This is a genomic window from Paraburkholderia lebeckiae, from assembly GCF_014201005.1.
Lineage (GTDB): Bacteria > Pseudomonadota > Gammaproteobacteria > Burkholderiales > Burkholderiaceae > Paraburkholderia > Paraburkholderia tuberum.
Genome location: NZ_JACHDK010000001.1, coordinates 229,237 through 455,384, shown reverse-complemented (window position 1 = coordinate 455,384; position 226,148 = coordinate 229,237). Strand labels below are relative to the sequence as shown.

Below are 226,148 nucleotides of genomic sequence, written 5' to 3'. Positions count from 1 at the left end.
GACGTCCTTGAAGCTCCGGGTTTCCGCGAGACGCCACGGGTTGTTGCTTTCGGTCTGCGCGAAGCCGACCTTCAACGGGGTTTTGGTCGGCAACTTCGGCAATGCGTCGTCGGCGTGCGCGGCCGCCGCGCCGACACCGATTGCCAGAGCCAGCAGCGAAGCTGCCAGCGGACGAATCTGCTGCTTTCGCGCGTGCATGCGCGACTGCGTATTGAGCGACGCCATGTCTTCCTCCAGTAACCGGTGACGGTTTATTTGCTTTTTGTGCTACTCGGGACTGTCTCTGTCTTGCCGGGGTGCCGACGTTTTTTCGCCGGCGAGCGTGCCGTCGGCTATGACCCACCGATGCGCTTTCTTCCCGACCCGACGTGCCGATTATTCCACCAGGAATTATTATCGGTCAATCACTAATAATATTAATTGCCGCCGGTTTCGCCTCGGTAATTACCCTGACCGAGGTACGTTCGACCAGCGGTCCATCAAGCTTGACCGTGCGATGGCGCACCGGCGCGCCGGCCGCGCGGTTGTGCTCTTCCTGCAGCAGCGTTTCGACGGCCCAGCGGCCGAGTTCGTAGTTGGGCAGCACCACCGTCGACAGCGGCGGATGCGTGTGGCGCGCGATTTCCTGGTCGTCGTAGCCGAGCACCGACACGTCCTCGGGCACGCGCAGGCCGAGCTGCTTGAGCGCCTCGATCGCGCCGATCGCGCTCAGGTCGTTGGCGCAGAAGATCGCGGTGGGCGGATTGGCCTCGCGCATCAGCGACAGCGTCAGCTCGAAGCCGAGGCCCGAGCTCCAGTCGCCGTCGCGCACGAGTTCGGCCGCGAAAGGCAGGTCGGCGGTCGCGAGCGCCGTGCGGTAGCCCTTCAGGCGGTCTTTCGCGGCGTCCTGCCACGGCTCGCCGTTGATGTAGCCGATGCGCCGGTGGCCGGCCTGCAGCAGGTACTCGGTCGCCAGATGGCCGCCCGCGACCTCGGCTGGCACCACGGACGAGAACGTGCTGTCGCTGGTGTAGCAGTTCAGCAGCACGGTCGGCACCTGCGACAGCGCGGCCGGCGGCGCGACTTTGCGCGTGTAGACGGTCGCGTAGATCACGCCGAACACGTGCGGATTGGTGAGGACCGTGTCGAGTACCTGTTTTTCGATGTCGGCGTTGCCGTGCGTCGAGTAGACCGCGAGCATCTTGCCGCTCGCGTACGCGGCGTCGCGCGCGCCGTCGATGTTGACGACCGGGTGCGGGCTCGTCGAGATTTCGTCGGCCAGATAGACGATCAGGTTGCGCTCGTCGCTCGATGCCGCTACGGGCGCGCGCAGCGACAGCCGGTAGCCGAGGTCGTGCGCGGCCTTCAGCACCTTGTTGCGGGTCGCATCGGAGAATTTCGCGCCGGCCGCGTTGTTGAGCACGAGCGAAACGGTGGATTGCGACACGCCTGTGAGCTTGGCGATGTCGGTCATGGTGGGACGGCGTTGAGTCGATTTTTTCATTGTGCGGGCCGCGCGGAGGCGGCGCTGAAGCAGGGGAATGCCAGCGGCATCATGCTGCTGACGGTACCACTAATAATATGCGTGCGGCAACGCACGCTAACCCGCCATTTGGGAACCGAGCTTACGGTCCGTTACCGGGCTTTTTTAACGAATTTATTACTAATAATATTGACCGATGGTGCGGTGTCGTGCGATTCTCGCTCGGGGCGGACGGAGGTGGTCCGCCGGCCGCGGGGTGCGCGGCACGTCAAAGGAGATATGAATGCACGCTGATGCCGCTTTCCGCTCGCGGTTTCGCCTCGTCTGACCATGCGCGACGTTTCCCTGAATCCTGCCCGGCCGCGCGAGGCACAGGCCATGACTCGATCGGCGACTCAACGCTCATGGCTCGACGATCCCGCGATCGCCGCGCGCCTCGTCACGTTGTCGGCCGGTGTGTTGCGAGCGGTGCTCGCGCCGGACGTTGGCGGCGCGCTCGCGGCGTTCTACGAAGTCGCGCCGGAAGGTCCGTTGCACTGGCTGCGGCCGGCGCTGCCGGAAGCGTTCGAAGCGCGCGATGCGCTGCGCATGGCGAGTTTTCCGCTGTTCCCATACTGCAACCGAATTCGCGATGCGCGCTTCGCGTTCGACGGCGCGACGATCGATCTCGCCGGCAACGACCCGCGTTTCGCCCACGCGCTGCATGGCAACGCGTGGCGGCATCCGTGGCGCGTCGGCGCGCGCAGCGAAAGCGCGGTGGACCTGCACTTCGAGCACGAGCCCGATGCGAGCATGACCGGCGACTGGCCGTTTCGCTATCGCGCGCGGCAGCGTATCGAGTTGCGCGGTGGCGCGCTCCACATCACGATGTCCGCGCGGAATCTCGCCGACCGGCCGATGCCGTTCGGCATGGGCCATCATCCGTACTATCCGCGCACCCCGGCGACGCGCATCCATGCCGACGTGCAGGCGATGTGGCACGCGGACACCGACGTACTGCCGACGCATCTTGGCCCGCATCCGGCCGTCGACGCATTGCGCGCGGGCATGTCGCCCGATGCGTTCGATCTCGACAACAACTTTTCGAACTGGTCGCGCGTGGCGACGATCTCGTGGCCCGACGAGCGCCGCAATCTGACGATGCGTGCCGACGCGCCGTTCGATCACCTGGTCGTGTTCGCGCCGGCCAACGATCTGCAGCTATGCGTGGAACCGGTCACGAATACGACCGATTGCTTCAACGCGGTTGGTACACAAGAACACGTCGGTGGCTGCGTATTGCAGCCGGGGGAGGAGATCGAAGCGGCGTTGAGCTGGACGCCGCATCGCGAGTGAGGGGGACGCGCGTTCCGTTGGCGAAAGCTCAGCCAACTGAAGCGCTCACTCCAGCCGCAACTTCGCCATATACGGCAAATGATCTGACAGCCACGCGGTCTCCTGCGTCGGCTGGATCCATTCGACCGGCTGCATGTCGCGCACGAACATCTTGTCGAGCGACAGCGCCGGCGAGAACGCCGGGAACGTGCGCGCCGGTTCGCCGAGCAGCGTAGCGACTTCCTGTAAGCCATGCTCGCGAAAGAGCGGCACCGAGTCGTTGCGCCAATCGTTGAAATCGCCGGCCAGCACGAGCGGACCGTCGGGGGCTTCTTTCGCGATCCAGTGCGCGATCCAGTGCATCTGCCGCAACCGCGCCGGACGCGTCAGCGCGAGATGCGCACAGAGCAACGTGACGAGTCGTCCGCCGAACGTCGCACGCGCGACCAGCAGGCCGCGCTTTTCGAAGCGGTGCGCGGAGATGTCCCAGCGGCCGCCGAGATCGAGCGGATGCGGCGACAGGATTGCATTGCCGTGCCGCCACGACGGCTTGAACACGTTCGGGCCGAGCGCGACTTCGAGTTCGAGCGCGCGCGCGATTTCGGTTGCCTGACAGTGCCATACGTCGTTTAGGGGATCGCCCATCGGCGCGCCGAAACTGCTCGCCAATACCGGCGATGGCATACGCCGCGCCATCGCTTCCTGCAGGAAGTATGCGTCCGCGTGGGTCGATTGAACCCAGCGCTGCATCGCCTGCCAGGCCTGAAAACCGAGCGGTGTGCGGCCCTTGTGCAGGTTCCAGCTCACCGCGACGAAATCGTTCGGCGCGAGGCTCTCGCGGATCAGTTCTTCTGGGTTTCGCATGCCGCGTTATCCACGTGTTCTGTTTGAGCGCGTCGGTAAGGCGCGCGGTTCCTGTCAGTTCGGATTGCTGCTGCCGGTCGCGGCGCCATTGCCGCTCATGCCGCCGTTCGTGCCATTGCCGTTCGCACCATTGCTCACGACGTTCGCATGCACGCGGTACACGAGGTTCGGATTGTGATCGACGATCGTCCAGCTCGCCCATTGATCCGGCGGCACCACGAGACCCGGGTGGCTTGCGCTCACCTGGCGCGGCTGCGGCGGCAGCTTGCAGCCGATGTCGGTGCGCCGCGCATTGTCGTCCTCGAGCGTTTCCTGCGTGTCGATCGAAAACATCACGCCCTCGGGATCGACGCGCAGCGGCGACACCGTGATCGTGCGTGACAGATCGATGCTGCCGGCCGGCTGGTCCTTGCAGCCGACCTCGTGTTGCACGACCTGGTGATGCGTATCCGTGCGTGCCTGGCCGACGGTGGTGGTGCCGTCGAACGAATCGATCTGCTGGCCATCTTTCACCACCTGCAGCTGCCATTGCACGACCTGCTGCGCTGGCCGTTGTTGCGCGTGGGCGAGCAACGAAGCGCCAAGCAGCATGGCCACGATACTGGTTTTCCACATAAAAAGGATCTCCGCTCACGCGTCGGTTGCGTGGGTGCCTCGCAGCAATTAGAGAGCCATCTTACCCCCGATGGCCGCGACGATTTCTGACACGGTCGACGAGGGCCGGTTCAGCAACAATCCATTCCAGATAAGGATGGGATGCCAGCGATCGTTAGCAGCAGAGCCACATGACTGCTGGCTTGCACGTGTTTATGTCCCCGCTACACTGGACTCGAACCGGCGCTCACAAGGCGCCGCCGCTACAGAATCAGCCAGACGGGGTGAGCGATGACGACAGCAATGGTCAAACAGGAAATCGCCGTGGCCTCGTTCAGCCGGGTGTATGACCTCGACGAGGTCGAAAGCGCGCTGAACGGTCTCGGCGAGGGCGCGAACGAGGCGCTGCGCACAACCTACGAAAAGATGCTGAAAACCGGCAATCTGCGATTCTGCGTGAAGCCGAACCGGATGCCGTCGATCGACGATCTGATCGGCGCGCTGCCCAATTTTTCCGCACCGCTCGACGACATCCGCAAGCAGGTCGCGCTGTGCCTCGAAACCGAGGACCGGCTCGAACTGATGCCGATCCTGTTGCTCGGCGAGCCCGGCATCGGCAAGACGCATTTCGCGAAGCAGCTCGCGCGCCTGCTCGGCACCGCGTACCAATACGTCGCGATGAGTTCGCTGACGGCGGGCTGGATTCTGTCGGGCGCGTCGTCGCAATGGAAGAACGCGAAGCCGGGCAAGGTGTTCGATGCACTCGTGAACGGCAGCTACGCGAACCCGGTGATCGCCGTCGACGAAATCGACAAGGCGAGCGGCGATTCGCAATACGATCCGCTCGGCGCGCTGTACGCGCTACTCGAACACGACACCGCCCAGAGCTTCATCGACGAGTTCGCCGAGATACCGATCAACGCGGGCAACGTGATCTGGATCGCGACCGCCAACGACGAACGCGCGATCCCCGAGCCGATCCTGAACCGCATGAACGTCTACGAGATCTCGCCGCCGGACCACGCCGGCGCGCGACGCATCGCGCAGTCGATCTACGTCGAGATCCGCGGCGCGCATAATTGGGGCCTGCGCTTTCCGGAGACGCTTGGCGACGCGACGCTCGATGCGCTCAAGCGGGCGTCGCCGCGCGAGATGCGCCGCGCGATCCTGAACGGCTTCGGCGCGGCGCGCATTGCGGGACGCGACCAGATCGAGCCCGCCGATATCCGCCTGGATTACGGAAACCGGCGAAAACCGATCGGTTTTTGAGGTTTTCGGTCGGTTTTTTGCACCAACGCCCCGCTTCTCTGGAATTTGGGGCGCTGTCTCGGCAAATTCGTACAGCCTGCGTGGTGAATGCCGCGGCAATTATTGCTACTTTCGATGTGGAGCGTGGAATCGAGCCAGCTTGCGCCGCCATCGCCTGGTCGGCGCGCACGAACGTTTGTCACTTCTGTCTGTACCGAGTCGTACAATTTTCCGTGGCGGTGATAAAAAGACATAAGCAGACCATCGGACAGATGCGTTCGACAACAAACGGAACGCGGCGGCGAGGTACCGTACTTGTCTTCCTTCCATCGGCTGAACGAGGCAGCGCGCGGCCCAATGCGCCGCGTCAAAGGATATGGATCAGATCGAATGTGTAGTGATCGGCGCCGGCGTGATCGGCCTCTCGACGGCGCGCGCGCTGGCGGCGCGCGGGCGCGAGGTGATCGTGCTGGAGGCCGCCGACGCCATCGGCGTGGGCACGAGTTCACGCAACAGCGAAGTGATTCACGCGGGCATCTACTATCCGCGCGGATCGCTGAAGGCCACGCTGTGCGTGCGCGGCCGCGAAATGCTGTATGACTATTGCGCCGAGCGCAATGTGCCGCATTCGCGCTGCGGCAAACTGCTCGTCGCCACGTCGCGAAACCAGATTCCGCAGCTCGAAAGCATCATGGCCAAAGGGCGCGACAACGGCGTGCTCGACCTGATGCGCATCACCGGCGATCAGGCACAGGCGCTCGAACCGGCGCTCGAATGCGTGGAGGCGGTGTTTTCGCCGCAGACGGGGATCGTCGATAGTCATCAGTACATGCTCGCGCTGCAAGGCGATGCCGAGCGCGACGGCGCCGTGTGTGCGTTCCATGCGCCGGTCGAGGCGATCGAGGCTCATAACGGCCGTTTCACCATCGCGGTCGGCGGTGCGGCGCCCACCACGATCAGCGCTGCTTGCGTGATCAATAGCGCGGGTCTGCATGCGAACGCACTCGCGCGCAAGATTCGCGGACTCGACGCGCGCCACGTGCCACCGCTCTACTTCGCGCGCGGCAATTACTTCAGCATGTCGGGGCGCGCGCCGTTCAGCCGCCTGATCTATCCGATGCCGAACGAAGCCGGCCTCGGCGTGCATCTGACGATCGACCTCGGCGGCCAGGCGCGCTTCGGTCCCGACGTCGAATGGGTCGACGCGATCAATTACGACGTCGATCCGCGTCGCGCGGAGTCGTTTTATGCGGCGATTCGCGCGTACTGGCCGGCCTTGCCCGATGGCGCGTTGCAGCCGGCGTACGCCGGTATTCGTCCGAAGTTGTCGGGCCCGGGCGAGCCCGCCGCGGACTTCATGATCCAGGGGCCGGCCGCGCATGGTGTGCGCGGGCTCGTCAATCTGTTCGGCATCGAGTCGCCGGGGTTGACCGCATCGCTTGCGATTGCGCAGCGGGTCTGCGAGCTGAGCGGGCGGGCTTGAAGCCGGGTTCGCACCGTACCGATCCGCTTATCTTTAGCATTTGGAATCTCACGGGCGACGGCTACGTTGCTATGCTTGGCGAACGCTGTCATTAGAACGGCGTTGATTCCCATATAAATGGAGTGCGTTCCCCATGAGATCTTCCCGTCGTACGTTTTTGATCACCAGCATCGGCGTGGCATCGACGCTCGCGTTGTCGCGCCAGGCGTTCGCCGACGCGCCGAAAGTCTCCGAAACCGATCCGACCGCGCAGGCGCTTGGCTACAAGGCGGACGCGAGCAAGGTCGACAAGGCGAAATTCGCCAAATACACGCCTGGCGAGCAATGCAGCAACTGCAGCTTCTTCCAGGGCAAGGCGGGCGACGCTTACGGCGGCTGCCCGATGTTCGCGGGCAAGCAGGTCGCGGCCACGGGATGGTGCAGCGCCTATAACAAGAAGGCCTGAGCAAGCCTGCGCTTGAGGTGCTTGCGAGCCGCACGGGATGCGCCGCAATACCGCGGCGCATCCCGTGATTGTGCGCATCGTGGTGCTTCGCGCCGCGCGCGGCGCAGGCTGCGCTCCGCAAGCCGGGCCGGTTTTTCAAAGCTTCATTGCAGCGGGCCGTTGGACTTTTAGCGGCGCGCATCCATCAATGGTGGCCGCCTGTCGAACCACGGCCGTGCCGCCTCGAGTTGCGCGGCGAGTCTGAACAGGGTCGCCTCGCCGCCGATACGCGCCGCGAACTGCACGCCGATCGGCAGCCCGCGCGCATTCCAGTACAAAGGCACCGACATCGCCGGCTGGCCGCTAAGGTTGAACAGCTCCGTGCATCCGGCCCACGCGAATGCCTTGTTCGACGCTTCGAACAGCAGTTTCTTCATCAATCGTTCTAGCGGCATCGTGGTGACCGCGCGCATCTGCATGCGCTCGACCGAGCTTGGCCGCATCTCGCCGATCTTGATCGGCGCGGACGCGAGCGTCGCGCACAACAGCACGTCGTAGCGGTTCAGCAGGTCGGTCAGACGCGCGGTGATGCGGCGCTGTTCGTCGAGCGCGGCCGGCAAGCCCTGCTCGCCGAGCTTGCGGCCGACGTGCGCCATCGCCCATGTCGAAATTTCGAACTCGCCGCGCGTTGGCTTGTGACCGGTGATGCGCTCAGCGTTCAGCACGAGGTCCTCGGCGGTCACCGACCACAGCGTCAGGAACGCATGACGGACCGCCGCGAAATCGACGCCGAGCGACACCGGCTCCAGACGATGGCCGAGTGAGCTCGCGAGTTGCGCGGCGTCGTCGAGCGCGGTGCGCGCATCGGCCGATAACGACGGCGCGAGCATCGGCTCGGTCACGTAGGCGATCGTCAGCGGTTTGCACGGCTCGCGCGTCGCGCCGAGAAAGGTGCCGGGCGCGCCGGTCGGCCGCTCGGCGTTGCCGGCCAGCAGATCGAGCAGCAACGCGCTGTCGCGCACGCTGCGCGACACGGCGTGATCGATGCCGAGTTCGCCGGCGCTGGCCTGCGCCGCGCGCGGCACGCGACCTCGCGAGGGTTTCAGGCCGAACAGTCCGCAGCACGACGCCGGAATCCGGATCGAGCCGCCGCCGTCCGACGCATGCGCGAGCGGTACGATGCCGGCAGCGACCGCCGCCGCCGCGCCGCCGCTCGAACCACCCGGCGTGTGATCGATGTTCCACGGATTACGGCACGCACCAAATAGTTCGGGCTCCGTATAAGGCATCTGGCCGAGCTCGGACGTGCTGGTCTTCGCGAAGATATTCAGACCCGCCGCTTTCGCGAGCGCGACGACCGGCGCATCCTGAGTCGGAATGAAATGGCGGTAGTGTCGGCTGCCCATTGCCATGGGCAGTCCCGCAACGGGCGCGCCGAGATCCTTGATCAGGAACGGTACGCCGGCGAGCGCGGCGTGGGCGGTGGAGTTGTCCGTCCCGTTCGCGCCGTCGACGGTATTCGCGCGATTCGCGTCTTCGCGCGACGCACGTTGGCGGGCCGCATCGTAGTCCTTCAGAACGACCGCGTTGATCGCGGGATTGACGGCCTCGGTGCGCGAGATCGCGACGTCGATCAATTCGCGCGCGCTGACCTGGCGCGTGCGCACGAGCTCGGCGAGGCCGATGGCGTCATGAGCGAGATAGTCTGATTGCACGTCGGTTGAGCCCTCGCGGTCGGTTGGCATGCTGCGTCGAATTCGTGGCCGGCCATGCAGGCGCGACTGGGGCGCTTCGCTCGACATCGCGTTGCCCCGCTCGCGCGTCGCACATGTGAAAAGACGGCGTGTCGGCCGACACGCCGTCTTGCACAGAGTACCCGAGTTGAGCGCCGACGTGACTCATGTGAATTCGAGTGCGCACTTCAAATGCGCGAGCTTGCGATCACATGCGCAACGCGGCGGTCCGACTGAATGCCGGAACCGCGGATTACATCCGCTCGCCGAGGAAGGTCAGCGTGCGGCCATGCGCCAATGCCGACGCGTGCTGGTTGTACGACGCACGCTCCGAGCAGTTGAAACCGTGATCGGCGTTCGGGTAGATGTTGAATTGCACGTCGGCGCGACCCGCGAAGCGCTCCTGAATCTGGCCGATGTCCGACGGCAGAATATGCGCGTCGAGCTCGCCGTAGTGGAACTGCATCGGCACCTTGATGTTCGCGGCTTTGTCGAGATGGTTATGGATGCCGCCGCCGTAGTAGGCGACAGCGGCGTCGACCGAACCGGCCGCCGCGGCCAGATAGGCGAGACGGCCGCCGAAGCAGTAGCCGATCGCCGCGATCTTGCCGGTCACTTCCGGCAGCGCGCGCAAGGCGGCCGCGGCGGCGCCGAGGTCGGCGACCGCGTCGTCGACCTTGGTTTTCTGCATCAGCTCGATGCCCTTTTCGCGATCCTTGCCCTCATACGTCAATTCGACGCGCGGCTGCACGCGCCAGAACACGTCCGGGGCGAGCGCGACATAGCCGTCCTGCGCGTACTGATCCGCGACAGAGCGGATATGGCCGTTCACGCCGAAAATTTCCTGAATGATGATGACGGCCGGTCCCTTGCCGCCCTTCGGCAGCGCGAGGTAGCCGCCGAAACTGTCGTTGCCGGCGGGGATGTCGATCCATCGGGAAGTCGTGCTCATGCTGTTCTCCATTGACTCGCGCGACCGCCGCGCGAGGTCGGTGTGTACGAAACGCTCAAGGCCGCGAGGCCCTGCAACGGGCGCTTAGTTTGCCATCAAAAGAATCGCCTTGCAGCGAGGGGGGACGGGGCCTCGCGGGTGATGCGGCGTGCTTCGATTCTCGTAAGGCGATTGAAACGATCTCGATAATTCATATCTCCGCGATGGCGCGTGTCGGTACAGTGTCGGTACAGTCAGCGCGTGATGGCTCGCGCGTGTCAGCGCATCTCGCGAACATGTTGGCGAGCGCATGAATCAGCACATCGACGGCTTTGCGCCGGAAGGAAACGAACATGAATGAAGACAGTTTCGTGACGCCGTTCGCCGAGCACTTCCAGATGCGGGTACCCGTCGTGCAGGCGCCGATGGCCGGCGGCGCGACGACGCCGGCGCTCGTCGCGGCGGTATCCAATGCGGGCGGACTTGGTTTTCTCGCGGGGGCGGCGCTCGCACCCGAGAAGATCGCGAGCGAGGTCGCGGCGATTCGCGCGCTGACTGATCGCCCGTTCGGCGTGAATCTGTTCGTGCTCGATGCGGTCTCGCCCGATGAAGCCACCGTGCGCCGCGCGCTCGACGCAATCGATCCGCTGCGCGCCGATCTCGGCTTGCCGCCGGGAGAGCCGCTCGCACGCTATGCGCCTGACTTTCGCGCGCAACTGGAAACGCTGATCGAATTGCGGGTGCCGGTCGCCGGCTTTACGTTCGGACTGCTAGCAGCGGACGACGTCGAGCGTTTGCACGCGAGCGGTAGCTATGTAGTTGGGACTGCGACGCATGTTGCCGAAGGCATCGCGTGGCGCGATGCGGGCGCCGATGCCGTCGCCGCGCAAGGCGCGGAGGCGGGCGCGCATCGCGGCACGTTCATCGGCGCATTCGAAGATGCGCTGATCGGCACGATGGCGCTCGTGCCGCAACTGGTCGACGCGACCGGTCTGCCGGTGCTCGCGGCCGGCGGCATCATGGACGGTCGCGGCATCGTCGCGGCACTCGCGCTCGGCGCGCAAGCCGCGGTGATGGGCACCGCGTTTCTGACCACCCGCGAGAGCGCGATCCCCGAGGTATGGAAAACCCGCGTGCGCGGCATGTCAGATACATCGACCACGGTGACGCGCGCGATCACGGGCCGCCACGCGCGCGGCATCCGCAATCCGTTGATGCAGCGTTTGCGCGAATCGGCGGACAGCATCGCGCCGTATCCGGTGCAAAACGCGTTGACGCAGGAGTTGCGGCAAAACGCGGCGCGTGCGCAGAACGGCGATTACCTGTCGTTGTGGGCGGGGCAGGGTGCGCCGCTTGGCCACGCGCGCGCCGAAGCAATCGGCGCGATCGAACTGATGGCGCAACTCGAGCAGGAATGGCAGGCGGCCTCCGTGCGAATCGCCGCGTTCTTGCGTTGATTGCATTGCCGATTTAAGGCTGATTTAGGTTTTTTACCGCACTCACAATCCTGTGCGGCACGCCACATTTTTGAGTCGAAAAACCCTTCGAATCATATGTGACAGAAGCCGGAAAAAGGCTAAATCCGCGCCCGCGGAGAAGCTTCCAAATTAGCGGAAACCCGCATGGGATGGGGCTTTCCGGCCCGCTCGCCCAAGCCGCGAGCGGTTCGCCCGGGAACTGCGCTATTAGTGTTGTTCCCACTTTCTCAAAAAATTCCCCCAAATTAATTTGATGGCCTACACTTGCGCGCAAGTACGGTTTGCCAACTGTCACAAACAGTCCGGTAAACGTACTGGCCAAGTGCATGAACGATGCAACCGGCGTGGTCGTCCACGGGACTGAGCGACACGTGTAGGGGAAGCGGGGCACAGGGCGATTACGTTGTTTTGACCGAAACTGGAGACTTACATGAACATCAAAATTCAAAAGCTGTTGCCGATCAGCGCCGCGGCGCTGCTGTTCGCGACGTTGGCAACATCGGCCGCGGCCGACACGGTCGTCAAGATCGGTCACGTCGCGCCGTTGACTGGCGGTATCGCTCACCTGGGTAAGGACAACGAAAACGGCGCGCGCCTCGCCATCGAGGAAATCAACGCGAAGGGTCTGACGATCGGCGGCCAGAAGGTCACGCTGCAACTCGACGCGCAGGACGACGCGGCTGACCCCCGCACGGCTACGCAGGTTGCGCAGAAGCTCGTCGACGACAAGGTCGTCGCCGTGGTCGGCCACCTGAACTCGGGCACCTCGATCCCGGCATCGAAGATCTATAGCGATGCGGGCATCGTGCAGATCTCGCCGTCGGCAACGAACCCGGCCTACACGCAGCAAGGCTTCAAGACGACCTACCGCGTCGTCGCGACCGATGCTCAGCAAGGCCCCGCTCTCGCGAACTACGCGGCGAAGGGCATGAAGGTGAAGAGCGTCGCGATCGTCGACGACTCGACCGCTTACGGCCAGGGTCTCGCGAACGAATTCGAGAAGACGGCGAAGTCGCTCGGTATGAACGTCGTGTCGCACGACGCGACGAACGACAAGGCCGTCGACTTCCGCGCGATTCTGACGAAGATCAAGGGTGAAAATCCCGACGCGATCATGTACGGCGGCATGGACGCGACCGGCGGCCCGTTCGCCAAGCAGGCGAAGCAGCTCGGCCTGCGCGCGAAGGTGCTGGCAGGCGACGGCGTGTGTACCGACAAGCTGTCGGACCTGGCCGGCGACGCAACCGACAACATCGTCTGCTCGGAAGCCGGCATGGCGCTCGAAAAGATGGCGGGCGGCAAGGCGTTCGAAACGAAGTACGAGAAGCGCTTCGGCCAGCCGATCCAGATTTACGCGCCGTTCACGTATGACGCGGTGTACATCATCGTCGACGCGATGAAGCGCGCTAACTCGACCGATCCGGCGAAGATCCTGGCAGCGATGCCGACGACCGACTACAAGGGCGTGATCGGCGAAACGACGTTCGACTCGAAGGGCGACCTGCAGCACGGCGTGATCTCGCTGTACAACTACAAGCAAGGCAAGAAGACGCTGCTCGACGTCGTGAAGATGTAAATTCGGTGTGGTCGAAGGCGGCGTCGGGCCGCACTTCGATTTGCCGCTAAAGAGGCACGTGGGCCGCAGGCTTGCGTGCCTCTTCTTTTTGGCGTTGCGTTTGCGTCAGATCTTCAAACGCCGCAGCACCTTCGGCCCGACGAGCGCGATCATCGCGGCGCACACAGCGACGACCGACAGCCCGATCGTCAGATTGGTCACCTGCGCGACCGCACCGATGATCACCGGTCCGAGCAGCAACCCGAAATAGGCCAGCCCCGCGACGTGCGCGAGCCCCTCGGCCGCGTGGATGCCCTTCACGCTCGCGGCGGCGGCGAACAGCACCGGCATCATGTTCGCGAGGCCCAGGCCGATCAGCGCAAAGCCGGCGAGCGCGGCCACCGGATTCGGCAGCAGCAGCGCGTCGACCATCCCGGCGCAGGCGAGCGCCGCGCTGATCATCACGAGTTGCGGCGCGCCGAAGCGGGCGCGCACCGCGTCGCCGGCAAAACGCGCTGCCGCCATGCCGCCGGAAAACGCCGCGTAGGCGGCGCTGGCGAGCGCGGGCGTCGAGAGCACGACATCGCGCATATAGACCGTGGCCCAGTCGTACATCGCGCCTTCGGCGATCAGCGCGACCAGCGCCATCGTGCCGAGCGCCCACAACGCCGGCGAGCGCCAGCGGCTCGCGCGCGGCGTCGCGGCATCGGGATGCTCGGCGTGCGGCACGTGCGGCAGCACCGACGGGCACGCGAGCACCAGCACGAGCGCGCTGGCCGCCGCGGCGAGCGCGAGATGCAGAGCCGGCGCCATGCCGCGCGACAGCAGCGCCCCGCCCACCGCCGCGCCGAACATGCCGCCAAGGCTGAACATCCCGTGCAGCGACGACATGATCGGCTTGCCGAGCGCCTTTTCGACGGCGCTCGCTTCGGCGTTCATCGCGACGTCGAGCGTGGCCAAGCCCGCGCCGAAGACGGCCAGCACGATCAGCAAGATCCAGTACGCCGGCACGACGAGGATCAGCGCGGCGCAGGCGGCCATCGCGAGGCCGCCGGTCAGGCAGGCGCGGCGCGTGCCGACCCGCGCGATCCACGACGCATTGGTCACCATCGCGCCGATCGATCCGCCCGCCACCGCGAACAACGCGAACGACAGCATCGCCGGATTCAGATGGAAGCGGTCGCGCACCGTCGGCACGTGCACGCCCCACGACGCGTACATCATGCCGGCGATGAAAAATACTGCCATCGTGGCAATGCGTGCGCGTTGCCGTGCGGTGACGGACAGATTGCGATGCGCGGCGGGCAGGACGGCGAATTCGGAGGCTTGGTGATCGGGCACGGAGATCTCGAGGCGAAGTGCGCGAGAAAGCGCATTGAAAGCGGATCTTCGATTCTATCGAAGCGTGGTGGCGAATGCTTGGAGCCGTGGGATCGGGCGCATACGATTGATAGGCTGGGGATGCAACCTGGCGGTATTGCCGGCTGTCATGCCATGGACCGCCGCAGTTGGTTTTTGCATTGGCGTGCGGCGGCTTTTCTACCACTCGCCGCGTTCCGTTCATTCCTTAATTCACCGAGGAACGCTCAGTTGAACATTCCGGCTCACGCTCCGCTGCATCTGCTGCACACGGCCACGATCGGCACGCTCGCCACGCACGCTCGCCAGCCCGAGGGCTTTCCGTATCCGTCGGTGCTGCCGTTCGCGCCGGACCCGCGGCATCGTCCGACGATCCTCGTGAGCCGGCTCGCGGAGCACACGCACAATCTGCGCACCGATCCGCGCGCCGGTTTTCTGGCCGTCGACGCACCCGACGGCGACGTGCTGGGCGGCCAGCGCGTCACGCTGCTTGGCCGCTTCGAGCCGGTCGGCTCGAGCCCGGAACTGGCGCGGCGCTACCTGCGCTATCACCCGGACGCGGAGCGCTACCTCATGCTGGGCGATTTCACGTTCTGGATCATGGAGGTCCAGCGGCTGCGCTACATCGGCGGCTTTGGCGCGATGGGCTGGCTCGACGGCGCTGAGCTCGATCCGCTGCCGCCGCTTGCAGTCGGCGAGGAGGACGCGCTGATCGCGGAATTCGGTCACCGGCTGAGTGGCGCGGGCGGCGTCGAATTGCTGGGTGTCGACCGTTATGGCGCCGATCTGAAACGCAACGGCGTGCGCCACCGTTTCGCATTCGATGGCGCCCGGTCCGATACCGGGACATTGCACGCCGCGCTCGAAGTCTGCATCGAGCGGCATGCGGATTAAGCATTTATCGTTTATCGGGAAGACACGCATGCGCCAGTCGCGACGAACGGGGTCTTTGTCTCAATAGTGCGCGGCTTATCCAAGCCAAAGCTTTCATGCCGTGAAATGTTCGATGTGCAATGGACCGCTCAAGTCTCATTTCTTGATAGTTAAATCGTGTAAATATGCAGATGAGTGGACTTTTTTAGCGACATGCGAAATCAGCGATTAGAAAGGGCGTAGTCCGACCCAAAAGCAGCGCAGGAAACTTTTTGAAACGAATTTAAATTAATTTTTTCCGGTTACTTATCCAGCCTTTCTATTTTGTGTTAATCTCGCCGTCAAATTCCGAGGCATGAAACCTTCAAAGGCGAGTCGGCAAAAGACCGGCGGTCATTTATCCATACCACAAGGGAACCTATGTCTTCTTACAAGGAACTGCTCGCACAGCGCGAGAAGCTCGAAAAGCAGATTGAAGAAGCGAAGTCGCGCGAATACGCTGAAGTCTTGAATGAAATCAAGCAGAAGATGGCGGATTACGGCATTTCGCTGAGCGAACTCGGCGGCGGTCGCGCACCGAAAGGCGCTAAAGCGAGCCGGCCGCGCGCAGGCGTCGCGCCTAAATATCGCGATCCGGAAAGCGGCAGCACGTGGTCCGGTCGCGGCAAGCCGCCGCGCTGGATTGCGGGTCTTGATCGCGAAAAGTTTCTGATCCAGAAGTAATCACGATCAGGCGGGCAGTGAGGGTTGGCCGCGCGCAATACGAATAGCGGCAATCCACCGCGTTTATAGCCTGCTGCAGAATCTCAAAAAGCCGCGCACCGTTCAGGGCGCGGCTTTCGTCGTTTGCGGCGCCGAGTTTTTTGTCACATGCGCTTCAGGCAACTGGAACGCGAATGCTTTTCGTTTAGATAAACGATTGATTTAAAAAGGTTTTTTTCCGATTTTCCCTGCGCGCGCGATTCGCGGCGGGTACAATAACAATAATTGACCTTTCCGCCACTTCAGCATGCAGTCCGCCGCGATCACCCAAACCACCGAGAAACAACGCGTTGCGCGCAAAAGTACTTTTGCAAGTATTGCGCTCAATAGCGTGTTGATGACGCTGCAAATCGCCATCGGCACGATCGCGCACTCGCAGGCGCTAGTTGCCGACGGTATCCATTCCCTTGCCGATCTTATTTCCGATTTTGTCGTGCTGATTGCCAATCGGCACAGCGGGGCCAAGCCCGACGCGGATCACAATTACGGGCATAGCCGTTATGAGACGGTGGCGTCGTTATTTCTCGGCGCGCTGCTGATCTCGGTCGGCGTTGGCATGTTGTGGCGCGCCGGTACGCGGCTCGCCGATCTGCAAAATATTCCCGCCGTGCACATGAGCGCGCTCGCGGTCGCGGCGCTCGTGCTGCTCTGCAAGGAAGCGCTGTTTCGCTACATGCTGCGCGAGGCGAAGCGTGTGCGTTCCGCGATGCTGATCGCGAACGCATGGCACGCGCGCTCGGACGCGGCGTCGTCGCTGGTGGTGGGGATCGGCGTGATCGGCAGTCTCGCCGGCTTGCGGTTGCTCGACCCGATCGCAGCGGCAATCGTCGGTTTCATGGTCGCGCGCATGGGCTGGACCTTCGGTTGGGAAGCGCTGCAGGATCTGTCGGACCGCGCGCTCGACGAAACCGCCGCGGCCGACATGCGCGCATTGCTGATGGCCACCCCTGGCGTGCGTGACGTGCACGAAATGCGTACGCGCAAGATGGGCGATTTCGCGCTCGTCGACGCGCACATTCTGGTCGATCCGATGATTTCGGTATCGGAAGGGCATTACATCGCGGAGTCGGCGCGTCTGCGTGTGCTGACCGACAAGCGCGTGCTCGACGCGCTGATCCACGTCGATCCGGAAAACGATGCGCTTGCGCATCCACCGGTCGATCTGCCGCCGCGGGAGCGCGTGACCGCCGAGGTCGACACGGCGCTGGCGGCCTGGGGCTTGCAGGCCGCTGCGATAAATCTGCACTACCTGAGCACCGGGCTCGATGTGGAGGTGGTGTTACCGGCGGCGGCGTCCGTTGAAGGGCGCGCTGCAGACGGCCCAGAGGCCGCGCGTCTGCTGGAAAGCGAGGCGCAGTCGCTTGGGCGCGTCGATCTGGAGGCGCTCAAGCGTCGTCTCGGCGCGCGCAAGCTAGACGTGCTTCTGCAACGGGATATCTCGGCCGCGCAAGGCGGTTCGGCGGCGGAACTCAAGGCTGGCGTCGCTCCCGGCGGTCGGTCAATCGCCACGGAGCCTCACAACGCCGCCTGAGTCCGCTGAGTTTCGGACACCCGATGCCGCGAACCTTCATGCCGCCCGCAGCGGCGGCATGCATCACAAAGGCAACTGCGTATCGAACTTGATTTCGCGCAGCACGACGCTCGTCCGCACCTGTGCGACGGCTGGAATCTTGAAAATGCGTTCGTGCAGGAAGCTGTCGTACGCCTTGATGTCCGGCGCGACGATCTTCAGGATGTAATCGGATTCACCGGTCGTGCTGTAGCACTCGGTCACTTCGGGGCAGGTGGCGATTTCCCGCTCGAACTGCTCGACGCCTCCTTCGGTGTGGCGCGTCAGATGGATATGCGCGAGCGCGCACACATGCAAGCCGAGTTTTTCGCGATCGAGCAGCGCCGTGTAGCGCTGGATCACGCCCGACTGTTCCATGTCCTTGATGCGCCGCCAGCACGGCGTGCTCGACAGCCCGACCTGGTCGGAGATTTCCTGCACGGAACGACGTGCGTCGAGCTGCAGTAGGCGCAGGATCTTCTGTGAGAACGTATCGAGTGTCAACTGCGCCTCCGTTAGCGTCGCCGTATCAACGCATGGTAGAGGGCGCGAAAACGAAACGCAATGTAAAACGGCTCTCGCGAGCGAGATTGCCTAATTTACCGGGTCGGGAGCGGCGTTTTGCCCTGAGCCGTCCCCATCATCCTTAGCGTCCCCCGGCAGCTCGGGCTGACGCGTGCGCAAGTCCTTCAGCATGTTGCAAAAGAGGGCACCCTGCTCGATTGCGTCGTCGAGCGCGACGTGCGTGTGCGGATGCTCGTCGAACCAGTGCTTCGGAAAGCGCGGCTTGATGTTCTTGCGGTACGGCAGGCCAGTCATCGCGAACGCGAGCGTCTTGATGTCGAGCGCCGACCAGGAGAACGGGCAGCGGTCGACGAAGCGCATCATGTACCAGAACATGTAGGTGAAGTCGAAGCCGGCCGGCATCGCGACGAACACCGGCTTGCCCGGCAGCGCCTCGACCCATTCGACATAGGCGGTCAGGGCCGCCTCGGGCTTCTGCAAGTCTTGGCGGCAGGCCGCCCACGCTTCCGGCTGGGTCTTCCACCACGCCGCCTGCACAGGATGCGGCGCCGCGCCTTCGAGTAGTTCGAGATTCGCCGAGAACGTCGCGATCAGCTGCTTGTCTTCGGTGTATGCGGCGGATGCGAAGCTCAGCATCGAATGCGGGCCGGGGATCGGGCCGTCCGCTTCGACGTCGGTACTGACATAGATTTCGCTGCTCATGCGCCCACTCCGTCTGCGACGTAGGGATTCGTGCGGCGCTCGGCGCCGAACGTCGAGGTCGGGCCGTGGCCAGGCACGAACGTGACGTCGTCGCCGAGCGGCCAGAGTTTGTCGCGGATCGAGCGGGTCAGGTTCGCATGATTGCCGCGCGGGAAATCCGTGCGGCCGATCGAGCCGGCGAACAGCACGTCGCCAACCAGCGCGAGCCGGTGCGCGCGGCTGAAGAACACCACGTGGCCCGGTGTGTGGCCGGGGCAATGGTAGACCTCGAAGGTTTCGTCGCCGAATTGCACGGTGTCGCCGTCTTGGAGCCAGCGGTCGGGCTCGAAGGCGTCGGCGGCCGGGAAGCCGAAGCGCGTGCTCTGGTCCGGCAGCTTGTCGAGCCAGAAGCGCTCGTCGGGATGCGGACCTTCGATCGGCACGCCGTGGTGGCTGGCGAGTGTCTTCGCGCCGGCGCAATGATCGATGTGGCCGTGGGTCAGCAAGACCTTCTCGACGGTCACGTTCTGCCGCGCGATCTCGCGCTGGATCATGTCAAGGTCGCCGCCCGGATCGACGACGGCAGCGCGCCCGGTGGCCTCGCAAACGAGTAGCGAGCAGTTCTGCTGGAACGGCGTGACGGGGATCAGGGTGACTTTCATGGCTGGACGACGCGCTGGAAAAACGTTGATTGTACCGGGGCTCGCGACAGCCTCCGCCGCCCATGCGACGAGGCCCGCTCACGGCCCGTCTCGGTCTTTCGTATGTCCATTTTTGCGATAAATGTGAAGATTGATCAAGTTTTTGAGCAGCTCACCATCCCAAAAAAAAGTTTTGGGTATAATGGATTCCATGCACTAGGAATTGTGCTGCCACAAGGCGATGCGTTCCCACAAAAAGGGAATGCCGCTCGCCGTTCAAGTAAGGGCTGTCGGAATGCCGACGGCCATCCAGTATCGATGCGTTCGATGCACACGTCTTACCCAGCCAGGCGCCGCGCGCCTGCTACGGAATTAATCTCCGTGACGCTGGGTGAGGCCTACGCCGCCGTTCCTGCGCGCTGAGTTGCGCGCGCAAGAACGTGTCATTGCCACGTTCAGTTGGCGGCATGTGGGGTCTGGTCAGGCTGCCGGGGACAGGTTGCGCCAGACGTGAAAATTAACCGTGCGGTAGCGGCTGAGTGAGCCGTATCCGGGCTTTGACGTACTGCGCTTTTTCGCGCGGCGCGTTGTCGTCCCCTACCGCCGGAGCCGCAAGCAACATACCCAGCAGTTTTGCGGGTGACGCGGCTCGACCATGTGATTGCACGTCTTATGAAAACTCGGCTAACCCGTGGTCTAGGGACTCTTTTTGCCTTTTTTGTACTGGCCGGCTGTGCCACGCCTCCGGGCGCGCGCGATACGTCCGCGAACGACACGCCGCAAAGTACAAAGAACGCGCACCTGAGCTCTTTCGGACCGCAATCGTTCGGTAGCGCGCCGGCCTCGAGCCCGAGCGCGTCGAACGCGCCCGCGTCGCCGCTGGCTGACGCGCAGCCGCTCACCGACGACGGCGTCGACGTCGCGGACTTCCATCAGATCGGACGCGCGTCGTGGTACGGACGCTTCTTCCACGGCCGCCGCACCGCCAATGGCGAGCGTTACGACATGCATGCCCTGACGGCCGCGCATCGCACGCTGCCGCTCGGTTCGTACGTGCGCGTGACCAATCCGGCCAATTCGCGCTCTGTGATCGTACGAATCAACGACCGCGGCCCGTACGCCCGCGGCCGCGTGATCGACCTGTCGATGGCGGCCGCCGCCATGCTCGACATGCGCCACACCGGTACCGCGCGGGTCAAGATCGAAGGGCTCACGCAACAGGAAGCGCGCGCCGAGCTGAACGAGACGCTTGCGTCGAACTCGGACTCGAACAAGTGATGTGATGCTACGTGGCGATGATGCCGCGTCGGCTAAACCAACCGTCTGCAGAAAATCGAAGGGCCGCGACATGCGGCCCTTTTCTGTTGCCGTCAGCCTTTTCCCGCCGGGCTCGACCCTCACGTTTCGGGCTTGTCTTCCTTCAGCGCCAGCGCGCGCGCGTACAACACGTTGCGCGATGCGCCCGTGAGCGCCGCCGCGACCTTCGCCGCGCTACTCACCGTCAATTCTTCCAGCAAGATGCCGAGCAGCGCGTCGTGATCGTGCTCGCCGGCCGCTTCGGGCGCCGCGCCTTCGACCACCAGCACGAATTCGCCACGCTGCCGGTTCGCGTCGGCAGCGAGCCACGTTGGCCCTTCGGCCAGGGTGCCCTGGTGCAGGGCTTCGTGTAACTTCGTCAGTTCCCGCGCGATCAGCAGACGGCGTGTGCCGCCAAACGCATCGGCGAGCGCCTGCACCGTCTCGACGATCCGGTGCGGCGCTTCGTAGAACACCATCGCGTGAGGATGTTGCGCGAGCGCCTGCAAGGCGGCGGCGCGCGCCTTCGGCTTCGGCGGGAGGAAGCCGAGGAACGAGAACGTCGCGACCCAGTCGCCGGTCGCGCTGAGAGCGGTGGCGAGCGCACTCGCGCCGGGCAGCGGGACCACCACGAAGCCGGCCTCGCGCACGGCATCGACGAGCTTGGCGCCGGGGTCCGAGATGCCCGGCGTGCCCGCGTCGGACACGTAGGCCACGCGCTCGCCGGCCTGCAGATACTCGATCACGCGCTGCGCGGCGGTGCGCTCGTTGTGCTGATGCACGGCGACGAGCGGCTTCGAGATGCCGTAGCGCGCGAGCAGCTGACCGGTGTTGCGGGTGTCCTCGGCGGCGATGCGATCCGCGAGTCCGAGCACGTGCAGCGCGCGCAGCGTGATGTCGGCGATGTTGCCGATCGGCGTGGCCACCACATACAGCGCTGCGGCGGGGTACTGCTGCCCTTGCGCGAGTTCGGAGAGAGGAGTCATGACACGGAAGACACAAACAGACGGAACGAGGCCGACATTGTGCCATGTGGGCTTGCGCGAGCAGGCCGTGCCGAAGACTGCGCAAAAGACGCCCATACACGCCGGTCCAAAAACCGCCCACAACTTTTCCGCCGCTCACCAGTCCAAATCCGTCGGCGCGGCTTTCGAAGCACGCGCGCGAGAATTTTTGCAGCGCCAGCGTCTGCGCTTCGTGGCGCGCAACGTCACCTGTCGGGGCGGCGAGATCGATCTCGTGATGAGTGATCGTGACGGCGCGCTGGTGTTCGTCGAAGTTCGCGCGCGTGCGCAGCGGCATTATGGCGGTGCGGCTGCGAGCATCGGTTGGCAGAAGAGACAGCGCATCGTGCGAGCGGCGCGGCACTATCTCGCGACGCGCGCCACGACGAACCGCGGCCCGCGCGACGAACCCGCGTGCCGTTTCGACGTCGTCGCGTTCGAGAGCGGCAGGCTCGTGTGGTTGCGCGATGCGTTTCGCGCCGACGAAGTCTGACCGACAGCGCAGACAACGCGCGTGAGTGCGATAAACTTGCGCTCGCGTGCCGCGCGAACTCATCGGCGGCCACAGCCTGGCAGTATGACTTCACAACACGGCCGCGCGGTGCGGTCCATTCGCGGTACAAGATAGAGACTCGATGTCAGTCGAACGCATCCAACAACACTTCCGCGACAGCGCGGCAGTCAAACTCGAAGCCCTCGAAACCCTGTCGATGCCGATCGCCGTCGCGATCGACACGATGTTCGCCGCGCTCGCCAACGGCAATCGCATCCTCGCGTGCGGCAACGGCGGATCGGCCGCCGACGCGCAGCATTTCGCGGCCGAGCTGATCGGCCGCTTCGAGCGTGAGCGGCCAGGTCTGCCGGCAATTGCGCTCAGCACCGACACCTCCGTGCTCACCGCGATCGCCAACGACTATTCGTTCGAACAGATCTACGCGAAACAGGTCTGGGCGCTCGGTCAGCCCGGCGACGTGTTGCTCGCGATCACCACATCCGGCAATTCCGCGAACGTGCTGGCCGCGATCGAAGCCGCGCATGAGCGCGAAATGATCGTCGTTGCGCTGACCGGCAAGGGCGGCGGACGCGCGCAGGAGGTGCTGAGCGACACCGACATCCACGTGTGCGTGCCGTCCGACCGCACGGCGCGCATCCAGGAAGTGCACCTGCTGACCATCCATTGCCTGTGCGACGGCATCGATGCCATGTTGCTCGGCGAAGACTGAGACTGATTTCGAAGGAGAGCTAGTTGATGAGCGTTTTCCGCATCAAGAAGACACTGGTGAGAACCGTGCTCGTGGTCGGGGTCGCGGCGGGCCTGTCGGCCACGCTGCAAGGCTGCTTTCTCGCTGTCGGGGCCGCGGCGGGCGGCGGCGCGCTGATGGCGACCGACCGCCGCACGCTCGGCGCGCAGACCGAGGATCGCGAGATTCAGGTGAAGGCGCTGTCGCAGATCAGCCAGAATCTGCCGGACTCCGCGCACGTCAACGTCACGGTGTTCAACCGCCGCGTGCTGCTGACCGGCGAGGTCGCGGGCGAGGCGTCGAAGCAGCGTGCCGAGAGCATCGTGCGGAACATGACCAACGTGAATACGATCGTCAATGAACTGGCGATCGCGCCGGCGAGCTCGTTCTCGTCGCGCACCAACGACACCTACCTCGAAACGCGCGTGAAGACCGCTCTGATCGCCGAGAAGAACATTTCGGCGAACAATTTCAAGGTCGTGGCCGAGCGCGGCAACGTCTATCTGATGGGCCTCGTCACGATGAATGAGGGCAATATCGGCGCCGACGTCACGAGCCGCGTGCCGGGCGTCGTGGAGGTGGTCAAGGTGTTCCAGTACATCCAGCCGCAGGAAGCCGAAGCTGCTGCGGCCGCCGGTGCGACGGCGCCGGTGGCCGCCTCGCAGCCCGAGGTCAGCGAGCCGACGGTCGGCGCGATTCCCGATTCGTCGGTGAGCGCGCGGCCGCTCGATCAGCAGGCGCCTGCGCCGGTCAACTCGTCGACGTCGGTGCGGCCGGGTAATCCGAAGGCGGTGCCTTGATGCGCGGTATGACGCGTGCGGGTGTCGTGTTCGCGTTGGTGGTGGGCGCGCTCGCCGGCACGATGACGTGGGGTGCTCGCGCGGCCGAGGCGCCGCGCGGCCAGCAGGTCGCCGCCGCGAATGCATGCATGGGCTGTCACGCGGTCGATCGCAAACTTGTCGGTCCGTCGTTCCAGCAAATCGCCGCGAAGTACAAGGGCGACGCGCAGGCGCCGACCAAACTCGCGCGCAAGGTGAAGGACGGCGGCTCCGGCGTATGGGGCATGATTCCGATGCCGGCCCATCAATCGATGAGCGATGCGGATATCCGAGCGGTGGTCGACTGGGTGCTCGCGGGCGCGCCGTCCAGATGAGGTTTTCCCGGTGCTGGAGGCTTGGCAAAAGGGAAAATGGCTGTGCTAGAATTATTTTTGTATTGGGGGGGTAGCTCAGCTGGGAGAGCGTCGCGTTCGCAATGCGAAGGTCGGGAGTTCGATCCTCCTCCTCTCCACCAAGTTTTTCTTTAAAAACAATGCACTACATCTTACGATGTAGTGCGTTGTTTTGCATCTGGATGCAGGAATTTGCACTCTTGTTGTGGCGAAATTGTGGCGCGAGGGCAGTCACGCAAAGAGCTGCGTGACATTGCTGCACACTGCGGGTAAGCTATATTTTGTCTGAGAAATCAGACTTCACTTTGACATCGTGATTTAAAAAAACAAAGGCCGGGCTTCGGTGTCGTCCAGGCCAATTCCGACTAGCTGCGCTTTGCGCAGTTTGCTCGAAGAGCGAGTCGGCGAATTTTTTCGAGTCGCCGCTCGTTATCGCACAGTGACATACCCATAGGTCAGAAAGGCCGGGCCCCCAATGTGGCCAAGGCCGAGTGCTGAGCAATTTACCGGCGCAATTGCTCGATGACCCAGTCGTTAGCCGTTTCATTCGGTCATCAAAAATGAAACCTGATCTTACTGATCGCATCAACCATTCTCAGGGAAGGAAGGCATGCGCCGGCCTTGACGCATGCAGCACGCATAGATGCGTCGATCGCCCGTCCGTTGAGCGTGTTGAGCACAACCCGCTGCAAGCCGCATGACTCTAAGAGGGCTCGCCGATGAGAACCCTTCTGACGGTTGATCAGCTTGCGAAATGTCTTCACAAATCCATTGCAAGCATCAGGAGCGACGCTACCCGCAACCCCCGATCACTTCCGCCAATCTGCCGGCTGCCTAACACCAAGCGTTTGCTTTGGCGTGCCGAAGACGTCGAACAATGGCTGGCCAAGCAATTACAGGAAAGGGAGGACCGCATTATGGATGAGCTACGGCCCTATCTTGCCGAGATCGAAGCGCTTGAGAAACTGGTGAGGCGGTTGGACCGCAAGATGCGGAAAGCGCAGTTTGGGTCATAGACTCAGGGCGCCCAGTGCTGACGAGTTGCCAGCTTTGCTGGCTGTCAGAAAAGCGGTAACCCCTTCTCGGCTGCAGCCTTGGAGCGGATCACCAGATGCGATCGCCGCAATCTACAGGCTCGTCGGCACCGCAAAACTCAACCGCATCGTTCCTGAGGCGCATCTGCGCTTCGTGCTCGCACGCATCGCCGACCACGCGATTAACCGCATCGACGAACTCGCACTGTGGGTCATCGCCGATCGACGCCACACTGCAGTCTGAAGATCACGATCTCCAGTGAAGACATTGCTGGCGCCGCGCTTACCCTGTTTCGGCATGCAGCGGCAGATTCAAAAAAAGGGCCCGCCGCGAAGGGCAGCTAGGCTCGGTGAGGTCGAATTGGATATAAACGCGGCCACAGCAAACATGAACCATGTAAAGACTCCGACGGAGCGTCGTCAGGCTGAGCGTCAGCTAATCAAGCTTACGCCTCAGAAGCGACGGCCACAAATGCAGCTTACGCAGGCGAAGACTCGGCGGTTGAACAGCGTGGGGAAGGGGGGGCGTGTGACTTAATAGCTCTAGGGAAACGCTGATCAATGGACCAACTGCCCAAGTTGCAGGCGAGCTGGCGTCGAATTTTCTGGATGACGAAGCGAATCGACACTCAGTTCGGTGAATTGGACGCCTAAACGAGCCTCCCTGCTCGCATTTTTCATACGCTTGACGGATTGCTCCCATGGACCGATCGCAACAGATTTCGCGCAATCACCAGATTCGCCAGAGCGAACAGGCTGAACAGTTGCGCGGTGTTCTTGGCCAAGCCCTTGTATCGGGTCTTGCGATGATGAAACAGGTTCTTGACGATATGAAACGGATGCTCGACCCTCGAACGGATCTGTGCCTTGGTTCGCTCGACCGCCATCACCAAGTCCTTCAGCGCTCCCTCCTGCATCGCCTTGATCTTTCCCCGCTTGGCAGCGACGTGCCACTTGACGGTCTTGCCCGCCAGTTCCTCGCGCTTGTCTACGCCAATGTAGCCCGCATCGGCGAACGCCTGCTCCTCATGTCCGTGCAGCAGGGCATGCGCTTGCGATACATCCGACACGTTGGCCGCCGTGCCAACCACACTGTGGATCAGGCCCGAGTCGGCATCGACGCCAATGTGGGCTTTCATCCCAAAGTGCCATTCGTTTCCCTTCTTCGTTTGATGCATTTCCGGGTCACGACTCTTCCCGGCGTTCTTGGTCGACGGCGGCGCTTCAATGATCGTCGCGTCAACCAGCGTGCCTTCCTTCATCATCAGTCCACGCTCGCACAGCGAGATGCCAATCTCGTCGAACAACTTCCCTGTCAGTTCGTGCTCGATCAGCAAGCGCCGGAACTTCAACAGCGTGGTTGCATCAGGCACGTTCTCGACTGCCAGATCGATGCCGGCGAAGGCTCGCAGCGCGATGCTGTCATACAGCGCGTCTTCCAGTCCTTCGTCCGACAGCCCGTACCACTGTTGCAGGAAGTAGATTCGCAGCATTCGCTCCAGGCCAATTGGCGGGCGGCCTCGCGTGCCCTTCGGATAGTGCGGCTCGATTGCCGACAGCAAGCGCTGCCACGGAACGACCTTCTCCATCTCCGCCAGGAAGCGTTGGCGCCTCGTCAATCTCTTCTTGCCCGCAATTTCCGCTTCTGCGAAGCCGATCTGCCTCTTCATCATCGTGAGTCTGTTCCGTGAGCTGCCTTCTTCTATAACGTCCTCGGCTACGCCAGCGATGACCACCGAGCTGAATAAATCAGCGTTTCCCTAGGGGTTGTTGTAACCGCACCTTCACTTCGAGGTCAGGTATCTTTCCTCGCAATCCATTGAGTGTGTTCGCGAGAAAATGCATTCTCGGCGTCACCGACGAATTTCGACAAGTGATCGTCTGAGGTAATTTCACTCACTTGCTGGCGAATTAGGCTGATCTCGTGAGCGGTGAGTGCGTACGAGATCGCGAGTTCTTGAAATTTTTTTGCCTGAATCCAGCTCAATACTCCAGCGGCGAGGGTGACGAAAAAATCGGTCGGCCAGAATTGAGCGGTCGGGAATTCGATCTTGGCGATCGAAAAGAAAATTGCGGTGACAATGACGACAATCAGAAGTGCGAAAAACCTTTTGACCATGCGTCGGTTGAACGCGGCCTTATTGGCGTACCATGATTGTTGATCAACGATTCTTGAATTTAAATAATAGTTAACTCGGTCAGCCAAATTTTGCTGTCTAAGTTGCTCCATTTCTGGCGAAATTTGAACGCCGTCAAGGTGCGTTGTTAGCAACCCCGCGACGTCCTTGTTTTGTTCAATGACGGCCTTGAGCCTCAACACGAAATCGTGACGATCTAGTTCGTCGGCATGGTCGAAAGGTTCAGCTTTCGAGACGAAGCGCCACACCAGCGTCTTGACGGATTCCGCAACAGCTCTTCCGGAATACCAGTGCCGATCAGGCCGACCGAAATACAGATAAATCGCACAGCCGAGTGCCCCGAGCAAGACCATTGCTTGGAGAATATCCATCTCGGGGCGAGAGCTGTTCACAACAGAAATAAGGGCGGCGACCGTGAGTAAGCCCATATGCCCTAGAAACGTCTGTAAAAATGAAGTTTGCGATCGTTGCGACAGATCGGAGGCGGATTGATAGAGCGCTGGGTAATCGGAGTGTTTCAATGGCTTGCCCGTCTAGATATATTGTCGAACTGCACTGATTATGCTGGCGCCGTTCCAGTTTACCATGATGGCTGCGGCGTTTTGCACCTTGAGTGGTGTTCGCTCTTGACCCCAAGGGCGTATGCCGATAATTACCTTTTTTAGCCGCGTAGCCTCACCGATCTCGTAATCAATCCATCCACTATGTGCGGAATACATGCCGGCGATAATCAAAACGCCTTGGGCTGGATTAATTTGTCGAGTGATACCTGCTGCTAACCCTTTGGTTGTTTTGTCTGGTAAGGCGTCAGTGCTTGGAATGCTGCAATTGCTCCACGAAAAGTTCGGCTCGTCGTTAAACCATTTGGTCAGAGTGAGATACGCTTGGTCGTATTGCCACGCATGGCTAATAAAGAGCATTCGATTCTTAAGTTCTGGCATACCTGACCCCCCGTAGTTATTGGCACTTGTTTTACCGCATCCGGTTATACGGAAGTCATGCGCCCTCCGCCCGGAGAGCCTGGATCATGAAGGCGGCATCCATGGTTCGCTGCAAGCCGATCCAGATGGTTTTGGCGCCGGGTTCGCCATCGCTCTTGCGGCCCAGGAAACCTCCCAGTGAAGCGATCAGGCGAATCACCTGATTGAGCGTGGCTGGCTCCTTTGGGTGGGCCTTCTTCGCAAGTAGATACGCGCCGCGTATCTCATCGGCATCGAAGAATAGTGACGCGTCGAGCTCAGGGCAGGTTCTGCCCAGACGCATCAGCCGGGCGATCCGCCATGCCACGACCATGTACAACACCAGAGCGCGCTCCACGCGGTCTATGTGGGATAACTGCAGGGTTTCCACCTTGCACCCGTTCTTCAGGACATTGAAAAACATCTCTATCTCCCACCGGGCGCGATACCAATCGATAAGTTCGATCACGGCATCAGGATCTTGCGCTTCCCGGTTGGTCAGCAGTCGCCACACAACAGGCGTAACGCCAGCCGGAGCACCGACCTCCTGGGCCACAATGCAGGTGATAGCCAGTCCTTTCTTACCCGGCAGCTTCACGCGTTGGGCACGTAACTCCTGCTTGACCTCGCGCGCCTTCTGACCGGCTCGCCCCGGCAGGATGAAGGCGATCTCCCCCAGCACCTGACTGGCGTCGACCGTATCCCACAACCTGGCTCCAGCCCCAAGGCTGCGGTTGTGCTGACAACGTATTAACCAGTCAGCAGGATGGCCGAGCTCATCAGCCCGCTCCATCAGCGCAACGATGTCGCCTTCCCGATCCGCCACATAGACCAGGCGGGTCGCTGGCAACGTCGCCGCCTGTTCGGCGACGCGCTCATAGCTCTCGATCCACCGCACACTCTCCTTGATGCCGCCCCGTTCCCCGTTCGCATCCAGCGGCTCGCGGGCCCACATCCAGGCGTCGATCACCCCCAACGGTTCCCGGTCCGGCGTGACGGCATAGGTCGGATGCAGGTACATCCCTCGCTGCACTTCATAGCTCAATGGCCCCGCGCCTTCCATGTCCTGGCCGTTAAAGTTGAGTTCGGTTGTGTCGGCGATGCACAGCACCACCGGAGATTGCCGCATCCGCGCTGCCGTACGCTCCCAATGCGGCTGCAGCATATCTGTCCACTCGACTTCCTCATTGCCAAGAAATCGATAGGCACCGATGGTCTCAGCCCAGCCATCGCAGGCGCCCGGAATGCTCGCCGTTGGCTTGGCCGCAAACCGCTTCAGCAATTCCTTCGCCCGTCGGTCCCGCCGCGGATCACCGAGATCCAGCGCCTCAAACTCCTCGTCCACCCATGCCCCCGACTCGTTACCCATTCGCGCTCGAAATCCGAGAGTAAAGGCTACGCTGAAGAAGCCACCGTTTTCGGCGACGGTTTGCTGCTGAATGTCGGAATACGAGATCAGCGACGCGATTGGTTCGATTTTCTTGCCCTGAAGGGCCTTGCAAGCGGGTCTCTCGACCCACTTTGGCCCATCATGGACGCACCTGTGCCATGAGCCGCTCGCGGCTCATGTAGATGTTGCTCAACGCCAGTGCGGTGAAGGCGCGCGTGGCGTTCTTCGCCAGACCGCGATAGCGCACCTTGACGAAACCCCACAGCCGCTTGACCACCGCAAAGACGTGCTCGACCCGCGCACGTATCTTCGACTTGTTGCGGTTCTTCGAGCGTCTGGTGTCATCGACCTCACCACTTCGCCTGCGCACACGCTGGTTGGTAAAGTCCTTCGCTTGCGGTGCCTTGCTGGCGATGAGTTCCTTCTGGCTCGCATACGCGCTGTCACCATACACACGCCGCTCGGCGCCATGCAGCAGCGCCGGCAGCGGATGCTTGTCATGCACGTTCGCAGCCGTCACTACCGCGCTGTGTGCCAGCCCCGTCTGACTATCCACGCCGATGTGCAGCTTCATGCCGAAGTACCACTGCTGGCCCTTCCTCGTCTGATGCATTTCGGGGTCTCGCGTCTTGTCCGCGTTCTTCGTGGAACTGGGCGCACCGATGATGGTGGCATCCACGATGGTGCCGGTGCCAACCTTCAGGCCGTGCCCTTGCAGTACCTCGCCGACCTTGGCGAACAATTGCTCGCCGAGCTTGTTGCGCTCCAGCAGCCGGCGAAACTTCAACAGCGTCGTGCCATCGGGAACGCGCTCGCGCCCCAGGTCAATCCCAACGAATCGCCGCAATGCGGTGCTGTCCAGCAGCGCTTCCTCGCAGGCTTCATCCGCCAGGTTGAACCAGTGCTGCACAAAGTGCATGCGCAGCATGCGCTCCAGGCCAACTGGCGGGCGCCCGCCTTGCCCCTTCGGATAGTGCGGCTCGACAACCTCGCACAATTGCGTCCACGGTACGATCTGCTCCATCGTCTCAAGGAACACATCACGTTTGGTTGGTCGTCGATACTGTTCGAATCCGGCGCCTTGATCGGCCGCCATCGCAAGGGTCTGTTGTTTCATCCGCATTTAACGTCTTACCGCCCAACGGCGTTGACCTTTTTCAGCGTAGCCTAAACGCGAATTCGCGCAAGTTTACAAGCGCAGCGCTACGTCATTGAAAGTAAACGTGTTCTTCCGCGCACGACGTCTTGGGCTACGAGATGTGTATAACCGGATGGCTTTACCGTGGCTAAGCGAAGCTGCTCGGGAGCGTCGCTCCTGAACAGGTATGAAGACTACACCAGCGTTCAGGCGTTGTCGCGACAGTTCCCGTATCTCGCTCATGAAGCACGGCGGTTGGAGGAGGCATGACTTCTTTGCGCGCGGCGGAACCCCACTTGGACACCGCTAGGGATCGAAATTAAGCAAACCGCCGACGGTTCTGCTACATTGCCGCACTTCCGCAGTACAAACGCCACACAAGGAGGAGCTATGACCACTGGGAAGACGGCCACCTTGAGCTTTCGTATCGAGCCCAACCTGAAAGAGGCATTACGTGCTGCCGCCGAGCAGGAACACCGCAGCATAGCCAACATGGTGGAAGTGATGATCCGGGAGTATTGCGGGCGCATCGGCGTTGGCAATAGCAAGCATCCTGTCCCTGCAAACGTTCGAAAGATGGCAACGCGCAACAAATGAAAGAGAAACCAATGCAAGTAAGTTGGAAGAGGAAGAGCGATAGCGCGAGTTCGCTACTTGCCGTCCACCGGGAGAAGGGCAAGATATGGAGCCACATTCGGCAGAAGTGGCTCAACGAGACGCCGGAAGAATCGGTCCGTCAGGAATATCTCTGCATCCTCGTAAATGAATATGGCTTCTCGCTCACTCAAATGGACGAAGAGCTGGAAGTGACGGGCCGGGGGTCTGGCCATGCCCGCGCCGATTTCGTTATCTGGCGCACGGCCAAGGACAAAGCGGATTCAAAGAACCCGCTGATTGTCGTCGAATGCAAGTCCGACAATGTGACCATCAAGCCGGCCGATTATGGGCAGGGCGATAACTACTCGCGACTGACCGGCGCCCGCTTTTTCGTTACACACAATACCCGCGAAACGAAATTCTGGCGCGTGGTACATGAGAAGATGCCGAAGTCTCTGGAGGAAATTAGCAACGTCCCCCATGCCGACGCCAGCGACAAGGAAATCGACGAGCTGATTGCCAAGCTCAAGATCTTCAAGGAAGACGAGTTTGCTGACCTGCTCCATCAATGCCACAACGTCATCCGCAACCGCGAAAAACTCGACCCGGCCGCAGCGTTCGACGAAATCGCAAAGATTCTGTTCGTGAAGGTATTCGTTGAGCGCGAGCTGCGCGCGAAACGACAGCGCAAGAATCTGTTCAACGTCGAATTCCTAGACGATCAAATCGGCAAGCACCCCCTCAACACACTCTTTGGACAAACTAAGGACGCCTACGAGGACGACAAGATTTTCGAGCCGGACGAGGAAATTCGTCTGCGGCCCGCCACCGGCCGGGAGATCGTCAAGCTACTGGAACGCTACAACCTGTCCGACACCAGCGAAGACATCAAAGGCATCGCCTTCGAGCGCTTCCTGGGCCGCACCTTTCGCGGAGAGATTGGGCAATTTTTCACCCCGCGCGCCATCGTCGAATTCATGATTCGCATGGTTGAACCTAAGGAAGGCGACATCATTTGCGACCCGGCCAGCGGGTCCGGTGGCTTTCTGATCCGCTTCTTTGAGATCGTGCGCGAGCAAATTCTTGCTGCCGCCGATGCCGAGTATCAGGCGTTCAAGACCGATCTTGAGCGGAAGAAGCTATCCGAAGCCAAGAAGGCGGAAGCGTTGCGCGAGAAGTTCACCGAGATACAGGCAGCGCTGGATCAGCGCAGACGTGGCTCGCGCCTTTGGGCATTGGCCAATCGCCGCATCTACGGAACCGACGCCAACGACCGCATGGCCCGCACCAGCAAGATGAACATGATCATGCACGGCGACGGACACGCGGGCGTGCATCATCACGACGGCTTTCTGAATGTGAACGGCATTTTCGAAGGCCGCTTCGACATCATTCTCACAAATCCTCCTTTCGGCGCGAGCGTAGAGCCTTCCGACGTGGTACATGAATCCGACGTGATCACTGACCGCGCGGCCGAAAGACGCTACGTCGAAGATTACGGCGATCTCTATACCGATGCGCTAGCTCGCATGCGCGCCGCCGTGAACAAACCCATCGCCAGCCTGTTCGAGCTGCCAAAAGGTGCGAAAAGTAAGATCAAGACGGAAATTCTCTTCATCGAACGCTGCCTTTCCCTGCTCACCCCTGGCGGTCGCCTTGGCATCGTCTTGCCTGAAGGCATCTTCAACAATCCATCGCTGGCTTACGTGCGCGAATTCTGCGAGAACCGCGCCTTCATTCGCGCCGTTGTCAGCTTGCCGCAGGAAACCTTCTATTCCTCTGGCGCGAGCGTGAAAGCCTCATTGCTGTTCATGCAGAAGTTCACCAAAGAAGAGCAATCGGACTTCGATGCCAAGCAGGTCGTGGCGCGCGAAGAGATTGAAAGCAATTACGAGGGAGAAATCGCGGCCGAAATCGCGCGGCTTGAAGAGGCTATCGCCGCCGCGAAGGAGGCGCGCGATGCCGAGCAACGGAAGGCGCTAGATAGAGAATTGAAGGACTACCAGAAGCGGATAGCCGATACCATCTCAGCGGAAACCCGCGCACTGCTCAAGGAGCGCTTTCCCTATCCCATCTTTCTCTACGAGGCGGAGAGGGTGGGGATTACGGCAACGGGCGATGCAGACCAGAACGAGCTTATCCCGACCGACGACATGCCGAAGGGCGTCGTTAAGTCCTGTCTGGAGTTGTATCAGGAGTTTCGCCGGAATCCCAAAGCATTCCTTTTCGCGGAGAACCAATAATGGCGACGGTTAGCGCGGCCACGCAGCGCGCCTTTGCTGTCTGGTGGAAGGACTTGGAACGTTGGGTCATACCACCTAGCCTGCTTCTGCGTCGAACCCTGCCGGCAGGCTGGATCTCTGTTCGCATCGGGGCGCTAGTCCGCCAAGTCGCAACACGGGTGAAGGCTGAACCCGAGACGGAATATAGGATGGCCGGTGTGAGGTGGTATGGCGAGGGGTGCTTCCACCGGGAAACGGTTCGTGGCGACGCGATGAGTGCTAAACAAGTCACTCCACTGGTGCCCGGCGCTCTGATCTATAATCGACTCTTCGCTTGGAAAGCGTCATTCGCCGTCGTTCCGGCAGACCTTGCGGATTGTTATGTCTCGAATGAATTTCCGCAGTTTATCCCCGACACGACCCGCGTTCTTCCTGAATACCTTTATCTCTTCTGCACGCGCGAAGCGACGATTCGAGCGGTAAATGCGGCCTCCACGGGTTCCGCCGCAGTTAGCCGTAATCGCTTCAAGGAAGAGCAGTTCCTCGCCTTTGAAATTCCGTTGCCCTCGCTTACCGAGCAAAAAGTTATCGTTACTCGCTGGCGCCAGGCACGAGAAGAAATCACATCCGCGCGAGAGCGAGCCCGGAAGCACGTCGGGCTGATAGATGCCAGATTCTTCGCCGATCTGGGTTTGCGGTCGCCTGACCAACTTGCTATGCCAAAGGCGTTCGCGGTCTGGTGGGAGGATTTTCGACGGTGGGGAGTTCGCTTTAATCAATTGAACCAAGGAGGAGCAGACATTACCCAGGGCAAGTATCCGGTGGTGGAACTAGATTCAGTCCTGGACTTGGTTCAATACGGGACAAGTGAAAAGGCCAACAGCACCGGCAAGGGTGTACCGGTGCTACGTATCGGTAATATCAAGGATCGTGTGTTGGACCTTACCGACTTAAAGCACATTCCGCTGTCGCCCGGTGCGCTTAACGGTCTTCTATTACGAGAAGGCGATGTCCTCATCATTCGGACGAGCGGAAGCCGCGATTTGGTTGGGACATGTGCGGTGTTTCGAGGTGAAGGCGAATATGTCTTTGCGTCGTATCTGATACGTCTGCGATTCGATACCGGGAGAGTCGTGCCCGAATTCGCTTCGTGGTTTCTAAATTCACTTTTGGGTCGCCAGCAAGTGGATGCAGTGAGCCGTCAAATCATGCAGAACAACATCAACAGCGAGGAACTGCGCGGCCTCCAGATTCCGCTCCCGCCCCTCGCCGTACAGCAACAAATCATGAAGCGCGTGGCAAGTGGCCGCGCTGAAATCGCCCGCGAGCGTGGAACGGCCGAGAAGCGAAGCAAAACGATTGATGCCGAAATCGAAGCCCTGATTTTCGGCACCAAATCACTCAAGGACGCTTAGCATGGCAAGGAGCACACGCTACCTGAATTTCGACGGTCAGTTTGAAAGCGACGTCCTCGGGACGTTCCGCATCATCCGTGGCTTTGCCAACTTGAGAGACCTCGCCGAAATCTCCGTGCCCTACGAGATGGAAGACGGCGGCAATGGTGCGGAAGTCGTTGGTCAGCAACGCAAGCTCGACCCTGTGCATGCCGAGCGAATCAAGCGCTACCTGGAAAGTGGCGAGCAGCGCTTCTTGCCTGAAGTCATTTTGTCGGTGCGGCACGAGTTGATCGAGGAACTGGATGACGCCCAATATCCTATCGGCGTCGAAAGCACTGATCACGAAGACGGCATAGGCATTTTTCGGCGCTGGAAAAGCCGAAACATCCGAGTGCATCGCATGTGGGTAGATAGGCGAGAGCTGGCGGCGATTCGGGAGAGAAAACTCATTCGCCGCGTCGACGGCAACCACCGTTTGGCGCTTGCCGATACACTGAAGGACGATCCAGCCGTCGCCACAAAATACCTCGCGCCGTTTTGCGTTGTGCTCCTCGGGCCCGAAGGCGACGCGGCAGACGACTATTCCGAATCGCTGATTTTCCACACGATCAACAGCACGGCGCTTCCGCTGGAATCTGAGCATGCGCTGAAGCTTATCCTCGGCCAAGACGCGGACTACGACATGCCGCCGGAGAAGGAGTTCGCCTATAGCCCGGACCTGCATTTCACGCGGCTGCTGCGCGACGGTTTGCTGAAGCTGCCTAAACCGGTGCGCGCGCGCCTTGGTAATCGTCCGCTAAGCAGCCTGCGCGGGGCTGTGCGCGGCTTACTCGATTTGGACCCGACGGTTGCGAAGGACTTGGCAACCCTGAGACGGTATTCCAAAGCCTTGGTGGCGGCGCTCAGTGACGTTGTGACCCGATTGGAGCCCAGCCAGCCTTCGCTATGCAAGGCCGAATTCTTTATCGAACTTGCTGCGCGAGTATGGAAGGCATCCCCGGGTGATGGCGACCATACCGCAAGAGTGAACGCCGCTGTTGCCGAGTTGGAACAACTGGCGGCCTGGCTTGGCAAGGATGGATTGGTCGACTTGAGAGAAGGGCGATCACTCAGCAAGCAGGTGCTGGACATCTTCGCCGCTGTGCGCAAGCGGATTCCGAAGAATGTTTTCCTTGCCCGGTGGTATCCCACGGCGGCCGATAGCGAAGAGTTCGATAAGGCAAAGCTACGCCTCAAGCAGATTCGTCAGGCGCTGAAGGAAATTGAGAAGGAAGAGGGGACGCACCTCGAGCTAGTCGACATGGGCACCCAAACAGGTGCGACCTTCCCCATTCACGCAACGATGTACAACGCTATTTCGTCTGCTGACATCGTACTCGTTGACCTTACTGGCGTGCGACCGAATGTCTGCGTCGAAGCTGGATACGCTCTACGCCATCTTGAGAGGAATCGCCTGATATTCATCTTCCAGCCGACGGACGCGCACAAGGCTGTCCCGTTCGATCTGAATACCTTCCGATATGAGTTATTTAAGGATACAGGCGAGATTCCCGAGAAGATCAAACCGCACATCAGCGCGATTCTGCGTGGCGCTGCGATAGGCGCGTAAACGGCTGGGTCTATCCGGATGTGGTTTCCCGAGCGTGGAATTCAACCCGATCGGGTTTTTGTTTTTTTGTCAAAAACCATTGATTTTATTCAGCTGTAGTTTGCATTCGCAATGCGAAGGTCGGGAGTTCGATCCTCCTCCTCAAAACGAAATCCGGCCTCCCGCCGGTTTTTGTCTTTCTATATCGACAAACGCACATCGTCATTGCCCTCGATGAACGAGATGACCGCATGCCGTGCCTTCGGGAACAGCAGGCGCGACGCGCAGGCGAAAAAGCACCGGTCAGAACTTATCCCACCCCTCTGCGATCAAGTCGGTCGCGCGTGCGACGGCGTGCATGACCTCGTTCATCGTCCTCCCCCTTCGCCAGCGAGCGCCGAGCCGTCGCGGATCCGGTCGACCGACGTCGCGATCGGGTCCTTGATCTCCTTGGCTGCGCTCGACGAGCTGGCCGCGTTTAGCGCGAGAATGTTGGTCTGAAACGCAACACCACCTCGGTGATCGCCATGATGGCCCCGATCTTCGTCGAGCTGTCGCTGACGTGCTGCGTCGTGTTGACGACCTCACGCCAGCCACCGCGCTGCCCTTCTGCGCAACTGACAACGCAAATGACCGATAGAAGCTTGCACGGTTTTGCGCGTATTTAAATGCGTGATGAATGCGTCGCCTTTCGTTCGAGTTTTGGTCTCTTTTCCATTTGTCAGCAATTCTCCATGCAGCACAGCGGTGCTTTACCAGAGGACAATGTTTCATTCGTCCACCCGGGCGGCCACGGTTGAGGTAGGCTTAGCCAATCCCATCATGTCCCCCGTTCTGCGCCCAGATGGACTGCCTCCCCTCGGGACGCGCACCTCAATAGCTCGTCTCCACGTATGTCAACACCGGACCCCAACAACCGCGATCTCCGCGCCGCCTTAAGCGACCTAAACGGCGCCCGCAACTGGATGGCGTCCATCTGCGGCCCCCACGGCCTCCAGGTCAGTCACCCGGAGCGCTTGCGCTTCCACCAGTCCGGCACCGTACTTCGTTCGATGGCGACGACGATAGGCTACGTCGAATACGGCACCGACGTGACGGTCGCGGTAAGCGAGAGCAGTCCGCTGAACTGCTACAGCGTGAGCCTGCCGATGGTCGGTCAACAGGAGCTCGCAGCACACGGCAAGAGGTGGTTGTCGGATCAGGATTGCGGTCTGATCGTCAGTCCGCAGGAATCGCAGGATCTCGCGATCACCGGCAATTGCCGCAAGCTGCACGTCGCGATTCCGCGCTCCGCGCTCCAACAGGTGCTGCAGACGATGCTGCAACGCCCCATCGAAGCGCCGCTCATGTTCCAGCCCGACATGGACGCAGCCGCCGGCGATCAGGCATCGTGGTGGCGCATGGTCAAGTTCCTGGCCGGCGAGATGGAGCGCTCGGGACCGTCGCTAGGGCAGCTTTACATGTCCAGCGAATTCGAACTGACGTTGCTGAAGGGGCTGCTTCTGTCACAGCCGCATAACTATTCGGAACAGCTGGCCAACGCGTCCGCGCCGACGCCACCGCATTATCTGACCCGCGCGCGCCAGTTCATTCACGACAACGCGCGCGAGCCGATCACGCTCGAAGACATCGAGCGCGCTTCGGGTGTGTCGCGCTTCAAGCTGTTCGACGGCTTCCGTCAATATTTTGGCTGTGCGCCGATCGCGTATCTGAGACGCTACCGGCTCGAATCGGCGCGGCGCGATATTCTCGACGACCGCTCGGTGCGCAATATCTCGTCGGTGGCGTTGGGCTGGGGGATGTCGCATCTCGGCCGTTTCTCGACCGAGTACAAGGCGTTGTTCGGCGAGTCGCCATCCGAGACGCTGAAGCGCGCGGCGCGGCGTTAGAACGTCCTATCGCGCGTTGCTTTCGCCGAACTTCTCGTAAAACAGCCGGTAATCATGAATACCCTGTTCGGTGAGCCAGGTCTTGATCGCTTCGACCATCGGCGGCGGTCCGCACACGTACATGTCGAAGGCATTCGATTCGAGAAACGAGCGGTCGAAATGCTCGGGAATCAGCCCGATCTTGCCCGACCATCCCGGCGCCGGATTCATCACGACCGTCTCGACCGCGAATCCTTCGATGCTCGCCTTGTAGCCGTCGATGCGCCCGGTCTCGCACAGATCGGCTGCATTCGTGACGCCGTAGTACAGATGCACCGGATGCGCGACATTGCGTTTCGCCGAGATGTCGTCGAGCATGCCGAGGAACGCGGAGAGTCCCGTGCCGCCCGCGACCATCACGAGCGGACGCTCGACCTGGCGCAGATAGAACGCGCCGAGCGGCGCCTCGAACTCGACCGTATCACCGGCCTTGCAACGTTCGCGCAGATAGTTGCTCATCATGCCGTCGGGCAGCAGACGGATCAGGAATTGCAACTCGTTGCGCGCATTCGGATGATTCGCGAACGAGTACGAACGCCATTCTTCGGTGCCGGGCACCTTCACGCGCGCATACTGGCCCGGCAGAAAATCGAGCTGACGCACATGCGCGCTCGCATCGACACGCAGAATAGCGGTCGTCGCCGACACCAGCTCGACGCCGACCACGCTCGCGCGCACGGTGCTCGTCCCGGCGCCTTCGCACAGCGTCGAGTCGAAGTCGAAATAGAACGACGCATCCGACTTCACGCGCGTCTGGCACGACAGGATCTTGCGCTGCGCGAGGTCTTCTTCGCTGAGCGTTTCCTCGTCGACGTAATCGAGCGTGTAGTCGCCCGATTCGCAGCGCCCCTGGCAGGTGCCGCACACGCCTTCGCAGCAGTCGAGCGGAATGTTCACGCCGTTCTTCAGCGCCGCGTCGAGCAGCAGCTCGTTCGGGCTCACATCGAAGAACGCGGTTTTGCCGTTGGCGAAGCTCAACGCGACCTTATGTTTCATCGTCGTGCTCCCGGCTTACAAATGGTAGAAATCCAGCACCGCGTTGATGTGGTCGTTCAGCAGCAGCACGTGCTTGCGCTTGATCTTCCAGCTATCGCCCGACGCTTGCAGGTCGTACACCGCGCGGCCGTAGAAGTAGTCGGTCGAGCCGTGACGCGTGTACAGCGTCGACCAGTTCACGTTCGCTTCGACGCTCGAATCTTCGCGCTCGCTCAGGCGCACGTTGCTGATCTGATGCATCGTGCGCGGCAGCGGCGTCGACGCGGCCGACTTGCCGGTGCGCAGCCGGAACACGCGGTCTTCGAGACCGGCGCGATCCGAGTAGTAAATCAGCGACATGCCCTGTTTCGGATCGGTCGTGTACACGTGCTCGGAATCCCACTGCGGCACATGAAACACGCTCTTCGGATCGAATAGATCGAGGTATTCGTCCCATTGCTGCTTGTCGCACAGATCGGCCTTCAGATACAGAAACTGCTCGACGGAGCGTTGGAGTTGGCTCATGCCTGCTCTCCCTGCGATTCGATGGATTTGTCGAGACCCTTGAGGATCGTGTCGCGCCAGGTGCCGTGCTGGTTCACGTAAAGCCCTTCGTGGGTCAGCTCGGTGCCGGTCAGATTCGGCTCGATGCCGAGCAGCGTGGTGTTCGCGGTCGCGCCGCTGGCCCACTTGTGATGCCCGCGCGAGATGTCGCTCCAGTGTTCGAGGCGCGCCTGGAAGCCGCGCTGCTGCTCGCGGAACTCGACGAGATCGTCGGGCGTGCCCATGCCGGACACGTTGAAGAAGTCTTCGAACTGACGGATGCGGTTCTCGCGATCCTTCGCCGACTCGCCCTTCACGCCGATGCACTGGCTGATGACCTCGGTCTTGTTCCACGCGACCGGCCGCACGAGGCGCAGCTGCGAGCTGATCTGGTCCATGAAGAACAGGCTCGGGTAGACATTCAGATTGCGCAGCCGGTGCATCATCCATTCGGCCTTGTCCCGGCCATAGGCTTCGACGAGCCGCGGCATCACGCTCTCGTAGCCGGGACGCACTCGCGGATTCGGCATGTCGCTGAACAGGACGCTGTGGCCATTCCTGAACGCGAACCAGCCGTCGTCGGTTTCGCTGTCGCCGGCGCCGAGCTTGCTGTAGTCGAGCGTGCCGCTTGGGTTATCCCTTTCTTCGCATTCGATTCGATGCGGTGCTGCACGGTCGCCACGTAGTTGTAGTGCACGGTGCTCACGTGATAGCCGTCGAGACCGTTCTCGTTCTGCAGCTTCCAGTTGCCGTCGAACGTGTAGGTCGACTTGCCGGGCAGCACTTCGAGCTCGCCGGTCGGCGACTGCGCGACCATCATGTCGAAGAAGATGCGTGCGTCGCCGAGATAGTCTTCGAGCGTGTCGGTGCCGTCGACGTCGAGGCTCACGAACACGAAGCCCTTGTAGCTCGCGATGCGCGCTTTCTTCAGGCCGCGCACCGACTTGTCGAAGTCGTCGCAGTATTCGCCCGGCGCCTTCACCTTCACGAGCCGGCCGTCGTTCTTGTAGCACCATGCAAGGAACGGGCACGTGAAGGTCGACTGGTTGCCCTTGGTCATACGCGTGAGCGTCGCGCCGCGGTGCTGGCACGCGTTGATCATCGCGTTCAGGTTGCCGGCGCCGTCGCGCGAGATGATCAGAGGCTGGCGGCCCGCGCGCATCGTCAGGAAATCGTTCTTGTTGGGGATCTCGCTTTCGTGGCACGCATAGATCCAGGCCTTCTCGAAGATGTGCTCCATCTCGAGCGAGAACAGCTCGGGCTCCATGAACATTTCGCGGGCAATCCGGTACACGCCTTCCGCGGGGCGAAAGTCCAGACAGCCGCTGACGAATTCGCGCCATTCCGAGGCGCTGCGCTTCTCGCTCATGATGTGTCTCTCTCCTTGTGTCCAATCGTTTGAACGTGACAGGCTCGATTGAATACCCAAGTGGCGAGGCCAACTATCCAGCCAATTCGCGTTTGCTATCCGAATAATTGGACGGCGCCTGGATAATCTGGCGATCGGACGAAAACCCCCGCCGAACGGGGCTTCTGGCGTGCCGTTCTGGCGCATGCGCTTCTTCACGCGCGACGTCCAGCGCATATCAGAACCAGAAACGCATAGTGACGCGCCGACGGAACAACGTGCTTGCGATCAGTGTCTTGCTGGCTGGCGCGATCCTCGCGATCCTCGCGATCCTCGCGATCGCCGTGTCGCTGCTCGCGCGCCGCGCGAATTGACCCGCTTCCGCGGCTCGTTTTCCGAGCCATTTGTCGGCCCGCTTGCCAGCCCTTATTGCTCTCCGTAAACTCGCGCGTAACTTTGCCGGACCCACGCCGCAGCGCGTGATCGGCACACACCACGCCGACCCTGAGGAGAATCCCCGCGATGGCCGCATCCTATTTCCCCCGCTGGCGCCGCCAGCCTGCCGTCGCTGAGGGCGGCATCGTCGGCATCGACGAACGGCTCGGGTGGCCGCAGATGTTCGCGATGGGCGTCCAGCACGTCGTCGCGATGTTCGGCTCGACCGTGCTCGCGCCGCTGCTGATGGGCTTCGATCCGAACCTGGCCATCTTCATGTCGGGGATCGGCACGCTGCTGTTCTTCGTGCTCGTCGGCGGGCGCGTGCCGAGCTATCTCGGTTCGAGCTTTGCGTTCATCGGCCTCGTGATCGCGGTGACCGGCTACGGCGGACACGGCGCGAACCCGAATATTGCGGTCGCGTTGGGCGGCATCATCGCGTGCGGCGTCGCGTACGGGGTGATCGGCCTGATCGTGGCGGCGGTCGGCACGGGCTGGATCGAAACGCTGATGCCGCCGGTCGTGACCGGCGCGATCGTCTGCGTGATCGGTCTGAACCTCGCGCCGATCGCCGTGCATGGCGTGAGCGGCAGCAATTTCGAGTCGTGGATGGCGCTCGTCACGGTGCTATGCGTCGGCGCGGTCGCGGTGTTCACGCGCGGCATGCTCCAGCGTCTGCTGATCCTGGTCGGCCTGCTGCTCGCCTACGTCATTTACGCGATCGTCACGAACGGCCTCGGCATGGGCAAGCCGATCGATTTCTCGATCGTCGCGAACGCCGCGTGGTTCGGCATGCCGAACTTCATGTCGCCGGTGTTCGACCCGCACGCGATGACGCTGCTCGCGCCGATCGCGGTGATCCTCGTCGCCGAAAACCTCGGCCACATCAAGGCCGTCAGCGCGATGACGGGCCAGAACCTCGACCGCTATATCGGCCGCGCGTTTCTCGGCGATGCGCTCGCGACGATCATGTCCGGCTTCGCGGGGGGTACCGGCGTGACCACGTACGCGGAGAACATCGGCGTGATGGCGGTCACGAAGATCTATTCGACGCTGGTGTTCGTGATCGCCGCGTTGATCGCCCTCGTGCTCGGCTTCTCGCCGAAGTTCGGCGCGGTGATCCAGACGATTCCGGGACCGGTGCTGGGCGGCGTGTCGATCGTCGTATTCGGGCTGATCGCGGTGACGGGCGCGCGCATCTGGGTCGTCAACAAGGTCGACTTCTCCGACAACCGCAACCTGATCGTCGCGGCCGTCACGCTCGTGCTCGGCGCCGGCGACTTCTCGCTGAAGCTCGGCGGCTTCGGGCTCGGTGGCATCGGCACCGCGACGTTCGGCGCGATCATCCTGTACGCGCTGTTGAGAAGAAAGCCGACGCAAGGGCCGGTGGCCTGAGCGTCTTTTATCGGCACTGGCATTTCAAGCGCCGGTGCCGGTGCCGATGCGGCAGCCAACTCCTACCTTTTGCGCGCGGTCAGCGCCGTCTCCGACAGATCCACCTCGCGCATCAGCTTGTTCAGCGTCTCGTCGTTGATGCGCTGGGTGTCGCGCAGGTCGAGCAGCGTCTTGCGCTCGGCGCGCATCGCCGCGAGCTTCATGCGGAATTCGAGGGCATCGGCGCTGCGCGCGAGTTCGCGTGGCGCCTGTTCGTCGTCGAGCGTCGCTAGGCGGCGGCGGTACAGGTCCATCACCCGCGCGGTTACATCGGTCGCATACGCCTGAGCCGATTCATCGAGGTCCGCGCATTCCGTGTCGTGCAGATGATCGACCGCGCGAATCGCCGACTGCGCGGCGAGCGTACGCGCGAGTGCTTCCTCGGCGGCATGCGGGTCCTTGCCGCGCCGCCAGCCGCGCAGCAGCAGTGGCAATGCGGCCACTGCCACCAGCAGCGACAGCAGGATCACGCCCGACGCGATGAAAATCGCGAGATCGCGTCCCGGCAGCGGCGTGCCGTTCGGCAGCACCTCCGGCAGCGACAGCACGCCCGCGAGCGTCACCGCGCCGCGCACGCCGGCCACCGTCGTCACCGACACCATGCGCAACCCGGGCACTGCGTTCGCGACGCCGTGCTTCGTCGCGCCGCGGCTCGCGAACCAGCGCAGCAGCCACACCCACGCGAAGCGCATCGCGTACAGCGCGAGCGCCACCGCAACGATATAGCCGATCAGCAGCGCGACCTGCGCGTCGTTGGTTTCGTGCGCTTCGAGCAGTGCGCGGCCGAGGATGTGCGGAAACTGCAGGCCGAGCATGATGAACACCATGCCATTGAACACGAACTCGATCATCGTCCACGTGCTCGTGGCCCGCACGCGCGAGGCGACCTGCCATTTTTCCGTGATGCTCGCGAAGTTCATCGTCATGCCGGCGGAGACCGCGGCGAGAATGCCCGACAGCTCGAAGCGCTCGGCGGTCAGATAGGCGGCGAACGGGATCAGCAGCGTCATCACGACGCCCGGCGCGGGATCGCCTTCTTCGTTGAGATTCAGGAAGCGCGCGGACACGAAGCTGAACACCGCGCTCACCGCCGCGCCGACCGCGAGGCCGCCCACCGCGATGATCACGAAGCTCACCGACGCTTCACGCAGGGAGAACGCGCCGGTCAGCGCGGCGGCGATCGCGAACTTCAGCGCGACGAGGCCTGACGCGTCGTTCATCAGCGCCTCGCCTTCGAGGATATGCATAAGCTGCACCGGAATCTTGCCCTTACCGGCGATGCCGGACAGCGCGACCGCGTCGGTCGGCGACAACACGGCGGCGAGCGCGAATGCGACCGGCAGCGAGATCTGCGGCACCAGCACGTGCACGAAGTGACCGACCACCAGTACCGTCATGAACACGAGGCCGAGCGCGAGCATCAGGATCGCGCGGCGCGCCATGAAGAACTCGCGCTTCGGGATGCGCCAGCCGTCCGCGAACAGCAGCGGCGGAATGAACAGCAGCATGAAGATTTCCGGATCGAACGCGACGTGCAATTCGAGGCGCGGCCACGCGAGCATCGCGCCGATCGCGATCTGCACGAGCGGCAGCGGCAGCTTGAACGGCAGCGCGCGGGTCAGCATGCCGGAGGCGGCGACGGCAAGTAGCAGGATCAGGACGGTAAAGACAATTTCCATCGTGTGTTTCGGGGGATGAAGGGGGTGTCCCGGGAGAGGGCGCGATGCGCAGGGTCGAGTGTAGCCCGGCGGCGCACGCAGTTGCCGCGAGCTTCGCCGCGACGCGGCCTGCGAATCCGTGCACCGCAACGGTGCGCGCGACGCCCACGGGCGGCGCACGAGCGCTGTCGCCGGTGCACTCTTTCGAGCGAGTTACAGCGCAGTGTGCGCCACCGCGCGCATGGACCTTGCTTAACCGGTAATGACGACGCACATTTTGAGAGACCATCGGCCTCGTTGCCGGTCGCGTTCGGACCGGCCGGCTCTCGCGTGAGAGGATTGCATGAGCATTGCGCAACAGGACAGGGCGGCGAGCATGCCGCACGGCTTCGAGGTCGAGGTGACCTCGGGCCTTCAACGCTATTCGGTTCAGCACGGCGACCTGACGCTTACCAGCGTCTTCCAGCCGATTTTCAGTCTGTCGCACCTGCGCGCGGTCGGCTATGAGGGCTTGCTGCGCGCGCACGACGCGCTCGATCGCGCGGTGTCGCCGCTCGATGTGTTCGGCGAGGCCGCACGCCTCGGCGACGCGCTGCAGATCGACCGGCTGGCGCAGACGCTGCATCTGGAGAACTTCAAGGTGCTCGGCGCCGAGCGCGAATGGTTGTTCCTGAACGTGCACCCGGGCGTGCTGACCGACCCGTATCTCGCGGCCGCTTTGCTCGCCAATCTGCGGCGGCTCGATCTGTCGCCGCGGCGCGTCGTGCTCGAAGTGCTCGAGCAGAGCGCCGAAGATCTCGATCGGCTTGCCGACGCGGTGCGCGACTTTCGCGAGCGCGGCTTCCTGATCGCGCTCGATGATTTCGGCGCCGGCCATTCGAACATCGAGCGGATCTGGCAACTGAATCCCGACATCGTGAAGCTCGACCGCGTCATGCTGTCGCATGCCGCGCATCGCGCCGACATGGCGACGATCCTGCCGGGGCTCGTGGCGATGCTGCACGAAGCGGGCAAGCTGGTGCTGATCGAGGGCGTCGAAACCGAGCACGAAGCGCAGATGGCGCTCGCCTGCAATGCCGACTTCGTGCAGGGCTTTTTCTTTGGCCGGCCGAATCCGGGTGTTGCCGATGCGATCCACGCGGCGGTCTGCATTGGCGAAGTCACCGAGCGTTATCGTGAGCAGGCCGAGGCACGCGAGCGGCGCAGCGCGAGTCGGCTCGCGCCGTATCTGCGCGCGTTCGAGCGCGCCGCGGAGCGTCTCGCCGCCGGTGAGCCGCTCGACGAGGTGTGCTGGAATTTCCTCGCGCTCGATCACGTGGCGCGCTGTTTTCTGCTCGACGCGAAGGGGCGCCAGGCCGGCCGCAACGTCGTGCTGCGCGCCGATCGCGCGGCGCACGAAACGCGCTTTCTGCCGCTCGCCGACGCGCAGGGCGCGAACTGGCTGCGTCGGCCGTACTTCAGCGTCGCGATCAATGCGCCGGAGCGCGTGCACGTGACGCGGCCGTATCTGTCGATCAACGAGGCGTTGCCGTGCGTGACGCTGTCGGTGGCAACGCGCGTCGGCAGCGAGACCTGCGTGCTGTGCGGCGATATCGACTGGGTCGAAGACGAACGCGACGCGCGCATCTGACATGATGTCGTTTTCAACGACACCAGGTTGCGCTCATGTCCGTGCTGCTCGAAGTGATTGCCACGACCGTCGCCGATGCGCGCGCTGCCGCGCAGGCCGGTGCCGACCGTCTCGAACTCGTGACCGCGATGGGCGAGGGCGGACTGACGCCGAGTGTGGGGTTGATCGAGGCGGTGGTTTCAGCGGTCGGCGTCCGGGCAGCCGGTGTGCCCGTAAACGTGATCGTGCGGCCGCATAGCCGCGCGTTCGTCTACGACGCCGACGACTACGCGGTGATGCTGCGCGACATCCGGGCCGTCAAGGCGGCCGGCGCGAACGGCATCGTGATCGGCATGCTCGATGCCGAGCGGGCGATCGACCGCGAAGGTCTCGCGCGCGCGTGCGAAGCTGCCGATGGACTCGCGATCACGTTCCATCGCGCGTTCGACGAGGCGCGCGATCTGCGCGAAGCGCTCGACGTATTGCTCGGTTTCGAGGCGGTGACGAATGTGCTGACGTCGGGCGGACAGCCCTCGGTGCTGCGGGCGCAAGCGACGATCGGCGAACTGCTGCGGCAGGCTGCCGGCTCGCATTGCACGGTGCTCGCCGGTGCCGGCTTGACGGTCGATGCGGTCGCGGACTTCGTGAGCAAAACGCACGTCGAGGCCGTGCATTTCGGCTCCGGCGTGCGCGTAAACGGCAACGGACTCGCGCCAGTCGATCCGGCGAAGGTGATGCAGGTGAGGGCGCTGCTCGACGCGATGCAACGGTGAGCAGCGCAACGAACAACTTACTTCGCGACCACCACCGGAATGCCGCGCAATTGCCCGGCGCCCTTCATCTCCTCGAGCGACTTCTTCACCGCGACACCCGTCGCCGCATCGATGCCGAGGCGCGCAGCGAGGTCACGCTCACCACGCTTGACGCCCGCCAGATTCGCCAGCTTCACGTGCCCATACCCGCGCACGCGCGCATGCAGTTCAGCGAGTTTCGCGACGTCGTCGAGATGGCCCGCGTCGAGTTTCGCTAGCGCACGGTGCAGCGTGGCTTCGTAATCGCTCGCGAGCTCGCGCTCCATCTTGCGCTCGAGCGTGCGGCCGAACGGATCGAGCGCAGAGCCACGCAGACCGCGCCATTTCGCGAGCAGGCCGAGCACGGGCCACATCCACTGACCATAGGTTTTCTTCGTCGGCACGGCGCCGGGCTGCGCGCGCGTGAGCGTCGGCGGCGCGAGGTTGAAGCGGATCGTGAAGTCCTTGCCGGCGACGCCCTCGAACTGCGCTTCGAGCGCATCGCGGAACGCGGCATCCGTATGCAGACGCGCAACTTCGTATTCATCCTTTACCGCGAGCAGCCGGTAGAACGTGGTCGCGACCGCGCGCGTCACGCGTTCGCTCACCGCATCGACGGCGGCTTCCGCGCGCCGCGCCGCATCGACGAGCGCGCGATACCGCTTCACATAAGCCGCGCCGCCATACGCGAGCAGCCGTGCTTCGCGATGGGCGATCAGCTCGTCGAGCGTATCGACCCGCACGCTCGGCTTCGGTGCGTGACGCGATTGCCACAGCGATTCGAGCGCGGCGGGATCAGCCGCGGCCATGCGCCCGATCGAGAACGCGAGCTGGTTCATCTGCACGGCGACGTTGTTCAGTTCGATCGCGCGCATCATCGCGGCGAACGACACGGGCACGAGACCGAGCTGCCACGCGAAGCCGAGCATCAGAATGTTCGCGCCGATCGTATCGCCGAGAAAACGCGTTGCGAGCGCTTGCGCGTCGCACGTCGACATACGCTCTTGCCCGGCCGCGTGACGCATCTTGTCGATCAGCGCGTCGGCATGCAGCGTCGCATCCGGGTTCTGCACGAAGCTCGCGTTCGGAATCGCATGCGTGTTGACGACGATGCGCGTGCGGCCATGTCGCACCGTCTGCAGTGCATCGGCACTCGCGCCGACCACCATGTCACAGGCGAGCAGCACGTCGGCCTGCTGCGTGTCGATGCGGACCTGGTTCAGCCATTCGTCGCGGGCGGCAAAGCGCACGAACGACAGCACCGCGCCGCCCTTCTGCGCGAAGCCCATGAAGTCGAGCACCGACGCGCTCTTGCCTTCGAGGTGCGCGGCCATGCTGATCAAGGCGCCGACCGTCACGACGCCGGTGCCGCCGACGCCCGTGATGAGGATGTCGTACGGCGCGGCATCGAGTTGCGTCGCGGGAATCGGCAACGCGTTGACGTGCGCGGCGAGCGCCTGCGGATCGCACGCGACGCCCGCCGCTTTTTTCAGCGTACCGCCTTCGATGGTGACGAAGCTCGGGCAAAAGCCGTTCACGCACGAGTAGTCCTTGTTGCACGACGACTGATCGATGCGGCGCTTGCGACCGAGCGCGGTTTCCACCGGTTCCACCGACAAACAGTTCGACTGCACGCCGCAATCGCCGCAGCCTTCGCAGACTTCCTCGTTGATGAAGAGCCGTTTGTTCGGGTCGGGGAATTCGCCCTTCTTGCGGCGCCGGCGTTTTTCGGCCGCGCAGGTCTGGTCGTAGATCAGCACGGTCACGCCGTCGGTGTCGCGCAACTGGCGCTGCACCGCGTCCATCTCGCTGCGATGGTGAAACGTCGTGCCCTGCGGAAACTGGCCGTGATGGCCGTCGTATTTCTCCGGCTCGTCGCTGACCACGACGAAGCGCGATACGCCCTCGGCTTCGACCTGACGTGCGATCTGCGGCACCGAGATGCTGCCGTCGACTGGCTGGCCGCCCGTCATCGCGACCGCGTCGTTATAGAGGATCTTGTAGGTGATCGTCGTGTTCGCGGCGACCGCCTGGCGGATTGCGAGAATGCCGGAGTGAAAGTAGGTGCCGTCGCCGAGATTCTGGAATACGTGGCGGGTTTCCGTGAACATCGAGTGCGCGGCCCAGTCGACGCCTTCGCCGCCCATCTGAATCAGCCCGGTCGTGTCGCGCTCCATCCACGACGCCATGAAATGACAGCCGATGCCCGCCTGCGCGATCGAGCCGTCCGGCACTTTCGTCGACGTGTTGTGCGGGCAGCCGGAGCAGAAGTACGGCGTGCGCTTCACGCTGTCCGCCGCGTTCGACAGGATCTGCGGCGCGACCAGATCGACGACGCGTTCACGGCGATCGAGCGCCGGCTTGTGCTTCGCGAGCCAGTTCGCGAACACCGGGAGAATGCGCGACGGTCGCAGTTCGCCGAGCGACGACAGCAGCAACGTGCCATCTTCGGCGTGCTTGCCGATCACGACCGGCCGTGTGCCTTGTGTGCGGTTGTACAGATAGTCCTTGATCTGTTGCTCGATGACCGGGCCTTTCTCTTCGATCACGAGCACTTCGGACAGACCCGACACGAACGCGTCGATGCGCGTCATCTCCAGCGGAAACGACAGACCGACCTTGTAGATGCGCACGCCGGCCGCGTCGAGGTCGGCGACCGTCAGATCGAGCCGGCGCAGCGCTTCCATCAGATCGAGATGCGCCTTGCCGCACGTGACGATGCCGACATTGGCGTGCGGGCTCGGCGCGATCCATTTGTCGATACTGTTCATGCGCGCAAACTGGCGCGCCGCGTCGAGCTTCGCGTGCAGACGCGCTTCGATCGTCAGGCTCGGCAGATCGGGCCAGCGGTTGTGCAGACCGCCTGCTGGTGCTTCGAATTCCGGTGGCGGTGTCCATTCGGTTTGCAGCGCGTCGAGATCGACGGTCGAGCCCGATTCGACGGTCTCCGAAATGGCCTTGTAGCCGACCCACGCGCCCGAGAAGCGCGACAACGCCCAGCCATACAGGCCGAATTCGAGCATGTCCGCGATGTTCGACGGATTCACGACCGGCATGTGCCAGCCGATCAACGCGAAGTCGCTCTGATGCGGCATCGACGACGACACGCAGCCGTGATCGTCGCCCGCGACCACCAGCACGCCGCCGTGCGGCGACGAGCCGTACGCGTTGCCGTGCTTCAAGGCATCGCCCGCGCGGTCGACGCCCGGGCCTTTGCCGTACCACATCGCGAATACGCCATCGACGGTGCGCTCGGGATCGGCTTCGACGCGCTGCGTGCCGAGCACGGCGGTGCCGCCGAGTTCTTCGTTGATCGCGGGCAGAAAGCGGATGTCGCTCGCGGCGAGCAGTTTTTTCGCCTTCCACAACTGCTGATCGACCATGCCGAGCGGCGAGCCGCGATAGCCGCTGATGAAACCGGCCGTGTTCAGGTTGCGGGTCTTGTCGAGCGCGCGCTGCATCAGCGCGAGGCGCACGAGCGCCTGAGTGCCGGTCAGAAAGATCCGGCCGCGCGTCGCGATGAGATTGTCGGACAGCTTGTAGTCGGCGAGAGCGGGCGTGCCGTCGATGGGCAGGCGAGCGGTCATGGGGGAGTCTCCAAGGTTCTGGCTTCGCGCGCGGGCGGTGGGGTCATGGATGCCGCGCAGCGAAAGAGACTCTATTTTTTAGCGCTCGTGGGAGTGAATTATTTCTTCTTTAATCGGGCGTGCGCGAATAGGCGCGAAGACCCGCGCGTTTTGGCCCGCTTTTGAGCCGGATTTGCCACACTGCGGAGCGCTTCGGGTATGCCCTGGGGTGTCGTGAGGCGGCGAATGGGACGATGGCTATTGCTATTGCGCCGTGTTCGCCGCGAGGTCCGGTTGGAGCGGTGCCGCATCGAGCGGCACGATTTCGTCGAAGTGCGCGTAGTCGATGTGGCTCACGCCGTCGCGCTCACTCATGATGTCGACGAACCGGTGCTGCCAGACGATCTGGTCGCAAGTCCACATGTGGCGCGCCTGCATGGTTTGCGACGTCGATTCGTCGATGCCTTCGAGCGTCAGCAGCAGCGAGACGTCGCGGCCTTTCAACGATTCGGCGTTTTCGCCGAACAGCGGACTCGCTTCGTCGATGATGTGCATCAGCGTCCAGCCGAGCTTGAAGACCGGGTGCTGGTCGCGCACCAGCGCGAGGTCGTAGAGCTTGCGCAGCGTAAAGCCTTCGATCGAGGTCTCCAGACGCATGATGCGCAGCCGCGCGCGTGCCTCGGCGATTACGTTCTGACGCGCGTTGGCCGAGCGCACCATCAACGTCATGCGGCCGTCGATCGGCCGGATCACCGCGAAGCGCGCGAACATGATCTTCGCGTGCGGCCGCGAAAAGCGCGCGAAGATCAGCCCGGTCGCCAACGCGATGCTCGACATGCCGATGAAGATTTCGAGCGTCGCGATCCAGTGCGCGTAGACGGTTTGCGGATGCATGTCGCCGTAGCCGACCGTCGCGAGGGTTTCGACGCTGAAGAAGAACGCGCCGCCGAAGCCCTTCGGAAACTGATTCGCGATCGGAGCGTCGCCGAGCATGTAGAGCATGGCGAACACGATGTTGAGCAGCAGGAACAGCAGCGCGAGCGACACGAAGAACCCCGGCCAGCGCACGCCGAGCGCGCGGTGATACAGGTCTTGCCACAGCGGCGTCGGCATGCCGTGCGCGATCACCACGCGATCGTCGAGACGCATTTCGCGACTGCCGCGCGCGCGGCGCCTCGGCGCGCTTGCGTCGGTGTCGGTGTCGCCGAGCGTGGAAAAACGGTCTGACGGTTCGCTTGCCATCACGCGCTCGTGGGGATGAAGACGTGCACAGCGTAGCATGGCGCGTTGTGCGCGCTGCGCGAGTTTCCGCGCGGTGCGAAGGCGGCGCGGCGCGATGTATCGCCAGGTGCGAGGTTGCGCGATGCCGTCGTCGAAATGCTTCCGGGCGCGTCCCGGATTTCAGGCTGGGTCAGGTTGCATCATGCGCGGCGTGCGGGTCGGGCGCAGCCGCGCGCCACGCCCACCCACCCACCCGCCGTCACGGAAACACGCGCGGCTTCGGAATTCCCGCGCCATGCTCGATATCGTCGACCGCCTGCCGATGCGCACTTTCCACCGCTTCGGACTGCTCGGCATAACCCGCGTCGCCGCCGACCGTGGTCCACGCCTTGACGGCCTTCTCGCGATGACGGATTTCGTATTCCGCGTCCCAGCGCGCGCCACTGAGTTCGAGCGGACGAACGTGGATCGAATACACGCCGTATTGGAACAGGTGTTCAGCCATGATCGCCTCCAGCCGGCCGATCCGGCAGCGGCGCGCCGATGCGTGAGGACGCGCGACGCGCTGCCCCTTGGTTCGGCCTACAGTTCGATTTCCCCGAGGATACGATGTGCGAGCGCTTTGGCTTCTTCGAGCGCTTCTCCTGGCGTCGACGACGTCGAGTCGACTTCGTAGAGCGTGGTTTCCTGATCGGCGCTGGGTTCGCCTTCGTCGCGAGCGAGGGTGACGACACCTTGCCAGGCGTCATGTGCGACTTCTCTTATCGACGCGGTGGCCGTGTAGAGCCCTTTGGTGTAGGTGACGTCCTCCATGGCCTCGCTCCTATTCGCAAAGGTTTCGATGTTTTCATCCTAGCACGGCGTGGCGGGATCGGTTCCCGCCCTGGGGCGGCTTCGCGCCGCGCGACGTGCTCGACATCCGTCACGCTACGCGCGCCCCAGGGCAGCAGAATTACAGCGCCGCGTTTTATAGCAGCGCGACCACCTCGTCGAGCGTCGGCGCATGCGCGCCGGCGTGGCCACAAGCCGCCGCGCCGGCCGCGAGCGCGAACGCGAGATGCTCGGGCCACCCGCGTTGCGGCGCGCTCATCAGGCTGAACAGCAGACCGCCGATCGACGCATCGCCCGCGCCGACCGTATCGACCACTTCGACGCGCGGCGGCTTCGCCTCGATCACCTCGGCGCCGTCGAGCAGCATTGCCGCTTCGGGGCCGCGCGTGACGAGCACGGTGGCGGCGGGATTCATCGCGCGCAGTTGCGCGAGCGCGGCGGCTTCATCGCTGGTCTTGAAGATCATGCGCAGGTCTTCGTCCGATACCTTGATCAGATCCGCGAGCGCGGCCATCTTACGCAGCGTCGGCTCGTAGCCGTGCTCCATCAGGTTGCGATAGTTCGGATCGAAGCTGATCTTCACGCCGTGCGAACGCAACTCGGCGGCGAGCTTCGCCAGTGTGTCGCCGAGCGGCTGACGCACGAGGCTGATGCAGCCGAAGTGCGCCCACTTCACCGCGTTCATCCAACCGGCGGGCAGCTTCGCCGGATCGAACGCGAGGTCGGCGCCGTTCTCGCCCATGAAGAAGTACGCGGGCGGATGCGTCTGATGCACGATCGCGAGCAGCGGCGGGCGCTCGACGCGCTGCAGGAAGCGCATGTCGAGGCCGGCCGCGACGCTCGCGTCCCACAGCTCGTCGGAAAAGTTATCGACGCCGAGCGAGCCCGCGCTCGCGGTCGGCAGGCCGAGCCGCGCGACGCAGCGCGCGACGTTCCAGCCCGCGCCGCCCGGACGCGACAGCCAGTGCGATGTGCCGGTGCGCACGAGATCGGTCAGGATGTCGCCGGCGGATATGAAAACGGGGAGTTCGGTCGTCGCGCTCATTGTGCTTTCTCCGCGGAAGCCGCTGCGGCGGGAGCGGCTGATTCAGCCGCAGCGTTTTCGCCGAGCGCATGGGCGAGCACTTCGTAGCACGCGCCCATCGTGTGATAGTCGGTCTTGCCGGCCGGGCTCTTTTCGTCGCTGTACTTGCGGTTGTCGCAGGTCAGGATGCGATACCAGGCGCCGTACTTGTGGTCCACGAAGTGCGTCCAGGCATAGCGCCAGATCTCGTCGTACCAGTCCCAGAAGCGCTCGTTGCCGGTGCGCTTGCCTAGCAGCGCGGCGGTCGCGAACGTTTCGGCCTGCACCCAGAAGTACTTGTCGTGATCGCACACGGTGCCGTCGGGGCCAAAGCCGTAGTAGAGGCCGCCGTGGTCTTCGTCCCACGCGTGCGTCATCGCGGCGTCGAACAGTTCGATCGCGCGCGGCAGCAGCCACGGCAGCGGACGGAAGCGTTCGAGAATCAGCAGCAGCTTCGCCCATTCGGTCTGATGACCGGGCTGAAAGCCCCACGGACGGAAGATGTTCGAGCTGTCCTCTTCGTTGTAGTGCCAGTCGACCGACCAGTCCGCGTGAAAGTGCTCCCACACGAGCCCTTGCGACAGCTTCGCCTGGCGCAGCGTGATATTCGACGCCACGCGCTCGGCGCGATCGAGATACACCAGATGACCGGTCGCTTCGTGCGCGGCGAGCAGCGCCTCGGTGGTATGCATGTTCGCGTTCTGCCCGCGATACGTGCTGACACGCCAGTCGGCCGACGCGTCGTCGGCATAGAGGCCGGCGGCGGCGTCCCAGAAGCGGTGCTCCATCAGCTCGAAGGTCGCGCCGATCATCGGCTTCGCTTCCTCGATGCCGGCCATCGCCGCGTGCGAGTACGCGAGCAGCACGAACGCGAGGCCGTAGCAGTGGCGCGTCGCGTCGAGCGTGCGCTGTTTGCCGTCGCGCCATTCGATTTCCCAGTCGTAGCCCTCGTGCTGCGAGTCCCAGTGCGCGTCGCGCAGAAAGCGCAGGCCGTGGCGCGTGTATTCGAGGTGCTTCGGGTCGCCGAACTGCCGGTACGCCATCGCGTAGTTGAACACGTAGCGGCAGCTGCTGACCAGGTGGCGCGTGGTGCGGTTGTAGATCGAACCGTCGTCGCGGAAGAAGTGGTAGAAGCCGCCGCTCGGGTCGAGCACGTCCGGCGCGTAGAAGCGCAGCGTGTCCTCGATGTGCGTGAGCAGAAACTCGCGCTTGCGGAAGCTGGCGACCGGCGGCGCCTTCGCCGCGTCGGTGGAAAGTTGAAGCGGATCGGTTAGCGTCATGGCGTTTTCACCAAAGTACTGGCACGGGCAACGAGTTGAACGGGCAAGCGGACTTCGAGTTCGGCGGGCGAGTCTTCGAGCAGCAGTTCGACCCCGCGTCGGCCGAGCGCTTCCTTGTCGACCGCGATCGTCGATAGCGGCGGGGTAGCGTGGGCGGCGGCGGGGATGTCGTCGAAACCGATGATCGCGATGTCGTCGGGCACGCTGAAGCCGCGCGCGAGACACACGCGCAGCGCGGCAAGCGCGGCGGCGTCGTTGAATGCGAATACGGCGTCGGGGCGCGGGCCCGGCGCGTCGAGCAGGCGCTGCATCGCGCGCGCGGCGCCGGTGTCGGGATCGAGCCCGGCGTCGATGTTCACTTCGAGCGACGGATCGAACAGCAGCCCCGCTTCGAAGAACGCGCGCCGGTAGCCGAGCGCGCGCTCGGCGATGCTGAAGTGCGCGAGCGAGCCGCCGATGAACGCGACGCGCTTGCGCTGCTGCGCGAACAGATGGCGCATTGCGAGCGTGGCGCCGCCGGCGTTGTCGAGATTGACCGAGCGCAAGCCCGGCGACCATAGATCGATCAGCACCAGCGGGCGTTGCATCGCGACCAGCGTGGCGAGCGTTTCGGGCTCGACGAAGCCGGCGATCGCGACGGCGTCGGGCGCGTGCAGGCGCATCTGATGAATTACGTCCTCGGTCGGCCCGGCAGTCAGTACCGACGGCACGATGCCGCGCTCGCGGCACGCGTCTTCGACACCGTGCAGCACGTGCGAGAAGAACGGGCTCGCGGCGAAGTTGTTGTGCTGACGATGCAGCAGGAAAGTTAGCCGGCGGATGCGCGGACGCAACTGCGCCGGGTCGTAGCCGAGCTGGCGCGCCGCTTCGACCACGCGTTCGCGCGTGGCCTCGGAAAGGCCCGGCTGATTTTTGAGCGCGCGCGACACGGTGCCGATCGAAACGCTGGCCGCGCGGGCGACGTCGCGGATGGTTGTGGCCATCGAATGAAGCTGCCGCGCGAGGCGAGGCAGCACGGGTTCAGGTCGGGCGATTGTATAGTAAAACGCAGCTAAAGCTGCCCGCAAAACGCCTGCCTGACACCGGTAAATACCCGTATTTTATGGACTTATTGGAAATTATAGTGTTTAGTAAAAACGACTAAACAGCACGCGGGACGCCGTTTTCGAGACGGTTCGAGAATTGTCCTATGCCATCCGGCCGAGGCGACAGCGAGAGCGTTTGCGCGTGAAATAACGACAAAGGCCAGTGAGGAGCCAAAAGAAAAGCCGCCCGAAGGCGGCTTGCTTTACACGATCAAAACGACGCTCAGGGAGGGCGCTTATGAATGTCCTGTTTGCATTGCGTGTGTTTTCAACGGCGCGCGACGGCGGCGGCGGGTCGCCGCGCCGCGGCATTGCTCTCGCCGCTGAGGTCGCGGGCGCCCCAGCGTTGCGCGAGCGCGGCGCAGACCATCAGCTGGATCTGGTGGAACAGCATCAGCGGCAGCACCACGGCGCCGACCGCATGCGACGCGAAGATCACCTTGGCCATCGGCACGCCGGCGGCGAGGCTCTTCTTCGAGCCGCAGAAGATGATCGTGATCTGGTCCGCGCGGTTGAAGCCGAGCCGCTTGCTCGCGAAGATCGTCACGGCCAGCGCGAGCGCGAGCAGCACGGCGTTTACCACGACGAGGCCGCCGAGCGCCGACAGCGGAATCGTGTGCCACAGGCCTTCGGTGACGGCCTCGCTGAACGCGCCGTACACGACGAGCAGGATCGAGCCCTGGTCGACGAACTTCAGCACGCCGCGATTCTTCTCGATCCACTTGCCGATCAGCGGGCGCAGCAACTGGCCCGCAACGAACGGCACGAGCAGTTGCAGCACGATGTTGCCGATCGTGTGCCACGGCGATGCACCGCCGCTCGCGGCCTGATTCGTCACGATGACGCTGACGAGTGCTGGAGTGACGAAGATGCCGAGCAGGCTCGAGGCGGACGCGCTGCATACCGCGGCCGGCACGTTGCCCTTGGCAATGGACGTGAACGCGATCGACGACTGGACCGTCGATGGGAGCGTGCAGAGGAAGAGGACGCCGGCGTAGAGCGACGGCGTGACCAGCGGCGAAAGGACCGGTTTAAGCGCGAGGCCGAGCAGCGGAAACAGCGCGAACGTGCTCAGCAGCACCACGACGTGAAGGCGCCAGTGCGTCGCGCCCGCAATGATCGCCTCGCGTGACAGCTTGGCGCCGTGCAGGAAGAACAGCAGGCCGACCGCGATGTTCGTCACCCAGTCGAACCCCACGGCGGCCTGTCCATGAACGGGCAGGAAGCTGGCGAGGATCACGGTGCCGACGAGGCACAGGGTGAAGTTATCGGGCAGGAATTTCGCGCGGGCCATGTCGCAATCTCGATTCAATGAGGCGGTGTAAGCATGGGACGGGCCTGTCAGGGCGGGGTCCATGCCAATGGAAAGCGGCTATTGTTGTCGAAAACCGATTGAAAACGCAAATTCATTTGCCGAATCGATTAATGAGATTTGCGCATTGACTCCCCAATCAGGCCGAGCCCATTTGAGCGACGCTCTAGGTTTCAGTATTGGCGAGGTGCTTTCCCGCGACAAACCGTTTAACCGTTGACGTTGCAAGCGCCGTTTATTTGCAACAAACAGCGCCCGCGCGGACCAGGCGAAAACACCGGCCAGCAAGCCGCCGAGGCGCGTCCGCATGAGGGCTCCGGCGCGGAAAAACGCCGCAGTAACAGGGTGTTACATCCACCGACGAGACCTAACACTTTTTGGCTCGACACCCTCTGCCCCCGACCATAAATTACTCGTTCAAACGCCGCAGGGATGCCCTGCGCCGCGACAGGAACGCGGCGCTTTTCTCCTCCCGCAACAGGTCCATCGCAGCTCGAACGGTGGATTTCAGGCAAGTCTTCGGGCGTGAGAGTCACAAGGTGGACGGGTTGTCGAGAACGAGGCACTGGGCGTGGGGCGCGGTCATCGCCGTGCTGTGCTCGTTCGCCCATGCGAAGGGGACGGATGGGCCGCATGGCGGCGGTGCCGCCGCGGGCGGCGCTTATTCGCGCGACGCTGCGGGGCGCGCACCGCGCATGGAGATGCGTGGCGACGGCCGTTATGCCGGTGCGGGCGGCGCACCCGCTCCGCGCGGCTCGCGCAATGCGACGGCTTCTCATGACACACGCGCGCAGCGCGGCAGCCCGAATATCGCGGACGCCAATTTCGGTTACGGCTTCGGCAGCTACAAGTCCGGCATGCGCCGTGTCGGCGATCCGTCCAGCTATGCGGGCGCGATCACGCCGGTCAGCGCGGAGTCGCGTCCGGTGCCGCATCCCCCGTCCAACATGCCGATACGCAACGGCTCGATCCGCGCCGACGTTGCCCGCTACAACGAAGAGCGTGGCGCTGCGCGCCCGATGCAACGCCCAGCCGACGATCCGCGGCAGCCGGGCGGTTCACCGTACCGGAATTAGCTGAGCGCGATTTCGCAAACCATCGCACCGCCATAACCGCGGTCCCGAAACCCGTCTTCCAGATCCCTTCCCGCGATCCCTCGCGCGGCTTCGCGCGCCTTCCTCTGCGCCGTAGCCCCGAATCTGACGTTTCGACGCCACACTTTTTTGAAAACACTCGGCATCGAAGTACCGGTCAGCGTCAAATCTTGGCATTCTGCCGCGTCGCGTCATCGGCCCGTCATTTAAGCCGTTGACGCACGCTGTGGCGCGCCGTTCGCCGCATGCCGCATTGCGTCCAGCGGGCGGCGCCAGTCCGCTCTGATGCGTCGTATCAAGCCGATAACCGACCAAACTAATCAGACCGATATACCCGCAATAAGCAGCGATATTTTTGTTTATAAAAATGGTCCGCAAAGATGGGACCCGCCCAGATTGACTCGACGATCGAACGGATAACAACAACGTTTCGCGCGAGCGCCCCCTTTCGCACAGCCACACCCTTTTGACAAAAATTGGAGAATCCATGAACACAAGCCTCAGCAGCGCGCTGAAGACTACTCTCAAGGCCACCGCATGCGTCGCCGCGCTGGCGGGCGCGTCGTCGGCGTTCGCGCAATCGAGCGTGCAGCTCTACGGCCAGGTCGACGAATGGGTCGGCTCGCAGAAGTTTCCGGGTGGCAAAACCGCGGTGGTCGTGTCGGGCGGTGGCATGTCGACGTCGTACTGGGGCTTCAAGGGGACCGAGGATCTGGGCAACGGCTACAAGGCGATCTTCACTATCGAAGGCTTCTTCCGCGCGCAAACCGGCGAGTACGGCCGCTTCACCGGCGACACGACGTTCTCGCGCAATGCTTACGTCGGCATCGAATCGCCGTACGGCACGGTGACCGCCGGCCGTCTGACCACGCCGCTGTTCGTGTCGACGATCCTGTTCAACCCGTTCGTCGATTCGTACTGGTTCTCGCCGATGGTCTATCACGTGTACCTCGGCCTCGGCACGTTCCCGACCTACACGACCGACCAGGGCGTGACCGGCGACTCGGGCTGGAACAATGCGGTGTCGTATGCGTCGCCGAACTTCAACGGTCTGTCGGCGACGGCGATGTACGCGCTCGGCAACACGACCCAGAACGGCGCGAAGAAGTGGAGCGGCCAGGTGCTGTACTTCCACGGGCCGTTCGCGGCGACCGCGGTGTACCAGTACGTGAACTTCAACAACGTGCCGGGCGACCTCGGCAGCTTCGAAACGTCGGGCGTGCCGGGTCTGCGCAGCCAGAGCGTCGCGCAGGCGGGCGTGTCGTACGACCTGAAGTTCGTCAAGCTGTACGGCCAGTACATGTACACGTACAACGACCAGCAGGTCACGAGCTGGCACGTCAACACGGGACAGGGCGGCGTCACGGTGCCGTTCGGGCCGGGCACGGTGATGGCGTCGTATGCGTATTCGCGTAACGGCGGCGGTTCGAACCAGACGCGCCAGACGGCGGCGGTCGGCTACGACTATCCGCTGTCCAAGCGCACCGATGTCTATGCCGCATACCTGTATGACCACATCACCGGTCAGTCGAGCGGCAATACATATGGTGCGGGGTTGCGCGCGAAGTTCTGATCTCGGCCCACGGTGTCACCGCAAAGCCCGCGTTCCGCCCGGAACGCGGGCTTTATCGTTTTCGGTTGCCGCCGAATACGAGCGTTTGCTGCCGTCTTTTTGATAAACCCGGCAAAATGGCGTCGATTGATTCCTGAAGCGAGCGACTCAGATGGACACCCTCGTCAGCATGAAAGTGTTTCGCCACGTGGTCGAAGCCGGCAGTTTCGTCGGCGCGGCGGAGAAGATGGAGATGTCGGCGGCGATGGCGAGCAAGCATGTGATGCATCTGGAGCAGCAGCTCGGCGCGCGGCTCCTGAACCGCACCACGCGCCGCGTCGCGCCGACCGAGGCAGGCCGCGAGTACTACGAGCGGCTGAGTCAGGCGCTCACCGAGCTCGACGAAGCCGGCCAGGCGGTCGGCGCGGCAAGCGTCGTGCCGCACGGGCGGCTGCGGGTGTCGTCGCTGTCGGCGTTCGGCCTGAATCACGTGATGGCCGCGGTCGCGGACTACGCCGCGCAGTATCCGCAGGTCACCGTCGATATGACACTGTCCGACCGTGTCGTCGAGCTGATCGACGAGGGCTTCGACGTCGCGATCCGCGCGTCGCCGGGCGGGCTCAAGTCGTCGTCGCTGATCGCGCGGCAGATCGCGACCGCGCATCTGGTGCTGTGCGCATCGCCCGCCTATCTGCGCAAGCATGGCACGCCGAAGAGCGTCGCCGATCTCGCGCGCCACAACTATCTGCAGTACGCGGGCGTATCGGCGCTCGAAGTCGCGACCGGCGACGCGGGCTCGCGTGTGCGCCTGTCGGGCAACCTGATCGTCAATCAGCTCGAGGCGCAGCGCGTGGTCGTGCTGCATGGCGCGGGCATCGCGATGCTGGGCACCGAGGTGATCGGCAGCGATCTCGCCGAAGGGCGGCTCGTGCCGCTGCTCGTCGACCAGGTGCCGCCGCGGGAGCTGCCGATCCACGTCGTCTACACGAGCCGACGGCATCTATCGGCCAAGGTGCGCTCATTCGTCGATTTTCTGGCGGCGCGGTTCGCAAGCGAATCGCTGTGGCCGTCGCTCGACGAGATCAAGGCGTTGGCGGTGCGGTAGCGTTTCGCGAAGCACCGAACATACGTCGCCAATCGCCCGCCCCGCGCCCCGGCGCCGTGTTACCCCATTTCTATATACTGACTGTGAACACCCGTCAGTCAAATGATCTGGGGGAGACATGACCGATCTGTCCACGCCGCAGCGTGCCGGCAGCCACGAGCTGCCCGCGGGCCGGCGCCTGCGCTTCGTCACCGCCGCCGCGCTGTTCGACGGCCACGACGCGTCGATCAACATCATGCGGCGCATCCTGCAGGCAAGCGGCGTCGAGGTGATCCACCTCGGTCACAACCGCTCCGTCGCCGAAGTCGCGACCGCCGCGCTCAACGAGGACGCCGACGGCGTCGCCGTGTCGAGTTACCAGGGCGGCCACAACGAATACTTCCGCTACCTGGTGGATTTGCTGCGTGCAAGCGGCGGCGAGCGCATCAAGGTATTCGGCGGCGGCGGGGGCGTGATCGTCCCCGAGGAAATTGCCGCGCTCGAACGCGACGGCGTCGAAAAAATCTACTCGCCGCACGACGGTCAGCGGCTCGGTCTGCAAGGCATGATCGACGACATGATCGCGCGCTGCGTCGAAGGGGCGCGCGCGGCCGACGCGGCGCGGCCGACGCCGGTGCCCGAATGGCTCGCCGAGCTGGCCGCGCGGCCGTTGCCGCGTTGCGATGAGGCCCATGCTCCGCACGCTGGCACTGCTGCTGGCTCGCACCCTGCCGATCCCGCCGCGCCGATCTTCCGCCGCCTCGCGCAACTGATCAGCGCGTTCGAAACGAACAGCGTCGACGCCGCCGCGCGCGACCAGCTAGCGACGCTCGCGCAAGCGCCACGCATCCCGGTGCTCGGCATCACCGGCACGGGCGGCGCGGGCAAGTCGTCGCTGACCGACGAGCTGATCCGCCGCTTCCGGCTCGACTACGGCGATACGCTGAACATCGCCGTGCTCGCGATCGATCCGTCGCGCCGAAAATCCGGCGGCGCGCTGCTCGGCGACCGCATCCGCATGAATGCGATCGGCGATTGGGGCGGCGGCGCCCGCATCTATATGCGCTCGATGGCGACGCGCGAGGCATCGACCGAACTCTCCGATTCGCTACCCGCCGCGCTGATGCTGTGCAAGGTGGCGGGCTTCGATCTGATCGTCGTCGAGACGTCGGGGATCGGTCAGGGCGATGCGGCGATCGTGCCGTTCGTCGACGAATCGCTGTACGTGATGACGCCGGAGTTCGGCGCCGCGAGCCAGCTCGAGAAGATCGACATGCTCGACTTCGCGAGCTTCGTCGCGATCAACAAGTTCGATCGCAAGGGTGCGCAGGATGCGCTGCGCGACGTCGCGAAGCAGGTGCAGCGCAATCGCGGGGACTTCGCGACATCGCCCGACGCGATGCCGGTGTTCGGCACGATCGCGTCGCGCTTCAACGACGACGGTGTGACCGCGCTGTACCGGCGCATCGCTAATGCGCTGCGCACGCATGACCTGGGCGAGGACGGCGCACGGCTCGGCGCGACCGAAGGCCTGCGCTTTTCGAGCAACCTGCATGCGATCGTGCCGCCCGCGCGCGTGCGCTATCTGGCCGACGTCGCGCAGACGGTACGCGGCTATCGAGCGCGGGCCGACGCGCAGGCGCAAATCGCGCGGGAACGCTGGCAGATCGTCGAGACGCGCCGCATGCTCGGCGAGGCGGGCAGCGACGCCTCGTCGCTCGATGCGCTGATCGACCAACGCGGCGCCGCGCTCGGCGAGCGCGAACGCAAGCTGCTCGACGCGTGGCCGCAAACGGTGGCCGCCTATGCGGGCGACGAACATGTGGTGCGCATCCGCGAGCGCGAAATCCGCACCGCGCTGACGGTCACGACGCTGTCCGGCTCCGAAATCCGCAAAGTGTCGCTGCCGAAATTCGTCGATCACGGCGAGATACTGCGCTGGCTGATGCTCGACAATCTGCCCGGCTATTTCCCGTTCACCGCTGGCGTGTTTCCGTTTCGTCGCGAGAACGAGGACCCGACGCGCATGTTCGCGGGCGAGGGCGATCCGCAGCGCACGAATCGTCGCTTCAAGCTGCTGTCGGAAGGCATGCCGGCCAAACGGCTATCCACCGCGTTCGACTCGGTGACGCTTTACGGTGAGGAGCCGCACGAGCGCCCGGACATCTACGGCAAGGTCGGCAATTCGGGTGTGTCGGTCGCGACGCTCGACGACATGAAGACGCTGTATGACGGCTTCGATCTGTGCTCGCCGGATACGTCGGTCTCGATGACGATCAACGGCCCCGCGCCGACGATCCTCGCGATGTTCTTCAACGTCGCGATCGACCAGCAGATCGCGCTGGGCGAGCAACAGCAAGGCCGCCCGTTGACCGAAGCCGAACTCGCCGCAACGCGCCGCGCCGCGCTCGAAAACGTGCGCGGCACCGTGCAGGCCGACATCCTGAAAGAAGACCAGGGGCAGAACACCTGCATCTTCTCGACCGAATTCAGCCTGAAGGTGATGGGTGACATTCAGGCGTATTTCGTCGAACACGGCGTGCGCAATTTCTATTCGGTGTCGATTTCCGGCTATCACATCGCCGAGGCCGGCGCGAACCCCATCTCGCAGCTCGCGTACACGCTCGCGAACGGCTTCACCTATGTCGAGGCGTATCTCGCGCGCGGCATGTCGATCGACGACTTCGCGCCGAATCTGTCGTTCTTCTTCTCGAACGGCATGGACCCGGAGTACGCGGTGCTCGGCCGCGTCGCGCGACGCATCTGGGCGGTGGCGATGCGCGAGCGCTATGGCGCGAACGAGCGCAGTCAGAAGCTCAAGTATCACGTGCAGACGTCAGGCCGCAGCCTGCACGCGCAGGAGATCGATTTCAACGACATCCGCACGACGCTGCAGGCGCTGATCGCGATCTACGACAACTGCAACTCGCTGCACACCAATGCGTTCGACGAAGCGATCACGACGCCGACCGAGGATTCGGTGCGCCGCGCAGTTGCGATCCAGCTGATCATCAATCGCGAATGGGGGCTCGCGAAGAACCAGAATCCGAATCAGGGCAGCTTCGTGATCGATGAATTGACCGACCTGGTCGAGGAAGCGGTGCTCGCCGAGTTCGAGCGGCTGACAGAGCGCGGCGGCGTGCTCGGCGCGATGGAAACTGGCTATCAGCGCGGACGGATTCAGGACGAGTCGATGCTGTATGAGCATCGCAAGCATGACGGTTCGTATCCGATCGTCGGCGTCAATACGTTCCTGAGCGCGCATCCGCATGAAGCGCCGCGGCCGCTGGTGCTCGCGCGTTCCACCGACGCGGAGAAGCAGAGTCAGCTGCGGCGGTTGCGCGACTTCCAGGCGCGCCACCGCGACGCCGCGCCTGAGGCGCTCGAACGCCTGAAGCGCGCGGTGATCGACGACGGCAACGTGTTCGCGGTGCTGATGGACGTGGTGCGCGTGTGTTCGCTCGGGCAGATCACCCACGCGCTGTTCGAGGTGGGCGGGCAATATCGGCGGAATATGTAGGCCGCGAGGGGCGGCCCGGGCCGCCCCGTTCGACACCTCAGCGCGCGATGCCGAGCCGCGCCTTCGCGTCGTTGTATTCCTTCTTCAGACGCCGCACGAGCTCGGCGACGTCGGGCACGTCGTCCATCAGGCCGACGCCCTGGCCCGCGCCCCAAATGTCCTTCCACGCCTTCGCCTTGTCGCCGCCGAAGTTCATCCTGGTCTTGTCCGATTCGGGCAGCGCGTCGGGATCGAGGCCCGCGTTCGTAATGCTCTCGCGGATGTAGTTGCCGTGCACGCCGGTGAACAGATTCGTGTAGATGATGTCCGACGCCTTCGCATTGATGATCGCCTGCTTGTAGCTGTCGACCGCGTGCGCCTCTTTGGTCGCGATGAAGCGCGTGCCCATGTACGCGAGGTCCGCGCCCATCGCCTGCGCGGCGAGAATCGAGCCGCCGTTCGCGATCGAGCCCGACAGCACGATCGGACCGTCGAAAATGCGCCGCACCTCGCCGACCAGCGCGAACGGCGAGGTGGTGCCCGCGTGGCCGCCCGCGCCCGATGCGACCAGAATCAGCCCGTCGACGCCGGCTTCCAGCGCCTTCTGCGCATGACGCAGATTGATCACGTCGTGCAGCACGATGCCGCCGTAGCTATGCACCGCATCGACGATCTCGCGTGCCGGCGCGCGCAGGCTGGTGATGAAGATCGGCACCTTGTGCTCGACGCAGACGCGCACGTCGTGCTCGAGTCGTGCATTCGACTGATGAACGATCTGATTGACTGCGATCGGGCCGATCACCGCATCCGGGTTCGCGGCCTTGTGCCCGGCGAGTTGCGCCTGGATCTGCGTCAGCCATTCGTCGAGCAGTTCGGCCGGGCGCGCGTTGAGGGCAGGGAACGAGCCGACGATACCGGCCTTGCACTGCGCCAGCACGAGTTCGGGATAGCTGACGATGAACATCGGCGAAGCGACGACGGGCAGCGCGAGGTTTTGCAGAACGGCGGGCAATGCCATGGTGCGAGTCTCCAGGTTGGGCCAACCGGTGCGACGTGCGCCCGGCGAATAGATGAATGAGTTTAGCGGCACCCGGCTTGCGGCGTGTTGACCGGCGAATGCGCGTGGCAATCGAACGAAACCGGCATGCCGAAGTCGCGCCAAACATTTAAGAACGGTCGTTCGATTATAGGCGAAGTGGGCGACCTGCGCGCGGTAGGCCCGTTTGGAACGGTTCGAAGGAGTATTCAGGTTCCATGTCTGCGTGGGATATCCCACCTCGCACGGACCTGTTGGCCTTCTACAATGCACGGACCTCAAACGATCAACGAGACGTCATGGCCTTCGAAAATTTCACGTCCTTTCGCGTCGCCGTGGGCGATGTCGACATTTTCGGAGTGAAGGGCGGCGCCGGGCCGCCTCTGCTTCTGCTGCACGGCCATCCGCAATCGCATCTGATCTGGGAACGCTGCGCCGCGCCGCTCGCGCAGCACTTCACGGTGATCGCAACCGATCTGCGCGGCTATGGCGCGTCGGGCAAACCGCCGAGCGATGCCGCGCACGCACCGTATTCGAAACGCGTGATGGCCGCCGACCAGGTCGCGGTGATGCGCCACTTCGGCTTCGAGCGCTTCCTCGTCTGTGCGCACGATCGCGGCGCGCGCGTCGCGCACCGGATGGCGCTCGATCACGCCGAGGCGGTCGAGCGTTTGATGCTGCTCGATATCGCGCCGACACTCGCGATGTACGAAGCCACCGACCGCGCGTTCGCAACGCACTACTTCCACTGGTTCTTCCTGATCCAGCCCGAGCCGCTGCCCGAAACGTTGATCGGCGCAAATCCGGCCGCCTATGTCGACGCGGTGATGGGCGGACGTCACGCGGGTCTCGCACCGTTCGATCCCACCGCGCTCGACGCGTATCGGGCGGCGCTCGCGCAACCGGGTGCGGTGCACGCGATGTGCGAGGACTATCGCGCGTCGGCGAGCATCGACCTCGACCATGATCGCGCCGATATCGAGCGCGGCAACAAGATCGGCTGTCCGCTGCGGGTGCTGTGGGGCGACAAGGGCGTGATCGAAAAATGCTTCGATGCGCTCGACGAATGGCGGCATGTCGCGCGCGACGTGAGCGGCCGCGCGCTATCGTGCGGGCACTATCTGCCCGAGGAAGCGCCGGACGAACTGGTCGCCGAGATGCTGTCGTTTTTCGAGACGCTCGAACAATAAGCGCCGGGCTGCTTCGCGCGACCTTCGTTTGACCTGCGATGGACCTTCGTTACCCGAGTGGCGGCAGCCGTCGCGCGACCGGCGTCGACTTGACGATCGCCGTGCTGGTCTCCGCACGCTCGGTCACTTTCGACAGGATCTCGTCGAGCTGCTCGATCGAATGCAAGTACAGGCGGCAGATGAAACAGTCGTCGCCGGTCACCTTGTCGCATTCGACGAACTCCGGAATCCGCCGGATCACATCCTCCACCAGATGCAGCTGCCCGGGCAGCGGCTTCACGCGCACAACCGCCTGCAGCGTGAAGCCGAGCGCGCGCGGATCGATCTGCACGGTGAAGCGCTCGATCACGCCCAGCGCTTCGAGCCGCCGCACGCGTTCGGCCGTGCTGGGCGCCGATAAGCCGACGACGCGCGCGAGTTCGCTGACCGGCTGACGCGCGTCCTGCGCGAGCGCGGCGAGCAGTGCGCGGTCGGTGTCGTCGAGTGCGACCGGCGTGATCGATGCAAGGCGTTTGCTCATGAGGGCCTTCGTTTATGAGGTGAAAATGCGGTAACGCTTAAGTTTAGCCATGTATTCGCACGGGTGGATTAATTACACTGCCAGTTATGCAGGCATTAATCCGGGATCGAATCATGGCTTCGAACAAGGCTTCCGCGACCACCACAAGCGCTACATCCAGCGACATCCGCCGTGGCGCGGCGGAGATGAGCATCGCGATGCTGATGTCGGGCACGATCGGCTGGCTCGTCGTGTCGTCGCAGCAAAGCCCCTTCAACGTGGTGTTTTTCCGCTGCATTTTCGGCGGCGCGACGCTCGCGCTCGTGTGCGCCGTACTCGGCCTGTTCCGCCGCGAGCTGTTTTCGTGGAAGATGCTGGGCCTCGCGTTGCTCGGCGGCGCGGCGATCGTCGTGAACTGGGTATTGCTGTTCGCCGCGTATTCACGCGCGTCGATTTCGATGGCGACGGCCGTCTACAACACGCAGCCGTTCATGTTGGTCGGGCTCGGCGCGCTGGTGTTTCGCGAGCGCATCAGCGCATCGACGATCGCGTGGCTCGTGGTCGCGTTCGTCGGGCTCGTGTTCGTCGTGAAGGTCGAGCCGGCCGTGCTCGCGGTGCCGGGGCAGTATCTGGTCGGCGTCGCCTATGCGGTCGGTGCGGCGGCGATGTACGCGGTGTCGTCGATCATCACGAAGCGGCTGAAGGGCACGCCGCCGCATCTGCTCGCGCTGATCCAGGTATCGCTCGGCGTGCTGTTGCTCGCGCCGTTCGTACGCTTCGACGCGTTGCCGGCAAACGGCGCGCAGTGGCTCGAACTGATCGTGCTCGGCGTCGTCCATACCGGTCTCATGTACGTTCTGTTGTATGGCGCGATCCAGAAGCTGCCGACGTCGATGACAGGCGCGTTGTCGTTCATCTATCCGGTGGTCGCGATCATCGTCGACCGGTTTGCGTTCGGACAGACGCTCGCATGGATTCAGGTGCTCGGCGCCGCGCTGATTCTGCTGGCGGCGGCGGGCGTCAATCTCGGGTGGCGGATCGTGCCGCAGAGAAAGCGATTATCGTCCACGTGATGCCGATTCGACATTCAATCGGATATTGCTACGGATTCCGGAATAACGCGCAAGCATTCAAGCGCCTAACGCCGTTCGATGACAGATCGTGTATGCATTCGTAAAACGTGGCATCAAATTTCTGTAGGGAAATCACCGATGCGATGCAAAAACCCACACGCGTATCATTGATAGCGACGCTGATCACGTCCAACAGATGTTCGGCCGCTCGCTTCGTCGAGCGGTTTTCTTTTTGTGGGAACGGATTTGCGTTCCGGTGCGCTTTTCCGCCGCACGGGCCAATCACACGTTCAAGGCCGCGCGAGAATGCGCGTGCCGTCCACTTCGAGCGGTCCACCGTTCGCCGCGAGCTCCCCGATCATTCCCTTCAGCAACGCTGGCCATTCGCCGCGCGGCTTCAGCATCGACGCGGCGGCGCGCATCACGGCCGCGTCGTCGAGCATGCGCAAAAGCGTGTCCACACTCATCTCGCGGACTTCGAGCAGCTTGAATACGATCAGCACCTTCAGCGCGTTCCTTGCGTTGCGCGCGGGTTCGGCGCGCAACCAGGCGACGCGCGAGATCGCGCGTTCGAGCGCCGCTTCGACATGCGTGAACGGCGCGCCGTGGCCTGGGATGACGACGCGCACGTCGAGCGTTGCGATCAGGTCGAGCACGGCCTGCTGCTCGGCGAAGCCGCTTTCGCCTTCGAGTTCGGGAAAGATCACACCGAAGCCGTTTTCCCACAGCGCGTCCGCGCTGATCAGCAAGCGTTCGTCCGCGCAATAGAGCATCAGCGAATGCGGATCGTGGCCCGGCGCGCCGAGCACCTGCCAGTCGAGCGCGCCGAGCCGCAAACGTGCGCCGGGTGCCAGCGTGCCGGTGAAGCCGAAGCGCTCGCAGGTTTGACCAGTCGCGCGAAAGCTGAGGCGAGTTTCGTCCCAGTCGCGCACGGCATCGGCTTCGGATGACGGAATCAGCGTGCGGCACGGCCACGTTGCCTGCAACAGTGCGTTGCCGCCGCAATGATCCGAATGCAGGTGCGTGTTGACGATCAGATCGAGCGGCCGCGTGCGCAACGCATTGCGTACCAGCGCGACCGTTTGCGATGCGTGCGTCGCATAGCCGGTATCGACCAGCGCGGCGCATGTGTCGTCGACGAGCAGCACGTTGTTCGACGACAGCCAGCCGCGTTCGAAAACCCGGATCGATGCGGGCAGCGCGATCATGGCGTCGCCGTGCTCGCGTGCGCGTTTGCGACTGCCTCGGGCTTCGGCATCACGAGGATCGTCGAGGTACCCGTCAACATCAGCTCGCCGCGCTGATTGACCACCGAACCTTCGAGATGGGTCAGATCGCCGTTCAGGCTCGGCTTCCAGTGAGCGTCGTGCACACGCCACGTGATCGTCAGCGTGTCGTGCGCCTGCACTGCCTTCTTCAGCTTGATATCGAATTCGAGGCCGAGCGGTTGCGCGTAAGTAGAGAAATGCGTGGCGAGCAGCGCCATGAAATATGCGGTGGGTTGCGTGCCCGATGCGATCAAGCCTCCAAAGCGGCTTTGCGCGGCATACGCTTCATCGTGATGCAACGGGTTCAGATCGACGACGAGCGTCGCGAACGATTTGATCGAATCCACCGACAACTCGAGCGTCGAACTGAACGTCTCACCGGGCGTCACGATGCGCGGCGCGGCGTTCATTGCTTCTCCTTCGTCGTCGATGTCGTGCGCAGCGCCATTAACGTCGCGTGTCGCACTTCGATCGCGTCCCACACCGCGCGCTTCGCGTCGTTGTCGAGCGTCGACCAGCCGGCGATTTCGTCGATTGTGCGCAGGCATCCTTCGCACCAGCCGGTCGATGCATCCATCCTGCACACGCTGATGCACGGCGATGGCACGCAACCGCCGTCGTCCCTGTTGTCGTAATCGTTGCCGCTCGCCATCGTGTTCAGGCCGGCTCGCGCAACGCGACATCGACGACCGGCGCGCCTGTGAGCGAGATCAGCTCCTGCGCGGTCAGATTGAACACCGCGTGCGGATGACCGGCGGCCGCCCACAGGCTCTCCAGCGCGAGCAAATCCGCATCGATCAACGTGACCGGCTCGGTCGCGTGACCGACCGGGCACACGCCACCGATCGCATAGCCGGTCTTTTCGCGCACGAACTTCGCGTCCGCGCGGCCGATCTCGCCGACCTGCGCGGCCACTTTCTTTTCGTCGACACGATTCGCGCCGCTCGCGATCACGAGCACCGGCGTGTCGTCTTCGCGGCGCCGGAACAGGATCGACTTCGCGATCTGCGCGACCGAGCAGCCGAGTCCGGCGGCCGCTTCGGCGGAAGTCTTGCCGGTTTCCGGCAGCATCACGATTCGCCCCGCGTGACCGCGTTCGCGCAGCAGCAGCGCGACGCGGCGTGCCGAGTCGGGCAGCGCGGCGAGATCGTCGGAGTCAAAGGACGCGAGGTCGTTCATCGTTGGGGATCCCGATTGAAAATGGATAGAGCGTTTATACGCAGGTATTCGCTTCGCTACGGGCCTTCGCGAGCAGCGCTTTACCGGCGCGCGACACGTTGGGCCGGCCGATCGCGGTCGAAATGAAGTCGCCGATTTCGACCACCTGGGCGAGGTCGATACCGGTCTCGATGCCGAGGCCGTTCATCAGATACAGCACGTCTTCGGTCGCGACGTTGCCGGTCGCGCCCTTCGCATACGGGCAACCGCCGAGCCCCGCGACCGACGCATGAAAAATCTCGACGCCTTCGAGCAGCGCCGCGTAGATGTTCGCGAGCGCCTGGCCATAGGTGTCGTGAAAGTGTCCCGACAGATGCTCGCGCGGAAACACTTCGGTCACGGCCTCGAACACTTCGCGGGTGCGCTTCGGCGTGCCGACGCCGATCGTGTCGGCGATATCGATCTCGTCGCAGCCGAGCGCCGCGAAGCGCTTGACGACGTCGACGACCGACGCGACCGGCACTTCGCCCTGGTACGGACAGCCGAGCGCGCACGACACGCTGCCGCGAATCCGCAGCTTATGTTGTTTCGCCGCCGCGGCGACTGGCGCGAATCGCTCGATGCTCTCCGCGATGCTGCAGTTGATGTTCTTCTGCGAGAACGCCTCGCTCGCCGCGCCGAAGATGACGATCTCGTCGGCGCGCGCGGCGAGCGCGCCTTCGAGACCGCGCAGGTTCGGCGTCAGCACCGAGTAAATCGTGCCGTCGCGGCGCTCGATGCCGGCCATCACGTCGGCGCCGTCGGCCATCTGCGGCACCCATTTTGGCGACACGAACGACGCTGCCTCGACGTTGCGGAAGCCCGCCGCCGACAGACGGTTGATCAGCTCGATCTTGGTCGCGGTCGGCACGAATTCCTTCTCGTTCTGCAGCCCGTCGCGCGGACCCACTTCGACGATTTTCACTTGCTTCGGTAAGGCCATGATGTGTCTCCGATCCGATGCGGTTTTATCGCTGTCCCATCCAGATGGGTGCTGCCGCGTTGCTGCAGTTCAATTCAACCCGCACGCCTGCGACGCGTGCGGGCGCGGGTTTCACTCAGTAGCCGCGTTCCAGTTGCACTGCGCCGCTCACCTGCTCGCCGCGCATCATCGCGCCGATCTTGTCCGCGACCTGCGCGACGCTGTCCTCGCGCAACGTCAGCGCCGACGTGTGCGGCGTGATCGTGATGCGCGGCTCGCGCCAGAAAGGATGATCGGCGGGCAGCGGTTCCTCGCGGAACACGTCGAGCGTCGCGGCGGCGAGCTGGCCGCTCGCGAGCGCAGCGAGCAGATCCGCTTCGACGAGATGCGCGCCGCGCGCGACGTTGATCAGATGTGCGCCGCGCGCGAGCTTCGCGAAGACTCGCGCATTCAGCACGCTTTCCGTGTCGGGTGTATGCGGCAGCAGATTGACGAGCACCTTCGCGCCGTCGAGGAAGCTATCGAATTGCGCGTCGCCGGCGAACGTCGCGATGCCATCAATCTGCTTCTCGCCGCGACTATAGCCGCGCACCGGCAGACCGAACGAAGCGAGCGTTTGCGCGACCTGCGTGCCGAGCACGCCGAGCCCGAGCACAGCCACCGTGAACGTTGCGCGCGGATGCGGCTCGAGCACTTTCCAGCGGCGCTCGCCTTGCAGCACCTGATATTCGTCGAAGCGGCGCAGATAGCGCAGCACCGCATGCGTCACGTACTCGGCCATCTGCGCGCCCATGCCGGTATCTTCGAGGCGAATCAACGGCACCTCGGGCGGCAACGTGCCTGGATGCGCGCGTTCGAGCGCGAGAATCGCATCGACGCCAGCGCCGAGATTGAAGATCGCGCGCAGCGTATTGCGTCCGGCCAGCATCTCGCGCGGCGGACGCCAGACCACCGCGAAATCGGCTGGGCCGGTGTCGCCGGGCTTCCATTCGCGCAGCTCGGCGGCGGGCAGAGCGCGCGCAAAGTCGTGCAGCCACGCGGCGGCTTCGGTGTGCGGTGCGTAGAAGAGTATTTTCATGCGGTCCGGAATGCGTCGGCGTCGATGTGGGCATGAGCGGGACGGACCCGGAGCGCGCGACGGCAATCGGACGACGCGTGCGGGATCGGGTCTCCTCCCGGTATGAATAGGCTTCATTCTACTTTTTCGACGCGAATCGCGCGCGTTTGCGCACGGACGTGCGCTTCGAGATGGATGCCGTGGTGGGCGTCGAGTTCGCGCGTACCCGCGCATTTCTTCGTTTGCCCGATAACGAAAGCACAAAAACTTGGTTCATCGATGTGCGACCGGACGGGACAATGATTGCCTGGATTCCTTGCGCAGCGAGGCACGCACATGCTTTCATGCACCCGATCGAACTGGCCGCCACGGCTCGTCACCGTTCCCGGCTTGCACGGCAGCGAAGGCGCGCATTGGCAAACATGGCTGGAGCGGCAGTTCGCGCACTCGTTGCGCGTCGAGCAGGCCAACTGGGACGCGCCCGATCTCGCGCGATGGGCGAAGTCGTTGTGCGATCTGCTCGCGCGCGAACGCGGTCCATTCGTGCTGGCCGCGCATAGCTTTGGCTGCCTCGCGACCGCGCATGCGTTGCAGCAGGGCGCGCTCGCCAGCGAGGTGGTCGGCGTGCTGTTCGTCGCGCCTGCGAGTCCGCGCAGGTTCGAATCCGCGGGACCGTTCGACGCGCGACGTCTGGGCGTGCCGTCGATCCTGATCGGCAGCGAAACCGATCCGTGGATGACGCTCGCCGACGCGCGCGATCTCGCGCAGCGTTTCGGCAGCGCGTTCGTCAATCTCGGCGATGCGGGGCATATCAACACGGCGGCGGGGTTCGGTCCGTGGCCGCGCGCGAAGTATTTCGTCGATACGCTCGTGCATTGCGCGGCGCCGCTGCGCTTTTGCGAAGAGGCGATCGAAACCGCGCCGCATGCGCTCGTGTGAGCGGTGTCGATCGTCGATAAGGTCGTCGACAAGCGTGGCACACGCAAGCAAGCGCAGGCGTATCTCGACTATCTGTGGTCGCCGGCCGCGCAGGAGATCATCGCTCAGCATCATCCGCGTCCGCGCGACAAGAACGTGCTTGCGAAGCACGCGGCCGAGTTCAAGCCGATCAGGACGTTCACGGTGGAGGAGCTGTTCGGCAACTGGCAAAAGGCGCAGGACACGCACTTCTCCGATGGGGGGACGTTCGATCAGATCATTGTTGATCGGAAGTAAAGCCGACGTTTCGCTTCGGGAGCAGGTTCGTTGCGTTGCGGGGACATGACTTTGCTCATGCCGGCCCGTCCGGTCATGCCGCTGACGTGCCCTCATCACTCCTGGTGGCGTTTGCCCGAATAGCTGATATAACCGCCGACTATCGAGCTCACGCATGCCAGCACGAACCAGAGAATCAGAAAGATGTTTTCTGCTGTGCGAGAGGTATCGAAGATACTTCCTTTGCCGTGCAGCAGAAAAACACCGTACAGGTAGAGCCCGACCCACGACAGTAGGGTGGCGCACACTGCTCCCAGGGTGACGCCGACGAGAGTCCTTGAAAATCTCATTTCACCGGAAAGAACAGAATCGTTTTCGAGTTTCGAAAGTCGGACCAGATACCCGGAATAACAATGTTCCAGCTGACTCTGAGTCCGGTGCCGAAGCCCGTCAACCTGTTGCCGTTCCAAAGATCGATGTGACCGCCGCTTGTACTACCCGTCGAATCGGTGTCGCGACTCCAGTACCGGTCGAACATTAAGATGCCGGTACGGCCTTTGACTTTCGTGACCCAATCGGCTCCGGTGACGTTCTCCGGTTTGCCGATGCCGGCAAAGGGCTGAAGTTTGAGCCACTCGCCAAGTTCATTGGCTCGTGTAGCCGTTGCGTTTCCGTCGAGCATGATACGTCCAATGCTGGGCTGTCCATCAAGCGGCGTGATTAGCTTGGAGGAAAACGACTTCATCGGGATGCCGACATGATGAAAGGTCACACTCATGCGAATCGCGCACTGGTCAGGATAGTCCGGATTGTCGTACGGATCGTGCGATGGATAGTTATTCCAAAGTTGCTGGAATGTGACGGCGTTCAACTGAATTGACTTTTGGGAGCCGGGCGTCGAATTGGTCCTGACTACCGTTTTTCGGTTGGGCATTAGTCGGAAACTCCGACCATCCTCGCTAGCGCTTCGTCGCCCCAATATACAGCGTACTCGGCGGCGATCGCGCCGCTCGAGATGCGTGGCAATTGACCGCTCGTGTCGAGACGGCCGAACTGTATGCGTTCATCTGCGGTTTCAATGTAATACGGATAGCCCAGAAGCACGGCACCCACCACGCTGGCACGGACCTGCTCGTCATATACGAGCGTCGTCCGCGACGATGTAGCCGCCGCGAGTGCAGCACTAACCTGGCTATGCGCCAGGCCGTCATCAGTTTCAATGAAGACGCGCGGATTACTGCCCACTATCACCCGGTTTTTGCCGCAGGGACACAGCACGCGATCGCCGTCGAGAACGACATGCCGGCCTTTTTCGGACATGCCCTTGCCGGTGCCGAATAGCTTGAACGTGCCCTTGCAGTTGCCGCATGTTGCTTCGTCTCCGCTCAGGGCAATCTTTTTGCCGTTATCGGAGATGCTTGACGAAAAGGCCATGACGAATCCGCGTGTCGTGGTGGAGTCACCGTGTCGTACTGCTGCCCTACGCATTCATGCTCTCCTGAAGTGCTCAGGAGCATCACCCTACATGTGCGAGGTTATTTTTGAAATCAGACCGATCGCGACAATTCCTAATTTGACGCAATTTGTATATTGATTAGGTTTCTTGAATTGGTGATCAAAGCTTCGCCATGAAAAACACCCCGAAGATTGGATCAACGTCCAACTTTCGGGGTGAATTTCGTCACTATGCGGCGACGCAGACCACTAGTTCGCGCACGCTGCGCATGCGGTGCAGCGCTTCCGCGACTCAATTCGCCACGCCGTGATCCCCGTGCCCATGCGCACACCCACGCTCGCACTCGCTCTGCTCGACCGGCATCTGCTGCGCAGCCTCAGCGCGAATCCCCAGGCGCGCGAGCAGCTTGCGATCCGCTTCCGCCTGCGGGTTGCTCGTGGTCAGCAACTGATCGCCGTAGAAAATCGAATTCGCGCCCGCGAGGAAGCACATTGCCTGCAACGCCTCGTCCATCTGCTCGCGGCCGGCTGACAGACGCACCATCGCGCGCGGCATCGTGATGCGCGCAATCGCGATCGTGCGCACGAATTCGAACGGATCGATCGCTTCGGTCCCGGTCAGCGGCGTGCCTTGCACCTGCACCAGATTGTTGATCGGCACCGATTCCGGATACGGCTCCATGTTCGCGAGCTGCGCGATCAGCCCCGCGCGCTCGCGGCGCGATTCGCCCATACCGACGATGCCGCCGCAGCACACGTTGATGCCCGCGTCGCGCACACGTTCGAGCGTGTCGAGCCGATCCTGATACGTGCGCGTCGAAATGATCTGGCCGTAGAACTCCGGCGACGTATCGAGATTGTGGTTGTAGTAGTCGAGGCCCGCATCGCGCAGCGCCTGTGCCTGGTGCGTTTCGAGCATGCCGAGCGTCACGCAGGTTTCGAGGCCCATCGCCTTCACGCCGCGGATCATGTCCTTGATCGGCTCCAGGTGGCGGTCCTTCGGATTGCGCCACGCGGCGCCCATGCAAAAGCGCGTCGCGCCGTTCTGCTTTGCGACCTGCGCGGCGGCGAGCACTTCGTCGACCGGCATCAGCTTGTCGGCCACGAGACCCGTGTCGTGATGCACCGATTGCGGACAGTATGCGCAATCCTCCTCGCAGCCGCCGGTCTTGATCGACAGCAGCGTCGACAGTTGCACCGCATTGGCGTCGAAATGCTCGCGATGCGTTTGCTGCGCGCGAAACAGCAGGTCATTGAACGGCAGTTCGTACAACGCGACGATATCGGCGACGCGCCAGCGCGCGAGCGGCTTCGCTTCAGTGGCGGCTGCGGTCGGATTGCTGTTGGCGGCGCTCGGTTCGGCGGTGCCCGCTGCGATATTCAGTTGTGTCATGTGATCGATCCTCGTAAACGGATGAATTTGGGTTCGGCGCTGCGGGGCAGCGCTATGCCGCGCGCAGTTGGCGCAGCGTTTGCAGAAGCCGTCGAATGTCGAGCTGTTGCGCTGCGAGCTCCGGCGACGGCGGGCTGATATGCGGCACGACGCCGAGCAACGGCGCGTCGTACGCTTGCGCAAGATGCGCGCGAATCGACGCGATGTTTTCGTCGGGAAAGGTCATGTCCGGGTCGATGCGATTCGCGACCCAGCCCGCGAGCGTTAGACCGCGCGCGGCGATCGCTTCGGCAGTCAGCAGCGCGTGGCTGATGCAGCCCAGCCGCAGGCCGACCACCAGCACCACCGGCAGCTTCAGCGCGACGGCGAGATCGGCGGTGTCCTGCGTCGCGGTCAACGGCACACGAAAACCGCCGACACCTTCGACCACGACGACCTCGGCGAGCTTCAGCGCTTGGCTGTGGCACGCGACGATGTGCTCGAGATCGAACGAGACGTTTTCCAGCGCCGCCGCGATGTGCGGCGCGGCCGGTTCCTTCAGCAGATACGGCGTGCGCATGGCGGGCGGCAGCAGCACGCTCGACGCGGCGTCGAGCTGATCCGCGTCCTCGTTGTGCAGTACGCCGTTCACTTCGAACGCGCCCGCCGCGATCGGCTTCATCGCGGCTGCCTGCAGGCCTTCGCGCACGAAGCCGCGCAATAGCGCCGACGACACGAAGGTCTTGCCGATTTCCGTATCGGTGCCGGTGACGAACAGCGACAGCGCGCCGTCATCGTTAATCGTGTTGCTCATGCCGCGCGCGCTCCGACTTGTTGCAGGCCGGCCTCGAGCCGGTCGAGATCCGCATGCGAGTGCGCGGCCGACAGCGAGATGCGCAGACGCGACGTGCCGGTCGGCACGGTCGGCGGACGGATCGCGGGCACCCACAGCCCCGCGCGATCGAGGGACGCGGCGATGTCGAGCGTCGCATCGTTCGCGCCGATGATCAGCGGCTGCACGGCCGTGTGCGAATCGACGGGCAGCCACGGCGTCGCCTTCAGCATCGCGCGCGTGCGTTCGATCAGTTGCTGGAGATGCACGCGGCGCGCATCGCCTTCCTCGCCACCGATGATGCGCAGACTCGCCGACACCGCATGCGCGGCCGCCGGCACCGACGCGGTCGTGAAGATATACGGACGCGCACGCTGCACGAGCCATTCGATCACGGTCGCATGAGCGACGACGAACGCGCCGGAGACACCGGCCGCCTTGCCCAGCGTGCCGATCGAGATCAGATGCGGCGAGCGCAGCGCGGCCTGCGCGATCGCGCCACGGCCTTGCGGGCCCAGTACGCCGAAGCCGTGCGCATCGTCGACGATCAGCCATGCGCCGTGCCGCTCGGCGAGTTCGAGCAAACGCGGCAGCGGCGCGATGTCGCCGTCCATGCTGAACACCGTGTCGGACACGATCACCTTGACGTCCGCCTCCGACGCTTCGAGCATCGCGCTCAATGCATCCACGTCGCAGTGCGGATAGATCTGCACATCCGCGCGCGACAGCCGCGCGCCGTCGATCAGCGAAGCGTGATTGAGCGCATCGGAGAACAGCGTCGTGCCGCGGCCCGCGAGCGCGGTCAGCGTCGCGAGATTCGCCATATAGCCGGTGCTGAAATACAACGCGCGGGCATCGTCGAGAAAGCCGCCGGCAAATTGAGCGAGATCGTCTTCGAGTTGCGCATGCGCACGCGAATGACCGCCGAGCAGATGCGAGCCGCCGCTGCCCGCGCCATACAGGCGCGCGCCTTCGGCGATCGCGGCGATCAATTGCGGATGCGCGGCAAGGCCCAGATAGTCGTTGCTCGCGAAGCCGATGATTTCACGGCCGTCGACCGTCATGTGCGCGGTGCATGGTGTTTCTGCGGTGCGCCGGCGTCGGCGCAGGCCGCGCGCGTCGATTTCCTTCAGGCCTTCGGCGAGTGTGTCGAGCAGATGCATCAGCGGGCCTCCGCGAGCGTGGCGTCGAAGGTGTCGCGCGTGCGCGCGGCGAGCAGCGCGAGTTCTTCGTCGTCGAGGATGTATGGCGGCATCAGGTACACGGTGGTGCCGATCGGGCGCAACAACAGCTCGCGTTGCAGCGCGTTTTCGAAGAAGCGGCGCGAGAACGTTTTGGCTTGCTGAGGATCGTCGATCATTGCGTCGAACGCGAAGATCGTGCCGCGCTGACGCAGATTGCGCACCTGCGCGTGCTCGGCGAGCGGCGCGAGCGCGGCCGCGAGGGTCGCCGATTTGCGCGCGTTGGCGGCGAGCACATCGTCGCTCGTGAACAGATCGAGCGTCGCGAGCGCGGCGCGGCACGCGAGCGGATTGCCGGTGTACGAGTGCGAGTGCAGGAAGCCGCGCGCGGTGTCGTCGTGATAGAAGGCCGCGAAGATCTCGTCGCGCGACAGCACGATCGACAGCGGCAGATAGCCGCCGCTAATACCTTTCGACAGACACAGGAAGTCCGGCCACACGCCCGCCTGTTCGCACGCGAAGAACGTGCCGGTGCGGCCGCAGCCGACTGCGATTTCGTCGGCGATCAGATGCACGCCGTACCGGTCGCACAGCGCGCGCAATCCGGCGACGTACGACGCGTCGTGCATCGCCATGCCGGCCGCGCATTGCACGAGCGGCTCGACGATCAGTGCGGCGATGCGGTTCGCGCGCGCCTCGAATAGCGCGCGCACATGGTCGAGCGCGCGGCGCGCGACGTCGGCGGCGGTTTCGCCCGCTTGCGCGAGCCGCGCATCGGGAGAGGCGACGACGTGGGCGTGACGAATCAGCGGATCGTACGCGTCCTTGAACAGCGCGACGTCGGTCACGCCGAGCGCGCCGATCGTCTCGCCGTGATAGCTGTTGGCGATGCAGACGAATTCCTGCTTGTCGGCGTAGCCCCGGTTGCGCCAGCTGTGAAAGCTCATCTTCAGCGCGATCTCGACCGCCGAGGCGCCATCCGACGCGAAGAACGCGTGGCCGAGCGTGTTGCCGGTCAACGCGTGCAGACGTTCCGCGAGTTCGACGGCGGGCTCGTGCGTGCAGCCGGCGAGCATCGCGTGTTCGAGCGTATCGAGCTGATCTTTCAGCGCCGCGTTGATGCGCGGGTTCGCGTGACCGAACAGATTGACCCACCACGAACTGATCGCGTCGAGATAGCGATGACCGGCGCGATCGTACAGCCACGCGCCTTGACCGCGTGCGACGGGGATCAGCGGCAGACGTTCGTGGTGCTTCATCTGCGTGCACGGATGCCACACCGCGCGCAGGCTGCGGGCGACCCAATCTTCAGGGGCGACCGGGGGGACTGCTGACTTTTCCAAAGAGGTACTCCAAGGTGCTTTTTTGCCACGCACGCAAGCCTCGGCGAGTGCGCGGGGTCGAGATTAGCGGTTTATTTGGTCGCGCGCATCAACCGCGAAATGCTCGTTTTTCGCGGTGGCATCGAGGTTTAGCATCGTTCGATGCAGCTCGTTCGATTTCGTGAGGGAAGCTCGCCAATCAACGGAGATAGCGACGTCAAAGTAATGGGCAGTTACTGGCCAGAATGTGGGGGTGACGAGGTGTTTTTTGCGGGGGAACGGAGCGCACAAGAAAAAGCCCGCCGATACGGCGGGCTTGCGGCACATCAGAATCAGGCGCGATTCACGCCTCTATTCGTACTTCACTCCCGGCTCGCAATCGCTTTCCGGCCGTTGGCATCGGCATCGCTTGCATCCGCCGTCTGCGAGTTCTGATTGCCCCACACGACCGCATTATCGACCGCATACAACCGGCACGGATCGGAGCTCTGCTTCTGGCAATTCGTCACCGCCACCGACATCGGATTGTCGCCGCCCTCGGCCCACGACCACGCGCCCGAATCCGACACCGCGAACGCGCGGCTCGGATACTGATGCAGGAAGTTGCGATAGCCATTGCGGCCCTCGTTGTCGAGGTACGGCACCGAGTCGACCGCGTCGAGCGCGGCGAATCCGGTTGCCTTCGGCGCGGCCGGATCGGCGACGTGATACTGCACGGCAGTCGGCATACCGGCGCGCGCGAGGAACGCTTCGACGGCCGGCCACCATACGTGCACGCCGTCGCGGTCGCCGACCAGCCGATGCGCGTCGTTCTTGTAGTGGCCGAAGTCGATCATCTTCACGCTCGCGCCGTGTGCTTGGTACGCGGCGTACATGCCCGCGACGAGTGGCGCGTTCCACACCGAATCGTTATCGCCATAGAGCCACAGCGACGGCACCGCGGTCTTCTCGCCGTACGCGCCGAATGCGCGCGTCAGATTGCCTTGCCAGTCTTCGCAGGCGTCCTGGCGCAGGCCGCCCGAGAAATTGATCAGCGCACGCACGCCAGGCGCCGCTTCGGTGCCGTATGCGATCGTCGCAAGACCGCCATGCGAGGTGCCGGCCACCGCGATGTGCGTCGCGTCGACATAAGGTTGCTTCGACATGTAATCGATCGTCGCTGCGACGTCGCCGGCCTGGCCAAGGCCGTTGCGCTCGACGTCGCAGCCGTCCTGCTCGTACACGCCGTCCGAGTGACCGAAGCCCTGGCGGTTCGGCGCGACGACCACGTAGCCGCGGCGTACGAATTCGCGCGCGAACGCCAGCGGGTCGCTGCGTTCCTGCGTGCGCGGGTCGCCCGGAATCTTGCCGTGGTTGAAGACGATCATCGGGAACGGGCCGGGGCCGTCCGGCTTGTAGATCGTGGTTTCAAGCGTGACCGTGCCGGCGGCGTCGACCGGCACGCGGATGATCTTTTCGTTCAGGTGAGCGGTGGGCAGGTAGACGTCGTCGTCCAGCGCGAGGCGCGGCACGCGGGCGCGCGACAGCGGTCCCTGGGTGTCGCTCGACGGCGTCGCGTTATGTGCGGAATGGGACGAGTAGGCGAGCGGATCGGCGTGCGCGATCGTGACAGCACACGTGGCCGCGGCGCAGATCGCCGCACACTTCGTCAGAACTTTGCTCAACACCATTGACGCACCTGCTTTAAAGACCTGTCCTGAACTCCGTGCTGTCCGGTTGCGCAAAACGCTGCTGACATTCAGCTTTCGTTCGCGATTTCGACACAAACAGACTCACTCGCGAACGTTGCGGGAAGCACACGCACGCAAATCGAGATCACACGGGATGAACCCAACGGCCGACGCGACCCCACGCGCCGAGGATGAACGTCACTTGATGCTGCCGGAGTCCGCGCGGCTCGCGTTCGATCAGCGGCCGGTCAGCTTTCCTTTGCATGTTGCGGAGCCGGTATGACCCGCTCTCGCAATGTGACGTCATGAAACTACGGACTCATCCTGGCACGACAATTTTGTTTTGTGCAATCAAGGAGAACCCGTGACGAAAAAATTGCTGCATGTGCGAACGAGGCTTCAAAGCCTTGCCGGGGAAGGGCCGGGGACATGTGGCGGGAAGTGGCGAGTAAAGGTCGTGTAAGCGCTGTGGTGCGAGGCCAACGAAGAAGCCCGCGTGAAAGGAACGAAAAAAGGCCTACGCAAAGGCCTTTATAAAGTTTGTCGAGAGCGAGTGAAAGGCACGAGAAAGCTTCGGCGCGTAATGCAGCGATTACTTAATCGTCTCGTGCTCTTCATTTACTCATTGACGTCGCCATCGACATAACGCCAGCGGCCATCATCGCCGCGCACGAATCGACTCGATTCATGCAACCGATAAGCACGTCCCCCCACTTTGTAGCGGGCGATGAATTCGACCCTCGCGTGATTGGCATCGCTTTCGGCGAAGCTTTTGATCTGCAGTCCGAGCCAACGGGGCGCGTCGGGCGCGGTGGGATCGACGTCGAGATAGGCGGGGCAGGTGCTGGGGTCCCACGTCGCGCGCAGGTAGTCGGTTGCACCGAGCACATACGCGCTATAGCGCGAGCGCATCAGTTCGAGCGCGCGCGGCGCCGCTTCGCCGCCGTCGATATAGCGGCCGCAGCATTGCGCGAAACGCGGGGCTTTGGTCGCGGTGCCCCCGCGTGCGTCGGGCGCCACACCGCCGCACGGACAGTCGACAGGTCTTTGCAGTGACAACAATGGCTTGTTCATTGAAATTTCAGTTGAGCGCGCGAGCGATCAGGATCTTCTGGATGTCGCTCGTGCCTTCGTAGATCTGGCACACGCGCACGTCGCGGTAAATCCGCTCGACCGGGAAGTCACTCAGATAACCGTAGCCGCCGTGAATTTGCAAGGCGGCCGAGCAGATGCGCTCGGCCGCTTCGGAGGCGAACAGTTTTGCCATCGCGGCTTCGGTCAGACACGGCTGGCCCGCGTCCTTCAGCGACGCCGCATGCCAGATCAATTGACGCGCGGCTTCGAGTTGGGTCGCCATGTCGGCAAGACGGAACTGCACCGCCTGGTGCGAAAACAGCGGCGCGCCGAAGCTCTCGCGTTCTTTTGCGTAAGTCAGCGCCGCCGCGAACGCGGCGCGTGCCATGCCGACGCTTTGCGCAGCGATGCCGATGCGCCCGCCTTCGAGACCCGACAGCGCGATCCGGTAGCCTTCGCCTTCCGCGCCGATCAGGTTCGCGGCCGGCACGCGGCAATCCTCGAACACGATCTGCGCGGTATCCGACGAATGCTGGCCGAGCTTGTCTTCGACGCGCGCGACCACGTAGCCCGGCGTGCCGGTGGGCACGACGAACGCGCTGATGCCGCGCTTGCCGGCGGCCTTGTCGGTGACGGCCATCACGATCGCGACGTCGCCGTTCTTGCCGCTCGTGATGAACTGTTTGACGCCGTTCAGCACGTACGCGTCGCCGTCGCGTGTCGCGGTGGTGCGCAGCGCCGACGCATCCGAGCCCGCTTGCGGCTCGGTCAGACAGAACGCGCCGAGCATCTCGCCGCGCGCGAGCGGCGTGAGCCAGTCGCGCTTCTGCGCGTCGTTGCCATAAGCGAGCAGGATGCTGCACACGGGGCAGTTGTTCACCGAGATCGCGGTCGACGTGCCGCCGTCGCCGGCCGCGATTTCTTCGAGGATCAACGCGAGCGCGAGCGCGTCCATGCCGGCGCCGCCATATGCTTCGGGCACCAGCACGCCGTAAACACCGAGCTCGGCGAGCTGCCGGTGCACGTCGCGCGGAAAGCTGCGCTCGCGGTCCCATTGCGCCGCGTACGGCGTGATCGCTTCGCGCACGAAGGTGCGCAGCGCGTCGCGCACCATCAGGTGATCCTGATCAAGCACCATGAGCGTGTCTCCGGTCCCATGCAACGTAGTTGTCTACCACTCGAGCTGCGTGCCGTCGTGCTGAAAGAAGCGGCCGTGGAACGCGTCGCGCGATGCCGCCGCCTGCGCCAGCACCTCGCGCATGCCGGCGACGCTGTGCGCCGGATCGAGCGCGGCCTGCGCGCCGCCCATGTCGGTGCGCACCCAGCCCGGATGCAGCGACACGCAGGTTGCGCGCTGCGCGTCGAGAGACGCGAGCTTCAGCACGTCGTTCAACGCAGCCTTGCTCGCGCGATATAGCCAGCCGGTCGTTCCGCTTGCATCGGCGATGCTGCCCATGCGACTCGAAATCACCGCGAGCACGCCGTCCGTTTCCTCGACGAGCGGCAGCAGGATTGGCAGCAGCTGCATCGGACCGCGCACGTTCGTGTGCATCACGTGATCGAAGTCCTCGGCGGTGATCGTTTCGATGCCTTCGGTGCGCGGACCGTACACGCCCGACACCAGGATCGCTGCATCGAGCCGTTCGCCGTCGAGCTTCCAGCCGAGCGCCGCGATGTCTTCGGGCGCGGTGACGTCGAGCGCGAAGGTTTCGGCGCCGAGTTCGCTGAGCGCGTCGAGCGCGGCGCCGTCGCGCGCGGTCGCGAGCACGCGCCAGCCGCTCCTTCTGTACTGCCGGACGAATTCCTGGCCGATGCCTCGCGATGCACCGACGATCAACACTGTTTTCATCGTATTCCTCGAAGTTTTGGTGGCTGCGTCAGATCAGTTCGACGCCCATCGCGGTCGCCTCGCCGCCGCCGATACACAGCGTCGCGACACCGCGCTTCAGACCGCGATTCCTCAGCGCGCCGATCAGCGTGACGAGAATGCGCGCGCCCGAGGCGCCGATCGGATGGCCTAACGCGCACGCGCCGCCGTTCACGTTGACCTTGTTGTGCGGTAAATCGTGCTCTTTCATCGCGGCCATCGTGACGACCGCGAACGCTTCGTTGATCTCGTACAGATCGACGTCGCCGGCGCGCCAGCCGTTCTTCCCGAGCAGCTTGCGGATCGCGCCGACCGGCGCGGTGGTGAACTTCGCGGGCGCCTGCGCGAACGTCGAATGACCGACGACGCGCGCGAGCGGCGCCACGCCGAGCCGTTTCGCGGTCGACTCGCGCATCATCACGAGCGCGGCCGCGCCGTCCGAGATCGACGACGAGTTCGCCGCCGTCACGGTGCCGGTCTTGCTGAACGCGGGTTTCAACGTAGGGATCTTGTCGAGATTGGCCCTGAACGGCTGCTCGTCGCGCGCGATCGTGACGTCGCCGTTGCGGGCCGCTACGGTGACCGGCGCGATTTCCCAGTCGAACGAGCCGTCCTCGTTCGCGCGCTTCGCGCGGTTCAGCGATTCGACCGCGAACGCATCCTGCGCCTCGCGCGTGAAGTCGAACGACGCCGCGCATTCCTCGGCGAATGCGCCCATCAGACGGCCTTTGTCGTAGGCGTCTTCGAGGCCGTCGTAGAACATGTGGTCGAGCACCTGGCCGTGGCCCATGCGCATGCCGCCGCGCGCTTTCGGCAGCAGATACGGCGCGTTCGTCATGCTCTCCATGCCGCCCGCGACGATGACGTCGAGCGAGCCCGCGGCCAGCATGTCGTGCGCGAACATCGCCGCGCGCATGCCGGAGCCGCACATCTTGTTGACCGTCGTGCAGCCGGTGGCGAGCGGCAGACCCGCGCCGAGCGCGGCCTGGCGCGCGGGCGCCTGGCCGAGGCCGGCGGGCAGCACGCAACCCATCACCGCTTCGTCGATCTGCTCGGGCTTCAGCCCCGCTCGTTCTACTGCCGCCTTGATCGCGACCGCGCCGAGTTGTGGCGCGCTCAGCGACGCGAAGTCGCCCTGAAAGCCGGCCATCGGCGTGCGCGCCGCGCTGACGATCACGATCGGATCGGCGTGAATACCACTTTGATTTGCGTCACTCATGGTTCAGCTCCTTTCATAGCTTGGATGGCTACCGCCGCGCGTTGCCTGCTGCGAACCCTCGTGGGATTCATCAAGCCACGCGCACGTCTGGCTCGTTCGCCTGCGCATCGGTTGCTTCGGCGAACCGCTCCGGATAGCGCACGCAAAAGCGCACGCTCGGGTCGTACGGGAAAAAATCGGGCAGCTCGCCCTTCAACAGAAAATCTTTGTATCGCTGCCACAGCTCGGGCTCGAAGAAATCCGCGTGATGCCGCATGAACGAGCGCCGCACACGTGGATCGCCGAGCAGGAACGTGCCGTAAGTCTCCGGGAAAATATCGTGCGGACCGACCGCGTACCACGGCTCGTTCGACATTTCGTCTTCCTCGTTGCGCGGCGCCGGCACCGCACGCACGGTGCAGTCGGTCAGGTATTCGATCTCGTCGTAGTCGTAGAACACGACGCGGCCATGTCGCGTGACACCGAAGTTCTTGTACAGCAAGTCGCCGGGGAAGATGTTCGCCTGGATCAGTTCCTTCACCGCGTTGCCGTATTCCTTGATGCCGTGCTCGACGTCGTCGTCGTTGCCGTTCTGCAGGAACAGATTGAGCGGCACCATGCGTCGCTCGATGTACAGATGGCGAATCACGAGGTTGTCGCCGTCGTACTCGATCAGCGACGGCACTTCCTTTTCGAGTTCGCGCAACAGCGTTTCGTCGAGCCGCGCGAGCGGCAGCGCGACGCTCGAATATTCGAGCGTGTCGGCCATCCGGCCGAGCCGGTCATGACGTTTGACGAGCAGATACTTCTGCTGGATCTGCGCGCGCGTGGTTTCCTTCGGCGGCGGAAAGTTGTCCTTGATCAGCTTGAACACATAGGGGAACGACGGCAACGTGAACACCAGCATCACGAGCCCCTTGATGCCGGGCGCGACGATGAAGCGGTCACTCGAATGCTTCAGGTGATGCAGCAGATCGCGATAGAACAGATTCTTGCCCTGCTTCTGCAGACCCACCGACGTATAGATTTCCGCCTTCGGCTTGCCCGGCATGATCGTGCGCAGAAACTCGACATACGCGGACGGCACTTCCATGTCGACCAGAAAATACGAGTGCGAGAAGCTGAAGATGATCAGCAACTGCTCGCGCGTGAGCAGCACGGTGTCGAGCGCGAGCAGGCCCGGTTTCACGTGACGCAGCGGCACCGCGAACGGCAGCAGCGCTTCGCCGTTGATGATGCGCCCGACGATATATGCAGCCTTGTTGCGATAAAACAGCGACGACAACACGTGAATCTGGAAGTTCGGCGCTTCGTCGAACACGCCGAACGCTTCGCGAATCGACTGCATCACGCAGGCGACGTCGCGCGTCAGATCCTCGAACGGCGGATCGAGCTGGAAGTTCGTGACGACCCGTTCGAGCGTTGCGCCAAGTCCATCAGTACCGGGGTAATACGCGCGGTAGGTCGGCTTCGCGGCCGGTTCGTCGTTCTCGATGTATTCGGTCGAGATCGCCGGGCGCACGAAAATGAAATCGTTGTTGAAGTACGAGCGGTGCAGAATCTTGCAGGAAACCGAATTAAAGAAGGTTTCCGCGCATTCCGGCTGACGGTGCGTGGTCAGGAGGCCGATGTAGTGCAGCTTGATCTGCTGCCACACTTCGCTGTCGATGTTCTCCGCGTCGTACTCGTCTTCGAGTAACTGCACGCATTCCTGCACGCGATCGTCGTACGACGTGATGCGGTCTCGCGCGAGCCTTTGCAGGCCGTGCCAGTCGCCGGCTTCGAACAGCGTCTTCGCGTGGATCGCCGCGTCGCGAAAGATCCGGTAGTGACGGTCGAACCCTTCGAGCATCGTCTGTGCGACGTCGAAACCGATTTGCGACGATAACAGCTTGGGGAAGTGATTCATCACGCGCGCTCCGCAAACGCCGGTCAGAGTCAGGCCGCTTCAGGCAGGCTTCGCGTCGTGCCTCGCGCCATCGAGCAGCGCGCGCGCCTGCGCTTCGTACTGCGCGAGATCTTCGAGCGTCGCGTCGAGATCTTCGCGCTGACGTTCGAGCACTTCGCGATGACGCGCGACCGTCGCGAGGAACGCGTGCAACTGCGATACGGTATCGGTCGGCGATTCGTAGACGTCGAGCAGGTCACGGATCTCCGACAGCGTGAAGCCGAGCCGTTTGCCGCGCAAGGTGAGCTTCAGACGCGTGCGGTCGCGGCCCGAATAGACGCGCCGCAAGCCGCTCGAACCCTCGCGACTCGGTGCGAGTAAACCCTGATCTTCGTAGAAACGGATCGCGCGTGGCGTGACGTCGAATTCGCGCGCGAGCTCGGTGATCGTGTATTGCGTATTCATCGGAACATCTCGTAGCCGCTTGGCCGGCACAAAACCGGATTGGACGATAGAATCGACGTTTACGTTATCGTCAACCTGAGCGGAAAGCAACCACAACCCGGCCGACCGGCATCGCACACCTCGCCATGCCGGAGGGTCGTCGGAGGAACACAGTCCCCATGAATGCACTCGAACACCAGCTCGAATACCCCTTCAACGACACGATCCCCGACGCGGGCCGCACGATGGAAGTCGCGCCCGGCGTGCTTTGGCTGCGCATGCCGCTGCCATTCGCGCTCGACCATATCAACCTGTGGGTGCTGCGCGATGAAATCGAGGGCCAGCCAGGCTGGACCGTGGTCGATTGCGGCATCACGTCGGACACGATCAAGGCGAATTGGGAGAGCGTGTTCGAATCGGTGCTCGACGGCCTGCCGGTGCTGCGCGTGATCGTCACGCATTGCCATCCGGATCACATCGGCCTCGCGCACTGGGTGTGCGGCGGCGGTGATAAAAAGCGTTGGGACGCGCGGCTGTGGATGACGCTCGGCGAATACATGCAGGCGCGCGTGATGGCAACCGGCGATGGCTCTAACGCGGGTGGCGAGGCCGCGGCGCGGCACTTCGCGCGGCACGGTCTGACCGACGCCGAATCGCTCGAGAAACTGCGCAATCGCAATAGCTACTACGCGAGCCTCGTGCCGGCGATTCCGGGCCAATACCGTCGTTTGCGCGAAGCCGAGGACGTGAGGATTGGCGGTAGGACGTGGCGCGTGGTGACGGGCTTCGGCCACTCGCCGGAACACTGTGCGCTGCACTGCGCGGAAACCGGCACGCTGATTTCCGGCGATATGGTGCTGCCGCGGATTTCGACCAACGTGTCGGTGTTCGATATCGAGCCCGAGGGTTCGCCGCTCGAACTGTATCTGGAGTCGCTCGGCCGCTACGAAACGATGCCTGAAGACACGCTCGTGCTGCCGTCGCATGGCAAGCCGTTTCGCGGCGCGCGCACGCGCATTCAGCAACTGCGCGAGCATCACGACGCGCGGCTCGCCGAAGTGCGCGAAGCATGCGCGGAAAAGCCGCGCAGCGCCGCCGATATCGTGCCCTTGATGTTCAAGCGCCAGCTCGATATCCATCAGATGACATTCGCGATGGGTGAGGCGCTCGCGCATTTGCATCTGCTGTGGCGGGCGGGGGATTTGAAGCGGACGCAGGATGCGGATGGGGTGATTCGGTTTGCGGCGGTGTGATCTCGGCCGTTGGCTGCGGGCGTAGAAGCGAGGACGAATAGGTCCGCGCTACGCGGAGGCACTGAGCGGCGCAACGATGCCAGGCGTCCTTTCGCGCGAACTACTTCAACGGCAAGTCAGAGGCAGCGTCGCGTAGTTGCTGGGCTCGCCGGTTGTTGAGTTCACTTTGCAAGCAACTATCAGCTTCTTGCCTGAGGAAAATTACATTAGGAATCGGTCTGGGGGGCGAAGGCCCGAGATCACGTCGAAAAAAGGTTACGCAGTGTCAGGTTCAGTCAGCCAATTCGCGCGTTGAATAAAAAAAGCCCGGTTCAAAAACCGGGCTTTCTTGCAGGGCCGCCTGCGCTAACCGCAGTGCAAAATCACTGCACCACCACCGCCCCGAAATTCTGCCGCCCAAACGGACTCACGTGATACCCGCTCACGTTCGTGCGCGTGATTGCGGCAGCGGTCGGATAGCCGAGCGGAATCCACAGCGCTTCGTCATGGATGATCTGCTGCGCGGCTTCGTACGCTTTTGTGCGCTTGGCGATATCGGCCGTGGCCTTGCCGTCGGCGATCAGCTTGTCGAGATCCTGATTACAGAAGCGCGCGAAGTTGATGCCCGACTTAACCGCGTTGCAACTGAAGAGCGGCGACAGATAGTTGTCCGGATCGCCGTTGTCGCCGGCCCAGCCCATGAACAGCGTGTCATGCTGACCCTGCTTCGCCTGCTTGATCAGCTCGCCCCATTCGATCACCTTTACGTCCGCCTTCACGCCGATCTTCGCGAAGTCGGCCTGCAGGAGTTCGGCACCGGCCTTCGGATTGGGATTGAGCACGCTGCCATTCGGACGCACCCAGATCGTCGTTTCAAAACCGTTCGGATAGCCCGCGTCGGCGAGCAGCTTCTTCGCCTTCGCCGGGTCGTACGGCCAGCCCTTGATCGAGTGGTTGTAGCTCCACGTATTCGGCGGAAACGGGTTCACGGCCGGCGTCGCGGTGTTGTCGAACACGGTCTTCAGATATGTCGTGCGGTCGAACGCCATGTTCAGCGCGGCGCGCACCTTCTGGTTTTCAAGCGGCTTCTGCTGCGTGTTCAGCGCGACGAAGGCCGTCATGAACGCGGGCGTCTGCACGATCGCGAGCGACTTGTCGTTCTTCGCGTCGGCGAGATCCTGCGGCTTCGGCGACAGCGCGATCTCGCATTCGCCAGCCTTCACCTTCTGCGCGCGCACGGTCGCGTCGGGCGTGATCGCGTAGATCAGGCGCTCGATCTTCGGCTTCGTCCCCCAGTAGGTTGGGTTCACGTCGTAGCGGATCACCGCGTCTTTCGTATAGCTCTTCAGCACGAACGGGCCGGTGCCGATCGGCTTCGCATTCAGATCGACCTGCTTGCCGGCCTTCAGCAACTGGTCCGCGTACTCGGACGAATAGATCGACGCGAAGCCCATCGTCAGGATCGACACGAACGTCGCGTTCGGCTCGTTCAGCTCGAACTTGACCGTGTTGTCGTCGACCTTGGTAATCGACTTGATCAGCTTCGGCAGCCCCATCGATTGCGCATGCGGGAAGCCGCTCGCGCCCGCCACCTTGTGCCACGGATTGCTGTCGTTGAGCATGCGGTCGAACGTGAAGATCACGTCGTCGGCATTCAGCGCGCGGGTGGGCTTGAAGTAGTCGGTGGTTTGGAACTGCACGTTGGGGCGCAGATGGAACGTGTACGTCAGGCCGTCGGGGCTCACTTCCCACTTGTCGGCGAGCGCGGGCACGACCTTCTTCGCGGCTTCGTCGAACGACACCAGCGAGTTGAAGATCACGTCGGCCGATGCATTCGTCGTGACGAGCGAATTGAACTGCACGACGTCGAAGCCGTCGGGGCTCGATTCGGTACAGACGGTCAACGGTTTGGCGAGCACGAGCGCGGGCGCGGTGAGCAGGATGGCGGCTGCGAGCAGTTTGAAGCGCATAGGATCTCCGGTAACGAGCGCAGTCAGGCAGTGCGTCTGGTTGTGTTTATGGCGGCGATGCGTGAGCGGGCAGGTCAGCGGTCCCGGCGCGCGCGTCGCCACGATTGTGATACGTTCCCGGCGCCGTCGTACAGGTCGGGCGATCCCGGCCTGAGGCCCGGGGGCCGGCCTTCGAGGCCTGGCCGGCGGCGCGCCTTCGCGAAAGCTTATCGAAGGGCGATTTTGGCGACAACAATTTAATCGACATATCCATATGGGGGCGGCGCGGCCGTGCTGCCGCCTCAGGCCGCGGCGGCCTGATGCAGCAGGTAGCCGATGCCACTTATTGCGCGCACGCCGTACCACGACGTCATTTCCCCGTCGATCAGATCGATGCGCTTGCCGGCGAGGCGCGGATCGCGCGCGAGCGCATCGCGATGCGCGGCCGTGAAGCGGTACGGCTCGCTCGACAGCAGCACGCGCTCGACCTGCGCGAGCCACGGCGCGTCGTCGAAGTCGAGCGTGGGGTAGCGCGCGGCGCCCGCGCTGCCGCCGCGCACGTCGGGCAGCGTATGCCAGTTCACGAGGCGCAGCATCGCGGCAATGTACGTGTCGCGTGCGACGCTCATCCACGGTTCGCGCCAGATCAGGTACAGCACGCTCTGCGCGGCGAAGGCGTGAGCGGCGGCTTCTCGCAGACGCGCTTCGAGCGAGTTGCTCAGGCGCCGCGCTTCTTCTTCACGTCCGAAGATCGCGCCGAACAGCGCGAACAGCGCGAGGTTGTCGCGCGGCGTCTGCGGATGGGTGACGACGATGTGCGGCACGAACGCGCGCAGTTGCTCGACGGTGTCGCGTTCGTTCTCGTCGACATTGACGATCAGATGGGTGGGGCGCAGCGCGCGGATCGCGTCCAGTTTGACGGCCTTCGTGCCGCCGACCTTCGGCACCGCCCGGACCTTGTCGCGCGGATGCACGCAAAAGCCGGTGCGCCCGACGATCTGCCGCTCGAGGCCGAGCGCGAACAGCGTTTCGGTGAGGCTCGGCACCAGCGACACGATGCGCGCGTCGGTGCCCGCGGATTCGTGCGCGACGCCGGCTGCATCGACCGCACGGGACTGCATGGCTTACTCGGTGGCGGCGCGCGGCTTGCGCGGCGCGCGTTCGAACACGCGGTCGTAGAGCCAGCGCGGCAGCACATGCAGCAGCATCGCGGCAACGCGCATCTGCCACGGAAACACCGCGAACGACGTCTGCCGTTCGATCGCCCGCGCGACCTTCGCCGCGAAACGGTCGGCGTCCATCAGGAACGGCATGTTGTACGGATTGTGCTCGGTCATCGGCGTGCGGATATAGCCGGGCGCGATCGTGACGACCCCGACGCCGAACGGCCGCATCTCGACGCGCAACGCCTCGAGATACTTCAGGGCCGCCGATTTCGATGCGCTGTACGCGCCCGAACCGGGCAAGCCGCGCACGCCCGCGAGGCTCGCAATGCCGACCAGCGTGCCGCGCTTCGATGCGGCCATCGCGGCGGCATATGGCTCGAACGTCGCGACCATGCCGAAGTAATTGATGTCCATCACCTCGCGGAACGTGCGCAGATCGGCGTGACCCGTCAGCGCGCCACGGCTGATCCCGGCGTTGGCGATCACGACGTCCGGCAGGCCATGCGCGGCGATGAAGCGCGCGGCCGCATCGGCGAGCGCTTCCGCGTCGCGCACGTCGAGCGCATAGATCGAGACGGTGTTCTGGGGATGGGACCGCTGGAACGCGGCGAGCGCGTCGCCGCGGCGGGCGACGAGGCCGAGAATCGCGCCGCGCCGTGCGTATTCGCCGGCGAGCGCGAGGCCGATGCCGCTCGAAGCGCCGGTAATGAAAACCTTCAGCGGAGAGGTCATACCGGCGCCTCGTGATTACATCTTCTTGGCGCGGACTTGCGAGACGAGGTAGTCGAGCACCTGGACCGTGCCCGGCAGGGTGCCGGTCGCGGCCGGGCCGGTTTCATACTTGCCCTGCACGGCGAGCGTCGGCACGCCATCGATCTTGTAGTCGTCGAGCAGCTTCTTGTCCTTCTGCAGCGCGCTTTGCGTCGAGAACGAGTTGTACGCTTCCATGTACTTCTTCGGATCGACGCCGAGCTTCGCGAGGTATTTGCTCTGGTCTTCCGGCGTCAGCAGATAGTTCTTGTTGACATGGATTTCGTTGAATACCTTCGGCGTCAGTTCGTTCGCGACGCCGAGCGCGTCGAGCGCGTGGTACATCTTCGAGTGCGGGATGAAGTCGTCGCGGAAGGCGACCGGCACGCGGCGGAACACGACGTCCGGGCCCTGCTTCTTGATCCAGGCTTCGAGGAACGGGTCGAATTCATTGCAATGCGGGCAGCCGTACCAGAAGAATTCGGTGACTTCGATCTTGCCGGCCGGCACGTCGGTCGGTTGCGGCGAGGCCAGCACGGTGTAGTCCTTGCCGGCAACCGGCGCGGTCGGCGACGCATGCGCGCTGGCCCCGATCAGGCCCAGCGAGAGAAACAGGATGCTCAGCAGCTTTTTCATGTTGTGTAGACCCAGATAAGGCGGTAGCGCGGCGACGCCATGCGAAAGACCCGTCGCCGCTGGTCGGATTCGGTGTGGCCGCCCGCCACAATACAGGTCGAAGCGGCCATCGTGCTTGTGACCCGCGCGCCGCGCGGATAGTTCGACGCACCGTGCGAGCCGGCATTACCGTTTATTTATTGTTTGGTGAAGCGGATCACCGCGGTATCGACACCCGCGTCCGACAGACGCTGACGGCTCGAATTCATGTCCTCGAACTTCGAGAACGGCCCGATGCGCACGCGGTAGTACGTGACGCCGCCGGCATCGCGCTGCGTGACCTTCGATTCGAAGCCTTGGAACGCGAGGCGCGCGCGCTGCTGTTCGGCATCGGCGGCGGTCTTGTACGCGCCGACCTGCAGGAAATAGCCGGTGTTCGCCTCGCCCGGTGCCGCAGCGGCAGCCGAGCCCGGCTTGGCGTTGGCGGCCGTGGTCGCGTTCGGGCTCTTAGGCGCGGAGCCTGCCGCGGTGGCGGCGGGCGCGCTCGACGTCTGCGGCTTCTTCGCCGGCGCCGGCGCGACGATGCCGCCGGTGCCGTTCTCTTGCGCGGGATTCGGCGCGACCGCCGTGCCGTTGTTATTCGCGTTGCCAGTCGACGGCGGCACTTCGACGATCTGCGGTTCTTCGAGCATGCCCGACTGGGTCTGGGCGTTGGTCTGGCCTGGCGCGGTGTTCGGCGGAGCCGGTTGCGCGGCCTGCGGCACCGGCTGGCCCGGCGTCTTGCCTTGCAGCGGACGGTTCGGATCGTATTGCGCCTGGCTCGCACCGTTGTCGGTCGCCGCTGGCGGCGCGACCTTTGACACGAACGGCGTAGGTGCACGGGTGATATACAGCGCCACCACTACCGCGATCGCCAGGCCGACGATCAGGCCCAGCACGATGCCGAGAAAAGTGCCCCCGGTTTGCTTCGATTGCTTTGTTGTGCGGCGTGGTTTTGCCATCGTACGAATCACCTGCAAAAAGAATCCAGGAACGGCCGCCGATTATAACGACGGCCGCGCGCATATTACGCTAGAGGAGTTACATCTTGACGGGAGCGGAGACGCCGATCGTCGCGAGACCGTTGGCCAGCACCTGGCGCGTGGCCGCGAGCAGCGCGACGCGAGCGTTGCGTTCGGCCGCATCGTCGACCAGCACGCGCTCGGCACGGTCATTGTAGAACGAGTGAAATTCGCCGGCGAGTTCGCGCAAGTAGAAGGCGACCGCGTGCGGCGCGAGTTCGTCGGCGGCGTGCTGCAGCATGTCCGGAAATTCGGCGAGCTTGTTGAGCAGCGCCATCGAGCGTTCGCTTGTCAGCGGCGCGAGATCCACGCTTGCGAGCGCGTTCTCGTCCAGGCCGTAGCGCGCGTTGCACTCGGCGATCACCGAGCAGATGCGCGCGTGCGCATACTGCACGTAGTGCACCGGATTCTCGTCGTTCTGCTTCAGCGCGAGGTCGATGTCGAACACGAACTCGGTGTCCGCCTTGCGCGAGATCAGGAAAAAGCGCACCGCGTCGCGGCCGCGGCGAATGGTTTCCTCGTCGATCAGATCGACGGCCGCTTCCGAGCCCGGCGTCGCGCCGCCCGACCATTCGATCAGGTCGCGCACCGTCACGTAGCTGCCCGCGCGCTTCGAGATCTTCACCTCTTCGCCGTTGCGCATGACCGTGACCATCTTGTGCAGGATGTAGTCGGGGTAGCCCCTCGGAATGCCGATGCCGAGACCCTGCAGACCTGCGCGCACGCGCGCGATCGTGCCGTGGTGATCCGAGCCCTGCACGTTGATGACCTTGGTGAAGCCGCGCTCCCACTTCGCGACGTGATAGGCGACGTCCGGCACGAAGTACGTGTAGGTGCCGTCGGTCTTGCGCATCACGCGGTCTTTGTCGTCGCCGTCGTCGGTGGTGCGCAGCCACAGCGCACCTTCCTGCTCGTAGGTCTGGCCCGCGGCGATCAGCGCGTCGACCGTTTTCTCGACGCGGCCTTCCGTGTACAGCGACGATTCCAGGTAGTACTGGTCGAACTTCACGCCGAACGCCTGCAGGTCCATGTCCTGCTCGCGACGCAGATACGTGACCGCGAAGCGGCGGATCGCCTCGAGGTCATCGACGTCGCGCGCGCCGGTGACGGGCTCGCCGTCGCTCGCCGCGACCGTGATGCCGTTCAGATAGTCTTTCGCGATGTCGGCGATGTACTCGCCGTTATAGGCCGACGCGGGCCAGCCTTCATCGCCGGGGGCGAGGCCGCGTGCGCGTGCCTGGGTCGACAGGGCGAGCGTGTGGATCTGCACGCCGGCGTCGTTGTAGTAGAACTCGCGGTGCACGTCCCAGCCCTGCGACGCGAGCACGTTCGCGAGCGCGTCGCCGAGCGCGGCCTGGCGGCCGTGACCGACGTGCAGCGGGCCGGTGGGGTTGGCGGACACGAACTCGATCAGCACGTGCTTGCCGGCGTCGCGCCGCGAGCGACCGTACGCGTCTTTCTCGGCGAACACGGCGGCGATCACGCCTTGCTTGGCTGCGGCCGTGAGCCGCAGGTTGATGAAGCCGGGGCCCGCCACTTCGGCGGTGTCGATCAGGCCTTTGGCCTGCGGATTGACGAGCAGCGCATCGACGAACTGTTGCGCGAGCTGGCGCGGATTGGCGCGCAGCGGCTTGGCGAGCTGCATCGCGACGTTGCACGCGACGTCGCCGTGCGCGGCGACTTTCGGGCGCTCCAGCGCGATGGCGGGCGAGACGAAGGCGGCTTCCGTCGCGCCTTGGGTGGCAGTCGCGACCTGCTTCACCGTCTCGGCGAGCAGTGTTTCGAGTGTGTGTTTATGTGCGGGCAGCATGCTTGTTGCGAGTCCAGTGAGGCAATCCGGTAAGGCGGAAGAGGCGCCGGCCGAGGCCGGTGTCGCAAGTGTAGAACGCCGCCGCGCTTTGCGGCACTGATGGCCCCGCCGCCGGCAGACTGTCCCCCAGGCGATGCGACGAGACGCAACGCAAGCAGCGCAACGCGGTGGACTCCGCTCGGCAGCCCGCCGGCACGCAGGCTCGCGCGGCATGCGGATTGCGGCCGATGGTTCGACGCCCCCGTTTGCACACGTGCGCGATGCTCGTCGAGCCTTGCCATACGTGGCGCTGGGCGGCGCGCTTTTCCGTTCAGACGGATTTTAGCAGGTGCTAATATGTTCAATGAGTTGCCCACGAGGGCTGTGGCTGCGGCGCCTTGCCGGCGCCACGTCAGGCGCACGCTGTTGCCGCCCTTGGGACGCTCATGCGTTAGCCCGACATAACGAAAAAGGGAACAGTCATGCTGATTACTTTCAAGTGCCACGCCTGCCCGGACGTGATGATGCTGGAGAATCTGGCGCAGTATCTGGTCGGCATTGTCGGCAAACGCCTTGGGCAGAGGGGCGTCATTACTCACGACGAACTGGGCCCGGCCATCGAGAAGCTCGAAGCGGCGATCACCTCCGACAAGCAGGAGCGCGCCGAGCACGAGGGCCATTTCCACGAGGGCGAAGACGGCCGCGATCGTCACGAGATTCCGCCCGGTCTCGCGCAGCGCGCGTACCCGTTCCTCGACATGCTGCGCGCGGCGCAGAAGGAAAACGCGGATATCGTCTGGGGGCTTTGATTTCTGCTGGGTCCCGAGCTCCGCGGCCCGGACTCAGAAGGCCTTCATAAGCGCTTTGGGGTGCACTCAAAGAAAGGAGCCCGCTTGACGCGGGCTCTTTGTCATTCTGAGGGCTTGTCCGTCTCGCCGCTCACTGGCTCGCGGGGGCCGCCGACGCTGCCGCGCCTTTCTTCATCTTTTGCTTCTTCGCCTTTTTGACATGCGCCTCGGTGGGGGGCGAGTAGGAGCTGACCGCGCTCGATCCGCCCGGCGCGGCGGGTTGTGCGAGCGCCACGGAAGCGCCCGCGGCCAGCGAAACAGCGGTCAATAACAGTGTCAGCTTCTTCATACGATTTTTCTCCGTTGACGGTTGCAATCTCGGTAAGCCGGCGCGTTGTGCTCGCGCCTGACGGGATGAAAGCCGACTCAGTCTACAAAGCCGAAATTGTCGCGGCGCCAAATATTCAGTCTTTCGGACTCGATATAGTCGCGCACGCGCGGCTCGGGCCGCACGGCCCGGCCACGTATCGCTTCATGCTCAAAGCAACGGCGCCAACGCGCGCTCGGCGTCCGCTTTCGTGAGCGACATCCGCCGCGCGTAGTCGTCGAGCTGATCCGCGCCGATCTTGCCGACCGAGAAATAGGTGCTGTCCGGATGCGCGAGGTAGAAACCCGACACGCTCGCGGCCGGCAGCATCGCCAGCGATTCGGTCACGCTCATGTTGATTTCGTTCGCCTGCAGCACGTCGAACATGTCGCGCTTGACGAGGTGGTCGGGGCAGGCCGGATAGCCTGGCGCCGGGCGGATGCCGCGGTATTTTTCGGCGATTAGTTCGTCGTTGGAGAGGTTTTCGCTGTTCGCGTAGCCCCACAGGTCGCGCCGCACACGCGCGTGCAACGCTTCGGCGAATGCTTCGGCGAGCCGGTCCGCGAGTGCCTTCAGCATGATCGCGCTGTAGTCGTCGAGATCCTTCTCGAACTGCTTCTCCTTCACGTCGACGCCAAGACCCGCCGTCACCGCGAACATGCCGATGTAGTCGGCGACGCCCGAGTCCTTCGGCGCGATGAAGTCGGCCAGCGAGCGGTTCGGTCGCATCACCCCGTCGACCACAGGCCGCACGCTCTGTTGACGCAGATTGCGCCACGTCAGCGCGACTTCGGTGCGCGATTCGTCCGTGTAGATTTCGATGTCGTCGTCGTTCACCGTGTTGGCCGGCAACAGCGTGATCACGCCGTTGGCCTGCAGCCAGCGGCCCTGAATCAGGCGCGCGAGCATCGACTTGCCGTCGGAGAACACGCGCCGCGCCGATTCGCCGACGATCTCGTCGTTGAGAATCGCCGGATATGGGCCGGCGAGATCCCACGTCTGGAAGAACGGACCCCAGTCGATATAGTTCGCGAGCTCGTTCAGATCGAAATTCTTGAACACGCGCCGGCCGATGAACTTCGGCTTGACGGGCTGATAGCCTGCCCAGTCGATCTTCGTCTTATTGGCGCGCGCTTGCGCGAGCGTGACCATCGGCTGTGCTTTTTTGTTCGCGTGCTGATCGCGGATGCGGTTGTAGTCGGCGTTCAGTTCGTCGATGTACTTCGCGGCGCCCTCGTCGGACAGCAGGCTCGAGGCGACCGATACCGAGCGCGACGCGTCCGGGACGTAGACCACCGGCCCGTCGTAGTGCGGAGAAATCTTCACGGCCGTGTGCACACGCGAGGTCGTCGCGCCGCCGATCAGGAGCGGAATCTTCTTGACGCGGAAGTAGTCGTCGCGCTGCATTTCCGATGCGACGTAGGCCATTTCTTCGAGACTCGGCGTAATCAGGCCCGACAGCCCGATGATGTCCGCGCCCTCGACCTTGGCCTTCGCAAGGATTTCGCTGCACGGGACCATCACGCCCATGTTGACCACTTCGAAGTTATTGCACTGGAGCACCACCGACACGATGTTCTTGCCGATGTCGTGCACGTCGCCCTTTACGGTTGCGATGACGATCTTGCCCTTCGCGCGCACGTCGCCGCCGGCGGCCGCGAGCTGGCGCTTTTCTTCCTCGATGAACGGGATCAGATGCGCGACCGCCTGCTTCATCACGCGGGCCGACTTCACGACCTGCGGCAGGAACATCTTGCCCTGGCCGAACAGGTCGCCGACGATGTTCATGCCGTCCATCAGCGGACCTTCGATCACGTTGATCGGACGGCCGCCTGCAGCGGCGATCTTCGCGCGCACTTCCTCGGTGTCTTCGACGATGAACGTGGTGATGCCGCTCACGAGCGCATGCGCGAGACGCTTCTCGACCGGCTGGTTGCGCCACTCGAGGTTCTCTTCCTTCTTCGCGGCGCCGCTCTTGAACTTGTCGGCGATTTCGAGCAGGCGGTCGGTGCCGTCTTGACGGCGATTCAGCACGACGTCTTCGACGAGCTCGCGCAGTTCGGGATCGAGCTCGGCATACACGCCGAGCTGGCCCGCGTTGACGATGCCCATGTCCATCCCCGCCTGGATCGCGTGATAGAGGAACACCGTGTGAATCGCCTCGCGCACCGGATCGTTGCCGCGGAACGAGAACGACACGTTCGACACGCCGCCGCTCACCTTCGCGTACGGCAGGTTCTGCTTGATCCAGCGGGTCGCCTCGATGAAGTCGACCGCATAGTTGTTGTGTTCCTCGATGCCGGTCGCGATCGCGAAGATGTTCGGATCGAAGATGATGTCCTCGGGCGGAAAGCCGACTTCGTTGACGAGCACGTCGTACGAGCGCTTGCAAATCCCGGTCTTGCGCTGGAACGTATCGGCCTGGCCCTGTTCGTCGAACGCCATCACGACCGCAGCCGCGCCATAGCGGCGAATCAGCTTCGCATGATGAACGAACGCTTCCTTGCCTTCCTTCAGCGAGATCGAGTTGACGATCGCCTTGCCCTGCACGCACTTGAGACCCGCCTCGATCACGTCCCACTTCGACGAGTCGATCATGATCGGCACACGCGCGATGTCCGGCTCCGACGCGATCAGATTCATGAAGCGGACCATTGCCGCTTTCGAATCGAGCATCGCCTCGTCCATGTTGATGTCGATTACCTGCGCGCCGTTCTCGACCTGGTGGCGCGCGACGGCCAATGCTTCGTCGAACTGATTGTTCAGGATCATTCGCGCGAACGCTTTCGAGCCGGTCACATTGGTGCGTTCGCCAACGTTGATGAAGAGCGTCCCGGACGTGACGTTGAACGGCTCGAGGCCGGCAAGGCGCATGGTGTGATCGGTCATGGCGTGTGTGCGAGTCGGGTGCGTGCGTTAAGGGACGTGCAGGGCGTCGGGGCGAAGTGTTTCAGGCGGGCTCAGGCCGCATCGCGATACTGGCTCGGCCACTTGCGCGGCTTCAGCTCGGCGAGCGCCTTCGCGATCGCCGCGATGTGCTCGGGCGTCGTGCCGCAGCAGCCGCCCGCGATGTTCACGAGTCCCGCTTGGGCGAATTCCTTCAGCAGGCCAGAGGTATCCGCGGGCAATTCGTCGAAGCCGGTGTCGCTCATCGGGTTCGGCAGGCCGGCGTTCGGATAGCACGACACGTAGGTGTCGCACAGCTTCGCGAGCTCGGCGATGTACGGACGCATCAGCGCCGCGCCGAGCGCGCAGTTCAGGCCGAACGTGAGCGGCTTCGCGTGACGCAGCGAGTTCCAGAAGGCCTCGACGGTCTGGCCCGACAGAATGCGGCCCGACGCATCGGTGACGGTGCCCGAGATCATGATCGGCAGACGCTCGCCGGTGTTTTCGAACAGCTCGTCGAGCGCGAACAGTGCGGCCTTCGCATTCAGCGTGTCGAAGATCGTTTCGACGAGGAACAGGTCCGCGCCGCCGTCGAGCAGCGCTTTCGCCTGCTCGTAGTACGCGGCGCGCAGTTCGTCGAAGGTAACGTTGCGCGCGCCCGGATCGTTGACGTCCGGCGAAATGCTGGCGGTTTTCGGCGTCGGGCCGATCGCGCCGGCGACGAAGCGCGGCTTGTCCGGCGTTGCGTATTTGTCGCACGCGGCGCGCGCGAGCTTCGCCGATTCGATGTTCATCTCGACGGCGAGCGATTCCAGGCCGTAGTCGGCCTGCGCGACCGTGGTCGCGCCGAACGTGTTGGTCTCGATGATGTCCGCGCCCGCCGCGAGATACTGCTCGTGAATCTCGGAGATGATCTGCGGCTGGGTGATCGACAGGAGTTCGTTGTTGCCCTTGATGTCGCGCGCGTAGTCCTTGAAGCGCTCGCCGCGATAGCTGGCTTCGTCGAGCTTGTAGCGCTGGATCATCGTGCCCATCGCGCCGTCCAGAATCAGGATGCGCGAGTTCAGCAGCGCGGGCAGCGCCGCGCCGCGGGTGTAGGCGGGCTCCGAACGGACTGGCGTGATGGATTGAGCAGGCTGGGTCATGGCGGACGAGGGCTTGCGCCGGCGTTGGCGGAAAACCTGTCATTGTAGCCGCTGCCGGGCGGATGCGCCCGGCGCGGAGGAGAGTGCGAGGCGCGGCCGGCAAAATCGACCGATACGAACGCGCCGCGCCGGGAACTCAGAAACGCGCTAACAAACGATGCAATAAAAAACGGCCCGGCAAGCCAAAGCCTGCCGGGCCGTTTCGCTGCCGCCGACCGCTTGATGGAACCCGCCGGCAAAGCCGCGCGGTGCGGTCGATCGATGTCGCCAGAGCGCCAGCTGAACCCCTCCGGTCAATGCAGGACCACCGGTTGATGCATCAGACTGTCGAATTGACCGAGGAATTCATCAACCTCGTCGAGCGTCGGCTCGCCTTCGATCAGCTTTTGCACATGCTCGCGAAAACGCGCCGCCATTGCCCCATCGATGTAGATTTCGCGCTGCATGTTCTTGTCGACAATCTCGTAGCCGCCCGACTTCATGGCAAGCAGACCTTCCTGCGGAGGAAACTCGACGACACAGTAGTTAGGGCTGTTATAGATCATTTGCATGGCGACACTCCTTATTTCCGTTGGGCTCCTGCCCTTTTCTGCACCGTAGGTGGAGCATGTGGGATGGAATTCAAGGGGTGGGTCCGGACGACGCAAGTAAAAACTCCGGACCTGACGGTTAGACTCGCCGCTCCAGAAACGATTCAAGCAAGGCGGCGAAACGCTGTGATTGCTCGATTGGCGCGAGATGCGCGGCGTCCAGCAACTCGAAGCGGGCGCCCTCGATCGCCTCCGCTATTGCCTGCGTAGCAGCAGGGGGCGTGCCAGTGTCGTGACGTCCGGCCACCGTCAGCGTCGGCGAGCGGATTGCGCCGTGCTGGCCGCGAAGGTCGAAATCGCGCAGTGCCTCGCAGGCCATCGCAAAACCTTCCGGCGAGGTGTGCGCAAATGTCTCACGGATCGGCTCGACCGCTTCGGGATGCCCGGCCTGAAAGTCGGGCGTGAGCCAACGCGCGATCGTCGACGGTAACAGCGCCTCCATGCCGTCGCTGCGCGCGGTGTGGGCGCGCTGATTCCACAACTCACGATTCTCGGGCGGAGTGCCGCCGGTGCTGTCGGCGATCGTCAGCGTGTCGATGCGCGATGGATGGTCGAGCGCGAACTGCTGCGCAATCATGCCGCCGAGCGACAGGCCGACCAGGTGCGTCGTCCGCGCGCCGAGGGCATCGAGCAGTTTGGCGAGATCGTCGGCCAGATCGCGCATGGCGAACGGCTCGCGCGCAACCGCGCTGTGGCCGTGGCCGCGCACGTCGTAGCGCAGCACCGTGTAATCGTCGCGGAAATAGCCTGCCATCTGATCCCAGATGGAAAGATCGCCGCCCAACTGATGGATGAACGTGAGCCACGGGCCGCCGCCTTCGTTGCTCAGCACGTAGCGTGTGTCGATACCGTTGATGTTCACTTGCATGCGGACTCCTTTGAGGAAACGCAGTGAAAAAGCGCGGTGGGTCGCCTCGTTCGCGCGAACGGGGCTCCATTGACGTGCGAGTCAGCGTTGCAAAGGAAGTTTCGCCGATCTCGAGCAGATCTGCTCGTGACACTGTGTCACGAAAAGTGTCACGGTTTGATGATGGTCGGAGCGGTCGAATCGACCGGTGCAGCTGGGGCGGCCTCGGGTGTTACTGCCGATGCGTCGGCCGGAGCTGGCGCCGGCGTCGCAGGGCCCGTGGCAGCGGGTGCAGCGGGCGTGCCCGGCGCGCCACCATTGCCGCGGTCATCCGGCGACGTGCCATCGACATTCAGCTTGCCGCGCCACACCAGTTCGAACTGGGTACCGTTCGGCTCCGTCTGCAGGATGCGCGCCGGCAGCCAGCCGAGGGACGGGGCGAGCCACACGTCGACGCGGCGCTGGTCGCCATCGTGCCGCGGCAGACGTTTGAAGTGACGCGTCTGCAGATAGCCTTGCGCGGCGCGGATCGTTTCGTCGCCGATCGTCTCGATCGGCCAATTCTCCCCGCTATCGGTATCGACGACGAAAAACTGTCGCGTCACGCCAGGCTTATAGGCGTCAGGATCGCCGCGCACGAGGCTCGCGAGCTGCATCACGACACTGAAGCGATCCTGCGCGCCGTCGGGCAACGGCAACGAGGCGGGCGTGCGCGTAAAGCCAACCTTCTTGTCGTTGCGATTGAAGATCGCGATGTCTTCGGCGCGACGGCCACGCTTTTCGCTGTACTGAGCCGGCGCGAGGCCAAAGGCATCGATGCCGCCGTGGCTCGAAAACACGAACGGACCGACGAACGGCAGCGGTACTGATACGACCATTTCGTAGCCCTGCCCGTTGCTCGCCCAATGGATCGTGCCGGGCGCGTTGCGCACGCCGTTGTAGAACGTGTCGTAGTCGAGTTCGGCCGACGGCGGTACCGAAAACTTCACGCCCTGCGACGCTTGCGGCGCGCTGGCCGCGGCAGGGGCGCTCGCGACGGCGCCGCTGGCATTCGCATGGGCCGATGCATTCGCGTTCGCGGTGGCGGGTGGCTCGCTAGCCGCCACCTCCGATGCCGGCGTGGCCGCGGGCTCGTTCGGTGTGGCGGGCTGCAACGCGGTCATCACATGCTGCTCGCGCGGCGGCCTCGCCGCGGGCTTGCGTGCTGGCGAGGGCGGATGCGGTGCCGGCACGGCGGGCTGTGGCGCGGGTCGACGCTCGACCCGTTCGGGCGTCAGCAGCGCGACCTGCACCGGCACATGCTCGTGATTCGCCGGATTCAGATCCACGCGATTGCGCTCGAACCATTGCGCCGCGATCCAGTGCACAACCGCGACGACCACGAGGACGGCGATCCAGCGCCACGCGCGCGCGCCGCGTCCCGGCCCGCTACCGGAAGCGGGCAGGCGATCATGACGGCGGTTGGCGGAAGCAGAATCCATCGGCGCTTGAATCGGTGAGAGCTTGAAAGGATCGGTGCGTATCAACCGTTGTCGCCACGCGGCGTCGCGCTATAGCCGAGTTCGTACGACAGCTTGCGCGCGCATTCGCGCAGCGCGGTATCGATCTCGCCGCCCCAGCGGATATCGAACGCGCCTTCATGGCCGAGCGCGACCAGACCGAGCGCGAGTTCGCCGGTCGAATCGAACACCGGCATCGAAAACGCGTGGATCGTCGGCAGCAGCATGCCTTCGACGCGCGCAGCCTCGTGCTCGCGCACCTCGGCGAGCACCTTGTCGACGTCTTCGCGGGTGCGTGGCGCGCCGCTATACGACGACGAGCGCCGCGAGTCGGCCAGCTCGCGCTCGAGCATCGCGGCGGTCTTGCCGGAGGGCAGGTAGGCGGCGAACAGCAGACCGGTCGCCGAACTGAGCAAGGGCATCACGTCGCCGAGCTTTAGCGACGCCTTGGCCGGATAGCTCGACTCCATCCAGTGCACCATCGTCGGTCCTTGATTGCCCCACACCGCGATGCCGACGGTCAGGTCGAGCCGGTCGCGCAGTTCGGCGAGCGCGATGCGCGCGAGCTTCACACCGTCGACGCGAGCGAGCCGCGCGAGCCCCAGCTGCAAAGCGAAGCCGCCGAGTTCGTAGCGGCCCGACAGCGGGTCCTGCGCGACCACGCCGAGACGCAGAAAGCTGACCAGATAGCGATGCGCCTTCGCCGGACTCATGCCCGCGCGCTGCGCGAGATCGCGCAGCATCATCGCGCGCGGCTCGTGGGTCAGTACGTCGAGCAGCCTGAAACCGACCTCGATCGACTGGATGCCCGAGCGCAGTTTTTCTTCGCCGGGTTCGCCGGGTTCGTCATCGGCGCCGGTTGCGTCGGTTGCATGGACGGGATCGAGCAGATCGTCTGCGGGCGCGGGGTCGGTGCGGGTGCGGATTATGCCGGAGCGGGCGTTGGCGGACATGTGCAAAAGGCGCGGGCAGCGCGTTCGGTGATCGTAATGGAGACGGCTACGGTGACACGACGACGAACACGCAGATATTGGGCCGCGCCGATTCACCATCGTAGAATAGATTCCTTCCATCGTCACCAATACACGGTTCACAGCTCTATGAAACTTGCCTCGCTGAAGGACGGCACGCGCGACGGTCAACTGATCGTCGTGTCCCGCGACCTGCACACGGCGGCCATCGCCGACACGATCGCGCCCACGCTGCAGCGCGTGCTCGACGACTGGGCCTTCTACGCGCCGCAACTGCACGACCTTTACGATGCGCTGAACCAGGGCCGTGCGCGCAACAGCTTTTCATTCGACGCCAAAGGGTGCATGGCACCGCTGCCGCGCGCGTTCCAGTGGGCCGACGGCTCGTCGTACGTGAACCACGTCGAGCTCGTGCGGCGCGCGCGCGGCGCGGAAATGCCGCCCGAATTCTGGACCGACCCGCTGATGTACCAGGGCGGTAGCGACGACTTCATCGGCCCGCGCGACGACGTGGCGTGCGCATCGGAAGAGTACGGCATCGACTTCGAGGCCGAAGTCGCGGTCGTCACCGGCGATGTGCCGATGGGCGCGACGCCCGAGCAGGCCCTGCGCGGCGTGCGGCTGGTCACGCTCGTCAACGACGTGTCGCTGCGCAACCTGATCCCCGCCGAACTCGCGAAGGGCTTCGGCTTTTTCCAGAGCAAGCCGGCCACCTCGTTCGCGCCGGTCGCCGTGACGCCCGACGAGCTCGGCGAACACTGGCGCGAAGGCCGCGTGCATCGGCCGATGATCGTCCACTGGAACGGCAGGAAGGTCGGCCAGCCCGACGCGGGCACCGATATGGTGTTTCACTTCGGTCAGCTGATCGCGCATGCCGCGAAAACGCGCAATCTGCGTGCTGGTGCCATCGTCGGTTCGGGCACGGTGTCGAACAAGGACGCGAAACGCGGCTACTGCTGTATCGCCGAGAAGCGCTGCCTCGAAACGATCGAGCACGGCGCGCCGCAAACGGAGTTCATGAAGTACGGCGACACCGTGAGGATCGAAATGTTCGACGATGCGGGCAAGTCGATTTTCGGTGCGATCGAGCAGAGCATCGCGCCGCTCGAATGAAGCGCGGCGCTCACGCGGCAATGCTGTGACGCGGGCGGCGCGCGCGAAAGGGTTTCGCCCGATGCCGCCACTTGCGCGCGCGGCTACACTGCGGCAAACATCACAACGAAAACCCCGACGCGAGGACAGCATGCCGCGATTGGACTTCTCCGCAGCTGGACGTCGGCGCGCTTGTGCGTCGCCCGTTGAAGCGCGCACGAGCGCGCGTGGCTTGCGTCAACGTGGTCGGCGCTTCGCGCGGCGCGCCGCGACGCTGTGGGCCGCGCTTGCCTGCGCGTTGCCGCTGACATCGTTCGCGCAGGTGAAGATCGGTCTCGTGCTGTCGCTGACCGGGCCGGCCGCGTCGCTCGGCATTCCCGCGCGCGAAACGGTCGCGCTGCTACCCAAACGGATCGGCGGGCAGGACGTCGAATACATCGTGCTCGACGATGCATCGGACACGACCCACGCCGTGCAGGACACCAGGAAGCTCATCAGCGAGAATCACGTCGACGCGATCATCGGCTCGTCGATCACGCCGAATTCGCTCGCGATGATCGACGTGGTCGCCGAGGGCGAGACGCCGATGATCTCGCTCGCGTCGTCCGCGAAAATCATCGAACCGGTCGACGCGAAACGTCGCTGGGTCTTCAAGACGCCGCAGACCGACGCGGTGATGGCCTCGGCGATCGCCGAGCATGCGAGCGGACACGGCGTGAAGACGATCGCGTTCATCGGCCAGGCCGACGCGCTCGGCGAGACGTTCTACGCCGAGGTCGCGAAGTACGCGCAACTGCATCACATCGACGTGGTCGCGAGCGAGCGTTTCAATCGCACCGATCCGGGCGTGACCGGCCAGGTGCTGAAGATTCTCGCGACCCATCCCGACGCGGTGGTGGTCGGCGCGGCCGGCACGCCTGCCGCGTTGCCGCCGAAAACGCTGCGCGAGCGCGGCTACAAGGGCGTCATCTATCACAACCACGGCGTCGGCAATAACGATTTCCTGCGCGTGTGCGGCGCCGATTGCAACGGCACCTTCCTGCCCGCGAGCCCGGTGCTGGTCGCCACGCAATTGCCGGCCGATCATCCGGCCAGGCGTCTCGCGCTTGATTACATCGAGCGCTTCGAGGCGCGGCACGGCACGGGCAGCGTGTCGGCATTCGGTTCGTACACATCGGACGCGGGCGCATTGCTCGAGCATGCGATTCCGCTCGCGCTGAAAGCCGGCGCGCCCGGCACACCGCCGTTTCGCCGCGCGCTGCGCGACGCGCTCGAAGGAACACGCGGTCTCGCGGATACCAATGGCGTCGTCAACATGAGCGCGGTCGATCATCTCGGGCTCGATCAACGCGCCCGCGTGATGGTCGAAATCACCAATGGCAAGTGGCTTTAACAGCCGCATTGAACGGGTCGCGGCGTTCCGCGCGCGACTGAACGAATCTCCTCCGGACTGCTCACCATGCCTCAGCCATCGCAACCGAACGACGCGTACTACGCGCACTACCAGTCGCTGCGTTTGCTGCGTCATCCGCACGGTGTGCTCGAAGTCGTGATGAGCGGCGAGGGCGCGAATAAAAGCGGCCTCGCGACCGCGAACGCACGCATGCATTACGAGCTCGCGGAAATCTGGCGCGACATCGATCGCGATCCCGATACGCGCGTCGCGATCATTCGCGGCGAGGGCAAAGGCTTTTCGGCCGGCGGCGATCTGCAGCTCGTCGAGGACATGGCGAACGACTTCGAGGTGCGCACGCGTGTGTGGCGCGAAGCGCGCGATCTGGTCTACAACGTGATCAACTGCGGCAAGCCGATCGTGTCGGCGATGCACGGGCCGGCGGTCGGCGCGGGGCTCGTCGCAGGTCTGCTCGCCGATATCTCGATCGCGGCGAAGACGGCCCGCATCATCGACGGACACACGCGCCTCGGCGTCGCCGCGGGCGATCATGCGGCGATCGTCTGGCCGCTCTTGTGCGGCATGGCGAAGGCGAAGTACTACCTGCTGCTGTGCGAGCCGGTGAGCGGCGAGGAGGCGGAGCGCATCGGGCTCGTGTCGCTGGCCGTCGACGAAAGCGATCTGCTGCCGAAGGCGTTCGAAGTCGCGCGCAAGCTGACCGACGGCTCGCAGACCGCCATCCGTTGGACCAAGTACGCGTTGAACAACTGGCTGCGCACGGCGGGGCCGGCGTTCGATACGTCGCTCGCGCTGGAATTCATGGGCTTCGCGGGGCCGGACGTGCGCGAAGGACTGAGCTCGTTGCGCGAGCGGCGCGCGCCCGATTTTGGCGCGGGCGGTCCACGTAACGACGAACGATCGTGATGTCATACCCCACACGGTATGATCGAATCGACGCGCGCGGCATCGCGCGCTCCACCTATCATCTGGCACCGAGGCGACAACCATGACCGACACCACTGGCTCCGCGCCGCCCTTTCCCGGCTTTCCCGGTTTTCCGCCCGCTGAAATGCTCGATCGCATGTGGAGCATGATGCGGCTGTCGCCGTTCGGCGCCGCCATGACGGGCGCGCAGCCGGGTGGGGGCACGAGTCCGTCGCTGTCGATGATGTCCGACATGATGGCGCCGCTCACGAGCGTCGAGGAACTCGACAAGCGCATCACCGACATGCGCGCGGTCGAGCAATGGCTGAAGCTGAATCTGAGCATGCTGCAGTCCGCGATCCAGGCGCTCGAAGTGCAACGTGCGACGCTCGCGACGCTGCGCGCGTTCGGCGCGTTCGCGCAATCGTCGATGTCGCAGGCGGCGGCTGCTGCGTCGGGTGCCGCCGCGAGTGACGCGCCGAACGCCGCCCCGCGCCCCGCCCCGGCGCCAAGTTGGACGAAGCCGGCCGAGCCCACGCCCGAAAGCGCCACGCAGGCCGCCAGCGACGAAGAGGAAGCGCCCGCGGCGCCCGCTTTCGATGCATCCGCGTGGTGGAATCTGCTGCAATCGCAGTTCAACCAGATCGCGCAGTTCGCGATGACGCAGCCGTCCGTCGCGGTCGCCGCGGCGGGCGGGGGCACGCAGGGCAAGCCGGAACCGTCGAAGGCCGCGGATGCGTCGGGCGCCGAAGCGTCGGGCGCCGCCGCGCAAAACGCGAAGCCTGCCGCCAAACGGCCGGCAGCGAAGCGCGCCGCGCCGTCGGCCAAACGCGCGTCGGGCGAGCGGACGAGCGCGGCAACAATGAAAAAGTCGACGTAAGCGGGCGGTGCGGGCAACGCGCTCGCACCCGGTGCGACAGCGACAGCAACGACAAAAGGAGCGCGGTCCAGTCTGCGTTTCCTCCGCCTGTCGCCCCGCGAATCAGTGCCTGATGACGAAGGCAACCCATCGTCTGCGTTTTTGCCGTATTACAACGCCGGCGGTTTCCGCCCGCGCGAATCGCCGATTTTATTGAGAGAAGTCAATGCCACAGTGCGCTCGCGCCGCTTCTGTCACGGGTTTCGTGGGAGGCGCGTGCTATGATTGTGTGAGCTTGATCTGGCTTTGGGGCGTGCGCCGAAAACAACCAATCCCGCCGCCTTCGCGTCATTCGCCGCCGGCGCTACCGGTGCAGGGCGGGACGTGCGGTTGTCGACCCAGACTGGCTCGACCTCAGGCAAAGGGTATCCCTCCCCACGGTTGGCCACGGCGCCGGATTCACGCTTCAGGCGCCAATACACAAAAGCCCGGACTTCTTTGCTGCCCGATGCTTCTGGGCGGCTGATTAACGCGTAAAATTGAATGCTTGGCCGATAAACGGCACGTCCGTTCGTCGTAGGTAAAAACGGCTACACGTAGCAGCAACAGACACACACAGTATGTGCAGAACAGGGGTGGGACTATGAACACCATGCTTTATCCGGAACTTTATAAATCGCTCGAATCCGTTCGATGGGACATGGAGAAGGACATTCCCTGGGACAAATTCGATGCATCGCTGTTGACCGACGAGCAGGCGGCGACGATCAAGATGAACGCGATCACCGAATGGTCGGCGTTGCCCGCCACGGAAATGTTTCTGCGTGACAATCATCACGACAGCGATTTCTCCGCATTCATGAGCGTGTGGTTCTTCGAGGAGCAGAAGCACTCGCTGGTGCTGATGGAATACCTGCGCCGCTTCAAGCCGGAACTGGTCCCGACCGAAGAGGAACTGCACGCAGTGCGCTTCGAGTTCGATCCCGCACCGCCGCTGGAAACGCTGATGTTGCACTTCTGTGGCGAAATCCGCCTGAATCACTGGTATCGCCGCGCCGCCGAATGGCATACCGAGCCAGTCATCAAGCACATCTACGAAACTATCTCGCGCGACGAAGCGCGCCACGGCGGCGCGTATCTGCGCTACATGAAGAAGGCGATGGCGCAAACCGGCGACATCGCGCGTGCCGCGTTCGCGAAGATCGGCGTGCTGATGGCGTCGGCGCGTCGCACCGAAAAGCCGCTGCACCCCACCAACCTGCACGTGAACCAGGCGCTGTTCCCGCGCGACACGATCCAGTCGCGTCTGCCGGATCCGGAATGGCTCGAGCGCTGGCTCGACGAGCAGATCCGTTTCGACGACGGCTGGGAAAAGAAGGTCATCGAGCGCATTCTGCACAACCTGTCGCTGCTGTTCGAACGCACGTTCAACACCGCGCAGGAACTGAACCGTTATCGCAAGGAAGTGGTCGCGCGTCTGCAAGCCGCTGAACAAAACCCGGCGCAGCAGCCGGCGTAACGACTCAGGCGTTTCAGCACCGTATCAAACGGCGGTCCGGCAAGCGTGAGCTTGCCGGACCGTTTTGCTTCGGGCCGTCCACCGTGTATCGTGACGGCACCTGGCATTCCTGTTCCCGTAACTCCCAACTCCCCAATTCCCCAACTCTGTGACCGTGCGATGACCGCCATCTTTGAACGCAAGATTCTGACGCGCGATGCCCTGGTGAAGCTTCGTCCTTCGCTGCGCGCGCCCGTCGTGTTTACGAACGGCGTGTTCGATATCCTGCATCGTGGTCACGTGACCTATCTGGCCGACGCGAAGGCGCTGGGCGCGTGCCTGATCGTTGGTGTCAATAGCGACGTGTCGGTGCGGATGCTCGGTAAAGGCGACGACCGGCCGATCAACAGCGAGGCCGACCGCATGGCCTTGCTAGCGGCGCTGGAAAGTGTCGACTACGTGGTGGGCTTCGGCGAGAAGACGCCGGTCGAGCTGATTTCCGCGTTGCGCCCGGACGTGCTCGTGAAGGGCGGCGACTACGACATGGACTCGCTGCCCGAATCGGCGCTCGTGCGCGGTTGGGGCGGCAAGGCGCTCGCGATTGCGTTCGAGCACGATCGCTCGACGACCGCGCTGTTGAAGAAGGTGCGGACGCAGGATTGATGCCGCCCGTTGCCGCAAAACGCGCGGCGCACTGCTGAACTTCTAACCGACCGCCTCGCTCCCCTGATTACTGCGGCAACTCCGATGTCGAAATCGGCGCCTGCGGCGCGGGTCCGCCGACCACCGCCTGGTCGGCCGCATCGGCGGCGCTGACCGGCCGCACCTTCAGCCAGTCCGGATGAATCTGGCGGGGCAGATGATTCGGCTCGCGTCCGCTGGCGGTGGGTGTGGGTCCGAAGGCGCCAAGCAGCGCGACGAAAGCCAGCACGTTGACGACAATCAGAATGGCGATCGGCCAGCGAAGCATTGTGGGTGTTTCCAATTCAGAAAGAAGTTGAGCCTGGGGCGTGCGGGAGAAACTCGGGTTCGGAAAATGGGCGGCGAATTGCGCGCAACTCCGGCGCGCGTTCTACACGTACATCACGCGCCACCCGGTCGTGAATCGAACGCTAGCTACGGCAGGCAATCAGCCGCCTTGCCGCGCCGTATCATCGGCTGCGATCAGCGCAAGCCCTGACAGCACCAGCGAATCGTGGCGAGTATGCGGCACTTTCAGCGCGCTCGCCACTTCGTCGGCGGCGCCGCCGCTGACCACGAGACGCACCGGCACCTGCCACTCATCCTGCAGGTCCCGCCACATCCGCTCGATCAATCCGGCCTGCGCCAGCGTGCAGCCCGCCGACAGCGAGCGCGGCGTATCCGTTGCGAAGAACGGCCCGCGACGGCCCGCGCCGGTGGTATCGGCCGCGTCGAGCAGACCGCGCGCGCGCGCGGCGTCGAGCGTAGGCAGTTGCGCGGTGTGCTCACCGAGCGAGCGCATCATCAGCGTCCAGCCCGGCGCAATCAATCCGCCGATGAACGCGCCATCGGCGCGCAAGGCCTCGAGCGTCGTCGCGGTGCCGAAGGTCGCGAGCAGCAGATGCTCGCCGGGAAAGGTCGCGTGCGCGCCGATCATGCCGGCCCAGCGGTCGCTGCCGAGCGAGTCCGGTGTCGTGTAGCAATTGGTCACGCCGCATCGACGCGCACTTGCGCGGATCGTTGCGAGCGGCAGTCGCGGCCAGTGCGCGTCGACGAGCGCCGCGATGTGCGTCGCGACCTCCGCGCCCGCGACGTTGGAGAGCCACGCGCCGCATGGCGCCGGCCAGTCAGTCCAACCGGGTTGCGCACCCGACCGCGCGCGTGGCCCGGCAAGTTCGTCATGCGCGAGCGTGCCGCTCGCCAACTGCGTCCCATCGGGCTGCACCAGCGCCCACTTGATCCGGCTATTGCCCGCGTCGATCAGCAGATATGGCGCGCGCTGCGTCATGCGACACCGTGGGCGAGGCGCAGCGACACGTCGCCGGTCGCGATGCTCTGGCGGCCCTCAGCCGTATCGAGCAGCAACTGGCCACGCTCGTCAACGCCTGCCGCCACGCCGCGCGCGAGCTCCTGGCCTTGTTCGAGCAGCACGACTTCGCGGCCCGCGTAAGCATGCACCGCGTTCCAGCGCGGCTGGAACGGCGCGAAGCCTTCGGCGCCGAAGCGCTGCAGCATCGGTTCGAGCGCGTTCAATTCGGCTGCCAGCGTATCGGTCAGATTCGCGTTCGGCAGCGCGCGTTGCAACGCGGTCGGCACGGTGCCGAGCGCCTGCGGCGGTACCTCGGCGTTCAGCGCGCCCACCTTCGCCGCGAGTTCGTCGGCGCCTTTCACGTTGGTGCCGATGCCGATCACGACCGCGCTCGCGTCGTCGGTGCTCCACGCGGTTTCGATCAGGATGCCGGCGAGCTTGTCGCCTTCGAGCAGCACGTCGTTCGGCCACTTCAGCGCGATCTGTCCGGGACCCGCGACCGGCAGCGAGCGCAGCCCGTCGACGAGCGCGACCCCCACGGCGAGACTCAAGCCAGCGAGCCCTTCGAGCGGTCGCGGCAAGACGCACGCGACCGAAAACAGCAGCGCGTTGCCGGGCTCCGCGTACCACGGCCGCCCACGGCGGCCGCGCCCAGCGGTCTGCAGATACGCGACGCGCACGATCGGCCGCGGCAGCGCGTTGGCGCGTCGGGGCAGTGCTTTCATGTGGGCCATCAGGTCGGCGTTGGTCGAACCGGTTTCTTCGACGATTTCGATCGGCCAGTCATGCGCATGCGAGCCGAACAGCTTGACCGCGCGTTCGCGATCGATGCGCCAGTCGGTCGCAGCCGACGACGAGGCTGGTGCCGTGCTCGTCGCTGCGGACGGAGAGGCGGGAGTCTTGGAGGCATTCATGTCCCATATTGTAGCCACAGCGAACCCGCCCGGGACTCGAATGCGCAGCGGTGAAGGGGTGACGCCGATCGACGTGCATCAGTGCGGACCGGCGGCCGAGCCTTCGTTACAATGGCCGCTAATCCGATAACCAGATTCACGCGATCCTTGAACTACGACACTCCGCCCGGCCTTGAAGTCGCGGCCGGCAGCCAAGGCAAGATCGTCCGTCTCTCGGGCCAGTGGACGGCGCTCGCGCTCGCGCGCGATCGCGACACCGGGCACGTGATTCCGCAACTGCGTTCGCTGACCGGCGCGCAGGGCATCGGCGAGTGGGACCTGTCGCGCGTCGACAGGATGGACCACGTCGGCGGCCAGGCGCTGTGGCGCGTGTGGGGCCGCAAGATGCCGCCGGGCACCGCGCTCACGGACACGCAGCGCGACATCTTCGAGCGCATCGCTCTGCTCGACACGGTGCGCGAGAGCGCCGAGCCGGTCAAGCGCCTCGATCCCTTTACGCGTCTGGGCCTCGGGCTCTTCTCGTTCGTCGAGCACATGCAGGGCGGCGTCGCGATGCTCGGGCGCTTCGTGCTCGATCTGCTCGCGATCGTGCGCAAGCCGAAACTCACGCCGTGGACCGAAATCTCCGCGAACGTCTACAACGCCGGCGCCCGCGCGCTGCCGATCACCGCGCTGGTCGCGTTCCTGATCGGCATCGTGTTGAGCTATCTGTCGGCACAGCAATTGCGCATCTTTGGCGCGAACCAGTTCATCGTCAATATTCTCGGCCTCGCGGTGATTCGCGAACTCGGCCCGGTGCTGTCGGCGATCCTGGTGGCAGGCCGCTCGGGCTCGGCGATCACCGCGCAGATCGGCGTGATGCGCGTGACCGAGGAGCTCGACGCGATGCGCGTAATGGGCATCCCGCACGGCCTGCGGCTGATCCTGCCGCGCGTGATCGCACTGGCCGTCGCGATGCCGCTGCTCGTGATGTGGACCAACGTGATCTCGTTGACGGGCGGCGCGCTCGCCGCGAAGCTCGTGCTCGGCATCGACATGAGCTTCTTCGCGCGCCAGCTGCCGAGCGTCGTGCCGATCGCGAACCTGTGGATCGGGCTTGGCAAGGGCGCGGTATTCGGCATGCTGATCGCGATTGCCGGCTGCCATTTCGGCTTCCGTATCAAAGCCAATTCGCAGAGTCTCGGCGAAGGCACGACGACCTCGGTGGTCACGTCGATCACCATCGTGATTCTCGCGGACGCGGTGTTCGCGATCCTCTTTCAGAGGGTGGGGCTAGGATGATCGCGCCACTAACCGAAGCCGTACGCGGCCAGCCCGTACCGTCGATCGCCGAGCCGGTGATCGAGGTGATCGACATCACCAAGCGCTACGGCCGCAATATCGTGCATCAGCATCTGAGCCTCGACGTGCGGCGCGGCGAGATCGTGTCGATCGTCGGCGGCTCGGGTTCGGGCAAGACCACGCTGGTGCGGCAGATTCTCGGCCTCGAGCGACCGTCGAGGGGCACGATCAAGCTGTTCGGCGAAGACCTCGCAACGATCTCGCCCGACACCGCGCTGCTGATGCGCAGCCGCTCTGGCATGCTGTTCCAGCGCGGCGCGCTGTTCTCGTCGCTGTCCGTATTCGACAACGTCGCGCAACCGGTGCGCGAACTCGGCAAGGTGCCCGAAGACCTGCTGCGCGATATCGTGATGCTGAAGCTCGAAATGGTCGGGCTGCCGTGCAAGCACGCGTCGAAGATGCCATCGGCGCTGTCGGGCGGCATGATCAAGCGGGTCGGCATCGCGCGCGCGATCGCGCTCGAACCCGAACTGCTGTTCCTCGACGAACCGACCGCCGGCCTCGACCCGGAGGCGTCCGACGAATTCGTCGAGCTGATCTCGGGGCTGCATCGCGCGCTCGGTCTGACGGTCGTGATGATCACGCACGATCTCGATACGATGGTCGCACTGTCGACACGCGTGGCCGTGCTTGCCGATCGCAAAGTGCTCGTCAACGCGCCGGTCGAGGAGGCCGCGGGCGTCGACCATCCGTTCATCCACGAATATTTCCTCGGCCTGCGCGGGCGCCGCGCGCTGCAGGCGCTGCCGCCGGAGCGCCGCGCGAAGCTGCCGCCGGCGGCGCTCGAGCCGGCGTCGTCCGAGTTGCCGCTGTGAGGCCGGCCGCCATGAACCGGGCCGCTACGAACCAGGAAAACTGACAATGGAAAACAAAGCGCATGCGTTCTGGGCCGGGCTCTTCACGGTCGTGCTGACGGCGGCGATCGCGCTGGCGGCGTATCTGTTCAACGTCGACCGCACCGTGCGGGTGCCGTACGACCTGATCGCGCGCACCAACGTGACCGGCCTCTTTGCGGACGCGGCGGTGCGCTTTCGCGGGCTCGACGTCGGCCGTGTGCAGTCGATCAAGTTCGATCCGACACATCCGGGGCAGATCCTGATCCGCATCATGGTCGACGAGCACGCGCCGATCACGCATTCGACGTTCGGCAGCCTCGGCTTGCAGGGCGTCACCGGCATCGCGTTCATCCAGCTCGACGATACCGGGCGCGATCTGACCCCGCTGCCGTCGTCAGCCCAAAAGGTCGCACAATTGCCGATGCGCCCGGGTCTGTTCGACCAGTTGCAGCAACGCGGCGAGGTGCTGCTGCGCAAGCTCGAAAAAGTCACCGACAACGTGAACGACATGCTCTCGCCGGAAATGGTCGCGCAACTGCACGACACGGCGGCGAGCATCGCGCAGGCGGCCTCGGGCGTCGCGACGCTCACGCGTGAGATGGGGCCCGTCGCCAGCAAGCTGCCCGGCACGGTCGATCAGCTGAACCGCACGCTCGCGTCGACCAACCAGATGATCACGGGCCTGAACCGTCCGGACGGGCCCCTCGAGCGCAATCTGAACAAGGTCGGCACGGCCGCGCAGCAGGCGGGCAATGCGCTCACGCAGATGAACACGTCGCTGCAGGACCTGTCCGCGCGGGTCGGCTTCGAGACGCTGCCGCGCGTCAATTCGCTGACCGAGGACGTGCGCGCGGCGGCGCAATCGATCGACCGCGCCGCCGACACCTTCAACACCAATCCGCGCAGCGTGCTGTTCGGCGCGCCGCGCCCGGCGCCGGGTCCGGGCGAGGCCGGCTTCGCGTGGCCCGCCGACGCCGCGCCCGCAGCTCACTAAATCCGCAGGCTAGAACAGAGGAAGATGCCCATGTCACGCTCGATTCACCGACTGTTGTCCTCGCGCGCCGCGCTCGCGGCGCTGCTTGCGTTCGGCGTGCTGGCGGCGGGCTGCGCGGGCACGTCCGCGGTGGTGTCGGACTTCCGCTACGACTTCGGACCACCGCCGCAGGCCGCCGCGGCGAGCCGGCTGCCGGCCGTCAAGGTGTTGGAGGTCAGCGCGCCGTCCGTGCTCGAATCCGACCGGCTGACTTATCGGCTGAGCTACGCCGACGCGCAGCAGACGGCCGCCTACGCCAACAGCCACTGGACGATGATGCCGTCGCAACTGCTGACGCAGCGCCTGCGCAACGCGCTGAGCGAGCGCGGCACCGTGCTGACGGGTGCGGACGGCGTGACCGCGCCGGTGCTGCGGGTCGATCTGACCGAGTTCGAGCAGGTGTTCGACAGCCAGACGGACAGCCACGGCGCGATCACCGCGCGCGCGACGCTGATGCAGGGCGGCAAGGTGATCGGCCAGCAGACCTTCGTCGCGCACGCGCCCGCGCATTCGGCGGATGCGGCCGGCGGCGCGCGGGCGCTCGCCGCGGCCAGCGACGACCTCGTCGCGCAGATCGCCACGTGGCTCGGCTCGCAGGCGCTGGTCGCCGCGCAATGACGGGCGGGCAGCGCACGCAACGGAGCGCTGCATGAGCGAACGCCCCTGGCTGCGCCGCCCGTCGACGCTGGCCCGCCAGGCGCTGCTGCTGTATGCGGCGCTGATCGTCTACGGGTCGTGGTATCCGTTCTCGGGCTGGCGCTCGCTCGGCATCGCGCCGTTCGCCTATCTGTTCGATCCGATGCCGCAGTACCTGACGGCGTTCGACGTCGTCACCAACGTGCTCGGCTATATGCCGTTCGGCGCGCTGGTGGTGCTCGCGGTGTACCCGCGTTGGCGCGGCACGCTGGCCGTCGCGCTCGCGTTCGTGTTGGGCGGTCTGCTGTCGGGCACGATGGAAGCCGTGCAGACCTATCTGCCGACACGCGTCGCCTCCAATCTCGACCTCGCCGCCAACACGCTGGGCGCGCTCGTCGGCGCGGCGATGATGTCGCCGTTGACCGGAGCGCTGCTCGACCGCGGCCGGCTCAGGCGTGTGCGGTTGCTGTGGTTCGAGCGCGGCCATGCGACGCTCGCGTGCCTCGTCGCCGCGTGGCCGTTTGCGACGATGTATCCGTCGCCGCGTCTGTTCGGTCTCGGCAACTGGCCGCGCGCGCTGTGGCTGAGCGTCGATCCGGCCACCCAGGACGCGCTGCTCGCGTGGACGCCGTCCGCATGGCATGTCGGCGCATGGCCGGCGGCGGCGGCCGCGTGGCTGGACGACGACACGTGGGAAGCGCTGATCACGGCGCTAAACCTGTTCGCGGCGCTCGCGCTTGCATCGCTGCCGGCACGCCGTCATGCGCCACGTGTGCGCCTGTTGTTGGTGTTCATCGTCGCGACCTTGTGCGTGAAGGCCGGCGCGACGTTCCTGCAATCGCAATCGGGCCTCGCGTTCGACTGGGCGACGCCCGGCGCGCTAATCGGACTCGCGTGCGGCACCGTCGCGGCGCTCGTCGCGCTGCCGCTGCGGCGGCGGTTACGTGCGACGCTCGCCGGGGTCGCGCTGGTCGTCGCACTCGTGTTCGTCAATCTGCTGCCGGTGAACCCGTATTTCGACGCCGTGCTCGCCGACTGGCGGCAGGGACGCTATCTGCATTTCAACGGGCTCGCGCGCTGGCTCGCGTGGATATGGCCCTATGCGGCGCTGGTCTGGCTCGCGTTCGCGGTCGAGCGGGCGTGGCTCAAACGGCGCGCGAGGCGGGCGTGACGTGCTTGCGCGCCGCCGCCAGGTCCCGACGCCTGCACAGCCCGGTGGCTATAATCGTCCGCACCGCCATTGCACTTCCTTTCAGGCTCGCCTCCCGAACATCATGGATTCCTTCTACAAGCACCACGTTTTCTTCTGTCTGAATCAACGCGACCCCGGCGCCGAGCGTCCGAGCTGCGCGAACTGCAACGCACAGGCGATGCAGGAATACGCGAAAAAACGCGTGAAGCAACTCGGCCTCGCCGGGCCCGGCCAGGTGCGCATCAACAAGGCCGGCTGCCTCGATCGCTGCGAACTGGGCCCGACGCTCGTCGTGTATCCCGAGGCGGTCTGGTACACCTACGTCGACGAGAGCGACATCGACGAGATCGTCGAATCGCATCTTGCGAACGGCAAGATCGTCGAGCGTCTGAAGATCGATCAATAACGCGAACCACAAAACGATCCATCCCGATGAACGTCAACACGAAGAAGTATCTGATCGACGGCCCGGTCGGCAAGATCGAGGTCGCGCAGGACCTGCCCGACGGCGTGCGCGAAAAAGGCGCCGCGCCGCGCGGCATCGCGCTCGTCGCGCATCCGCATCCGCTGTTTGGCGGCACGATGGACAACAAGGTCGCGCAGACCCTCGCGCGCACGCTCGTGCAGCTGAACTACGTCACTTACCGGTCGAATTTCCGCGGCGTCGGCCAGACCCAGGGCGAGCACGACGCGGGCGTCGGCGAGCGCGACGATCTGCGCGCGGTGCTCGAGCACATGCGCGCCGATCCGGACTACGGCGATCTGCCGCTCGTATTGGCGGGCTTTTCGTTCGGCACCGTGGTGTTGTCGCACGTCGCGGCGAAGCTGCGCGATGAAGGCCGGGAAATCGAGCGCATCGTGTTCGTCGGTACCGCGGCGAGCCGCTGGGACGTCGCGCCCGTGCCCGAAAGCACACTCGTGATCCACGGCGAAGTCGACGAGACCGTTCCCGTCCAGTCCGTGTTCGACTGGGCGCGGCCGCAAGAACTGCCGGTCGTCGTGATTCCGGGCGCCGAGCACTTTCTGCATCGCAAGCTTCACATCCTGAAGCGGATCATCGTCGACGCCTGGCGCTGAAAATGCGCGACGCGCATTTTGCGGGGGACAGGTGCGCGCAAACGTGTGCAAATCGGCGACACGCGCGCGAAGCTGACCTGGTAGCGCGCGTATAATGGGCGCTCTTTTTTTGGGCACAGCGCCGCCCAGCCGGCAGAATCGCGCGCCGCGGAATCATTTCGCGGGAGGGCGCGGCCGGGTGCGCAGCGCTGCGCTCGCGAACCGATTGCGTCGCCATCAGTCCAACGGGCGCCCGCCGTTTTACGGCCAGATGCCCCGCCGACCGGCTCCCCCAACTCCGCGCGCTGTCGCGCAACGTATCTTTCTGCACGAATCGACCCTATGCGTTTCTCCTCCTCTGGCCGCACGTCATTCCCGTCACTCGCTTCTTTCGTTCCCGCTTCGCTCAATCGCGCCATCGCCGTCGGCCTCGTGCTGCCGGCCACGCTCGTCGCCGGCACCGCGTTCGCGCAGGTGCCGCCGCCGGGCGTCAACGCGCGATCGTGGGTGCTCGTCGACGCGACCAGCAACCAGGTGCTCGCGTCCGCCAATGCCGACGAGCGCGTCGAGCCGGCGTCGTTGACCAAGCTGATGACCGCGTATCTCGTGTTCGAAGCGCTCGACACGAAGAAGATCACGATGGATCAGAGCATCGAGCCGAGCGAAGCCGTGCGGCGCGTGCGCAACGACGAATCACGCATGTTCATCGAGGCGCTCAAGCCGGTGACCGTGCACGACCTCGTGTACGGCATGATCGTGCAGTCGGGCAACGACGCGGCGATCGCGCTCGCCGAACTGGTGGGCGGCAGCGAAGCGCAGTTCGTCAACATGATGAACAAGGAGGCGCAAAAGCTCGGCATGACGCACACGCATTTCGCCGACGTGAACGGCATGCCCGACCCGCAGCACTACACCACGGCGGGCGATCTCGCGATCCTGTCGGCCCGCCTGATTCGCGACTATCCCGAGTACTACAACATCTTCTCGGTCAAGGAATTCACGTACAACAAGATCAAGCAGCCAAACCGCAACCGTCTGCTGTGGATCGACCCGACCGTCGACGGTCTGAAGACCGGTCACACGCAAGGGGCCGGCTACTGCCTGATCGCGAGCGCGAAGCGTCCGCTGCCGGGCACGACCGACGCGTCGCGCCGTCTCGTCTCGGTGATGATGGGCGAGACCAAGGAGCACGACCGCGTGCAGGACAGCCTGAAGATGCTGAACTACGGCTACACCGCCTACGACACGACGCGTCTGTACAAGGCGAACCAGGTCGTGGCCACGCCGCGCGTCTACAAGGGTTCGCAGGACAGCGTGCAGGTCGGCGTGAAGAGCGACCAGTACATCACGCTGCCGAAGGGCGCCGCCGACAAGGCGAAGCCGCAGATCGAACTCAACGATCCGCTCGTCGCGCCGATCGCAAACGGCCAGCAGATCGGCACCGCCAAGCTCGTCGCCGACGGCAAGGTGCTCGCGCAATTCCCGGTAGTCGCGCTGCAGCCGGTGCAGCAAGCCGGTGTGGTGGGCCGCGTGTGGGATTCGCTGATGCTGATGTTCAACAAGAAAAAGTAAGGGCTACGTCGCAATGACCGTTGTCTCCGGGGTTTCGCCGGACCCGATCGTTCATCTGAACGGCGAACTGGTGCCGTTGTCCGAAGCGCGCGTGCCGGTGCTCGACCGCGGCTTCATTTTCGGCGACGGCATTTACGAAGTGGCGCCGCTGTACGCGCACGCGAGCGGACGGCGCACCGCGTTTCGTCTGAAGCAGCATCTGGCGCGTCTCGCGCGCTCGGTCGGCAAGATCGGCATCGCCAGTCCGCTCGACGACGCTGGCTGGCGCGAGCTGATCGGACGCGTGGTCGAGGCCAACGAAACGGACGGCGGCTTGCGTGCCGATCAGGACGCGATCGCATACATCCAGGTGACGCGTGGCGTCGCGAAGCGCGCTCACGCATTTCCGGCCGGCGTGAAGCCGACCGTGTTCGTGATGGTCACCCCGCTGAACCTGCCCGACGCCGCGCAGCGCGCGAGCGGTGTCGCGTGCGTGAGCGCCGAAGATCGTCGCTGGCTCAATTGCGACATCAAGTCGGTGTCGCTGCTCGGCAACGTGTTGATGGCGCAATACGCGGCCGAAAACGACGCCTTCGAGACGCTGCAGTTCCGCGATGGTTTGCTGACCGAAGGGTCGTCGTCGAACGTGTGGATCGTGAAGGATGGCGTGCTGGCCGCGCCGCCGCGCAGCAACAGGATTCTCGAAGGGATCCGCTATGGGCTCATCGAGGAGTTGACGGCCGAATGCGGTATCCGCTTCGAAGCGCGCGACATCACCGAAGCTGAAGTGCGAGCGGCCGATGAAATCGTCGTCAGCTCGGCGACCAGGGAAGTGCTGCCGGTCACGCGGCTCGATGGCGCGCCGGTCGGCGCGGGCCACCCGGGCGCGGTGTTTGCGGAGCTGTATGCGGCGTATCAGCGAGCCAAGGCGGCGGAAGAAGGAGTAGAGAATGAATCCCGAGAACGACTCACTGTTTGAATTCCCCTGCGATTTCCCGATCAAGATCATGGGCAAATCGCACCCTGAGTTTGCCGCGACGATCGTCGAAGTAGTGCGCGTGTTCGATACCGAGGTCGATGCGTCGCGCGTCGAGACGCGGCCGTCGAGCAGCGGCACCTACACGGGGCTGACCGTCCACGTGCGGGCGACGAGCCGCGCGCATCTCGACGACATCTATCGCGCGCTGACCGGCCATCCGATGGTCAAGGTCGTGCTGTAACACCGCGCGGTTTTTCGCCTTACGGTGCGACGCGCAACGCGTCCGCCGTCACTCCCTGCGCTGCCAGGCGCGCGCTCGCCGCGGGACCCGCCTCGCAGGCGAGATCGAACAGCAGCCTGAAGCGCGCCACCTCGTCGAACACCCAGTCGCGAAACGCCTTGACCCGCGCGGTCCCCAGCATCTGCGGCAGGCAGACCAAATAGTATTGCCACGGGCTCGGCCCATCCACATCAAAGAGCCGCACGAGCCGGCCCGCCGCGATTTCGTGCATCGCGAGCGAGCGGCGCGTCAGCGCGACCCCCTGGCCGTCGACGGCCGCCTGCAACAGATTCGACGAATCCTGATACAGCACGCCGCGCTTCGGCTCCGGCCAGTCGGTGAGGCCGGCGGCGTCGAACCATGGGCGCCATAGCTCGTCGTCGGAGCGCAGCAGCGGGACTTTGGCGAGATCGGCCGGGGTTTGCGGCAGCTTGCCGCCGTTGAAGTTGGGCGAGCAGGCGGGGAAGAAAATCTCGTCGAGCAGCAGCTCGGCGTGCAGCCCTGGATATTTGCCGAAGCCGAAACGGATCGCGACGTCGACGTCGTCGCGCGCGAAGTCCGTCAGCGCATTGGTGGTCAGCAACTCGAGATCCCACTGCGGATTTGCCTCGATAAAGCTGCCGATGCGCGGCGTCACCCAGCGGGCCGCGAACGACGACAGCATCGATATCACGAGGCGCCGCTCGCGGTCCCCGGCACGGATCGCGCGAGTCGCGTCGGCGAGCTCCATCAACGCGGCGCGCACCTGCGTTGCGTAGCGGCGGCCGGTTTCGGTGAGGCGCACGCGCTTGCCGTCGCGCGCGAACAGCGACACGCCGAGCTCGGCCTCGAGCGCGCGGATCTGGTGGCTGACCGCGCCGTGCGTGACGAACAGCTCGTCGGCGGCGCGCGAAAAGCTTTCGTGGCGGGAGGCGGCTTCGAACGCCTTGATCGCGTTGAGGGCGGGGAGTTGACGCAGGTCCATCGTAATATTTCTCACATAGACGTGAAAATTGATCGTTTTGCCCAAGTCCTTGCTGCACCTAGGATTCTAGTCATGAAACGATTTTTGGCGAGGGCCTCATGCGAGAAATCTCCTCTAGCATTGCATATGAAATCCGCACTGGCGACACGCTGCCGCTGAAGGTCGCGCGCAGCACGAAGTTGCGCGTGCATGGCGGCGCGGTGTGGGTCACGCGCAGCGACGACACGAAGGACTACTGGCTGCAGCCCGGGCAGACGCTGCATCTGCGGCGCGGCGAGCGGCTCTGGCTCAGCGCCGAGGGCGCCACGTTCGCGAAGGTTACGTTCTCGGTGCCGACGCGCTGCGACGAGCGTGCGCTGAACTGGCTCGCTCGCATCGGCGAGCGCTGGATGATGCGTGTGCGCGGCGGCTGGCGCACCGTTTGACGGTGGCGCGGCGCAAAAGCCGCGCATGACGACGGGGCCGGCAGCGTACCGGCCCCGGCAGCGCAGGTTCCCGGTGGCCTCGGGCGCGGTTTTCGAGATTTCGGTAAACTCCCGGAATCATGTGCGCCACCCCGGTCTCTCCGTCTCCTTTACCTGCCATCGAGCCGCCCATGCTGCGCTGGCTCGGCCGCGAACTCTACGAAGCCAGTTTCGACGCGATGCGCGCCTTCACCGACGCCCGCACCGCCGACACCGCCGACGAAATCTGGCTCGTCGAACATCCGCCCGTCTTCACGCTCGGCCAGGCCGGCGATCCGGCGCACCTGCTCGCGGCAGACAGCAACATTCCGCTCGTCAAGGTCGACCGCGGCGGGCAGATCACGTATCACGGGCCCGGCCAGGTGGTCGCCTATCTGCTGCTCGACCTGCGCCGGCGCAAGCTGATGGTGCGCGAGCTGGTCACCCGGATCGAGCAGGCCGTGATCGACACCCTGGCGGCGTATAATCTCGCCGGAGAACGCAAGGCGGGCGCCCCCGGCATCTACGTGGCGCCCGGGCCCGACGCCGGGCTCCATGCTGGCGCCAAGATCGCGGCGCTTGGCCTGAAAATCCGCAACGGCTGCAGCTATCACGGCGTGAGTCTGAACGTGAACATGGACCTGCGGCCGTTTCTCGCGATCAATCCATGCGGCTACGCGGGGCTCGAAACAGTCGACATGGCGACGCTCGGCGCCGCCGCCGGCTGGGACGACGTGGCCCGTACCCTTGCAGCAAGTCTCACCGCAAACCTCGACGGCAATCCCGCGGCCGTCGCCCAACCGCAGGCCGGTGCGCTCACCGCCTGACTGGATCGAACGAATGACTGACGTAACCGCGAATTCCGCAGCAGCCACCCCCGCGCCCGAAGGCGTGCCGGCCCCCGCCGCCTACGACGCAACCGCGAAGCAGAAAGCGCAAGCCAAGACGGCGCGCATCCCGATCAAGGTCGTCCCGATCGAAAAGCTGAAGAAACCGGACTGGATCCGCGTCAAGGCGGCCACCGGCAATTCGCGCTTCTACGAGATCAAGCAGATCCTGCGCGAGCACAATCTTCACACGGTGTGTGAAGAGGCGAGCTGCCCGAACATCGGCGAATGTTTCGGCAAGGGCACCGCGACCTTCATGATCATGGGCGACAAGTGCACGCGCCGCTGCCCGTTCTGCGACGTCGGCCACGGCCGTCCCGATCCGCTCGACGCCGACGAACCGGCCAACCTCGCGCGCACCATCGCTGCGCTGAAGTTGAAGTACGTGGTGATCACCAGCGTCGACCGTGATGATCTGCGCGACGGTGGCGCGGCGCACTTCGTCGAATGTATCCGTCAGACGCGCGAGCTGTCGCCGCAAACGCGTATCGAAATCCTGACGCCGGACTTCCGTGGCCGCCTCGACCGCGCGCTCGGCATTCTGAACGCGGCGCCGCCCGACGTGATGAACCACAACCTCGAAACTGTGCCGCGTCTGTACAAGGAAGCGCGCCCAGGGTCGGATTACGCGCATTCGCTGAAGCTGCTGAAGGACTTCAAGGCGCTGCATCCCCGCGTCGCGACCAAGTCCGGCCTGATGGTCGGCCTCGGCGAAACCGAAGAGGAAATCCTGCAGGTAATGCGCGATCTGCGCGAGCACGACGTCGACATGCTGACGATCGGCCAGTACCTGCAGCCGTCGGAGCACCATCTGCCGGTCCGCGCGTACGTGCATCCGGACACCTTCAAGATGTACGAGGAAGAGGCGTACAAGATGGGCTTCACGCACGCCGCGGTGGGCGCGATGGTTCGTTCGAGCTATCACGCCGACTTGCAGGCGCATGGAGCCGGCGTGGTCTGACGCGCCGGCGCCTCGCCGCTGTTGCCTCGCTTCATGCCCGCAGAAACGAAAAGCCCGCCGATGTGCGGGCTTTTTTCATAGACCGCTCTTCTATCAGCAAGGAAACGAGACGTGGCAACCCCGGTGGATCGCGGGACCTCCGCACAATGGCCTTATCCGCGGCTGATCGCGCACCGCTGCGGCGGTACGCTTGCGCCGGAAAACACCTTGGCCGGTTTCGACGCCTGCGTGCGCTACGGCTATCGCATGGTCGAATTCGACGCGAAGCTGTCCGCCGACAACGCGCTGTTCCTGTTGCACGACGACACGCTCGATCGCACGACCAACGGGCACGGGCCGGCGGTCACGCACACATGGCAGCAACTCGCCGCTCTGGATGCCGGCGCGTGGCGCGGCGCGGAGTTCGCCGGCACGCGGCTGCCGACGCTGGCCGACGCGGCCGAGCGTTGCGCGCGCGACGGCATCGCGGCGAACATCGAGATCAAGCCGTGTCCGGGCCGCGAAGTCATCACCGGCGCGCTCGTCGCCCAAGGCGCGCTCGAGCTTTGGCAAGGGCAGACGCCGCCGCTGTTGTCGTCGTTTTCGTTCGACGCGCTCGCCGCCGCGCGCGATGCCGCGCCGTCGCTGCCGCGCGGCATGCTGTTCGAGCAGGTGCCGGCGGACTGGCTGCGCATCGTGCGCGAACTCGACTGCGTCTCGCTGCACGCGAGTCACCGCTATCTGAGCGAGCCGCTGGTCGCGCAGATCCGCGCGGCCGGGCTGCGCGTGCTCGCCTACACGGTGAACGATCCGGCGCGCGCGCGGTTGCTCGAAGGATGGGGCGTCGACATGATCTGCACGGACCGGATCGATCTGTTGACGTGACGTCGCACTGGCAAGCTCCGCACAAACCCCTGCGGGTTTCCCCGCAAACGCACGCGCACCGAATTCCGGATTCCCCGACGGCGCTCGTCCGGATTTCCGGAAACCCGGACGGCGCGTGCCGAGCTGTGCTGGAAAACCCATAAAAATCAAGGCTTCCAGTCTGAAATCAAACTGGCATCGACCTTGCAAAGTAAAGCGCGTGGCCGCCACGGCCCGACAAAAAAGCAAGGAGACAAAGTGTCCGATTTCCCTTCCCGGTATTTCTGAATTCGTCGTCTTTGCAGCGGTCCGCCAAGGTGCGCCCGCGCGACGACGTTTCGTTCGCGTGTCGCGCCTCGCGGCGGGTCATCAGCTCATATCCCTCGCAGGAACCATCGTGAAGAAACCTATCCATAAAGTGCTGTACGTCCAGGTGATCGTGGCGATCATCGTCGGCATCGTACTCGGGCATTTCTACCCGAACCTCGCCATCGACATGAAGCCGCTCGGCGATGGCTTCATCAAGCTGATCAAGATGGTGATCGGGCCGATCATCTTCTGCACGGTCGTGACGGGCATCGCCGGCATGGAGGACATGAAGAAGGTCGGACGCGTCGGCGGCAAGGCGCTGTTGTACTTCGAAATCGTCTCGACTTTCGCGCTGGTGCTCGGCCTCGCCGCCACGCACCTGCTGCGACCCGGCGCCGGCTTCAACGTCGACCCGGCCTCGCTCGACGGCCGCGCGGTTGCGTCGTATGCCGCGAAGGCGCACGGCCAGTCGACGGTCGACTTCTTCATGCACATCATTCCGGACACGCTGTCGTCGGCGTTCGCGCAGGGTGAGATCCTGCAGATCCTGCTGGTCGCGCTGCTGTTCGGCGCGGTGCTCGCGACGGCCGGTGAGAAGGGCAAGCCGGTGACCAACTTCATCGAAGGGCTCTCGCACATCCTGTTCGGCATGGTGCGCATCATCACGAAGCTCGCGCCGATCGGCGCGTTCGGCGCGATGGCCTTTACGATCGGCAAGTACGGCATCGGCTCGCTGCTGCCGATGCTCAAGCTGGTCGGCACGTTCTATCTGACCTCGATCGTGTTCGTGGTGGTCGTGCTCGGCGCGATCGCCCGGGCGGTGGGCTTCAACATCCTGCGTTTCGTCGCATACATCAAGGAAGAGATGCTGATCGTGCTCGGCACGAGCTCGTCCGAAGCCGCGCTGCCGCAGCTGATGCTGAAACTCGAAAAGCTCGGCTGCTCGCGCTCGGTGGTGGGCCTCGTGGTGCCGACCGGCTACTCGTTCAACCTCGACGGCACCAACATCTACATGACGATGGCGGTGCTGTTCATCGCCCAGGCGACCAACACCGACCTCACGTGGGGCCAGCAGCTGACGCTGCTCGCGGTGACGATGCTGACCTCGAAGGGCGCGAGCGGCGTGACCGGCGCGGGCTTCATCACGCTCGCGGCGACACTGGCCGTGGTGCCGACGATTCCGCTGTCGGGCATGGTGCTGATCCTTGGCATCGACCGCTTCATGAGCGAGTGCCGCGCGCTGACGAACATCGTCGGCAACGGTGTCGCGACGGTCGTCGTGTCGGCCTGGGAAAAGGAGCTCGATCGCAGCAAGCTGAACAAGGTGCTGCGCGGCGATGTGGCGGTCAAAGAGCCGGCCGGCGTTTGAGTCGCGCCTCGCCAACCTTGTCGTGACCAGCGCGGACGCTTAAGCATGAAACCGGCGTCCGCGCGTCCTTCCGAGGCGTCTGCCGGCGAGACCGCCGGCAAAAGTCGCGGCCCAGCCCGCGACGCGTCTGGCGGCGACGCCTTGCCGCCCTATGCCACAATGTCCGATGCACATCGATCGGACTTTGCCAACGTGACCCGCCGCCTGCTGATTCTCATCGCACTCGCAGCCGGGCTCGCGGCAGCATGCTGGCTCACCTACAGCCTTGCGTGGAAAAGCGGTGTCGACACGCTGCGGCGCAACGCCGCCGTGCGCGCCGAGCGCACCGCGAGCGCGCTCAAGAGCACGCTCGAACGCTACGAATCGCTGCCGTATCTGCTCGCCGAGTATCCGATCGTGCAGGACGTGCTGATCGATCCGAACCCAGCCAACGTCAAGCGCGCGAATCTCTATCTCGAAGACCTGAACCGCCACGCGCGCGCGACGGTCACCTACATCATTTCGCTCGACGGCTACTGCGTCGCCGCCAGCAACTGGCGCGGGCCGGGCAGCTTCGTCGGCGCGGGCTATCAGTTCCGGCCGTATTTCGTCGATGCGGTGAAAGGCGGCGTCGGCCGCTTCTTCGGCATCGGCACGATTTCGCAGGCGCCCGGCTACTACATCTCGCAGCCGGTGCGGCGCGACGGCAAGATCGTCGGTGTGGCGGTCGTCAAGCTCGATCTCGAATGGTTTCAGGGCGTGGACGCGTCCGAGCCGCTCGTCGTTACCGACGATCATGGCGTGATCTTCCTGTCGTCGGTTCCGGCATGGAAGTACCACACGATTCGGCCGCTGCCCGGCCAGATCGCCGATTCGATCTACCAGGCCCGCCAGTACGCGCAACAGCCGATCGAGCCGCTACCGGTGACGGTCGAGCGCATGCTCGAAGGTAATGCGCAGATCCTGCGCATCGGCGGCGGGCGCTCCGCGCCGCGCTTCCTCGCGTCACGTCACGCCATGGGCGAGCCGGACTGGCATCTGATCACGATGTCGCCGGTCGATCCGGTCGATGCCGACGCGCGCAAGGCGACCATCGTCACCGGCTTCGGCTATGTGTCGCTGGTGCTGCTCGCGTTCTACTGGCGCATGCGGCGCGCGCGCGTGCGCGAAATGATGCGCAGCCGCGCGCTGCTGCAGAAGGCCTATGCCGAGCTGAACCAGCGCGTCGCCGAGCGCACCGCCGATCTGTCGGAGGCGAACGAGCAGTTGCACAAGGAAGTCGGCGAGCGTACACGCGCCGAGCAGGAACTGCGCGCCGCGCACGACGAACTGATCCAGGCGAGCAAGCTGGCCGCGCTCGGCCAGATGGCGGCCGGCATCACGCACGAGCTGAACCAGCCGCTCGCCGCGCTGCGCAGTTTTTCCGATAACACGCGCGTGCTGCTCGAACGCGGCGATCAGGCATCGGCGCGTGAGAATCTCGAAGCGATCGCGGCGCTCACCGAGCGCATGGGCAAGATCACGAACCAGCTGAAGCTGTTCGTCGGCCGTGCGCGGCCGCGCAGCGCGCGCGCGTCGATCGTGCGGGCCCTGCGCAACGTCGTCGGGCTGCTGCAAAAGCGCCTGCAGGGCGTCGAACTCGAATTCGTGCTGATCGATACCGAGGCCGACACCGACGCCACCGCTGCGACAGGCGGCGCGCGCACGCCGCTGAATCTCGCCGACGATCATCCGGAGCTGGTCGCGAATTGCGACGATCTGCGACTCGAACAGGTGCTGATCAACCTGCTCGGCAACGCGCTCGACGCAACCGCCGGCATGAACCCGCCGCGTATCACGGTCGAGGTGGCGGCCGGCGTCGCGAACCTGTCGATCGCGGTCGGCGACAACGGCCCCGGCATTCCCGACGACGTGTTGCCGCACCTGTTCGAACCGTTTTTCACGACCAAGGAAATGGGCCAGGGGCTCGGCCTTGGCCTGGCGATTTCATCGTCGATCGCGCGCGATTGCGGCGGCTCGCTCGTCGCGCGCAACGCGCCGCACGGTGGCGCATCATTCGTGTTGACGCTGCGTCGCGCGCGCGTGCAGACCGGCCCCTCGCACGATCCGCTGACCGCGGGCTCCTGATTTCACCCCGAAGCATCACCCGGAACACGCAATGAACGACGGCCTGCAAGTGCTGTATATCGAAGACGACGAACTGGTGCGCCGCGCGAGCGTGCAGAGCCTGCAACTGGCGGGCTTCGACGTGGTCGGCCATGCGTCGGTCGAGGCCGCGGCGAAGCTGATCAGCGCGGACTTCTCCGGCGTGATCGTCAGCGATATCCGGCTGCCCGGCGCGAGCGGTCTCGACCTGCTCGCGCAGTGCCACGAGCGCGCGCCCGACGTGCCGGTGATTCTGGTCACCGGCCACGGCGATATCTCGATGGCCGTGCAGGCGATGCGCGACGGCGCCTACGACTTCATCGAAAAGCCGTTCGCGTCCGAGCGGCTGATCGAAACCGTGCGGCGCGCGTTGGAGCGGCGCAAGCTCGTGCTCGAAAACCTCGCGCTGCGCCGTGAGCTGGCCGGGCAGAACGCGGTCGCGCCGCGCATCATCGGCCGCAGTCCGGCGATCGAGCAGGTGCGGCGGCTGATCGCCAACGTCGCACCGACCGATGCGTCCGTCCTGATCAACGGTGATACCGGCGCGGGCAAGGAGCTGATCGCGCGCAGCCTGCACGAGCTGTCGCCGCGGCGTGACAAGCCGTTCATCGCGGTGAACTGCGGCGCGCTGCCCGAGCCGATGTTCGAATCGGAGATGTTCGGCTACGAGCCGGGCGCGTTCACCGGCGCGGCCAAACGGCGGATCGGCAAGCTCGAACATGCGTCGGGCGGCACGCTGTTTCTCGACGAGATCGAGAGCATGCCGCTCGCGCTGCAGGTCAAGCTGCTGCGCGTGCTGCAGGACGGCGTGCTGGAACGGCTCGGCTCGAATCAGCCGATTCGCGTCAATTGCCGCGTGGTCGCGGCTGCCAAAGGCGACATGGCCGAGCACGTCGCGGATGGCTCGTTCCGGCGCGATCTGCTGTACCGGCTCAACGTGGTGACGATCGCGCTGCCGCCTTTGAGCGAGCGTCGCGAGGACATCGTGCCGCTGTTCGAGCATTTCCTGCTCGATGCTGCCGTCCGTTATCAGCGGCCGGCGCCGATGCTCACCGATCGCCAACGTGCGAGTCTGATGCAGCGAGACTGGCCGGGCAACGTGCGCGAGCTGCGTAATGCCGCCGACCGCTTCGTGCTCGGCATCGCCGACGAACCGGTGCTGTCGTTCGGCGAAGACGGCGGGGCCACCCATCCGCTGAAGGAGCGTGTCGAGCAGTTCGAGCGCGCGATGATCGCCGAGGCGTTGGAGCAGGCGGGGGGCGTGGTCGCGATTGCGGCGGACCGGCTGCAGCTCGGCAAGGCGACGCTCTACGAGAAAATCAAGCGATATGGCCTTGCGGCCAAAGGGGAAGGGGAGCGGTGAGGAGGCGGACGCCGGCGGCGGGAGGTTGCGCCGGCGCGTGGGGATCTGCTTGCGCCGGCTTAAGCAGCGCCAGCCTTCAGCGCTTTCGCGAGCAACTGGTCGAGTTCCGCGAACTGCGGCTCGCCGACATAGCGCTTCAGGATCTTGCCGTCTTTATCGACGACGAAGGTGGTCGGCGTGAGCTGCACGTTGCCGAACCGCTTGGCGGCCGAGCCGTCGTCCATCGCGACCTTGAACGGCAGCTGACGCGTTTGCGTGTAATTGGTCACGTACATCGGCGCGTCGTAGTTCATTGCCACTGCGACGAATTCGAGGCCCTGGCCCTTGAAGCGGTTATAGGTCTCGACCATCTGCGGCATTTCCTTCATGCAGGTGTCGCAACTCGTTGCCCAGAAGTTGACCAGATAAACCTTGCCTTTGAGGTCCGCGGTCGTGAGCTTCTGTCCCGATAGCAGCGTGAAGGTCGCATCGGGTACGCGCTGCTGGCCGGCAAACGCGAAGTAACCGGCGACGGCGAGCGCAATGGCCACGGCCACCGCAATCAGATAGCGAAGCGGGTTCTTGCGCCGGACGGCGGTCGGTGAATTGGCACTCATGGACGGAACCTCGTTAGTCGCGCGCGGCGCGGAACAATGGGGCGGTGTGATGGCCCGTGGGCCGGTACTGAATAGGTTTTCTATTATAGCTCCAATGGGTTCGGCTGCGCCGAAATGGCGGGACGGCTGCGCTCCGCGCGTCGGCCCGGCAGTCGGTCAGCGGATAATGGCGCTTTACGCTCCGCAAGCCCGAGCTTCCGTCCCATGCTCCGAACCGTTCTTCGCGTCTGCTCTTTACTTGCCCGCGCTTATTCCCGTTTTCCGTTGATCAGCCGATTGTCCGCCCGCCGTGCGGGCGTCTTCCAACCGGCAGGCCTATTTCTCCGCGCATTCACGCGATCCGGTCACGCTCGAACCGTGATCGCCGCGGCGACGGCCGCGTTGTCGCTCGGCGTGGCGCTCAGCGCCTGCTCACCGACCTTCGACTGGCGCACCGTGATGAACAACGACAAGGGCTACACGGTCGACTTCCCAGCCAAGCCGGGCAATGATCAGCGCGCGGTGCAGATCGGCGGCACCCCGATGCAGATGGCAATGCAGACCGCCGAAGCGGGCAATGCGGTCTTTGCGGTCGGCACCGTGATGCTGCCCGACGACAGCGACGCGACCCAGCGTGCCGCACTCGATTTCCTGCGCGCAGGACTGGCGCGCAATGTCGGCGCGACGCCCGATGCTCACTCAGTGCAAATCCCGCTGGCGGCTGGCGGCAAGATACCGGGGCTGGAAATGACGCTGAGCGGCGCGGCGGGCGCCAAACACGAGACACGCACGGTGTATGCGCGGCTCGTCGCGCGGGGCCGGCACGTGTACCAGGCAGCGATCATCGCCGATCAACCGCTGCCGCAAGACCAGGTCGACCAGTTTTTTTCGTCGTTCCAGCCGTACTAAATGCGGTATTTTTGGCCGATCGGGCGCACCCAGAGTGCGGAACGCAGTGAAAGTTCCTTCGCAAGTTTGTACGCTAATTGCCGGTTTACGTTGAGATTTTTGAGTTACCCGCACAGCCTGTGGATAACTCTGTTGAGAAGTTCGCCTCAATGACCGCAAAAGCCCATCAGGCGGGCCTTTCGGCAAAATCCACAGGCGTAGGGCATCTAAAAAACCAAATGAAATCAATGACTTCGTGAGATGCTCGTCTGCGCGCTTTTGAGTTGTATCAAAATCTAACAGGATCGCGCGTGTGTGAATAAGTCAAGTCTTGACAGTCGTTTTTTCTCCTCATAACGAGCCAAAAGCGCGGCGGTATTGGATTGCCTCGGCAACCTGCGCGGCGCTCGGCATCGCCGCGCCAGCCAGGTCCGCGACGGTGCGCGCGACCTTCAACACCCGGTAGTACGCCCGCGCCGACCAGCCAAAGCGCTCGCCGGCTTCGCGCAGCAGCGCCTCGCCCGCCGCGTCCGGGCGGCATACATCGTCGACTTCGCGTCCGTCCAGCTCGCGGTTGGTCTTGCCTTGCCGGGCCAGTTGCCGCTCGCGCGCAGCGCTCACGCGCTGCGCGATCGCCACGCTTGCTTCGCCGGCAGTGGCGGCGCGTGCCGCGAGTTCGGTGGCGGTCAGTGCTGGAATTTCGAGCTGGATGTCGATGCGGTCGAGCAGCGGTCCCGACAATTTACGCAAATAGCGCGCCGCAACTTCCGGCGTACAGCGGCAGCGCCCGCCGGGATCGCCGCGCCAGCCGCACGGGCACGGGTTCATTGCGGCGATCAGTTGGCAGGCGGCGGGGAAATCCGCTTGCCAGGCGGCGCGCGAGATCGTGATGCGGCCAGCCTCGAGCGGCTCGCGCAGCGTTTCGAGCACCACGCGATCGAATTCGGGAAGCTCGTCCAGAAAAAGCACGCCCAGATGCGCGAGCGTGATCTCGCCAGGCTGCGGCGGATTGCGTCCGCCGACCAGCGCCGCCGCGCTCGACGAATGGTGCGGCGCGCGAAACGGCCGCTGGCGCCACTGCGACGGCTTGAAGCCGATGCGGCTCGCGGACAGTAGCGCGGCGGAGGCGAGCGCTTCGTCGTCGGTCATGGGCGGCAGCAAGCTGGGCAGGCGTGCCGCGAGCATCGACTTGCCGGCGCCGGGCGGCCCGATCAGCAGCACGTGATGGCCGCCGGCCGCCGCGACTTCGAGTGCGCGCCGAGCGGCGCGCTGGCCAATCACGTCGGCCATGTCCGGCGCCGAGGCAGCGGCGTGCTCGTTGAGCTCGGGCGCGGCGACCGGACTAAGACGCGCGTCCGCCGAGCCTGCGAGATGCGCGCACAGCGACGGCAGATCGGCGGCGCCGAACACGTCGACGCCGGGCACGAGCGCCGCTTCCGCCGCGCTCGCGGCCGGCAGGTAAAGCTGTGGGGTATGGAAGGCCGGTGCGGCTAGTTGATCGAGGAGGGCGGGCAACGCAGAACGCGCTTCAGAGGAAGCGTCGGCTTCGCCGGCGTTCGCCAGAGCGCCGCGCGCGGTGCCGCAGGCCATCGCGAACGCGCCGCGCATCGGCCGCAGCGCGCCGGTCAGCGAGAGCTCGCCAGCAAACTCGCGATGGAGCAGCGATTCGGCGGGAATCTGCCCGCTTGCGGCGAGGATGCCGAGCGCGATCGGCAGATCGAAACGACCGGATTCTTTCGGTAGATCGGCGGGCGCGAGGTTGACGGTGATGCGGCGGACTGGAAAATCGAAACCGCAGTTCTGGAGCGCCGCGCGCACGCGTTCACGGCTCTCGCGCACTTCCAGGTCGGGCAGGCCGACGATCGAAAAGGACGGCAGTCCATTGGCGAGGTGAACCTCGACGGTCACTTCGGGCGCACGGCCAGCGGCCGGCGCGCGGCTGCGCACCACGGCAAGCGACATATTCTCTCCCGTCGGACGGCGCGCTCACAGCGCGCGCAAATCCCCTAAAACGCTGATGACGTCACGGCCCGCTTGCCTGTGATGTGCGGCACTGCGCAGCGCGAAGGCTGCGAGCAGCGCTTACGGCGTCTGCGTGAGCGGCAATTTCTGCTCGAGCTCGGCGACGCGGCGCTCGAGTTCTTCGAGGCGCGCGCGCGTACGCACGAGCACTTGGGTCTGCGTATCGAATTCCTCGCGCGTGACCAGATCGAGCTTCGAGAAGCCCTGTGACAGCATTGCCTTGACGTTGCGTTCGACATCCTTGGCCGGCGAATTCTTGAACAGATCGCTGACGCGAGCCTGGAAGTCGCTAAAAACGTCGTTTGGTTGTTTCATCGTGTTCCCCTTGGTGCACAAAAAATGTGCATGTTTCATTGCGCCCGTGCCCCATTACGGCGAACGGGCGATCTTGGTGCGCGCGACGTATTGGTTGCCGCGGCCGCGTGAGCGTGTTTGGTGCGCGCGCTCGCGTTCAGAACGTTCGAACACTCTAGCAACGATCCCCCCGCTGCGCCACCGCCCGCCGCGCCGCTGGCCGTTCGGACAAGGCCGCTCGGGCGCGCTGCGCCAAGCGCGCGAGGTGCGCTCCGACACAACATGGCATAGGAGTTGCTGTTACTGCCCCGCGCGCGCACTGCCAGGGCGCTTTTCCCGGTAGCGCAGGAGACCGCCGTCACGGGTACGCCACGGGCCCAACGGATCAGCAACAACTAGCGAGGATTTCATGAAACTCATTACCGCAATCATCAAGCCGTTCAAGCTGGATGAAGCGCGCGAAGCCCTGTCGGCGATCGGCGTGTCGGGCATCACGGTGACCGAAGTCAAAGGCTTCGGACGGCAGAAGGGTCACACCGAGCTGTATCGGGGCGCTGAATACGTCGTCGACTTTCTGCCGAAGGTGAAGATCGAAGCGGCGGTATCGGACGACATCGTCGATCAGGCGATCGAGGCGCTCGAGCGCGCCGCGCGTACCGGCAAGATCGGCGACGGCAAGATCTTCGTCACGCCGATCGAGCAGGTGGTTCGAATCCGCACCGGCGAGACCGGCGCGGACGCACTGTAAAAGACCAGAACATAGCGACACGGATAGCGACAAGAGGAAAACCAAGATGCGCAAACTAATGATGTCCCTGCTGATGGCCGGCTCGCTGCTCGCGGGCGGTGTCGGCACCGCCCTCGCGGACGATGCGTCCGCTCCCGCAGCCGCGTCCGCTCCCGATACGACAGCGAGCGCGCCCGCGGACGCCTCCGCCGCAGCCGCTGCCCCGGCTGCCTCGGCAGCCGCCGCCGACGCATCGGCCGCCGCCGCCGCTGCACCGGCCGCCCCAACCGCACCGTTCTCGGTCGATTCATCGAAGATCAACTCCGGCGACACCGCGTGGATGCTGACCTCCACCGCGTTGGTGCTGTTCATGACGATCCCGGGTCTCGCGCTGTTCTACGGCGGCATGGTCCGCAAGAAGAACGTGCTCGCGACGCTGATGCAAAGCTTCGCGATCACCTGTGTCGTGACGATCGTCTGGACCGTGGTGGGCTACAGCCTCGCGTTCACGCCTGGCGGCTCGTTCATCGGCGGCTTCTCGCGCGTATTCATGACGGGCATGAACTACATCAAGGGCGACAAGGCCACGACGCTGACCGTCAGCCACCTCGCGCCGACGATCCCCGAGACGGTCTACTTCGTCTATCAGATGACCTTCGCGATCATCACGCCGGCGCTGATCACCGGTGCGTTCGCGGACCGCATGAAGTTCTCGGCGATGCTGGTGTTCATGACGCTGTGGTCGATCATCGTCTACTCGCCGATCGCGCACATGGTGTGGGAGCCGAGCGGCTGGCTGGCTAGCGCCGGCATCCTCGACTTCGCGGGCGGCACGGTGGTGCACATCAACGCCGGCATCGCGGGTCTGGTCTGCTGTCTGGTGCTCGGCAAGCGCGTCGGCTACGGCAAGGAAGCGATGGCGCCGCACAACCTGACGCTCACGCTGATCGGTGGCGCGATGCTGTGGGTCGGCTGGTTCGGCTTCAACGCGGGTTCGGCCGTGGCAGCGGACGGCCGTGCCGGCTTCGCGATGTTCGCGACGCAGGTGGCGACCGCCGCGGCGGCGCTTGCGTGGATGTTCGCCGAATGGGCGGCCAAGGGTAAGCCGTCGGTGCTCGGTATCGTGTCGGGCGCGGTCGCGGGTCTGGTGGCGATTACGCCGGCGTCGGGCTTCGTCGGTACGCTCGGGGCGCTCGTGATCGGTATCGTCGCGGGTGTGGTCTGCTTCTGGGCGGCCACGTGGCTCAAGCACAAGCTCGGTTACGACGATTCGCTCGACGCGTTCGGCGTGCACTGCATCGGCGGGATCATCGGTGCGCTGCTGACCGGCGTGTTCGCGGTCAAGGACATCGGCGGCGCGGACGGCAGCGTGATCCTGCAGGCGAAGGGCGTGCTGACGACGCTGATCTACAGCGGCGTGGTGAGCTTCGTGCTGCTGAAGATCATCGACATGGTGATAGGCATCCGCGTGACCGAAGAGCAGGAGCGCGAAGGCCTCGACGTGAGCCTGCATGGCGAGAAAGTCGAATAACCGAGCACCTGTCCCGGTTCGGCCCGCGCTCGCGGGCCCGTCAGTAAGAAAAAATGGTTAAGCAAGCGCAGCAATTTCGCCCGCCTTCATGGCGGGCTTTTTTCTTGCTGATTGGGTTGCGAACGGCGATTTTCCGCGCCTATCATCGGGATAGGGAGAATGCATTCGAGTCTGCTTGCGAATGGAGAAACCGTCCCCAAATGGACAAGGCATTTGCTCTACAATCTTTTTTCTCCAGTCTGCGAGTGATCAATGGTTCCGCACCTAGTTACGGCGTTAAACGGCCCGCTGCTCGACCTCGAGCGGAAGATCCTCGACGCCACGCCCGCTATCGAACGCTGGTTCCGGCTCGAATGGCAGGAGCACACGCCACCGTTCTACTGTTCCGTCGATCTGCGTAACGCGGGGTTCAAGCTCGCGCCGGTCGACACCAATCTGTTTCCCGGCGCGTTCAACAATCTGCCGCAGGAAGTGCTGCCGCTCGCGGTGCAGGCCGCGATGGCCTCGATCGAAAAGATCTGCCCGGACGCGAAGAATCTGCTCGTCATTCCCGAGCGTCACACCCGCAACGCGTTCTACCTCGAAAACGTCGCCCGGCTTGCGTCGATCATGCGCCAGGCGGGGCTGAACGTACGCTTCGGCACGCTCGACGAAACCATCAACGGCCCGGTCACGATCGCGCTGTCGGACGGCCAGAAGCTCGTGCTCGAACCGCTCGAGCGCTCGCAGCGGCGCCTTGGTCTGAAGAACTTCGACCCGTGCTCGATCCTGTTGAACAACGATCTGTCCGGCGGTATTCCGCCCGTGCTCGAAAACCTGCACGAGCAGTATCTGCTGCCACCGCTGCATGCGGGCTGGGCGGTGCGTCGCAAGTCGACGCATTTCTCGTGCTATGACGACGTCGCGAAGAAGTTCGCGAAGATGGTCGAAATCGATCCGTGGATGATCAATCCGTATTTCGCGCACGTCGAGGGCGTCGACTTCCAGCAGCGCACAGGCGAGGAAGCCCTTGCCGATGCGATCGACGGCGTGCTGAAGAAGATCGCGCGCAAGTATCGCGAGTACGGCATCTCCGAAAAACCGTATGTCGTGATCAAGTCCGATGCGGGCACCTACGGCATGGGCGTGATGACCGTGCACGACGCGTCGGAAGTCGCCGCGCTGACGAAGCGCGAACGCACGCGCATGGCCGCGACCAAAGACGGCCTGGAAGTGCACGATGTGATCGTGCAGGAAGGCGTCTACACGTTCGAGCGCATCGGCGAGGAAGTCGCCGAGCCGGTCGTCTACATGATCGACCGCTATGTGGTGGGCGGCTTCTATCGCGTGCACGGCAGCCGCGAGCGCGACCAGAACCTGAACGCGCCGGGCATGCACTTCGTGCCGCTCGGCTTCGAACACACGGCGCTGCCCGATGCGCACGCGAAGCCCGGCGCGGCGCCGCCGAACCGCTTCTATATGTATGGCGTCGTGGCGCGGCTGGGCCTGCTGGCCGCATCGGTCGAGCTCGAAAAGACCGATCCCGAAGCGATCCAGGTCTAAGCCACCCCGCGCGGCAAGATGGCGGCATGCGTGCCGCCATCGCCGTCTTCAAAAGACTATATTGACGAACAATGTCACGCCCCTCAGGGCGCACCGGGACTTTCATGGACATTCTTTTCATCGCCGATCCGCTCAGCCATTTCAAGATCTACAAAGACACGACCTACGCGATGATGGCCGAAGCGGCGCGGCGCGGTCACACGGTGCACACCTGCGAGCCGAAACATCTGGCGTGGACGGGCGGCGATGTCGAGGCGAACGTGCGGCGCATTGCGATCGTCGGCGATACCACGGATCTGCATCGTGACGTCTGGTTTGCCGCCGATGCCGCCACGCCGCGCCCGCTCGCGAGCTTCGGCGCGGTCGTGATGCGTAAGGACCCGCCGTTCGACATGGAATACGTGACGTCGACGTGGCTGCTCGAACTGGCCGAACGTGGCGGCGCGCGCATCTTCAACAAACCGCAGGCGATCCGCGATCATTCGGAGAAGCTCGCAATCGGCGAGTTCGCCCAGTTCGTCGCGCCGACGCTGGTCACGCGCGACCCGGCGCGTCTGCGTGCGTTCCACGAACAGCACGGCGACGTGATCCTGAAGCCGCTTGACGGCATGGGCGGCATGGGCGTATTCCGCGTGAAGGCGGACGGCATGAACCTCGGCTCGATCGTCGAAATGCTGAGCCACGACGGCGCGCGCTCGGTGATGGCGCAGAAATTCATCCCCGAGATCAAGGAAGGTGACAAGCGCATCCTGCTGATCGGCGGCGAAGCGGTGCCGTACTCGCTCGCGCGCATTCCTCAGGGTAATGAGGTGCGCGGCAATCTGGCGGCCGGCGGACTGGGCGTCGCGCGGCCGCTCAGCGAGCAGGATCGCAAGATCGCCGATACGCTCGCGCCGGTGCTGGCGGCGCGCGGCCTGCTGCTGGTCGGACTCGATGCGATCGGCGACTGGCTCACCGAAGTCAACGTCACGAGCCCGACGTGCTTCCGCGAGATCATGGACCAGACCGGCTTCGACGTCGCCGCGATGTTCGTCGACGCGCTGGAGCGCGCGGTCGGCTGACGCGTGGCGCTCGCGTGGCGCGCCGACGCAGCGGCCTTGATTGCCCGGCGGCACCCCCAATCTGTGTAGTAAATCCGCATCAGGCGTGCCGTCGGGATTGGCGCGAAAATGAGGCTGCTACAATGCCCGCTCGCCCGACGATGCATTCCCGCCCTCGCGACCCACGGCCGGTCCGGGGCGATGGCGAACCGGGCTCGAGTCCCGGTCCACGGTTTTGGGGCCGTTCTTTTGCAGTAAGGCTGACATGGCAGGCATTCTGATCATTGCGCACGCTCCATTCGCCACCGCGTTGCGCGATTGCATTTCCCACATCTATGGCGGTTTGCCGGCGCGTATCGGCGTGATCGACGTGTCGCCGGATTGCGATCCTGCGCAGGTCGTCGCGTTCGCGAATTCGGAAGTCGTGCGGCTGAAGGAAGAGAACGGCGCGCTCGTGCTGACCGACATGTTCGGCGCGACGCCGGCCAACATCGCGGGCCGGCTCGCCACCGTGCCGGACGTGCGTGTGCTGTGCGGCGTCAATCTGCCGATGCTGGTGCGCGCGGTCTGCTATCGCGCGACGCCGCTCGACACGCTCGTCGACAAGGCGCTCGCCGGCGCGACCAAGGGCGTGCACGCGATCGGACCGGCGATGCCGACACCGGTCACGCCGCCAGCGTGCGCTGCCGAGTGCCTGCCGGCGCTGCCACCTGACGCGGCGCCCGCCGACTGTGTTCCCGCTTTGCCGGACGATGCCGATCTGACGCAAAAGACGGACGCGCCCGGCCTGTAAGCCGGCTGGTTCGCAGGCAAGCTTCGACGGATTCAAGCGGTTTCGCAACAGCGCCGATCGCATTGAAGCCGCTTTGCAGTAACACTTTTCACCATTTCATTCACCCGCGCTTCGGACCATCACATGCTGCAACAGGAAACGACAATTGTGAACAAGCTGGGGCTGCACGCGCGCGCGTCGGCCAAGTTGACGCAACTCGCGGGCAACTACCAGGCGGAAATCTGGATGAGCCGCAATGGCCGTCGTATCAACGCGAAGAGCATCATGGGCGTGATGATGCTGGCCGCGGGCATCGGCAGTACCGTGCTGATCGAAACGGAAGGCACCGACGAACAGGACGCGATGGACGCGCTCCTGAAACTGATCGCCGATAAATTTGGCGAAGGTCAATAAAGCCGCGCGTTTTGCGTTCGACAAACCCGAAAATGCCGCGGCTCAGTCCGCGGTTTTTTTTCGTGCGCCGACATCTGAATATCAGAAGAGGCGCGCTGTTAATCGAGACTAAAGGGATCTAGAAGCGGCGCGAAAGCCATCGGGAAGAGTGCTAAGGCGACATGCGTTTTCAATGTTTAAACCATATGTTTTGCGCGACGTGTATAAAGCGAAGCTTCGCCGGGTACGAGGGCACCGCATTGCGATAATCCGTGCTGCGCTGCACACACCGCTGACTTACTTCAAAAAGGCGCGGAATTTATAATGCCCAGTACAGTCTGAGAGCATTGCAGCGGTTTGCCGCGGCATTACACAACTAGAGGAGGTGCGCGTGTCATTCACGCTGCATGGAATTCCCGTGTCACGCGGTATCGCCATCGGGCGGGCCTATCTGATCGCCCCGGCAGCACTCGACGTAGACCACTATCTGATCGAACCGCTCCAGATCGAGGGGGAGGTCGAGCGTTTTCGCGCGGCTCAGCAACGCGTGCATGAAGAACTCAACGTATTGCGCGCCGATCTTGCCGCGGATGCCCCAAGCGAAATGGGCGCGTTCATCGACGTTCACACGATGATTCTGAACGACGTCATGCTCGTTCAGGAAACCATCGACCTGATCCGCACGCGCCGCTACAACGTGGAATGGGCGCTGACCGAACAGCTCGAAAGACTGTCGCGCCATTTCGACACTATCGAAGACGAATACCTGCGCGAGCGCAAGGCCGATATCGAGCAGGTCGTCGAGCGCGTGCTGAAGGCGCTCGCGGGCGCGCCGGGCATCGTCGGCAACGTGCATGGCGCGTGCGACGAGATGATCGTGGTCGCGCACGACATCGCGCCGGCCGACATGATGCAGTTCAAGACGCAGACGTTTCAGGGCTTCGTCACCGATCTCGGCGGGCGCACGTCGCATACCGCGATCGTCGCGCGCAGCCTCGGCATTCCGGCCGCGGTTGGCGTGCAGCATGCGAGCGCGCTGATCCGCCAGGACGATCTGATCATCGTCGATGGCGACCACGGCATCGTGATCGTCGATCCCGCGCCGATCGTGCTCGAGGAATACTCGTACCGGCAAAGCGAGAAGGAACTCGAGCAGCGCAAGCTGCAACGGCTCAAGTTCTCGCCGACGCAAACGCTGTGCGGCACGCGCATCGAACTGTGCGCGAACATCGAGCTGCCGGACGACGCGCGCGCGGCGGTCGAATCGGGCGCGACCGGCGTGGGTCTGTTCCGCACCGAGTTTCTGTTCATGAATCACAAGCACCGCATGCCCGAAGAGGAGGCGCAGTTCGGCGCGTATCGTCGCGCGGTCGAACTGATGAACGGCTTGCCGGTCACGATCCGCACGATCGACGTCGGCGCCGACAAGCCGCTCGATTCCATGGGCGGCGACGGCTACGAGACCGCCGCGAATCCGGCGCTCGGTTTGCGCGCAATTCGCTGGAGCCTGTCGGAGCCGCAGATGTTCCTCACGCAGTTGCGCGCGATCCTGCGCGCGTCGGCGTTCGGCAAGGTGAAGATCCTGATCCCGATGCTCGCGCACGCGCAGGAAATCGACCAGACGCTCGATCTGATCCGCGAAGCGAAGCGTCAACTCGACGACGCGGGTATCGCTTACGATCCGAACGTGCAGGTGGGCGCGATGATCGAGATCCCGGCCGCCGCGATCGCGTTGCCGCTGTTTCTGAAGCGGCTCGATTTCCTGTCGATCGGCACCAACGATCTGATTCAGTACACGCTCGCGATCGATCGCGCGGACAACGCGGTCGCGCATCTGTACGACCCGCTGCATCCGGCCGTGCTGCATCTGATCGCGTTTACGCTGCGCGAGGCGAAACGGGCGGGCGTGCCCGTGTCGGTGTGCGGTGAGATGGCGGGCGATCCGGCGTTGACGCGTCTATTGCTCGGCATGGGTCTGACCGAATTTTCGATGCATCCGAGCCAACTCCTCGAGGTCAAGCAGGAGGTGCTGCGCTCGCATCTGAAGACGCTCGAAAAACCCGTTGCCGATGTGCTGGCTTCGTTCGAGCCGGAGGAGGTGCAGGCGGCGCTCAAGCGGGTCGCGCTGGTTTGAATCTGACGCGCATCGTCGTGCCTCGTTGAACGAAAAAACGCCGCACATGTGCGGCGTTTTGCTATTTTGGCGTCACGCGAACGGGCAGTGCAGAACCGCCTCAAGAGCTGTGCGCGTGGCCGCACACCGGACAATCCGGCTGACGTCCGATGCGCATCGTGTTCCATTCCATCCGCAGCGAATCGAGCATCGTCAGGCGGCCCACGAGCGGCGTGCCGATTGCGCCGATCACCTTCAGCGCTTCGGCAGCCTGCATCGAGCCGATGATGCCGACCGTCGGCGCGAACACGCCCATCGTAGAGCATGCGACTTCCTCGAACGGCTGGTCTTCGGGAAACACGCACGCGTAGCACGGCGACGCTTCATCGCGGAAATCGAAAGTGCTGATCTGGCCGTCGAAGCGCAGCGCCGCGCCCGACACGAGCGGCACGCGATGCTTGACGCACGCGCGGTTGATCGCGTGACGCGTCGCGAAGTTGTCGGTGCAATCCAGCACGACGCTCGCGTGCGGCACCTCGCGGTCGAGCCACGCATCGTCGACGCGCTCGGCCACCGCGTTGACGACGACCTCGGGATTGATCTGCGCGAGCATGTCGCGCCCGGACTCGACCTTCCTACGTCCAACCGACGCGCTCACGTGCAGGATCTGCCGCTGCAAATTGGTCAGGTCGACGGTATCGGCATCGACGAGCGTCAGACGGCCGACGCCCGCCGCCGCAAGATACAGCGCGGCTGGCGAACCGAGCCCGCCCGCGCCGACGATGATCGCGTGGGCGTCGATAAAACGCTGCTGCGCCTCGATGCCGATTTCATCGACGAGGATGTGGCGGGAGTAGCGAAGGAGTTGATCGTCATTCATGGCGGGGCGCGTGGGGTGTGTCGCTATGTCGCTGTGTCGCGCAAAGAGAGGCAGGCCGAGGGGCCGCGGCGCGCATTCGTGGCTGATATTTTAATCGCGCGGGGAGGGTGGCTGTTGCGGCTTGCCGTGATGCGCCACCGGTTAGGCGGCGGCTTTCGCTGAAACTGTTGTGGCGTGTCTTCGCAGACGATCGTGCTGCGAAGACACGTGCGGGTTCGCTTCCTGTTGGCCAGCTTACTTGCCAGCGGGAGCCGGTGCCGAAGCCGGCGCCGGTCCCGATGCGCCCGGCACCGGTTGCGTCGGCTTCACCGCGACCGGCGCGGAGGCCGACGTGCCCGGCTTGTTCTGCGCGAGACGGCGCTCCATCAGCGACTTCGATTCCTGAACCGGCTTGCCTTCGAGCTTGTCGACCGCCTGTTGCAGCATGAAGTCGTCGGCCGAACCGAACTCGACCGGCTTGCGGTCACGCTCCTTCTGGCGCTGTTCCGGCGTCTTCTTGTCGTTCTGCTCTTCGAGCTGACGCAACTGGTCCATGCGCTCCTGCTCGCGTTGCTCCGCTTCCTTCTTCTCGTTCGGATCCTGCGTGTTCGCAAGGTGATTCGAGTAGTCGACTTCGCGGGTCACGAGCGCGTCGTCCGGATCGCCGTCCGCGTATTGGTCGACAGGAAGGTCGGGGCGGATGCCCTTGTTCTGGATCGAACGGCCGCTCGGCGTGTAGTAATACGCGGTGGTCAGGCGCAGTGCGGTGTCGGCCGTCATGGGGCGCACGGTTTGCACCGAACCCTTGCCGAACGTGGTCTTGCCGAGAATGAGCGCGCGGTGCTGATCCTGCAGCGCGCCCGCGACGATTTCCGACGCCGACGCCGAATACGCGTTGGTCAGCACAATCATCGGCACGGTCTTGAAGATGGCCGGGACGTCCTTGAGCGGATCGCTGTCGAACGATTGCAGACGGTAGTTATCGTAGGTGTCGCGATAGATCTGCTTCGAATCCGGAATCTGGCCGTTGGTCGACACCACCACCGAATTCGGCGGCAGGAACGCGCCCGCGACGCCGACCGCGCTTTGCAGCAGGCCGCCGCCGTTGTTGCGCAGGTCGAGGATGAGGCCCTTCAGGTTCGGCTCCTGGCGCGCGAGATCCTGCAGCTTGGCCGCGAGGTCAGGCGTGGTGCGTTCCTGGAAGCTCGTGATGCGCACGTACGCGAAGCCCGGCGCGACGATCTTGCCCTTCACCGACTGCACCTTGATGATCGCGCGCGTGACGGTGAGCGGGAACGTGCGGTCGTCGGTCTTGCGGAAGATGGTCAGCGTGACCTTGGTGCCCGGGTCGCCGCGCATCTGCTTGACCGCCTGGTCGAGCGTCATGCCGCGCACGGGCTTGTCGTTGATGCGCGTGATCAGGTCGCCCGGACGGATGCCGGCGCGGAACGCGGGCGTGTCTTCGATTGGCGAAATCACCTTGATCAGGCCGTCTTCCGACGAAATTTCGATGCCGAGGCCCGCGAAACGGCCCTTGGTCTGCTCCTGCAGCTCTTCGTAGTCGGTCTTGTCGAGGTACGACGAGTGCGGGTCGAGGCTCGACACCATGCCCTTGATCGCGGCGGTGAGCAGCTTCTTGTCGTCGACTGGTTCGACGTATTCGTGCTTGATCTGCCCGAACACTTCGGCGAAAAGCCTGAGCTGGTCTAGCGGCAGCGGGGCGACCGCGGCGCTAGCGGGTTGCTGGGCCGAGGCGGAGTATTGCAGGGTGGCAAAGACACCGGTAGCAAGGCCCGCGGCAATCAGGCCGATATTTTTCAGGTTCTTTCGCATAGAGTCTGTTGCGGTCGGAAGCGCGTGGCAGCGTCGATAAAGATTGGACGGACAAGTATAACTGCACACCCGCCTGCTCAGGGCGCGGTGCAGGCAATCGTGCTTCGACAGTACGGGAAGGTCCTGGTTCTTGCGACCCGGCCCGCGGATGGCGAGCCGTACGACATGGCACTCGGCGGGCCGGAACTGAGAGTTGCCGCGCAAGGCCAGCGGATGCGGTCGCCGCTACGGTGAAGCCTGCAGCGGGCCTCTGAATCTGACCGCCGGGCGCAATACAGAATTTCTTGCCGGCCCGGTTGTCCGCGTGCGGCTCCGCGCGTTTTCGTGGCGTGGGGCCGCGCCCGGAAATGCCGGATCAGCCCGCCTTGCCCTGGCTCGCGACCGCGGCTTGCGCCTTGGCGATCGCGTCCTGGTCGCCGAGATAGTAGTGCTTGATCGGTTTCAGGTTCTCGTCGAGTTCATAGACGAGCGGCACGCCGTTCGGGATGTTGAGGCCGACGATGTCGCTGTCCGAGATGTTGTCGAGGTACTTGACCAGCGCGCGGATCGAGTTGCCGTGCGCGGCGATCAGGATGCTGCGCCCCGACTTGATGGCCGGCGCAATCGACTCGTTCCACAGCGGCAACACGCGCGCGACCGTGTCTTTCAGGCACTCGGTCAGCGGCAGCTGCTCGCGCGGCACCCTGGCGTAGCGCGGATCGGTGTACGGCGCGCGCTCGTCGGTGGGCTCGAGCGCGGGCGGCGGCGTGTCGTAGCTGCGGCGCCAGACCAGCACCTGCTCGTCACCGAACTTCGCGGCGGTTTCGGCCTTGTTCAGACCCGACAGCGCGCCGTAGTGGCGTTCGTTCAGGCGCCACGAATGCACGACGGGCAAGTACATCAGATCCATCTGGTCCTGCACATGCCACAGCGTGCGGATCGCGCGCTTGAGCACCGACGTGTAGGCGATGTCGAACATATAGCCCGATTCCTTGAGCAGCACGCCCGCCTGTTGCGCCTCGAGGTTGCCCTGCTCGGTGAGGTCGACGTCGACCCAGCCGGTGAAGCGGTTTTCCTTGTTCCAAGTCGATTCGCCGTGGCGGATGAGAACGAGTTTGTACATGAGAGTTGCCGGTCGGTAGTGAGGAAGCGGTCTCGCGCTGTGCGGCGCCTCGGGCGGCGCATCGCCATCGCGTCAAACGGTTATTTTATAATGCTCGGGTTAGCCCTTTCGATTTCTCTCTTTCCGGCGGATCTTCCGTGAAGTTTTTCACCGAATACACAAACCTTGTCCTGATCGCAATCGTCCTTATCTCTGGTGGGTTGCTGCTGTGGCCGACCATCAGTCGGCGTGGACGTGGCGGCCTGTCGGCCGCTGAAGCCACCCAACTGATCAACCGGCGCAACGCGGCGGTCATCGATCTGCGGCCGTCCGCCGATTACGCCAAGGGGCACCTGCCCGCGGCACGGCATTTCGAATTCGCAGAGTTGCAGGCGAAAGTCACGCAACTCGCGAAGAACAAGAGCAACCCGGTGCTGCTGGTGTGCCAGACCGGCCAGCAATCGAACAAGGCCGCGCGTATCGTGCAGGAAGCGGGATACGCGGAAGTCCATGTTCTCGAGGGCGGCGTCGACGCCTGGCAGAAAGCCGGTATGCCGGTTGTGAAACAAGGAGCAGCCAAGTGAACAAAGTGATCATGTACAGCACCCAGGTGTGCCCGTATTGCCAGATGGCCGAACGTCTTTTAAAGTCGCGCGGCGTCGAGCTCGTTGAGAAAGTACTGATCGACAAGGACCCGGCCCGTCGTGAGGAGATGATGACCCGGACCGGTCGTCGCACGGTGCCGCAGGTGTTCATCGGCGAGACGCATGTGGGCGGCTATGATGACCTTTCCGCGCTCGATCGCGCGGGCGGTCTGACGCCGCTGCTCGAAGCAGCCTGAGTTCGCGCGTTTCGCGCCGCGCGAGCGGGCGGACCACTCGATAAGCCGGCGCACGCGCTCCTCGTGGAGCCGGCGAGCCGGCGCAATAATCTGGCGGCCCATGCGTGCATCGGCCGCCGCCACGCACACCTATCAGGAATCACCATCATGTCCGACGAGAATAACCAGCCGTTCTTCAACATCCAGCGCATCTATCTGAAGGACATGTCGCTCGAGCAGCCGAATTCGCCGGGCATCTTCCTCGAGCAGGAAATGCCGTCGGTCGAAGTCGAAGTCGACGTGAAGGCCGAGCGCCTCGCCGAATCCGTGTTTGAAATTCTCGTGACGGGCACGGTCACGGCCAAGGTGTCGGACAAGGTCGCGTTCCTGATCGAAGCGAAACAGGCCGGCATTTTTGACATTCGCAACATTCCTGCCGAGCAGATCGATCCGCTCGTCGGGATTGCCTGCCCGACCATCCTGTTCCCGTACCTGCGCTCGAACATCGCCGATGCGATCACCCGCGCCGGCTTCCCGCCGATCCACCTCGCCGAGATCAACTTCCAGGCGCTGTACGAGCAGCGTCTCGCTCAGATGAGCGCGGCCCAGCAGGACGGCGCGGCGCAAAAAGGCGTCACGCATTAAGGCGCCGCGCGCAGTGCCGGCTATGAAAGTCGCCGTTCTCGGCGCTGGCGCCTGGGGCACCGCCCTCGCCGGCCATCTGGCCGTAAGGCACGACACGGTGTTGTGGGCGCGCGAGTCCGCGCTCATCGCCGAGCTTTCCACTTCGCATGAAAACGCCCGCTATCTGGCGGGCGTCGCGTTGCCGCCCGCGCTTCGCTTTGAAGCGGATCTCGGCGTGGCGCTCGATCACGCGCTCGACGACGACGCGCTATGCGTGGTCGCGACGCCCGTGGCTGGCCTACGTGGTCTGTTACGGGCGATGCGGGATGCGGGCAAGGTGCCTGCGCATATCGTGTGGCTGTGCAAGGGGTTCGAAGCGGATTCGCAGTTGTTGCCGCATCAGGCGGTCGCGGCGGAATTGCCCGAGCATGCGAGCAACGGCGTGTTGTCCGGACCGAGCTTCGCGCGCGAAGTCGGGCAGGGGCTGCCGGTTGCGTTGACGATCGCGAGCTCGTCGGCGGCGTGCCGCGAACGCACGGTCGCGGCGTTCCATCACGGCGCGATGCGCATCTATACCGGCGACGACGTCGTCGGCGTCGAAGTGGGCGGCGCGGTGAAAAACGTGCTCGCCATCGCCACCGGCATCGCCGATGGCCTCGGCCTCGGCCTCAATGCACGCGCGGCGCTGATCACCCGCGGCCTCGCCGAAATGTCGCGCCTTGGCGTGACGCTCGGTGGGCGCGCGGAAACCTTTACCGGGTTGACCGGCCTCGGTGATCTGATTCTGACGGCTACCGGCGATCTGTCGCGCAACCGCACCGTGGGCCTGCAACTCGCCACGGGCCGCCCACTCGACGACATTCTCGGCGGTCTTGGTCACGTGGCCGAAGGCGTGCGCTGCGCGCAGGCGGTACTCTCGATCGCACGTGCTCATGCAATCGAAATGCCGATCACGCAGGCAGTCTGCGCGGTGCTGTTCGACGGCGTGGCGCCGCGCGATGCGGTTAGCGCGCTCCTGCGGCGCGATTCGAAGGCGGAATGAAGCCTTTTCTATGAGCCGTTTAGCGGAAATTCGCGTTGAACGGCTGCCTCGCCCGGTTGTCCACTTCGTGAGCGAGACTCGGGTCAGCGAGGTTGCCATGCCCACCTTCAATCTCAGTCGAGGCACGTGCACGCTCGAAGCGCGCGTGGTAGATATCACGACGCTCGCCGTCGATGCGATCGTCAATGCCGCGAATACTTCGCTGCTCGGTGGCGGCGGTGTCGATGGCGCGATTCATCGCGCGGCCGGCAAGGAGTTGCTGCGCGAATGCGAAACGCTCGGCGGCTGCGCGACCGGCGACGCCAAAATCACCGCCGGCTATCGTCTGCCCGCGAAGCATGTGATTCATGCGGTCGGTCCAGTGTGGCGTGGCGGCGCGCATGGCGAAGCCGACCTGCTCGCATCGTGCTATCAGCGCTCACTCGAAGTCGCGCGCGAAACTCAGTGCACGAGCATCGCGTTTCCAGCGATCAGCTGCGGTATCTACCGTTTCCCCGCCGACGATGCGGTCAGCATCGCGGTCGCAACCGTACTCGACACGTTGCCGCGCACACCACTCATGAAGCACGTGACGTTCGCGTGCTTCGACGACGCGATGTTCGCACGCTACGAGGCCGAGCTCGAACGCCGTCAGGCGCCGCCTTCGAAGCCGGCCTGACGCCACGCTTCGAACACCACGATCGCCACCGTATTCGACAGATTCAGACTTCGATTGCCGGGACGCATCGGCAGACGCACGCGCTGTTCGTTTGCAAAGCGCTCGAGCACCGTGCCGGGCAGGCCGCGCGTTTCGGCGCCGAACACGAACCAGTCGCCCGGTTGAAACGCGTGGTCGTGAAAGCGCCCGGAGCCGCGGGTCGTGAATGCGAACATGCGCGACGCGTCGGGCGTTTCTTTCGCGATGAACGCGTCCCAATCGGCATGCACGTTCATTTCCGCGTACTCGTGATAGTCGAGGCCGGCGCGCCGCATCTTGGTGTCGTCGAGAGGGAAGCCGAGCGGCTCGATCAGGTGCAGCCGGGCGCCGGTGTTCGCGCACAAGCGAATCACATTGCCGGTGTTGGGCGGAATTTCGGGTTCTACGAGAACGACGTTGAACATAAGAAGACCACGTAAAAGCTAGTTTTTCGGAGTGCGCAGCGCGACGAAGTTCGTAACCCGCCGCGCGCCGGCGGCCTTCAGCGTATGCGCGAGCGCTTCGAGCGTCGCGCCGCTCGTCATCACATCGTCGACGATGCCGACGTGCAGGCCGCGCACTGGGCGCGCGACGCGAAACGCGCGGCCGACGTTCTGCCGGCGCGCATCGAGATCGAGGCGCGATTGCGGCGCGGTGTCGAGCGTTCGTTCGAGCAGCGTCGGGTCGCCGCGCACGCCGAGCGCCCGGGCGAGCGGCCGCGCGATCTGCCAGGCCTGGTTGTAGCCGCGCTCGACCAGACGGCGGCCGGCGAGCGGCACTGGCGCGATCACGTCGGGCCGCTCGGCCGCGTCGTGCCAATTGGCTTCAGCGAGCCGCGCGAGGCGTTGCGCGAAGTCTCGCGCGAGCATCAGCCGGGCACGGAACTTCAGGCCGACCGCGAGCGTATCGAGCGGCGCGCGATAGTCCGCGAGCGCGAAGCTCGCGTCGAATGGCGGCGGCTCGGCCACGCAATCCGCGCAGCGATACCGCGCCTGCGCGACCCAGCTTGACGCCGGCAACGGCACCGCGCAAACGGTGCAGCGCAGCCGGCTCTCATTCCAGTAGGCCGCGTCGCAACCGTCGCACAACGTCTTATGCGACAAATCGCCGCAGAGCGCGCACAGGTTCGGCAGCGCGGCGTTCAAGGCCCGCGGCCATGCCGAATGCAGACCGCGCGCAAAACGCGCCACCTGATTTCGACACGACGAAGAAAATGACTGGAATCGCACGAATGAGCGCCGGTGAAAGCCGTTCTCGCTGAATGGAGGGGAACGAACGAGTATACTTCGAGCTCACGCCAGCACGACACACATGTCCCCAACCTCCGCTCAATCTGGCCGTCCGGCCTACGATTCACGGCGCCTCAGGCGTATTTTCGACCGTCGCGCCGCTACCTTCGACGAGGTTGCGTTCCTGCCGCGAGAGATTGCGCAGCGCATGCGCGAGCGTCTCGATTACATCAAGGTGGCGCCCTCGAGCGTGCTCGACGCCGGTTGCGGCTCGGGCGAAGACCTCCCCGCATTGCGCGAACGCTTTCCCGAGGCGCCGGTGTTCGGCGCTGATCTGTCGCACGGCATGCTCCGCCGCGCGCTGCGTCACGATGCCGGCGACACCAGTTGGCGGCGTTTTCTTCCCGCCTCGCTTGGCAAGGCGCTCGGCGCGCGTGGCCCGCGCTTCGCGCAAACCGATTTCTCCGCGCTGCCGTTCACGTCCGGCGCATTCGAATTCATCTGGTCCAACCTCGCGCTGCACTGGCACTCGCGGCCCGATCTGGTCTTTCCCGAATGGCAGCGCGTGCTGAAGGTCAACGGCCTGCTAATGTTCAGCACGCTCGGCCCCGACACGCTGAAAGAGTTGCGTGGTGCCTACGCGGAGATCGAGGCCGCGCACGGCGTCGCGTCTCGCAAGCATGTGATCGACTTCGTCGACATGCACGATCTCGGCGACATGCTCGTCGAGGCGGGCTTCGAGATTCCGGTGATGGACCAGGAGACGCTGACGATCACCTACAAGTCGCCTGAGTCGCTGCTCGCGGACGTGCGCCGCTGGGGCGCGTATCCGTTCGAGCGCGATGCGCATGACGGCGCGCTCGCGCGTCGGTTGCACAAAGCCCTGCTCGCCGCGCTCGAAGCGCGTCGGCGCGCCGACGGCACGATCGCGCTGACCTTCGAGGTGATCTACGGACACGCATGGAAGGCCGTGCCGCGCACCACGGCGGAAGGACATGGCATCGTGCGGCTCGAGGACATCGGACGAGGTCCGGGCAAGCGTGGATAGCAGATTGCGGCGCTGTCATCAACTGCTTGCCGACGGTGCGGTTGACGTGTTGCAAAAGCGGTAAAGAGGACATCCGTTATGCCTGGGATTTGCCCTCCAAAAGAGCCGCAAAATGCCGGGCAAAATGGCGCGAAGGCTTGTCGCGCTTGGCTTGCGGGCCGATCGGGGCTTGCTTGTCGATGCTATGGATCGCGCCTATAATGCGTCAGTTTGTCACCCGAGGTTCCCACATTTGGGGTGGCAAGCCCGAGGCGCGGGGCTGCAAAAATGAAGTGATGCGGTAGGGTTGGCGCGGTCGCGAGTGATGCTGTAAACAGTGACACGAACGGCGGCCGCGAGATGCATCCGGAAGTAAAAGAAGGCAGGCCGGACGCGACGATTCGCAGGAGGCAGCGATGGGCGCATCAGATTATCTGCTGGCGGATTCAGAACCGGTCCTCAGGGACTGGACCATGAAGCGCAACTGTTCGATATCGCCGCGGCAGTTCGTCTGTCTGTACGTGTCGCTTGCGTTGTTCTCGTTGGCAATTGCATTCATGCTGGTTCTGGTCGGCGCCTGGCTGGTATTGCCGTTCACCGGAATCGAATTGCTGGCCGTAGGTATCGCGTTTGCAATATATGCGCGTCATGCTGTCGATTACGAGCGCATCCGGTTGTTTCCGAACCGGCTCGTGATCGAGCAGGTCGGCGCCGAGCAGATTACGCAGTTCGAATTCAATCCGCGCTGGGTGCGGATAGAGCCGGGCGCAACGCCGCGCGATCAGATCAAGCTGGTCTCGCGCGGGCAGACGATCATGATCGGGCAACATCTCGCGCAGAATCGGCGCGCGCAGTTCGCAGGCGAACTGCGTATGTGGCTGGCGCGCTGTTAGATGGTGCCGGACGCGCGGCGTTCAAGGGGGCGCGACACGCTGCCAGCGGGGTCGAGGGGTTTGAATGGAAAATTTGGGTAAGGAAGCTATGAAAACAATCAAGCGAGCGCTCATGAGCGTGCTGGCGACGAGCGGACTGCTTTTCGCCGGTGCCGCCCTGGCAGTGGGCGATGCTCCGGGCGGCCCCGCCGTCAACGCGATCAATCTCCAGCCGCCTGCAACGAGAATCGCTGAGGAGCTGTTCAGCCTCCACATGTTCATGCTGGGCCTTTGCACCGTGATCTTTATCGGTGTGTTCGGCGTGATGTTCTATTCGATCTTCGCGCACCGCAAATCGAAAGGCCACAACGCAGCCAATTTCCACGAAAGCACCACCGTCGAAATCATCTGGACGATCGTGCCGTTCATCATCGTCGTGCTGATGGCGCTGCCCGCCACCAAGGCCGTCGTCGCGATGAAGGACACTTCGAACGCCGACCTCACGATCAAGGTCACCGGCTACCAGTGGAAGTGGGGCTATGACTACGTGAAGGGTCCGGGCGAGGGCATCGGCTTCCTGTCCACGCTCGCCACGCCGCGCGCGCAAACCGAGGGCCGCGAGCCGATCTCCACGCTGTATCTGCAGGAAGTCGACAACCCGCTCGTGGTGCCGGTCGACAAGAAAATCCGCATCATCACCACCGCGAACGACGTGGTGCACTCCTGGTACGTGCCGGCCTTCGGTGTGAAGCAGGACGCGATCCCCGGCTTCGTGCGCGACACGTGGTTCAAGGCCAACCGCACCGGTACGTTCCGCGGCTTCTGTACCGAACTGTGCGGCAAGGAACACGCGTTCATGCCGGTCGTCGTCGAAGTGCTGTCTGCCGACGACTACGCGAAGTGGGTCGACGAGCAGAAGAAGAAAATGGCCGCCGGCCAGGACGATCCGAACAAGACCTACACGATGGCCGAGCTGATGGAACGCGGCGGCAAGGTCTACACGTCGAACTGCGCGGTCTGCCACCAGCCGACCGGCAAGGGCGCGGGCGCATTCCCGGCGCTCGACGGCAGCAAGATCGCCAACGGTCCGATCGGGCAGCACGTGAGCCTCGTGTTGAAGGGCAAGAACGCGATGCCTTCGTGGGCGCCGACACTGAACGACGTCGAAATCGCCTCGGTGATCACCTACGAACGTAACTCGTGGGGCAACCACACGGGCGACATCCTGCAGCCGAAGCAAGTCGCCGACGCGCGCAACGGCAAGCTGCCGGAAGGCGGCGATCATCTGGCCAACGCCGGTGCTGCCGCGAGCGGCGCGGTTGCGGCATCGGGCGCGGAAGCGGCTTCCGCACCGGCCGCATCGGGCAACGAGGCTGGCGCGGCTGCTTCGAACAACGCAGAGGCCGCGCTGCCGGCGAGCATCTACTTCGAGACTGGCAAGAGCACGCTGCCGGCCGACGCGAAAGCGGCGGTCGACGCGGCCGCGGCCTACGCGAAGGCGCATCCGGACGCGAAATTCACGCTGTCGGGCTTCACCGACGCAACCGGCTCCGCCGACGTCAACGCGAAGCTCGCGAAGAGTCGTGCCGAAGCCGTTCGCGACGCGCTGAAAGCAGCCGGCATTGCCGAAGACCATATTATTTTGAAGAAGCCGGAAACGATCACCGGCGGCACCGACGCGAAGGAAGCCCGGCGCGTTCAGATCAGCCCGGCAGCCTGACGTGTTCATGGTCAGCACCGCAGAATTCGCTTTAGGAGATTGTCATGTCTAGCATCGGACACGATGTAGTCGCGGGCCACGAGCACGTGCACGGCGACCATGCCCACGAAACGCCGCACGGCTGGCGCCGTTGGCTGTTCGCAACCAACCACAAGGACATCGGTACGCTGTACCTGATCTTCTCGTTCACCATGTTCCTGTCCGGGGGCGTGATGGCGCTGATGATCCGTGCCGAGCTGTTTGAGCCGGGTCTGCAGATCATGCGTCCCGAGTTCTTCAACCAGTTGACCACCATGCACGGGCTGATCATGGTGTTCGGCGCGATCATGCCGGCGTTCGTCGGCTTCGCGAACTGGATGGTGCCGCTGCAGATCGGCGCATCGGACATGGCTTTCGCGCGGATGAACAACTTCAGCTTCTGGCTGCTGCCGGTCGCGGCCGTCCTGCTGGTCGGCTCGTTCTTTGCACCGGGCGGCGCGACCGCCGCGGGCTGGACGCTGTACGCACCGCTCTCCACGCAGATGGGCCCGGGCATGGACTTCGCGATTTTCGCGATCCACCTGATGGGCGCATCGTCGATCATGGGCGGTATCAACATCGTCGTGACGATCCTGAACATGCGCGCACCCGGCCTCACGCTGATGAAAATGCCGATGTTCGTCTGGACCTGGCTGATCACCGCGTACCTGCTGATCGCCGTGATGCCGGTTCTCGCGGGCGCGATCACGATGGTGCTGTTCGACCGTCACTTCGGCACGTCGTTCTTCAATGCGGCAGGCGGCGGCGACCCGGTCATGTACCAGCACATCTTCTGGTTCTTCGGGCACCCCGAGGTGTACATCATGATCTTGCCGGCGTTCGGGATCGTCTCGCAGGTGATCCCGGCGTTCTCGCGCAAGCCGCTGTTCGGCTATAGCTCGATGGTGTACGCAACCGCGTCGATCGCGATCCTGTCGTTCATGGTGTGGGCGCACCACATGTTCGTGACCGGCATGCCGGTGACGGGCCAGCTGTTCTTCATGTACGCGACTATGCTGATCGCGGTGCCGACCGGCGTGAAGGTGTTCAACTGGGTCGCGACGATGTGGCGCGGTTCGCTGTCTTTCGAAACGCCGATGCTGTTCGCGGTGGGCTTCCTGATCGTGTTCACGTTCGGTGGCCTGTCGGGTCTGATGCTCGCCATGGCGCCGCTCGACATCCAGTATCACGGCACTTATTTCGTGGTCGCGCACTTCCACTACGTGCTGGTGGCGGGGTCGCTGTTCGCGCTGTTCGCCGGCTGGTACTACTGGTCGCCGAAGTGGACCGGCTGGATGTACAACGAAACACGCGGCAAGATCCACTTCTGGGCGTCGATGTTCTTCTTCAACCTCGCGTTCCTGCCGATGCACTTCGTCGGTCTCGCCGGCATGCCGCGTCGTTATGCCGACTACCCGGCGCAGTTCACCGACTGGAACCAGGTGATCTCGATCGGTGCGTTCGGCTTTGGTCTCTCACAGGTGTACTTCCTGTTCGCGGTGGCGCTGCCGGCCTACCGTGGCGGTGGCGAGCACGTAGAAGCGGGCGACAAGCCGTGGGACGGCGCAACGGGCCTCGAGTGGACCGTACCGAGCCCGGCTCCGTTCCACACGTTCGAGCATCCGCCGACCGTCGAGTAAGCCTATTCCGGCGAGGTGCCGGGGTTCCGGCGGCGCGACATGCGGCCACCGGACTCGGGCGCTTCGCGCGGCGGCCTCGCCAGTCAAGAACAGTACCCAGAAAGTCGAGCATGACGCGCAATCCACAGGAAAGACGTACGCCGGAGCAGATTCGCGCGGGCAACAGGCGGATAGGGTTGGTGATGTTCGCGATCGCCGCGGTGTTTTTCGCGAGCGCCATTCTGAAGCAGTGCTGGTTCAGCTAACGCCGCATTCGCAGTCCGTATGCAGGTTTGTTGAGGATTCAGATGTCGACGCAACCGCCGGCCGAGGCCGACCGCTCTTTCAATCGTTCGATGCTGATCAAGCTGTTCGTCGTCGCTTTGATGATGTTCGGTTTCGGTTTCGCGCTGGTGCCGATGTATCGCGCGATCTGCCAGATCACCGGCGTGAACAACCTCGTGCAGCGCGACGTTTCAGCGCGCGAGGCGAAGAATACGCAGGTCGACATGAGCCGCACGATTTCGATCGAATTCGATGCGAACGCGCGGGGCCTGTTGGGTTTCAAGCCGGAGCAGCGCAGTCTCGACGTGCATCCGGGCGAAGTAACCACGGTCATGTACGACGTCAGCAACGAGCAGTCGCGCACGATCCGTGCGCAGGCCATTCCGAGCTACGCGCCGAAGCAGGCGACCGAGTACTTCAGGAAGATCGAGTGTTTCTGCTTCACGCAGCAGACGTTGAACGCGAACGAGACGAAGCGGATGCCGGTGGTGTTCGTCGTCGACCCGAAGTTGCCGAAGGACGTGAAGACGATCACGCTGTCGTACACGTTTTTCGAGTTGAACACGCCGGCCGCGCCTGGCGCGGATGATGCGGCGCCGAAGGCGAATGCAGTGAACGATGCAGTGACCAGCGCGGCAGCCACTCGCGCGAAGCCGGCCTGAAGCAAATTTGACGGCGCGAGCCGCGGACGAACGAAGGAAGGCGAAGCGAGATGAACGATAACGGCGGCAGTCCGCGCAAGAGCAGTTTCGGTCAATCGATGCGCGCGGTGTTCTGGTCGTTTTTCGGCGTGCGCAAGCGCCGCGATCTCGAGGCGGACGCGACGCAACTGAACCCGCTGCATGTGATCGTGGCGGCGCTGATCGGCGCGGCGGTTCTGATCGGGGTGCTGATTCTGGTCGTGCGCCTCGTGGTCGGTTGAGGCAATAGCAGGGCAAAGCAGCAGAGAAGAGCCCACGAATTAGAGAGAAGCGGTGCGGTATCGACGCGCCGCCGAAGATACAGCCGGAGATTCCGGAACAACTGGACTGAAGTGGAGAATCAAGAATGAGCGGTCAAAACGAGAGCCCGTACTATTTCGTACCGCATCCGTCGCGGCATCCGATCAGCGCCGCTACGGGGTTGCTGGTTATGCTCGGATCGCTTGCGGCCTGGATCAACGACCATACCTGGGCGCCGCTTGGCGTGCTCATCGGTCTGCTGTGGCTGCTCTTTACGCTGTGGCATTGGTTCGGCGACGCGATCGCCGAGTCGGAAGGCGGCATGTACGGCAAGAACGTCGACCGGTCGTACCGCTGGAGCATGAGCTGGTTCATATTCTCCGAAGTGATGTTCTTCGGCGCATTCTTCGGCGCGCTGTTCTATGCCCGCGAAATCGCGCTGCATCAACTCGGCAGCCTCGACTACAAACTGATCTGGCCGGATTTCACGGCGGTGTGGCCGAACAACGGCCCGGCCGAACTCGTGGGCACCTACAAGTCGATGCAGCCGTGGCCGGTGCCGACCATCAACACGGCGCTGCTGCTGTCGTCGGGTGCGACGCTGACGGTGTCGCACCACGCGCTGCGCGACAACCATCGCAAGAAGGCGATGGCGTGGCTTGCGGCGACCCTCGTGCTGGGCGTGAGCTTCCTGTTCCTGCAGGGCTTCGAATACTTCCATGCATACAACGAGCTGAATCTCACGCTGGCTTCGGGCATCTACGGTTCGACGTTCTTCCTGCTGACCGGCTTCCACGGCTTTCACGTGTTCCTCGGCGGCACGATGCTCGCCGTCGTGTTGGTGCGTCTGATCCGCGGTCACTTCACGCCGGAACATCACTTCGCGTTCGAAGGCGCGGCTTGGTACTGGCACTTCGTCGACGTCGTGTGGCTCGGTCTGTACGTCGTCGTGTACTGGCTGTAATGCGGCAAGATCCGTGCGCGCAACGCCGTTCAGGCGGCGCGCACGAGCAGTATGCAAGGATGAATGCAGCGCCGCCCTCGACCTCTCAGGGCGGCGTTTTGTTTGGCGGCGAGGAAAATTTGCCGCTGACGGGGATGCGGCGGCGACCTATCCGCGAGCGTCAGCGCCCGTACGGAATCCCGGTCGACTGAATCCAGCCCATCCAGTGTGCGAACAGGATGAACAGGAACAGCGAGATCGACAGGCCCACCCGCGTGGCGAGTGACCAGACCATCCGCTTGGTCTTGCCTTTGTCGTGCATCATGAAATACAGCGCTGACACCATGCTGGCGATGATGAGAGCAAAGGCGATGGGAACGATAATGTGCATGGAACCAACTGAAACTGGAAAGCGCAGTGGCAAGACATTGATTATCGCACCGCGAGCAGGCCTCTGCCGCAGGCTCCCGGCGGCCCTGAGCGCGATGCCGGAGCGCCTGCAATGAAGTTTCGCCTGATTCCCGCGCTGCTGATCCTGCTGGTCGTCGGCGTGACGATGCGGCTCGGTTTCTGGCAGCGCGATCGCGCGCATCAGAAGGAAGCGCTCGAGGCGCGCATCACGCAGTTCGAGAACGCGCCTGCGATGCCGGTCAGCGCGGCGCCGCTCGCGCTGAAGGACGTCGAGTTTCATCGCGTGAAAGCGCGCGGCAGTTTCGTCACGGACAAGGTCGTATACCTCGATAATCGTCCGTATAACGATCAGCCGGGCTTTTACGTCGTGATGCCTTTTAAACTCGCCGACGGCGGCTACGTGCTCGTCAATCGCGGCTGGCTGCCGCGCAACCTGAGCAATCGCGAGGCCATCGCGCCGTACACGACGCCGTCGGGCGAGGTCGAGATCGAAGGGATTGCGCGTGCCGACGCGTCGCGCGCGTTCGAGCTCGGCGAGGGCGGATCGGCCGCGCATCGCCTGATCCGGCAGAATCTCGATGTCGGCTCGTACGCCGCGGAGACCGGGCTGCCGCTGCAATCGTTCGTGATCCAGCAGACCGGCGATGCCGGCGACGGCCTGGTGCGCGACTGGCCCGCGCCGACCACCGGTGTCGAGCGCAACTACGGCTACATGCTGCAGTGGTGGGGCATGGCCGCCGCCGCGCTCGCCTTCGGTCTGTATGCGGCGCGCCGCGCGGGCAAAAAGGAGCACGCGCCGGGCGCGTGAGGAACGCAAGGCACGGCTCGCCGCCGTCCAAACATTGAAAGAGGTTCTGTAGTGTCGACTCAAACTCCCCGTTCGCCGGAAGCTGGCAAACCCAGCGGCAAACCCGCCGCGGCCAAAGCGATTTCCGGCCAACCGAACGGCCCGGGCTCGTGGCGGCGCGGCCGCTGGGTGCTGCTGCTGCTCGCGGTGATCTGCGCGGCGCCGATCGCGATCTCGTACTTCATGTACTACGTCGTGAAGCCGACCGGCGGCAGCACGAACTACGGCGCGCTGATCGAGCCGCAACGGCCGATCCCGGACTCGCTCATGGTCACCGGCGCGGATGGCAAGCCGCTCAAGCTCGCCTCGCTGCATGGCCGCTGGCTCATGATCTCAGCGGACAACAGCGCGTGCGATAAAGCCTGCGTGACGAAGCTCTACTTCATGCGACAAATCCGCGCAGCTCAGGGCCCGGAACGCGAGCGCGTCATGGAAGTCTGGCTGCGCACCGATGCAGACAAGGTCGCGGACGTGATACAAACCGCCTACCCCAACACCGACATGCTGATCGCCGATCCGGCGCAGGTCGCCGCGTGGCTACCCGCCGACACCGCCACGCGGATCACCGACCACATCTACCTGGTCGATCCGAGCGGCAATCTGATGATGCGTTTTCCGAAAGACGCGAACCCGAGCAAGATCAAAGGCGACCTGACCAAGCTGCTCAAATGGTCGACCATCGGCTGACGTCCCAACCTTGGTAAATGAGATGTTCGTATTGCAACTGGGCGTGATCGGCTTGTGTATCGCGTTGCTGCCGTTGTCCTACGTGTGGGTCAAGGCCGACGACAACAAATTCCGCAAGCTGGTCTGGCTCACCACCTTCCTGACGCTCGATCTCGTGATGTTCGGCGGCTTCACGCGCCTCACCGATTCGGGCCTCGGCTGCCCGGATTGGCCCGGCTGCTACGGCACGTCGTCGCCGTTCATCGCGCACGCGGCAATCTCCGCGGCCTATCAGGCGATGCCGAGCGGCCCCGTCAGCATGACGAAGGCGTGGATCGAAATGATCCATCGCTACTTCGCGATGGCGATCGGCGTGCTGATCATCGCGCAGACGATCATTGCCTGGACGGCGCGTATCAAGCGTCGTCCGCTGCATGTGTCGCCGTGGTGGCCGACTTCGCTGCTGCTGCTGATCGTCGTGCAGGGCGTGTTCGGCGCGTGGACCGTGACCATGAGGCTGCAGCCGATCATCGTGACCACGCATCTGCTGCTCGGCCTGGCGCTGCTCGGCGCGCTCGGCTGGCTCGCGGCGCGTTTGACGCCGCTGCCGGCCTACGAGCCCGAGGCCACGCGCTGGCGCGTGGCCGCACTCGCGGGTCTCGCGCTGCTGGTGCTGCAAATCGCGCTCGGTGGCTGGGTCAGCACGAACTACGCGGTGCTCGCATGCACCGACTTCCCGACCTGCAACGGCCAATGGATTCCGCCGATGGACTTCGCGCACGGCTTCCACCTGTGGCGCGCGCTCGGCATGACTGGCGACGGCGACATGATTACGCAGGATGCGCTGGTCGCGATTCACTGGACGCATCGCACGTTCGCGTTCGCTGTGATCGCCTATCTGGTGTGGTTCGCGTTGAAGTTGCGCCGCTTCGAGTCACTGCGGCGACCCGCCAACGGCGTGCTGCTGGTGGTGCTGATCCAGTTTGTCACCGGCTTGTCGAACATCGTGCTGCAATGGCCGTTACCGATTGCGGTCGCCCATAACGGCGGGGCCGCGATCCTGCTGCTGCTGCTCGTTATGTTAAACTTTCGGATCGCTTTTAGCCGTCCCGGCCGCGCCGCGCTCCCTGCGCGCGAAGCCGCGCCAGCGTGACTCACATGGACAGCACAACACTCTCCCAAACGCCCGGCAGCCGGGTCTCCCAATATCTCGCACTGACCAAGCCGCGTGTTACGCAGCTTGCGGTGTTCTGCGCGGTCATCGGCATGTTCCTGTCGACGCCGGGCATGGTGCCATGGACCGTACTGATCGGCGGCACCGTCGGCATCTGGCTGCTGGCCGGCGCCGCGTTCGCGATCAACTGCCTCGTCGAGCAGCAGATCGACGCCAAAATGCGCCGCACGTCGTGGCGTCCGTCCGCGCGCGGCGAAATCACCACCCCGCAGATCCTGCTGTTCTCGGCCGTGCTCGGCGGCCTCGGCATGTGGACGCTGTACACGTTCGCCAATGCGCTGACCATGTGGCTCACGCTCGCCACGTTCGTCGGTTATGCGGTCATCTATACGCTGCTGCTGAAGCCAGTCACGCCGCAGAACATCGTGATCGGCGGCGCGTCGGGGGCGATGCCGCCCGCGCTCGGCTGGGCCGCGGTAACGGGCCACGTGCCCGGCGACGCGTGGATCCTCGTGCTGATCATCTTCGTGTGGACACCGCCGCATTTCTGGGCGCTCGCGCTGTATCGCCGCAAGGACTACGAAAACGCCGGCCTGCCGATGCTGCCGAACACGCACGGCGAAAAGTACACGCGCCTGCATATCCTTCTCTACACGGTCATCCTGTTCGCGGTCACGCTGATGCCGTTCATCTCCGGCATGAGCGGCGTCGTGTATCTCGCGTCGGCGGTGCTGCTCGGCGCCGTGTTTCTCGCTTATGCGTGGAAGATCTACCGGGAGTATTCGGACGAGCTCGCGCGCAAAACCTTCCGTTATTCGATCGTCTATCTGTCGCTGCTGTTCGCCGCGCTGCTGATCGACCACTACGCGCGCGTCGTGATAGGCGCGTAACACCATGCTCAACAATCGCTTTGCGCGCGTCGCGCGCGCCGCTGTGATGGCTTGCGCGCTCGGCGCCACGCTGGGCGGCACATTGCTGATGACGGGTTGCGGCAAGCAGCCGCCGGCTTTTACGAATGTCGACATCACCGGCAATACGCAATTCGCCAGCGATTTCTCGTTGCCCGACACGTCCGGCAAGGTCCGCACGCTTGCCGACTACAAAGGCAAGGTCGTCGTGCTGTTCTTCGGCTATACGCATTGCCCGGACGTCTGCCCGACGACGATGGCCGAGCTGTCACAGGCGTTGCAGCAACTCGGTCCGGAGGACGCGAAGCGCGTGCAGGTGCTGTTCGTCACCGTCGACCCCGAGCGCGATACGCCGCAGTTGCTCGCGCAATACGTGCCGGCGTTCAATCCGAGCTTCGTGGGCTTGCGTCCCGCCAGCGAAGAACAACTCGCGAAGGTCGCGAAAGACTTCCGCGTGTACTACGCGAAGGTCCCGGGCAAGACGCCCGACAGCTACACGATGGACCACACGGCCGCGAGCTATGTGTTCGACACGGACGGCAAGCTGCGTCTGTTCGCGCGCGATGGCCAAGGCGCGACACCATGGGTGCATGACATCAAGCTGCTGCTCGATTGACGCGCATCGCAGGCGGCTTTTTAGAGCGGCGCCGCTCACGCCTCCCCGCATCCATCTCCTCTTCGCAACTCGCGCTCAGACCGGAATCGGCAAATTCAGCCCCGGCGCGAGACGCGTCGTCTTGAACTCCGTCACCTCGTAGCGCGCGAGCTGTTGCAGTGCGAACGGATCGCTCGCGAGAATGCGATCCAGCCTGTCGCGCTCGATACGAACCGCGAGGATGATGCCGCCGTCGCGCGGCACTTTCGGCCCGGCCGCGACGAAGATGCCCGCGTCGAACTGCTCCGCGAGAAACGCGCGATGCGCGTCGAGCGCGTCGTCGATACGATCGAGCGGGGCGGTGTAGATCAGGTTGATCACGTACATGGTCGTTCTCAGTGGTGAGTGAATGGGCCGTGCGCGGCTACGGCTCTGGATTATCGGTCAGCCGCGGGTTTTGCGTTGCGCAAGCCATTGCGCTTGCGCTCCGCATAACCATATGCGGTAAGGATATTTCCCAACTTGCCGCCCATATGAAACAATTTTGAGCTTGGCCGACGGCGCGCCAGCACGAACCGGAGCACCGCCCATTTTTTTATCCGGCTCCGACATCGATCGAGCCATCGACTCAAACGTCGAACCGCAACAGCGAGAATCACATGCAGCGCAGAAATATCCTCAAAGCCCTCACCGCAGTCGTCGCCGGTGCGGCGATCCTGACCAGCTTCGGCGCGCACGCCGACGACAAGGTCATCAAGGTCGGCACGATCGGCGGCCCGGACGCGCAGATCTGGGAAGTCGCCACCAAGGTCGCCAAGCGCGAAGGCCTGAACGTGAAGGTCGTCGAGTTCAACGACTACATCCAGCCGAACGCCGCGCTCGACGCGGGCGACCTCGACGCCAACAGCTTCCAGCACCAGCCGTACCTCGATAGCCAGATCAAGCAGCGCGGCTATAAGCTCGTCAACACGGGCCTCACGTACATCTCGCCGCTCGGCGCGTACTCGAAGAAGCTGAAGTCGTCGAAGGACCTGCCGCAGGGCGCGAAGGTCGCGGTGCCGAACGATCCGTCCAACGAAAATCGCGCGCTGCTGTTGCTGCAGGCGCAAGGGCTGATCAAGCTGAAGGACGGCGCGGCCACGGGAGGCAACAACGCGACGCCGCTCGATGTCGTCGACAATCCGAAGAAGATCAGGTTCGTCGAGCTCGACGCCGCGCAACTGCCGCGTTCGCTCGCCGACGTCGACGCCGCCGTCATCAATACGAACTTCGCGTTGGCCGCCGGCCTGCAGCCGACCAAGGACGCGATCGCGCTCGAAGACATCCACAGCCCGTACGCGAACCTGATCGCCGTGCGCGCGAAGGACAAGGATCAGCCATGGGTGAAGAAGCTGGTCGCGGCGTATCAGTCGGAAGACGTGCGCCAGTTCATCAAGACGCAGTTCAAGGGTTCGATGGTGCCGTCGTTCTAAGCGACGCGTTCAGCGCGATCGCAAGCGCAGCCGCATGGCATCAGGAAAGGCACGCGCCGTACAGGCGCGTGCTTTTTTATAGCTCCAGCTCCCATCTTTCGATCATCAGATCCTGGCCGAAGCGGCGCTGCGCCGCGCTGCCGGCCAACTCGAACCCAGCGCGCTCACAAAGCCGCCGTGGCTCCGCCAATGCGCTCGCGGTGGTCAGCGTGAGCTTCGTGTAGCCCGCGCGCCGCGCGAAGCGCACGCATTCGCTGAGCAACTGCGTGCCGATGCCGAGCCTCCTCACGTCCGGTTCGACCCACAGCAGGCGCACGCTCGCGACCGTCGTCGAGACCCCGACGAGGCAAACCGAGCCGACCACCAGGCCTTCCTGTTCGGCGATCCAGCACTTCTCGCGCAGCGGATCGTTGCGCTGCGCGTACTCGGCGACGACGCGCGCGAGCAAGCCCTCGAACGTGTGATCCCAGCCGTACTGCGCGGCGAACCACTGCGCCTGACGATGCACGAGCCAGCCACATTCGCCGGCGCGCGGCTGACGCAGCACAACGAGCTCGTGCTTCGGCTTGTCGCCGAGCAGGCGCTCGATCAGCTTCATCGCGGCGATCAACTGCTCCTGCGATAGCGCGCTGAGTCTGTCGAGCAGGCCGAGTGCTTCGTGGATGGCGGCGGCTTCGAGCGGCGCGTAGATCGCGTGGCCGTGCTCGGTGAGCGCGATCAGCGACTGGCGTGCGTCGGTGTCGGACGGACGGCGCGTGATCAGCTTGCGTCGCTCGAAACTGGTCAGCAGGCGGCTCAGATAGCCGCTATCGAGCCCGAGCGCGCGCCCGAGCACCGACGCGGTCTGCGCGCGGGCGCGCGATAGCTCGTGCAGCACGCGCACTTCCGTCAGCGAGAACTCGCTTCGAGCCAGATGTTCGTGCAGGGCACCGATGCATTGGGTATAGAAGCGATTGAAATGGCGGACGGCCTGAGCGCGCCGCAGCGCCTCGGAATCTGTCAAGGGCGGCTCCCCGGGACTTTTTATGGTCGGTACAGCGCACTATATCGGCACGACCCTTATTTACAAAGCCACTCCACCGCGGCGAGACACCAACTGGTATTAAATAGGTATTGATTATTTGGACTGTTTTGATACCACCAGGAGCCGATAACGACTCGCTGGTATCGTCAAATGCATGCGATGCGGGAAAGTCCTGGTCTGCAAATCCCTCCGACGGAGCCCTTGAATCCCGCTGTGATCCCCACGCAGAAAGGCTTTCCGGCGATCCGGACCGGCATGGAACCAGTCCGTTGACTGGTATTATGTTGGTTATATAATGGGCTCTCAATTTTCCGGGCCGTACTGCTCACGGCGTCCTTGGAGCCCCATGGAAACTCGCTGGTCCGCATTGATGCCTGACGTGCGCAACGTCACGCCGCTCTACCTGCAGCTCGCGCGCAACCTGGCGACGGCGATCCATTGCGGCGTCTGGTCGGCCGGCGAGGCGCTGCCTTCCGAGCGTACGCTGTCCGACGCGATCGGCGTGTCGCGCATCACCGCGCGCAAGGCGATCGAACTGCTGGTCGAGCAGGGGCTGATCCGGCGCGCGCGCGGCGCGGGCAGCTTCATTACGCCGCGCGTCGAAGATCCGCTGTCGCGTCTCACCGGCTTCACGAAGAAGATGCAGCAGCGCGGTTTCCGGCCCGATTCGGTCTGGCTCGAACGCGACGTGCGCGCAGCCAATCGCGACGAGCTGCTGCGCCTCGGCTTGTCACCCGGCGCGGCCGTCACGAGCCTGCGGCGGCTGCGGCGCGCGGACGGCATCGTGATGGCGGTCGAACATTCGGCGCTGCCGGTCGCGATCGTGCCTGATCCGCTCGTGATCGGCGACTCGCTGTACAGCTATCTCGAGCAGCGCGGCGCGGCGGTCGTGCGCGCGTTGCAGCACTTCCGCGCGGTCAACGCGTCGAGCGAAATCGCCGCGCTGATGGACGTCGAACCGCGCACCGCGCTGCTGGTCATCACCCGGATCGGCTACTGCGCGGATCAACGCGCGATCGAGCTGACCGACACCTATTGCCGCGACGACTACTACGACTTCGTCGCTGAATTGCGCACCTGAGCTGCGCGGCCCTCGCCGGCCGCAAGTCCGGCGGACGCCATTTGCCGCATACGTATCACGCACCAGAGAGACTCATGCTGACCGGAAACATACTCACCACCGAAGGGTGGATCCACGGCACGCTCGAATACGAAAACGGCCGCATCACGACGCTGTCCGGCGAGCGCGTCGATCCGTCGACAAACGACGCACCGTACATCCTGCCCGGCTTCATCGATCTGCACGTGCATGGCGGCGGCGGCGCCGACGTGATGGAAGCTGGCGACGCGATCGAAACGATCACCCGCACGCATGCGCGCTACGGCACAACGAGCCTGCTAGCAACGACCATGACCGCGCCGCGCGACGAGCTGATGAACGTCGTCGCCGGGCTCGGCAACGTCACGCGGGTGCGCACGCCGGGCTGCGCCCGCGTGCTCGGCGTGCATCTGGAAGGGCCGTACATCAACCCCGGCAAGCTCGGCGCGCAGCCGGACGCGGCGGTATCGGCGGTGATGGACGAGGTGCTCAAGTATCTGTCGATCGCGCCGATCCGCGTCGTCACGCTGGCGCCCGAGATCGCCGGCCACATGGAGATCATCTCGGAGATGGCGGCGCGCGGCGTACGCGTGCAGCTCGGCCATTCGCTCGGCACCTACGACGACGCGGTCGCCGCGCTCAAGCACGGCGCGTGCGGCTTCACGCATCTGTTCAATGCGATGTCGCCGCTGCATCACCGCAACCCTGGCCTCGTCGGCGCTGCGCTTGCGCACGCCGAATACGCCGAAATCATTCCCGACCTGCTGCACGTGCATCCGGGGGCGATCCGCACCGCGCTGCGCGCGATTCCGCGCCTCTATGTGGTGACGGACAGCACGTCGGCCACCGGCATGCCCGACGGCGAATACCGCCTCGGCAGCCAGCACGTAACCAAGTGCCTCGGCGGCGTACGTCTGGCCGACGGCACGCTCGCGGGCAGCACGCTAACGATGGATCAGGCGCTGCGCAATCTCGTCTCGATCGGCCTGCCGATCGCCGATGTATCCCACCGTTTGTCACGCTACGCCGCCGACTATCTCGGCATCGAGGACCGCGGCCGCATCGCGCGCGGTGCGTGGGCCGACGTGGTCGTATTCGACCGCGAGCTGGCGCTGAGCGCGACCTACGTCGAAGGAGAAGCCATTGTCGAATATGCTTAAGGAAGCGCTCGCGTCCGCCGCAACAGTAGCCGAGCAGCTCAAGGACACCTCGCGCGTCGCGGCGCTCGCCGCGAAGCTCGCGCAACAGCCGCGCCATGTCGCGCTGACCGTCGCGCGCGGCAGCTCGGACCATGCCGCCAGCTACTTTGCATCCCTGACGATGAGCCGCCTCGGCGTGCCGGTCGCGTCGCTGCCGATGTCGGTCGCGACGCTGCAGCAGGCGCCGCTGCAGGTGCGCGACCAGCTTGCGCTCGCGTTTTCGCAATCGGGCAAGAGCCCCGACCTCGTCGGCACGATGAACGCGTTGCGCGCGGCCGGCGCATTGACGGTCGCCGCCGTGAACGCACCGGGCTCGCCGCTGGCCGACGCGTGCGAATGGCATCTGCCGCTCGTAGCCGGTCCCGAACTGAGCGTCGCGGCGACCAAGAGCTATATCGCCATGCTGTCGATCTCCGCGCAGCTGGTTGCGCATTGGCAGAACGACGCCGAGTTGCTCGATGGACTGAATACGCTGCCCGACGCGCTGGAACGCGCGGGCCGGCTCGACTGGTCGATGGCCGTGAACGAGTTGCGCGGTATCGAACGGATGATCGTGATTGGCCGCGGTCTTGGCCTCGCAATCGCGCAGGAAGCCGCGCTGAAGCTGAAGGAAACTTCCGGCATCCAGGCCGAAGCGTTTTCGAGCGCGGAAGTGCGTCATGGTCCGATGGAGCTGATCGACCGCGACTATCCGCTGCTCGTGTTCGCGCCGCGCGGCCCGGAGCAGGCGGGTCTGCTGCAGCTCGCGCACGACATGCGCGCGCGCGGCGCGCGCGTGCTGCTCGCGGCGCCCGATGACGTCGCGCAAGCCTCGCTGCCGCTCGTCGCCACCGCACACGCAGCGCTCGATCCGATCGCCGCCATCCTGTCCTTTTACGTGATGGCCGCGGATCTTGCCGCCGCGCGCGGGCGCAATCCCGACGCGCCTCGCCATCTCAACAAAGTCACCGAAACTCACTGATGAGAATGACGATGCGACGTGTCGAGAAGTCCAACTTGATGAGCCACTCCGAGAATCACATTGTTTTGCTTGCACCGCTGACCGGCCCGGTCGTGCCGCTCGCGAAGGTGCCGGACCCGGTGTTTTCGGGCGGCAAGTTCGGCGACGGCATCGGCGTCGATCCGCTCGAGGGTCGGCTCGTCGCGCCATGCGACGGCGTCGTCACGCATCTCGCGCGCACCGGCCACGCGGTAACGCTCGAGAGCGCCGAGGGCGCGCAGATTCTGCTGCATATCGGTATCGACACAGTCGGGCTGAACGGCAAGGGTTTTGTGCCGATGGTCGAGCAGGGCGCGCAGGTGCGCGCCGGTGACGTGCTGATCGAGTTCGATCAGGATCAGATCGCGCTGAATGCGCCGAGCCTCGTCTCGGTGATCGCGATTGCGAATTCGGATGCGTTCGAGATCATCGAGCGGGCGCCGAACGGGCATGTCAAGGCCGGCGAAACGACGCTGCTGGTGCTGCGCGCGCGCGAGGGCGTCAGCCACGACGCGGTGCGCGAGGCGAGCGCCGCGCACGTGATGGACGAAGCGCGCCGGCAGATCACGCTGACGCACGCGGGCGGCCTGCATGCGCGGCCCGCGGCGCGGGCGCGCGAAGCGGCGCGCGGCTTCGACGCACGGGTCGAGGTGCGCTACGACGGGCGCAAGGCGCCGATCGAAAGCGTGGTGGGTCTGCTGGGACTCGGTGCCGGCGAAGGCGCAAGCGTCGAGCTGCTCGGCGTCGGTCCGCACGCGCAGGCGGCGGTCGATGCAATCGCTGACGAACTGACGCGCGAAGCGCACGGCGAGGTCGAACAGAAGCGCGAACAGAAAGCGGCCGCACCGGCGGCAGTCGTTGCGGCGCCCGCCGCGGGCGAGCCGCTCGCGCCGAACACGCTCGCGGGCGTGTGCGCGGCGCCGGGCATCGCGCTCGGCAAGCTGGTGCGCTGGGACGACGCGGATATCGAGCCGCCGGAGCAGGCGAGCGGCACGTCGGCGGCGGAAAGCCGTCTGCTCGACAAGGCGATCGCGACCGTCGACGCCGATCTCGACACGATCGTGCGCGATGCGTCGCAACGCGGCTCGGTCGGCGAGGCGGGGATTTTTGCGGTGCATCGCGTGCTGCTCGAAGATCCGACACTGCTCGACGCCGCGCGCAAGCTGATCAGCCTCGGCAAGAGCGCCGGTTTTGCGTGGCGCAAAGCGATCCGCGCGCAAGCAGGCATTCTGAGTAATGTGGAGGACACACTGCTCGCCGAGCGGGCCGCCGATCTGCGCGACATCGAAAAGCGCGTGCAGCGCGCGCTCGGCTACACGAGCAGCGCGGCTCGCACGCTGCCGGACGAGGCGGTGCTCGCAGCCGACGAATTCACGCCGTCGGATCTGTCGTCGCTCGATCGCACGCGCGTGACCGCGATTGTGATGGCGCGTGGCGGCGCGACCTCGCACGCGGCGATTCTCGCGCGTCAGGCGGGCATTCCGACGCTGGTCGCGCTCGGCGACGCGTTGTATGCGATACCCGAGGGCACTCAGGTGGTGGTGAACGCGAGCACCGGCCGGCTCGAATTCGCGCCGACCGAACTCGACGTCGAACGCGCGCGACGCGAACGCAGCCGCCTCGCGGACGTGCGCGAAGCGAATCGCCGCACGTCGCAGCAGGCAGCGGCGACCTCCGACGGCCGCGCGGTCGAAGTGGCCGCCAACATCGCCACACTCGACGACGCGAACGCCGCGGTCGACAACGGCGCGGACGCGGTCGGCCTGCTGCGCACCGAGCTGCTGTTCATCCACCGCCCGGCCGCGCCGAGCGCGGACGAGCATCGCCACAGCTATCAGGCGATCGTCGATGCGTTGCGCGGCCGCACCGCGATCATCCGCACGCTCGACGTCGGCGCGGACAAGGAAGTCGATTATCTGACGCTGCCGCCCGAGCCGAATCCCGCGCTCGGCCTGCGCGGCGTGCGCCTCGCGCAGGTGCGCCCCGATCTGCTCGACGACCAGCTGCGTGGCCTGCTCGCGGTGCGTCCGGTCGGCGCCGTACGCATCCTGCTGCCGATGGTCACCGATGCGGGTGAACTGATCCGCATCCGCAAGCGCATCGACGAGCTTGCACGCGAAGCGGGTAGATCGGAGCCGGTCGAAGTTGGCGTGATGATCGAAGTGCCGTCGGCTGCATTGCTCGCCGATCAGCTCGCGCAGCACGCCGATTTCCTGTCGATCGGCACCAACGACCTGACCCAATACACGCTCGCGATGGACCGCTGCCAGCCCGATCTCGCGGCGCAGGCGGACGGCCTGCATCCGGCGGTGCTGCGCCTGATCGCGGCGACCGTCGAAGGTGCCGCGAAGCACGGCAAATGGGTCGGCGTGTGCGGCGCGCTCGCCGGCGACCCGCTCGCGATGCCGCTGCTGGTGGGCCTCGGTGTGACCGAGCTGTCGGTCGATCCGGTCTCCGTGCCAGGCATCAAGGCACGCGTGCGCACGCTCGACTATCAGCTGTGTCGCCAGCGCGCCCGCGAAGCGCAAGCGCTCGACTCGGCGCAGGCGGTCAGAGCCGCAAGCCGCGCCACGTGGCCCCTCGATTGAAACACTAGCGAATTTGAGAACCCGCACGCCGTGCGCCCGGCAGCACGTCTGCCTTCACGCGCGGCGCGATTCTCCGTATAGCTGCACCACTCAACCAAGACGTACCCCTACGAGACAAAATTGGAGATACCGATGGACGGAAATCCGTTTCTGAAGATTCAGCGCCTGGGACGCGCGCTGATGCTGCCGATCGCGGTGCTACCGGTGGCCGGCCTGTTGCTGCGGCTCGGCCAGCCCGACGTGTTCAACATCAAGATGATCGCCGATGCGGGCGGCGCGATCTTCGACAACCTGCCGCTCCTGTTCGCGATCGGCGTGGCGGTCGGCTTCGCGAAAGACAACAACGGCGTCGCGGGTCTGGCTGGTGCGATCGGCTATCTGGTGCAGATCGCGGTGATGAAGGACATCAACGACAAGCTCAACATGGGCGTGCTGTCAGGGATCATCGCGGGCATCGTCGCTGGGCTGCTTTACAACCGCTACAAGGACATCAAGCTGCCCGACTACCTGGCGTTCTTCGGCGGCAAACGCTTCGTGCCGATCGTGACAGGGGTGGTCTGCGTGGTGCTAGGCATCGTATTCGGGCATGTGTGGGAGCCGGTGCAGAACGCGATCGACGTGGCCGGCCACTGGCTCACGACGGCCGGCGCGCTCGGCGCCTTCGTGTTCGGCGTGCTGAACCGGCTGCTGCTCGTCACGGGCTTGCATCACATCCTCAATTCGCTGACGTGGTTCGTGTTCGGCACCTTCACGCCGGCGGGCGGTGCGCCCGTCACGGGCGACCTGCACCGCTTCTTCGCTGGCGATCCGACCGCGGGCACCTTCATGACCGGCTTCTTCCCGGTGATGATGTTCGGCCTGCCGGCCGCATGTCTCGCGATGTATCACGAGGCGCCGAAAGAGCGTCGCGCAATGGTGTTCGGCCTGCTGTTCTCGATGGCGCTCACGTCGTTCCTGACCGGTGTCACCGAGCCGATCGAGTTCAGCTTCATGTTCCTCGCGCCGGTGCTGTATGCAATCCACGCGCTGCTGACAGGTCTGTCGCTCGCGATCTGCTCGGCGCTCGGGATTCACCTCGGCTTCACGTTCTCGGCGGGCTTCATCGACTACGTGCTGAACTTCGGTCTGTCGACGAAGGGCTGGTGGGCGATTCCGCTCGGCATCGTGTACTCGGTCGTGTACTACGGTCTGTTCCGCTTCTTCATCCGTAAGTTCAACATGGCGACGCCGGGCCGTGAGCCCGCCCCTGCCGACGAGCAGGTCGAGTCGTTCGCGGCGGGCGGTTTCGTCGCGCCGGCGGCTGCTGCGGCCGTGCCGCGTGCGCAGCGCTATATCGCGGCGCTCGGTGGCGCGGCGAATCTGTCGGTCGTGGATGCGTGCACGACGCGTCTGCGTCTGTCTGTCGTCGATGCGGACAAGGTCTCCGAAAGCGAACTGAAGTCGATTGGTGCTCGCGGTGTGCTCAAGCGCGGCGCGAACAACGTGCAGGTGATCATCGGACCGGAGGCGGACATCATCGCCGATGAGATGCGTACGGCGATCGCGCAGCGTCAGGGCGACGCGGTGAAGGTGGCGGGTGCTGCTGTGTCGGCGCCGGCGGCTACCGCTGCCGCGCCGGTCGCGCGAAACGCTGGGCACGCCGATGACGCGCAAGGCGGTCCGCTCGATCCCGATCCGCTGCGCTGGCTCGCCGTGCTCGGCGGCGAGGGCAACGTGGTGTCGCTCGATGCGGTCGCGGCGACGCGTCTGCGGGTAGTCGTGCGCGATCCGTCGGCGGTCGATCGTCAGCGGCTCGCGACGCTCGATACCGCGTGGGTGTCGACCGACACGTTCCATATCGTCGTCGGCGAGGCCGCGCAGCGCTATGCGCAAAAGCTGGCCGAGCGCCTGTCGTCGCAAGGCGGCGGCGCGGGCGCGGCGCCGGTGCCGGCGTGATCGGTTGATGATTGTCGAGCGCTGTTGAGTTGCACGGCGATCGCAGCACGCCAATCAAAAAGCGGCACCTGGTCCCAAGGTGCCGCTTTCGCGTTTACGACCAGAGTGTGGCGCCTGGCGAGTTTGCTGTTGAAGCGTCGCGCCGGTCAATACATCGAATGGTGGTTTTCCTTGATCGCCGCGGCGGTCACCTTGCCGCGCATCACGCGATACACCCAGCCCGTATAGAGCAGGATGATCGGCAGGAACACGATGACGGCGAACAGCATGATCTCGAGCGTCATGCGGCTCGATGTGGAATCCCACATGGTCAGGCTGCTGCGGCCGTCGAGCGACGAAGGCATGATGAACGGGAACATCGAGAAGCCCGCGGTCAAGATCAAGCCGACGATCATCAGCGACGTCGACAGAAACGCGGTCGCCTCGAAGCGCGAACGCGCGAGCAGCACCGCGAGCACCCCGCCGACGAGACCCGCGAGCGGCGCAATCGCCATCCACGGGTAAAGCGCGTAGTTGGTCAGCCACAAACCCGGCGCGCCGATCACGGTCTTCAGCAACGGATTGGAGACGGCGTCGAGCGGCGGCGCATCGACGATCTGATAGCCGCCGATCATCGTCGCGACGAGCGCGCCCGCGACGAGAAACAGCACCACCGTGCACAGCGCCGCGAGCCGCAGCGCCTTCGATGCGCGCTCGTGAACCACGCCATCGGTCTTCCACTTGACGAACGCGGCGCCGTGCGCGGCCAGCATCGCCACGCTGACGAGTCCCGTCAGCAGCGCGAACGGATTGAGCAGGCCGAAGAAGCTGCCGTGATAGGTGACGCGCAGATCGGTATCGAACGAAAACGGCACGCCTTGCAGCAGATTGCCGAACGCGACACCGAACACCAGCGCCGGCACGAAGCCGCCGATGAAGAGGCCCCAGTCCCACGCGTTGCGCCAGCGCGGATCCTCGCGCTTGCCGCGATAGTCGAAGCCGACCGGGCGGAAGAACAGAGCGAACAGCACGAGCAGCATCGCGAAGTAGAAGCCTGAGAAGGATGCCGCGTAGGCGAGCGGCCACGCGGCGAACATCGCGGCGGCCGCGGTCACGAACCAGACCTGGTTGCCTTCCCACGTCGCGCCGACCGTGTTCACGACGATGCGTCGCTCGGAGTCAGTGCTGGCGATGAACGGCAGCAGGATCGCCGCGCCCATGTCGAAGCCGTCGGTGAGCGCGAAGGCGATCAGCAGTACGCCTATCAATACCCACCAGATCAGTCTGAGAGCTGCGTAGTCCATATGGGTTTCTCCTTCGGGGCGGTGCAGCGGTGCGTCATGCGGCCGTGTTCGACAGTGGCTGCGTCACCGGTTGTCCGTTCTCGTGGTGATAGCGGCCCGTATGCAGCGACGAAGGGCCGAGCCGCGCGTACTTGAACATCAGCATGATCTCGATGACGAACAGCCCCGTGTAGAACAGCACGAAGCCGCCGATGCTCAGATACAGATCGCGCGGCGTCAGCGTCGACGCGGCCAGGTTGGTCGGCAGAATGCCCGCGATGCTCCACGGCTGGCGGCCCATTTCCGCGACGATCCAGCCGAGCTCGGCGGCGAGCCACGGCAGCGGAATCGCGATGACCGCCCAGCGCAGAAACCAGCGGCGCTTTTCGAGCAGCAACGTGCGCTGCGCGCAGAACCAGAAGGCGAGCACGAAGGTGGCGAGGAACAGCAGGCCAAGGCCGACCATCGTGCGGAACGAGAAGAACAGTGGCAACACCGGCGGGACCGTGCTTCTTGCCGCCGCGGCGATCTGGTCTGGCGTCGCGTCGATGACGTTCGGCGTGAACCGCTTGAGCAGCAGGGCGTAGCCGAGATCGTCCTTGTACTTGTCGAACTCCGCATGCGCCTCGTCGCTGGAGTCGCCGCCCTTTAACCGCTGCAACGCCGAATAGGCGAGCATGCCGTCCTTGATGCGACCTTCGTTTTGGGCGATCAGGTCGCGCAGGCCGACCACGGGTTCGTCGAGCGAGCGGGTCGCGATAATGCCGAGCGCGTACGGCACACGGATCGCATAGTCGGTGCGTTGCTCTTTCTGATTGGGGATGCCAAATATCGTGAACGGTGCCGGCGCGGGCGCGGTCTCCCATTCGGATTCGATCGCGGCGAGCTTGATCTGCTGGACTTCACCGGTGCGATAGCCGGATTCGTCGCCCAGCACGATCACGCACAGCGCCGACGCGAGGCCGAAGCCGGCCGCGATCGCGAACGAGCGCAGCGCGAACTCGGTGTCGCGGCGCTTCAACAGATACCACGACGACACGCCGAGTACGAACATCGCCGCGGTCACATATCCAGCTGATACCGTGTGCACGAACTTGACCTGTGCAACCGGGTTGAAGATCACCGAGCCGATGCTGTCGAGCTCCATGCGCATCGTCTGATAGTTGAACTTCGCGCCGACCGGATTGTTCATCCAGCCGTTGGCAATCAGAATCCACAGCGCCGACAGGTTCGAACCGAGCGCGACACAGAACGTGACGATCAGATGCTGGATTTTTGACAATCTGTTCCAGCCGAAAAAGAACAGACCGACGAACGTCGATTCGAGGAAGAACGCCATCAGCCCTTCGACGGCGAGCGGCACGCCGAAAATGTCGCCGACGTAATGCGAGTAATAAGCCCAGTTGGTGCCGAACTGAAACTCGAGCGTGAGGCCGGTCGCGACGCCCATTGCAAAGTTGATGCCGAACAGCTTGCCCCAGAACTGCGTCATGTCCTTGTAGATCTGCTTGCCGGTCATCACGTAGACCGATTCCATGATGACGAGCAACCAGGCGAGACCGAGCGTGAGCGGCACGAACAGAAAGTGATAAAGCGCCGTGATGGCGAACTGGAATCGCGACAGTTCTACGACTTCGCTAACGGGCATGTTGATCACCTCGAGACGGATGCGGGGCGGGCACCGACAGCAGCGCCTGCGCGACCTGTTCAGGCGGCAGCATCATGTGCTGCGCCTGTGGATGATTGAAGAATGTGTACTTGAGCGCCATCAGTAGGACGAACTTGATGGCGAGGATGATGGCGATATCGCGCGCCAGCGTTGGACCGCGCACCCACCTGGTGAATCGGCCGCGCAAGCGCGACCGGACAGTGCTGCTGCGATTGAGGGCTATGGTCATGATCGGTCGAAGACGACTTCACGCCGATGAGTCCGGCTGGATCCAGACCGCCCTGGCCGTCAGGCAGTCTGGCGAATGCATGCCGATTGCAGGAAGTGAACCTCGCGCGCTCAGGTTTAGCCATGCGGCAACACGTCGCGAAACTTGCCGCGTCTGTGCAGTATTGCTACCGGACTTGCGATACGTCAAGAAAGGCTTACCGGCCTCGACAGGCCGGCTTGCGGGTAGGCCGACGCGAAGGGCGGCCGCGGGGACGCAAGAAAGGGCGAAAAGAATGAAAAAGCCCCGCCGTCTTGCGAGGGCGGGGCTTGAGCGCGATGGTCGCTAAATGGCGCGACCGATTAACGCGTGTCGTTTTTACCGATGTCATGGGCGGGACACAATTGACGCGCCCATGGCTTCGACGCTTTACGCGTATTCGGTCAGCGCGCCGCGCATCTTCTTCATCGCGCTGGCTTCGATCTGGCGGATACGTTCGGCCGACACACCGAACTCGTCGGCCAGCTCGTGCAACGTGGAGCCACCCGAGCCGTCGTCGGCCACCTTCAGCCAGCGCGCTTCGATGATGCGGCGGCTGCGCGGATCGAGCGCGTCGAGCGCGCTTGCGATGCCGTCGCTTTGCAGCCGGTCGCGCTGACGCGAAGCCAGCACGGCTGTCGGTTCGCTATGCGAGTCGGCCAGATAGGCGATCGGCGCGTACGACTCTTCACCGTCTTCGACCTGACCTTCGAGCGCGATATCGCCGCCCGACAGACGCGTTTCCATCTCCGCGACCTCTTCGCGCTTCACGTTCAGCTCCTTCGCGAGACCGTCGATCTCGTCCGGCGTGAACGCGCCAAGCCCCTGCTTGTGGCTGCGCAGGTTGAAGAACAGCTTGCGCTGCGCCTTGGTGGTGGCGACCTTCACCATGCGCCAGTTGCGCAGGATGTACTCGTGGATCTCGGCCTTGATCCAGTGCATCGCGTACGACACGAGGCGCACGTTTTGCTCTGGATCGAAGCGCTTGACCGCTTTCATCAGGCCGATGTTGCCTTCCTGGATCAGGTCGGCGTGCGGCAACCCGTAACCGAGGTAGTTACGCGCGATGGACACGACGAGTCGCAGGTGCGACAGCACCAGGCGGCGCGCGGCCTCCAGATTGTCGTGTTCGCGCAATTCGGTGGCGAACTGGCGTTCTTCCGCCGGCGTCAGCATCGGAATCCGGTTGACCGCCTGGATGTAGGCGTCGATGTTGCCCAGTTGACCGGACAGCAGCGAGGAATGCGAGAGCGCCAGTGCACCTGCCGGAGCGGCCTTAGCCGACGACGGGCTCAAAGTACTCGGAAGGGTCATTGCATGGCTCACGTGTGAAGCTCCTTTGGAATCAGACAATAGCGTACTCAGTAAACGACTCCAGCGATGGATGTTAGCACTCAGATCTGCCGAGTGCTAATACTTAGAGGTCGCAGGGGCATCCGAGTTCCAGAAAAACCTATTGAGTTTCAACCTTTGATAGCCATCATACGCTCTATTTGCCTTGTGCGTTGGACCTGTACAAAGTACCGTAGTTAGCCATTGCTGACTAATTATTGACTGATATTGCCAAGATTAAAAGAGAATAGTTGCTTATCGTTGACATTATCTGGGAGATACTTGCTCAAGAATTTGTCCTTGAAATAAAGGGAGCCCTCGCTTAACACTCGGCAGCATGGGGGCGGATGAACAAGGAAAATCTTGTGGTGCGTGGGCTTACTCTAAAAGGCACGTTTGCCGTTCTGCTCGTTCTGCTATTGGGCGCGGCGGGCGCGTCCCAAGCTGGGCAGTTCGGCGTGCAGGTGGCCGCCGGCGTCGGCGATCATCACGTCAGGGCGCTCGATCTCGGCGCGGTCTGGGATCCAAACCTGACCTGGTGGCAGATCGGCGACTGGCATTTCGCGCTGATCGGCGAGGCGCACGTCGCTTGGTGGCACACCAATGAAGGAAACGTTCACGACAACATCGGCGAGATCGGCGTGACGCCGGTGATCCGCTTCATCAGGTCGTCGGGTTCGGTGCGGCCATTCATCGAGGTGGGTGCCGGCGTCCGGCTGCTGACCAGCCCGCGTATTTCTTCCGACTTCACGTTGGGCATCGCGTTCCAGTTCGCCGAGATGGCGGGCGTCGGGCTGCAGTTCGGCGCTCGTGAGCAGTATGTCGCCGGCTACCGCTTCCAGCATGTCTCCAATGGCGGTATCAAAGAGCCGAATCCTGGTATAAATTTCAGCCAGCTATATTTGCAATATCACTTCTGACCGTGGCCGCCTGCGGCTCGCGGTGTTCGAGGGGCTCTGCAATGGCGGCAAAGATGATCGAAGCGATTCGCGGGCTCGAGCGAGAGCGTTTTCGCGCGATGGTCGATGGCGATGGGCAGTCGCTCGACACGCTGCTCGCGGACAACGTGAGCTACGTCCATACGAATGGCAAGCGCGAGACGAAACGGCAGTTCATCGACGGGATCACCGCGGGGCGCCGTCGTTATCGGCAAATCGAGGTGCAGTCGCAGGATGTCTTGCCGGCCGGGCGTGAGACCTACGTCGTCACGGGCCGCGCGCTGATCGAGATGGAGGCGAACAACGGCGCGCTCCTGTTTCCGATTGCCTATACCGCGATTCACACGCACGAAGACGGGCAGTGGCGACTGATCGCGTGGCAGGCGACGCGTTGCGCGCTCGAGTGAGATTTTCATCGCGCGGGCGAGCCTCGTGAGCGCGTCTCCGGCGGCAGCGGAATGCGGGTGTGCACTCCGCTGCCGCAGACTCGAGGCCCAACGCGATTCACACGGTCGCGCATTCGCCAGCTTTGTCGCGGCTGTTTGCGCCGTGCTCGTCTACATCGGCATCCGTGTCGCGCGCCTCGCACGGGCCGCGCATCGCCACTTCTGCCGCATTCGGATGCCGCGCCGCCACCGGAAGCCGTGTGCACCGTTCCGCCACGCGCCTGATCTCGCGAGATCCGAGAAATCCAGACCGCTATCGATACCTATCGCGTCGAGATTCATCGCGACTGTGACGAGATCGACGTTGCCGGTGCGCTCGCCATTGCCGAACAGACAGCCTTCGATGCGATCCACGCCCGCCAGCAGCGCGAACTGCGCGGCGCGTGCGTTGGCCTGTCAACCCGCGGCCGTCAGGCCGCCGTCTTCGCGATATCGACGATCAGCTCGACCTGCCGCTCGATCGCGCCAGGCACCGGCGCTTCGCCGCGCAGCACGGCGTCGATCCAGGCGGCCGTGGTCGCCGCGTCGCGCGCTTCGGGCAGCTCGACTTCGGGCGCATCGGGCGACGAGCGCGAGTGCGGCAGCCGCGTCTCGCAGATGCCGTCATGCAGCCAGTCGACCTGCACCTGGCGGCGCGTATCGGCGACCGCCTCGCCTTCGGTGCCGCGCGCGAGCAGCGCACCGCCGACGGCCGCATCGGGATGCGTGACGAACAGCTGAGCGAGACTGTCGCGATATGGCGGATGCGTGTAGTTCACGAGCCGCAATCCCGCGGGCGCGAATGGCTGCAGCAGCTTCACGAGCGTATGCGTCGAATTGCGCACGCCCATGCGCCGGCGCAGCGCCAGCAGGCGCGCGAGCTTGGGCGCCAGTACCTCGATCGAGGCGAACGCGACGCGGCGCTCCGCAAGTGCAGTTTCGATCTGCGTGTGCGACTGCGCATGGGCGATGCGCAGATGTGTGAAGATTTCCGCGCTCGTCACCCGACCCGGATCCTCGGTGACGCCGTGCACCAGCACCGGCACGCCTTCGCGGGCGAGCAGCAGCGCGAGCAGCGGCACGAGGTTCGGCTGCTTGCGCGCGCCGTTGTACGACGGAATCGACACCGGCCGAAACGCGCCGTGCGGCAGCCGCACCGGCTCGAACGATGTATGCGCGGCGGCCAGCATCGCGGCGAGTTCGTCGGCGGTTTCGCCTTTCACGCGATACGCGAGCAGCACCGCGCCGAGTTCGAGATCGTCGACGCGGCCGTCGAGCATCGCGGTGTAGAGCGAGCGCGTGTCGTCGGCGGTCAGCGCGCGGGCGCCATTCGGGCCGCGGCCGATTTCCTTGATGAATCGGGCCCAGGGGAAGGGGGAAGTGGTATCGGTGGAGTTGGTCATCGTGCGCAAGAGGCGGGTGGCGTGCCGCGCCTGGCGGTTCGCTACGCCATTCGGGGAACAGTTCGGTGTGAGTATCGCATCTATGGCGAGCGGGCGAACAGCAACGAAGCGGGCACGCAGTGGCGCGCGACGGGCCGCCTGACGCGCACCCGCGCCGTGCCGCGCGTTACACTCGATGTTTCTCGCCGCCTCGGCGGCGCACATCGGAAAACGGAGAACGGGATGAGTTACGTATTTGCACCCGCACCGCAGGTCGCGGTGCCGGTCGTGGGGTCGAGCGAGCAGTTCGCGGTGCGCCGCATCTACTGCGTGGGGCGCAACTACGAGGCGCACGCGCGGGAAATGGGCCACGACCCGGACCGCGAGCCGCCGTTCTTCTTCACGAAGCCGGCCGATGCGATCGTGTACGTCGCGCCGGGCACGACCGGCGAATTCCCGTATCCGTCGCAGACCGGGAACGTCCATTTCGAAATGGAAATGGTCGCGGCGATCGGCGAGGGCGGCAGAGACATCCCCGTCGACCGCGCGCTCGACCACGTCTACGGTTACGCGCTCGGTCTCGACATGACGCGCCGCGACCTGCAAGGCGAAGCGAAGAAGATGGGTCGTCCGTGGGATACCGCCAAGGGCTTCGATCACTCGGCGCCGCTCGGCCCGATCCATCCGGCTTCGACGGTTGGTCACATCGGCAAGGGCGAGATCTGGCTGTCGGTGAATGGCGAGGACAAGCAGCGCGCGGATGTGTCGCAGCTGATCTGGTCGGTGGCCGAGACGATCGCGTATCTGTCGACGCTGTTCGAACTGCGGCCTGGCGACCTGATTTTCACCGGCACGCCGGAAGGCGTCGGCGCCGTCGCGAAGGGTGACCTGATGAAGGGCGGCGTGGACGGGCTCGGCGAGTTCAGCGTGCGCGTCGTCTGAGACGGCTTGCGTGCAGGTGGAGGAGGCAGACAACATGAAGCTCTACAGCTATTTCCGTAGCTCGGCGTCGTATCGCGTGCGCATCGCGATGAACGTGAAGAACCTGTCGTACGACTACGTACCCGTGCACCTCGTGCGCGAAGGCGGCGAGCAGCTGAAGCCCGAGTATCGCAAGATCAACCCCGACTGCATCGTGCCGACGCTCGCCGTCGACAGTCATTTGCTGGCGCAGTCGCTCGCGATCATCGAGTATCTCGAGGAGACGCATCCCGAGCCGCCGCTGCTGCCGAAGGCGCCGCTCGATCGCGCGTATGTGCGCTCAGTGGCGCTGCAGGTCGCGTGCGAGATTCATCCGCTGAACAATCTGCGCGTGCTGCGCTATCTGAAGCACACGCTGCGAGTCGACGACGACGCGAAGGACGCGTGGTACCGGCACTGGATCGACGCGGGCTTCGCGACGCTGGAGACCCATCTTGCCGGCGACGCGCGCACCGGCAAACTGTGTTTCGGCGACGCACCGACACTCGCCGACGCGTGCCTGATTCCGCAGGTATTCAACGCGCAGCGCTTCAAGGTCGACACCGCAAAGTTTCCGACGATCCAGCGCATCTACGATCACGCGATGCAACTCGATGCGTTCGCGCGCGCGGCGCCGGGCGTGCAGCCGGACGCGGAGTGAGCCCGGGATCGCTGACACGTCGACGGCAGCTTGAAACGAAAAAAGGGCGCTCCGCGGAGTGCCCTTTTCCTTTGGTTCGCCGCGAGCGCCGAGCGCCGCAACGATCACGCGATCAGCCGCCCAGTAGCGCGTCCGAGAACTCCTCCGCGCTGAACGGCTGCAGGTCCTCGACCTTTTCGCCGACGCCGATGAAATACACCGGAATCGGCCGCTGCCGCGCGATCGCCGCAAGGATGCCGCCCTTCGCGGTGCCGTCGAGCTTGGTGACGATCAGGCCGGTGAGCCCGAGCGCGTCGTCGAACGCCTTGACCTGTGTGAGCGCGTTCTGGCCGGTGTTCGCGTCGATCACGAGCAGCACTTCGTGCGGCGCGCCGTCCTGCGCCTTGCCAATCACGCGCTTCACCTTGCGCAGTTCTTCCATCAGATGCAGTTGCGTGGGCAGGCGGCCGGCCGTGTCTGCCATCATCACGTCGATCTTGCGCGCGCGCGCGGCGCCGACCGCGTCGAAGATCACCGCGGCCGGGTCGCCGCTTTCCTGCGCGACCACGGTCACGTTGTTGCGCTGGCCCCACACCGCGAGTTGCTCGCGCGCGGCGGCGCGGAACGTGTCGCCGGCGGCGAGCAGCACCGATTGGTCAAAGCTCTGCAGATGCTTCGCGAGCTTGCCGATACTCGTGGTTTTGCCCGCGCCGTTGACGCCGGCGATCATCATCACGAGCGGCTGCGCGCGGCCGAGCATCAGCGATTTTTCGAGCGGCTTGAGCAATTCGACGAGCAGTGTGCGCAAGGCGGTTTTGACCTGCAGGGGGTCCGTCAGGCGTTCGCTGCGCACTTTCTCACGCAGCGCTTCGAGCAGGAATTCGGTCGCCTCGACGCCGGCGTCCGACATCAGCAGCGCGGTTTCGAGATCCTCGTACAAGTCCTCGTCGATCTTCGTGCCGACGAAAATGCCGGTCAGGTTCGAACTGGTTTTCGCGAGGCCGCTCTTCAGGCGCGTGAGCCAGGAGCGCTTCGCGCCGGCGTCCTGGACGGGCGGTGGGACGATTTCAACGGTATTGAGCACGGCGTCTGACGGCTCGGGCTGCGGCTCGATGATGGTCGTGGCCGCAGGCGGAACGAGGGGCGCGTTAGGCTCGATGGGTTCGGCAGGCGCAACGGGTGTGGCCTCGGCCTCGGGTGTCGCGCCGTCTTGCGCCGCCAGCGATTCGTCTGCGGCGGTATCGGACTCTTTCGAGCCCTTGAATCGTTTGAAAAAGCTGAACATGATCTGACGTATGGGAGAGCGCGCCGATGCGCGCAGCCGGCACGGAACCGGCGAAGCGGTGGGCAGCACCGGGATGCGAAAAGGCGGGGCGCTGGCAGCCGCACATTTTATCAGGCGTGCCGCGGCGCGTCGTATCGGCCGCTCGGCCAGGCTGGCCGCGCGCCACCCCTGTGGTAACGTGAGCGCTCCGGCCCGCGCGCATCGACGCCGCGGGCGTGTTCATCACCTAGCTGAAACTGCACGATACTGCATGCCTCGTTTAGCATCTTCACGCGCCGCTGGCGCTTCGTCCAAAAGTGGCAAACCGCATGCCATTCGCATCATCGGCGGCGACTGGAAACGCACGCCGCTGCCCGTGCTCGATCTGGACGGCTTGCGCCCGACGCCCGACCGCGTCCGCGAAACGCTGTTCAACTGGCTCGGCCAGCGTCTGGACGGCCAGCACTGCCTCGATTTGTTCGCTGGTAGTGGGGCGCTCGGCTTCGAGGCCGCGTCGCGCGGCGCCGCTCGCGTGCTGATGGCGGAGCGCCATGCGCGCGCTGCCAACCAGTTGCGCGCAAACCAGCAGCGGCTCGATGCGCGCATGATCGAAATCGCCGAGGCGGACGGCCTGCATCTTGCGGCGAGTCTCGCGCCAGGCTCGTTCGACGTCGTGTTCCTCGATCCGCCGTTCGATGCCGACCTGCTCGGCAAGGCGCTCGCGGTGGCCGTGCCGCTCGTGCGCGCCGACGGCTATCTTTATGTCGAGGCCGGCGAAGCGCTCGAACCGGCCGCTCACGAGCTGCTGTCAGGCTGGAAACTCGTGCGGCAGGGCAAAGCGGGCGCTGTGCACTTTCATTTGCTGCAGCGCGAAAATAAGGAATAATGCGCGTTCCAAAAAAGGGCCGGGCGGTTTATCGTCATCCGCGCCGGTGCGAAATGTGTCGCCCGGACGTGCCCTTTTGTCTGAAGAGAGGAGAAGTCTCATGGTAGTCGCCGTGTACCCGGGCACGTTCGACCCGCTGACGCGCGGTCACGAAGACCTCGTTCGGCGCGCGTCGAGCATTTTCGACACGCTGGTGGTGGGTGTGGCCGACAGCCGTGCCAAGAAGCCGTTTTTCACTCTCCAGGAACGCCTCGCGATTGCGCACGAGGTACTCGGCCACTATCCGAACGTCCAGGTGATGAGCTTCAAGGGGCTGCTGAAGGACTTCGTGCGGACCAACAACGCGCGGGTGATCGTTAGGGGGCTGCGCGCGGTGTCGGACTTCGAGTACGAGTTCCAGATGGCGGGCATGAACCGTTATCTGCTGCCCGATGTCGAGACGATGTTCATGACGCCGTCCGATCAGTATCAGTTCATCTCGGGCACGATCGTGCGCGAGATCGCGCAATTGGGCGGCGACGTCAGCAAGTTCGTGTTCCCGTCCGTCGAAAAATGGCTGAAGGAGAAGGTCGCTTCGCTGGATTCGCAGGACGGCGCTCAGGGGACGTGAACCTGAGTCGCGCGAATGCCGGTTTTGACGGATCAAGACCGGCCAGGCATCGGTGATCGGCGCCAGGTGCATCAGTCGGCTGTTCCAAGTAATGTTGGCGAGCTGTATTGGCGGCGAACGTCGATTCTGTCGTTACACACGGGCATCGGTGTATTCGATGGTTCGCGCAAGCTGTGATGTCAATGATGATGCGAAGAACAAGAATCGTCTCTTCATCGCAAACGGGGCGATCATCAATAGTCACGCCGGCTTGTCAGGTTCCTACGGAACCCTATCCGGAAAAAGTCACGACTGCCGTGGGCGCTCGAAGCAGAGCTCGCGGCCGAAAACTCGATCCGGTGTCCGTTCAGTGTTGCGGCCGGCGTCCAGCAGCTTCGCGACGACGCGAATAACCACCAAAAGATTTTCAACGTCAATGCCATGTACGAGTTGTGCCGGGTGAAGCTCTATGCCGGCTGGCGGCATTCGCAAAACGAAACGGGGTTGATCGATACGGGCGTGGGCAATCGATATACCTTTGTCCAATTCGCCGAGTATGAACTGACGAAGCGCACCAGTACGGTACGACGGATTTCAACAGGGTGACAGGTGCCGCATACGTGGAATTGCCGTGGCGGAGCAACCAGACGGGCATTGCAATAGGAATGAGGAGTTTTTCCTAACCGGATAGTGCCGGCTTAACCGAAGCAGAACAATGTCAGCTTCCCTTTGCGGCTTTCGTGAACGCCTCTGCAAGTTTGTCGAAGTGCCGGAGGGCCGCGGGCGTCAGCTCGACCTGTTTGCGGCGAGCGTCTTCGGTGTCGTTGAGCAGGAGCCAGCCCTTTTCGCGCATTGACGTGATACGGGCATGCAAGGTAGCCGGCGACCCCAGCGCACTTTGGGCCATCATGTCTCGAACCGACAGGCGTTCGTTTTTTTGCCTCATGCGAGCGACGAACTCCAGGATCTTTTCTTCGAGCGGATCGAGCGCGGGAAGTGAGGGAAGACCTCGCAGTGCTTCGGTCAATTGAAGAAATCGAAGATAGATATCAGCAGGGCGGGCCATGACCATCGCTCCAACGAAAACGCCGCTCACCCGAGCGCGAAAAGCGAACCTTGATGCTGCCCAGCGACAACCGGGCTTGCCTATTTTATCTCCATGTCCAGCTTACGTTCGCATTTGCTCCCGGTCGCGGGCACGGGCATCGCGTTCGCGTTCGCGCTGTCGCTCTGGATCAATCACGAAGTCTTCACGCACATCGAGTTCGTCCGGGGCGTGGACTGAATCTACCTGCCGTCAGGAGTCAGACTATTGAGCACCTTGCTTCAGGGGGGGCGATGGCGCAATTGGCTTGCTATTAGCGAGCTTGCTCGTCGACCTCTTCTATTTCTTCCCGTACGACCCTATGCTGTCAATCGCCGCCGGAATCATCGCTACGGTGGCGCCGTATGCGGTGTATCGCCAAAGCTTCTTCTTGATGCGTGGCGGCGATTCGTCCTGCGCGCTCAGCGTACGGCCTCGTACTCCTTTGCACGGGTATAAAAGGAAAAAGCAGGTTGAGCATGGGCTTTTGCCGTTATGCAACCGATCAACCGTAACCGACCGGTCGGCGCGAGCCAGAAAACCGGTCGGTCCGGACAGCGCGTTCCACGCGAACCATTTCTCTCAGGTTTGGCCGTTACAAAAACTATAACGATAAAGTCTCGCGTTGGCAAGGTTCGTGCGGGTGATCAGCTCGAGCCGTCGCTGGAGGATGATTGGCTGCTTTCCGAAGGCGGATTCAACCGGTCGTTGCAACACTATGATCATCGATCAAGTGGCGAAGGCTGTAGGCCGCTACGTGCCCGTAGAGGATCGGCCAATCTACCGCGAGTAGCGGAATCGTTGGGTCTTTCCGACACCAGTACGCAACAAACCGCGCCCAGCCCCCGAGAAACATTCCGTTGCCAGAACTCAGCAGACACGGAGGGCGAGCGACAGGCGGAACCAGCATCCGCGGCATTCCTGCCGCCAGGGTTTCAAGGGCGTCCGACGATTCGTGTGACGCCAGCAGACATTGGAGCCACCCAGTCTTTCCAAAGCAGCGCGCCTGACGAAGTCAGGAAGCGCCCCCAATCTTGTTTCGCAGCCGAGCAACGCATCTTGAAAGACGGGATAGCACGCGAGCCATGCAGCAGGCGGACGGCCTACTGGTCGGCGTGCCGATAGCGACCGGTTCGTCTGGATAGCGCGTTCCGTTCCAGCCTGTTCTCTCAGGTTCATCGCTATAAAAAGCATATCAATATGGATGCATGCTCTGCACGCTTGTCGGGCCGGGCATAAAGCTATACATGGGTTTTCGGTCGCGTCGCGCAGAACTTGAGCGCCTCGCGAAATTTTTTCCGTGAGCGTCACGATATCTGTGACCGAAAGCCTGCTGCTTGTGCTCGCGGAACGCCATACGGGCACGCTATGATGCATTCGGCAAAAGCAACCGAGGATGGCTCGCCGCAATGTCTAGCTTACGTTTGCATTTTTGGTCGATCGCTGGGACCCTGATCGCGTTCCTGGCGTCGCTGTGGATCAATCAGGAGGTGTTTGCGCACACGTCTTTCGTGCGAGGCGTCAACTGGATTTTCCTGCCGTCTGGTGTTCGGCTTCTCAGCACGTTGCTGGTTGGGTTTGATGGTGCAATCGGCCTGCTGCTTGCCGGACTGATTACAGACCTTCTGTACTGGTTTCCGCATGACCCGGTGCGTGCAATAGCAGGCGCTTTGCTTGGGTCACTGGCACCATATCTGGTCTACCGGTTTGCGCTCGAGTATTTCGATCTGCGCGCATCGCTGACGAACCTGACGCCGAAGCGGCTGCTTGTTCTGGCTGTCGCCTATTCGGGAGCAAATACGCTGTTTCACCACCTGTGGTTCGCGCTGGCCGGTACGACGAAGAACTGGTTCGAAAGCTTGTTCACGATGTTTGTGGGAGATCTCGCCGGCGCGCTAATCATTCTGTATGTGATGAAGGCACTGCTGGCCTTGTTGCCGAAACAGCCCGGCAATTCCCCCGTGTCGAATGGCATGTTCAGCATCCAGTTGGCGTTGAACAGCGCATACGCCAACCAGTTTGCGACGAAGGCTAACTGGCCGAGAAGCGCAGCCGTCCATGATCCTGGCGCGGGATTGCGCGGCCGTGCGAGGTCGAAAAAGCTATAATGTGTTGTTTTGTCTAGGAAAGTGGGTGGCAGAATGGCCCTGATGATTACCGACGAGTGCATCAATTGCGACGTCTGCGAGCCCGAGTGCCCGAACGACGCGATTTCGATGGGCTCGGAAATCTATGTGATCGACCCGAAGAAGTGCACCGAGTGCGTCGGTCATTTCGACGAGCCGCAATGCATTCAGGTGTGTCCGGTCGAGTGCATTCCGCGTGACCCGAACCACCTGGAAACACCCGAAGGTTTGATGGCGAAATATCACGCGTTGCAGGCCGCCAAGGGCACCTGACGTTCGCGGGTGACGCGCAAAAAAAACGGCGAAGGCCTGCGGGCCTTCGCCGTTTTTTTTGGGGGCGACGTTTCCGTTATCCGACGTAAGCGCTGAAAATGCCGCGCAAAGCGTCGAGCAGTATGTCGCATTCGGCGTCGGTGCCGACCGAGATCCGCAAATGTTGGTCGATGCGCGGCGCGTTGAAATGCCGCACGAAAATTTCCTTTTGCCGCAGTCGCGACGCGAGCGTCGCCGCGTCGTACCCCTGATGCCGCGCAAACAGCAGATTCGCGGCCGATGGCACCACCGCGAAGCCGAGCGCGGTCAATTCCGCCGCAAGCCGTTCGCGGCTCGCGATCACCTTCGCGCAGCATTCGCGAAACCACGCGTCGTCTTCGTAGGCGGCGGTGGCCGCGACTTGCGCGAGGCGGTCGAGCGGGTACGAATTGAAGCTGTCCTTTACGCGATTGAGCGCATCGATCAACGCAGGATCGCCGAACGCAAAGCCGACGCGCATGCCGGCGAGCGAACGCGACTTCGACACGGTCTGCACGACGAGCAGATTCGGATAGCGCTCGATCAGCGCAATCGCCGACTCGGCGCCGAAGTCGACATACGCTTCGTCAATCACCACGATCGAATCAGGATGGCTCGCAACGAGGCGCTCGATTTCCGCGAGCGGCAGCGGCCGGCCGGTCGGCGCGTTCGGATTCGGAAACAGGATGCCGCTGTTGGGCACCGTGTAGTCGTCGACGTTGATCGCGAAGCTGTCGTCGAGGGGGATGGTCCGGTAGTCGACCTCGAACAGCTTCGCGTAGGTCGGATAGAAGCTGTAAGTGATGTCGGGAAACAGCAGCGGCTTGTCGTGCTTGAGCAAGGCCTGGAACGTTAGCGCGAGTACCTCGTCCGAGCCGTTGCCCGCGAACACCTGCTCGGCGCGAATGCCGTGATACGCGGCGACCGTTTCGCGCAGCTTGCGTGCGCTAGGGTCGGGATAGCGGCGCAGTGCCTCGGCCGTGTCGCCGAGCTCGCGGCGGATCGCGTCTAGCACGCGCGGCGACGGCGGATACGGATTCTCGTTGGTATTCAGCTTCACCGGATGCTCGAGCGCTGGCTGCTCTCCCGGCACGTACGGCGTCAGACGGTGAACAATGTCGCTCCAGTAGCGGCTCAAGCGATTCTCCTTGCGGGGTCGATTGCGGGTGTCGATGGATGCGGCGCGCGTCAGCGGTTGTTGCGATGCAGTTGCATCATTGCGCGTTCGAGCTCGCCCTTGATGATCTGCGGCATCACCGCGAGCGCGCGTTCGATCGACGCGTCGATGACCTCCTGCTCTTCTCGCCGCGGCGGCTTCAGCACATAGTTCGCGACGTCCGGCTTCGCGCCGGCGCGCGCGCTCTCGGGAATCAGATCGCGCGGATGGCCGATGCCGATCCGCAGCCGCCAGTATTGCTGCGACGACAGATGCGCACTGATGTCCTTCAGCCCATTATGCCCGCCGCTGCCGCCGCCGAGCTTCAGCTTGACGCTGCCGGGTGGCATGTCGAGCTCGTCGTGCGCGACGAGAATCTCGTCGGGAAGAATCTTGAAGAATTGCGCGAGCGCGACGACCGATTGACCAGAGCGGTTCATGTAGGTCTGCGGCTCGAGCAGATGCACTTCCTCGCCATGCAACCGCGCTTTCGCGTAAAAGCCGTGAAATCGCCGCTCGTCGCGCAGCGCGGTGCCAGCCTCGCGCGCGAGTTGATCGACCAGCCAGCAGCCGGCGTTGTGACGCGTCGCGGTGTATTCGGCGCCCGGATTGCCGAGCCCGACGATCAGCTTGATCATGATTGCGTGAGTCCACCAAGTCCGGACGTGAAACGTACCGGACTAAAAAAGCCGAAAAAAAACCCGCCAGGGCGAACCTCGGCGGGTCACATCGACCGTTTCATAGGAAACGGGATCGAGAGGATTGCTTGCTTCGAACCGGGAGGCTCTTAAGCAGCCGGCGTTTCGCCGCCTTCAGCAGCAGCTGCGTCTTCAGCGATTGCGCCAGCCGGGATCGTTGCAGCAGCGACCACCGGGTTTTCCGCGTCGACGTGGGCGACAAGTGCCACGCCTGCCGGCAGCGGGATGTCTTTCGCGTGAACCGATTGACCGGCTTCGATCTTCGCGAGGTCGACTTCGATGAATTCCGGCAGTGCCGACGGCAGGCACTCGATTTCAATTTCGTTGAGGACGTGCGAGATCACCGCGCTCGACAGCTTCACTGCCGGGTTGGTTTCCTGGTTCAAGAAGTGCAGCGGCACCTTGGTGTGCAGCTTCTTCGACGCGTCGACGCGCTGGAAGTCCACGTGCAACACGAGCTGACGGAACGGGTGGTATTGCACGTCGCGCAGCAGAACCTGTTGCGACTTGCCTGCCACTTCCAGATCGAGGATCGACGAGTGGAAAACTTCTTTCTTCAGTGCGTGCCACAGGGCGTTGTGATCGAGTTCGATCAGTTGCGTGTCAGCACCAGCGCCATAAACGATACCCGGGGTCTTGCCCGAGTTACGCAGGCGGCGGCTCGCACCCGTACCTTGCAGGGAACGCTCGAAAGCGACTACTTTCATGTTGAATCTCCAATGCACTGCCCGCGACCAGGCAGTAAAAACAGGGCCTCGAAGCCGTAATGGCTGAGGCCCAGGATAGCGGCAAGAACCTTCGTTCGTTCATGCCGATTGTGCAAAAACGCCGCGTGTCGCATGAAGCGGTACGCGGCGTCTTCGCAAATGCTTAACTTTCAGCGAACAGCGACATCACCGAATCGCCGCGGCGGATGCGCGAGAACGTTTCGGCGAGCAAACCGGCGCTCGTCAGCGAACGGATCTTCGCGCACGAACGGGCTTCTTCGCCGAGCGGAATCGTGTCCGTGACAACGAGTTCGTCGAGTGCGGAAGCGGCGATACGCTCACCCGCGCCGCCCGACAGAACCGGGTGGGTGGCGTACGCGAATACCTGCTTCGCGCCGCGTTCCTTCAGAACCTGCGCGGCCTTGCACAGCGTGCCTGCCGTGTCGACCATGTCGTCCATGATCACGCAGGTGCGGCCTTCGACTTCACCGATGATGTTCATCACTTCGGCGACGTTGGCCTTCGGGCGACGCTTGTCGATGATCGCGAGATCGCAATTGAGTTGCTTCGCCAATGCACGAGCGCGGACCACACCGCCGACGTCCGGCGAAACTACCATCAGGTTGTCGTAGTTCTGCTTGCGCAAATCCCCGAGTAGCACGGGCGTTGCGTAGATGTTGTCGACCGGGATGTCGAAGAAGCCCTGAATCTGGTCGGCGTGCAGATCCATCGTGATGATCCGCTCGACGCCGGCGATTTCCAGCATGTTCGCCACGACCTTAGCCGAGATGGCGACGCGCGCCGAACGCGGGCGACGATCCTGACGGGCATAACCGAAGTAGGGGATGGCTGCGGTGATCCGGCCTGCGGATGCGCGCTTGAGCGCATCGACCATGATCATCAATTCCATCAGATTGTCGTTAGTCGGCGCGCACGTGGATTGCAGGACGAAGACATCCTTGCCGCGCACGTTTTCCTGAATCTCGACTTGGATTTCACCGTCCGAGAAACGGCTAACCATTGCTTTGCCGAGGGGAATACCGAGGTTTTTGACGACTTCCTGTGCAAGCGCGGGATTTGCGTTGCCAGTAAAAACCATCAGGCCGTCATGGCTGCTCATCGTGCACCTACTTCAGGCTGGGGGCGGGAGAAATGCGAACTACAGCGAACTGCGAGATTTTTTGGCAGGGGAGAAAGGATTCGAACCTTTGCATGCCGGAATCAAAATCCGGTGCCTTAACCAGCTTGGCGACTCCCCTACACTAACTTTGAGCTCCGCCGAACGTGGAGTTTCGTTCGACGATGCAAAACTTATGACGCGAAAGCAAAGAGTGGATGCTGATCCAAGCCCGCTGCTACTGCACTGTTCCACTCGCCGGGCAGTTTGGCTTGCGCCGCTTCTGCTTCAGCTTTGCTACGGAACGCTGCAAAAACGCTGGCACCCGATCCGGACATCCGCGCTGGCGCGATGCTTTCAAACCACCGCAACACTTGCGCTACTTCCGCGTACTTTCCTACGACAACCTGCTGCATGTCATTCCGGCCGAAGCTTTCTGGCCATTCAGTGTTGCAGCTGCGTTTTGCAGGAAAGTCCGTAATTTTGAGGGGCTTTGTATCTCTTGTCAACGCTTTTTCGGAAAAAATCGCTGCAGTCGGAACCTGCACCCTCGGCGTCACTACCAGGAAGTGACGCGGCGGCAATTGTACAACGTCTAATGATTCTCCGACACCCTCTGCAAACGCATTTTTTCCAAATACAAAGAAAGGCACGTCCGCGCCGAGCTTCAACGCAAGATCCTGCAACTCTTCACGTGGCAGATCGAGCTTCCACAGACGATTGAGCGCGAGCAGCGTCGTTGCCGCATCGGAACTGCCGCCGCCGAGACCCGCGCCCATTGGCAGGCGCTTGTCGATTCCGATATCGACGCCTTCGCGGGAGCCCGTATGTACCTTCAGCAACGTCGCGGCGCGTACGGTCAGATCATGCTCGGGTGGCACGTCGGCGATTTCGGTACGGCGCGTGATGAGACCGTCGTCGCGTCGCGTGAAGTCCAGCGTGTCGCCCCAGTCAAGCAACTGGAAGACCGTCTGCAGCGTGTGATAACCATCCGGCCGACGGCCGGTGATGTGCAGGAAGAGATTGAGTTTCGCTGGCGCGAGACAGTCGCGCAGCGAATTGGTTGTTTCGATCATGAGTGAAGGCTACATGCGCCACGGTGGCGCCCCAAACGGGTAGCAAGGTTACGTGAGCGGATGCTGGGACAAAAGGCCCCAGCAAGAACGACTCACTGATCCAGCACGAGCTTGATGTCGAGTGGCGGCTCCGAGCGGCTCAGATTGAGGCGCTTCACGCCGCTGGCTGGCGCATCGGCGTAGGCCACATAGTCGATCGTCCAGCCGTCCTGGGTGATCTGCTTCAGGCGCGACGGTTGCTCCGGATCCTTCTCGGTCTTCGCGCGCGAAGTCGGCGCCGGCGACGGTTGCAGCCAGTAGCGCAACCCTTCGACCGGCAGCGTGAAGCCGAGCGCGTTCTGCATCAGCGTCGACACGTTATCGGCGGTGAGCGGCTGGCGGTTCGGCAATTCGAGCGTGGCCGAAGCCGGCGACGAAGTCACGATGGCTAGCGTCTGGCCAAGCGGATTGCGCAACTGCAGCGTGACCGTGTCGCCCGTTTCCTGCCACGAGAAATTGCCGTAAGCGTTGCGCTGCTGGCCGTTCTGATCGTTGTATTGGATCGCGAAGCGGCCCTGATACGAACGGCTCGTCTGCGCGGTGACTTCGGTGGCGGCGTTCGACGTGGACGGCCCCTGCGGCTTCACCGACGCGCAGCCGGCCAACGCGACAACCGCCGCCGCCGCGAAACCAACCGCGATGCCGCGAGGCGCCCTGGAAAAAGAAATCAAACGGGAAAGACGCATCAAAGATTGTTTACCTGAAGACGTTGCAACGTTTTGACGAGAGTCTCGTTGTCGGGTTCGAGCTTGCGAGCCTCGCGAAACGCGGCGCGCGCCTGTTCCTGCTCGCCGGCCTTCCACAGCACTTCGCCGAGGTGCGCGCCGATTTCCGCGTTCGGCTGGAGGCTGTATGCCTTGCGCAGCAGCTTGATCGCATCGGCCGTATTACCCATCCGGTACTTGACCCAGCCGACGCTGTCCATAATGAACGCATCGTTCGGTGCAAGCGCCGAGGCCTTCTCGACCAGCTTGTCCGCCTCTGGCAGGCGCTGGTTGCGATCTGCGAGCGAATAGCCGAGCGCGTTATACGCCTGCGGATTGTCCGGCTGCGTCTGGATCAGCTTGCGCAACTGCGCTTCCATGACGTCGTAATGGCCGGTTTTCTCGGCGGCCATCGCGTAGTCGTAGGTGAGGTCGGGGTCGTCGGGAAAGCTCGCCGTGGCTTGCTCCAGACGCGCTTCGGCCTCGGGGTAGCGCTTCGCGTCGAACAGGATCGCCGCATCGGTGCGCGCGATTAGCGCCACATCACGCGGATCGGAGGTCCGCAAGTTGGAGAGCAACTGGCGCGCCTCTTCGGTCTTGCCCTGTTTCGCGAGCAGTTGCGCGCGGGTAATCTGCGCGGCCAGGTATTGTTGACTCGCTGGAGAGATCTTGTTCAGCCAGTCGCTCGCGCTCGCCTCATTCTTCTGTTCGAGCGCTAGCTGCGCGAGGTAGATGTAGGCCTGGCCCGCATCGGCACCCGGCGTCTTCTCGGCCTGCTGCGCGTACTGCATCAGATACGTCTGCGCTTCGGGGAGATTCTTCTGCTGGATCTTGATCAGCGCGAGCGCCATCAGCGGTGTCAAGTCGTTGGGGTTTGTCTTGCGCATGAGCTCGAACTGCTTCTGCGCATCGTCGAGACGGTCGCTGGCAAGATACATCTGCGCCAGCGCGAGCCGTGCGTCATGCGATTTCGGATTCTGCTGCACGTACTTTTCGAGCGACGCGATGCCTTCCTTGCGCTCCTCCGGACCCATTTGCGACAGCATCAACGCCGCCGGCAGATAGTCGGGCTTGATCGTGAGCGCCTGCTCGAGCGACTTGTGCGCGCCCGGCGCGTCGTCGGCCAGCAGCTGCTGACGTGCGAGGGCCAGTTGCGCCTCCGGCCGGTTCATGTCGTTCTTCAGCAGGTCCTGCAACACGTGCAGGCCACCGACGCGGTTCGGGCCGCGCGACAACAGCAGCTGCAGCGCGAGGATCGCGCTGCCGCGATTTTCCTCGGGTATCTTCGCCAGTTCTTGCGACAGGATCGGGGACGCATCGTCAGGCTTGCCAGACAGCACGAGCAGCGACGCGTCGAGCTGGGCGGCGCGTTCCGAACTCGGCGCGTACTGTTGCCACAGTTGCGCGGCGGCGAGCGCGTCCGACGGGCTTTGCGCGGCCAGCGCGATTTCGGTGGCGCGTTGCGCCATGCGCGGGTCGTGAGTGTCGCGCGCGAGCGCGAGGTAGGTCTGATAGGCCGGTGCCGGCTGGTCGCGCTGCAGCGCGATCTCGGCGGCCAGCACCTGGAATACGATCTGGCTCGACAACGGTACGCCGGGCAGCGACTTTTCTTCTTCAGGTGTTGCCAGACCCAGCGGGTCCGGCATCGTGACCGACGTGTCGTCGGATTCCGGCGACGGGTCCTGCGCATGCGCGGGCATGGCGGCTAGCGCCCACAATGCGAGCGCGGCTGCACCGAGCATCCGGCGAGCGAACACGGCGAGCGGCACGTTGGACACGCGCGCGCGGCGCTTTGAAAGCAGCTTCACGAAGGACACGTTCATGGAAATCCGTTCAATGTTTCAGTCGATTGTAACGCGCTCGCTACAATACGCGCACAACCACTCACGCAAGTAGCAGACCAATCAGCCATGCCAGAGTTGCCAGAAGTCGAGGTTACCCGACGGGGGATCGAACCGTATGTGTCCGGGCGCAAGGTTGAGCGCGTCGACGTGCGGACGGCCGCGCTGCGCTGGCCAATTCCGGCCCACCTTGCGAAAACCTTGCGTGGCCACGTGGTGCGCAAAGTCGAGCGACGCGGCAAGTATTTGCTGTTCGAAATCGACGCAGGGTGGTTCATCGTGCACCTCGGCATGACGGGCACGTTGCGGGTTCTGCGTCATGTGCCGCATCCGCCGGCCGCGGCGAAGCACGATCATGTCGACTGGATTTTCGACGACTTTATCCTGCGCTATCGTGATCCGCGCCGCTTCGGCGCGGTGCTGTGGCATCCGCGCGAAGCAGGCGACATCCTCGAACATCCGCTGCTCGCGAGCCTTGGCGTCGAGCCTTTCTCGCCGGCTTTTTCGGGCGCGCTGATGCATCGGTCGACGCGCGGGCGCAAAGTGTCTGTGAAGCAGGCGCTGCTGGCGGGTGACATCGTGGTCGGCGTGGGCAATATCTACGCGTCGGAGAGTCTGTTTCGCGCGGGCATCCGGCCGACCACCGCGGCGGGCCGCGTGTCGCTCGTGCGCTATGAACTGCTGGCCGATGCCGTGCGCGTGACGCTCGCCGCCGCGATCGACAAGGGCGGCAGCACGCTGCGCGATTTCGTCGGCAGCGACGGCGAAAGCGGCTATTTTCAGCTCGACTACTTCGTCTATGATCGCGCGGGCCTGCCATGCCGCGTGTGTGGAACGCCAATCAAACAGATCGTGCAGGGACAACGCTCCACGTACTTCTGTCCCACTTGCCAGCGCTAGATTCTCGATGCCTTCCCGCCTGACCCCAACGACCGGCGCGCACTTCAGCGCGTCCTACACCACGCCCGCGTTTGCGCCGATGCCCGAGTTTTCCGCGCGGCTGATCGCGTGGCAGCGCCAGCACGGCCGCCACGATCTGCCGTGGCAGAACACGCGCGATCCGTATCGCATCTGGCTGTCCGAAATCATGCTGCAGCAGACCCAGGTATCGACGGTGATTCCGTACTACGCGAAATTTCTCGCGCGTTTCCCGGATGTCGCCGCGCTCGCCGCCGCGCCGTCCGATGACGTGATGGCGCTGTGGGCCGGCCTCGGCTACTACACGCGCGCGCGCAATCTGCATCGCTGCGCGCAGGTCGTCGTCGAGCAGCATGGCGGCGCGTTTCCCGCGTCGGTCGATGAGCTCGCCGAGTTGCCCGGCATTGGCCGCTCGACGGCCGCGGCGATTGCGTCGTTCGCGTTCGGCGCGCGCGCGACGATTCTCGACGGCAACGTGAAGCGCGTGCTTGCGCGCGTATTCGGCGTCGAAGGCTTTCCGGGCGAGAAGAAAGTCGAGAATGCAATGTGGACGCTCGCGGAATCACTGCTGCCGTCGAATGCGTCGAACGCGGAGGTCAGCGGGTACACGCAGGGCTTGATGGATCTCGGCGCGACATTGTGCGTGCGCGGCAAACCCGATTGCACGCGCTGTCCGTTCGCGCCGGACTGCGTTGCCAACGTCACCGGACGTCAACGTGAATTGCCGACCGCGCGCCCGAAGAAAGCGGTGCCGACACGCCGTACGTGGATGCTGGTGCTGCGCGACGGCAATGCGGTGATGCTCGAACGGCGTCCGCCGTCGGGCATCTGGGGTGGGCTGTGGAGTCTGCCCGAAGCTGCCGACGAAGCATCGCTGGCCGAGCGGGCGCGCGCGTTCGGCGGCGACGGCGAAGTGTCCGCGCTCGCGTCGTTCTCACACGTATTCACGCATTTCAAGCTCGATATCGAACCGCGGCTAGCGGAGTTTGATCGCGGTGTCGGCGCCCTGGCCGCGCTCAACGATGCGGACACAGCATGGGTTGCGCTCAGCGATCTGGATTCGTTCGGCGTGCCGGCGCCGGTGCGCAAGCTGCTCGCCAGTCTGCATGGTTCGTTGCTCTAGCGGAATGGATCGGAGGTGCTGAGCGAGCGACTTGAGTCCGGCGCGGCAGCCTTCACGACTTCAGGATTTCACAGCAACTGATGCTGTTGCATATAGTGATGCACGACGTCGATGCGCGCGCCGGCATCCGTTAATTCCATCAGCTTTTGCCGCGCGCGCAGCGCGATTGGCAGCACCTCGGCGAGACGGTTCGACACCCACGACGGATCGTCGAGCCGGAACGGCTCGGCGAACGGTAGGCTGTCCGGATCGCGTTCGCGGATCGTTGCGATGATCCGCTCGAGCACTTCCGCGCACGCGCCGAATTTGGCCAATAGCTCATTGCCCTCGAGCGGGAGATCATCGGCGAGCGGCTCGGCCATGCCGACCAGCAGACCGCTCGCTTCGACGCGATGCGACAACAGACGAAAGCGCTTCGTGCCGCGTGCGCGAATCAGTAGCATGCCGAATGCTTCGACGTCGCACTCGTCGATTTCGGCGAGACAGCCGATCGTTTCGGGTACCGAAGGTTCTTCCTCGCGCGCGACTTCGGCGCCGCTTTTCAGCATGCAAACGCCGAACGGTGTTTTTTCGCGCAGACAGTCGCGCGCCATGTCGAGGTAGCGCGCTTCGAAGATTTTGAGCGGCAGCAAGCCATCGGGAAATAGCACCGTATGCAGCGGAAACAGCGGCAAATCGGCGTACACAGTAGGCGTAGAGGACATGGCGCAACGCTTCGGGTTAAGGCCGCGCGATGCGGCCGGTTAAGCCACCAGCTTCGATGATTCGCCGACGTCGACCGGCGCATCGCGGTGCCGCACAATCACATTCGCCGATGTTGCGAGACGCGCGGCAAGCGTCTCCGCGATGAATACCGAGCGGTGCTGGCCGCCCGTGCAACCGATTGCGACGGTCAGGTAGCTGCGATTGTCGTCGCGGAAATGCGGTAGCCACTTGGACAGATACTTCTCGATGTCGTCGATCATCTCGTGGACGACCGGCTGCGCATCGAGAAAATCCATGACCGGTTTGTCGAGGCCGGTGAGCGGCCTCAATTCATGATCGTAGTATGGGTTCGGCAGCGTGCGTACGTCGAATACGAAATCCGCGTCGAGCGGTACGCCGCGCTTGAAGCCGAACGACTCGAACATCAGCACGAGCCCCGCGTCCTCCTGTTCGATGAAGCGCTTGACCCATGCGCGCAGCACGTTCGCGCGCAGATTGCTCGTGTCGATCTGATGGCCGAATTCGGCAAGTCCCGCGACCAGTTCGCGCTCGCGTTCGATCGCTTCAGCGAGCGACGTGAGCAGGCCAACGTCCGCGTCGTGTGCAGGCGAGCCGGACAGCGGATGGCGGCGACGCGTTTCGGAAAAGCGTTGAATCAGCGACTGCGTGCTCGCGCTCAGGAACAGCACGCGCACGTCGTGCGAGCGCTTGAGGTCGCGGATCATCGCGGGCATTTCGTCGAGCGACGAACCGGAGCGCGCGTCGATCGCGACCGCGAGACGATCCTGGCCGTCCGCAGCGAGGTAGGTGGCGAGTTGCTGCAGGAAACGCGGCGGCAGATTATCGACGCAGTAATAACCCGCGTCTTCGAGCGCGTTCAGGGCAACCGATTTGCCGGAGCCGGAGATACCGGTGATCAGGATTATGCGCATGGAGTCGTCGAAAGCGTAGATTTCATCATAGCATCTGGCCTCCATGCGCGTGCCCGCGGCCTGCCTTCTGCGGGCGCTTCATGGCGCTGCGTCGGGCTTCAGATCAGCTTGCCGGGAAACTGGCTATCGGGATCCTGCATGGCGAGACGTTGCCGATCCATGAAATCGCGCAGCGTGTCGATACCGCGTAGCTGCAGAATCGTGTTGCGCACGGCCGCTTCGACCAGCACCGCGAGGTTGCGGCCGGCGGCCACCTGGATCGTCACCTTGCTGATCGGTAGGCCGAGCACGTCGACGGTCTGGCTTTCCAGCGGCAGCCGCTGGAATTCGCCGTCGGGGCGGCGCACCAGTTGCACGATCAGCTTCAGTTTCATTTTGCGGCGCACCGCCGTTTCGCCGAAGATCGTCTTGATGTCGAGCAGACCGAGGCCGCGAACTTCGAGCAGGTTCTGCAGCAGCGGCGGACAGCGTCCTTCGACGAAGTCCGGGCCGAGGCGCACGAAGTCGACAGCGTCGTCGGCGACGAGACCGTGGCCTCGGCTGATCAGTTCGAGGCCGAGCTCGCTCTTGCCGAGGCCCGAGTCGCCGGTCAGCAATACGCCCATGCCGAGGATGTCGAGAAACACGCCGTGCAACGTCGCGCGCGGCGCGAGAATGCGCGACATGTAAAGGCGCAGACTATCGATCACCGCAGCCGCCGAGGTCGGCGTCGTGAACAGCGGCGTCGACGAGCGCGTGCAGCGCAGCACCAGCTCAGGCGGCGCCGCGACTCCGCCCGCGACGACGAGAAACGGCGGCTCCAGCGCGATCAACTCGGCCATGTGGCGCGAGCGGTCTTCGTCGGTCTGACGTTTGTAGTAGTCGATTTCAGCGTCGCCGAGCACCTGGATCCGGTTGGGGTGGATCAGATTCAGGTGGCCGACGAGGTCGGCGCTCGACGTGGCATTGGCGACCGATTCCGAAGAAAAGCCGCGCTCCCAGCCTTCATGCCCCGTGAGCCAGCTGAGCTTCAGCATGGCGGCGTTGTCGTCGAAAATGCTCTGGGCGTTGATGCTGGACGTATCCATGAGTCAGTGACTCCAGTGTGAGCCGCTTGCCGGGCCTTACCTGCGTGTGTGTGCGTGCATGAACTACCGCCGCCGTTGCATCAAGGTTGCCACTGAGTAAGCAGGCGATGCAACGACTCGCGTTCTTCTTCAGTGTGCAGTCGCTCGCGGGCGTCGCGATCGGACAGCAATTGCGCAATCTCGGAAAGAATTTCGAGGTGCTGCTGAGTGGCCTGTTCGGGGACGAGCAGGAAGATCAGCAGCGAGACCGGCTGGCCGTCCGGCGCTTCGAAGGGGATGGGTTCGGCGAGTCTGACGAATGCGGCGAGCGGCTGCTTGAGACCCTTGATCCGCCCATGCGGAATCGCGACGCCTTCGCCGAGCCCGGTCGAGCCGAGTCGTTCTCGCGCAAAAAGATTGTCTGTGACGGTACTGCGGGCGATGCCGTTCTGGTTCTCGAAGATCAGGCCCGCTTGCTCGAACACGCGTTTCTTGCTGGTGACCGATAGTCCGATGACGACGTTCTCGAGGGGAAGAAATTTGGCTAAACGATTCATGTTGACAGGCGAAAACGTGGCCTGAGTTCTCCCCACCGGGGCGGTTGAGTGACGTTCCATTCGTTCGATGCTGGCGAAGACGGACGGTCAGAGTCGATCGCGAAAGCGTTAGATTTCGATCGGCCGTACTTCGTCAGAGCTGGCTTGACCCCGATGGTAACCGGAACATTATAGAACAGGGTGACGGCCGATGGTGCGGCGCGCCATCTATGCGTGTCAGGTTTTTCAGCGCTTGCGCTGCGGCACATGTCGCGCTGCGCAAACGTCTGCGGGAATGGTTGGGGTCGGCCTCGGCGAGACGCACCGGCGGTGAGCGGGAACCGGGCCCTGAAGCGAAAAACCGCCCGGTCGCGGGCGGCTCGACGAGTTCAAGGGAAATGAGGAATTCCCTCTAATTTCTCCTATTGCGGCGGCACGTCCAATTGCGGCGCCGGCTGATACTTGATCGCTTCATGCTGATGGCCTTGCAGACGATCCTTGTGGCGTATCACCTGCCTGTCGAGCTTGTCGATCATCAGATCGATCGCAGCGTACAAATCACTGTCACAACTCTCGACGAAGATATCCTTACCCTTTAGATGGAGGTTGATTTCCACCTTTTGACGCTTTTCCTTTTCCTTATGGTTGTCGACCGAGAGGACCACACTGCCGTCGATGACCTGATCAAAATGTCTTAGCACCCTGTCCAGTTTGGTGATCACGTATTCGCGCAACGCAGGCGTTACTTCGAGGTGGTGTCCACTGATCTTGAGATTCATAGTGCTTCTCCAAGCTAATGGCCGCTTGGTCCGCACAATGACAAAGGTCCGGTCGATCTGACGGCTTGCCTGTGTCGCCCCCCGGTGACGGACATCTGGCAGGTCGCAGCGGCCGGCCTGTCCGCCAGGTGCGGAGCGGCCGGAAATGCCCGCTGCAAAACGCGGCGGGCTACAGAGACTTGCGCAGGTTGACTGCCGGGATTTTGAGCGCCTCGCGGTATTTCGCAACGGTGCGCCGTGCGACCACGAAGCCCTGTTCCGCCAGCAGTTCGGCTATGCGACTGTCTGAAAGTGGCGATTTCGGGTTTTCCGCTCCTATCAGTTGTTTGATCAGCGCGCGAATGGCCGTGGAGGAGGCCGCGCCGCCGGTGTCCGTCGAAACGTGTGAGCCGAAAAAGTACTTGAATTCCAGCGTCCCGAATGGGGTCAGCATGTATTTACCGGTTGTCACACGCGAGACAGTCGACTCGTGTAGGCCCAGCGTATCAGCTATTTCCCGCAAAACCAAGGGGCGCATGGCAATTTCGCCGTGCACAAAAAAGCTCTTTTGACGCTCGACAATTGCCTGTGCAACTCGCAGGATCGTCTCGAAACGCTGTTGGATATTTTTGATCAGCCAGCGTGCTTCCTGCAGTTGCTGGCGCAACGAACCGCTCCCCGGATCGCCGCGGTTGTTGCGCAGAATATTCGCGTACAGATGGTTAATCCGCAGCTTTGGCACTACCTCGGGATTCAGCTCCACCTGCCAACCCTGTGCCGTTTTGCGCACCATGATGTCGGGCACCACGTAGTCCGCCTCGGCCTTGCCGTAGGCGGCGCCCGGAAATGGTTCGAGCGAGCGGATCAGCACATGTGCGTCGCGCAGATCGTCGTCGCTGGCCTTAAGGTGCTTGCGCAGCCGCGTGAAATCGCGCGCGGCGAGCAACTCCAGGTAATGGCCGACAATGTCTAGCGCAAGCGTGCGCGTGGGCGATGGCTCGAGCCGCAGCAACTGCAGCTTCAGACATTCGGACGCGGAGCGCGCGCCGACACCAGATGGGTCGAAGCTATGCAGCAGCGCAAGCGCGGCGTTCAGTTCGTCGACGTCGACTTCGAGTTCTTCGGGCAGGTCGGCCAGCACTTCTTCGAGCGTGGCGGCGAGATAGCCGTCGTCGTCCAGCGATTCGATCAGGAACGTGATGAGCGCGCGGTCGCGCTGGCTCGCCTGGGTCACACGTAGTTGCGCCATCAGGTGGTCGCGCAGCGACGTGCTCGATTCGTGGATTTGCAGCGGGGGCAGGTCGTCGTCGTCCGACGCATTGCCGGAGCGGCCGTAGTCGTCCAGGTTCCACTGCGAGGTATCGCCGCCGCCGTCGCCCGAAAGGCCATTGTATTCGTCGACACCCTGCGGATCGCCGCTTTCGGCTCGCTCGCCGCTGCCCTCGGACGATGCCGAACCGTTGCCGGCCATCGGATCGGCCGGCGCCGAGGAGCCCGGTGTCTGGGCGATCACGGAACCGTCGGCTGCCACCCGCAACGGGCTCGCGATCCACTCGTCTTCGTTTTCGAGGAGAGGATTCTGCGAGATCGCCATGGCGACTTCCTGCTGCAGTTCGAGCGTCGACAACTGAAGCAGCCGGATGGACTGTTGCAGTTGCGGCGTCAGCGCAAGATGCTGCGATAGGCGGAGTTGGAGGCTGGCTTTCATGGCAAGTTGAGTTTCATTGTAGAGAGTTTGCCACGACCGCGATACCTTGCGGCACTCGCAATTTTTGGGTACACCCAATTTGGCGCGCCGCGCGGCGCCACCCTGCGCCGCCAGACAACGAATGTGCGGGTGCCGCAAAAAAATGGCGCCGCGGCCGGCCGCGCGCGCTTGCGTGGCCGGGGACGCCGTGTGTGCTTACATGCGAAAGTGCTCGCCCAGATAGACGCGCCGCACGCTTTCGTTTTCGATGATGTCGCTAGGCGCGCCGGCGGCCAGCACGCTGCCGTCGCTGATGATGTACGCGTGATCGCAGATACCTAGCGTTTCGCGCACGTTGTGGTCGGTGATCAGGACGCCGATATTGCGCTGCTTCAAGAACTTGACGATTTTCTGGATTTCCAGCACCGCGATCGGGTCGACGCCGGCGAACGGTTCGTCGAGCAGAATGAAGCTCGGATTGGTTGCCAGCGCGCGCGCAATTTCAACCCGACGACGCTCGCCGCCCGACAGCGACAGCGCCGGATTTTCACGCAGATGCGCGATCTGAAGCTCGTCGAGCAGCGCTTCGGCGCGTGACGTGATCACGTCTTTGCCGAGGCGCTTGCCGTTTTCGTCGTGCTGCAATTCCAGCACCGCGCGAATATTCTGCTCGACGCTCAACTTTCGGAACACCGACGCTTCCTGCGGCAGATATGACAGACCGAGCGATGCGCGTTTGTGAATGGGCAGCAGGCTGATCGACTTGCCGTCCAGATCGATTTCGCCGGCGTCGAGCGGCACGAGGCCGACGATCATGTAGAACGACGTGGTCTTGCCGGCGCCGTTCGGGCCGAGCAGGCCGACCACTTCGCCGCTCTTCACGTCGAGCGACACGTCCTTGACGACCGTGCGCGAGCCATAGCGCTTCTTCAGATTGCGCACGACCAGCGAACTGCTGGTGCCGGCCGGCTTCCGATGGGGGAGGGGCGCGATGGTGCTGCTCATGGTGCTCACTGGTTCGGCGCTCCCTGGATCGAGTTGGACGGCGTGAGCGTGGCCGATGCGCCGGTCAGCGGCGCGGCGCCGGCGTTGCGCGGCGACAGCATCGCGCGCACGCGGCCGGTCGGGTTGCCCGGACCGGCGACGTCCTTGCCTGCCTTGGCGGTGTAGAAGTCGTTCTGGCCGTCGTAGGTGATCACGCTGCCGTGCACCTGGTCGAGCAGCGTCGTCATGCTCTGCAGGCGGCGCACCGTCGCGTTGGTGGTCAGCGTGGTCAGATCCTGCTTGCCGTCGTAGTCGATACGGACGGCCGTACCCTCGATGTATTCGTCGAGCCCTTCGCGCTTCTGGCGGAAATACGACAGATTGGCGCCGCTCGAGGTGCCGGTCGCGAATTGGTAGCCCTGCGGGTCTTGCGACACTTCGACGCGATCGGCCTTGATCAGGATCGTCCCTTTGGTGGCCACCACGTGGCCGGTGAAGATGCTGACCTGCCGCAGGTCGTCGTAAGTCATGTTGTCCGCTTCGATGTTCAGCGGCTTGTCTTTGTCGGCGCGGTCCGCGTGCGCAAGCGGCGCGAAGCCGACGAGCGGCAGCGCGACGACGAGCGCAGCGAGTGCGGCGCGGCACGCGGACAGCGCGCGCGAACGGCCGGTATCAAAACGGGGGTGCGATTCGTTCATGCAGTCACGCCTGGAATGGATTACCCGGTATGCGTTGGCTTAGTGGCCGGAATCGGACGCGGCGATTGCGCCTCTTACATTGCCGAACAGTTGCATAAACCGGGTGACATTGTTGTATTTCATGCCGCTGGCAGTCATCACGGACATGCCGCGCTGAAGTTTAACTGGCTTTTCAGTCTCGATCACATCGTCGTTGACGAGGACCCTGAAATGCTCGGAATCGGCCTGCATTTGCGGATCGCCGCCGCCAGGCGCGCGCAGGATGCGCGCGTTCTGGTACAGATTGACGATCGACGCATCCGCGTTGACCGTGCCCGTGTCGCCGGTCGCGGTGACGATCGGCTTGCCGGGCTGGAACGCACGCATCGCCGGCTTGACGAGGTCGCTCATTTCGTCGTCCTCGTAATGGACCAGCGACTGCGCGGTCAGCCGGTACTGCGTCGCTCCCGACTGGTCGAGCTCGGACACCGAAAAGTTATCGGCGAAGTAGTCCGGCGTGTGTTCCTTCGGGCGCACCTCGTCGTCGGTCTTGCGCGGCAACGTGGCTTGCAGCAGCCACCACGTGATGCCGGCGAGCGCCGCCATCGCGATGAGCGGGATCAGCGAAGTCAGGCGAAACTGGTTCATCCCACGAGGCCCCGTTGCTCGCCGCTGCACGCCGCCGCGAGCAGTGCTTCATATTTGTGCTGGGCACGCAGCAGCGTGTCGCACACTTCGCGCGCCGCGCCGTAACCGCCGCGCGACTCGCTGACCCAGTGGGCGCGCGCGATCACTTCGGGATGCGAATTGGCCGGCGCGGCCGCGAAGCCGACGCGCAGCATCACCGCGAGATCGACCCAGTCGTCGCCCATGTAGCCGCAGTCCTCGGCGGTGAGGCCGGTTTGCCGCAGCAGGTCGGCGAACGCCTGTGGCTTGTCCTGCACGCCCTGGTAGACGTGCGCGATGTTCATTTCTTTCGCCCGCGCGGCCACGATGCCGGACTTGCGCCCGGTGATGAGCGCCGTTTCGATGCCGGCCTGGCGCAGCAGCTTCATGCCGTGGCCGTCCATCGAGTTGAAGCCTTTCATCGTGTCGCCTTCCGCCGTGAACAGCAGGCCGCCGTCGGTCAGTACGCCGTCGACGTCGAAAATCATCAGCTTCACGCGGCTTGCGCGTTCGGTAGCGGTAGGGGGAGCAACGGCCATCAGATCACCTTCTTCGAAAACAGGTCGTGCATGTTGAGCGCGCCGATCAGCTTGCCCGTTTCGTCGACGACCAGCATCTGATTGATACGATAGCGCTCCATCAGTTCCACGGCTTCGACCGCGAGATGATCCGGCCCGATCGTGCGCGGGCCCGCGGTCATCACCGAGGCGATCGGCAACTGGCGGAAATCGCCGTCGCGTTCGAGCACGCGGCGCAGGTCGCCATCGGTGAAGATGCCCGTCACACGGCCCTCGCGGTCGACGACCGAGGTCATGCCCATGCGCTTCGCGGTCAGTTGGAAGAGGGCATCGCTGACGGTTGCCTCGGGGGTGACCTGCGGCAACTGGTCGCCGGTGCGCATGACGTCGCGCACGTAGGTGAGCAGGCGTCGGCCGAGCGCGCCGCCCGGATGCGAGCGCGCGAAGTCGTCGCGGCCGAAGCCGCGCGCGTCGAGCACCGCGACCGCGAGCGCATCGCCGAGCGCGAGCGCGGCGGTGGTGCTGGCGGTGGGCGCGAGATTCATCGGACAGGCTTCCTTCGCGACGCCGGAATTCAGATGCACGTCCGCGAGTTGCGCGAGGCTGGAACCTGGGCGGCCCGTCATCGCGATCAGCTTCGCGCCGATCCGCTTGATGAGCGGCAGGATCGCCATCAGCTCCTCGGTTTCGCCCGAATTGGACAGCGCGACAAATACGTCGTCGGCGGTGACCATGCCGAGGTCGCCGTGGCTTGCTTCCGCCGGATGCACGAAGAACGCGGGAGTGCCGGTGCTTGCCAGCGTGGCCGCGAGCTTGCGGGCCACGTGGCCGGATTTACCGATGCCGGAGACGACCACGCGTCCACGGCAACCCAGGATGAAATCGACCGCGCCGACGAAACTGCCGTCGAGCTGGTCGCGAAGCGCGCGCACGGCGTCCGCTTCGATGTCGAGTACGTCGCGAGCAAGCGTGAGTGCCCTGTCGCCATTGATTTTCGCTATCATTCGCGGAGTATAGCAAAGGCGCCTGTTCGCCGCGCCGGGCCTGCTGTGCCGAGCCGCTGTCTGCATCGGCCTGTCGACAATCCCTTTTTCAGCTGCTTTGCCGTCTTTTTGCAGCTTTTTTGCCGGTCCAATCAATCATGTCGCACGGCGTTCTCGTGCGCGGTTCCGCTGACGAACGAGGACGCTTCACCGATGCGTTTTTGCCGATGATTTCCCCGCTCGAAATGACGCTGTTTCTGCTGCTGGCATCGGTGGCGGGCGTGGTGATCTTTCGCTTCCTGAATCTGCCGCCGATGCTCGGCTACCTGACGGTCGGCATCGTCGTCGGGCCGCATGCGTTCGGGCTGATTCCCGATTCGGCGGGGGCGCAGAATCTCGCGGAATTCGGCGTCGTGTTCCTGATGTTCTCGATCGGGCTCGAGTTTTCGTTAGCCAAGCTGCGCACGATGCGCCGGCTCGTATTCGGACTCGGCTTGCTGCAGGTGATCGGCACGGTCGCGGTGGCCGTGTCGCTCGGCTTCCTGCTCGAGCGTTGGGTGCATATCACGTGGCAGGCGAGCGTCGCGCTGGGCGGCGCGCTGGCGATGTCGTCGACGGCAATCGTCAGCAAGATGCTCGCGGAACGGCTCGAAATCGAAACCGAGCACGGCCGCAATATCTTCGGCGTGCTGCTGTTTCAGGATCTCGCCGTGGTGCCGCTGTTGATCATCATTTCGGCGCTCGGCGGCCGCTCCGAGAATCTGGTCAGCGCGCTCGGCGTCGCGGCGATCAAGATCGTCGTGGCCCTCGCGCTACTGCTGATCGTCGGGCAGCGCTTCATGACGCGCTGGTTCAACGTGGTCGCGCGGCGCCGCTCGCAGGAGCTGTTCGTCCTCAATCTGCTGCTGGTGACGCTCGGCGCCGCGTTCATCACCGACAAATTCGGGCTGTCGCTCGCACTCGGCGCGTTCATCGCCGGCATGCTGATCGCCGAGACGCCGTATCGGCATCAGGTCGAAGAGGACATCAAGCCGTTTCGCGACGTGCTGCTCGGGCTCTTCTTCGTGACCACCGGCATGCTGCTCAATCCGCGCGTGATCTGGGAGCATCCGCTCGTCGTGCTGGCCTTTTTCCTCGGCCCGGTACTGCTGAAGATGGTCATGATTACCGGCCTTGCACGGCTGTTTGGCGCGACGCCGGGCGTCGCGATGCGCACCGGCATCGGTCTCGCGCAGGCGGGCGAGTTCGGCTTCGTGCTGCTGAACCTGATCCTCGACCGGCATCTCGTCGACGCGACGCTGTTGCAGGTGATTCTCGCCGCGATGCTGCTGTCGATGCTCGCCGCGCCGTTCATGATCCAGAACGCGGATCGTGTCGTGCTGCGGCTGTCGTCGACCGAATGGATGATGCAGTCGTTGCAGATGACGCGCATCGCCACGCAAAGCCTGAAGCAGAGCGGCCACGTAATCATCTGCGGCTATGGCCGCGCCGGGCAGAACCTCGCACGCATGCTCGAGCATGAAGGGCTCTCGTACGTCGCGCTCGACCTCGATCCCGACCGTGTCGCGGCGGCCGCGGCAGCCGGCGAATCGGTCGTGTTCGGCGACGCGGGGCGGCGCGAGTCGCTGCTGGCCGCCGGCCTGCATCGCGCGGCCGCGATCGCAATCACCTACGCGAACACACCGTCGGCACTGCGCGTGCTGCACAACATTCACGAGATGGAGCCGACGCTGCCGGTCATCGTGCGCACCGTCGACGATGCCGATCTGGAGAAACTGCTCGCCGCCGGCGCGACGGAGGTGATTCCGGAGATCGTCGAGGGCAGCCTGATGCTCGCGTCGCATACGCTCGTCGTGATGGGTGTGCCGATGCGGCGCGTGGTGCGGCGCGTCGAGGAGATGCGTGACGAACGCTATTCGCTGTTGCGCGGCTATTTCCACGGCGCCGACGACATCGACGACGACGACGGCCACGAGCAGGTGCGGCTACAATCGGTGCCGGTCGACGAGAGCGCCGACGCGGTGGGCCGTACGCTCGCCGAGGTGGGCCTGTACGAACTCGGTGTCGAGGTGACCGCGATCCGCCGGCACGGCATCCGCGGCGTCGAACCGGACCCGTCGACGAAACTGCGCGCGAGCGACATCGTGGTGCTGCGCGGTCTGCCCGAACAACTGGCGCAAGCCGAGGAGCGGCTGTCGAAGCATCGCCGCGCGGCCGCGGCCTGAACCCGCGAGCCGGGCCTGTTCTGCCGGGCGACCCTGATTCAAGCTTTTCACCGGACCTGTCGAGGTCCATCCGGAGACATCATGTCCAAGGCGCTCGCGAGCGCGCCGCTCGATGCGGCCGACTACATCAGAAGTCACATTCGCACGGTGCCCGACTGGCCGCAGCCGGGCGTGCAGTTCCGCGACATCACGCCGCTGCTGCGCGAGCCGAAGTCGCTGCGTGTGCTGATCGATCTGTTCGTGCAGCGCTATATCGACGCGAAGCTCGAGTACATTGCCGGGCTCGATGCGCGCGGCTTCATCATCGGGCCGATCGTCGCCCATGAGTTGAGCATTGGCTTCATCCCGATTCGCAAGGCGGGCAAGCTGCCGTACAAGCGGATCTCGCAATCGTATGAACTGGAATACGGTACCGCGACCGTCGAGATTCACGAGGATGCGTGCGAGCCGGGCGACCGCGTCGTGATCATCGACGATCTGATCGCGACCGGCGGCACGATGATGGCCGGCAAACTGCTGCTCGAGCGGCTCGGCGCAGTCGTCGTGGAAGGCGCTGCGATCGTCGATCTGCCGGAGCTGGGCGGCTCGAAGCTGCTGGGCGAAGGCGGTCTTGCGCTCTATACCGTGACGAGTTTCGACGGTCATTGAACCGGGGTAGGTAGTCACGGCGCGTGCCGTGACGCGCGGTAGCGTTTCCCGACGTACCAGCGGCTAAATTCGCACGAGCCGCACAAGCCCCGTTGGCCGAGCAAAACCAACCGGGCTCAACGATATGGCTCACCCATCAGGGTTCACCAGTCGCCCAACCAGAAGGCCACCACGATGCCCAATTTCCTGCTGTTTCTTGCCACCTCGATCGCGATCACCGTGGCGCCCGGCCCGGACAATCTGCAGGTGCTCGCGCGCGGCATCTCGCAGGGCCGCGCGGCCGGCCTGGTCGCCGCGCTCGGCTTTGCCGCCGGCATCACGTTTCATACGACACTCGCGGCGCTCGGCGTCGCGGCGCTGCTGCGCTCGTCGCCGCTCGCGTTCGAAGCGATCAAGCTCGCCGGCGCCGCGTATCTGGTGTGGATCGGCATCAAGGCGCTGCGCAGCCAGGGCCTCGCGACCGCGCACGAGCGTGCGCCGCAGCCGCTTTCGACGGTGTTTCGCCAGAGCGTGCTCGGCAATCTGATGAATCCGAAGGTCACGCTGTTCTTCGTTGTCTTTCTGCCGCAGTTCGTGCAGCCGGACGGCGCGCAGAGCGTCACCGTGCAGATGCTGGAGCTCGGCGCGCTGTTCATGCTGCAGACCGTCGTGGTGTTTTCGCTATTCGGCGTGTGCGCGGGGATCATCGGCGGCTGGCTCAGACGGCGGCCGCGCGTGGGCCTGTTGCTCGATCGCGTGGCCGGCGCGACGTTCATCGCGATCGGGATTCGCGTCGCCTTGCGCGACTGACACTCGTCATGCAATCCGCCCGCTCCTGCTTTGCCCCGGTTCGCCACGACGGCGGACAGTTTGGAGTATTCCGATGACTTTGCCTTGCATCACCGCCGCGCGCCGCTTCGACGCGAACGCGCATCGGCCGTTTCTGATCGGCGCCGAACCGGTCGGGTGGATTCGCGAGCGCGACGTGCCGCTGCTCGCGCGCTGGCCCGACGTTTTCGGGATGGCGAACGACGGCGTGACGCTCTCCGCCACGTTCGATACCGTCGATCTGCGCAGCGCGGCGCTCGCTTCCGTGATCGGCGCGCTCGCCGCCGATGGTCGCATCCCCGGCTGGCGCAACGAGACATACGCGATCCGCAATGCGTTCGACGCGCCGCCGCTCGCGTATATCGAGCGCGCGGCGTCGCGCTTCTTCGGCACGATGACCTACGCGGTGCATCTGAACGGCGTCGTAGAATATGCGGATGGCGGAGCGCCCTTTGGCGGGGCGCCCTTTGGCGGGGCGCCCTTTGGCGGAGCGCCCCGTGGCGCGCCGCAATTGTGGATCGCGCGCCGCAGCGACACCAAGGCGACCGACCCCGGCATGCTCGACAACGTCGTGGCAGGCGGGATCGGCTGGGGTTTCGGCATCGCCGAGACGATCGTCAAGGAGTGCTGGGAAGAGGCGGGCATTCCGGCGGAGATCGCGGCGAGCGCGGTCGCGGGCCGCACAGCGCATGTATTGCAATCGCTGCCGGAAGGCACGCAGGCCGAGCAGATCTTCATCTACGACCTCGCGCTGCCCGCCGACTTCGCGCCGCGCAACCAGGACGGCGAAGTGGGCGAACACCGGCTCGCGCGCATCGACGAAGTCGCGCGCTGGATCGAGGAAGGCGCGCTGACCGTCGATGCCAGCCTCGCGACGCTCGATTGCCTGCTGCGCCGCCGCTGGATCGACGAGGACGCGTGCGAGGGCATCGACGCGCTGTTCACGCCGCCGGCGCTGGCCTAGCTCAGGCTCATCAGTCAAGCTCAACCCGTGCAGCCAGTACCCACTGAAACAAACCACGCATTGAAGAAGGGAGTCACCGAGGTCATGTCGACCGATCACAGCTTTATCCTCAAACTGTCGTGCGCCGATCGGCCCGGCATCGTTCACGCCGTGTCGGGCTTTCTGTTCGAGCGGGGCAGCAATATTCTCGACTCCGCGCAGTTCGGCGACAGCCGCACCGGCGAGTTCTTCATGCGCGTGCATTTTCAGCAGGTGGGCGGCGATCCGGGGCTTGACGCGCTGCGCGCGTCGTTCGTGACACTCGCCGAGCAGTTCGGCATGAGCTGGGAATTGCACGACGCGAACGTGAAGCCGCGCGTCGTGATCATGGTGTCGAAGATCGGCCACTGCCTGAACGATCTGCTGTTCCGCTACCGCACCGGTCAGTTGAACATCGACATCCCGGCGATCATCTCGAACCACAAGGAGTTCTACCAGCTCGCCGCGAGCTACGACATCCCGTTCCATCATTTCCCGCTGCTCGGCGGCACGCCCGAAGCGAAAACGACGCAGGAAGCGCGCGTGCTCGAAGTGATCAACGAGCATCAGGCCGACCTCGTGGTGCTCGCGCGCTACATGCAGATCCTGTCGCCGAGTCTGTGCGAGGCGCTCGCCGGCCGCGCGATCAACATCCACCACTCGTTCCTGCCGAGCTTCAAGGGGGCGAAGCCGTACTACCAGGCGTTCGACCGCGGCGTGAAGCTGATCGGGGCAACCGCCCACTATGTGACGACCGATCTCGACGAAGGCCCGATCATCGAGCAGGAAGTCGAGCGCGTGGACCACAGCATGACGCCGGAACAACTGACGGCGATCGGCCGCGACGTCGAGTGTGTGACGCTCGCGCGCGCGGTGAAGTGGCACGTGGAGCATCGCGTCGTGCTGAACGGCAGCAAGACGGTGGTGTTCCGCTAGGAGCCGCGCCAGTGACACTGCGCCGGTCGAGGTCGGCGCGGCCCTTTACCTGCTCGTGTTACGAACGCGCTGCCGCACCGCCCGTGCTTCTCGCGAGATTCGCGTTTTGCGCGGAACGACGCCGCGCGTTCAGCTTCTTCAGCCAGATCAGCAGGCCCGTGACGCTCAGCACGGCCACCGCCACCCCCACCGCGCTGATCAGAATCCGGCCCCCGAGACCGAGGATGCGCCCCGAGTGCAGCGGAAACTGCACCTGCAGGAAGATGTCGCCGGCCGTGCCTTGGCCGGGAATCCGCGCGGCGAGCCGCTTGCCGGTGGCGGCGTCCCAATACATCCACGGGTTGCCGAGGCCGGTGTCGCCGTGGTCGTTGCCGGACGTGTAGAAGCCGACGCCATACGCGTGCATGAATTCGGCGTAGTAGAGCCCGCCCGGCGGCGCGGCGATATGCATTTCCTTGCCGGCCTGCCCGGCGAGTTCGACGATGCGCTCGCGGCTCAGCACCTGATCGCCGGGTTGCGGCGCGCGCAGGATTTCGGGGTTGCTGAACGGATCGGGTGTCAGCGTCGACAGTCGTGACACGATCGGCCGCACCACCTGGGACGACAGATTCATCGAAATCGACGTCAGCGCGACGATCGCCAGCAGGCCCCAGATCCATACGCCGCCGGAGCGGTGCAGATCGAACGTGAACGCATAGCCGCCGCGTTTCAGGCGGAATGTGAACGACTTGCGCCAGGCCTTCAGGCTCGGAAACGACAGGCACAGCGCAATCACGCTGTCAAAGAGCCACACGATGCCGACGATCCCCATCAGCCAGGTGCCAAGGTCGACACCGCCGGTAAACGGCAGCTGCAGCGTGTAGTGCAGCTTGTAGATGAACGGAATCAGGTTGAGTCGCGCGACCGAAACGGCGCCCCACTCGCGACGTCCCTGGACTTCGCCGGTGACGGGATCGACGGCGATCTGATTGAAATCGAGCGGATAGGGTTGCTTCGTCGCCGGATCGGTGCGCGGCAGCACCATCATCTGCAGCGTGTGGCCCGGTTCGACCGCGAGCGGCAGATAGGTCACCCGAAGACGCGGATCGGCAGCTTCGACGCGATTCGCCAGTTCGAGGCCGGACAGCGTCGGCCCGGCCGTGCGAGCCTGGTAAAACGGCGGGTTCAGCGCGGCATCGAGCTCGTGGTCCCACGCGATGATCGCGCCCGTAAGGCCCGCGACGAACAGAAACAGCGCGGTCGCGACGCCGAACCAGCGGTGCAGGCGGACAAGCTGGCGTCTCATGCGCGAGCCGGCAACGCGCAACAGGGACCTGGGCGGAGACGCGGTTGGTAGATCAGGTGAAACGTCACGGTGCGGACTGGATGTAAATAGGAATTGTTCGCATCTTAGGGGTTGGCGCGGTCGGCTGCAAGTTTTCTGTCAGCAAGAGGCGACGATGAAAGGTCGCGGGAAGCAATAAAAAGCGGCACCGAAGTGCCGCTTGCGCGTTCGTCGCCTGCGTGGACTGCCGCGTGTGCTGCAGAGCGCTAGTGAGTGCTGACTTTTGCTACTCGATTCGGCCCAACTCACACCAACCGCAAATAAATCAGCTCCCGCTTGATGTACGCATAAAAAATCGGCGCCGCGATGACCCCGGCGAGACCGAACGCCGCTTCCATCACCAGCATCGCGATCAGCAGCTCCCATGCGCGCGCCTCGATCTGCCCGCCGACGATCCGCGCGTTCAGGAAGTACTCGAGCTTGTGAATCAGGATCAGGAACACAAGTGACATGATCGCCGCCGGAAAACTCACCGACAGCGCGACCGCGACGATGATCGTGTTCGAGATCAGATTGCCGATCACCGGCAGCAGACCCACGATGAACGTGACGAGCACGAGCGTCTTCGACAGCGGCAGCCGGTCATGGAAAACCGGCAGGATCACGAGCAGGAAGATCGCGGTGAACACCGTGTTAAGCGCGGAGATCTTCACCTGCGCGAACACGATGCGGCGAAACGCGTCGGCAAAACGCGTGACGCGCGTGACGAACGCGGTGGACAGCGGCAGCCGCTGGATATGCTTCTGCGCGCCGACCGCGATGATCGCGCCGATGATCATGCCGAGCAGCACGTGGGTGAACGCGCGCGCCATGGTCGCGCCGCTTTGCTGCAGCATGTTCGCGTGCGTGTGCATCAGTTCCGCGGCCTTCGTCTTCATCTGCTCGGTGTCGACCGGCAGATAGTTCGCGACGAATTGGGGAATCCTGCCGCGCGCCTGGTCGACCAGTTGCATGGCCTGATCGAGCAGCGCCTGCACGCTCGGCACGTCGTTCTCGAAATGCGAGATGATGCCGAGCGTGAGTCCCGTCAGCGCGCCGACGATCACCGTCGACAGGATCACCACCGCGAGCCAGCGCGCCCGCTTGCTCGACATGTGGCGCTCGATGCGCGGCGCGATCGTATGCACGAGCTGAAACACCAGCAGCCCGGCGAGCAGCGCGCCGAGCAACTTCAGTTCGATCACCGCCCACATGCCGAACAGCATCACCACGTAGCTGCCGATCTCGACCGCCGACAGCTTCGGCAGACTCATGTCGCTGGTCAGCCTGACCGGGCGCGGGCGCAGGTCCTGCACCCGATCTTCTTCGCGCGCCTGATTACGCTTGGTCATGGCTTATCCCGTCTCCAACCTCGGTAGTGCAGCGTTACTTTGTGGTGGCGGCGCGCTTGAGCAGCGGCGCCAGATATTTGCCGGTAAAACTGGCCTTCGACTTCGCGACCTGCTCGGGCGTGCCCTGGGCGACGATTTGCCCGCCGCCGGCGCCGCCTTCGGGGCCGAGATCGATGACCCAGTCCGCAGTTTTGATTACATCGAGATTATGTTCGATGATCACGACGGTATTACCCTGGTCACGTAACCGGTGTATGACTTCCAGCAACAGCGCGATATCGTGAAAGTGCAGGCCGGTGGTCGGTTCGTCAAGGATGTATAGCGTGCGACCGGTATCACGCTTGCTCAGTTCCAGCGACAGTTTCACACGCTGCGCCTCGCCGCCCGACAGCGTGGTGGCCGACTGACCCAGGCGAATATAGCCGAGACCCACGTCCAGCAGGGTTTTCAGCTTGCGCGCGACGACCGGCACGGCCTTGAAGAACTCGTATGCGTGCTCGACCGTCATGTCGAGCACTTCGCTGATGTTGCTGCCTTTGTACTGGATATCGAGCGTTTCGCGGTTGTAGCGCTTGCCGTGGCACACGTCACACGGCACGTACACGTCGGGCAGGAAGTGCATTTCGACCTTCAGCACGCCGTCGCCCTGGCACGATTCGCAGCGCCCGCCCTTCACGTTGAACGAGAAGCGGCCCGGATCGTAGCCGCGCTCCTTGGCGGCCGGCACGCCCGCGAACAGCTCGCGGATCGGCGTGAAAAGGCCCGTGTAGGTGGCCGGATTCGAGCGCGGCGTGCGGCCGATCGGCGACTGGTCGACGTTGATCACCTTGTCGAAGTGCTCGAGGCCCTCGATCGACTCGTACGGCGCCGGCTCTGTGGCCGAGCCGTACAGATGATGCGCGACCGCGTGATACAGCGTGTCGTTGATCAGCGTCGACTTGCCCGAGCCGGACACGCCGGTCACGCAGGTCAGCAGACCCACCGGCAGATCGAGCGTGACGTTGTGCAGATTGTTGCCGTACGCTTCGACGATGCGCAGGCGCCGCTCGTCGGGATCCTTGCGCTCGTCGGGGTATTCGATCGTGCGCGCGCCGGACATGTATTGGCCCGTCAGCGACGCCGCGTTCTTCTGCACCTCTTTCGGCGTGCCCTCGGCGATCACCATGCCGCCGTGCTCGCCGGCGCCCGGGCCCATGTCGACCACGTAGTCGGCCATGCGGATCATGTCCTCGTCGTGCTCGACGACGATCACGGAGTTGCCGAGATCGCGCAGATGCTTGAGCGTCGAAATCAGCCGGTCGTTGTCGCGCTGATGCAGGCCGATCGACGGTTCGTCGAGCACGTACATCACGCCGGTCAGCCCCGAGCCGATCTGGGAAGCGAGGCGAATGCGTTGCGCTTCGCCGCCTGACAGCGTTTCCGCGCTGCGTTCGAGCGACAGGTAGTCGAGCCCGACGTTGTTGAGGAACATCAGACGCGCGACGATTTCCTTGACGACCTTGTCGGCGATCTCGCGCTTCGAGCCTTCGAGGCGCAGGGTCTGGAAGTAGCCGAGCGCATCGCGCAACGGCCAGCCGCTGATCTCGAAGATGCCGCGCGCGTCGCCGTCCGCGCCGATGCGCACGAAACGCGCCTCGCGACGCAGCCGCGTGCCCGCGCACGCCGGGCATGGCTGGTTGTTCTGGTATTTGGAGAGTTCTTCGCGCACCGCGGACGAATCGGTTTCGCGGTAGCGCCGCTCCAGATTCGGGATGATCCCTTCGAACACGTGCTCGCGCACCGACGTGCGGCCGCGCTCGTTGATGTACGAGAACGGAATTTCCTGCTTGCCCGAACCGTACAGAAGGATTTTGCGGACTTTCTCCGGCAGATCCTCGAACGCGGTGTCGATGTCGAAGTCGTAGAACGCCGCGAGGCTCTGCAGCATCTGGAAGTAGAACTGGTTGCGCCGGTCCCATCCCTTCACCGCGCCCGCCGCGAGCGATAGAGACGGATGCGCGACCACCCGCTTCGGATCGAAGAACGTGATCTGGCCGAGGCCGTCGCATTCGGGGCACGCGCCCATCGGGTTGTTGAACGAGAACAGGCGCGGCTCGAGTTCCTGCAGCGAATACGAGCAGATCGGACAGGCGAACTTCGAGCTGAACAGGTGCTCCTTGTCCGTATCCATTTCGAGCGCGATCGCGCGGCCGTCGGCGAGACGCAGCGCCGTTTCGAACGATTCGGCGAGGCGCTGCTTCACGTCGGGGCGCACGCGCAGACGATCGATCACGACGTCGATCGTGTGCTTGTCGTTTTTCTTCAGCTTCGGCAGAGAGTCGACTTCGTAGATTTTCGCGATGCCTTCGTTGGCGGTGCCGCCGCCCGAGCGCACGCGGAAGCGCACGAAGCCTTGCGCCTGCATGTCCTCGAACAGATCCGTGTGCTCGCCCTTGCGATCGCTGACGACTGGCGCGAGGATCATCACGCGCGTTTCCTCGGGCAGCGCGAGCGTCGCGTCGACCATCTGCGACACGCTTTGCGCTTCGAGCGGAATCTCGTGATCGGGGCAGTAGGGCGTGCCGACGCGCGCGAACAGCAGACGCAGATAATCGTGGATTTCGGTGACGGTGCCGACCGTCGAGCGCGGATTGTGCGAGGTCGCCTTCTGTTCGATCGAGATAGCCGGCGACAAGCCTTCGATCAGGTCGACGTCCGGCTTTTCCATCAGTTGCAGGAACTGCCGCGCATAGGCGGACAGACTTTCGACGTAGCGCCGCTGGCCTTCCGCATACAGCGTATCGAACGCCAGCGACGATTTGCCGGAGCCCGAAAGCCCCGTGATAACGACGAGCTTGTGACGCGGTAGGTCGAGATTGACGTTCTTCAGGTTGTGGGTGCGAGCCCCACGAATACGGATTTGTTCCACGGATTTATTCCATGAACTGCGGAAAGGGAAAGAGGCCAAACCTGCTACTATAACGACTTTTCCAGACCGCCGTTACGGCGTGCTGACAGCGGGAAAAAGGCGTAACTGGGGCCGTTTTCCGTGAGTACAAGATGCCGCGAGGGGCGTGCGTTGGCGGGGACGATGGGGCACGGGCTTTGCCCGTCTCGTCGGCGCGGACCCGCCGATATGCCGGGGCTGGCCGCCCGCCTGTTCGTTCCGCTCCATTGTGCCGGCGGCCAAGGCTGTCCCACGGGCTCGCCGCCCGGTTCATTCAAACAACGCTTCGATGTCCAATCCGTCCGCCATCTCCACACGCATGAGCGCGCCCGAATTGCGCGCGACCGTATCGCTTGCCGCCATCTTCGCGCTGCGCATGCTGGGTCTCTTCATGATCATGCCGGTGTTCTCGATCTACGCGAAGACCATTCCCGGCGGCGAAAACGTGCTGCTCGTCGGCATCGCGCTCGGCGCGTACGGCGTCACGCAGTCGATGCTCTACATCTTCTATGGCTGGATCTCCGACAAGGTCGGCCGCAAGCCGGTGATCGCGACGGGCCTGCTGATCTTCGCGATCGGCAGCTTCGTCGCGGCGGCCGCGCACGACATGACGTGGATCATCGTCGGCCGGGTGATTCAGGGGATGGGTGCGGTGTCGTCGGCGGTAATCGCGTTCATCGCCGATCTGACCTCGGAGGAACATCGCACGAAGGCGATGGCGATGGTCGGCGGCAGCATCGGCGTGTCGTTCGCGGTCGCGATCGTCGGCGCGCCGATCGTGTTCCACTGGCTCGGCATGAGCGGGCTTTTCACGCTGGTCGGCGTGTTCTCGATTCTCGCGATCGGCGTCGTGATATGGGTCGTGCCCGATGCGCCGAAGCCGGTGCATGTGCGCGCGCCGTTCGCCGAAGTGCTGCACAACTTCGAGTTGCTGCGTTTGAATTTCGGCGTGCTCGTGCTGCACGCCACGCAAACCGCGCTGTTCCTCGTCGTGCCGCGCATTCTCGAAGCGGGCGGGCTGCCGGTCGCTTCACACTGGAAGGTGTATCTGCCGGTGATGGGGCTGTCGTTCGTGATGATGGTGCCGGCGATCATCGCCGCCGAGAAGCGCGGCAAGATGAAGATCGTGCTGCTGTCGGCGATCGCTCTTATCCTGATCGGCCAGTTGTTATTGGGCGTTGCTCCGCATACGATTCTGAGTGTGGCGGCGATCCTGTTCGTGTACTTTCTCGGCTTCAATATTCTCGAGGCCTCGCAGCCTTCGTTGGTGTCGAAGCTCGCGCCCGGTACCCGCAAGGGAGCCGCGGCTGGCGTGTACAACACCACGCAGTCGATCGGTCTTGCGCTCGGCGGAATGGTCGGCGGCTGGCTGCTGAAGGTGAACGGCCAGAGCGCGGTTTTCTTCGCCTGCTCCGGGCTGGTATTTTGCTGGCTTATAATCGCCGCAAAGATGAAACAGCCGCCGCGCAAGGCATAACACAGCGTACTCGGGGCACCTCCCGAATCAACCAGAACTCACCCGGCGGCGGGCAGAGGCGCTCTTCTGGTCTCGGGCCTGCCGGCCGCGAGACGCGAACCGCGTAGTGCCGCGCCGCCTGCAACAGGAATCAACAGGAGAAATTCATGGCATCCGTGAACAAGGTCATTCTGGTCGGCAACCTCGGCGCCGATCCGGAAGTCCGCTATCTTCCGAGCGGCGACGCAGTGGCGAACATCCGCCTTGCGACGACGGACCGCTACAAGGACAAGGCGTCGGGCGAGATGAAGGAAGCCACCGAGTGGCACCGCGTCGCGTTCTTCGGCCGCCTCGCGGAAATCGTGGCGGAATATCTGAAGAAGGGCTCGTCGGTGTACCTCGAAGGGCGCATCCGCACGCGCAAGTGGCAGGCGCAGGACGGCACCGATCGTTACTCGACCGAGATCGTCGCGGAGCAGATGCAGATGCTCGGCGGCCGCGGCGGCGCGTCGATGGGTGGCGGCGATGAAGGCGGTTATAGCCGTGGCGAGCCGTCGGAGCGTAGCGGCGGCGGTGGTGGTCGCGCGATGTCGTCGGGTGGCGGTTCGCGTGGCGGTAGCGGCGGTGGCGGTGGCGGTGCGAGCCGTCCGAGCGCGCCGGCCGGCGGCGGCTTCGACGAGATGGATGACGATATTCCATTTTAAAACACACTAAGACACTTTTTTGTTGGTAAAAGCCCGTTTTCGCTGATGAGAACGGGTTTTTTCATTACCAACATCTTTTTTCAAGCCTTTCTTGGAAAGAACTTAACTAATACTTGCCAGAAGTGTTGGTCTCATCCGGCTAAAAGGGACGTTTGGCGACGGTCTGCCTGTGCCTGACAACGGTTGGGGCGAGCGCCAACAACTGACTACAGAGCGGAAATACTTGTTCGCGGGGGTTGACTAGTAAACTTCCAATTGGGCAAGCCGGCGACGCCGGCGCGTCAGACGTCGAGTGTGTGCAACTCTGGTACCGCCCGTAGGGCGGCTGTCCACACCCTTGTGGTGTGGGCAGCAGAGTTGTGCACATGGGGAAGTTGCACTGCAACCCGCGAAAGGATGGTTTTCAGATGAAGCCGCGCTTTTTCGGAATTACCGGTTTATCGTAACTTTCGTTCGAGCTCAGCCACGAACTGGCCAGCCGGAATGCCCAAAGCCTCACACCAGCTACATAGTTCGATAACGTCCAGCCGGCGCTCTCCGCGTTCGCACTTGCTGATGAATGTCTGCGTTGCCTCAAGGCGCACTGCGACGTCTTCTTGCGTAAGGCCCGCGTCTTCTCTAGCTCCTCAAAGCGGCTTAACGAACAAAGCGTAATGACCGAGTAGATGGCGAGCCGGCGAAGCCGGTGCGTCAGACCTTCGAGTGTGCACAACTCTGGCAGAGTTGTGCACACGGGGATTCGCGAACAGAGTGCTAACTAGATTCGAACGAAGTTGGGTGTTCCGACCTGAATCCCTTTTGGCGCATTCCACGCGCGAGTGGCACATGCGCAAGCATCCCAATGGACAATGAATGTGCAGTCCTCTTCCATGGACAAAAACGTCGTGGTGTAGCAGGAAAGAGGTTTATGTCCAAGTGCACTTATGCAATTACCAGATGGGTGTGCGGACCCTCGGCCTTGACCGCTAGCTGGCGTCGAAAACAGTCACAACTTGAATCGCGAGCCACGAAAGGGCAAAGCGAGTAGGGAAATGACGGACATCGGTGCGAGAGCGCAAGAATCGCCCGAAGTAAACATTGCGCTTTCCGCCGGTCAGCCTTCCCCTGGCTGCGGGCGGACCTTGTTCTTTCTACCCAGCTTCACCGGAACGGGGACGTCCTCCCGTTCAGCCAGCAGCTCGAACTCGTCCACGCCGAGAGCCTGAGCCAATGACACGAGCGTATCGAGCGTGACGCTGCGTCGCCCAAGCTCAAGCTGGCCGATGTGTGTGCGATGAATGCCAGCGCGGTCCGCAAGACTCTCTTGGGACAGACCTCGTTGCCCGCGGAAGAATCGCAGATTCCTCGCAAGGCGCTCACGAAATGAAGCTTGGCGCGACGTGATGTTTTCTGCCATATGGGGCAGGAGCATTACCCATCGCAGGTCCGAAATCTACAGCGTATAAAGTGGCACTTTATAAAGTGCCACTCTTTACAGTTCATATTCATACATCTACACTTCGGGCAATCCTCAGTTTGCGGGCGGCTCTCTTCTGTCGTTCGCGGCTGAGATGTTCATTCCGTATGCCGCGCCAGCGTCGAATATCGATGTCGCGCGTCGGCAGCAAACTTCACTTTCACAATCGCTGACCGCGAGGGACTTGCTCGTCCTGTCGCAGGTAGACGACGGAGGATTCTTAGTGACTGCTCCTCGAGCACAGCGTCGCACACGGTCGGTTGAGAACTCGCCAGCGGTGCGCCGACAGGTCAAATTGGTTGAACCGGTGGACACCGAACTTCACCCCCAGCCCCGCTTGTGGATGCTGAACGCCTGGCAAAACGACCTGTTCTCGCGGTTCCCACTCTTCTTTCGGGCGGTGCATCACCCCGACTCATACCCTGCGAACATCTCGCACTTTGGCATTCAGTGCGGAGTCGGCTGGTATCCAATCATCGAGGCACTCGCGCGCGACGTTGAGTTTGAGCTACGAACACTATGGCGCGAGCAACTCCAATTTCCGGAGAAGCTCGCTGCGCTGGATAGCGCGCTGGTATCCGGCCGAGCCACCTACCCGCTACTTCCCATCTGCACGGATATTGAGCAAGTCCTCGGCAAGTTCGTAATTGCCCTGCTGCCTGGGAAAATGTGTCCGACAGATGTCTGGGGACGCATTCGCAAGTATGTGGAAATCGCCGAAGCGAGTGCGCTGTGCATCTGCGAAAGCTGCGGGAAACGGGGGACTTTTCGCGAAAGCTATTGGCGTAGAGTTTATTGCGACGACTGCATCGCGCCAGAGGTCCGCCGGGCGCAAGTGGCCGCGCCCACATGAACGGGTCAAGCATGCAGACCAACATCCTCCCGCCCTCCAGCGTCCCAGACGACTTTCCGCGCGACGACTCACCCAGTGTCGTCGCCGGGGCGCAGCCGAAGGTCTGCGTCGTTCTGTCCGCGGGCAAATACGTTGCCGGACAAACCGACGTCGAGCGCCAAGAGCGCTGGACCATTTGCGAGGACCTAGCTCACCAACTCCTCCCGAAAGCGGAAAAGGATGGTGAAACTCATCCCGAACACAGCAACGATGTCACGCTCGAGCGGATGTGCGCCGCGGTCGCTCGAAAGGGTTGGGTGTCCCACTCGGAGCTGACTTGGCTCATCTCTCGCATTCAAGCCCTGTTGAACTGGTAACCCTCTCTGGGACTCGGCTACCTATTTCGTCGCCCAATCCAGCACCATGCCTTTAACGACATCCACACCCAACTCGCCGCTCACCCCGCTCGCCGTAGACCTCCGCACACTCGGCCATTTGGTTCGCAGTTGCAGACTGCGATGCGAACTCAACCTGCTAGACGCCGCTGACTATCTCTACGTCGATGTCGCCGAATTGAGCGGCATCGAAGATGGATTGTCCGTTCGAACTGAGGTCCTGTTTAAGGTGTTCGCCGGTTTCGGACTTGAGATGCTCGTTATGAAGCGGGACGACGCTAGCGACGCACTCGCGGCAGTCGGCCATACCGTCAATTGGAATGAAGTGATGGAGCGGCGTTTTCCTAGGCGAGAGCAGCCGAAGCCTGTGCCATTAATCATGGACAACACGACGCCGACGCTTTTCGTCGACTTCGACGGTACGCTTCACATCGGCAATGCGTACATTGGCGGGGACGATAAGATTACCCTCGACTCCGGGCGCCCGCTGCTTGAATTCGCGCCCCTGCTCATCGAACTGCTTGAGCCATATCCCGATGTTGAGATTGTGCTCACGACGTCATGGGCTCGTCGCTTGCCAGAGGAAC

General features: G+C 63.9%; 215 protein-coding genes, 2 tRNA genes and 7 pseudogenes (2 of these 224 only partly in view). 112 read left to right on the top strand and 112 right to left on the bottom strand.

Features of this window, described 5'->3' with window-relative positions:
- A protein-coding gene (locus tag HDG39_RS02070; protein ID WP_184002828.1) for an ABC transporter substrate-binding protein crosses the window boundary here: on the bottom strand, positions 1-225 show its beginning. The gene continues 795 nt to the left of window position 1, outside the view; the window shows 225 of its 1,020 coding nt (coding positions 1-225); it begins with the start codon at positions 223-225; its stop codon lies off the left edge, out of view.
- A gap of 175 nt (positions 226-400) precedes the next feature.
- Positions 401-1,453 (bottom strand): LacI family DNA-binding transcriptional regulator, encoded by a 1,053-nt coding sequence (locus HDG39_RS02065; protein WP_184002826.1) that lies wholly within the window; start codon positions 1,451-1,453, stop codon positions 401-403.
- A gap of 387 nt (positions 1,454-1,840) precedes the next feature.
- On the opposite strand from HDG39_RS02065, the gene HDG39_RS02060 reads away from it, so the two are divergent.
- Positions 1,841-2,797 (top strand): aldose 1-epimerase, encoded by a 957-nt coding sequence (locus tag HDG39_RS02060; protein ID WP_184002824.1) that lies wholly within the window; start codon positions 1,841-1,843, stop codon positions 2,795-2,797.
- 45 nt (positions 2,798-2,842) lie between these two features.
- Here the strand turns inward: HDG39_RS02060 and HDG39_RS02055 are convergent, their stop codons facing one another.
- Both HDG39_RS02055 and HDG39_RS02050 read right to left on the bottom strand, forming a co-directional pair.
- On the bottom strand, positions 2,843-3,640 hold the full coding sequence (locus tag HDG39_RS02055) for an endonuclease/exonuclease/phosphatase family protein (RefSeq protein ID WP_184002822.1): 798 nt from the start codon (positions 3,638-3,640) through the stop codon (positions 2,843-2,845).
- Between the two features lie 54 nt (positions 3,641-3,694).
- Positions 3,695-4,255 carry a hypothetical protein gene (locus tag HDG39_RS02050; protein WP_184002820.1) on the bottom strand — a complete coding sequence of 187 codons (561 nt, stop codon included), beginning with the start codon at positions 4,253-4,255 and terminating at the stop codon, positions 3,695-3,697.
- 270 nt (positions 4,256-4,525) lie between these two features.
- On the opposite strand from HDG39_RS02050, the gene HDG39_RS02045 reads away from it, so the two are divergent.
- The 3 genes from HDG39_RS02045 (at position 4,526) to HDG39_RS02035 (ending at position 7,410) form a co-directional block, all read left to right on the top strand.
- Positions 4,526-5,503, top strand: coding sequence for an AAA family ATPase (locus HDG39_RS02045; protein WP_184002818.1), 978 nt, complete (start codon positions 4,526-4,528; stop codon positions 5,501-5,503).
- Positions 5,504-5,858: 355 nt separating this feature from the next.
- A complete protein-coding gene (locus HDG39_RS02040) occupies positions 5,859-6,965 on the top strand; it encodes an NAD(P)/FAD-dependent oxidoreductase (RefSeq protein ID WP_184002816.1) in 1,107 nt (368 codons plus the stop codon).
- 133 nt (positions 6,966-7,098) lie between these two features.
- Positions 7,099-7,410 (top strand): high-potential iron-sulfur protein, encoded by a 312-nt coding sequence (locus tag HDG39_RS02035; RefSeq protein WP_026225561.1) that lies wholly within the window; start codon positions 7,099-7,101, stop codon positions 7,408-7,410.
- Between the two features lie 167 nt (positions 7,411-7,577).
- Here the strand turns inward: HDG39_RS02035 and HDG39_RS02030 are convergent, their stop codons facing one another.
- Both HDG39_RS02030 and HDG39_RS02025 read right to left on the bottom strand, forming a co-directional pair.
- A complete protein-coding gene (locus HDG39_RS02030) occupies positions 7,578-9,134 on the bottom strand; it encodes an amidase (protein ID WP_221305575.1) in 1,557 nt (518 codons plus the stop codon).
- A 241-nt stretch (positions 9,135-9,375) separates the two neighbouring features.
- Positions 9,376-10,074, bottom strand: a complete 699-nt coding sequence (locus tag HDG39_RS02025; protein WP_184002814.1) for a dienelactone hydrolase family protein — start codon at positions 10,072-10,074, stop codon at positions 9,376-9,378.
- A gap of 332 nt (positions 10,075-10,406) precedes the next feature.
- Between HDG39_RS02025 and HDG39_RS02020 the strand changes: the two genes are divergently transcribed.
- Complete coding sequence (locus HDG39_RS02020) at positions 10,407-11,510, top strand: NAD(P)H-dependent flavin oxidoreductase (protein WP_184002812.1); 1,104 nt, start codon at positions 10,407-10,409, stop codon at positions 11,508-11,510.
- Positions 11,511-11,961: 451 nt separating this feature from the next.
- Complete coding sequence (locus HDG39_RS02015; RefSeq protein WP_018419153.1) at positions 11,962-13,107, top strand: branched-chain amino acid ABC transporter substrate-binding protein; 1,146 nt, start codon at positions 11,962-11,964, stop codon at positions 13,105-13,107.
- Positions 13,108-13,212: 105 nt separating this feature from the next.
- Here HDG39_RS02015 and HDG39_RS02010 read toward each other — a convergent pair whose 3' ends face one another.
- The gene (locus HDG39_RS02010; protein WP_184002810.1) at positions 13,213-14,427 is read right to left on the bottom strand and encodes an MFS transporter; all 1,215 of its coding nucleotides are present in this window, start codon (positions 14,425-14,427) and stop codon (positions 13,213-13,215) included.
- Positions 14,428-14,676: 249 nt separating this feature from the next.
- Between HDG39_RS02010 and HDG39_RS02005 the strand changes: the two genes are divergently transcribed.
- From HDG39_RS02005 to HDG39_RS01995, 3 genes are all read left to right on the top strand, one after another.
- The gene (locus tag HDG39_RS02005; protein WP_184002808.1) at positions 14,677-15,339 is read left to right on the top strand and encodes a HugZ family pyridoxamine 5'-phosphate oxidase; all 663 of its coding nucleotides are present in this window, start codon (positions 14,677-14,679) and stop codon (positions 15,337-15,339) included.
- Between the two features lie 399 nt (positions 15,340-15,738).
- Complete coding sequence (locus tag HDG39_RS02000; protein WP_008921239.1) at positions 15,739-16,041, top strand: H-NS histone family protein; 303 nt, start codon at positions 15,739-15,741, stop codon at positions 16,039-16,041.
- 286 nt (positions 16,042-16,327) lie between these two features.
- Positions 16,328-17,611: a cation diffusion facilitator family transporter gene (locus HDG39_RS01995; protein ID WP_184002806.1), complete on the top strand. Its 1,284-nt coding sequence runs from the start codon at positions 16,328-16,330 to the stop codon at positions 17,609-17,611.
- A 63-nt stretch (positions 17,612-17,674) separates the two neighbouring features.
- Here the strand turns inward: HDG39_RS01995 and HDG39_RS01990 are convergent, their stop codons facing one another.
- The 3 genes from HDG39_RS01990 to HDG39_RS01980 all read right to left on the bottom strand — a co-directional run bounded on the left by HDG39_RS01990 (position 17,675) and on the right by HDG39_RS01980 (position 19,497).
- The gene (locus HDG39_RS01990) at positions 17,675-18,133 is read right to left on the bottom strand and encodes an Lrp/AsnC family transcriptional regulator (protein WP_012431468.1); all 459 of its coding nucleotides are present in this window, start codon (positions 18,131-18,133) and stop codon (positions 17,675-17,677) included.
- 90 nt (positions 18,134-18,223) lie between these two features.
- The gene (locus tag HDG39_RS01985) at positions 18,224-18,856 is read right to left on the bottom strand and encodes a 3'-5' exonuclease family protein (RefSeq protein ID WP_184002804.1); all 633 of its coding nucleotides are present in this window, start codon (positions 18,854-18,856) and stop codon (positions 18,224-18,226) included.
- Positions 18,853-19,497, bottom strand: coding sequence for an MBL fold metallo-hydrolase (locus HDG39_RS01980; RefSeq protein ID WP_184002802.1), 645 nt, complete (start codon positions 19,495-19,497; stop codon positions 18,853-18,855). Before HDG39_RS01980 ends, HDG39_RS01985 begins: the two co-directional genes overlap by 4 nt.
- Positions 19,498-19,599: 102 nt before the next feature.
- On the opposite strand from HDG39_RS01980, the gene HDG39_RS01975 reads away from it, so the two are divergent.
- Both HDG39_RS01975 and HDG39_RS01970 read left to right on the top strand, forming a co-directional pair.
- Positions 19,600-19,899, top strand: coding sequence for a hypothetical protein (locus tag HDG39_RS01975; protein ID WP_184002801.1), 300 nt, complete (start codon positions 19,600-19,602; stop codon positions 19,897-19,899).
- Positions 19,900-20,148: 249 nt separating this feature from the next.
- Complete coding sequence (locus tag HDG39_RS01970; protein WP_184002800.1) at positions 20,149-20,754, top strand: septal ring lytic transglycosylase RlpA family protein; 606 nt, start codon at positions 20,149-20,151, stop codon at positions 20,752-20,754.
- A gap of 119 nt (positions 20,755-20,873) precedes the next feature.
- On the opposite strand, the gene rsmI is transcribed toward HDG39_RS01970, so the two are convergent.
- Positions 20,874-21,758, bottom strand: a complete 885-nt coding sequence (gene rsmI / locus HDG39_RS01965; protein WP_184002798.1) for a 16S rRNA (cytidine(1402)-2'-O)-methyltransferase — start codon at positions 21,756-21,758, stop codon at positions 20,874-20,876.
- Here rsmI and HDG39_RS01960 point away from each other — a divergent pair.
- The 7 genes and pseudogenes from HDG39_RS01960 to HDG39_RS01930 form a co-directional block, all read left to right on the top strand.
- A complete protein-coding gene (locus HDG39_RS01960; RefSeq protein ID WP_184002796.1) occupies positions 21,757-22,269 on the top strand; it encodes a YraN family protein in 513 nt (170 codons plus the stop codon). The genes rsmI and HDG39_RS01960 overlap by 2 nt on opposite strands.
- A 142-nt stretch (positions 22,270-22,411) precedes the next feature.
- Entirely contained in the window at positions 22,412-22,999 is a 588-nt protein-coding gene (locus tag HDG39_RS01955; protein WP_184002795.1) for a phosphoheptose isomerase, read from the top strand.
- A gap of 26 nt (positions 23,000-23,025) precedes the next feature.
- A complete protein-coding gene (locus HDG39_RS01950; protein WP_184002793.1) occupies positions 23,026-23,817 on the top strand; it encodes a BON domain-containing protein in 792 nt (263 codons plus the stop codon).
- A complete protein-coding gene (locus HDG39_RS01945; RefSeq protein ID WP_184002791.1) occupies positions 23,817-24,170 on the top strand; it encodes a c-type cytochrome in 354 nt (117 codons plus the stop codon). Before HDG39_RS01950 ends, HDG39_RS01945 begins: the two co-directional genes overlap by 1 nt.
- A 64-nt stretch (positions 24,171-24,234) precedes the next feature.
- Positions 24,235-24,310 (top strand) — tRNA-Ala (locus tag HDG39_RS01940).
- Positions 24,311-24,907: 597 nt separating this feature from the next.
- Positions 24,908-25,204: a hypothetical protein gene (locus HDG39_RS34845; RefSeq protein WP_260327483.1), complete on the top strand. Its 297-nt coding sequence runs from the start codon at positions 24,908-24,910 to the stop codon at positions 25,202-25,204.
- A 103-nt stretch (positions 25,205-25,307) separates the two neighbouring features.
- A pseudogene (locus tag HDG39_RS01930) lies at positions 25,308-25,466 on the top strand (transposase domain-containing protein); the annotation flags it as partial.
- Positions 25,467-25,899: 433 nt separating this feature from the next.
- Here the strand turns inward: HDG39_RS01930 and HDG39_RS01925 are convergent.
- From HDG39_RS01925 to HDG39_RS01905, 5 genes are all read right to left on the bottom strand, one after another.
- On the bottom strand, positions 25,900-26,892 hold the full coding sequence (locus tag HDG39_RS01925; protein WP_184002789.1) for an IS5 family transposase: 993 nt from the start codon (positions 26,890-26,892) through the stop codon (positions 25,900-25,902).
- Positions 26,893-27,017: 125 nt separating this feature from the next.
- On the bottom strand, positions 27,018-27,881 hold the full coding sequence (locus tag HDG39_RS01920) for a DUF4231 domain-containing protein (RefSeq protein ID WP_184002787.1): 864 nt from the start codon (positions 27,879-27,881) through the stop codon (positions 27,018-27,020).
- A 12-nt stretch (positions 27,882-27,893) separates the two neighbouring features.
- Positions 27,894-28,301, bottom strand: coding sequence for a TIR domain-containing protein (locus HDG39_RS01915; protein ID WP_184002785.1), 408 nt, complete (start codon positions 28,299-28,301; stop codon positions 27,894-27,896).
- A gap of 55 nt (positions 28,302-28,356) precedes the next feature.
- The gene (locus tag HDG39_RS01910) at positions 28,357-29,688 is read right to left on the bottom strand and encodes an IS4 family transposase (protein ID WP_184002783.1); all 1,332 of its coding nucleotides are present in this window, start codon (positions 29,686-29,688) and stop codon (positions 28,357-28,359) included.
- A gap of 160 nt (positions 29,689-29,848) precedes the next feature.
- Entirely contained in the window at positions 29,849-30,826 is a 978-nt protein-coding gene (locus HDG39_RS01905; protein ID WP_184002781.1) for an IS5 family transposase, read from the bottom strand.
- A gap of 411 nt (positions 30,827-31,237) precedes the next feature.
- On the opposite strand from HDG39_RS01905, the gene HDG39_RS01900 reads away from it, so the two are divergent.
- From HDG39_RS01900 to HDG39_RS01885, 4 genes are read left to right on the top strand one after another with little or no spacing between them, the layout of a single operon-like run.
- Positions 31,238-31,444: a type II toxin-antitoxin system antitoxin gene (locus HDG39_RS01900; RefSeq protein WP_184002779.1), complete on the top strand. Its 207-nt coding sequence runs from the start codon at positions 31,238-31,240 to the stop codon at positions 31,442-31,444.
- The gene (locus HDG39_RS01895) at positions 31,441-33,687 is read left to right on the top strand and encodes an N-6 DNA methylase (protein WP_221305574.1); all 2,247 of its coding nucleotides are present in this window, start codon (positions 31,441-31,443) and stop codon (positions 33,685-33,687) included. Before HDG39_RS01900 ends, HDG39_RS01895 begins: the two co-directional genes overlap by 4 nt.
- Complete coding sequence (locus tag HDG39_RS01890; protein WP_184002777.1) at positions 33,687-35,081, top strand: restriction endonuclease subunit S; 1,395 nt, start codon at positions 33,687-33,689, stop codon at positions 35,079-35,081. Before HDG39_RS01895 ends, HDG39_RS01890 begins: the two co-directional genes overlap by 1 nt.
- Position 35,082: 1 nt before the next feature.
- Positions 35,083-36,672 (top strand): ParB N-terminal domain-containing protein, encoded by a 1,590-nt coding sequence (locus HDG39_RS01885; protein ID WP_184002774.1) that lies wholly within the window; start codon positions 35,083-35,085, stop codon positions 36,670-36,672.
- Positions 36,673-36,972: 300 nt separating this feature from the next.
- Here the strand turns inward: HDG39_RS01885 and HDG39_RS34840 are convergent.
- Positions 36,973-37,302: pseudogene (locus HDG39_RS34840) on the bottom strand (methyl-accepting chemotaxis protein); the annotation flags it as partial.
- Between the two features lie 314 nt (positions 37,303-37,616).
- On the opposite strand from HDG39_RS34840, the gene HDG39_RS01880 reads away from it, so the two are divergent.
- A complete protein-coding gene (locus tag HDG39_RS01880; RefSeq protein ID WP_260327482.1) occupies positions 37,617-38,540 on the top strand; it encodes an AraC family transcriptional regulator in 924 nt (307 codons plus the stop codon).
- A 6-nt stretch (positions 38,541-38,546) separates the two neighbouring features.
- On the opposite strand, the gene antC is transcribed toward HDG39_RS01880, so the two are convergent.
- From antC to antA, 3 genes and pseudogenes are all read right to left on the bottom strand, one after another.
- Complete coding sequence (antC, locus tag HDG39_RS01875; RefSeq protein ID WP_184002770.1) at positions 38,547-39,575, bottom strand: anthranilate 1,2-dioxygenase electron transfer component AntC; 1,029 nt, start codon at positions 39,573-39,575, stop codon at positions 38,547-38,549.
- Between the two features lie 15 nt (positions 39,576-39,590).
- Complete coding sequence (gene antB, locus HDG39_RS01870; RefSeq protein ID WP_184002768.1) at positions 39,591-40,079, bottom strand: anthranilate 1,2-dioxygenase small subunit; 489 nt, start codon at positions 40,077-40,079, stop codon at positions 39,591-39,593.
- Positions 40,076-41,466: pseudogene (gene antA / locus HDG39_RS35570) on the bottom strand (anthranilate 1,2-dioxygenase large subunit). The gene antB and the pseudogene antA overlap by 4 nt, the downstream one beginning before the upstream one ends.
- Positions 41,467-41,967: 501 nt before the next feature.
- On the opposite strand from antA, the gene HDG39_RS01860 reads away from it, so the two are divergent.
- Positions 41,968-43,275 (top strand): solute carrier family 23 protein, encoded by a 1,308-nt coding sequence (locus tag HDG39_RS01860; RefSeq protein ID WP_184002766.1) that lies wholly within the window; start codon positions 41,968-41,970, stop codon positions 43,273-43,275.
- A 62-nt stretch (positions 43,276-43,337) separates the two neighbouring features.
- On the opposite strand, the gene HDG39_RS01855 is transcribed toward HDG39_RS01860, so the two are convergent.
- Positions 43,338-44,993 carry a Na+/H+ antiporter gene (locus HDG39_RS01855; protein WP_184002764.1) on the bottom strand — a complete coding sequence of 552 codons (1,656 nt, stop codon included), beginning with the start codon at positions 44,991-44,993 and terminating at the stop codon, positions 43,338-43,340.
- A 322-nt stretch (positions 44,994-45,315) separates the two neighbouring features.
- Between HDG39_RS01855 and HDG39_RS01850 the strand changes: the two genes are divergently transcribed.
- Together HDG39_RS01850 and HDG39_RS01845 are read left to right on the top strand one after the other, a co-directional pair.
- Positions 45,316-46,602 (top strand): EAL domain-containing protein, encoded by a 1,287-nt coding sequence (locus tag HDG39_RS01850; protein ID WP_184002762.1) that lies wholly within the window; start codon positions 45,316-45,318, stop codon positions 46,600-46,602.
- A gap of 35 nt (positions 46,603-46,637) precedes the next feature.
- A complete protein-coding gene (locus HDG39_RS01845) occupies positions 46,638-47,354 on the top strand; it encodes a copper homeostasis protein CutC (RefSeq protein ID WP_020565941.1) in 717 nt (238 codons plus the stop codon).
- A 17-nt stretch (positions 47,355-47,371) separates the two neighbouring features.
- Here HDG39_RS01845 and HDG39_RS01840 read toward each other — a convergent pair whose 3' ends face one another.
- From HDG39_RS01840 to HDG39_RS01800, 9 genes are all read right to left on the bottom strand, one after another.
- Complete coding sequence (locus tag HDG39_RS01840; protein WP_184002760.1) at positions 47,372-50,959, bottom strand: indolepyruvate ferredoxin oxidoreductase family protein; 3,588 nt, start codon at positions 50,957-50,959, stop codon at positions 47,372-47,374.
- A 243-nt stretch (positions 50,960-51,202) separates the two neighbouring features.
- Positions 51,203-52,180 (bottom strand): ion channel, encoded by a 978-nt coding sequence (locus HDG39_RS01835; RefSeq protein WP_184002758.1) that lies wholly within the window; start codon positions 52,178-52,180, stop codon positions 51,203-51,205.
- Between the two features lie 238 nt (positions 52,181-52,418).
- Complete coding sequence (locus tag HDG39_RS01830) at positions 52,419-52,664, bottom strand: hypothetical protein (protein WP_184002756.1); 246 nt, start codon at positions 52,662-52,664, stop codon at positions 52,419-52,421.
- Between the two features lie 77 nt (positions 52,665-52,741).
- On the bottom strand, positions 52,742-52,972 hold the full coding sequence (locus HDG39_RS01825; RefSeq protein WP_018419210.1) for a hypothetical protein: 231 nt from the start codon (positions 52,970-52,972) through the stop codon (positions 52,742-52,744).
- 154 nt (positions 52,973-53,126) lie between these two features.
- Positions 53,127-54,035 carry a carbohydrate kinase family protein gene (locus HDG39_RS01820; RefSeq protein ID WP_184002754.1) on the bottom strand — a complete coding sequence of 303 codons (909 nt, stop codon included), beginning with the start codon at positions 54,033-54,035 and terminating at the stop codon, positions 53,127-53,129.
- Positions 54,032-55,333 carry an AGE family epimerase/isomerase gene (locus tag HDG39_RS01815; RefSeq protein ID WP_184002752.1) on the bottom strand — a complete coding sequence of 434 codons (1,302 nt, stop codon included), beginning with the start codon at positions 55,331-55,333 and terminating at the stop codon, positions 54,032-54,034. The genes HDG39_RS01820 and HDG39_RS01815 overlap by 4 nt, the downstream gene beginning before the upstream one ends.
- On the bottom strand, positions 55,330-56,316 hold the full coding sequence (locus HDG39_RS01810; protein WP_184002750.1) for a LacI family DNA-binding transcriptional regulator: 987 nt from the start codon (positions 56,314-56,316) through the stop codon (positions 55,330-55,332). Before HDG39_RS01810 ends, HDG39_RS01815 begins: the two co-directional genes overlap by 4 nt.
- A 370-nt stretch (positions 56,317-56,686) precedes the next feature.
- On the bottom strand, positions 56,687-57,712 hold the full coding sequence (locus HDG39_RS01805; protein ID WP_184002748.1) for a bile acid:sodium symporter family protein: 1,026 nt from the start codon (positions 57,710-57,712) through the stop codon (positions 56,687-56,689).
- Positions 57,713-57,790: 78 nt separating this feature from the next.
- Positions 57,791-58,039, bottom strand: a complete 249-nt coding sequence (locus HDG39_RS01800; RefSeq protein ID WP_184002747.1) for a hypothetical protein — start codon at positions 58,037-58,039, stop codon at positions 57,791-57,793.
- Positions 58,040-58,269: 230 nt separating this feature from the next.
- On the opposite strand from HDG39_RS01800, the gene HDG39_RS01795 reads away from it, so the two are divergent.
- The 4 genes from HDG39_RS01795 to icmF all read left to right on the top strand — a co-directional run bounded on the left by HDG39_RS01795 (position 58,270) and on the right by icmF (position 64,980).
- Positions 58,270-58,806, top strand: coding sequence for a hypothetical protein (locus HDG39_RS01795; protein WP_311665044.1), 537 nt, complete (start codon positions 58,270-58,272; stop codon positions 58,804-58,806).
- A gap of 505 nt (positions 58,807-59,311) precedes the next feature.
- The gene (locus HDG39_RS01790; RefSeq protein ID WP_184002745.1) at positions 59,312-60,397 is read left to right on the top strand and encodes a porin; all 1,086 of its coding nucleotides are present in this window, start codon (positions 59,312-59,314) and stop codon (positions 60,395-60,397) included.
- Positions 60,398-60,548: 151 nt separating this feature from the next.
- Positions 60,549-61,481 carry a LysR family transcriptional regulator gene (locus tag HDG39_RS01785; protein WP_018419218.1) on the top strand — a complete coding sequence of 311 codons (933 nt, stop codon included), beginning with the start codon at positions 60,549-60,551 and terminating at the stop codon, positions 61,479-61,481.
- 118 nt (positions 61,482-61,599) lie between these two features.
- Positions 61,600-64,980, top strand: coding sequence for a fused isobutyryl-CoA mutase/GTPase IcmF (gene icmF, locus HDG39_RS01780; RefSeq protein WP_184002743.1), 3,381 nt, complete (start codon positions 61,600-61,602; stop codon positions 64,978-64,980).
- Between the two features lie 37 nt (positions 64,981-65,017).
- On the opposite strand, the gene HDG39_RS01775 is transcribed toward icmF, so the two are convergent.
- The gene (locus tag HDG39_RS01775; protein WP_184002741.1) at positions 65,018-65,977 is read right to left on the bottom strand and encodes an NAD(P)H-dependent flavin oxidoreductase; all 960 of its coding nucleotides are present in this window, start codon (positions 65,975-65,977) and stop codon (positions 65,018-65,020) included.
- Between the two features lie 317 nt (positions 65,978-66,294).
- On the opposite strand from HDG39_RS01775, the gene HDG39_RS01770 reads away from it, so the two are divergent.
- Positions 66,295-67,185, top strand: a complete 891-nt coding sequence (locus HDG39_RS01770; RefSeq protein WP_184002740.1) for an alpha/beta fold hydrolase — start codon at positions 66,295-66,297, stop codon at positions 67,183-67,185.
- A gap of 49 nt (positions 67,186-67,234) precedes the next feature.
- Here the strand turns inward: HDG39_RS01770 and HDG39_RS01765 are convergent, their stop codons facing one another.
- A complete protein-coding gene (locus HDG39_RS01765; RefSeq protein WP_184002737.1) occupies positions 67,235-67,705 on the bottom strand; it encodes an Lrp/AsnC family transcriptional regulator in 471 nt (156 codons plus the stop codon).
- A gap of 113 nt (positions 67,706-67,818) precedes the next feature.
- Between HDG39_RS01765 and HDG39_RS01760 the strand changes: the two genes are divergently transcribed.
- The gene (locus HDG39_RS01760) at positions 67,819-68,757 is read left to right on the top strand and encodes a DMT family transporter (RefSeq protein ID WP_184002735.1); all 939 of its coding nucleotides are present in this window, start codon (positions 67,819-67,821) and stop codon (positions 68,755-68,757) included.
- 290 nt (positions 68,758-69,047) lie between these two features.
- Here HDG39_RS01760 and HDG39_RS01755 read toward each other — a convergent pair whose 3' ends face one another.
- From HDG39_RS01755 to HDG39_RS01730, 6 genes are all read right to left on the bottom strand, one after another.
- The gene (locus HDG39_RS01755; RefSeq protein ID WP_184002733.1) at positions 69,048-69,965 is read right to left on the bottom strand and encodes an MBL fold metallo-hydrolase; all 918 of its coding nucleotides are present in this window, start codon (positions 69,963-69,965) and stop codon (positions 69,048-69,050) included.
- Entirely contained in the window at positions 69,962-70,435 is a 474-nt protein-coding gene (locus tag HDG39_RS01750) for a MaoC family dehydratase (protein WP_184002732.1), read from the bottom strand. The genes HDG39_RS01755 and HDG39_RS01750 overlap by 4 nt, the downstream gene beginning before the upstream one ends.
- Complete coding sequence (locus HDG39_RS01745) at positions 70,432-70,677, bottom strand: DUF1289 domain-containing protein (protein WP_184002730.1); 246 nt, start codon at positions 70,675-70,677, stop codon at positions 70,432-70,434. The genes HDG39_RS01750 and HDG39_RS01745 overlap by 4 nt, the downstream gene beginning before the upstream one ends.
- 5 nt (positions 70,678-70,682) lie before the next feature.
- Positions 70,683-71,204, bottom strand: a complete 522-nt coding sequence (locus tag HDG39_RS01740; protein WP_184002728.1) for a YbaK/EbsC family protein — start codon at positions 71,202-71,204, stop codon at positions 70,683-70,685.
- A 34-nt stretch (positions 71,205-71,238) separates the two neighbouring features.
- Positions 71,239-72,165 (bottom strand): hydroxymethylglutaryl-CoA lyase, encoded by a 927-nt coding sequence (locus HDG39_RS01735; protein ID WP_184002726.1) that lies wholly within the window; start codon positions 72,163-72,165, stop codon positions 71,239-71,241.
- Positions 72,166-72,280: 115 nt separating this feature from the next.
- Positions 72,281-73,222 carry a 2-hydroxyacid dehydrogenase gene (locus tag HDG39_RS01730; RefSeq protein ID WP_184002724.1) on the bottom strand — a complete coding sequence of 314 codons (942 nt, stop codon included), beginning with the start codon at positions 73,220-73,222 and terminating at the stop codon, positions 72,281-72,283.
- Positions 73,223-73,537: 315 nt separating this feature from the next.
- Between HDG39_RS01730 and HDG39_RS01725 the strand changes: the two genes are divergently transcribed.
- On the top strand, positions 73,538-74,140 hold the full coding sequence (locus tag HDG39_RS01725; protein WP_184002722.1) for an RBBP9/YdeN family alpha/beta hydrolase: 603 nt from the start codon (positions 73,538-73,540) through the stop codon (positions 74,138-74,140).
- Positions 74,141-74,143: 3 nt separating this feature from the next.
- Positions 74,144-74,416, top strand: a pseudogene (locus HDG39_RS01720) (sulfate ABC transporter substrate-binding protein); the annotation flags it as partial.
- A 95-nt stretch (positions 74,417-74,511) separates the two neighbouring features.
- Here HDG39_RS01720 and HDG39_RS34575 read toward each other — a convergent pair.
- The 14 genes from HDG39_RS34575 to HDG39_RS01655 all read right to left on the bottom strand — a co-directional run bounded on the left by HDG39_RS34575 (position 74,512) and on the right by HDG39_RS01655 (position 88,719).
- The gene (locus HDG39_RS34575; RefSeq protein ID WP_184117198.1) at positions 74,512-74,703 is read right to left on the bottom strand and encodes a hypothetical protein; all 192 of its coding nucleotides are present in this window, start codon (positions 74,701-74,703) and stop codon (positions 74,512-74,514) included.
- Between the two features lie 38 nt (positions 74,704-74,741).
- Positions 74,742-75,329, bottom strand: a complete 588-nt coding sequence (locus tag HDG39_RS01715; RefSeq protein WP_184002720.1) for a type VI secretion system amidase effector protein Tae4 — start codon at positions 75,327-75,329, stop codon at positions 74,742-74,744.
- Positions 75,329-75,883, bottom strand: coding sequence for a PAAR domain-containing protein (locus HDG39_RS01710; RefSeq protein ID WP_409259141.1), 555 nt, complete (start codon positions 75,881-75,883; stop codon positions 75,329-75,331). The genes HDG39_RS01715 and HDG39_RS01710 overlap by 1 nt, the downstream gene beginning before the upstream one ends.
- Before the next feature lie 259 nt (positions 75,884-76,142).
- Complete coding sequence (gene bioB / locus HDG39_RS01705) at positions 76,143-77,243, bottom strand: biotin synthase BioB (protein ID WP_184002716.1); 1,101 nt, start codon at positions 77,241-77,243, stop codon at positions 76,143-76,145.
- 52 nt (positions 77,244-77,295) lie between these two features.
- Positions 77,296-78,036, bottom strand: a complete 741-nt coding sequence (gene bioD / locus HDG39_RS01700) for a dethiobiotin synthase (protein ID WP_184002714.1) — start codon at positions 78,034-78,036, stop codon at positions 77,296-77,298.
- Positions 78,033-79,217: an 8-amino-7-oxononanoate synthase gene (gene bioF / locus HDG39_RS01695; RefSeq protein ID WP_184002712.1), complete on the bottom strand. Its 1,185-nt coding sequence runs from the start codon at positions 79,215-79,217 to the stop codon at positions 78,033-78,035. The genes bioD and bioF overlap by 4 nt, the downstream gene beginning before the upstream one ends.
- A complete protein-coding gene (bioA, locus tag HDG39_RS01690; RefSeq protein ID WP_184002710.1) occupies positions 79,217-80,578 on the bottom strand; it encodes an adenosylmethionine--8-amino-7-oxononanoate transaminase in 1,362 nt (453 codons plus the stop codon). The genes bioF and bioA overlap by 1 nt, the downstream gene beginning before the upstream one ends.
- A 341-nt stretch (positions 80,579-80,919) precedes the next feature.
- Positions 80,920-82,227: a dienelactone hydrolase family protein gene (locus tag HDG39_RS01685; RefSeq protein WP_184002708.1), complete on the bottom strand. Its 1,308-nt coding sequence runs from the start codon at positions 82,225-82,227 to the stop codon at positions 80,920-80,922.
- A 618-nt stretch (positions 82,228-82,845) separates the two neighbouring features.
- Positions 82,846-83,301 carry a YchJ family protein gene (locus HDG39_RS01680; protein WP_184002706.1) on the bottom strand — a complete coding sequence of 152 codons (456 nt, stop codon included), beginning with the start codon at positions 83,299-83,301 and terminating at the stop codon, positions 82,846-82,848.
- 7 nt (positions 83,302-83,308) lie between these two features.
- A complete protein-coding gene (locus tag HDG39_RS01675) occupies positions 83,309-84,439 on the bottom strand; it encodes an acyl-CoA dehydrogenase family protein (protein WP_184002704.1) in 1,131 nt (376 codons plus the stop codon).
- Between the two features lie 33 nt (positions 84,440-84,472).
- Positions 84,473-85,150, bottom strand: a complete 678-nt coding sequence (locus HDG39_RS01670) for an SDR family oxidoreductase (protein WP_184002702.1) — start codon at positions 85,148-85,150, stop codon at positions 84,473-84,475.
- A 28-nt stretch (positions 85,151-85,178) separates the two neighbouring features.
- On the bottom strand, positions 85,179-86,387 hold the full coding sequence (locus HDG39_RS01665) for an acetyl-CoA C-acetyltransferase (RefSeq protein ID WP_184002700.1): 1,209 nt from the start codon (positions 86,385-86,387) through the stop codon (positions 85,179-85,181).
- Between the two features lie 70 nt (positions 86,388-86,457).
- Positions 86,458-88,275 (bottom strand): bifunctional isocitrate dehydrogenase kinase/phosphatase, encoded by a 1,818-nt coding sequence (gene aceK, locus HDG39_RS01660; RefSeq protein WP_184002698.1) that lies wholly within the window; start codon positions 88,273-88,275, stop codon positions 86,458-86,460.
- Between the two features lie 39 nt (positions 88,276-88,314).
- Positions 88,315-88,719 (bottom strand): MerR family transcriptional regulator, encoded by a 405-nt coding sequence (locus HDG39_RS01655; protein WP_184002696.1) that lies wholly within the window; start codon positions 88,717-88,719, stop codon positions 88,315-88,317.
- A gap of 158 nt (positions 88,720-88,877) precedes the next feature.
- Here HDG39_RS01655 and HDG39_RS01650 point away from each other — a divergent pair, with 158 nt between their 5' ends.
- Positions 88,878-89,951, top strand: coding sequence for an MBL fold metallo-hydrolase (locus HDG39_RS01650; RefSeq protein WP_184002694.1), 1,074 nt, complete (start codon positions 88,878-88,880; stop codon positions 89,949-89,951).
- A 362-nt stretch (positions 89,952-90,313) separates the two neighbouring features.
- On the opposite strand, the gene HDG39_RS01645 is transcribed toward HDG39_RS01650, so the two are convergent.
- The 6 genes from HDG39_RS01645 to argS form a co-directional block, all read right to left on the bottom strand.
- Positions 90,314-91,900: an ABC transporter substrate-binding protein gene (locus tag HDG39_RS01645; protein ID WP_184002692.1), complete on the bottom strand. Its 1,587-nt coding sequence runs from the start codon at positions 91,898-91,900 to the stop codon at positions 90,314-90,316.
- Positions 91,901-92,181: 281 nt separating this feature from the next.
- Positions 92,182-93,000 (bottom strand): helical backbone metal receptor, encoded by an 819-nt coding sequence (locus HDG39_RS01640; RefSeq protein ID WP_184002690.1) that lies wholly within the window; start codon positions 92,998-93,000, stop codon positions 92,182-92,184.
- Between the two features lie 3 nt (positions 93,001-93,003).
- Positions 93,004-93,777 (bottom strand): SDR family oxidoreductase, encoded by a 774-nt coding sequence (locus HDG39_RS01635; RefSeq protein ID WP_184002688.1) that lies wholly within the window; start codon positions 93,775-93,777, stop codon positions 93,004-93,006.
- Positions 93,778-93,792: 15 nt separating this feature from the next.
- Positions 93,793-94,431: a thiol:disulfide interchange protein DsbA/DsbL gene (locus tag HDG39_RS01630; RefSeq protein WP_184002686.1), complete on the bottom strand. Its 639-nt coding sequence runs from the start codon at positions 94,429-94,431 to the stop codon at positions 93,793-93,795.
- 176 nt (positions 94,432-94,607) lie between these two features.
- Positions 94,608-95,411, bottom strand: coding sequence for an SPOR domain-containing protein (locus HDG39_RS01625; RefSeq protein WP_184002684.1), 804 nt, complete (start codon positions 95,409-95,411; stop codon positions 94,608-94,610).
- Positions 95,412-95,490: 79 nt separating this feature from the next.
- Complete coding sequence (gene argS, locus HDG39_RS01620; protein ID WP_184002682.1) at positions 95,491-97,281, bottom strand: arginine--tRNA ligase; 1,791 nt, start codon at positions 97,279-97,281, stop codon at positions 95,491-95,493.
- A 461-nt stretch (positions 97,282-97,742) separates the two neighbouring features.
- Between argS and HDG39_RS01615 the strand changes: the two genes are divergently transcribed.
- The gene (locus HDG39_RS01615; RefSeq protein WP_018419249.1) at positions 97,743-98,069 is read left to right on the top strand and encodes a DUF1840 domain-containing protein; all 327 of its coding nucleotides are present in this window, start codon (positions 97,743-97,745) and stop codon (positions 98,067-98,069) included.
- Between the two features lie 130 nt (positions 98,070-98,199).
- Here the strand turns inward: HDG39_RS01615 and HDG39_RS01610 are convergent, their stop codons facing one another.
- From HDG39_RS01610 to HDG39_RS01580, 7 genes and pseudogenes are all read right to left on the bottom strand, one after another.
- A complete protein-coding gene (locus HDG39_RS01610; protein ID WP_018419250.1) occupies positions 98,200-98,397 on the bottom strand; it encodes a hypothetical protein in 198 nt (65 codons plus the stop codon).
- A gap of 189 nt (positions 98,398-98,586) precedes the next feature.
- Positions 98,587-101,316, bottom strand: a pseudogene (gene metH / locus HDG39_RS01605) (methionine synthase); the annotation flags it as partial.
- A 59-nt stretch (positions 101,317-101,375) separates the two neighbouring features.
- Complete coding sequence (locus HDG39_RS01600) at positions 101,376-102,446, bottom strand: homocysteine S-methyltransferase family protein (protein WP_184002678.1); 1,071 nt, start codon at positions 102,444-102,446, stop codon at positions 101,376-101,378.
- A 293-nt stretch (positions 102,447-102,739) separates the two neighbouring features.
- Positions 102,740-102,997: a BTH_I0359 family protein gene (locus HDG39_RS01595; RefSeq protein WP_062125693.1), complete on the bottom strand. Its 258-nt coding sequence runs from the start codon at positions 102,995-102,997 to the stop codon at positions 102,740-102,742.
- A 118-nt stretch (positions 102,998-103,115) separates the two neighbouring features.
- Complete coding sequence (locus tag HDG39_RS01590; protein ID WP_184002676.1) at positions 103,116-103,904, bottom strand: alpha/beta fold hydrolase; 789 nt, start codon at positions 103,902-103,904, stop codon at positions 103,116-103,118.
- A gap of 149 nt (positions 103,905-104,053) precedes the next feature.
- On the bottom strand, positions 104,054-105,364 hold the full coding sequence (locus HDG39_RS01585) for a DUF3108 domain-containing protein (RefSeq protein WP_184002674.1): 1,311 nt from the start codon (positions 105,362-105,364) through the stop codon (positions 104,054-104,056).
- 41 nt (positions 105,365-105,405) lie between these two features.
- Positions 105,406-106,335, bottom strand: a complete 930-nt coding sequence (locus tag HDG39_RS01580; protein ID WP_184002672.1) for an IclR family transcriptional regulator — start codon at positions 106,333-106,335, stop codon at positions 105,406-105,408.
- A 147-nt stretch (positions 106,336-106,482) separates the two neighbouring features.
- On the opposite strand from HDG39_RS01580, the gene HDG39_RS01575 reads away from it, so the two are divergent.
- From HDG39_RS01575 to rfaE2, 6 genes are all read left to right on the top strand, one after another.
- Positions 106,483-107,466, top strand: coding sequence for a fumarylacetoacetate hydrolase family protein (locus tag HDG39_RS01575; RefSeq protein WP_184002670.1), 984 nt, complete (start codon positions 106,483-106,485; stop codon positions 107,464-107,466).
- Between the two features lie 130 nt (positions 107,467-107,596).
- Positions 107,597-108,838 (top strand): ABC transporter substrate-binding protein, encoded by a 1,242-nt coding sequence (locus tag HDG39_RS01570; protein ID WP_184002668.1) that lies wholly within the window; start codon positions 107,597-107,599, stop codon positions 108,836-108,838.
- 66 nt (positions 108,839-108,904) lie between these two features.
- On the top strand, positions 108,905-109,762 hold the full coding sequence (locus HDG39_RS01565) for an enoyl-CoA hydratase/isomerase family protein (protein WP_184002666.1): 858 nt from the start codon (positions 108,905-108,907) through the stop codon (positions 109,760-109,762).
- 82 nt (positions 109,763-109,844) lie between these two features.
- A complete protein-coding gene (locus tag HDG39_RS01560; RefSeq protein WP_184002664.1) occupies positions 109,845-110,642 on the top strand; it encodes a PhaM family polyhydroxyalkanoate granule multifunctional regulatory protein in 798 nt (265 codons plus the stop codon).
- 622 nt (positions 110,643-111,264) lie between these two features.
- A complete protein-coding gene (locus HDG39_RS01555) occupies positions 111,265-112,140 on the top strand; it encodes a ferritin family protein (protein ID WP_026225569.1) in 876 nt (291 codons plus the stop codon).
- Positions 112,141-112,299: 159 nt separating this feature from the next.
- On the top strand, positions 112,300-112,782 hold the full coding sequence (rfaE2, locus tag HDG39_RS01550) for a D-glycero-beta-D-manno-heptose 1-phosphate adenylyltransferase (protein WP_184002662.1): 483 nt from the start codon (positions 112,300-112,302) through the stop codon (positions 112,780-112,782).
- A gap of 67 nt (positions 112,783-112,849) precedes the next feature.
- On the opposite strand, the gene HDG39_RS01545 is transcribed toward rfaE2, so the two are convergent.
- The 3 genes from HDG39_RS01545 to HDG39_RS01535 form a co-directional block, all read right to left on the bottom strand.
- Positions 112,850-113,089, bottom strand: a complete 240-nt coding sequence (locus HDG39_RS01545; protein ID WP_184002661.1) for a hypothetical protein — start codon at positions 113,087-113,089, stop codon at positions 112,850-112,852.
- A 159-nt stretch (positions 113,090-113,248) separates the two neighbouring features.
- Positions 113,249-114,088 carry a type III pantothenate kinase gene (locus HDG39_RS01540; protein WP_018419264.1) on the bottom strand — a complete coding sequence of 280 codons (840 nt, stop codon included), beginning with the start codon at positions 114,086-114,088 and terminating at the stop codon, positions 113,249-113,251.
- On the bottom strand, positions 114,085-115,023 hold the full coding sequence (locus HDG39_RS01535) for a biotin--[acetyl-CoA-carboxylase] ligase (protein ID WP_184002659.1): 939 nt from the start codon (positions 115,021-115,023) through the stop codon (positions 114,085-114,087). Before HDG39_RS01535 ends, HDG39_RS01540 begins: the two co-directional genes overlap by 4 nt.
- A 147-nt stretch (positions 115,024-115,170) precedes the next feature.
- Between HDG39_RS01535 and HDG39_RS01530 the strand changes: the two genes are divergently transcribed.
- The 10 genes from HDG39_RS01530 (at position 115,171) to HDG39_RS01485 (ending at position 123,888) form a co-directional block, all read left to right on the top strand.
- Positions 115,171-116,304, top strand: a complete 1,134-nt coding sequence (locus HDG39_RS01530) for an MlaE family ABC transporter permease (RefSeq protein WP_184002657.1) — start codon at positions 115,171-115,173, stop codon at positions 116,302-116,304.
- Positions 116,301-117,179: an ABC transporter ATP-binding protein gene (locus tag HDG39_RS01525; protein ID WP_184002655.1), complete on the top strand. Its 879-nt coding sequence runs from the start codon at positions 116,301-116,303 to the stop codon at positions 117,177-117,179. The genes HDG39_RS01530 and HDG39_RS01525 overlap by 4 nt, the downstream gene beginning before the upstream one ends.
- Positions 117,180-117,225: 46 nt before the next feature.
- A complete protein-coding gene (locus HDG39_RS01520) occupies positions 117,226-118,194 on the top strand; it encodes an MlaD family protein (RefSeq protein WP_184002653.1) in 969 nt (322 codons plus the stop codon).
- Positions 118,195-118,224: 30 nt separating this feature from the next.
- Positions 118,225-118,851 carry an ABC-type transport auxiliary lipoprotein family protein gene (locus HDG39_RS01515; protein WP_184002651.1) on the top strand — a complete coding sequence of 209 codons (627 nt, stop codon included), beginning with the start codon at positions 118,225-118,227 and terminating at the stop codon, positions 118,849-118,851.
- A gap of 31 nt (positions 118,852-118,882) precedes the next feature.
- Positions 118,883-120,040: a VanZ family protein gene (locus tag HDG39_RS01510; RefSeq protein WP_184002649.1), complete on the top strand. Its 1,158-nt coding sequence runs from the start codon at positions 118,883-118,885 to the stop codon at positions 120,038-120,040.
- 103 nt (positions 120,041-120,143) lie between these two features.
- A complete protein-coding gene (locus HDG39_RS01505; RefSeq protein ID WP_018419271.1) occupies positions 120,144-120,467 on the top strand; it encodes a (2Fe-2S) ferredoxin domain-containing protein in 324 nt (107 codons plus the stop codon).
- Positions 120,468-120,493: 26 nt separating this feature from the next.
- Entirely contained in the window at positions 120,494-121,138 is a 645-nt protein-coding gene (locus HDG39_RS01500; RefSeq protein WP_184002647.1) for an alpha/beta hydrolase, read from the top strand.
- A 321-nt stretch (positions 121,139-121,459) separates the two neighbouring features.
- Entirely contained in the window at positions 121,460-122,689 is a 1,230-nt protein-coding gene (locus tag HDG39_RS01495; RefSeq protein ID WP_184002646.1) for a D-alanyl-D-alanine carboxypeptidase family protein, read from the top strand.
- Between the two features lie 13 nt (positions 122,690-122,702).
- A complete protein-coding gene (locus HDG39_RS01490) occupies positions 122,703-123,647 on the top strand; it encodes a D-amino acid aminotransferase (RefSeq protein ID WP_184002644.1) in 945 nt (314 codons plus the stop codon).
- Positions 123,619-123,888, top strand: a complete 270-nt coding sequence (locus HDG39_RS01485; RefSeq protein WP_018419275.1) for a DUF493 family protein — start codon at positions 123,619-123,621, stop codon at positions 123,886-123,888. The genes HDG39_RS01490 and HDG39_RS01485 overlap by 29 nt, the downstream gene beginning before the upstream one ends.
- Positions 123,889-123,907: 19 nt before the next feature.
- Here HDG39_RS01485 and HDG39_RS01480 read toward each other — a convergent pair whose 3' ends face one another.
- The gene (locus tag HDG39_RS01480) at positions 123,908-124,891 is read right to left on the bottom strand and encodes a transcriptional regulator GcvA (RefSeq protein ID WP_184002642.1); all 984 of its coding nucleotides are present in this window, start codon (positions 124,889-124,891) and stop codon (positions 123,908-123,910) included.
- Positions 124,892-124,989: 98 nt separating this feature from the next.
- Here HDG39_RS01480 and HDG39_RS01475 point away from each other — a divergent pair, with 98 nt between their 5' ends.
- The 7 genes from HDG39_RS01475 (at position 124,990) to HDG39_RS01445 (ending at position 133,190) form a co-directional block, all read left to right on the top strand.
- Positions 124,990-125,316 (top strand): DUF2917 domain-containing protein, encoded by a 327-nt coding sequence (locus tag HDG39_RS01475; protein ID WP_184002639.1) that lies wholly within the window; start codon positions 124,990-124,992, stop codon positions 125,314-125,316.
- Positions 125,317-125,435: 119 nt separating this feature from the next.
- Positions 125,436-126,161 (top strand): lipoyl(octanoyl) transferase LipB, encoded by a 726-nt coding sequence (lipB, locus tag HDG39_RS01470; protein ID WP_184002637.1) that lies wholly within the window; start codon positions 125,436-125,438, stop codon positions 126,159-126,161.
- 13 nt (positions 126,162-126,174) lie between these two features.
- Positions 126,175-127,182 (top strand): lipoyl synthase, encoded by a 1,008-nt coding sequence (gene lipA / locus HDG39_RS01465; RefSeq protein ID WP_184002636.1) that lies wholly within the window; start codon positions 126,175-126,177, stop codon positions 127,180-127,182.
- A gap of 111 nt (positions 127,183-127,293) precedes the next feature.
- The gene (ugpQ, locus tag HDG39_RS01460; RefSeq protein ID WP_184002634.1) at positions 127,294-128,046 is read left to right on the top strand and encodes a glycerophosphodiester phosphodiesterase; all 753 of its coding nucleotides are present in this window, start codon (positions 127,294-127,296) and stop codon (positions 128,044-128,046) included.
- 376 nt (positions 128,047-128,422) lie between these two features.
- Positions 128,423-129,703 (top strand): dicarboxylate/amino acid:cation symporter, encoded by a 1,281-nt coding sequence (locus tag HDG39_RS01455; RefSeq protein ID WP_184002632.1) that lies wholly within the window; start codon positions 128,423-128,425, stop codon positions 129,701-129,703.
- Between the two features lie 45 nt (positions 129,704-129,748).
- Positions 129,749-131,809, top strand: coding sequence for a sensor histidine kinase (locus HDG39_RS01450; RefSeq protein WP_184002630.1), 2,061 nt, complete (start codon positions 129,749-129,751; stop codon positions 131,807-131,809).
- A gap of 31 nt (positions 131,810-131,840) precedes the next feature.
- On the top strand, positions 131,841-133,190 hold the full coding sequence (locus HDG39_RS01445) for a sigma-54-dependent transcriptional regulator (protein ID WP_184002628.1): 1,350 nt from the start codon (positions 131,841-131,843) through the stop codon (positions 133,188-133,190).
- A 59-nt stretch (positions 133,191-133,249) separates the two neighbouring features.
- Here HDG39_RS01445 and HDG39_RS01440 read toward each other — a convergent pair whose 3' ends face one another.
- Positions 133,250-133,786: a TlpA disulfide reductase family protein gene (locus HDG39_RS01440; RefSeq protein WP_184002626.1), complete on the bottom strand. Its 537-nt coding sequence runs from the start codon at positions 133,784-133,786 to the stop codon at positions 133,250-133,252.
- A 204-nt stretch (positions 133,787-133,990) separates the two neighbouring features.
- On the opposite strand from HDG39_RS01440, the gene HDG39_RS01435 reads away from it, so the two are divergent.
- The gene (locus tag HDG39_RS01435; protein ID WP_184003211.1) at positions 133,991-134,674 is read left to right on the top strand and encodes a hypothetical protein; all 684 of its coding nucleotides are present in this window, start codon (positions 133,991-133,993) and stop codon (positions 134,672-134,674) included.
- Positions 134,675-135,004: 330 nt separating this feature from the next.
- Here the strand turns inward: HDG39_RS01435 and HDG39_RS01430 are convergent, their stop codons facing one another.
- A complete protein-coding gene (locus HDG39_RS01430; protein WP_184002624.1) occupies positions 135,005-136,615 on the bottom strand; it encodes a YifB family Mg chelatase-like AAA ATPase in 1,611 nt (536 codons plus the stop codon).
- A gap of 120 nt (positions 136,616-136,735) precedes the next feature.
- On the bottom strand, positions 136,736-136,990 hold the full coding sequence (locus HDG39_RS01425) for an accessory factor UbiK family protein (protein WP_018419287.1): 255 nt from the start codon (positions 136,988-136,990) through the stop codon (positions 136,736-136,738).
- Positions 136,991-137,378: 388 nt separating this feature from the next.
- On the opposite strand from HDG39_RS01425, the gene HDG39_RS01420 reads away from it, so the two are divergent.
- From HDG39_RS01420 to ptsP (HDG39_RS01390), 7 genes are all read left to right on the top strand, one after another.
- On the top strand, positions 137,379-137,717 hold the full coding sequence (locus HDG39_RS01420) for a P-II family nitrogen regulator (protein ID WP_013088261.1): 339 nt from the start codon (positions 137,379-137,381) through the stop codon (positions 137,715-137,717).
- A gap of 46 nt (positions 137,718-137,763) precedes the next feature.
- On the top strand, positions 137,764-139,227 hold the full coding sequence (locus HDG39_RS01415; protein WP_184002622.1) for an ammonium transporter: 1,464 nt from the start codon (positions 137,764-137,766) through the stop codon (positions 139,225-139,227).
- A 252-nt stretch (positions 139,228-139,479) separates the two neighbouring features.
- On the top strand, positions 139,480-140,769 hold the full coding sequence (gshA, locus tag HDG39_RS01410; RefSeq protein ID WP_018434736.1) for a glutamate--cysteine ligase: 1,290 nt from the start codon (positions 139,480-139,482) through the stop codon (positions 140,767-140,769).
- Between the two features lie 104 nt (positions 140,770-140,873).
- Positions 140,874-141,830, top strand: a complete 957-nt coding sequence (gene gshB, locus HDG39_RS01405) for a glutathione synthase (RefSeq protein ID WP_184002620.1) — start codon at positions 140,874-140,876, stop codon at positions 141,828-141,830.
- 244 nt (positions 141,831-142,074) lie between these two features.
- Positions 142,075-142,602 (top strand): PTS sugar transporter subunit IIA, encoded by a 528-nt coding sequence (locus tag HDG39_RS01400; RefSeq protein WP_184002618.1) that lies wholly within the window; start codon positions 142,075-142,077, stop codon positions 142,600-142,602.
- A gap of 123 nt (positions 142,603-142,725) precedes the next feature.
- Entirely contained in the window at positions 142,726-142,995 is a 270-nt protein-coding gene (locus HDG39_RS01395; protein ID WP_018419292.1) for an HPr family phosphocarrier protein, read from the top strand.
- A gap of 370 nt (positions 142,996-143,365) precedes the next feature.
- Positions 143,366-145,108, top strand: coding sequence for a phosphoenolpyruvate--protein phosphotransferase (gene ptsP / locus HDG39_RS01390; RefSeq protein WP_184002616.1), 1,743 nt, complete (start codon positions 143,366-143,368; stop codon positions 145,106-145,108).
- Between the two features lie 100 nt (positions 145,109-145,208).
- Here the strand turns inward: ptsP (HDG39_RS01390) and HDG39_RS01385 are convergent, their stop codons facing one another.
- From HDG39_RS01385 to gpmA, 3 genes are all read right to left on the bottom strand, one after another.
- Positions 145,209-145,967, bottom strand: coding sequence for a HesA/MoeB/ThiF family protein (locus tag HDG39_RS01385; protein WP_184002614.1), 759 nt, complete (start codon positions 145,965-145,967; stop codon positions 145,209-145,211).
- 234 nt (positions 145,968-146,201) lie between these two features.
- Positions 146,202-147,779, bottom strand: a complete 1,578-nt coding sequence (locus HDG39_RS01380; protein ID WP_184002612.1) for a S41 family peptidase — start codon at positions 147,777-147,779, stop codon at positions 146,202-146,204.
- 355 nt (positions 147,780-148,134) lie between these two features.
- The gene (gpmA, locus tag HDG39_RS01375) at positions 148,135-148,881 is read right to left on the bottom strand and encodes a 2,3-diphosphoglycerate-dependent phosphoglycerate mutase (RefSeq protein ID WP_184002610.1); all 747 of its coding nucleotides are present in this window, start codon (positions 148,879-148,881) and stop codon (positions 148,135-148,137) included.
- Between the two features lie 137 nt (positions 148,882-149,018).
- On the opposite strand from gpmA, the gene HDG39_RS01370 reads away from it, so the two are divergent.
- The 5 genes from HDG39_RS01370 (at position 149,019) to HDG39_RS01350 (ending at position 152,004) form a co-directional block, all read left to right on the top strand.
- Positions 149,019-149,444, top strand: coding sequence for a rhodanese-like domain-containing protein (locus HDG39_RS01370; protein ID WP_018419297.1), 426 nt, complete (start codon positions 149,019-149,021; stop codon positions 149,442-149,444).
- The gene (gene grxC, locus HDG39_RS01365) at positions 149,441-149,701 is read left to right on the top strand and encodes a glutaredoxin 3 (protein WP_018419298.1); all 261 of its coding nucleotides are present in this window, start codon (positions 149,441-149,443) and stop codon (positions 149,699-149,701) included. Before HDG39_RS01370 ends, grxC begins: the two co-directional genes overlap by 4 nt.
- Positions 149,702-149,848: 147 nt before the next feature.
- Positions 149,849-150,325: a protein-export chaperone SecB gene (gene secB, locus HDG39_RS01360; protein ID WP_018419299.1), complete on the top strand. Its 477-nt coding sequence runs from the start codon at positions 149,849-149,851 to the stop codon at positions 150,323-150,325.
- Positions 150,326-150,347: 22 nt separating this feature from the next.
- Positions 150,348-151,346: an NAD(P)H-dependent glycerol-3-phosphate dehydrogenase gene (locus tag HDG39_RS01355; RefSeq protein WP_184002608.1), complete on the top strand. Its 999-nt coding sequence runs from the start codon at positions 150,348-150,350 to the stop codon at positions 151,344-151,346.
- Positions 151,347-151,443: 97 nt separating this feature from the next.
- On the top strand, positions 151,444-152,004 hold the full coding sequence (locus HDG39_RS01350; protein WP_184002605.1) for an O-acetyl-ADP-ribose deacetylase: 561 nt from the start codon (positions 151,444-151,446) through the stop codon (positions 152,002-152,004).
- On the opposite strand, the gene trmL is transcribed toward HDG39_RS01350, so the two are convergent.
- Entirely contained in the window at positions 151,977-152,447 is a 471-nt protein-coding gene (gene trmL / locus HDG39_RS01345) for a tRNA (uridine(34)/cytosine(34)/5-carboxymethylaminomethyluridine(34)-2'-O)-methyltransferase TrmL (protein WP_090802877.1), read from the bottom strand. The two genes, HDG39_RS01350 and trmL, sit on opposite strands and share 28 nt — an antisense overlap.
- Before the next feature lie 18 nt (positions 152,448-152,465).
- Entirely contained in the window at positions 152,466-153,212 is a 747-nt protein-coding gene (locus HDG39_RS01340; protein ID WP_409259140.1) for a phosphoribosyltransferase family protein, read from the bottom strand.
- A 121-nt stretch (positions 153,213-153,333) separates the two neighbouring features.
- Between HDG39_RS01340 and HDG39_RS01335 the strand changes: the two genes are divergently transcribed.
- From HDG39_RS01335 to HDG39_RS01305, 8 genes are all read left to right on the top strand, one after another.
- The gene (locus HDG39_RS01335) at positions 153,334-154,299 is read left to right on the top strand and encodes a methyltransferase domain-containing protein (protein WP_184002602.1); all 966 of its coding nucleotides are present in this window, start codon (positions 153,334-153,336) and stop codon (positions 154,297-154,299) included.
- Positions 154,300-154,694: 395 nt separating this feature from the next.
- On the top strand, positions 154,695-155,171 hold the full coding sequence (locus HDG39_RS01330) for a DUF2244 domain-containing protein (protein ID WP_184002600.1): 477 nt from the start codon (positions 154,695-154,697) through the stop codon (positions 155,169-155,171).
- A gap of 64 nt (positions 155,172-155,235) precedes the next feature.
- Positions 155,236-156,870, top strand: coding sequence for a cytochrome c oxidase subunit II (gene coxB / locus HDG39_RS01325; RefSeq protein WP_184002598.1), 1,635 nt, complete (start codon positions 155,236-155,238; stop codon positions 156,868-156,870).
- 44 nt (positions 156,871-156,914) lie between these two features.
- Positions 156,915-158,528 (top strand): cytochrome c oxidase subunit I, encoded by a 1,614-nt coding sequence (gene ctaD, locus HDG39_RS01320; RefSeq protein WP_184002596.1) that lies wholly within the window; start codon positions 156,915-156,917, stop codon positions 158,526-158,528.
- Positions 158,529-158,638: 110 nt separating this feature from the next.
- Entirely contained in the window at positions 158,639-158,773 is a 135-nt protein-coding gene (locus tag HDG39_RS34570) for a cytochrome oxidase small assembly protein (RefSeq protein ID WP_018419308.1), read from the top strand.
- Positions 158,774-158,815: 42 nt separating this feature from the next.
- Entirely contained in the window at positions 158,816-159,454 is a 639-nt protein-coding gene (locus tag HDG39_RS01315) for a cytochrome c oxidase assembly protein (RefSeq protein ID WP_184002594.1), read from the top strand.
- Between the two features lie 50 nt (positions 159,455-159,504).
- The gene (locus tag HDG39_RS01310) at positions 159,505-159,714 is read left to right on the top strand and encodes a DUF2970 domain-containing protein (RefSeq protein ID WP_018419310.1); all 210 of its coding nucleotides are present in this window, start codon (positions 159,505-159,507) and stop codon (positions 159,712-159,714) included.
- Between the two features lie 125 nt (positions 159,715-159,839).
- On the top strand, positions 159,840-160,697 hold the full coding sequence (locus HDG39_RS01305) for a cytochrome c oxidase subunit 3 (RefSeq protein ID WP_018419311.1): 858 nt from the start codon (positions 159,840-159,842) through the stop codon (positions 160,695-160,697).
- A gap of 160 nt (positions 160,698-160,857) precedes the next feature.
- Here the strand turns inward: HDG39_RS01305 and HDG39_RS01300 are convergent, their stop codons facing one another.
- The gene (locus tag HDG39_RS01300; protein WP_008921867.1) at positions 160,858-161,067 is read right to left on the bottom strand and encodes a twin transmembrane helix small protein; all 210 of its coding nucleotides are present in this window, start codon (positions 161,065-161,067) and stop codon (positions 160,858-160,860) included.
- A gap of 111 nt (positions 161,068-161,178) precedes the next feature.
- Between HDG39_RS01300 and HDG39_RS01295 the strand changes: the two genes are divergently transcribed.
- From HDG39_RS01295 to HDG39_RS01275, 5 genes are read left to right on the top strand one after another with little or no spacing between them, the layout of a single operon-like run.
- Positions 161,179-161,895 (top strand): SURF1 family protein, encoded by a 717-nt coding sequence (locus HDG39_RS01295; RefSeq protein WP_184002592.1) that lies wholly within the window; start codon positions 161,179-161,181, stop codon positions 161,893-161,895.
- A 51-nt stretch (positions 161,896-161,946) separates the two neighbouring features.
- On the top strand, positions 161,947-162,621 hold the full coding sequence (locus HDG39_RS01290) for an SCO family protein (protein ID WP_184002590.1): 675 nt from the start codon (positions 161,947-161,949) through the stop codon (positions 162,619-162,621).
- Positions 162,622-162,643: 22 nt separating this feature from the next.
- Complete coding sequence (locus tag HDG39_RS01285) at positions 162,644-163,753, top strand: COX15/CtaA family protein (protein ID WP_184002588.1); 1,110 nt, start codon at positions 162,644-162,646, stop codon at positions 163,751-163,753.
- Between the two features lie 5 nt (positions 163,754-163,758).
- The gene (gene cyoE, locus HDG39_RS01280; protein WP_026225578.1) at positions 163,759-164,664 is read left to right on the top strand and encodes a heme o synthase; all 906 of its coding nucleotides are present in this window, start codon (positions 163,759-163,761) and stop codon (positions 164,662-164,664) included.
- Positions 164,665-164,668: 4 nt separating this feature from the next.
- On the top strand, positions 164,669-165,298 hold the full coding sequence (locus HDG39_RS01275; RefSeq protein WP_184002586.1) for an SCO family protein: 630 nt from the start codon (positions 164,669-164,671) through the stop codon (positions 165,296-165,298).
- A gap of 75 nt (positions 165,299-165,373) precedes the next feature.
- Here the strand turns inward: HDG39_RS01275 and HDG39_RS01270 are convergent, their stop codons facing one another.
- Positions 165,374-165,664, bottom strand: coding sequence for a YciI family protein (locus HDG39_RS01270; RefSeq protein WP_018419317.1), 291 nt, complete (start codon positions 165,662-165,664; stop codon positions 165,374-165,376).
- A gap of 272 nt (positions 165,665-165,936) precedes the next feature.
- Between HDG39_RS01270 and HDG39_RS01265 the strand changes: the two genes are divergently transcribed.
- Positions 165,937-166,749, top strand: a complete 813-nt coding sequence (locus HDG39_RS01265; protein ID WP_184002584.1) for a MetQ/NlpA family ABC transporter substrate-binding protein — start codon at positions 165,937-165,939, stop codon at positions 166,747-166,749.
- A gap of 76 nt (positions 166,750-166,825) precedes the next feature.
- Here HDG39_RS01265 and HDG39_RS01260 read toward each other — a convergent pair whose 3' ends face one another.
- Complete coding sequence (locus HDG39_RS01260; RefSeq protein WP_184002582.1) at positions 166,826-167,752, bottom strand: bifunctional helix-turn-helix transcriptional regulator/GNAT family N-acetyltransferase; 927 nt, start codon at positions 167,750-167,752, stop codon at positions 166,826-166,828.
- Between the two features lie 367 nt (positions 167,753-168,119).
- Here HDG39_RS01260 and HDG39_RS01255 point away from each other — a divergent pair, with 367 nt between their 5' ends.
- The 5 genes from HDG39_RS01255 (at position 168,120) to nagE (ending at position 175,573) form a co-directional block, all read left to right on the top strand.
- Entirely contained in the window at positions 168,120-168,854 is a 735-nt protein-coding gene (locus HDG39_RS01255; protein ID WP_184002580.1) for a GntR family transcriptional regulator, read from the top strand.
- A 74-nt stretch (positions 168,855-168,928) separates the two neighbouring features.
- Entirely contained in the window at positions 168,929-170,032 is a 1,104-nt protein-coding gene (gene nagA, locus HDG39_RS01250) for an N-acetylglucosamine-6-phosphate deacetylase (protein ID WP_018419321.1), read from the top strand.
- Positions 170,016-171,032, top strand: a complete 1,017-nt coding sequence (locus HDG39_RS01245; RefSeq protein ID WP_184002578.1) for an SIS domain-containing protein — start codon at positions 170,016-170,018, stop codon at positions 171,030-171,032. Before nagA ends, HDG39_RS01245 begins: the two co-directional genes overlap by 17 nt.
- Before the next feature lie 11 nt (positions 171,033-171,043).
- Positions 171,044-173,638, top strand: coding sequence for a phosphoenolpyruvate--protein phosphotransferase (ptsP, locus tag HDG39_RS01240; protein ID WP_184003208.1), 2,595 nt, complete (start codon positions 171,044-171,046; stop codon positions 173,636-173,638).
- Positions 173,639-173,770: 132 nt separating this feature from the next.
- Complete coding sequence (gene nagE / locus HDG39_RS01235) at positions 173,771-175,573, top strand: N-acetylglucosamine-specific PTS transporter subunit IIBC (RefSeq protein ID WP_184002576.1); 1,803 nt, start codon at positions 173,771-173,773, stop codon at positions 175,571-175,573.
- A 146-nt stretch (positions 175,574-175,719) separates the two neighbouring features.
- On the opposite strand, the gene cydB is transcribed toward nagE, so the two are convergent.
- The 4 genes from cydB to rpoH form a co-directional block, all read right to left on the bottom strand.
- Positions 175,720-176,856, bottom strand: a complete 1,137-nt coding sequence (cydB, locus tag HDG39_RS01230; RefSeq protein WP_184002574.1) for a cytochrome d ubiquinol oxidase subunit II — start codon at positions 176,854-176,856, stop codon at positions 175,720-175,722.
- Between the two features lie 34 nt (positions 176,857-176,890).
- Entirely contained in the window at positions 176,891-178,483 is a 1,593-nt protein-coding gene (locus tag HDG39_RS01225; protein ID WP_184002572.1) for a cytochrome ubiquinol oxidase subunit I, read from the bottom strand.
- Positions 178,473-178,733, bottom strand: coding sequence for a cytochrome oxidase putative small subunit CydP (gene cydP, locus HDG39_RS01220; protein ID WP_018419327.1), 261 nt, complete (start codon positions 178,731-178,733; stop codon positions 178,473-178,475). Before cydP ends, HDG39_RS01225 begins: the two co-directional genes overlap by 11 nt.
- Before the next feature lie 408 nt (positions 178,734-179,141).
- Positions 179,142-180,077 carry an RNA polymerase sigma factor RpoH gene (gene rpoH / locus HDG39_RS01215; RefSeq protein WP_184002570.1) on the bottom strand — a complete coding sequence of 312 codons (936 nt, stop codon included), beginning with the start codon at positions 180,075-180,077 and terminating at the stop codon, positions 179,142-179,144.
- A 353-nt stretch (positions 180,078-180,430) separates the two neighbouring features.
- Between rpoH and HDG39_RS01210 the strand changes: the two genes are divergently transcribed.
- The gene (locus HDG39_RS01210; protein ID WP_184002568.1) at positions 180,431-181,003 is read left to right on the top strand and encodes an acyloxyacyl hydrolase; all 573 of its coding nucleotides are present in this window, start codon (positions 180,431-180,433) and stop codon (positions 181,001-181,003) included.
- A gap of 41 nt (positions 181,004-181,044) precedes the next feature.
- The gene (locus tag HDG39_RS01205) at positions 181,045-181,428 is read left to right on the top strand and encodes a nuclear transport factor 2 family protein (protein ID WP_008921685.1); all 384 of its coding nucleotides are present in this window, start codon (positions 181,045-181,047) and stop codon (positions 181,426-181,428) included.
- A gap of 196 nt (positions 181,429-181,624) precedes the next feature.
- Here the strand turns inward: HDG39_RS01205 and HDG39_RS01200 are convergent.
- Both HDG39_RS01200 and ybiB read right to left on the bottom strand, forming a co-directional pair.
- Positions 181,625-181,848 (bottom strand): annotated as a pseudogene (locus HDG39_RS01200) (hydroxymethylglutaryl-CoA lyase-like TIM-barrel protein); the annotation flags it as partial.
- A gap of 29 nt (positions 181,849-181,877) precedes the next feature.
- Positions 181,878-182,849, bottom strand: coding sequence for a DNA-binding protein YbiB (gene ybiB, locus HDG39_RS01195; RefSeq protein WP_184002566.1), 972 nt, complete (start codon positions 182,847-182,849; stop codon positions 181,878-181,880).
- Positions 182,850-183,071: 222 nt separating this feature from the next.
- Between ybiB and HDG39_RS01190 the strand changes: the two genes are divergently transcribed.
- Complete coding sequence (locus HDG39_RS01190) at positions 183,072-183,770, top strand: fumarylacetoacetate hydrolase family protein (protein WP_184002558.1); 699 nt, start codon at positions 183,072-183,074, stop codon at positions 183,768-183,770.
- Positions 183,771-183,804: 34 nt separating this feature from the next.
- Entirely contained in the window at positions 183,805-184,449 is a 645-nt protein-coding gene (gene maiA / locus HDG39_RS01185; RefSeq protein ID WP_184002556.1) for a maleylacetoacetate isomerase, read from the top strand.
- Positions 184,450-184,561: 112 nt separating this feature from the next.
- Here the strand turns inward: maiA and ftsY are convergent, their stop codons facing one another.
- Positions 184,562-185,713: a signal recognition particle-docking protein FtsY gene (gene ftsY, locus HDG39_RS01180; RefSeq protein ID WP_184002554.1), complete on the bottom strand. Its 1,152-nt coding sequence runs from the start codon at positions 185,711-185,713 to the stop codon at positions 184,562-184,564.
- A gap of 250 nt (positions 185,714-185,963) precedes the next feature.
- On the opposite strand from ftsY, the gene rsmD reads away from it, so the two are divergent.
- Both rsmD and coaD read left to right on the top strand, forming a co-directional pair.
- A complete protein-coding gene (rsmD, locus tag HDG39_RS01175; protein WP_184003206.1) occupies positions 185,964-186,578 on the top strand; it encodes a 16S rRNA (guanine(966)-N(2))-methyltransferase RsmD in 615 nt (204 codons plus the stop codon).
- Between the two features lie 100 nt (positions 186,579-186,678).
- Entirely contained in the window at positions 186,679-187,188 is a 510-nt protein-coding gene (gene coaD / locus HDG39_RS01170; RefSeq protein WP_018419336.1) for a pantetheine-phosphate adenylyltransferase, read from the top strand.
- Between the two features lie 697 nt (positions 187,189-187,885).
- On the opposite strand, the gene HDG39_RS01165 is transcribed toward coaD, so the two are convergent.
- A complete protein-coding gene (locus HDG39_RS01165) occupies positions 187,886-188,233 on the bottom strand; it encodes a transcriptional regulator (RefSeq protein WP_026225587.1) in 348 nt (115 codons plus the stop codon).
- A 93-nt stretch (positions 188,234-188,326) separates the two neighbouring features.
- Here HDG39_RS01165 and HDG39_RS35565 point away from each other — a divergent pair, with 93 nt between their 5' ends.
- From HDG39_RS35565 to HDG39_RS01155, 3 genes are all read left to right on the top strand, one after another.
- On the top strand, positions 188,327-188,452 hold the full coding sequence (locus tag HDG39_RS35565; protein ID WP_311664661.1) for a hypothetical protein: 126 nt from the start codon (positions 188,327-188,329) through the stop codon (positions 188,450-188,452).
- Positions 188,453-189,660: 1,208 nt separating this feature from the next.
- A complete protein-coding gene (locus HDG39_RS01160; protein ID WP_260327475.1) occupies positions 189,661-190,359 on the top strand; it encodes a hypothetical protein in 699 nt (232 codons plus the stop codon).
- A gap of 33 nt (positions 190,360-190,392) precedes the next feature.
- Entirely contained in the window at positions 190,393-190,650 is a 258-nt protein-coding gene (locus HDG39_RS01155) for a YfhL family 4Fe-4S dicluster ferredoxin (protein ID WP_184002552.1), read from the top strand.
- A 76-nt stretch (positions 190,651-190,726) separates the two neighbouring features.
- Here HDG39_RS01155 and hisC read toward each other — a convergent pair whose 3' ends face one another.
- The 8 genes from hisC to HDG39_RS01115 all read right to left on the bottom strand — a co-directional run bounded on the left by hisC (position 190,727) and on the right by HDG39_RS01115 (position 197,988).
- Entirely contained in the window at positions 190,727-191,806 is a 1,080-nt protein-coding gene (gene hisC, locus HDG39_RS01150; RefSeq protein ID WP_184002550.1) for a histidinol-phosphate transaminase, read from the bottom strand.
- Between the two features lie 50 nt (positions 191,807-191,856).
- Positions 191,857-192,462: an aminoacyl-tRNA hydrolase gene (gene pth / locus HDG39_RS01145; protein ID WP_018419342.1), complete on the bottom strand. Its 606-nt coding sequence runs from the start codon at positions 192,460-192,462 to the stop codon at positions 191,857-191,859.
- A 149-nt stretch (positions 192,463-192,611) separates the two neighbouring features.
- A complete protein-coding gene (locus HDG39_RS01140; RefSeq protein ID WP_184002548.1) occupies positions 192,612-193,229 on the bottom strand; it encodes a 50S ribosomal protein L25/general stress protein Ctc in 618 nt (205 codons plus the stop codon).
- A gap of 163 nt (positions 193,230-193,392) precedes the next feature.
- The gene (locus HDG39_RS01135) at positions 193,393-194,349 is read right to left on the bottom strand and encodes a ribose-phosphate pyrophosphokinase (RefSeq protein ID WP_008921698.1); all 957 of its coding nucleotides are present in this window, start codon (positions 194,347-194,349) and stop codon (positions 193,393-193,395) included.
- 62 nt (positions 194,350-194,411) lie between these two features.
- Positions 194,412-194,488: transfer RNA gene (locus tag HDG39_RS01130), tRNA-Gln, on the bottom strand.
- 52 nt (positions 194,489-194,540) lie between these two features.
- Positions 194,541-195,422, bottom strand: a complete 882-nt coding sequence (gene ispE / locus HDG39_RS01125; protein ID WP_184002546.1) for a 4-(cytidine 5'-diphospho)-2-C-methyl-D-erythritol kinase — start codon at positions 195,420-195,422, stop codon at positions 194,541-194,543.
- A gap of 92 nt (positions 195,423-195,514) precedes the next feature.
- Positions 195,515-196,147, bottom strand: coding sequence for a lipoprotein insertase outer membrane protein LolB (gene lolB / locus HDG39_RS01120; RefSeq protein WP_184002544.1), 633 nt, complete (start codon positions 196,145-196,147; stop codon positions 195,515-195,517).
- Entirely contained in the window at positions 196,147-197,988 is a 1,842-nt protein-coding gene (locus HDG39_RS01115; protein WP_184002543.1) for a tetratricopeptide repeat protein, read from the bottom strand. The genes lolB and HDG39_RS01115 overlap by 1 nt, the downstream gene beginning before the upstream one ends.
- Positions 197,989-198,075: 87 nt before the next feature.
- Between HDG39_RS01115 and mutM the strand changes: the two genes are divergently transcribed.
- On the top strand, positions 198,076-198,906 hold the full coding sequence (gene mutM, locus HDG39_RS01110; RefSeq protein ID WP_184002541.1) for a bifunctional DNA-formamidopyrimidine glycosylase/DNA-(apurinic or apyrimidinic site) lyase: 831 nt from the start codon (positions 198,076-198,078) through the stop codon (positions 198,904-198,906).
- 7 nt (positions 198,907-198,913) lie between these two features.
- Positions 198,914-200,047, top strand: a complete 1,134-nt coding sequence (mutY, locus tag HDG39_RS01105; protein ID WP_184002539.1) for an A/G-specific adenine glycosylase — start codon at positions 198,914-198,916, stop codon at positions 200,045-200,047.
- 68 nt (positions 200,048-200,115) lie between these two features.
- Here mutY and HDG39_RS01100 read toward each other — a convergent pair whose 3' ends face one another.
- From HDG39_RS01100 to kdsD, 11 genes are all read right to left on the bottom strand, one after another.
- Positions 200,116-200,751, bottom strand: coding sequence for an LON peptidase substrate-binding domain-containing protein (locus tag HDG39_RS01100; RefSeq protein WP_013088324.1), 636 nt, complete (start codon positions 200,749-200,751; stop codon positions 200,116-200,118).
- Between the two features lie 39 nt (positions 200,752-200,790).
- A complete protein-coding gene (gene rapZ / locus HDG39_RS01095; RefSeq protein WP_041734268.1) occupies positions 200,791-201,684 on the bottom strand; it encodes an RNase adapter RapZ in 894 nt (297 codons plus the stop codon).
- 98 nt (positions 201,685-201,782) lie between these two features.
- Positions 201,783-202,751, bottom strand: coding sequence for an HPr(Ser) kinase/phosphatase (gene hprK / locus HDG39_RS01090; protein WP_008921706.1), 969 nt, complete (start codon positions 202,749-202,751; stop codon positions 201,783-201,785).
- 80 nt (positions 202,752-202,831) lie between these two features.
- The gene (locus HDG39_RS01085) at positions 202,832-203,347 is read right to left on the bottom strand and encodes a PTS sugar transporter subunit IIA (RefSeq protein ID WP_084754016.1); all 516 of its coding nucleotides are present in this window, start codon (positions 203,345-203,347) and stop codon (positions 202,832-202,834) included.
- A 341-nt stretch (positions 203,348-203,688) separates the two neighbouring features.
- Entirely contained in the window at positions 203,689-204,045 is a 357-nt protein-coding gene (gene hpf / locus HDG39_RS01080) for a ribosome hibernation-promoting factor, HPF/YfiA family (RefSeq protein ID WP_008921708.1), read from the bottom strand.
- A 169-nt stretch (positions 204,046-204,214) separates the two neighbouring features.
- Positions 204,215-205,732, bottom strand: a complete 1,518-nt coding sequence (locus tag HDG39_RS01075) for an RNA polymerase factor sigma-54 (RefSeq protein ID WP_184002537.1) — start codon at positions 205,730-205,732, stop codon at positions 204,215-204,217.
- Positions 205,733-205,927: 195 nt separating this feature from the next.
- Positions 205,928-206,704, bottom strand: a complete 777-nt coding sequence (gene lptB / locus HDG39_RS01070; RefSeq protein WP_085952330.1) for an LPS export ABC transporter ATP-binding protein — start codon at positions 206,702-206,704, stop codon at positions 205,928-205,930.
- A 17-nt stretch (positions 206,705-206,721) separates the two neighbouring features.
- Positions 206,722-207,393 (bottom strand): lipopolysaccharide transport periplasmic protein LptA, encoded by a 672-nt coding sequence (gene lptA / locus HDG39_RS01065; RefSeq protein ID WP_018419356.1) that lies wholly within the window; start codon positions 207,391-207,393, stop codon positions 206,722-206,724.
- A gap of 39 nt (positions 207,394-207,432) precedes the next feature.
- Positions 207,433-208,020 (bottom strand): LPS export ABC transporter periplasmic protein LptC, encoded by a 588-nt coding sequence (lptC, locus tag HDG39_RS01060; RefSeq protein ID WP_018419357.1) that lies wholly within the window; start codon positions 208,018-208,020, stop codon positions 207,433-207,435.
- The gene (locus HDG39_RS01055) at positions 208,017-208,577 is read right to left on the bottom strand and encodes a KdsC family phosphatase (protein WP_026225592.1); all 561 of its coding nucleotides are present in this window, start codon (positions 208,575-208,577) and stop codon (positions 208,017-208,019) included. Before HDG39_RS01055 ends, lptC begins: the two co-directional genes overlap by 4 nt.
- Positions 208,577-209,560 (bottom strand): arabinose 5-phosphate isomerase KdsD, encoded by a 984-nt coding sequence (kdsD, locus tag HDG39_RS01050; protein ID WP_018419359.1) that lies wholly within the window; start codon positions 209,558-209,560, stop codon positions 208,577-208,579. The genes HDG39_RS01055 and kdsD overlap by 1 nt, the downstream gene beginning before the upstream one ends.
- A gap of 206 nt (positions 209,561-209,766) precedes the next feature.
- Here kdsD and HDG39_RS01045 point away from each other — a divergent pair, with 206 nt between their 5' ends.
- The 5 genes from HDG39_RS01045 (at position 209,767) to purU (ending at position 215,137) form a co-directional block, all read left to right on the top strand.
- The gene (locus tag HDG39_RS01045; protein ID WP_026225593.1) at positions 209,767-211,764 is read left to right on the top strand and encodes a monovalent cation:proton antiporter family protein; all 1,998 of its coding nucleotides are present in this window, start codon (positions 209,767-209,769) and stop codon (positions 211,762-211,764) included.
- 81 nt (positions 211,765-211,845) lie between these two features.
- Positions 211,846-212,412, top strand: a complete 567-nt coding sequence (locus HDG39_RS01040) for an adenine phosphoribosyltransferase (protein ID WP_184002534.1) — start codon at positions 211,846-211,848, stop codon at positions 212,410-212,412.
- A gap of 174 nt (positions 212,413-212,586) precedes the next feature.
- Positions 212,587-213,201, top strand: a complete 615-nt coding sequence (locus HDG39_RS01035; protein ID WP_184002532.1) for a LysE family translocator — start codon at positions 212,587-212,589, stop codon at positions 213,199-213,201.
- Between the two features lie 73 nt (positions 213,202-213,274).
- Positions 213,275-214,183: an NUDIX hydrolase gene (locus tag HDG39_RS01030; protein WP_184002530.1), complete on the top strand. Its 909-nt coding sequence runs from the start codon at positions 213,275-213,277 to the stop codon at positions 214,181-214,183.
- Positions 214,184-214,267: 84 nt separating this feature from the next.
- A complete protein-coding gene (purU, locus tag HDG39_RS01025) occupies positions 214,268-215,137 on the top strand; it encodes a formyltetrahydrofolate deformylase (RefSeq protein ID WP_018419364.1) in 870 nt (289 codons plus the stop codon).
- A 58-nt stretch (positions 215,138-215,195) separates the two neighbouring features.
- On the opposite strand, the gene HDG39_RS01020 is transcribed toward purU, so the two are convergent.
- The 3 genes from HDG39_RS01020 to uvrA all read right to left on the bottom strand — a co-directional run bounded on the left by HDG39_RS01020 (position 215,196) and on the right by uvrA (position 220,700).
- Entirely contained in the window at positions 215,196-216,422 is a 1,227-nt protein-coding gene (locus HDG39_RS01020; RefSeq protein WP_184002528.1) for a PepSY-associated TM helix domain-containing protein, read from the bottom strand.
- 284 nt (positions 216,423-216,706) lie between these two features.
- Entirely contained in the window at positions 216,707-217,792 is a 1,086-nt protein-coding gene (locus HDG39_RS01015; RefSeq protein ID WP_184002526.1) for an AI-2E family transporter, read from the bottom strand.
- Between the two features lie 34 nt (positions 217,793-217,826).
- Positions 217,827-220,700 (bottom strand): excinuclease ABC subunit UvrA, encoded by a 2,874-nt coding sequence (gene uvrA, locus HDG39_RS01010; protein WP_184002525.1) that lies wholly within the window; start codon positions 220,698-220,700, stop codon positions 217,827-217,829.
- A 307-nt stretch (positions 220,701-221,007) separates the two neighbouring features.
- Here uvrA and HDG39_RS01005 point away from each other — a divergent pair, with 307 nt between their 5' ends.
- Entirely contained in the window at positions 221,008-222,195 is a 1,188-nt protein-coding gene (locus HDG39_RS01005; protein WP_184002523.1) for an MFS transporter, read from the top strand.
- A gap of 146 nt (positions 222,196-222,341) precedes the next feature.
- Positions 222,342-222,878, top strand: coding sequence for a single-stranded DNA-binding protein (locus HDG39_RS01000; protein WP_184002521.1), 537 nt, complete (start codon positions 222,342-222,344; stop codon positions 222,876-222,878).
- A 437-nt stretch (positions 222,879-223,315) separates the two neighbouring features.
- Here the strand turns inward: HDG39_RS01000 and HDG39_RS34820 are convergent.
- Positions 223,316-223,489 (bottom strand): annotated as a pseudogene (locus tag HDG39_RS34820) (helix-turn-helix domain-containing protein); the annotation flags it as partial.
- A gap of 482 nt (positions 223,490-223,971) precedes the next feature.
- The gene (locus HDG39_RS00990; RefSeq protein ID WP_260327473.1) at positions 223,972-224,289 is read right to left on the bottom strand and encodes a helix-turn-helix domain-containing protein; all 318 of its coding nucleotides are present in this window, start codon (positions 224,287-224,289) and stop codon (positions 223,972-223,974) included.
- A 139-nt stretch (positions 224,290-224,428) separates the two neighbouring features.
- Here HDG39_RS00990 and HDG39_RS34815 point away from each other — a divergent pair, with 139 nt between their 5' ends.
- The 3 genes in view from HDG39_RS34815 to HDG39_RS00975 are tightly spaced (at most 46 nt apart) and all read left to right on the top strand, a layout consistent with a single transcriptional unit that may run on beyond the window.
- Positions 224,429-225,187 (top strand): hypothetical protein, encoded by a 759-nt coding sequence (locus HDG39_RS34815; RefSeq protein WP_184003239.1) that lies wholly within the window; start codon positions 224,429-224,431, stop codon positions 225,185-225,187.
- Positions 225,188-225,198: 11 nt separating this feature from the next.
- Positions 225,199-225,543 (top strand): hypothetical protein, encoded by a 345-nt coding sequence (locus HDG39_RS34560; RefSeq protein ID WP_221305570.1) that lies wholly within the window; start codon positions 225,199-225,201, stop codon positions 225,541-225,543.
- A gap of 46 nt (positions 225,544-225,589) precedes the next feature.
- On the top strand, positions 225,590-226,148 hold the 5' portion of the coding sequence (locus HDG39_RS00975; protein WP_260327472.1) for an HAD domain-containing protein. Its footprint extends 317 nt past the window's final position; 559 of the gene's 876 nt are visible here — the first part of the coding sequence; the start codon lies at positions 225,590-225,592; its stop codon lies off the right edge, out of view.

Excerpts from the sequence above, each read along its gene's own strand:
- HDG39_RS02065 (WP_184002826.1), bottom strand. The coding sequence starts at position 1,453 with ATGACCGACATCGCCAAGCTCACAGGCGTGTCGCAATCCACCGTTTCG.
- HDG39_RS02060 (WP_184002824.1), top strand. The coding sequence starts at position 1,841 with ATGACTCGATCGGCGACTCAACGCTCATGGCTCGACGATCCCGCGATC.
- HDG39_RS02055 (WP_184002822.1), bottom strand. The coding sequence starts at position 3,640 with ATGCGAAACCCAGAAGAACTGATCCGCGAGAGCCTCGCGCCGAACGAT.
- HDG39_RS02050 (WP_184002820.1), bottom strand. The coding sequence starts at position 4,255 with ATGTGGAAAACCAGTATCGTGGCCATGCTGCTTGGCGCTTCGTTGCTC.
- HDG39_RS02045 (WP_184002818.1), top strand. The coding sequence starts at position 4,526 with ATGACGACAGCAATGGTCAAACAGGAAATCGCCGTGGCCTCGTTCAGC.
- HDG39_RS02040 (WP_184002816.1), top strand. The coding sequence starts at position 5,859 with ATGGATCAGATCGAATGTGTAGTGATCGGCGCCGGCGTGATCGGCCTC.
- HDG39_RS02035 (WP_026225561.1), top strand. The coding sequence starts at position 7,099 with ATGAGATCTTCCCGTCGTACGTTTTTGATCACCAGCATCGGCGTGGCA.
- HDG39_RS02030 (WP_221305575.1), bottom strand. The coding sequence starts at position 9,134 with ATGCCAACCGACCGCGAGGGCTCAACCGACGTGCAATCAGACTATCTC.
- HDG39_RS02025 (WP_184002814.1), bottom strand. The coding sequence starts at position 10,074 with ATGAGCACGACTTCCCGATGGATCGACATCCCCGCCGGCAACGACAGT.
- HDG39_RS02020 (WP_184002812.1), top strand. The coding sequence starts at position 10,407 with ATGAATGAAGACAGTTTCGTGACGCCGTTCGCCGAGCACTTCCAGATG.
- HDG39_RS02015 (WP_018419153.1), top strand. The coding sequence starts at position 11,962 with ATGAACATCAAAATTCAAAAGCTGTTGCCGATCAGCGCCGCGGCGCTG.
- HDG39_RS02000 (WP_008921239.1), top strand. The coding sequence starts at position 15,739 with ATGTCTTCTTACAAGGAACTGCTCGCACAGCGCGAGAAGCTCGAAAAG.
- HDG39_RS01995 (WP_184002806.1), top strand. The coding sequence starts at position 16,328 with ATGCAGTCCGCCGCGATCACCCAAACCACCGAGAAACAACGCGTTGCG.
- HDG39_RS01985 (WP_184002804.1), bottom strand. The coding sequence starts at position 18,856 with ATGAGCAGCGAAATCTATGTCAGTACCGACGTCGAAGCGGACGGCCCG.
- HDG39_RS01980 (WP_184002802.1), bottom strand. The coding sequence starts at position 19,497 with ATGAAAGTCACCCTGATCCCCGTCACGCCGTTCCAGCAGAACTGCTCG.
- HDG39_RS01975 (WP_184002801.1), top strand. The coding sequence starts at position 19,600 with ATGTCCATTTTTGCGATAAATGTGAAGATTGATCAAGTTTTTGAGCAG.
- HDG39_RS01970 (WP_184002800.1), top strand. The coding sequence starts at position 20,149 with ATGAAAACTCGGCTAACCCGTGGTCTAGGGACTCTTTTTGCCTTTTTT.
- HDG39_RS01960 (WP_184002796.1), top strand. The coding sequence starts at position 21,757 with ATGACACGGAAGACACAAACAGACGGAACGAGGCCGACATTGTGCCAT.
- rsmI (WP_184002798.1), bottom strand. The coding sequence starts at position 21,758 with ATGACTCCTCTCTCCGAACTCGCGCAAGGGCAGCAGTACCCCGCCGCA.
- HDG39_RS01955 (WP_184002795.1), top strand. The coding sequence starts at position 22,412 with ATGTCAGTCGAACGCATCCAACAACACTTCCGCGACAGCGCGGCAGTC.
- HDG39_RS01950 (WP_184002793.1), top strand. The coding sequence starts at position 23,026 with ATGAGCGTTTTCCGCATCAAGAAGACACTGGTGAGAACCGTGCTCGTG.
- HDG39_RS01945 (WP_184002791.1), top strand. The coding sequence starts at position 23,817 with ATGCGCGGTATGACGCGTGCGGGTGTCGTGTTCGCGTTGGTGGTGGGC.
- HDG39_RS34845 (WP_260327483.1), top strand. The coding sequence starts at position 24,908 with ATGAGAACCCTTCTGACGGTTGATCAGCTTGCGAAATGTCTTCACAAA.
- HDG39_RS01925 (WP_184002789.1), bottom strand. The coding sequence starts at position 26,892 with ATGAAGAGGCAGATCGGCTTCGCAGAAGCGGAAATTGCGGGCAAGAAG.
- HDG39_RS01915 (WP_184002785.1), bottom strand. The coding sequence starts at position 28,301 with ATGCCAGAACTTAAGAATCGAATGCTCTTTATTAGCCATGCGTGGCAA.
- HDG39_RS01910 (WP_184002783.1), bottom strand. The coding sequence starts at position 29,688 with ATGGGTAACGAGTCGGGGGCATGGGTGGACGAGGAGTTTGAGGCGCTG.
- HDG39_RS01905 (WP_184002781.1), bottom strand. The coding sequence starts at position 30,826 with ATGAAACAACAGACCCTTGCGATGGCGGCCGATCAAGGCGCCGGATTC.
- HDG39_RS01900 (WP_184002779.1), top strand. The coding sequence starts at position 31,238 with ATGACCACTGGGAAGACGGCCACCTTGAGCTTTCGTATCGAGCCCAAC.
- HDG39_RS01895 (WP_221305574.1), top strand. The coding sequence starts at position 31,441 with ATGAAAGAGAAACCAATGCAAGTAAGTTGGAAGAGGAAGAGCGATAGC.
- HDG39_RS01890 (WP_184002777.1), top strand. The coding sequence starts at position 33,687 with ATGGCGACGGTTAGCGCGGCCACGCAGCGCGCCTTTGCTGTCTGGTGG.
- HDG39_RS01885 (WP_184002774.1), top strand. The coding sequence starts at position 35,083 with ATGGCAAGGAGCACACGCTACCTGAATTTCGACGGTCAGTTTGAAAGC.
- HDG39_RS01880 (WP_260327482.1), top strand. The coding sequence starts at position 37,617 with ATGGCGTCCATCTGCGGCCCCCACGGCCTCCAGGTCAGTCACCCGGAG.
- antC (WP_184002770.1), bottom strand. The coding sequence starts at position 39,575 with ATGAAACATAAGGTCGCGTTGAGCTTCGCCAACGGCAAAACCGCGTTC.
- antB (WP_184002768.1), bottom strand. The coding sequence starts at position 40,079 with ATGAGCCAACTCCAACGCTCCGTCGAGCAGTTTCTGTATCTGAAGGCC.
- HDG39_RS01860 (WP_184002766.1), top strand. The coding sequence starts at position 41,968 with ATGGCCGCATCCTATTTCCCCCGCTGGCGCCGCCAGCCTGCCGTCGCT.
- HDG39_RS01855 (WP_184002764.1), bottom strand. The coding sequence starts at position 44,993 with ATGGAAATTGTCTTTACCGTCCTGATCCTGCTACTTGCCGTCGCCGCC.
- HDG39_RS01850 (WP_184002762.1), top strand. The coding sequence starts at position 45,316 with ATGAGCATTGCGCAACAGGACAGGGCGGCGAGCATGCCGCACGGCTTC.
- HDG39_RS01845 (WP_020565941.1), top strand. The coding sequence starts at position 46,638 with ATGTCCGTGCTGCTCGAAGTGATTGCCACGACCGTCGCCGATGCGCGC.
- HDG39_RS01840 (WP_184002760.1), bottom strand. The coding sequence starts at position 50,959 with ATGACCGCTCGCCTGCCCATCGACGGCACGCCCGCTCTCGCCGACTAC.
- HDG39_RS01835 (WP_184002758.1), bottom strand. The coding sequence starts at position 52,180 with ATGGCAAGCGAACCGTCAGACCGTTTTTCCACGCTCGGCGACACCGAC.
- HDG39_RS01830 (WP_184002756.1), bottom strand. The coding sequence starts at position 52,664 with ATGGCTGAACACCTGTTCCAATACGGCGTGTATTCGATCCACGTTCGT.
- HDG39_RS01825 (WP_018419210.1), bottom strand. The coding sequence starts at position 52,972 with ATGGAGGACGTCACCTACACCAAAGGGCTCTACACGGCCACCGCGTCG.
- HDG39_RS01820 (WP_184002754.1), bottom strand. The coding sequence starts at position 54,035 with ATGAGCGCGACGACCGAACTCCCCGTTTTCATATCCGCCGGCGACATC.
- HDG39_RS01815 (WP_184002752.1), bottom strand. The coding sequence starts at position 55,333 with ATGACGCTAACCGATCCGCTTCAACTTTCCACCGACGCGGCGAAGGCG.
- HDG39_RS01810 (WP_184002750.1), bottom strand. The coding sequence starts at position 56,316 with ATGGCCACAACCATCCGCGACGTCGCCCGCGCGGCCAGCGTTTCGATC.
- HDG39_RS01805 (WP_184002748.1), bottom strand. The coding sequence starts at position 57,712 with ATGGCCCGCGCGAAATTCCTGCCCGATAACTTCACCCTGTGCCTCGTC.
- HDG39_RS01800 (WP_184002747.1), bottom strand. The coding sequence starts at position 58,039 with ATGCGGACGCGCCTCGGCGGCTTGCTGGCCGGTGTTTTCGCCTGGTCC.
- HDG39_RS01790 (WP_184002745.1), top strand. The coding sequence starts at position 59,312 with ATGAACACAAGCCTCAGCAGCGCGCTGAAGACTACTCTCAAGGCCACC.
- HDG39_RS01785 (WP_018419218.1), top strand. The coding sequence starts at position 60,549 with ATGGACACCCTCGTCAGCATGAAAGTGTTTCGCCACGTGGTCGAAGCC.
- icmF (WP_184002743.1), top strand. The coding sequence starts at position 61,600 with ATGACCGATCTGTCCACGCCGCAGCGTGCCGGCAGCCACGAGCTGCCC.
- HDG39_RS01775 (WP_184002741.1), bottom strand. The coding sequence starts at position 65,977 with ATGGCATTGCCCGCCGTTCTGCAAAACCTCGCGCTGCCCGTCGTCGCT.
- HDG39_RS01770 (WP_184002740.1), top strand. The coding sequence starts at position 66,295 with ATGGCCTTCGAAAATTTCACGTCCTTTCGCGTCGCCGTGGGCGATGTC.
- HDG39_RS01765 (WP_184002737.1), bottom strand. The coding sequence starts at position 67,705 with ATGAGCAAACGCCTTGCATCGATCACGCCGGTCGCACTCGACGACACC.
- HDG39_RS01760 (WP_184002735.1), top strand. The coding sequence starts at position 67,819 with ATGGCTTCGAACAAGGCTTCCGCGACCACCACAAGCGCTACATCCAGC.
- HDG39_RS01755 (WP_184002733.1), bottom strand. The coding sequence starts at position 69,965 with ATGATCGCGCTGCCCGCATCGATCCGGGTTTTCGAACGCGGCTGGCTG.
- HDG39_RS01750 (WP_184002732.1), bottom strand. The coding sequence starts at position 70,435 with ATGAACGCCGCGCCGCGCATCGTGACGCCCGGTGAGACGTTCAGTTCG.
- HDG39_RS01745 (WP_184002730.1), bottom strand. The coding sequence starts at position 70,677 with ATGGCGAGCGGCAACGATTACGACAACAGGGACGACGGCGGTTGCGTG.
- HDG39_RS01740 (WP_184002728.1), bottom strand. The coding sequence starts at position 71,204 with ATGAACGACCTCGCGTCCTTTGACTCCGACGATCTCGCCGCGCTGCCC.
- HDG39_RS01735 (WP_184002726.1), bottom strand. The coding sequence starts at position 72,165 with ATGGCCTTACCGAAGCAAGTGAAAATCGTCGAAGTGGGTCCGCGCGAC.
- HDG39_RS01730 (WP_184002724.1), bottom strand. The coding sequence starts at position 73,222 with ATGAAAATACTCTTCTACGCACCGCACACCGAAGCCGCCGCGTGGCTG.
- HDG39_RS01725 (WP_184002722.1), top strand. The coding sequence starts at position 73,538 with ATGCTTTCATGCACCCGATCGAACTGGCCGCCACGGCTCGTCACCGTT.
- HDG39_RS01715 (WP_184002720.1), bottom strand. The coding sequence starts at position 75,329 with ATGCCCAACCGAAAAACGGTAGTCAGGACCAATTCGACGCCCGGCTCC.
- HDG39_RS01710 (WP_409259141.1), bottom strand. The coding sequence starts at position 75,883 with ATGCGTAGGGCAGCAGTACGACACGGTGACTCCACCACGACACGCGGA.
- bioB (WP_184002716.1), bottom strand. The coding sequence starts at position 77,243 with ATGACACAACTGAATATCGCAGCGGGCACCGCCGAACCGAGCGCCGCC.
- bioD (WP_184002714.1), bottom strand. The coding sequence starts at position 78,036 with ATGAGCAACACGATTAACGATGACGGCGCGCTGTCGCTGTTCGTCACC.
- bioF (WP_184002712.1), bottom strand. The coding sequence starts at position 79,217 with ATGCATCTGCTCGACACACTCGCCGAAGGCCTGAAGGAAATCGACGCG.
- HDG39_RS01685 (WP_184002708.1), bottom strand. The coding sequence starts at position 82,227 with ATGGTGTTGAGCAAAGTTCTGACGAAGTGTGCGGCGATCTGCGCCGCG.
- HDG39_RS01680 (WP_184002706.1), bottom strand. The coding sequence starts at position 83,301 with ATGAACAAGCCATTGTTGTCACTGCAAAGACCTGTCGACTGTCCGTGC.
- HDG39_RS01675 (WP_184002704.1), bottom strand. The coding sequence starts at position 84,439 with ATGGTGCTTGATCAGGATCACCTGATGGTGCGCGACGCGCTGCGCACC.
- HDG39_RS01670 (WP_184002702.1), bottom strand. The coding sequence starts at position 85,150 with ATGAAAACAGTGTTGATCGTCGGTGCATCGCGAGGCATCGGCCAGGAA.
- HDG39_RS01665 (WP_184002700.1), bottom strand. The coding sequence starts at position 86,387 with ATGAGTGACGCAAATCAAAGTGGTATTCACGCCGATCCGATCGTGATC.
- aceK (WP_184002698.1), bottom strand. The coding sequence starts at position 88,275 with ATGAATCACTTCCCCAAGCTGTTATCGTCGCAAATCGGTTTCGACGTC.
- HDG39_RS01655 (WP_184002696.1), bottom strand. The coding sequence starts at position 88,719 with ATGAATACGCAATACACGATCACCGAGCTCGCGCGCGAATTCGACGTC.
- HDG39_RS01650 (WP_184002694.1), top strand. The coding sequence starts at position 88,878 with ATGAATGCACTCGAACACCAGCTCGAATACCCCTTCAACGACACGATC.
- HDG39_RS01645 (WP_184002692.1), bottom strand. The coding sequence starts at position 91,900 with ATGCGCTTCAAACTGCTCGCAGCCGCCATCCTGCTCACCGCGCCCGCG.
- HDG39_RS01640 (WP_184002690.1), bottom strand. The coding sequence starts at position 93,000 with ATGCAGTCCCGTGCGGTCGATGCAGCCGGCGTCGCGCACGAATCCGCG.
- HDG39_RS01635 (WP_184002688.1), bottom strand. The coding sequence starts at position 93,777 with ATGACCTCTCCGCTGAAGGTTTTCATTACCGGCGCTTCGAGCGGCATC.
- HDG39_RS01630 (WP_184002686.1), bottom strand. The coding sequence starts at position 94,431 with ATGAAAAAGCTGCTGAGCATCCTGTTTCTCTCGCTGGGCCTGATCGGG.
- HDG39_RS01625 (WP_184002684.1), bottom strand. The coding sequence starts at position 95,411 with ATGGCAAAACCACGCCGCACAACAAAGCAATCGAAGCAAACCGGGGGC.
- argS (WP_184002682.1), bottom strand. The coding sequence starts at position 97,281 with ATGCTGCCCGCACATAAACACACACTCGAAACACTGCTCGCCGAGACG.
- HDG39_RS01615 (WP_018419249.1), top strand. The coding sequence starts at position 97,743 with ATGCTGATTACTTTCAAGTGCCACGCCTGCCCGGACGTGATGATGCTG.
- HDG39_RS01610 (WP_018419250.1), bottom strand. The coding sequence starts at position 98,397 with ATGAAGAAGCTGACACTGTTATTGACCGCTGTTTCGCTGGCCGCGGGC.
- HDG39_RS01600 (WP_184002678.1), bottom strand. The coding sequence starts at position 102,446 with ATGACCCAGCCTGCTCAATCCATCACGCCAGTCCGTTCGGAGCCCGCC.
- HDG39_RS01595 (WP_062125693.1), bottom strand. The coding sequence starts at position 102,997 with ATGCAAATGATCTATAACAGCCCTAACTACTGTGTCGTCGAGTTTCCT.
- HDG39_RS01590 (WP_184002676.1), bottom strand. The coding sequence starts at position 103,904 with ATGCAAGTGAACATCAACGGTATCGACACACGCTACGTGCTGAGCAAC.
- HDG39_RS01585 (WP_184002674.1), bottom strand. The coding sequence starts at position 105,364 with ATGGATTCTGCTTCCGCCAACCGCCGTCATGATCGCCTGCCCGCTTCC.
- HDG39_RS01580 (WP_184002672.1), bottom strand. The coding sequence starts at position 106,335 with ATGTCCGCCAACGCCCGCTCCGGCATAATCCGCACCCGCACCGACCCC.
- HDG39_RS01575 (WP_184002670.1), top strand. The coding sequence starts at position 106,483 with ATGAAACTTGCCTCGCTGAAGGACGGCACGCGCGACGGTCAACTGATC.
- HDG39_RS01570 (WP_184002668.1), top strand. The coding sequence starts at position 107,597 with ATGCCGCGATTGGACTTCTCCGCAGCTGGACGTCGGCGCGCTTGTGCG.
- HDG39_RS01565 (WP_184002666.1), top strand. The coding sequence starts at position 108,905 with ATGCCTCAGCCATCGCAACCGAACGACGCGTACTACGCGCACTACCAG.
- HDG39_RS01560 (WP_184002664.1), top strand. The coding sequence starts at position 109,845 with ATGACCGACACCACTGGCTCCGCGCCGCCCTTTCCCGGCTTTCCCGGT.
- HDG39_RS01555 (WP_026225569.1), top strand. The coding sequence starts at position 111,265 with ATGAACACCATGCTTTATCCGGAACTTTATAAATCGCTCGAATCCGTT.
- rfaE2 (WP_184002662.1), top strand. The coding sequence starts at position 112,300 with ATGACCGCCATCTTTGAACGCAAGATTCTGACGCGCGATGCCCTGGTG.
- HDG39_RS01545 (WP_184002661.1), bottom strand. The coding sequence starts at position 113,089 with ATGCTTCGCTGGCCGATCGCCATTCTGATTGTCGTCAACGTGCTGGCT.
- HDG39_RS01540 (WP_018419264.1), bottom strand. The coding sequence starts at position 114,088 with ATGACGCAGCGCGCGCCATATCTGCTGATCGACGCGGGCAATAGCCGG.
- HDG39_RS01535 (WP_184002659.1), bottom strand. The coding sequence starts at position 115,023 with ATGAATGCCTCCAAGACTCCCGCCTCTCCGTCCGCAGCGACGAGCACG.
- HDG39_RS01525 (WP_184002655.1), top strand. The coding sequence starts at position 116,301 with ATGATCGCGCCACTAACCGAAGCCGTACGCGGCCAGCCCGTACCGTCG.
- HDG39_RS01520 (WP_184002653.1), top strand. The coding sequence starts at position 117,226 with ATGGAAAACAAAGCGCATGCGTTCTGGGCCGGGCTCTTCACGGTCGTG.
- HDG39_RS01515 (WP_184002651.1), top strand. The coding sequence starts at position 118,225 with ATGTCACGCTCGATTCACCGACTGTTGTCCTCGCGCGCCGCGCTCGCG.
- HDG39_RS01510 (WP_184002649.1), top strand. The coding sequence starts at position 118,883 with ATGAGCGAACGCCCCTGGCTGCGCCGCCCGTCGACGCTGGCCCGCCAG.
- HDG39_RS01505 (WP_018419271.1), top strand. The coding sequence starts at position 120,144 with ATGGATTCCTTCTACAAGCACCACGTTTTCTTCTGTCTGAATCAACGC.
- HDG39_RS01500 (WP_184002647.1), top strand. The coding sequence starts at position 120,494 with ATGAACGTCAACACGAAGAAGTATCTGATCGACGGCCCGGTCGGCAAG.
- HDG39_RS01495 (WP_184002646.1), top strand. The coding sequence starts at position 121,460 with ATGCGTTTCTCCTCCTCTGGCCGCACGTCATTCCCGTCACTCGCTTCT.
- HDG39_RS01490 (WP_184002644.1), top strand. The coding sequence starts at position 122,703 with ATGACCGTTGTCTCCGGGGTTTCGCCGGACCCGATCGTTCATCTGAAC.
- HDG39_RS01485 (WP_018419275.1), top strand. The coding sequence starts at position 123,619 with ATGAATCCCGAGAACGACTCACTGTTTGAATTCCCCTGCGATTTCCCG.
- HDG39_RS01480 (WP_184002642.1), bottom strand. The coding sequence starts at position 124,891 with ATGGACCTGCGTCAACTCCCCGCCCTCAACGCGATCAAGGCGTTCGAA.
- HDG39_RS01475 (WP_184002639.1), top strand. The coding sequence starts at position 124,990 with ATGCGAGAAATCTCCTCTAGCATTGCATATGAAATCCGCACTGGCGAC.
- lipB (WP_184002637.1), top strand. The coding sequence starts at position 125,436 with ATGTGCGCCACCCCGGTCTCTCCGTCTCCTTTACCTGCCATCGAGCCG.
- lipA (WP_184002636.1), top strand. The coding sequence starts at position 126,175 with ATGACTGACGTAACCGCGAATTCCGCAGCAGCCACCCCCGCGCCCGAA.
- HDG39_RS01450 (WP_184002630.1), top strand. The coding sequence starts at position 129,749 with ATGAAACCGGCGTCCGCGCGTCCTTCCGAGGCGTCTGCCGGCGAGACC.
- HDG39_RS01445 (WP_184002628.1), top strand. The coding sequence starts at position 131,841 with ATGAACGACGGCCTGCAAGTGCTGTATATCGAAGACGACGAACTGGTG.
- HDG39_RS01440 (WP_184002626.1), bottom strand. The coding sequence starts at position 133,786 with ATGAGTGCCAATTCACCGACCGCCGTCCGGCGCAAGAACCCGCTTCGC.
- HDG39_RS01435 (WP_184003211.1), top strand. The coding sequence starts at position 133,991 with ATGCTCCGAACCGTTCTTCGCGTCTGCTCTTTACTTGCCCGCGCTTAT.
- HDG39_RS01430 (WP_184002624.1), bottom strand. The coding sequence starts at position 136,615 with ATGTCGCTTGCCGTGGTGCGCAGCCGCGCGCCGGCCGCTGGCCGTGCG.
- HDG39_RS01425 (WP_018419287.1), bottom strand. The coding sequence starts at position 136,990 with ATGAAACAACCAAACGACGTTTTTAGCGACTTCCAGGCTCGCGTCAGC.
- HDG39_RS01420 (WP_013088261.1), top strand. The coding sequence starts at position 137,379 with ATGAAACTCATTACCGCAATCATCAAGCCGTTCAAGCTGGATGAAGCG.
- HDG39_RS01415 (WP_184002622.1), top strand. The coding sequence starts at position 137,764 with ATGCGCAAACTAATGATGTCCCTGCTGATGGCCGGCTCGCTGCTCGCG.
- gshA (WP_018434736.1), top strand. The coding sequence starts at position 139,480 with ATGGTTCCGCACCTAGTTACGGCGTTAAACGGCCCGCTGCTCGACCTC.
- gshB (WP_184002620.1), top strand. The coding sequence starts at position 140,874 with ATGGACATTCTTTTCATCGCCGATCCGCTCAGCCATTTCAAGATCTAC.
- HDG39_RS01400 (WP_184002618.1), top strand. The coding sequence starts at position 142,075 with ATGGCAGGCATTCTGATCATTGCGCACGCTCCATTCGCCACCGCGTTG.
- HDG39_RS01395 (WP_018419292.1), top strand. The coding sequence starts at position 142,726 with ATGCTGCAACAGGAAACGACAATTGTGAACAAGCTGGGGCTGCACGCG.
- HDG39_RS01385 (WP_184002614.1), bottom strand. The coding sequence starts at position 145,967 with ATGAATGACGATCAACTCCTTCGCTACTCCCGCCACATCCTCGTCGAT.
- HDG39_RS01380 (WP_184002612.1), bottom strand. The coding sequence starts at position 147,779 with ATGCGAAAGAACCTGAAAAATATCGGCCTGATTGCCGCGGGCCTTGCT.
- gpmA (WP_184002610.1), bottom strand. The coding sequence starts at position 148,881 with ATGTACAAACTCGTTCTCATCCGCCACGGCGAATCGACTTGGAACAAG.
- secB (WP_018419299.1), top strand. The coding sequence starts at position 149,849 with ATGTCCGACGAGAATAACCAGCCGTTCTTCAACATCCAGCGCATCTAT.
- HDG39_RS01355 (WP_184002608.1), top strand. The coding sequence starts at position 150,348 with ATGAAAGTCGCCGTTCTCGGCGCTGGCGCCTGGGGCACCGCCCTCGCC.
- HDG39_RS01350 (WP_184002605.1), top strand. The coding sequence starts at position 151,444 with ATGCCCACCTTCAATCTCAGTCGAGGCACGTGCACGCTCGAAGCGCGC.
- trmL (WP_090802877.1), bottom strand. The coding sequence starts at position 152,447 with ATGTTCAACGTCGTTCTCGTAGAACCCGAAATTCCGCCCAACACCGGC.
- HDG39_RS01335 (WP_184002602.1), top strand. The coding sequence starts at position 153,334 with ATGTCCCCAACCTCCGCTCAATCTGGCCGTCCGGCCTACGATTCACGG.
- HDG39_RS01330 (WP_184002600.1), top strand. The coding sequence starts at position 154,695 with ATGGGCGCATCAGATTATCTGCTGGCGGATTCAGAACCGGTCCTCAGG.
- coxB (WP_184002598.1), top strand. The coding sequence starts at position 155,236 with ATGGAAAATTTGGGTAAGGAAGCTATGAAAACAATCAAGCGAGCGCTC.
- ctaD (WP_184002596.1), top strand. The coding sequence starts at position 156,915 with ATGTCTAGCATCGGACACGATGTAGTCGCGGGCCACGAGCACGTGCAC.
- HDG39_RS34570 (WP_018419308.1), top strand. The coding sequence starts at position 158,639 with ATGACGCGCAATCCACAGGAAAGACGTACGCCGGAGCAGATTCGCGCG.
- HDG39_RS01315 (WP_184002594.1), top strand. The coding sequence starts at position 158,816 with ATGTCGACGCAACCGCCGGCCGAGGCCGACCGCTCTTTCAATCGTTCG.
- HDG39_RS01310 (WP_018419310.1), top strand. The coding sequence starts at position 159,505 with ATGAACGATAACGGCGGCAGTCCGCGCAAGAGCAGTTTCGGTCAATCG.
- HDG39_RS01305 (WP_018419311.1), top strand. The coding sequence starts at position 159,840 with ATGAGCGGTCAAAACGAGAGCCCGTACTATTTCGTACCGCATCCGTCG.
- HDG39_RS01300 (WP_008921867.1), bottom strand. The coding sequence starts at position 161,067 with ATGCACATTATCGTTCCCATCGCCTTTGCTCTCATCATCGCCAGCATG.
- HDG39_RS01295 (WP_184002592.1), top strand. The coding sequence starts at position 161,179 with ATGAAGTTTCGCCTGATTCCCGCGCTGCTGATCCTGCTGGTCGTCGGC.
- HDG39_RS01285 (WP_184002588.1), top strand. The coding sequence starts at position 162,644 with ATGTTCGTATTGCAACTGGGCGTGATCGGCTTGTGTATCGCGTTGCTG.
- cyoE (WP_026225578.1), top strand. The coding sequence starts at position 163,759 with ATGGACAGCACAACACTCTCCCAAACGCCCGGCAGCCGGGTCTCCCAA.
- HDG39_RS01275 (WP_184002586.1), top strand. The coding sequence starts at position 164,669 with ATGCTCAACAATCGCTTTGCGCGCGTCGCGCGCGCCGCTGTGATGGCT.
- HDG39_RS01270 (WP_018419317.1), bottom strand. The coding sequence starts at position 165,664 with ATGTACGTGATCAACCTGATCTACACCGCCCCGCTCGATCGTATCGAC.
- HDG39_RS01265 (WP_184002584.1), top strand. The coding sequence starts at position 165,937 with ATGCAGCGCAGAAATATCCTCAAAGCCCTCACCGCAGTCGTCGCCGGT.
- HDG39_RS01255 (WP_184002580.1), top strand. The coding sequence starts at position 168,120 with ATGGAAACTCGCTGGTCCGCATTGATGCCTGACGTGCGCAACGTCACG.
- nagA (WP_018419321.1), top strand. The coding sequence starts at position 168,929 with ATGCTGACCGGAAACATACTCACCACCGAAGGGTGGATCCACGGCACG.
- ptsP (WP_184003208.1), top strand. The coding sequence starts at position 171,044 with ATGCGACGTGTCGAGAAGTCCAACTTGATGAGCCACTCCGAGAATCAC.
- nagE (WP_184002576.1), top strand. The coding sequence starts at position 173,771 with ATGGACGGAAATCCGTTTCTGAAGATTCAGCGCCTGGGACGCGCGCTG.
- cydB (WP_184002574.1), bottom strand. The coding sequence starts at position 176,856 with ATGGACTACGCAGCTCTCAGACTGATCTGGTGGGTATTGATAGGCGTA.
- HDG39_RS01225 (WP_184002572.1), bottom strand. The coding sequence starts at position 178,483 with ATGCCCGTTAGCGAAGTCGTAGAACTGTCGCGATTCCAGTTCGCCATC.
- cydP (WP_018419327.1), bottom strand. The coding sequence starts at position 178,733 with ATGACCATAGCCCTCAATCGCAGCAGCACTGTCCGGTCGCGCTTGCGC.
- HDG39_RS01210 (WP_184002568.1), top strand. The coding sequence starts at position 180,431 with ATGAACAAGGAAAATCTTGTGGTGCGTGGGCTTACTCTAAAAGGCACG.
- HDG39_RS01205 (WP_008921685.1), top strand. The coding sequence starts at position 181,045 with ATGGCGGCAAAGATGATCGAAGCGATTCGCGGGCTCGAGCGAGAGCGT.
- ybiB (WP_184002566.1), bottom strand. The coding sequence starts at position 182,849 with ATGACCAACTCCACCGATACCACTTCCCCCTTCCCCTGGGCCCGATTC.
- HDG39_RS01190 (WP_184002558.1), top strand. The coding sequence starts at position 183,072 with ATGAGTTACGTATTTGCACCCGCACCGCAGGTCGCGGTGCCGGTCGTG.
- maiA (WP_184002556.1), top strand. The coding sequence starts at position 183,805 with ATGAAGCTCTACAGCTATTTCCGTAGCTCGGCGTCGTATCGCGTGCGC.
- ftsY (WP_184002554.1), bottom strand. The coding sequence starts at position 185,713 with ATGTTCAGCTTTTTCAAACGATTCAAGGGCTCGAAAGAGTCCGATACC.
- rsmD (WP_184003206.1), top strand. The coding sequence starts at position 185,964 with ATGCCTCGTTTAGCATCTTCACGCGCCGCTGGCGCTTCGTCCAAAAGT.
- coaD (WP_018419336.1), top strand. The coding sequence starts at position 186,679 with ATGGTAGTCGCCGTGTACCCGGGCACGTTCGACCCGCTGACGCGCGGT.
- HDG39_RS01165 (WP_026225587.1), bottom strand. The coding sequence starts at position 188,233 with ATGGCCCGCCCTGCTGATATCTATCTTCGATTTCTTCAATTGACCGAA.
- HDG39_RS35565 (WP_311664661.1), top strand. The coding sequence starts at position 188,327 with ATGTCCAGCTTACGTTCGCATTTGCTCCCGGTCGCGGGCACGGGCATC.
- HDG39_RS01160 (WP_260327475.1), top strand. The coding sequence starts at position 189,661 with ATGTCTAGCTTACGTTTGCATTTTTGGTCGATCGCTGGGACCCTGATC.
- HDG39_RS01155 (WP_184002552.1), top strand. The coding sequence starts at position 190,393 with ATGGCCCTGATGATTACCGACGAGTGCATCAATTGCGACGTCTGCGAG.
- pth (WP_018419342.1), bottom strand. The coding sequence starts at position 192,462 with ATGATCAAGCTGATCGTCGGGCTCGGCAATCCGGGCGCCGAATACACC.
- HDG39_RS01140 (WP_184002548.1), bottom strand. The coding sequence starts at position 193,229 with ATGAAAGTAGTCGCTTTCGAGCGTTCCCTGCAAGGTACGGGTGCGAGC.
- HDG39_RS01135 (WP_008921698.1), bottom strand. The coding sequence starts at position 194,349 with ATGAGCAGCCATGACGGCCTGATGGTTTTTACTGGCAACGCAAATCCC.
- ispE (WP_184002546.1), bottom strand. The coding sequence starts at position 195,422 with ATGATCGAAACAACCAATTCGCTGCGCGACTGTCTCGCGCCAGCGAAA.
- lolB (WP_184002544.1), bottom strand. The coding sequence starts at position 196,147 with ATGCGTCTTTCCCGTTTGATTTCTTTTTCCAGGGCGCCTCGCGGCATC.
- HDG39_RS01115 (WP_184002543.1), bottom strand. The coding sequence starts at position 197,988 with ATGAACGTGTCCTTCGTGAAGCTGCTTTCAAAGCGCCGCGCGCGCGTG.
- mutM (WP_184002541.1), top strand. The coding sequence starts at position 198,076 with ATGCCAGAGTTGCCAGAAGTCGAGGTTACCCGACGGGGGATCGAACCG.
- mutY (WP_184002539.1), top strand. The coding sequence starts at position 198,914 with ATGCCTTCCCGCCTGACCCCAACGACCGGCGCGCACTTCAGCGCGTCC.
- HDG39_RS01100 (WP_013088324.1), bottom strand. The coding sequence starts at position 200,751 with ATGTCCTCTACGCCTACTGTGTACGCCGATTTGCCGCTGTTTCCGCTG.
- rapZ (WP_041734268.1), bottom strand. The coding sequence starts at position 201,684 with ATGCGCATAATCCTGATCACCGGTATCTCCGGCTCCGGCAAATCGGTT.
- hprK (WP_008921706.1), bottom strand. The coding sequence starts at position 202,751 with ATGGATACGTCCAGCATCAACGCCCAGAGCATTTTCGACGACAACGCC.
- HDG39_RS01085 (WP_084754016.1), bottom strand. The coding sequence starts at position 203,347 with ATGGAACGTCACTCAACCGCCCCGGTGGGGAGAACTCAGGCCACGTTT.
- hpf (WP_008921708.1), bottom strand. The coding sequence starts at position 204,045 with ATGAATCTCAAGATCAGTGGACACCACCTCGAAGTAACGCCTGCGTTG.
- HDG39_RS01075 (WP_184002537.1), bottom strand. The coding sequence starts at position 205,732 with ATGAAAGCCAGCCTCCAACTCCGCCTATCGCAGCATCTTGCGCTGACG.
- lptA (WP_018419356.1), bottom strand. The coding sequence starts at position 207,393 with ATGAACGAATCGCACCCCCGTTTTGATACCGGCCGTTCGCGCGCGCTG.
- lptC (WP_018419357.1), bottom strand. The coding sequence starts at position 208,020 with ATGAACCAGTTTCGCCTGACTTCGCTGATCCCGCTCATCGCGATGGCG.
- HDG39_RS01055 (WP_026225592.1), bottom strand. The coding sequence starts at position 208,577 with ATGGCCGTTGCTCCCCCTACCGCTACCGAACGCGCAAGCCGCGTGAAG.
- kdsD (WP_018419359.1), bottom strand. The coding sequence starts at position 209,560 with ATGATAGCGAAAATCAATGGCGACAGGGCACTCACGCTTGCTCGCGAC.
- HDG39_RS01045 (WP_026225593.1), top strand. The coding sequence starts at position 209,767 with ATGATTTCCCCGCTCGAAATGACGCTGTTTCTGCTGCTGGCATCGGTG.
- HDG39_RS01040 (WP_184002534.1), top strand. The coding sequence starts at position 211,846 with ATGTCCAAGGCGCTCGCGAGCGCGCCGCTCGATGCGGCCGACTACATC.
- HDG39_RS01035 (WP_184002532.1), top strand. The coding sequence starts at position 212,587 with ATGCCCAATTTCCTGCTGTTTCTTGCCACCTCGATCGCGATCACCGTG.
- HDG39_RS01030 (WP_184002530.1), top strand. The coding sequence starts at position 213,275 with ATGACTTTGCCTTGCATCACCGCCGCGCGCCGCTTCGACGCGAACGCG.
- purU (WP_018419364.1), top strand. The coding sequence starts at position 214,268 with ATGTCGACCGATCACAGCTTTATCCTCAAACTGTCGTGCGCCGATCGG.
- HDG39_RS01020 (WP_184002528.1), bottom strand. The coding sequence starts at position 216,422 with ATGAGACGCCAGCTTGTCCGCCTGCACCGCTGGTTCGGCGTCGCGACC.
- HDG39_RS01015 (WP_184002526.1), bottom strand. The coding sequence starts at position 217,792 with ATGACCAAGCGTAATCAGGCGCGCGAAGAAGATCGGGTGCAGGACCTG.
- HDG39_RS01005 (WP_184002523.1), top strand. The coding sequence starts at position 221,008 with ATGTCCAATCCGTCCGCCATCTCCACACGCATGAGCGCGCCCGAATTG.
- HDG39_RS01000 (WP_184002521.1), top strand. The coding sequence starts at position 222,342 with ATGGCATCCGTGAACAAGGTCATTCTGGTCGGCAACCTCGGCGCCGAT.
- HDG39_RS00990 (WP_260327473.1), bottom strand. The coding sequence starts at position 224,289 with ATGCTCCTGCCCCATATGGCAGAAAACATCACGTCGCGCCAAGCTTCA.
- HDG39_RS34815 (WP_184003239.1), top strand. The coding sequence starts at position 224,429 with ATGTTCATTCCGTATGCCGCGCCAGCGTCGAATATCGATGTCGCGCGT.
- HDG39_RS34560 (WP_221305570.1), top strand. The coding sequence starts at position 225,199 with ATGCAGACCAACATCCTCCCGCCCTCCAGCGTCCCAGACGACTTTCCG.